Raw genomic sequence first — 230,686 nt, forward strand, 5'->3', positions numbered from 1 at the left:
TCAGCGGCGGCGACTACGAACTGGATATCTGCAACTGCGACCGTTCGATCGGCGCGCGCATCTCTGGCGAAATCGCCAGACTGCACGGCAACCAGGGCATGAACAAGGCACCTGTTACCTTCCGCTTCAAGGGCACTGCCGGTCAGAGCTTCGGCGTGTGGAACGCCGGTGGCCTGAACATGTACCTGGAAGGCGATGCCAACGACTACGTCGGCAAGGGCATGACCGCTGGCAAGCTGGTGATCGTGCCGCCCAAGGGCAGCCCGTTCAAGACCAACGAAAGCGCGATTATCGGTAACACCTGCCTGTACGGCGCAACTGGCGGCAAGCTGTTTGCGGCAGGTACGGCAGGCGAGCGTTTCGCCGTGCGTAACTCCGGTGCTCATACTGTGGTTGAAGGCACTGGCGATCATTGCTGCGAATACATGACGGGTGGTTTCGTCTGCGTACTGGGCAAGACCGGCTACAACTTCGGTTCCGGCATGACCGGCGGTTTCGCCTACGTGCTCGACCTGGACAACACCTTCGTTGACCTCGTCAACCATGAACTGGTCGAGATCCAGCGTATCAGCGGCGAATCGATGGAGGCATACCGCACTCACCTGCAAAGCGTCCTGAACGAGTACGTCGCGGAAACCGACAGCGAATGGGGCCGCAATATCGCGGAAAACCTGGACGACTACCTGCGTCGTTTCTGGCTGGTCAAGCCCAAGGCTGCCAACCTGAAATCGCTGCTGTCCAGCACTCGGGCGAATCCGCAGTAAAAGCAGCTGCTAGCGGTTAGCTTCAAGCCGCAAGTTTGCCACCCTGTGAATTGAACTGAATTGATTTCTTGCAGCTTGAAGCTTGTCGCTTGAAGCTGCCGCAAAGAGGCTCCAGAGAATGGCTGAACGTCTCAGTAACGACTTCCAGTTCATCGACGTCGGACGTAAAGACCCGAAGAAGAAACTGCTGCGTCAACGCAAGAAAGAGTTCGTGGAAATCTACGAGCCTTTCAAGCCCCAGCAGTCCGCCGATCAGGCGCACCGCTGCCTGGGTTGCGGCAACCCGTACTGCGAATGGAAGTGCCCGGTGCACAACTTCATTCCCAACTGGCTCAAGCTGGTCGCCGAGGGCAATATCCTCGCGGCAGCGGAATTGTCGCACCAGACCAACACCCTGCCGGAAGTCTGCGGCCGCGTGTGCCCGCAGGATCGCCTGTGTGAAGGTGCCTGCACACTGAACGACGGTTTCGGTGCGGTGACCATCGGGTCGGTCGAGAAGTACATCACCGATACCGCCTTTGCCATGGGCTGGCGTCCGGACATGTCCAAGGTCGTGCCGACCGGCAAGCGCGTCGCGATCATCGGCGCAGGGCCTGCGGGCCTGGGCTGTGCCGACGTGCTGGTGCGTGGCGGCGTAACCCCGGTGGTGTTCGACAAGAATCCGGAAATCGGCGGTCTGCTGACCTTCGGCATTCCGGAATTCAAGCTGGAGAAATCCGTGCTGAGCCATCGCCGTGAAGTGTTCACCGGCATGGGCATCGAATTCCGTCTCAACACCGAAGTCGGCAAGGATGTCACCATCGATCAACTGCTCGCAGAATACGATGCGGTGTTCATGGGCATGGGCACCTACACCTACATGAAAGGCGGCTTCCCCGGTGAGGATCTGCCAGGCGTGCACGATGCGCTCGACTTCCTGATCGCCAACGTCAACCGCAACCTGGGCTTTGAAAAGGCCCCGGAAGACTTCGTCGACATGAAGGGCAAGCGGGTCGTGGTTCTGGGCGGTGGCGACACGGCGATGGACTGCAACCGCACCTCGATCCGCCAGGGCGCCAAGTCAGTGACCTGCGCCTACCGTCGCGACGAAGAAAACATGCCTGGCTCGCGCAAGGAAGTGAAAAACGCCAAGGAAGAAGGCGTGAAGTTCCTCTACAACCGTCAGCCGATCGCCATCATCGGCGAGGGCAAGGTTGAAGGCGTGAAAGTGGTCGAGACGCGCCTGGGCGAACCGGATGCCCGTGGTCGTCGCAGTCCCGAGCCGATTCCGGGCTCCGAAGAGATCATCCCGGCAGAAGCCGTGGTCATCGCCTTCGGCTTCCGCCCAAGCCCGGCACCCTGGTTCGAGCAGTTCACCATCAGCACCGACAGCCAGGGCCGTGTCGTGGCCCCGGAACAGGCGCAGTACAAGCACCAGACCAGCAACCCGAAGATCTTCGCCGGTGGCGACATGGTGCGCGGCTCCGACCTGGTGGTGACCGCTATCTTCGAAGGCCGTAATGCGGCTGAAGGGATTCTGGATTACCTGGGCGTCTGAGCCTTGTGTTGCCGGGGTGTGTCGTTGCTGACGCGCACCCCGATAACAAGCGTCTACCCTTCATAGGCACTGTGCCAATGTCTCTGACATCCCGCCTGGCACTTCTTCCCTGAACTCGGTGCAACTCGCTCGGCAGGGCGGGTTTGAGATCTTTTGAAATAACTCCGATTCTCCGATCACGACCTGTCCGTAAGGGGCGTGATATTCGATTGTTAACGCTTGTTTCCGCCCCCGGTCACTGCCCCTGGAAAGCATTAGGCTCTTGCGCTTTCATCGGGAGGTCAATTGCCACACAGGCACTCCCGCCCTCCATGTCGCTATAAGGAAATAGCCGTGTTGAAAGCAGCACCCAGGGGCAAGCTTGCGCGCTCCACTGAACAGCAATCTCTCGGGCCGGACAGGTTCACGCCCAGTAGCATTGCTGTTCGCGAACACCGGAACCGGGAACGGGCAGACCGCATCATCGACCAGTTCGTCGAGCGCTTCACAGAAAAAGATTTTTTTCCGGATGACGGCGATGACGCCTTGTTTGCCTTGCTGGTTCAGTTGCCTGAATGGCCAGCAGACCTGTCGATCAGGATTCACAACGAAAGCGACGAAGTGCTCGCGGTTTTCCTGAAGGGCAGCGATGACAGCGTCGTTCAGAGCAGTATTCTCCTGACGCTAAACGCTGACGCTTATATTGCGCCGGATGATGTTCCGATCTCCGATGATGAGCCGCTGCTGCACTTGATCTTCAGCCAGTTGCCTGTGGGTTCTGACCTCGGGATGGGAGGTAACTTTCCGGGCAGCAACAGTGTCGCCGGACGAATAGTAACCCTGCGTGAGCAAATCGCCGGGTTGGCAAAAGACCACAGGCCGCTGTTGTTCGATGCCCTTGTGGCGGCGAATGAGGACGTTTCAAAAAGCCAGCTGGATACCCGCACGCGTAACCCTCTTCTGCCCCTATGGGTTCGTCAGCAGGCTTTTCTGACTCCCGCGCTGGGCGTGCTGTGTGCCTTATGCCCAGAGGTTCCGGTCGCACGCCTCGAGGAATTGCTGGATCAGATGCCGTTGACGGCGCAGGAAGAAACCGGCTTTCTGGAGAGAACACTATTGCCGGACGCTTTTGGCGAAGCGCTGAACATTTCTCTGGATGAGTGGAGCAGCAGTCTGGCCATTGATGGTCTGGCGCGAACGCGCAGCTTCAATACCTATACGGATGAGCTGGCCCGCCGCCTTGCCAGTCAGCTGCTGACGGACACCCTGGGACGAGCACTGGTGATCATCGAGTACGGCATGAGCCTGTATGTCACGCCAGGCCCTGACGATACCAGCATCGTTTTGCTGCATGACGACTACGGCAATTACCGTGCACAGGATACCGGCAACGGTGAAATCACTTCATTCAAGGAGGGCACCGACAGCTTTTATCTGGCGATCAGTGCGCAATTGAAGGCCGAAGAACGAGCATTGCTGGGCATGCAGTTCGAACAGGACGTCAAGGGGTTTCGCGAGCTGCTGACCCGTCTTGCCATCAAGGAAAATCGCGGCTGGTTTGACCCCGGAAAGCCCACCGAAATCGAAAGCGGGTTTCTACCCGAGTGGTTCGCGGCCGCGGCCGATGTCGAAAAGCATCGCTGGAAAGCGGCGGTGCAGGATTACACTCAGGCATTGCTCGAAGCTCAGGCACCGGACCTGCTCGATCCTTCCGGATACGGAGAGCCCGAGCAGTTGCGCAACTACGCGCGTGAGAAACTTCGGGCGCGAATCCTGCTCGACCACGGGGTTGCAGTCGACCCTGACGCTGTCATTGTGCACACCGCGAGCATCGAGATTGACCCAGGCATTATCATCGATACGGATTACACCTACGTCGGTCCTTCAGAGATCGAGCCGAATGTTGAAACGCAGCAGCGCAGCCTGACGGAGCTGTCTCTGGAAAACATTGCCGTTACCGATATCAACTTTCTGCTCACCGGTCGCGCGTTTGACGATCATGGACAACTGATCAGCTTTTTGAGCGCCGGCTATCTGTTCAGCCTGATTCGTGATCTGAACGTCGGCGAAAACTATGTCCGCTTCCTCAATACCGAGTTATTGACCTCGACAGCCGGGCAATGGCACCGCGAACGTTTCGCGAGCGTCATGCGCGCACAGATGCGTCTGGACGCCCTCGAAGCAAAAATGGCCGGAGACTTTCTTGGCGATGGAGGGCTCCCTCCCGAGTTGGCGAACAGAGGTTACAAATGGCTCGCCGCCGTACTGGATCACCCGTCTGAAGGTGGCGATCGTGCGGCGGTGGAGGGGCACCGCATTCAGGTCAGTCAGTTGTCGATCAATGGTGTGACATTGAGCGGCATACTGCTGGTCGGCGCGGAGTCTCTTTCCAGCGTGGCCAGCCTGGTGCTGTTCACCCCGCAGGTACCCGACGGCAAATGCTTCCGGGAAATGAGCGATGCGCAGGCACTTCAGCAACAAGTACTGCTTGAGCCTGAACTGCTGGACTATCTGGTGAGCAGGGCTCCTCTGGCGTCCCGGGGCCATGTCAGGCACGTCCTGACCTCTGGCCGTGACACGCTGTTCATGGCACTGCAGCCCTGCACCGGTAGTTTTCTCGATGCAGTTTACGAGTCTGAAGTCGCACGGGTGATTTCTGCTGTCGATGAACAGACCAATACCACGTGGGAAACCAATTGGGAGAGCGCCTGGGAAATCACCAAGGCTATTGGCGATATCGTGCTCACCTTCGCACCTTTCAAGGTGAGGCTGCCGATGGCCGCGCTGCGCAGTTTTTATGCCATATGGCAGGGCGTTGCCACGACGGCTGATGACAAGGCAAGCGCCCCGCTGTATTTCGTTCAGGCGGCGCTGCTACTGGCCGATGGATTGGCGCTGCCCAAGGGGCGACGGGTCAGGACGCCCGCAGCGACCTCCATTGGTCGTTCTGTCCTCGATCCGAGAACAGCCGTGGCAAGAATCCCCGGCGGGTTGAAATTACGCGATGACGGTTTTTACAAAGGCGTTTACGAAAAAAGCCGGGAAGACGCGCCGAGCCGTTTTTATGCCGTGCAACACGATAAGGCCTATGCTGTCAGGTACGACGCCGATTCCGCAGTCTGGCGGGTGATCGATCCGCGCCGGCCGGATGCCTATTACCAATTGCCGATTCAGCTCGACAGGCAAAATGTGTGGGTACACGCCTCGGCAGGTTTGCGCGGTGGCAAGAAGCATTCGAAACCCAAGTCCTCCAGTGGCTCGGGCAGTGATAGCGGATCGCCGGAAAACGGTAGCCGCGTCAGGAGGTATAAAGTTGATCTGGAGGGATTTTTTGAAAGTCGCAACTTCAAGAACGCTCAGAAAAACATCGAAGATGACCTCGTCGTTGCAGTCAGGAAGGCAACAGAGCGATTCGAACTGGACGGTAACGGCAGTCTGCATAAACACGGCAAAACAGGTTTTTCGCTCGATCTTCCCGGTGTTGGCAGGAGTACCGGCAGGGGAGCCTGGCGCTTGATACTCGAACCCGGTGAAAAGGGCATCATCAGGGCTGTCGACGTCAAGGATCCGCACAAATAGCTCAGACCTGCGCAGCGCAAGCCGCTGAATTGGCTTGGCAAATCGCCTCGATAGACAAAAGGCACGGCTCTCGCCGTGCCTTTTGCGTCGAGCTCTGAGAAAATGCCGGCACTTTTATTGCGGATGCCGACATGACTGCCCTGAAGAACGACCGTTTCCTTCGCGCTTTGCTCAAGCAACCCGTAGACGTCACGCCGGTATGGATGATGCGTCAGGCAGGTCGTTACCTGCCGGAATACCGCGCCAGCCGCGCCAGTGCCGGGGATTTCATGAGCCTGTGCAAGAACCCGCAGTTCGCCTGTGAAGTCACCCTGCAGCCGCTGGATCGCTACCCGCTGGACGCGGCGATTCTGTTCTCCGACATACTGACCATTCCTGATGCGATGGGCCAGGGGCTGTACTTCGAAACCGGCGAAGGCCCGCGTTTCAGGAAAACCGTGAGTACACTCGCTGACATCGAAGCACTGCCGATCCCCGATGCGCAGCAGGATCTGGGCTACGTGATGGATGCGGTCAGCACCATTCGCCGCGAACTCAACGGTCGTGTACCGCTGATCGGTTTCGCCGGCAGCCCGTGGACGCTGGCGACCTACATGGTCGAGGGCGGTTCGTCGAAGGACTTCCGCAAGTCCAAGGCCATGCTCTACGACAACCCGCAAGCCATGCACCTGCTGCTCGACAAGCTGGCGCAGTCAGTCACCTCCTACCTCAATGGCCAGATTCTGGCCGGTGCGCAGGCCGTGCAGATCTTCGACAGCTGGGGCGGCAGCCTGTCTTCGGCGGCGTATCAGGAGTTCTCGCTGGCCTACATGCGCAAGATCGTCAGCGGCCTGATCCGCGAAAACGACGGGCGCAAGGTGCCGGTCATCGTCTTCACCAAAGGCGGCGGTCTATGGCTGGAAAGCATCGCCGACATCGGTGCAGACACCCTGGGGCTGGACTGGACCTGCGACATCGGCGAAGCGCGTCAGCGTGTCGGCAGCAAGGTTTCGCTGCAAGGCAACATGGACCCGACCGTACTCTACGCCCGCCCGGAAGCCATCCGCCAGGAAGTCGCACGCATCCTTGCCAGCTACGGCAGCGGCACCGGCCACGTCTTCAACCTCGGCCACGGCATCACCCCTGAGGTCGACCCGGCCAATGCCGGCGCGTTCATTGAAGCCGTACACGAGTTGTCGGCGCAGTATCACGTGTAGTTGCCGGGCTGACGATGTTGGTTTTTGAGAGCTGAACTTGTGGGAGAGGAATAGAAAAGACTATTCCTCTTACTTATTTTCAGGGCTGATAGCTGGTGATCGGACGACGGTAGTGCTCTTAGGGGCGATGAGTGATAAATTGCCGGCAAGCAATCCGGCAAGAATAGCCGGTTAAAAATTACCAAAGCCCTATAAATAGGGGCATCAGGCGGGGTTTGAAACCGGCAAATGGCATTCACACCGTACATCCCCCAAGACAAAGCCCCCGATGAGCTGCAGGATCAGGTCGTCCAGATCATGCGGCTCGATGCGGCCCTACACGCGAAGATCCCTGGCCCGCTGCGTTTGCCGATGATGAACCTGCTGCGGGTGGTGAATTCTTACTACAGCAACAAGATCGAGGGTAACTCCACGATTCCCGCCGACATTCTGCGTGCCGAGGAGGCTCCTCAGGAGTTCAAGGGTGCCAAGGACCTGCAGGAGATCAAGCGTCACATTGAAGCCCAGCGTCGACTTACCGATGAGCCTATCAATCAGGTCGACGTATGCACGAAGAGCGCTATCTCACGCATGCACCGCGAGTTCTATGTTGGCGTGCCCGAAGATATGCTGGATATTCAACTGAATGAGAAGGGCGATACCGTACGTATGGTCCCCGGCGAATTCCGGCAATTGGGAGTTCGCGTCGGCAAGCACATCCCTCCAACCGTCGAGCAGATGCCCGCATACCTCAACGATTTTGAGCGAATGTACCGCCTTGACTGGATCCACGGCCTTTCGGGCTTCTTTGCGGCTGCAGCGTCGCACCACAGGCTGATGTGGATTCACCCATTTATGGATGGCAACGGTCGCACCGGCCGCCTGTTCACGGATCAGTACCTCAAGGCCGCTGGCTTTGGTGGGTATGGTCTGTGGTCCATGAGCCGTGGATTTGCCCGCAACGTCACCGCCTACTACGAGATGCTTGGCGCCGCCGACCACCCGCGCAAAGGTGAGCTGGATGGGCGGGGCGAGCTCTCGGATAGTGGCCTGTTGCGCTGGACCCGTTTCTTCACGGAGACTGCCCTGGATCAGGTGCAATACTTCAGCGCGCAGCTTGAACCGGAAAGGCTTGGCGAGCGGATCGACGTTTATTTCGAGATGCGCAGCCGTCGCGCGCTTTCGGACAGCAAGGGCGAGACTCTACCTGAGCTCCGTATAGAGGCCCGAGATGTCTATAAGGCGTTGCTCTATCAGGGCGATCAGCAGCGCGCTGATATTCAGGCCCGCTTGGGCGTCGGCGAGCGCACCACCCGCAGTCTGTTGAGCCAGATGGCCAAAGAGGGATTGATAACGTTGGACGGCCGCAAGCCGGTAGCCCTGAACCTATCCCGGCACTCGATCGAGTTCCTGTTTCCCTACCTCTGGTAACCCTGTACGCACCAGGGTCATCCTTCCCTTTTCAGCGCCGACGACTACGTCGGCGCTTTCGCATCCGCAAAGCCCTCCCGCAGCGAACCGCTGCGTGGCAGGAATCTGCCCTGTCGCTCGCCTTGCGGCTGGCCTTCGGCATAGCTCAACCGGCCGTTGACCCAAACACCGTCGATGCCCTGCGCCGCTCGCTGAGGATCTTTGAAGTCCGCCACGTCTCGCACGGTTTGCGGATTGAACAGCACCAGATCCGCCCAGTAGCCTTCGCGAATAAGGCCGCGCTCGTGCAGGGCGAAGCGCGCGGCCGACAGCCCGGTCATTTTGTGTACGGCGGTGTGCAACGCAAACAGCCCCTTGTCGCGGCTGAAATGCCCGAGCACCCTCGGGAACGCGCCCCACAGGCGCGGATGGGGAAACGGGTCTTCCGGAAGGCCATCGGAGCCGATCATCGCCAGCGGGTGAGACATGATGCGCTCGACATCGCTTTCATCCATGCCGTAGTACACCGCACCCGCAGGCTGCAACGTGCGTGCGGCGTCCAGCAATGACAGCCCCCAGTCGGCGGCAATGTCCTGCAGATCCCTGCCACCCTGATCCGGGTGCGGCGTAGACCAGGTGATGGTGATGCGAAATGCGTCAGTGACCTGTTTGAGGTCCAGCGTCGAAGAGCTGGCCGCATAGGGATAGCAGTCGCAACCTACCGGATGGTCCTGCGCGGCTTTTTCCAGGGCTGCCAGCAGTTGCGGGCTGCGTCCCCAGTTGCCGGCACCAGCGCATTTCATGTGCGAGATGATGACCGGTGAGCGCGCATGGCGGCCTATATCGAATGCTTCCGCCATGGCCTCCAGCACCGGCTCGAACTCGCTGCGCAGGTGGGTGGTGTAAATCGCGCCGAACGCGCTGAGCTCTTCCGCCAGTTGTTTGACCTCGCTGGTTTCGGCCGAGAACGCAGAGGCGTAGGCAAGGCCGGTCGATAACCCCAGCGCGCCGGCTTCCAGGCTGTCACGCAACTGTTCGCGCATCGCGGCAATTTCTTCCGGACTGGCGCTGCGCAACAAGTCATCCATGTGGTTGCTGCGCAAGGCGGTATGGCCGATCAGGGCCGCCACGTTCACCGCTGGCCTGGCGTTTTCAACCGCTGAGCGGTAGTCGGTGAAACGTGGATAGATGAACGCAGCGGCGTCGCCCAGCAGGTTCATCGGGTCGGGCGGATTGCCGCTCAGCGAGACCGGCGACGCGCTGATCCCGCAGTTGCCGACGATGACGGTCGTTACGCCCTGGCTGATTTTCGGCAGCATGTCGGGTTTGCGGATCACCACCGTATCGTCGTGGGTGTGGACATCGATAAACCCTGGGGCCAGCACGCGACCGGCCGCATCGACTTCTTCCCGGGCTTTGCCGTCGGTCAGACTGCCGATGCGCTGAATGCGCCCGTCGCTGATCGCCACATCGGCGCGTACCCCCGGTGTGTCACTGCCATCAATGACCAGTGCGTCGCGGATGATCAGGTCATAAAACATGGTTCAGTCTCCCAGCGGCAGGCCATCTTCGCCGCCACGGTATTCATCCAGCGCAAGCTTGATCCGGCGCAGCCGCTCCTGGTTGTCTTCAGGGCTCGACAGCGCCAGTTCAGTGGCCAGCACATCGATGGTCAGCAGCATGCCGTAACGCGCTGCGGTGGGTTTATAGATGAAATTGGTTTCAGCAATCTGTAACGGCAGCACGACCTCGGCCAGTTGTGCCAGCGGTGAGTCAGGCAGGGTGATGGCCAGCACGCGGGCACCGTAGCTGCGCGCCAGGGTCACGGCGTCGAGCAGCTCCGGTGGGCGCCCGCTGAGCGAGCAGACAATCAGACTGTGTTGCGGGCCAAGCGTAGCGGCGACCATGCGCATCATCACCGGGTCGCGGCAGGCGGCCACCGGGTAACCCAGGCGCACCAGCCGGGTTTGCAGCTCCTCGCTGCACAGGCTGGAGCAACCGCCCATGCCGAATGTGTGAATCATGCGTGCATCGGTGACGCAGGCGATGGCGGCGGCAAAGCGTGTCGCGTCAAAGCCTGCCAGGTGCTGGCGCAGGGTGGCTTCGATGTCGTCGACAATCCGGGCGAAAAAGGCCGACTGCTCCGGCGCCGGTTGCGGATGCAAAAAGCGGCTGCCGACGCCGCTGGCCTGAGCCAGTTGCAGGCGCAAATCGCGCAGATCCCGGCAACCGATGCTGCGCGCGAAACGTGACAGCGTCGCACTGCTGACCTCGGCACGGCTGGCCAGCTCATCCAGACTGGCACTGGCCGCGAAGGCGATATCGCTGAGCAACAGCCTGGCGATTCGGCCTTCTCCCGCACTGAAGGAATCCTGACGGGCACGTATCTGGTACAGAATGTCCACTCAAAGCACCTGCGCCAGGCCCAGCGTCAGGGCGAAAGCGACGACGGAAATCAGCGTCTCCAAGACCGTCCAGGTCTTGAACGTTTGCGCGACAGTCATGTTGAAATACTCCTTGATAAGCCAGAACCCACCGTCGTTGACGTGGGAAAAGATCACCGAGCCTGCACCCGTCGCCAGCACCAGCAGTTCGGGGTGTGGATAACCCAGCCCCATCGCCACAGGTGCAACGATGCCCGATGCCGTGGTCATCGCCACCGTCGCCGAGCCGGTGGCAACGCGCATCAGTGCCGCGAACAACCAGCCCATCAGCAGGGGCGACAGATGAAAGTCCTGCGCCAGGCCGACGATCTCATTGGTCACGCCGCTGTCGATCAGAATGCGGTTCAAGCCGCCACCGGCACCTACCAGCAACGTGATGCTGGCGGTCGGTGCCAGGCACTCGTTGGTGAATTTCAGGATAGAGTCGCGGTTGAAGCCCTGCGCGATGCCCAGCGTCCAGAAGCTCAGCAGGGTGGCCAGCAGCAGGGCAATCACCGAGTTACCGATGAACAGCAGAAAGCTGTTGAACGCGCTACCCGGTGTACTGATCAGGTTGGCCCAGCCACCCAGCAGCATCAGCACCACCGGCAGCAGAATCGTCGCCATGGTCAGGCCGAAGCTGGGCAGCTTCTGGCGTGGCTCGCGGTCGAGAAACTGTTTGGCCAGCGGGTTTTCAGCCGGCAGGTGGATGCGCGGGACAATGAATTTGGCATACACCGGACCGGCGATGATCGCCGTGGGGATGCCGATCAGGATGGCGTAGAACAGCGTTTGTCCTACCGACGCCTGATACGCCTGCACCGCGAGCATCGCAGCAGGGTGCGGCGGCACCAGCGCATGCACCACCGAAAGACCGGCGACCATCGGCAGGCCGACCATCAGAATCGACACCCCGACACGCCGGGCTACGGTAAAGGCGATCGGCACCAGCAGAACGAAGCCGACTTCGAAGAACAGTGGCAAGCCCACCAGAAACGCAATGCAGACCATGGCCCAGTGCGCGTTACGTTCGCCAAAGCGATCGATCAGGGTGCGCGCCACCTGCTCGGCGCCGCCAGACTCGGCCATCATCTTGCCGAGCATGGTGCCCAGCGCCACGACCAGCGCGATATGCCCCAGCGTTTTGCCAACCCCCGCTTCATAAGAGGCGACCACGCCACTGGCCGGCATTCCCGCAACCAGTGCCAGACCGACCGAAACAAGCGTGATGACGATAAACGGATTGAGGCGGTAACGCGCGATCAGCACGATCAAGGCGATGATGGCGACAGCGGCGTAGACCAATAGCGAAATACCGGGTGACGGCGACATAGCGACGATTCCTTGCAAAGTGGGTAGGCGAGGGCGCAACACCAACAGCTGAAGCTGTCAGCCTGAAGGCGACTCGGGAGTACTCGGCAGGGATGACGCAATAAGGTGGAGCAGGGGCATTTCAGGGCGATCACAGGTATTCATTATTTTTATCTCTGTTTTCGTTATGAAAATAAATTACACGAAAATGAAATACAAACAAATATATGAAAATAATTTTCTTTTTTGGGTCGTGCCTCGCTAATGGGAGAGAGGCGCTGAGGCGCGGCCTACCGCTGCGTCAGCAATTGCTCCGCATAGCGCGCAACGACATGGCCGAAAGCAATAGAGGTATTAGCGGTGCCCGAGCGCAGGCTGTCTACAAGGTTAGCGAGTTCCGCATCGCTGGCGCTGGATATGAACTGTTCATCGAACACACCCGTGATGGCCTCCTGACGTCTTTTGGTCAGATACGCGATATCGAGTGCGAGCTTTTCGATCATCGTCGTGGCGGGAAGGTCGGTGTGGGATGTGCTCTGGATTTTCCCTGTCAGCAAGTAACGGAAGCGCTGTTCGCAATCGTCCTCTGTCGGAGAGATGTGCAGGTCTTCATCGAACCAGTTGCCCTTGTAGTGGCCGCAGTGCAACGGGCTTCCTGGTGTGGTCTCGCGCAGGCAGGACGCATGAAGATTGCTGAACTCCAGTGCCAATGGCAGATAATGATCCTGCGGTCTGAAATGTTCGATGTGACTGCTATCAAGTTCTATTTCCCTGCCGCAATAGCAGCATGAGAAGTTCTGCTCTTGCAGCAGGCGATCATGCAGGTCGCGTTTTTGCGGGTTCTGCAAGGTTGGATAAGTGGGCGTCCAGTCTTCGTTTGCACTGGCTTTCCATTCGGTGAATGACGCAGGCTCAGTTCCTTTGATGATGCGTCTCATCGTCCAATGATCTCCTTGCGTTTGAGTAGCGCCTCGGCACCCGCGAACTCTGGTAGATCGGGCGCCTTCTTCTTCAGTGCATCAAGCTGCGACCTGGCTTTTTCAAGCTCGTTGTTTTCCAGAGTGCTGAATAGCTGATCGAGCAACTCTTCAATTTCAGGCTCACGCTGAGGCACGCCCATGACTTCTTCCAGAATGCTGCTGGAGTCCAGGCCGTAGGTTGCTCTTGGGTGAGAGCCGTCATGGTTATTCAGCAGGATGACCTCGCCCGGTTGCAGGCTGCCGATGACCTGTGGCGAGTGGCTGGCAGCGATGAACTGAATGCTGGGAAATGCTTTTTTCAGCGCGGGTGCAATGGTGCGTTGCCAGCCGGGGTGAAGGTGGATGTCCAGTTCATCGATCACGATGATGCCGTTTGTCTTGCTTAGAACATCCTTCCCCATGTGCGGATTTAGCAGGCAGATACGGCGGGCAATATCGGCGAAGAGGGCGACCATTCCGCGTTGCCCGTCGCTCAGGTCGTTGAACGGGGTTTTTCGGTCATCAATGTCCACCATCAGCCCCCGCATTTCCATGTCGTACTCTATGCCCTTGGACTCCGGCAGTGCGCACTGGATAGCTGAATTGATCCAGGTGAGTTCGTCGGTGAGAATGCCAGGGAAACCCGTTCTGGCCAGTCTTTGAAAGCGCTCCAGTGTCTTGCCGATGAACCAGGTCTCGAAGTTTTTCAAGTTGGAAGCGGCATCGAACCAAGAGGTGTAGGCATCCAGTCTTGATGGTTTGCTCTGTGCAGCATGCTCAGCGGTTACACTCATCGTCAGCCAGCGTCGATTGGCTTGATAGACGGCGAATACAGGCAAATCCCCGTGAGTAGCGCCGTCGATGCTGATCAGATTTTCCGAAAATACGAGACTGTTCAGCGCGCTAAAATTTGTCTGAAGACTGCTGCGTTCTAGCGATACGTGCCATTCCTGATGCTCAAACGCGCCACCTTGGGCAGTCAACACAAGAGGATAGCTGCGCTCAAAACGAATCCTGTCTTCGAACTTTACTAACTCGAACCGAACATCGGACTCGGCTATCGATGGTCGATGGACGCCAATGCTTCCAAGTAGATTCCCGAAGCATCCCGCCACTCCCAGCAATAACGACGTCTTCCCACTGCCATTAACCCCCACCACCAGATTGAACCCAGGCTGGAAGTCGAAATGAGCATCTTCGTAGCAACGAAAATTCTGCAGGTGGAGGCGGTCGAGGCGCATGTCGGTTTCCTTTACCAGAACTGGCGGATGCGCCAGTGTACCTTGGCTAACCCTATGCGCCATCGCCCTATGTGTGACTAAACCTGCGACCCCAGCGGCTGCAACCTTGCCAACCTCAACGCCACACCAAGGGCGATCAGCAGCAACACGCCTATAAACACCCCGATACCGTTCCAGCCTGCGTAGTGCCAGAACACGCCGCCGCCGGTGCCGGCCACGCTCGAACCTGCGTAGTAACAGAACAGGTACAGGGACGCGGCCTGGCCTCTGGCGGTGGTGGCCCTGCGTCCGACCCAACTGCTGGCCACTGAATGTGCGCCGAAGAAGCCGAAGGTGAAGATCAGCACACCGACGATCACCAGTGGCAGTGGGGTGAACAGGGTCAGCAGCAGGCCGGCCAGCATCATCACGATCACGGCCCAGAGCACCTGTCGGCGGCCTAGGCGGTCAGCCAGCGAGCCGATCTTTGCTGAACTGTAGATGCCCGACAGGTACACCACGGAAAACACACCGACCACGGCCTGGCTCAGGTTGTAGGGGGCGCTCAGAAAGCGGTAGGCGATGTAGTTGAACAGCGTAACGAATGCGCCCATCAGCAGAAAACCGGTCAGAAACAGCAGCGGCAGGCCTGCATCGCGAAACTGCACGACAAAGCCGTCGAGCAGACTGCGAGGGTGCAGCGAGCGCGGGCGGAAGTTGCGTGACGCCGGCAGGATCTTCCAGAACACCGCTGCGGCGATCAGCGCCAGCCCGCCGACCACCAGCATCGCCGCGTGCCAGCTGACATAATCGATCATCACCCCGACGATCAGCCTTCCGCTCATGCCACCGACGGCGCTGCCGCCGATATACAGCCCCATCGCCAGGCCCAGATGGGTGGGGTGGATCTCCTCGCTCAGGTAGGTCATCGCCACTGCCGCCAGGCCGCTCAACGAAAGACCTACAAGAGCTCGGGTAATCAGCACGCCCTCCCAGCTGGGCATCAAGGCGCTGGCGATGGTGAACAGCGAGGCACAGAACAGCGCCATGACCATCACCGGCTTGCGCCCCAGCCGATCGGATATCGGCCCGGTGATCAGCAGGCCGATGGCGAGCATTGCTGTGGCGACGGACAGGATCAGGCTGCTTTGTGCCGCAGTCAGGGAGAACTCGCTGGACAGCGTGGGCATCATCGGCTGAACGCAGTACAGCAGGGTAAAAGTCGAAAACCCGCCAGCGAACAGCGCCAGTGCAGTGCGTTTGAACAGTGGCGTGTTCTTCTCGATGTAGGTATCGCCCGGCAGTGTCGACGACTGTACGGACGAGGTGTTCAAGTCGGGGGTGGGCGGGGCAACGGCAGGGTTCACAAAGACCTCGGGGCACGGTTGAGCAGGCAATGAAAAAATCATATAGCTCGCTAATCATTCCATCCAATATATTGTTCGACCTGTTTGATAGGTAAAACGACTTAATGGAGGCCGCATGGAATTGCGTCATCTGCGTTACTTCATCGCGGTTGCCGAGGAGCTGCATTTTGGCCGCGCAGCCCAGGCGCTGGGGATTTCGCAACCGCCGCTCAGCCAGCAGATTCAGACGCTGGAGCAGGAACTGGGCACGCGTCTTTTCGAACGCACCAACCGGCGTGTCGAGCTGAGCGAATCCGGGCGGCTGTTTCTCGACGAAGCACGGCTGGTGCTGGCACAGGTCGACAAGGCCACTGATGTTGCCCGGCGTGCGCAACTGGGTGAAATCGGCGAGCTGAAGATTGGCTTCACTTCGTCTGCGCCGTTTACGTCGAGCATCCCGCAGGCGATTTTTGCTTTCCGTCAGGCCTGCCCGGATGTGCACCTGACCCTGACCGAGATCACCAGTCAGGAAGTGGCGGCAGGTCTTGAGGACAAGACCATTCAGGTCGGCATCATGCGCCCGCTGGCATTGCCCGATTCACTGGTGGTGTTCGAATTGCTCAGTGAGCCGCTGGTGGCGATCATGCGTGCCGACCATCCGCTGGCGGCAGAAAGCGAGGAAGGGATCTACATGGCGGCACTGGCCGCCGAGCCGTTCGTGTTCTTCCCGCGCACTTATGGCAGCGGTATCTACGCGCAAGTCCTGAGCCTGGCGCGCGCCGCAGGGTTCAGCCCGCTGATCACCCAGGAAGCGGGCGAAGTGATGACCATCATCGGCCTGGTCGCAGCAGGCTTGGGCGTCACCGTACTGCCCGCGTCCTACCGGCGAATGCGCATCGACGGCGTGGTCTACCGCAATGTCCTCGACCCCGGCGCAACCAGCGCGGTGTGGCTGGTGCAACGCAAGGACGAACAATCGCCCATGGCCAGGGCGTTCACCGAGCTGTTAACGCGCAACGTAGGGTGATTCAAAGGCACGGATGATAGGACGCGGAGCGTCCAGAACGGCATGCGACGCGGAGCGTCGCACGATAGTTGAGATTCTGGCCGCAGGAGCGAGCTTGCTCGCGATCTGCCGGGAACCGACAGCAAGACCGGTGCATGCGGTGCAGAACTGTATTCCCACGCTGGAGCGTAGGGAACGATAGGTGTGTGGGCTGGCGCGTGAGGAACGACAGGCGGCTCAGAGAATACCCTTAGCCCCAACGCCTGAAGATCAGCGAGGTGTTCACGCCGCCAAACGCGAAGTTGTTGTTCATCACGTATTCGTTGCTCATGTGCCTGGGTTCGCCGACGATGTAGTCCAGTTCGCCGCACTGTGGGTCAATGTCGACCAGGTTGAGCGTATGGATATAGCGATCGCTGTTGAGCATTTCGATGCTGAACCATGATTCCAGCGCGCCGCACGCTCCCAGCGTGTGACCGAGAAAGCTTTTTTGCGAGCTAAGTGGCATGCGCGGGCCGAACAGGCTGCTGGTGGCCAGGGTCTCGGCGATGTCGCCTTGTTCGGTGGCGGTGCCGTGACCGTTGACGTAACCGATGGCGTCGGGCGACAGGTTGGCGTCTTCGAGGGCCAGCTCCATCGCGCGGCGCATGGTGGTCTGCTCGGGGCGAGTGCTGTGCGCGCCGTCGGCGTTGCTGCCGAAGCCGACTATTTCGGCGTAGATGTGCGCCCCCCGTGCCTGGGCATGCTCAAGCTCTTCAAGCACCAGCATGCCGCCGCCTTCACCGATCACCAGGCCGTCGCGTCCGCTGTCGTAGGGGCGTGGTGTGGTGTGGGGCGCGTCATTCTTCAGGCTGGTGGCGTACAGCGCGTCGAAGACCATGGCCTCGGTCGGGCACAACTCTTCGGCCCCGCCCGCCAGCATCAGCGGCAGACGGCCGAACTTGATCGCCTCATAGGCATAGCCGATGCCCTGACTGCCACTGGTGCAGGCGCTGGAGGTCGGAATCAGGCGTCCGGTCAGGCCGAAGAAGATACTGATGTTGGCGGCGGTGGTGTGCGGCATCATCCGCACATAGGAATTGGCGTTCAGGCCCACGGCCACCGAGTTGATCAGCATGTTGCCGAAGGCCTTGATCTCGTCGGTGCTGCCGGTGGACGAACCGCAGGCCGTGCCCATGCGCCCATCGCGAATGATCGGGTCATTCAGCAGCCCGGCGTCGATCAGGGCCTGCTCGGCAGCCGCCACGGCCAGACGTGACACGCGGCCCATGCTGCGCAGTTGCTTGCGCGTCCAGTGCCCCGGCACGGCGAAATCGTCGATGGGACCGGCCAGGCGGGTATTGAGCTCGGCAAACCGGTTCCACTCGTCCATCCGGCGAATGCCGCTGCGATTGGCCGTGAAGCGTGCATCGATAGTCGGCCAGTCGCTGCCCACCGAAGTGATGCCGGACATGCCGGTCACTACCACACGCTTCATCAGCACAGTCCCCCGTTGACGGCCAGAACCTGACGAGTGATGTAGCTCGCTTCGGCCGACATCAGAAAATTCACCGCACCCGCCACTTCCTCGGGCGTGCCCATGCGTTGTGCCGGAATCATTTTCAGCAGTTCGTCCACCGGCACGTTCTCGTCGAGCATGGCGGTATCGATCAGCCCCGGCGCGACGCAGTTGACGGTGATCTTGCGCTTGCCCAGCTCGATAGCCAGGGCCTTGGCGGCACCGATCAGCCCTGCCTTGGAAGCGCTGTAATTGACCTGGCCGCGGTTGCCGATCAGCCCGGAAACCGAAGTGATGCAGACGATGCGCCCTGCTGCACGACGGCGAATCATCGGCATCGTCAACGGGTGCAGGACGTTATAGAAACCGTCCAGGTTGGTGCGCAGCACCTGATCCCAGTCATCGTCGCTGAGCGCCGGAAACGCGCCGTCGCGGGTCAGCCCGGCGTTGAGCACCACGCCGTAATAGGCGCCGTGCGTCTCCACGTCCTGTTCCAGAACGGCCTTGCAGGCGGCCCGGTCCGAGACATCGAATTGCAGCACGCGTGCCTGACGGCCCAGCGCAACGACTTCGGCCTGCACCGCTTCGGCTTCGCTGCGGCCGGTGCGGCAATGCAGGATCAGGTCGTATCCGGCCTGCGCCAGACGCAGGGCGATGGCGCGGCCAATGCCACGGCTGGAGCCGGTGACCAGTATCGATTCAGTCATGCCGGGGCTCCTTCAGCCAGGTAGTCAGCAGTATTGGGCGGGCAATATACATTGAGTCGGGCAAAAGCCTCGATACCCGGACCGGTGAGGGTGCATTCGAACATGCCCATGCCGTTGTCGTCCTGCAGGGAACGCACGGCGTGGATGTGCAGTTCGCTGCCCAGCGGGAAGCGCGTCACGTTGCAGTCGAACTTGCGGCTGCCAAGCAGAAACCCCAGCTTGACCGCTTCGCCCTTGTTGCGCGCCTTGCAACCGGCATAGGCCGCGACGCTCTGCGCCATCAGCTCGATGCCCAGCCATGCCGGCAGACTGCCGTCGGCTTGATTGAACAGGCCGTCGGCGCGCACGGTCAGGCGGGTTCGAATCTGTTCTTCGTCAAAGCTCAGCACCTGATCGATGAGAATCATGTCGCCGGCATGGGGGATGAGTTCGGCGAGCGGCCACTCGGTCATGGGGCATCTCCGATAATCAGGCTGATGTTGTTGCCACCGAAGGCAAACGAATTACTCATCATGTAACGAGCGTTTTCAGGTGTCAGGCGCGAGCCTGCATGTGTCCAGTGCAGAGCAGGCAAGAGCGGATCGGCCTCGCCGTCCCACAAGTGCGGGGGCAGGGCCTGTTCGGTATTCTGCGGTGCCAGGCTCAGCCAGCAAAACGCCGCTTCCAGCGCGCCTGCCGCGCCCAAGGTGTGGCCGCTGAGCGGTTTGGTCGACGAGCAGGGCACGCCGTTCGGAAATACCCCCTGCACGGCCAGGCTCTCCATGGCGTCGTTGTGCGGCGTGGCGGTGCCATGCAGGTTCAGATAACCGATCTGTTCCGCCTCGAGTCGGGCATTGCGCAACGCTTGCAGCATGGCATCGCGCGCGCCACGCCCGGTGGGTTCGGGGGCCGAGATGTGGTGAGCGTCGCAGCTGGCACCTGCACCCAGCAGGGCAATCGAGTGCCTGCTGTCGGTTTCGCGAGTCATCAGGAACAGCGCGGCGGCCTCGCCGATATTGATCCCGTTGCGGTTGCTGGAGAACGGGTTGCAGAGCTGCGGCGACATGGCCTCGAGTGCCGAGAATCCCTGCAGGGTCAGCCTGCACAGGCTGTCGACGCCGCCGCAGAGCACGGCATCGCACAGGCCCATGTCCAGCGCCCGCCGTGCACTGAGCAACGCCCGCGAGCTGGAGGTGCAGGCTGTCGAGATGACGTAGGCCGGGCCGCTCAATTGCAGCCAGGCGGCGAGAAAATTCGCCGGTGCGCCCAGTTCCTGTTGCCGATAATCGTAATTGTCGGGGAAGGTCCGCTCACGCAGCCAGACGGCCATGCTCTCGCTCGCTTCATCGATGCCCGAAGTGCTGGTGCCGATGATCACGCCAATCCGTCCGGCGCCGAAGCGGGTGATAGCCTGGCTGATGTCCTCCTCGATCTGCAGGGCGGCAGCCAGCAGCAACTGGTTATTGCGGCTGTGATGCAAATGCACGGCAGGCGGAATGGGCGGCAGTGCGGATTTGACCGCGCCGACCGGCAATGCACGTTCCGGCACCCAGCCGCTTTCGAACACCATGCCCGAGCTGTCGCCGGCGAACAGCCTGCGCGACACCTCTTCACGGCTGTCGCCCAGCGAGCAGATCACGCCCAGTGCGTTGAGATAGGCGGTCATGGCAGGCTCTCGTTGTTCAGCGGTGTGACTTTGTAGCTCAGTCTGTCCTTGAGGCGAATAGTGAACGCGTTGGCCGATTGATATTCGACCAGCCAGCGGTCATCCAGACGACGCTGCATGCCCTGGCGGTAAGCGGTCGGGTAGCGGCCATGCATTTCCAGGTCCGGGGTCATGGCGAACATCAGCGCAGCGAACAGCTCGCGGGCTTCGGGATTGGGCGGCAGCAAACCATCGGCCTGCCATTTTCCGTCGATCAGCAACTGGCGCGCCTGGGGAATGCCCAGCGGGTCCATCATCGACCAGCGCAATCCGCCGTTTTCACGCTGGATGATCAGCAACCAGTCCTGATGCTGATCTGCCTGGCGACGCTCGATGTGCAGCTGCATCGGCAATTGCAGGGTCGGTGCGCTGGTCGGCAGCGGGGCTTGTGCCGCACAGCCGCCGAGCAGCAGGAAGGCTAAAAACAGTACGCGAATCATGATGCTCCCACTTCCAGGGGTTTGCGGGCCACGACATTGACCAGCGTTTCCTCACGTTGCCCGAATGGCCTGGGCTTTTGCAGTTTCAAGACTTCGAGCAGGCCGAAGTCCCTGGCGCGGCTCCACCACAGGTAAGGGTACGAAACATTCTGTGCATCGAACTCGAAACCCTGGTCGCGGATCATCTGCAGATACTGCGCCGCGCTTTTCTGAACGTGCATCGGGTGGCGGAACAGCCAGCGAATCACCCAGGTGTCGATGTACGCTTCGGTCGACTCGGCGAACAGCAGATAGCCGCCCGGTTTGAGTACGCGGTAAAACTCGGCCAGCGCCTGTTGCTGATCGACCAGATGATGGAAAGTCTGGTGGCAGAACAGCAGATCGACGCTGGCGTCAGGCACTTGCAGGGCTGCGCAGTCGCTGCCGATCAGTTCGACCTCTACGCCTCTGGCCCGCGCCTCTTCACGACTCATGTCGAGGCTGTGCGGGTCGGCGTCGACACCGATGAGCCTGGAGGGCTGAAAAACCTTGTTCAGGTGCTGGAACGAGCGGCCTTGCCCGCACCCGGCGTCGAGCAACACCGGCGCAACCGGCGGCGCGCTGGCGAACAGGCTGCGCAAGTCGTCTATCGCCACGCGCAGCACGCGGTACTGCCAGATGTTGCTGCGCAGAAACCACAGGCCGAAGCGGGTTTCCTCGACATAACTGTCACTCAGGAACGGTCGATTCATGAGCCACTGCCCGCGCAGATTTCCGAGAGCGTGCGCAGGCGGCGCTTGGGCTCGCTGACAAACGGATTGCGTTCGTCCCAGGCATAACCGGCCAGAATCGAGCTGATCATGCGGCGGATGTCCGGAGCGCTGCCGGGGTAGAAGATCACGTTCTGGAACGTACCGTCGTACCAGCCTTCGACATAGGCGCGAAAGGTGTCGACGCCACGTTTCAATGGCACCGCGAACTCGCTTTCCCAATTCACGTTTTCGCCCTGCAACTGCCGGCTCAGCACGCCAGCCGCCATGCTCGCCGAACGCATGGCGATGGTCACGCCCGAAGAAAACACCGGGTCGAGGAATTCCGCCGCGTTGCCCAGCAGCGCAAAGCCCTTGCCGTGCAGGGTCTTGACGTTGGCCGAGTAGCCGCCGATGGTTCTCGCCGGCGTGTCCCAGACCGCGTTTTTCAGCACGCTGGCCAGTTGCGGTGTTTCAGCGATAAAGGCGCGCAGGCAGGCATCCAGATCCGCGGGCTTGTCCTTGAAGCGTTCAGCCGAGGCGACCACGCCTATCGAACAGCGGCCTTCACTGAACGGAATCGACCAGAACCACACATCGCTGTGCTGCGGATGGATGCTGACGAGAATCTTGCGGCGGTCGAAGGGCGGGCTTTCGATGCGGTCTTCGATATGCGTGAACACCGCCTGGCGCACGGGGAAACCCGACGGCGCTTCCAGATCCAGCAAGCGCGGCAGCACGCGGCCATAACCGCTGGCGTCGAGCACGAAGCTGGCCTGCACGCTGTATTCGCTGCCGTCCTCGCGCCTCACACGCAAAACCGGCTGCGGGCCTGCGAAGTCGGCACTGACGATCTCTTCCTGATAGCGGATTTCCACGCCTTGCAGCGCGGCCTGGTCCGCGAGCAGTTTGTCGAACTCGCTGCGCTGCACCTGAAAGGTCGTCGGCCTGCCGTTGCTGAACGTATCGCCGAAGTCGAAATCGCTGTATTGCTCGCCACGCGCGAAGGCTGCGCCATTCTTGGGCTGGAAACCGGCGGCCTGCACTGCCTCCAGCATTCCGGCCTCTTCGACGAAGTCCAGGCAATGGCACAGCAGGCTTTCACCGATGGAGAAGCGCGGAAACAGCTGGCGCTCGATGATCAGCACGTCATGGCCCTGGCGTTTGAGCAGGGCAGCCGCTATTGAACCGGCCGGGCCGGCACCGATGACGACGACCTGACGAATTTCCCTATCAGTGATGGGCACAGGTATTCCTTTTCGGTTGGGCGGTGGCAGGGAGTGACGACAGCGCTGCAAGATTCATGCGTGTGGCCCTTCAGCATTGGCTGGCGAATGAAGCGCTTTACGCGGGCTGGCCCAGGGCGCCAGCAGGAAGCTGAACGCCAGCCCCAGACTGACCGACAGGCCGAAGTTGCTGATCGCCGGGGTGCTGGAAACGGCCAGCAGCCCGAACGACAGCCAGGTGGTGAGCGCCGCCAGCAGCGTGCCCAGCAGGCTGACCGCCGCGCCGCCTATCTGCTCGCGCATCAGGATGGCGTAATCGACGCTGATCGCCGTGACCAGCAGCAGGCCGAACAGGCTGAACAGGGTCAGCGGCTGACCGAGCCAGCCCAGGCTGGCGAGGCTGCACAGGGCCGCCAGCAGTGGCAGGGCGACGATGCGCAACGCACCACCGAAGCCAAACGGAGTGATCAGCAGCAGGACGATCAGTACGCACGACGCCAGCTTCAATTCCGCTGCACTGATCTGTGTGTGGGCAAACACCTCGTTGAGCTCACCCAGGCGGTCGACCAGTTGCACGCCCTCCAGCCCGATGGCCTGCACGCGCAGCAACGCCATGCTGTTCATGCCGCGCAGGCTGACGATACTGGCGACACCTTGATCGCCATTGTCATCGCGGGTCGGTCCCAGCCAGAGCGTGCGCCACGGCTCGCTCAGCGGGCCTTGAAGCGCCTGATCGACGTCTTGCGCAGGCAGTGCCTGTAATTGCGCCAGTTCAGCCTTCAAGGCGCTGGCCGGAACGCCAAGTTGCACCAGCGGTGCCCAGTATTGCGGCAATTTGCCCAGTGCATCGCGGGTGGCCTGTTGTTCGGCAGGCGAATCGAGCAACTGGTTGAGCGCCATGTAGCCTTGCAGCTTGTCCATGCTGACCAGTTGGTCGAGCCGTTGGGTCAGTTCGGACTGCCGATCCAGCAATTGCTGCTGGTCCTTGCCGCGCACCAGAAAGAACTGGCTGGTGGGTTGATAACCGGTGATCCGTGCGATGGCCTGGGCTTCATCGGTCAACGCCTGAGGCGCTGCCACCCACTGGCGGATATCGTTCTTGGTGGTCAGGTGCCAGAGCCCGCCGCCACAGAAGGCCAACAGCAGCACCAGCAGAATCGGTGTGCTGATGCGCAGCAACAAGGCGGCGCGGCAATCGAGCATCAATTGCGCCAGTTTCAATGGCCACTGGGCAGGGCTGATCTCGACATTGGCGAGCAGCGCCGGCAGCAGGCACACCGCCGTCAGGTAGGCGCCGATCAGGCCGGCCGCCGAGAACACCGCAATTTGCGTGAGTGCCGGGAACGGCGTCCAGGCCAGCGCCAGGTAGCCGATGCAACTGGTGATCAGGCTCAGGCTCAGGCCCGGCAGGGTCAGGCGCAAGGCGGGCCAGCTGCGCCAGGGCTTGAGGCTCCAGCTCTTGGACAGGTAATGCAGCGGGTAATCCACCGCGACGCCGATCAGGCTGGAGCCCAGCACCAGTGTCATGACGTGCATGCTGCCGAATAGCGCGACGCAGGCCACCGCGCCGAACAGCATGCCGACCACCACCGGCACGAATGCCAGCAGCACGCTCCAGCGGCGGAAGGCGAGCAACAGCAACAACAGGATACCGACCGTTGCGCCACCGCCGACCCAGGTGATTTCCCGGCTGGCCTGCTTCTGCCCGTCGGCAGCGTAAAGCAGCCCGCTGGCCGCGAGCAATTGCCCCCCCGCCTGACTGGCCTGCACCCGCGCTTGCGCCAGCAGGTCGGCAACCTGGCCGGGCAGGTGCATATCGAAGGCATCGGTCCGGGTTCGTGAACGCAGCAGTACCCAGCTTTTACCCTCGGCGCTGGCCACCAGCGCGCCACTGGCCAGGTCCGCCTCGACCGAGCCCTGCTTCGGCAGGCCGTTCTGGATACGTCCGGTCAGCCCCAGCCAGTCATCCTGACCAGGCACCAGGCTGAACCCGGCAAACGGGTCGAACAGCGTCTGTACGCGCTGTTCGATGAAGGTTTTCGGGTCGTCGATCAGCAGTGTGCGGTCCGCTGTCGGCAACATGGCGATGCGCCCTTGCAGCAACTGGGTGCGCAGCGCGGGCAGGTCGGCCTGCAGCGACCACTGGACCTTCTCGAACAGGCCGGTCGACTGCCATTGTTCAGCCAGGTTACGCGCCAGTTCGACGGCCTTTTGCCGATCGCTGTGGCCCACCAGCACCAGCATTTCGCGGTTGAGCGGTTCCTGCATGCGCTTTTCGGCGCTCACCACCAGTTCGTCGTTATCGGTGCCCGGCACCAGCTCCATCAGGTTGGCCGACAGCGGCGAGCGGTCGTGCCACTGCCAGCCAGCCAGCGCCAATACGCCCGCCAGAATCAGTAGGAACAGTCGCGGCAACAGCCGCTCAGTCTTTGAAGTCATTACGCTGCGCATCAGTCAGGGTCGGGGCACTGTTGCTGTCGATCATTTTCAGGACCGTGCTGTCGCCCTGGGTTTCCAGCAGCTCGATACGCTGCACCAGTTCGCCGCCGTCGATGTTGATCTGCTTGAACACTTGTTGCAGCAGCATCGAGCGTGGCGTCAGGGTGAGGTGCCAGGCATTCGCCTCGCCCTTGAGCTGCAAGTCGAAATCCCGTTGCAGGCCGCTGCTGTCGCCTTGCAGGACCGCCAGGAACAGACGGTTCTGCTCGGCGCCGGCGTTCTTGTTCGGCACCGGCTTCCAGGTGCTGACATTGCCAGCGGTTTCACGACGGGCAATACCGTCGGCATTGATGCGGTAATCCTGCTTGAGCGGTGTTTCCAGCAGCCAGAGCAGCCCGAAATCCCTGGCGAGCACGAAGCGGCCCTTGCTGAGCAGCGGTTGCGGCAGGGCGCGCAGGTGTTTTTCCTGAACGAAACGACCCTGCACCACGGCAGGTTTGGCGAGCTGGTCGCTCAGCTGTTGCAGGTCGAAAGCCTGCGCCAGGGACGAAAGGCACAGCAGACCCAGCAGAATCAAGGTGCGAAGCGGGCGGTTCATGGCGAGGCGCTCTCTATTGTGCTCTCAAGGGCATTTTTCACGGCATCGATGAACACTTGCGGCGAAGCCAGTTGCATTTCCCGGCTCTGGCTGTCGACGGCGACCTGCACAGTGCTGGCGCGGGTCAGGCGCTCACCGGTGTGTGCATCGGTGATCAGGTAATTGATTTTCAAGCGGTTCTCCCACTCCACCAGACTGGCGCGCACGTTCAGTGTCTGACCGAACACGGCGCTGCGCACATAGCGCAATTGCAGATCGATCACCGGCCAACCATAACCGGATTCGAGCATCTGCATGTAGTTATGGCCGATATGATCGAGCAACGCGCAACGCGCCACTTCGAGGTACTTCACGTAGTGCCCGTGCCAGACGATGTTCATCATGTCGACGTCGAAAAACGGCACGACGATTTCAGTGTCGATGTGCAGAAAACCCTTACTGCGCATGTAACCTCCTGTGGCGACCCGCGCTGATTTTACAACGCAGCACATGATCGCCGAGCGCGATCAGCTCATGAGCCTGATTCATCGGCAGACTTCCAGAATGGGTAGAAATTGAACCATTGCTGCGGCGCTTCCAGGCAATAGTGCCCAAGACGCTCGGCATAACGCGTGGCCCACTGCTCGATGACCTGAGCGCGGTCGCTGCGCCGCCACTCGATGGCGTCGGCGAACGGTTCGAGAATCATCCGATAGCCTTTCGCACCCTTGAGGCAGAAGAACAGGTTGACCGAGCACTTGAGCAGACCGGCCAGCAGCCAGGGGCCTTGCGGGAAGTTGGCCGGCTGACCGAGAAAGTCGACCCGCACATTGCGCCCGCCGTGCAGCGCGACGCGGTCACCGGCGATGGCCAGCCACTCGCCTTCGTCCAGGCGCTGGCTGAGCTGCAGCATGATGGCCGGATCCAGCTCGCTGACCTGAATCAGGCGCAGATTAGTCGCGCCGGCTTCGCCGAGCAGGCGATTGAAACGTTCGGCGTGCTTGGTGTGCACCAGCACGTTCATGGTGACCTTTTCGCCGAGTTCGGCCAGCGCACGGCACACTTCGAGGTTGCCCAGGTGCGCACCGACCAGCATCTGTCCGCGTTGGCCACGCAGGTTCTGGCGCAGCAGGGCCTGGTCGACGATCTCGATCTGATCGATACCCAGCCTGCCGTTCCACACGTCGAGCTTGTCGAGCAAGGCATCGGCAAATGCCATGAACTGCCCGAACACCCGGCGCTGGCCGGGCCGCAGTTCGGGCTTGCCGCTCCAGTCGGCCAGGTGCTGCTGGTATTGCCAGATGCTGTGCCGGGCACGTCGGCCGAAGACAAAGAAATACAGAACGATGCCATACAGCACCGGGCTGAGCAGGCGCCGGCCGAGTACCCGCATGCCCCAGGCGGTGAGCTTCATGAGCATGAAACTGCCGCGCTCCTGATGACTGGCCCAATGCTCCCTGGGCGACTTATCGATGCTCATGGCCGCCACCGTCGCCACAGGATCATGGGCAGGCGTACCAGCATGCTGAAGAACAGTTTGGCGTGCATTTTCGAAATCAGAGCGTTGTCGTGAAACAGGCGGAAATGCGACAGGCCGTCCTGCGGGTAGTGAACCCGTGTCGGCAGCCAGCGCATCGGCTGGCCGCGCCAGGACAGGCGCACGAGAATTTCCGAGTCGAAATCCATGCGCCTGCCGATCTGCACGCGGTCGATCAGCGCCACCACCGGCGCCAGCGGATACAGGCGAAAGCCGCACATGGAGTCGCGAATGTGCAACGACAGGGTGTTGATCCACACCCAGACGTGGGTCAGGTAGCGTGCATACAGACGGCCTTTGGGCACGCTCTCGTCGAACTGCGGATAGCCGCAGATCAGCGCATCCGGGTGCTGGCGCGACTGCTCCAGAAACACCGGGATATCGCTCAGATCATGCTGGCCATCGGCATCGACCTGCAACGCATGGCTGAAACCGAGCCGGAACGCCTCGCGGAACCCCGCCATCACCGCGCCGCCCTTGCCCTGATTGACCGGCAGGCGCAGCAGGTAGATAGCCTCGCCCTGTGCCAACTGCTGTAACACGGCTTCGCAGGCCGGGCTGCTGGCATCGTCGACCAGGATGCACGGCAACCCGGCGTTGCGCACGGCCTTGACCACGTTGGGCACGGCCAGCTCGTGGTCAAACACCGGAATGATCACGCAAGGCTTATGCATGGTCGTCCTCCAGGAGGATCCGGCCACTGGAGCAGGGCGCGTTGTCGGCGTTGCGAAAGGCGAAGTGCAGCTTGGAGCGTGCCGCATCGAAGCGCAGCGTCAGCGTGAGACGGTCGCCGGGGCGCACCAGCTGCTGGAATTTGAGCACCTCCATGCCGGCGAATCCGCATGGCAGGTCGAGCAGGCGCCGGCCCAGACTGATCGCCCAGTCGACCTGCACCACGCCCGGCAAAATCGGCGCCTTGGGAAAGTGGCCGTTGAAAAACGCCAGATCGGGCGGGACACTCAAGTGCAGGTGCAGCTCGCCTTCGACGTTCTGTTGCTCAAGCACTTCCGGTTGTTTCGAGCGCGGCGCCAGCAGCAGCGCCTCGACGTCTGCTTGAGGCAGCTTGCCCTGGGCGTTGAGCGGCATCTGCCGCAGCAGCCGCCAGCGACGCGGCAGGGCGATGGTTTCGCAATGCGGCTGCAGGTGCTGTCGCAAGGCTTCGGTGAGCGCCCGGCGGCCTTGATTGCGCAGGGCCAGCAAGCCCGCGGCGCTCAGCACCAGCAGCGCGCCCAGCGAGGCACGGTTTGCCTGCACCAAGCCAAGGCGTGCTTCACTCACCCACGGGTGAGCCGCGAGGGCCTGCTCGATCAGCGGCAAGGACACGCGCTTCTCTTCGAGTTTGACGATGCGGTCCAGCCTGCCCAGCAGTTCAAAGCGCCCGTCTGCGCCGATCAGCGCCGCATCGGCGGTCTGCTCGACATGGCCGGGCGGCAGATAGGGCGAGCTGATGCGCAGCGCACCTTGCGCATCCTGACTCAGCTCTACGCCGTCGAAGGCCTGCCAGCGCTGCCCGCCCTGACGCCAGGCGATGCCGCCGGTTTCCGAGCTGCCGAGAATTTCCGTCGGCCACTGGCCGAGGCGTTGCTGCAGGCTCTGTGCGGCGTCGGCCGGCAATGCACCACCGGAAGAGAACACCCGGCGCACGGCCGCAAGACTGTGCCAGTCGAGATTGTCGCCCATGCGTTTGAGCAGCGCGGGGCTGGCGACCCAGGCGAATGACGGGTATTCACGGCTGGCGCGTTGCAGGTCTTCGGCGAACGGCAACTGACGGCGCACGAACGGGCGTGCCGCGCACAGCGGCCACAGCAAACGAAACAGCAGCCCGTAAATATGTTGCGTCGCCACGCTGCCGATCATGCATGCCGAGCCGAGCTCCGCGCCCCACAGCTGTTCCAGCCCGCAGACTTCGTTGGCCAGTTGCCGCAGGCGCTTCTCGATCAGTTTGGGCTCGCCGCTGGAGCCTGAGGTGCACAGGCTCAGCCGGCATTGGTCGAGGTCCAGCGCTGCCGCCGGGAGGGGCGCGGCACGCAGATCGCTCAGCTGGGTGTCACCTGGCAGGTCGGTCAGCCAAAGGTCGACCTGATTCGCCCAGCGCTCGCGGGTCTGGCCCTGCAAGTCGGCGGGCAGCAACACATGCACGTCCGCGCGCCAGGCCGCGAACAACGCAATGGCCAGGTCGGCGGCATCTTCGAGGTGCACTGCAAGGTGGGTGATGCCACGCGCTTGCAGCCCAGCGGCCACGCTGAGCGCCTGATCACGAAACTGCGCGTGGTCCAGGGTCGGGGCCAGCGTCAGCAGCCGGTCGGGCAGCGCATCGAGCAGCAGGTGTTCCAGGTTCAACCAGTTCATGCGATCCATTTCATTTGCCGCCCGCAGAGGGTGGGCGGACGATCCATTCGACAGCGAACAACACGCCCATCAGGCCGTAGGAAATCAGGCCGGTGTACAGCGTCCACCATGACAACGGTGCCCACAGCGTCAGGATGGCTGACGTGAGGCCGTTGACGAGAAAGAACAGGCACCAAATCTGCGTGACTTTACGGGTGTAGCGAATACCGGCCTCAGGCAGATCGGGGCGGTTCAGGCGCGCCATCTTTTCCACGATCGGCGGGCCGTAGACAAGGCTTGAACCGAACAGACCGAGCATGAAGGTGCTGACCAGTACCGGATACCAGCGCAGCATCATGTGACTGTCGAGGGCGCCGAGCACCACGCAAAAGATCAGCGCGACAATCGCCATCGCCAGGCTGCCTTGCCTGCGCTCTCCGGTCAGGGCGCGCGCCAGCCACAGGCTGCCGAGCAGCAGCGCGAACTGCCAGGGGGCGAAATGCTCGGTCCCCCAATAGACGGCGAATGGATACAGCACGCCGGCCAGCACCAGAATCAGGCCAATCAGCCGCTTCATTCGGCGGTATTGACCAGTTTGTACACGGCTTCTACCACGTCCTTCACGGTTCTCACCGACTTGAACTCTTCAGCCGCAATCTTCTTGCCGGTCTTGCGTTTGATGTGATCGATCAGGTCCACGGCATCGATACTGTCGATCTCCAGGTCCTGATACAGGTTGGCTTCAAGCGTGACTCTCTCAGGCTCCAGTTCGAACAGTTCCACCATTGCGGCGCGCAGGATTTCGAAGATGTCTTCACGGGTTTGCATGTTCAATTCTCAGGCCGGTTGTCTGGCGCTGACGAAGGCCGCAAGGCTGTCGACGCTGGCGAAATGGTTACGGGTGTCCTTTGCATCGGCATCGATCCTGATGCCATAACGCTTCTGGATGGCCAGGCCCAATTCGAGTGCATCCACCGAGTCCAGTCCCAGTCCTTCGCCAAACAGCGTCATATCGTTGCCGATATCTTCCGGGGTGATGTCTTCGAGGCCCAGGGCATCGATGATCAACAATTTAATGTCCTGGTGCAGATCGCTCATCTGAGGCGAGCTCCTTGGTGAAATAGTCATGCAGGTAATCGTTGAGCTTGCGGGACGCCAGGGGCGGTGGGCCTAGCGCACTGAAGGCGGTTGGGTCTATATCGGCACCGACGCGCAAAGTGAAGTGCACGCGGCGTTGCGGAATGCGATACCAGGGCTCGGCCTTGGTCAGGGTGGTCGGCTGGACCTTGATCGTCACCGGGGTGATGACGCTCGCGCCACGCAGCGCAATGGCGGCCGCGCCGCGGTGAAAGACCGGCGGCTGACCTGGCTGGGTGCGCGTGCCTTCCGGGAAGATGATCAGTGTCTGGCCGCTTTGCAGGCGCTCTACGGCGGCGTCGAGCATGTCCATGCTGCCATCGTTGCTGATGTAACCGGTGGCGCGCACAGGGCCGCGGGTGAACGGGTTCTCCCACAGGCTGCGTTTGACGACGCAGTTGGCGTCCCGCACCAGCCCGATCAGGAACACCACATCGATCAGTGACGGGTGGTTGGCGATGATCATCTGTCCGGGGCGGCCAAGCTTTTCGGCGCCTTGCACGTCATAGGTCAGCACCCGCATGCGCGCCATGATGCGGATGAACAGCCAGAACAGGCGGCTGATGGTCCGCCGCGCGCGGCGTTGATGGCTGGCCACATTGCCAGGCAGGCAACCCAATACTGGAAAAACGAACAACCGCAGACACAAACCGCTCAACCCGAACAGGGCAAAGCTGATGCCTGTTGCCAACAGACGCCAGTAATAGGCGTCCCGACCTTTTTTCAGTGACTGCGTTGCCAGTTCCATAACCGGTTATTCCAAGGGTGCAGGCAGACGGATTGATCAGTGTGCAAGGCCCGCAGCAGGTTCAGGGCGTGAGGCCACTGAGTGCGCGTTGTGCCTTGCGTATCGGTGTTCAGAGACAGCTGCCACTCATTCCCCGGCGTCAGCAGCAAGCCGACCGCGTAGGGAAAGGGCACGTCATCAATCCATTGGGCATAGGCTTGCGGTGGCTGTTCTTCAGTCACCACAAGCAATACTGCTTCTGCTCCCTCGGCCAGCAACGCTGCGGCCTCGAATGCTCCATACTCCAGCCCGTCGCCTGTGGCGGCCAGGGCTGTCATCTCACTTGTTTCACCGCGCATGATCGACCACAGACCAATGACGGCGTTATGCACTGAAAGGCTGAACTGGGTCGGTGAAAGCGGCTCGCTGGCGGCCAGATCACGCAGGATTTCAAAGGTCCTCGGGGTTTCTCCGTGGCGCGAGACAAACACCAGCGGGACGCGCCCCAGCCCTTCAGTCAACGGCCAGCCGACAGCAAACGCCATTCTTGCCATACGGCCCAGGCGGCGGCGTTGCATCGCAGGAAGAAAAGACACGTCTGGCGCTGCGTCACTGGTTTCCAGCAACGTCGGATCGAGGCTCCATCTCTGCCAGTCTTCCGCGCTCGCCAGGCCCGGCGCCCAGGCTTGCCATCGTGCAATGTTGAAGGTGATCAAGGCTTCTCTTCCCGCCCCTGCGGGCTTGTTTCTCGCTACATCGATATCAGGTCGATATCAGCCTGGGTGCGGTAATTGACCGAGTGCGCGCATTATCCCGATGGTGCTCATTACTAGCAAATTTGTTACATAAAAACCGTTTACAGGCGTGTATTTTAAGGTTGAAGTCGTTTTTCTGTATGACAACCGGCTGACAACTGTTTTTGCGTTAAGCTCACCGTTGTCATATGCGCTGTCTAGACTCGACCTCCTCTTACGGTCGTTATCGGCCACTGCTGCTGTTTCTTCATCTTTCAAGGAATCCAAAGCATGCGTCGCGTGGTATTCAATCAGAAGGGCGGTGTCGGCAAATCGAGCATCGCCTGCAATCTGGCTGCAGTCAGCGCTCACGAAGGCTATCGGACGTTATTGATCGATCTCGATGCCCAGGCCAATTCGACTCAGTACCTCACCGGCCTCACCGGCCAGGACATCCCGATGGGGATCGCCGAGTTCTTCAAGAACACGCTGTCCGGCTCACCGGTCGCCAAGAAGAACCATGTCGATATCTACGAAACACCGTTCGACAACCTGCATGTGGTCACGGCGACCGCAGAGCTTGCTGATCTGCAGCCCAAGCTCGAGGCCAAGCACAAGATCAACAAGCTGCGCAAACTGCTCGACGAGTTGAGCGAAGATTACGAGCGTATCTATCTGGATACGCCTCCCGCGCTGAATTTTTATGCGGTTTCGGCGTTGATCGCGTCCGATCGGGTGCTGATCCCTTTCGACTGCGACAGTTTCTCGCGACAGGCGCTGTACGGGCTGATGCGCGAGATCGAGGAGTTGAAAGAGGACCACAACGAAGGTCTTCAGGTGGAAGGCATCATCGTCAACCAGTTCCAGCCCAGGGCCAGCCTGCCGCAGCAGATGCTCGACGAACTGATTGCCGAAGGCTTGCCGGTGCTGCCGGTCTACCTCAACGCCTCGGTAAAAATGCGCGAGTCGCATCAGGCCAACCTGCCGCTGATCCACCTCGACCCACGGCACAAACTGACCCAGCAGTTCATGGAACTGCATCACCTGCTCGAGACCAACGCCCATCCGTGATGGGCCACCGCGAGAGCAATCGTCATACGCAAGTCCGCTCTTGATTCTGGCCGAAGGCCGCAGGAGCGACCGGGGCGGCGACCCGCTTTGTTCGCGAAGGCTCGTCATGCAGAAGTCCGCTCTGGATTCTGGCCGAAGGCCGTAGGAGCGACCGGGGCGGCGATCCGCCTTGTTCGCGAAGGCTATATTCCTGACGCAGAAAATCCATCGACTATGACGCCCTCTTCGCGGACAAGTCCGCTCCTACAGGGCACCGCAAACACCCGCAGGAGCGACCGGGGCGGCGATCCGCCTTGTTCGCGAAGGCTCGTCATGCAGAAGTCCGCTCTTGATTCTGGCCGAAGGCCGTAGGAGCGACCGGGGCGGCGATCCGCCTTGTTCGCGAAGGCTATATTCCTGACGCAGAAAATCCATCGACTATGACGCCCTCTTCGCGGACAAGTCCGCTCCTACAGGACACCGCAAACTCCCGGTTCGCTCCTAAGCCCTTTGACGGGCGTTCTACCGCGCAACTCTCGCTACGTCAGCGGCCTCAATACATCAGGCGTGAAGCTGCCATCCTTCATCGAACGGGCCAGGTGTCCCGCATGCTGGCGGGCAGTGTTGGCCAGTTCTTCGGGGATGGCGATGGTTGCGTCCATGTCGGCCCGGACATGCTCCTGCGAGGTGGTCAGCGTATTGCTGCCGGGTTCGCAGCCACACTGCACCTCATGACCCTGCGTGGCGACCGCCACGAGTTCGTCGATGTAGGTGGGGTTGCCCTGGGCGATGAAGCCAATCTCCCGGCAGGCCGGGCACCAGACCGGGTCTCCCATGCGGGCTACACGACGCCGCTCGATGACTTCGCTTGCCGATGCGGCCAGTACGAAGCCGCCGGTGGTGGTGAGATCGCCTTCCCTGACTATAAATGACATGGCGCTACTGCCTCTGGGTTACGGAAAACCTCAAGGCTAGGCGCAAATACGGATTCCGATAGCTCCCCTGGCCCTTTAAAGACCGGTCCTACGCAATTACCAGCCGGGCATTTCGAGCCTGTTGCACGCGCAATGACGCGCCTGGCGCAACGCCCGTTCCTCTATCGTTACTCCAGCCGTAATGATTCGACGCGTTGCTTGATTGATGCCCGACCGCTATCGCTCCAGGATGTGTAAAAACTACTGCGCTTGGCAATACTGCGTTAAAAACAGGCGAAAAATGCTCATTTAGAACACCTAGACTCCGCTTTTTCGCCTGTTTTTGCCTTATCTTGCCTTCGCTCGTGACGTTTTTACACACCCTGGCTCCTAAGGTGGCCGACGACAGCAAAATCGTGGAGCGATCATGACAACAACTTCCCCCGACGCACGCTGGACACGTCGTCGCAGCGAGAAGCAGCGGCGTCTGCAGCAAGTGCGGGCGTTGGCCGATGGTGTGGTGTTGCCGACCGACAACATCGTCGCGGCGCTGGAGGCCTTGCTGGTTTCCGGTGATCGTGTGGTGCTTGAAGGCAACAACCAGAAGCAGGCGGACTTCCTCTCCCGCGCGCTGGCCAAAGTCGATCCGGGCAAGGTGCATGACCTGCACATGATCATGCCGAGCGTCGGCCGCGCCGAGCACCTGGACCTGTTCGAGCAGGGCATTGCGCGCAAGCTGGACTTCTCGTTCGCCGGTACGCAAAGCTTGCGCATCAGTCAGTTGCTGGAAGACGGCCTGCTGGAAATCGGTGCGATCCACACCTACATCGAACTCTATTCACGGCTGGTGGTGGACCTGATCCCCAACGTGGTGCTGGCGGCAGGCTTCATGGCCGACCGCGCCGGCAACATCTACACCGGACCCAGCACCGAAGACACCCCCGCACTCATCGAACCGGCGGCATTCAGCGACGGCATCGTCATTGTCCAGGTCAATCAACTGGTCGATGACGTCAGCGAGCTGCCGCGGGTAGACATCCCGGCCTCGTGGGTCGACTTCGTGGTGGTCGCCGACAAGCCGTTCTATATCGAACCGCTGTTCACCCGCGACCCGCGCCACATCAAGCCGGTGCATGTGTTGATGGCGATGATGGCGATTCGCGGCATCTACGAGAAACACAACGTCCAGTCGTTGAACCACGGCATCGGTTTCAATACCGCCGCCATTGAGCTGATTCTGCCGACCTACGGCGAGTCGCTGGGCCTGAAGGGCAAGATCTGCCGCAACTGGACACTCAATCCGCACCCGACGCTGATCCCGGCCATCGAAAGCGGCTGGGTCGAGAGCGTGCATTGTTTCGGCACCGAGCTGGGCATGGAAAATTACATCGCCGCCCGCCCGGATGTGTTCTTCACCGGACGCGACGGCTCGCTGCGTTCCAACCGCCAGCTCTGCCAACTGGCCGGGCAGTACGCGGTGGACCTGTTCATCGGTGCAACCTTGCAGGTCGATGGCGACGGACATTCCTCGACGGTCACCCGTGGTCGTCTGGCCGGCTTTGGTGGCGCGCCGAACATGGGCCACGACCCACGCGGCCGGCGTCATGCCACGCCCGCCTGGCTCGACATGCGTCAGCAGCACGATGACGGCCCGGCTGCCTACCTGGAGCGCGGCAAGAAACTGGTGGTGCAGATGGTCGAGACGTTCCAGGAGGGTGGCAAACCGACCTTCGTCGAAACCCTGGACGCCGTCGAGGTGGCGAAGAAAAGCGGCATGCCGCTGGCGCCGATCATGATCTACGGCGACGACGTGACCCACCTGCTGACCGAAGAAGGCATCGCCTACCTCTACAAGGCACGCAGCCTTGAGGAACGCCAGGCGATGATCGCGGCGGTGGCGGGCGTGACCGTGATCGGTTTGCGCCACAACCCCAAGGACACCGCGCGCATGCGCCGTGAAGGGCTGATCGCGTTGCCCGAAGACCTCGGGATCCGCCGCACCGATGCCAGCCGTGAACTGCTGGCCGCCAAGAGCATTGCCGACCTGGTTCAGTGGTCCGGTGGTCTCTACAACCCGCCTGCCAAATTCAGGAGCTGGTAATGAGCGCACTTCAATGGTCACCGCACCCTGCTTCGCTGGCCGAGCGACTGGCCGATCTGGCGGTCGACGCCTTGATCGACGAAGCCGACCTGTCACCCAAACCGGCTCTGGTAGACCGGCGTGGCAGCGGTGCGCACACCGATCTGCATCTGGGGCTGATGCATTCCTCGGCGCTGTCGTTGTGGCCGACCTTCAAGTGGATGGCTGACGCCGCCACGCAGTTCGGTGTCGTGGGTCAGCCATTGCGTGAGGCACTGGGCAGGCTTGGCCGTGAAGGCGAGGCCACGATGCTGCGCACCACCAGCGGAGTGAATACGCATCGCGGCGCGATCTGGGCGCTGGGCCTGCTGGTGACCGCTGCCGCGCTGGATGCTCAGGAGTGTGCGCCCGAAGCCGTCTGCGCGCGCGCTGCCGCTCTGGCCCGGATCAAGGACCGCCAGGTGCTCACGCAGAACAGCCACGGTGATCAGGTGGTTCGTCGTTACGGTGTCATGGGTGCCAGGGAGCAGGCGCAGCAAGGTTTTCCGGCGGTCAGGCTGTTTGCCTTGCCGCAACTGCAACGCAGCCGCGCGGCAGGCAGCGGTGAGCAGAACGCCCGGCTGGACGCGCTGCTGGCAATCATGACTACGCTGGACGACACCTGCGTGCTGCATCGCGCCGGCATCGAAGGGCTGAATGCCATGCAGCAAGGGGCACAGCGCGTGCTGGACGCTGGAGGCAGCGCCAGTCTGGCCGGCCGCCGCGCACTGAACGCGCTGGATCAGCACCTGCTGGCCCTCAATGCTTCGCCCGGTGGCGCGGCGGATCTGCTGGCTGCCTGCCTGTTCATCGATGGCCTTGAGCCTGCGCTCGGCCCTGTTTCGAGGAGTGCCTGAAATGGAAACCCTGTCTTTTGAATTTCCTGCCGGACAGCCGCCCAAGGGCCGTGCGCTGGTGGGTGTGGTGGGCTCCGGTGATCTGGAAGTGCTGCTGGAGCCCGGTAAGCCGGGCACCTTGTCGATTCAGGTGGTGACGTCGGTCAACGGTGCCTCGCTGCGCTGGCAGCATCTGTTCGAACGCATGTTCGACGGCCAGACCCCGCCTGCGCTGAGCATCGATATTCATGATTTCGGCGCGACGCCCGGCGTTGTGCGTCTGCGCCTGGAGCAAGGCTTCGAGGAGATCGGTCATGACTGATAACGCACGGTTGCTGAATCAGCACAGTTTCATCGAACTGGGTGCCCGACAGCGCGCCCGTGCCTTGCTGGATGCCGGCAGTTTCCGCGAACTGCTCGGTCCGTTCGATCGGGTCATGTCGCCGTGGCTGGCCATGCAGGGCGTGGTGCCTCAGGCGGATGATGGCGTGGTGGTCGCTAAAGGCACTGTCGATGGTCGGCCAGTGGTCATCGCCGCCATCGAAGGTTCTTTTCAGGGTGGCAGCATGGGCGAAGTCGGCGGTGCGAAGATGGCCGGTGCGCTGGAACTGGCCGCCGAAGACAACCGCAACGGCATTCCTACCGCCGCGATCGTGCTGCTGGAAACCGGTGGCGTGCGTTTGCAGGAAGCCAATCTGGGCCTGGCCGCGATTGCCGAAATTCATGCCGCGATAGTCGACCTGCGTCAGTACCAGCCGGTGATCGGTGTGGTGGCAGGCAGCGTCGGCTGCTTTGGCGGGATGTCCATCGCCGCAGGGCTGTGCAGTTACCTGCTGGTGACTCAGGAAGCACGTCTGGGCCTGAACGGTCCGCAGGTGATCGAGCAGGAAGCCGGCATCGAAGAATACGACTCCCGCGACCGTCCGTTCATCTGGAGCCTGACCGGTGGCGAGCAACGCTTTGCCAGCGCTCTGGTGGATGGTTTTGCTGCCGATCATGTCGCCGATGTGCGCCAGCAGGTCAGCGGCTGGCTCAAGCAGGGCGTGCCCGACACGCATCGCAGCAGTCAGTACCCACTGTTCCTGCAACGCTTGGCCAGCCTCGACACTGAACCGCAAATCGATCCGCAAAGCGTGCGCACCCTCTATCAAGGAGCCCGGTCATGAGTCATTCACAACGGGGTTTGAACTGGTTCAACGCCTTGAGCGCAGGTGCCCGTGAAGTCACTGGCCTGCCTGCCTCACTCAAGGTGGCGGATGGCGTACTGGGCGAACAGCCGGTGCGCTTTCTGGCCGTGATTGCCGATATCGACAACCGCTTTCCCCGGGCGCGTCAGGGCGAAGTCGGCCTGCTGGAAGGCTGGGGCCTTGCCAAAGCGGTGGACGAGGCCATCGAGCAGGATCGCGACCGTGCCGAAAAGCGCGCACTGATTGCCATCGTCGACGTTCCGAGCCAGGCCTACGGGCGTCGCGAGGAAGCGCTCGGTATCCATCAGGCACTGGCCGGGGCTGTGGACAGTTATGCGCGAGCACGTCTGGCCGGGCATCCGGTGATCGGCCTGTTGGTCGGCAAAGCGATGTCCGGCGCATTTCTGGCCCACGGCTATCAGGCCAATCGATTGATCGCGCTGCGTGATCCCGGCGTGATGGTGCATGCGATGGGCAAGGCTTCGGCAGCCCGCGTAACCCTGCGCAGCGTCGAGGATCTGGAAAAGCTCGCCGCCAGCATTCCGCCGATGGCTTACGACATTGACAGCTACGCCAGCCTCGGTCTGTTGTGGGAAACCCTGACGGTCAAGCAGATCGAACAGCCCGCTGCGGATGACCTGGTTCAGGTGCGCAACGTGCTGAGCAGTGCGATCAAGGACGTACAGGCCCGCGGCGTCGATCTGAGCAGCCGCCTGGGCGCGAGCAACCGTGCGGCGTCGGTCAATGTGCGCCAGTTGCTGCGGGCGCAATGGTGATCAGCAACACGGGTGCAGTGCTGCCCCATGATTTGTTGTGGGGCATGCCGCTGACTGCGTTGCCGGACGATGCGCCCAAATGGGCGGTCGAGGCCGTGCTGGCCGGGCAACCGGTGGTGGTGCGGCGTCAGGCAATGCCCGCCGGGCAGGTGGCGGTGGGCTTGCGCGGTCGCGGTCGGGAGCAGCGCTATGCCGCGAGCATGCCGCTGGCTGAGGTCTGCCGAAGGGTCATGCCCGAGCAGTTGATCGACGCCCCGACCGAGATTCATCAGCAATGGCCGGCGTTGCAGGCGTTGCGCCAGATCCGTCCGGTCATGGAGGCGCTGGAGCTGGACTGGGGCGTCGGCGGCAGTGCCGGATTCGAGCTGGCCAGCGGTATTGCGGCGTTGCATCAGGACAGCGATCTGGATCTGATTCTGCGCACCCCCGGACGCTTGAATCGCCGCTGTGCCGCCGAGCTGGTCGAAGCGCTGGAAACCTCGGTCTGTCGGGTCGACGTCCAGCTGCAACTTGAGTCTGGTGCCGTGGCGCTGCGTGAGTGGGCGCGGCCAACGGGGCGGGTGCTGCTCAAGACCGCCACCGGCGCGCGGCTGGTTGCAGACCCGTGGCACCTGGGTCAGGTGTGCGCATGAGCAGCCTGTGGGTGTTTCCCGGCCAGGGTTCGCAGCAAACCGGCATGCTGCATCAGTTGCCGGACGAGGCCGTGGTGCGCGACTGCCTGCAGGAAGCCGCCGATGCGCTGGGCGAAGACGTGCTGGCGCTGGACACCGCCGGGGCGCTGCAAGCCACGCGTGCCGTTCAGCTTTGCCTGTTGATCGCGGGCGTCGCATGCGCACGCGTGCTGCAGGCGCGTGATTGTGTGCCGGACTACCTGGCCGGGCTGTCCATCGGTGCTTATCCGGCAGCGGTGGTTTCGGGGGCGCTGGCCTTTGACGACGCCGTGCGCCTGGTCGCGTTGCGTGGCGAGCTGATGCAAAGCGCCTGGCCGCAGGGTTACGGCATGACCGCGCTCATCGGCCTGGACCAGACACAGGTAGAAGCGCTGATCGGGCAGGTACACAGCGCGAAGACACCGGTATTTCTCGCCAATATCAACGCCGACAACCAGATGGTGATCTCCGGCAGTGCCGAGGCGATGCATCAGGTCGGTCAGTTGGCCAAGGCTGCCGGAGCGGCAGCGGTCAAGCGTCTTGCGGTCAGCGTACCGTCACATTGCGCCTTGCTGGACGCTCCCGCGCAACAACTGGCCGAGGCCTTTTCAAGGGTCGCGCTGCAGGCACCCACGCTACGTTACCTCAGCGGCAGCACGGCGCGGCCGGTGCTGAGTGCCGAGAAGCTGCGTGACGACCTGGCCTTCAACATGTGCCGGGTCATCGACTGGCGCAGCACCGTGGAAACCGCCTGGGAGCGGGGCGTGCGCCTGCACATCGAATTGCCGCCCGGCAGTGTGCTGACCGGGCTGGCACGCAAGGTATTCCAGCAGGGCAGCGCGCTGGCTTTTCAGGCTGCGCGCCTGGACAGCCTGGTCGCGCTGTCGCGCGAGGAGGGTCGCCGCACCCCATAGAGCCGCCGTGCAGCTGCTACGAAGGACAAAAACAACAACTTCAGCAATGCAAACAGAGGAATAACAACAATGATTATCTACGGTGTTGCACTACTGGCCATCTGCACGCTTGCGGGCGTGATTCTCGGCGACATGCTCGGCGTTCTGCTGGGTGTGAAATCCAATGTGGGCGGGGTCGGGATCGCCATGATCCTGTTGATCTGCGCGCGCCTGTGGATGGAAAAACACGGCGGCATGAGCAAGGACTGCGAAATGGGCGTGGGTTTCTGGGGCGCGCTGTACATCCCGGTGGTGGTGGCGATGGCTGCGCAACAGAATGTCGTCACCGCGCTCAAAGGAGGGCCTGTTGCCGTTCTGGCCGCCGTCGGTTCGGTGGTGTTGTGTGCCTGCACCATTGCTTTGATCAGCCGTACCAACCGGGGCGAGCCATTGCCCAAGGAAGAGCCGCTGCTGACGCCTGAAATCGCCCCGGCCGGAGGTCGCTGATATGTGGGACCTCATCGAAAAGGGACTTGAACACAACGGCCTGATCACCGCCTTCGCCTTCGTCGGCATCATCATGTGGGTCTCGGTAGTGCTTTCCAGGCGCCTGACGTTCGGCCGGGTGCATGGTTCGGCCATTGCGATTGTCATCGGGCTGATTCTGGCCTGGGTCGGCGGCACCTTGACCGGCGGCCAGAAAGGGCTGGCCGATATCACGCTGTTCTCCGGCATCGGCCTGATGGGCGGGGCGATGCTGCGTGACTTTGCCATCGTGGCCACCGCCTTCGAAGTGCAGGCCACCGAAGCGCGCAAGGCCGGGCTGATCGGGGTAATCGCCTTGCTACTGGGCACGATTCTGCCGTTTATCGTCGGCGCGAGCATCGCCTGGATGTTTGGCTATCGCGATGCGATCAGCATGACCACCATCGGTGCAGGGGCGGTGACCTACATTGTCGGCCCGGTGACCGGTGCTGCGCTGGGCGCCACCTCCGATGTAATGGCGCTGTCGATTGCCACCGGCCTGATCAAGGCGATTCTGGTGATGGTCGGCACGCCCATGGCAGCGCGCTGGATGGGGCTGGACAATCCGCGCTCGGCGATGGTTTTCGGTGGTCTGGCGGGGACTGTCAGCGGCGTTACCGCAGGGCTGGCGGCAACCGACCGGCGTCTGGTGCCTTATGGCGCGCTGACCGCCACGTTCCACACCGGTCTGGGCTGTCTGCTCGGGCCATCGGTGCTGTACTTCATCGTGCGCGCCATCGTCGGCTAGGTCAGGTCGTCTGTTCCAGCAGCCGGTTGGTGTACATCCGGCACTCGGCCAACAGCGCCAGCAGGTTGGGATCGCGCTGTTTGGACTTGAGAAAAACAATGCCGATGTGTTGTTGCATCCGGTAGCGGCTCTGCAACGGGATCAGGCGCACGCGGTTTTCATAGACCGCGGCGATTCTTCCCGGCAGCAGTGCATAGCCGACGCCGGAGCTGACCATGCTCAGCAGGGTGAAGATGTCATTGACCTGCATCGCCACCTTGGGCTCGAAACCGGCCTGCTGGAATACGCGGATCCCGTCGCGGTGCGTGGCGAAGCCTTGGGTCAGGGTGATGAACGTCGCTTCGCGCAGGTCGCTCAGGTCCACTTCAGGGTGTTCGGCGAACGGTGAGTCGGTGGGGACGGCGAGAAAGATGTCGTCGGAAAACAGCGCCAGATGCTCGCAGTCCGGGTCATGGGTGCTTTCATCCAGCGACACCAGCATCGCATCGACTTCCATGTTCTTGAGCTTGTAGAGCAGGTCCATGTTCGAGCCCAGAATCAGGTCGATATTCAGCTCGCTGCGGCGGATCTTCAGGCCCATGATCAGCTGCGGCACCGTCTTGACGGTCAGCGAGTACAACGCCCCCAGCCTGAACCGCGCCGCCGAGAAGCCTGCTGCCTGACGGGTCAGTTCCACCGTGGCGAGCACATCCTGGACCAGTTTCTGTGCACGTTCTTCCAGCACATACGCGCTTTCCAGTGGCGTCAGGTTGCGTCCCTCGTGCTTGAACAGCGGGCAACGCAGCGCGCTTTCCAGCGAATGAATGGCGCGGTGCACGCTGACGTTACTGGTCTGCAACTCCTCCGCCGCCCGCGCCAGATTGCCGGTGCGCATGAAGGCCAGGAATATTTCCAGTTTCTTGAGCGTCAGTTCGTCATCGATCTGCATGTCGTGGCGCTTATGGTTAAGGTGCGCTGATTGTGCCCTGTAATGACAGATACGTTGCTCTTTGTTTCAATAACCGGGAGCGTCTGTCATCAGTATTTTCTCTAGGCGAGGGCAATAAGCGGATGTACTACGGAGAAAAATTCAACGCCTGGTCGCATCTGGTTGGCGCCGTACTGGCGGCCGTCGGTGCGATCTGGCTATTGGTCATGGCCAGCCTGCATGGCGATGTCTGGAAAGTGGTCAGCATGGCCATCTATGGTGTGTGTCTGGTGACGCTGTACAGCGTCTCGACGGTCTACCACAGCGTCAAGGGACGCTCGAAATCGATCATGCAGAAGGTCGACCACTTTTCGATCTACCTGATGATTGCCGGCAGCTACACCCCGTTCTGTCTCGTGACATTGCGCGGCGCGTGGGGCTGGACCCTGTTCGGCATTGTCTGGGGGCTGGCGCTGATCGGCATCCTGCAAGAGATAAAACCGCGCTCCGAAGCGCGAATCATGTCCATCGTGATTTACGCGGTGATGGGCTGGATCGTGCTGGTGGCCGTCAAGCCACTGCTGGCTGCGCTCGGTGTATCGGGTTTCATCTGGCTGGCCGGAGGCGGCGTGCTGTACACCGTCGGCATCCTGTTCTTCGCCTACGACCAGATCCGCCACTTTCACGGCATCTGGCACCTGTTCGTCATTGCCGGCAGTTTGATGCACTTTGTGGCGATTTGTTTTTATGTGCTGTGAGGAGGGGCGGTCGGGACCTGACACCCGTTACCACGCTCCAGCGTTCTGCGTTATACGTAAGTCTGCTTCTGATTCTGGCCGAAGGCCGTAGGAGCGACCGGGGCGGCGATCTGCATTGTTCGCGAAAGGGCCAGTATATTCGTCGAAAATGCATCGCCTGAACTACTGTCTTCGCGAACAAGTTCGCTCCTACGCCCTCCGGGCAGAAGCCCATCAGGACTTGCGTATAACGCAGAGCGCATGAGCGTGGGGACCATCATCAGCGATCAGAAATCGCCCCACAGCTGTTGTGCCACGCTGAGCGCGACCACGGGAGCGGTTTCAGTGCGCAGCACGCGTGGGCCGAGGCGCGCGGCGTGGAAGCCTGCGTCTTGCGCCTGAGTGACTTCCGCATCGTTCAGACCGCCTTCCGGACCAATCAGAAAGGCCAGACTGGCGGGCTTGTCATGGCTGGTCAGGGGTTCGGCTACCGGGTGCAGGACCAGTTTCAGGTCGGCTTCGGTGTGCTTGATCCACTCGGCCAGCGGCATCGGTGCATGAATCACCGGCACCACGGAGCGACCACATTGCTCACAGGCGCTGATCGCGATCTGCTGCCAGTGTGCCTGGCGCTTCTCGGCACGTTCGTCCTTGAGGCGCACCTCGCAGCGTTCGCTGACAATCGGCGTAATTTCGCTGACGCCCAGCTCGGTGGCTTTTTGAATGGCCCAGTCCATCCGCTCGCCGCGCGACAGGCCTTGACCGAGATGAATGCGCAGGCCTGACTCCACCTGCCCCGCGAAGCTTTCGGTGAGCTGCACATGCACGCGCTTCTTGCCGACTTCCAGCAAGGTGCCGCGAAACTCCTGGCCCGACCCGTCGAACAGTTGCAGCGCGTCACCTTCGGTCATGCGCAGCACGCGGCTGATGTAATGCGCCTGGGCCTCAGGCAGTTCATGCTCGCCCAGACTCAGCGGCGTTTCAGTAAAAAAGCGCGACAGTCTCATGGTGTGTCTCGGTTCCGGTGTTCATTCTGTGAGGGTGTCGTCACCCGGCTCGCTCCCGCATGTGCAGCCAGGCCCCTGTAGGAGCGGACTTGTCCGCGAAGGCGTCAGTCATGACGCCGCAATTTCAGCCCTTAACCCGGATCGCGAAAGTCCGGATGAAAGTTCTCGCGCACGGCAACACTGACACTGCTGCGCGTCGCGATATCAATGCCTTCGCTGGCTACCTCGGCGAGGAAGTCGATCTGCTCCGGCGTAATCACGTACGGCGGCAGGAAATACACCACACTGCCCAGCGGCCGCAGCAGTGCGCCACGCTCCAGCGCATGCTGGAAGACCTTCATGCCGCGGCGTTCCTGCCACGGGTAGGCGGTCTTGGTCGCCTTGTCCTGAACCATTTCGATGGCGATGGCCATGCCGGTCTGACGCACTTCCGCGACGTGCGGGTGATCGACCAGATGCGCAGTGGCCGTCGCCATGCGTTGCGCCAGGGCCTTGTTGTTCTCGATGACGTTGTCCTGCTCGAAGATATCCAGGGTCGCCAGCGCCGCCGCACAGGCCAGCGGGTTGCCGGTGTAGCTGTGCGAGTGCAGAAACGCACGCAGGGTCGGGTAGTCGTCGTAGAACGCGTCGTACACATCGTCGGTGGTCAGGCAGGCGGCCAGCGGCAGGTAGCCACCGGTCAGCGCCTTGGACAGGCACAGGAAATCCGGACGAATGCCGGCCTGTTCGCAGGCGAACATGGTCCCGGTACGGCCGAAACCGACAGCGATTTCGTCGTGGATCAGGTGCACGCCATAGCGATCACAGGCGTCGCGCAGCAGCTTGAGGTAGATCGGGTGATACATGCGCATGCCGCCCGCGCCCTGGATCAGCGGTTCGACGATCACCGCCGCGACGCTGGCGTGGTGCTCGGCGAGGGTCTGCTCCATGGCGGCGAACATGTTGCGCGAATGCTCTTCCCAGCTCATGCCGTCCGGGCGGTGGTAGCAATCGGGACTCGGCACCTTGATGGTATCGAGCAGCAGCGCCTTGTAGGTTTCGGTGAACAGCGGCACATCACCGACCGACATCGCCGCCATGGTCTCGCCGTGGTAGCTGTTGGTCAGGGTGACGAAGCGTTTCTTGTCCGGCTGGCCGCGATTGAGCCAGTAGTGGAAGCTCATTTTCAGCGCGACTTCGATGCACGACGAGCCGTTATCGGCGTAGAAGCAGCGGGTCAGGCCGTCAGGCGTGAGTTTGACCAGCCGTTCGGACAGCTCGATCACTGGCTGATGGCTGAAACCGGCGAGGATCACGTGCTCCAGCTGGTCAACCTGATCCTTGATGCGCTGATTGATGCGCGGGTTGGCGTGTCCGAAAACGTTGACCCACCAGGAGCTGACAGCGTCCAGATAGCGCTTGCCCTCGAAGTCTTCAAGCCATACGCCTTCACCACGCTTGATCGGTATCAACGGCAGATTTTCGTGGTCTTTCATCTGGGTGCAGGGGTGCCACAGGACCTTCAGGTCACGTTGCATCCACTGGTCATTGAGGCCCATTTTCAATCTCCGGGTAGCGACTCGCCTGATGCGAGGACGAACAATCGCGCAAGCCTATGCAATGCCCGGCTGCGGAACAACCTTTGATGCAGTTTTAACGGCCGATGGACATTGCTGGCGGCTATTTGATGGCTCGCGTATCCTGCGCAGCGAGTCGATGTGTCGGGCTGACTTGCCCTATCTTCCCTATGTTTTCTGGAGTTCGCCGAATGCTTTCTGGTTGGCTGCGCGCCTGTGCGCTGATAGTGGCAGGGTTGGTCAGCGTTTCGACGCTCGCCGATGAAAAACAACGAACCGCCATTGTCGTCGGTGGTGGTCTGGCAGGTTTGACTGCCGCCTATGAACTGCAGGCCAAAGGCTGGCAGGTGACGCTGCTGGAAGCCAAGCCGAGCCTGGGCGGACGCTCCGGTCTGGCGACCAGCGAGTGGATCGGCAACACCAAGGCTCAGCCTGTGCTGAACCGCTACCTGGACAGCTTCAAGCTGCCTACTGTGCCTGCGCCTGAATTCGTGCGCACGCCCAGCTACCTGATCGACGGTGTGTACTTCACCCAGGCTGACCTGGCTGTCAAACAGCCGGCGACCGCCGAAGCCATCAAGCGCTACAACGACACGCTGGATAACCTCGCGCGTTCGGTGGACGACCCGGAAAACCCGGCGTCCAACAGCACGCTGTTTGCGCTGGACCAGATCAACGTCGCCAACTGGCTGGACCGCCTGAACCTGCCTGTCACGGCGCGTCAGTTGATCAATCAGCAGATCCGTACCCGCTACGACGAGCCTTCGCGCCTGTCGCTGCTGTACCTCGCCCAGCAATCGCGGGTGTATCGCTCGGTCGACGAGCGTGACTTGCGTGCTGCACGTCTGCCCGGTGGCAGCGCGGTGCTGACCCAGGCGTTCGTCAAGCAACTCAAGACCGTCAAGACCAACTCGCCGGTGACGGCAGTCATTCAGGAAAAGGACAAGGTCACCGTCAAGGCTGGCGCGACCAGCTACACAGCCGACTACGCAGTCATGGCCGTGCCGTTGCGTTCGCTGGGCAAGATCCAGATGACGCCTGCACTGGACGCGCAGCACATGGGCGCGATCAAGAGCACCAACTACGGCTGGCGCGACCAGATCATGCTCAAGTTCAAGACCCCAGTCTGGGACAGCAAGGCGCGCATGTCCGGTGAAGTGTTCAGTAACACCGGTCTGGGCATGTTGTGGGTAGAGCCGGCGCTTAAAGGTGGCGCCAACGTGGTGATCAACCTGTCGGGCGACAACGCGCGCATCATGCAGGCCTTCGGTGACAAGCAGATGGTCGATCAGGTGTTGATCCGTCTGCATGCGTTCTACCCTGAAGCTCGCGGTGCGTACACCGGCTATGAAATCCGCCGCTACAGCGTCGATCCCTCCACTGGCGGTTCTTACCTGGCGTTCGGCCCCGGTCAGATCAGCAAGTACTGGCGTCTGTGGGAGCGGCCGATTCTGCGCGTAGCCTTTTCTGGCGAGCACACCGACACCTTGTACCCCGGCACCCTGGAAGGCGCCCTGCGCAGTGGTCAGCGTGCAGCCGGTCAGGTGCAGGATCTGGCCGCTGGCAAGTCGTTCGAACCGGTCAAGGTTGCGCCGCCGAAAGCTCCGGCCCCGGCTGCGCAGAAATCCGAAGGTAATTTCTTCAGCAATCTGTTCGGCGGTTCCTCCGACAAGCCGGCCGAACCTGCCAAGCCGCAGGCTGACAAGCCAGGCTTCTTCTCGCGCATATTCGGCGGTGGTGAGCAACCGGCGCCGGCACCTGCTCCGGTTGAGAAAGCGGTAGAGCCGGCTCCAGCGCCTGCACCGGCTGCCGCTCCGGCACCCGTGGTTGCGCCGGTTGTTCAGCCTGCCAAACCGCCGGTAAAAGCCGAGCCAGCGAAGAAGCCAGCGACCAAGGCTGAGCCTGCGAAGAAAGTGCAGAGCAAGGAAGCGGCCAGGAAAGAAGCGGCTAAAAAAGAGGCTGCGAAGAAGGAAGCGGCCAAAAAAGAGGCCGCGAAAAAGGCTCAGAGCAAACCGGCTCCAGCCAAGACCCCTGCTGACGCAGCGCCTGCAGACGCCAACAACTGACCAGCCGATGGCTGACTGAAAGGGATGCGGTTCATACCGCATCCCTTTTTTTATGCACGCTCGATTCGTTCTATCCCTGTGGGTTGACCTTGTCGGGCCTCGGCGTGCCGTTCATCGGCATCGAAACGCCGATGGTCATTGCAAAGTGTTACTGGCGGCCAATTATCGGGATGCTGCTGCAGCGAGGACAGCCTGACACCGCTGAACAGGGGTTCAGATGTTGGGGAAAGCAACAGAATCGAAGTACGAGCTGCCCACCAGACCTATCGTATTGTTCGATATGTCCGAGCGAAATTTTGCGCTTTCATTCGATAGATAAAAAGCTAGTCTGGTAACACTTCTGACAAGGTACTGGTAATGCAGCTACGTAATTCATCCTCTCGCTACGGTCTGGTCAGCATGGTGCTGCACTGGGGTGTGGCTGCTGTCGTGTTTGGAATGTTTGCGCTGGGGCTGTGGATGGTCGGGCTGGATTACTACGATACGTGGCGCAAGGCGGGCCCTGATCTGCACAAGAGCATCGGCATCACGTTGTTTGCAGTCATGTTGATCCGTGTGGTCTGGCGCCTGCTCAGTCCGCCACCACCGCCGTTGACCAGCTACAGTAAGTTGACGCGCATCGGTGCCGCATTCGGCCATCTGTTTTTGTACGTCGCACTGTTTGCCGTGATGTTCGCCGGGTATCTCATCTCCACCGCCGACGGCGTGGGGATTCCGATATTCGGCCTGTTCGATGTGCCCGCGCTGGTTTCGGGCCTTCCTGATCAGGCAGAAACGGCTGGCTGGATTCACCTGTATCTGGCCTGGGTCATCGTGATATTCGCGGGGCTCCATGGTCTTGCTGCATTGAAACACCACTTCATCGATCGCGATGTGACCCTCAAGCGTATGCTGGGTCGTAATTGATTGTTCAATCAAAACGGGAATAAACGCATGTTGAAGAAGTCTCTCGCCGCTCTGGCTCTGGGTACCGCATTGTTGTCTGCTGGCCAGGCCATGGCTGCCGACTACGTTATCGACAAGGAAGGTCAACACGCATTCGTTGACTTCAAGATCAGCCACCTGGGCTACAGCTTCATCCACGGTACCTTCAAGGACTGGGACGGCACATTCAGCTTCGATGCTGCCAAGCCTGAAGCCAGCAAGATCAATGTCGAGCTGAAAACCGCCAGCCTGTTCACCAACCACGCCGAGCGCGACAAGCACATCTCCAGCAAGGATTTCCTGGACGTTGCCAAATACCCGGAAGCCAAATTCGTTTCCACCGCAGTCAAATCGACTGGCGAGAAAACGGCTGACGTCACTGGCGACCTGACCCTGCACGGCGTAACCAAGCCAATCGTCATCAAGGCAACCTTCAACGGCGAAGGCAAGGATCCATGGGGCGGCTACCGTGCCGGCTTCAACGGTACTTCGACGCTGAACCTGAACGACTTCGGCATCAAGGGCCCAGGCCCGACGTCGCAGACGCTGGATCTGGACATCAGCTTCGAAGGCGTACAGAAGAAGTAATTGCGCGCTTGATCGACAGAACGCCGACCCTTGGGTCGGCGTTTTTGTTGGTGCTGCCCAGGATCGAACGCGGAGCGTCCAAGGCTGCGCTACTACGCGGAGCGCTTATCTTCATATACAAGCCCTGAAAAGCTCGGAGGACGGCGCTTTCAGGTTTCTGCCCGCAGGGCGTGGGAGCGAACTTGTTCGCGAAAGGGCCTGTATATTCACCGAAAATGCATCGTCTGAGCTGAAGCCTTCGCGAACAAGTTCGCTCCTACGGCCTTCGGCCAGAATCAAAAACAGATTTACGTATACGCAGAGTGCGGGAGCGATCATCTCGCACGACGATCATCGATACAACAAACAAAAACGCCCCGAGCAAGTCGGGGCGTTTTCAGTGTTGCGTGGCTGTCAGCTGTCGCGGTTGCGGGTCAGCAGGGCCGGTTTTTCACCGCGTGGGCGGCTTGGCAACTGGTCCAGTTGCTCGGCAGACGGGAAGCGGTCGATCTTGGATTCCTTGTGCACGATCTTCGGCTGAGGCTGGCCGTCGCGGGGTGCGCGTGCGACCGGCTCCTGACCTTCACGTGGCAAGGGTTGCTCTTCACGTGCCGGACGACGGCCACGTGGCTGACCATCACGCGAGCGTGGTGCCGATGAGCCCGAGCCGTTGCGCTTTGGTGCGCCACTGCCGGAGCCGTTGCGAGCGCCACCGGCAGGTCGACCCTGGTTGGCCGGGCGAGCTGCGCCGCCAGCGGCCGGTGCGGCTGCGCCGGGCGCGGCGGCAGGGCGGCGACCACGGTTCTGGCCTTTGCCCTGATAAGGACTGACGTAGTCAGCGCGGTTGCCGAAGTTGTCTACTTCGTCGTCACGGAACTCGTCCGGTGCACGATCGGCTGCCGGGCGCGGTGTGGCGGGTTGCGATGCACGCTGTTCGCTGCGAGGCGTGCCCTCACGAGGTTTTTTTTCGCGTGGCTGCCTTGCAGGGCGTTCGCCAGTGGCGGAGGCAGCGGCAGGTTTTTCCTTGCCTTTATCCTTGCCCTTGTCGCGACGACCACCGTTGTTCTTGTCGCCATCGCCACGTGCAGGACGTGCGCCACGCGAGTTGCGAACATCCGGACGCTCACGCACTTCAGGCTTCTCAGCCTCGACTGCGGTGATGTCGAAGCCCATCAGGTCGCCGTCGGCGATCTTCTGCTTGGTCATGCGCTCGATGCTTTTGAGCAGCTTCTCTTCGTCCGGCGCAACCAGCGAAATGGCTTCACCGGAGCGACCGGCACGGCCGGTACGACCGATACGGTGCACGTAGTCTTCGTCGACGTTGGGCAGCTCGAAGTTGACGACATGCGGCAACTGATCGATATCCAGGCCGCGTGCGGCGATATCGGTCGCGACCATGATGCGTACATCACCTGCCTTGAAGTCAGCCAGGGCCTTGGTACGGGCGTTCTGGCTCTTGTTGCCGTGGATCGCGACAGCCGCAAGGCCGTGCTTGTCCAGGTACTCGGCCAGACGGTTGGCGCCGTGCTTGGTGCGGGTGAAGACCAGCACCTGTTCCCAGGCACCGACGGTAATCAGGTGCGCCAGCAGCGAACGCTTGTGGTTGGCTGCCAGGCGGAAAACCCGTTGCTCGATACGCTCGACCGTGGTGTTCGGCGGCGTGACTTCGATGCGCTCGGGGTTGTGCAGCAGCTTGCCAGCCAACGACGTGATGTCATTGGAGAAGGTGGCCGAGAACAGCAGGTTCTGACGCTTGGCCGGCAGCCGCGCGAGGACCTTCTTGACGTCATGCACGAAGCCCATGTCGAGCATCCGGTCTGCTTCATCGAGCACCAGGATTTCGACGTGGGAGAGGTCGACACTGCCTTGGCCGGCCAGGTCGAGCAGGCGGCCGGGGCAGGCCACCAGGACGTCCACACCACGGGACATGGCCTGAACCTGCGGGTTCATGCCGACGCCGCCGAAGATGCAGGCGCTGACGAACTTCAGGTCGCGGGCATAGAGCTTGAAGCTCTCGTGCACCTGTGCGGCCAGTTCGCGGGTCGGGGTCAGGACCAGAACGCGCGGTTGACGCGGGCCGTGACGCTGGGATTTGTCCGGAACACCATTGGGAAACAGCCGCTCCAGAATAGGGAGGGCGAAACCGCCGGTTTTACCAGTACCGGTCTGTGCCGCAACCATCAGGTCGCGACCTTGCAACACGGCGGGAATGGCCCGCTGTTGCACGGGGGTAGGCTGGGTATAGCCGGCTGCCTCGATGGCGCGGACTAAAGCCTCGGAGAGACCGAGGGAAGCAAAGGACATGAGTAATCCTGTTCTGTTGGAGCTTAAGCTCAAGGGATGTCTTGCCTGGCGCGAATGGCGTGTAAAGACAACGCGATCCCGTCCGGTCCTGCCGGGTCTTCAGTGCATTCCGTGACGTCTGCGCTTGATGAAAATTGCGCTGTTGGCGTGAACGGATGACGATTGCAAGACCGGGCGTCCGGGCGTAAGCCTGGCGGGAAGGCTGGAGTATAACAGAGCGAGCGCAATACGCCGCTTTCCTGCTGCCCAACGGTGTATGAGGCCGCGATCCCCCGGAAACTGCCGGTCGGATCGCGGTGCCGCAGCCGTTTTCAGCGTGGCAGTTGCAGGTTGTTCCACACCGCCAGGCTCGGTTCCGCCTGGTTCAGGGTGTAGAAGTGCAGGCCGGGAGCGCCACCTTGCAGCAGTCGTTCGCACATCTGCGTGATGACTTCTTCGCCAAACGCCTGGATGCTTTGCACGTCATCGCCGTAGGCTTCCAGCTGTTTGCGAATCCAGCGCGGGATTTCCGCACCGCAGGCATCCGAGAAACGCGCCAGCTTGCTGTAGTTGGTGATCGGCATGATGCCCGGCACGATCGGAATGCTGACGCCCATCTTCTCGACACGCTCGACAAAGTTGAAATAGCTGTCGGCGTTGAAGAAGTACTGAGTGATCGCACTGTCGGCGCCGGCATTGGCCTTGTTGACGAAGTGCTTGAGGTCGTCTTCGAAATTGCGCGCCTGCGGATGCATTTCCGGGTAGGCGGCGACTTCGATGTGGAAGTGGCTGCCGCTTTCCTGGCGAATGAAGCTCACCAGGTCATTGGCGTGACGCAGTTCACCGCTGGCCATGCCCATGCCGGATGGCAGGTCGCCGCGCAGTGCCACGATGCGTTTGATGCCCGCATCCTTGTACTGCGCCAACAGGTTGCGCAGGTCATCCTTGCTGTCGCCTACGCAGGACAAATGCGGCGCAGCAGGGACTTTGATCTCGTTTTCCAGCTGCAGCACGGTATTGAGCGTGCGGTCGCGGGTCGAGCCACCGGCACCATAGGTGCAGGAGAAAAAATCGGGGTTGTACGTAGCGAGCTGACGAGCAACGGTCAGCAGCTTTTCATGTCCAGCGTCGGTCTTGGTAGGAAAGAACTCGAAGCTGAAGCGGCGTTCTTGAGACATGGGGGAGGAGGCCTCCAGCTTTTAGCTGCAAGCTACAAGCTGCAAGAGGGCTGTATGCCTGGCTCCGCAGCCTCATGCTTACCGCTCACGGCTGTGTAATAACGATAAAGAAACGAGCGTCAAGCTCAAGCTGCAAACAAGAGAAATGCACTTGCTTGCAGCTTGAAGCTTATCGCTTGCAGCTATCTATCAATAGCGATAAGCGTCTGGCTTGAACGGACCTTCGACGGTCACGCCGATGTAATCGGCCTGGGTCTTGGTCAGCTTGGTCACAACGCCACCGAAGCCGCGGACCATTTCCAGGGCCACTTCTTCGTCGAGTTTCTTCGGCAGTACTTCAACGGTCAGACGCTCGGCTTTCCTGGCCGGGGCCAGGTCGGCGTACTTTTGCTCGAAGAGGAAGATCTGCGCCAGAACCTGGTTGGCGAACGAGCCATCCATGATGCGGCTTGGGTGACCAGTGGCGTTACCCAGGTTGACCAGACGGCCTTCGGCCAGCAGGATCAGGTAGTCGTCGTTCTGTGCGTCGAACGAGCCCGGGCCGGTACGGTGGATCTTGTGAACCTGTGGCTTCACTTCTTCCCATGCCCAGTTCTTGCGCATGAAAGCGGTGTCGATTTCGTTGTCGAAGTGACCGATGTTGCACACCACAGCACGCTTTTTCAGCGCCTTGAGCATGTTGGAGTCGCAAACGTTGACGTTACCGGTGGTGGTCACGATCAGGTCGATCTTGCCCAGCAGCGCCTTGTCGATGCTCGCTTCGGTGCCGTCGTTTTCACCGTCGATGAACGGCGAGACCAGCTCGAAACCGTCCATGCAGGCCTGCATGGCGCAGATCGGGTCGACTTCGGTCACTTTGACGATCATGCCTTCCTGACGCAGGGACTGGGCCGAGCCCTTGCCCACGTCGCCGTAGCCGATCACCAGCGCCTGCTTGCCGGACAGCAAGTGGTCGGTGCCGCGCTTGATGGCGTCGTTCAGGCTGTGACGGCAGCCGTACTTGTTGTCGTTCTTGCTCTTGGTCACCGAGTCGTTGACGTTGATGGCCGGGATTTTCAGCTCGCCCTTGGCCAGCATGTCCAGCAGGCGGTGCACGCCCGTGGTGGTTTCTTCAGTGACGCCGTGGATCTTGTCCAGCATCGCCGGGTATTTCTTGTGGATGATCTCGGTCAGGTCGCCGCCGTCGTCGAGGATCATGTTGGCGTCCCATGGCTGGCCATCCTTGAGGATGGTCTGCTCGATGCACCACTCGTATTCTTCTTCGGTTTCGCCTTTCCAGGCGAACACAGGAATGCCGGCAGCAGCGATGGCCGCAGCAGCCTGGTCCTGAGTCGAGAAAATGTTGCACGACGACCAGCGAACTTCGGCACCCAGGGCAACCAGGGTTTCGATCAGTACGGCGGTCTGAATGGTCATGTGGATGCAGCCGAGAATCTTCGCGCCTTTCAGCGGCTGATCACCGGCGTATTTGCGACGCAGACCCATCAGGGCAGGCATTTCGGATTCGGCGATGATGGTTTCGCGGCGGCCCCAGGCGGCCAGGGAAATATCGGCAACCTTGTAGTCATTGAATTCTGCGGGCGTCATTACAGCACTCATTGAGAGTCTCCATTCCATAAAAATGCGAATGGGCGCCGTTGTGCGTTTAAGGTTTGCCGGTCGAGGATTGTCCTGGCAAACAACGCCCCATCCGAGCCTGACAGGGAAAACCTGCTGCAGCGCCCCTCGGACAGGTGGCGGGAACGGTATCAAGCGTAGATGACCGTTTTGAAACGTTTGGCAGTATAGCGGTGCTCGCGATTCTACCCAAGGCTTTCTGTCGGTTTAAAGGCCGTCCAATTGCCATCTGTCTGTAATAGGGTCGATGCACAGTCGCTATGACCCAGGCATGGGCGCGGGCCGCCGGCTCTGCCATCATGCAGCTATCCATCGGCCAGACGCTCAGGAGTGACCATGAATTTCCACACCCGCAAATGGGTAAAGCCCGAAGACCTCAACCCCAACGGCACGTTATTCGGCGGCAGCCTGCTGCGCTGGATCGATGAAGAGGCGGCGATCTACGCGATTGTTCAGCTGGGTAATCAGCGGGTGGTGACCAAGTACATCTCGGAAATCAACTTCGTCAGTGCCTCGCGTCAGGGCGACATCATCGAACTGGGCATCACCGCTACAGAGTTCGGCCGCACCTCGATCACCCTCAAATGCCAGGTGCGCAACAAGATCACCCGCAAAAGCATTTTGACCGTCGAGAAGATCGTGTTCGTCAACCTCGACGAAGACGGCCAGCCTGTGCCGCATGGCCGGACTGAAATTCGCTACATCAAGGACCAGTTCGACGTAGAGGACTGATGCTCAGGTCGCTGAACACGCGGAGCATGGGCACGATAGTGTTCTTGCGCAAACCTGCCGTGCCTGGGCACGACAGTTACAGAATGATCGTTCCTCACGCTCCGCGTGGGAATGCCTTTCATGACGCTCCGCGTCATCCATAAAAGCAGGGTTCAGCCCTTGGCCTGCAACGCGCGCAACCATGCCAGACCTTCGCTGGTATCGCCTTTCGGGCGATATTCGCAACCGATCCAGCCGCTGTAGCCCAGTTCGTCGATGACGTTGAACAGGTGCTCGTAGTTCAGTTCGCCCAGGTCCGGTTCGTTGCGATCCGGCACCCCGGCGATCTGGATGTGGCCGATGCCTGCAAAGTCACGACGCAGCTTGGTCGTCAGGTCGCCTTCGACGATCTGGCAGTGGTAGCAGTCGAACTGCACTTTCAGGTTGTCGGCGCCCACCAGCTTGCAGATGTCCTGCGCCTGATCCTGGCGGTTGAGGAAGAAGCCCGGCATGTCGCGGGTGTTGATCGGCTCGATCAGGATCGTGACGCCTGCGCTCTTGGCTTGCTCAGCCGCGAACGCCAGGTTCTCCAGATAGACCGCCTGATGACGCTCACGCAACCCTTCGTTGGGCAGCAGACCGGCCATGACATGCACGCGGTCATTGCCCAGCACCTGCGCATATTCCAGTGCCCGCTCGATACCGCTGCGAAATTCCGCTTCACGGCCCGGCAGGGTGGCAATGCCTCGCTCGCACGCGTCCCAGTCGCCCGGTGGAGCGTTGAACAGCGCCTGCACCAGACCGTTGTCGCTCAGGCGCTGCTTGAGCTCCTGCGGCGTGTAAGCATAAGGAAACAGGTACTCGACCGCGCCGAAACCGTCGGCAGCGGCTGCGGCAAAGCGCTCAAGAAAATCATGCTGCGGGTACAGCATGCTGAGGTTGGCGGCAAAACGAGGCATGTTAACTCCAGTCTTCAAAGGGTCAGACGAATGGCCAAAGCAGCAAGGTGATCACAAAGCCCAGTGTGCCGAGCAGCGTGACCAGTACGGTCCAGGTGCGCAAGCCGTCGGCGACGTTGAGGCCCGCCAGCTTGGTGAACATCCAGTAACCGGCATCGTTGATGTGCGACATGGCCAGGCCGCCACCGCCCATGGCCAGACACAGCAGCGCCAGGTGGTTGGCGCTCAGGTCCAGTGTGGCGATCAGCGGGCTGAGAATGCCTGCGGTGGTGACCAGCGCAACGGTGGTCGAGCCCTGAACGGCACGCAGCAGCAGGGTCAGCAGGAAGCCCAGCGCGAGTACCGGCAGACCGGTGTTGCGCAGCGCTTCGGAAACCACGGCACCTATGCCGGTGTCGACCAGCACCTTGCCGAATACGCCACCGGCGCCGGCAATCAGGATCACCATCGCGACACCCGGCAAGGCCGAGCCGATCACGTCGGACACCTGAGTACGGCTCCAGCCGCGACGCGAGCCCAGCAGCCAGGCGCACAGCAGGGTATCGATCAGCAGCGCAACCAGAGGCGCACCCAGTACGGTCAGCACCGCGCGCAGTGTGGACGTGGCTGGCAGCATGGTGGTGGCCAGCGTGCCCATCAGAATCAGCACGATCGGTAGCAGGATCAGCGCGATGATCAGTCCGAAACCCGGTGCGGGCGCGGGCGGCAGCTTGCTTGCCAAGCTGCTGGCGCGCTCTTCGACGCCCATTGTTCGGGTTTCGCTCGCTTCGCGCACCGCGGAGTAATCGTTGCGCGCCCAAGCTTCCAGGTCTTCGTTGGTGACGTGCGGACCATAGACTTCGGCGCGGATGTCATCGGTCATCGGGTAAGTCTTGCGGGTCATGCGCCCCGCGACGAAGTAGCCGATCATGCACAGCACGGCAACGATCGGGATGCCCAGCATCAGCACCCGGCCCAGGTCCGCGCCCAACTGGCTGGCGGCGGCAACAGCGCCAGGATGCGGCGGCAGAAACGCGTGCACGGCGAGCAGTGCAGCGCACATCGGCAGCGCGAAAATCAGCAGCGGCTTGCGTGCCGCACGCGCCACACCATAGGCCAGCGGCATGAGAATGATCACGCCGACCTCGAAGAACACCGGAATGCCGACCATGAAACCGGCAACGGTCAGCGCCAGAGGCGTGCGCTTGTTGCCGAAGCGGTTGATCAGGGTCTTGGCCAGTGCTTCGGCCCCGCCGGACAGCTCGATAATGCGCCCGATCATTGCGCCCAAGGCGATGATGATCGCGATATGGCCGAGCGTCTTGCCCATGCCGCCTTCAATGGTGGCGACCAGATCGGCCGGTTTAACACCGGCGACCAGCGCCACGATGATGCTGACCAGCATCAGGGCGACAAACGGCTGAAATTTGTACTTGAGCACCAAAAACAACAGCAGTGCGATGCCCGCACCGGCCACGACCATCAACATGAGCGGCGTCATGCCCGTGCACTCCGGTCAATGGCGGTAAAGACTGACAACGAAACAGCGGGGTAGGGATGAGTCATGCTCTCGATTCCTGTTGTTATTGTTTTCGACCGGGAGGCGCAGTGCGCCTCGCGATCACCGTGTGTTCGTTACCACCTGGCGCCGAACACCTGACGCAACTCTTCAAGTGCCGCCGGGTCCAGCGGGGCAGGTTTGGGGGTGCTCATCAGCCACAGACGGGCAGTCTCTTCCAGTTCCTCAAGGGCATAGCAGGCCTTGGCCACCGAGCTTTCCCAGACCACCGGGCCGAGGCGCTCCAGCATCACGCCGCGCACGCTGTTGGCCAGTTCCGCCACGCGCTCGGCGACTTTCGGCGAGCCCGGACGTTCGTAAGGGATCAATGGGATATGCCCGACCTTCATGACCTGATACGGCGTCAGCGGCGGCAGAATGTCGTCTTCCTGCCACACCCCGGCCAGGGTCAGGGCGACCAGATGCGTCGAGTGCGTGTGCACCACGCCACCGACCTGCGGATTGCGGTCGTAGACCTCGCGGTGCAAGGCCAGGGTTTTGGACGGCTTGCTGCCGGACACCCATTCACCGGCCAGATTGACCTTGGCGATATCGGCCGGGTCCATGCGCCCCAGGCAGGCGTCGGTCGGGGTAATCAGCCAGCCGTCGTCGAGTCGTGCGCTGATGTTGCCGGCGCTGCCCACCGTATAGCCGCGGCCATACAGCAAACGGCCGACGTCGCAGATTTCCTGACGCAGTGCGTTTTCATCGATCATCAGGCAGCCCCCGCCAGTTGCTTGAGCGCCTTGGCGAAGAAGTCGCGCGCACCAAAGTTGCCGGATTTGAGGGCCAGGGCCAGCGGTTGTGCGCCGCTGCTCACTGTGGCGGGAACGCCCGGGTCGATCTGCGCGCCGATTTGCAGCAACTGCACGCCCAGTGCCTGAACCACGGCACCGGAGGTTTCGCCACCGGCCACCACGAAACGGCGCACGCCTGCGTCCAGCAGCCCTTTGGCGATTTCACCAAGTGCAGCTTCGACCATGGCGCCGGAGCGTTCGACGCCCAGTTCTTGCTGCACGGCTTTGACTTCGTCCGGAGTGCTGGTGGCGTAGATCAATACGGTCTGCCCGGCGTCTCTGGCAAAGGCCAGCGCCTGCTCGACCACCGGCTTGCCAGCGGCCAGGTCCAGCGGATTGATGCGCAGCGCAGGGCGATCGGCTTCCAGCCAGGCCGCGACCTGACCATTGGTGGCGACCGATGCGCTACCCGCCAGTACCACTTCGCCGCCACTGATGGCGACCTGTTTGGCCGCATCAATATCGCGCAGCTTGCCCGCCTTGCGGAAGTTGCCCGGCAGGCCCAGCGCCAGCCCCGAGCCACCGGTCAGCAGCGGCAAGTCGGCGCAGGCTTCGCCGAGTGTGTACAGATCCGCATCCGACAAGGCATCGGCAATCGCCATGCTCACACCTTCGGCGCGCAGCTCGGCAATTCTGTTGCGCACGCCTTCGACGCCCTCGGCAATGCTGTCATAGCGCAACAGGCCGACCTTGTGGCGAGTCTGCGCTTGCAGCACACGCACCAGATTGGCGTCGGTCATGGGCGTAAGCGGGTGGTTCTGCATGCCCGATTCGCTGAGCAACTGGTCCTGCACGAACAGGTGACCACGGAAAATCGTGCGGCCGTTTTCCGGGAAGGCCGGGCAGGCGAGGGTGAAATCGCTGCCCAGTTGCTCCAGCAGTGCTTCGCTGACCTGACCGATGTTGCCTGCGGCAGTGGAATCGAAGGTCGAGCAGTACTTGAAGAAGATCTGCTCGCAGCCGCGCTCGCGCAGCCATTCCAGAGCCGCCAGGGATTCAGCCACCGCCTCGGCGCTGGGCGTGGTACGCGATTTCAGGGCGATGACAATCGCGTCGGCGTCCAGACCGGCCGCCATCTCGGCGCTGGGGATGCCAATGCTCTGCACGGTGCGCATGCCGCCCCGCACCAGCATGTTGGCCAGGTCGGTGGCGCCGGTGAAGTCATCGGCAATGCAGCCCAGCAGCGGGCGAGCGTTATTCAGGCTCATCAGGCGCTCCTCAGGCTTTTTCTGGCTTGGCTTTCGGCAACTCGATGCCCGGGAAAATCTTGATCACGGCCGAGTCATCCTCGCGACCGAAGCCGGCGCTGGATGCCTGCATGAACATCTGGTGCGCGGTGGCCGAGAGTGGCAGCGGGAATTTGCTGCTGCGTGCGGTATCCAGCACCAGGCCGAGGTCCTTGACGAAGATGTCCACGGCCGACAGCGGCGTGTAATCGGCATTGAGGATGTGCGGCACGCGGTTTTCGAACATCCACGAGTTACCCGCACTGTTGGTGATCACTTCATACAGCGCGTCAGCGTCGACACCTTCGCGCAGGCCCAGAGCCATGGCTTCGGCGCTGGCGGCGATGTGTACGCCAGCGAGCAGTTGATTGATGATTTTGACTTTCGAGCCCAGACCGTGGACGTCGCCCAGGCGATAGACCTTACCGGCCATGCCGTTGAGGATAGCTTCTGCCTTGGCATAGGACTCGGCCGGGCCGGAGGTCATCATGGTCATCTGGCCAGCGGCCGCCTTGGCGGCACCGCCGGAGATCGGCGCATCGAGGTACAGCAGGTTCTGTGCGGCCAGACGCTCGCCCAGTTCGACGGCGAAGGTGGGCGCGACGGTGGCGCAACCGATGACCAGGCAGCCCGGACGCAGCGCGGCAATGGCACCGTTTTCGCCAAACAGCACGGTTTCGGTCTGCTCGGCGTTGACCACGACGGTGATGATCACATCGCAGGCAGCAGCCATGCTGGCCGGGGAATCACAGGCCACCCCGCCTTCCTGGGCGAATGCTTCGGTCACGCTGGTGCGCACATCACAGGCATGCACAATGAAGCCGCTACGCAGCAACGAGCGGGCAATGCCCAGACCCATCGCACCCAGGCCGATAACGCCAACGTTTTTGCCAGTCATGCAGTAATCCTCGAAGTCAGTGCCGATGCCTGTGAAGCCGACATTCGGACGTTATTGTTCTGATCTGTGAATCGGATAGTGAATCAATGAGTAAATAATGTGAAGTATTTTTATTTTTCACAAAATTTAACATCGATAGGCTTTTTCCATCGCGCACAAAAAAGCCCCTGTGCGGGGCTTGATTGAAAACCATGATGTTCGGCGTGCTGCGCCGTCTTTCACGAATCAGAATTTCGGCACTGGCGCGCTGGTGGCGTTTCTCAGTGAGCCGCTTTCCTGGCGCACGACTTCTTTGGGCTTGTACGCGCAATAACCGGGGCGCGGCCCGACTTTCGGGTGGTTGCGGCAGGTGTCCGGGCGCTTGTCATAGATGGTGCACAGGCGGCTTTTGCGGTCCAGGTACAGGCAGTCGTTGTTGCTCATGCGCTGCAAGGTGAAGATCTCGGACTTCTGGTTGTAGCGCTCGACGATGCCTTCTTTCTGCAGACGCTTGGCGATGTTCTTCGCCGGGTCGCCGCGTTCGAACTCATCGACGATGCCGATGCGGATCAGGTCCTTGATCTTCACTTCTACCGGCAACGTGCAGCAACTGGACACGCAGCCCCCGCACATGTGGCTGGAGTATTTGGCCCAGGTGTCGATGCGATCGAGTTCTGCGGCGGCGATCAAGGTGGGTTTCATTTCAGGTCAGGCTTCCGGGTGTATCGGGGCGCGCGATCATACCGGTCTGCAGCGATTTGCAGAAATCAAAAATTGCCGAAGCGACTGTCGGTCAGGTGTGGGCAGGCAGTCGGCCGCAGAGTCCGCGCCTGCCGAGCGCAGTCGGTCAGCAGGCGCGGTGTCTCAGTGGGGGCTCAGGACTTGAGCTTGTCGTCGGCCCTGAACATGCTGCGGATGCCGCGAACAGCCTGGCGGATGCGGTCCTGGTTCTCGATCAGGGCGAAGCGCACGTGGTCGTCGCCGTACTCGCCGAAACCGATGCCCGGCGAGACACACACCTTGGCTTCGGCCAGCAGCTTCTTGGCGAACTCCAGCGAACCCAGGTGCGCATAGGCCTGTGGAATCTTCGCCCAGACGTACATCGAGGCCTTGGGGTTCTCGACCATCCAGCCCAGTTCGTGCAAGCCCTTGACCAGTACGTTGCGGCGTTGGCGATACTGCTCGGCAATGTCGAGCACGCATTGCTGATCGCCTTCCAGCGCGGCAATCGCCGCCACCTGCAGTGGCGTGAAGGTACCGTAGTCGTGGTAACTCTTGATCCGCGCCAGTGCATTCACCAGTTCGGGGTTGCCGACCATGAAACCAATCCGCCAGCCGGCCATGTTGTAGCTCTTGGACAGGGTGAAGAACTCCACGGCAATGTCCTTGGCACCCGGCACCTGCATGATCGACGGGGCTTTCCAGCCATCGTAGACGATGTCGGCGTACGCCAGGTCATGCACCACCAGCACGTCGTACTGTTTGGCCAGGGCCACCACGCGCTCGAAGAAATCCAGCTCCACACATTGCGCAGTCGGGTTGGACGGAAAGCCCAGAATCATCATCTTCGGCTTGGGAATCGAGCCGCGAATGGCTTTTTCCAGCTCGTCGAAGAAGTCCACGCCTGGCACCAGCGGCACCGATCGCACCTGGGCGCCGGCAATCACGGCACCGTAGATGTGGATCGGGTAACTGGGGTTGGGCACCAGCACCGTGTCACCCTGGTCCAGCGTGGCGAGCATCAGGTGGGCCAGGCCTTCCTTGGAACCAATGGTCACGATCGCTTCGCTTTCAGGGTCGATGTCGACCTCGTAGCGCTTCTTGTACCAGTTGGAAATCGCCCGGCGCAGGCGTGGAATGCCGCGCGAGGTGGAGTAGCCGTGGGTGTCTTCGCGCTGGGCGACGGTGATCAGCTTGTCGACGATGTGCGGCGGTGTGGCCCCGTCGGGGTTGCCCATGCTCAGGTCGATAATGTCCTCACCGCGACGACGGGCAGCCATTTTCAGCTCGGCGGTGATGTTGAACACGTAAGGGGGGAGTCGATCGATGCGCGCAAAGCGGCGCGGCGAACCTTGGTCTGCCATGAGTATCTCGCGTACGTAAGCGCCCGGAACCGTCCGAGCGACGTGGCCACATGAGGCGGCCTGCCGAGGAAGATAGATGGGCTGATAGCCTTTTGTCCATCGGGATCTGCAACGCCGTGCCAAGACCGATATTCGGACCCCACCAAACCACCCGGCGGTGTAGAATCGGCGCTATTCATCGCCAGTCATCCCCGGCGGGTTTATGAGCTCAGGCCGAGTACACGGTGATCCCGTGGTGTTCGGTTTCTTCGCTGCCTGCGGTCACTGCCGCTGGTCCGCGACGTCAATAGAAGCTCACTCCCTTCCTGATTCAGCCTTATTTTTGCCGGAGTGCTCCAATGCCTGATTACCGCTCGAAAACCTCCACCCACGGCCGCAACATGGCCGGCGCCCGTGCCCTGTGGCGCGCCACGGGCATGAAGGACGAAGACTTCAAGAAACCGATCATTGCCATTGCCAACTCCTTCACCCAGTTCGTACCGGGCCACGTCCACCTCAAGGACATGGGCCAGCTGGTCGCGCGTGAAGTCGAACGCGCCGGTGGCGTGGCCAAGGAATTCAACACCATTGCGGTCGACGACGGCATCGCCATGGGCCACGACGGCATGCTCTATTCGCTGCCGAGCCGCGAGATCATTGCCGACTCGGTCGAGTACATGGTCAACGCGCATTGCGCCGACGCCATCGTGTGCATTTCCAACTGCGACAAGATCACCCCCGGCATGCTGATGGCGTCGTTGCGCCTGAACATTCCGGTGATCTTCGTCTCCGGCGGGCCGATGGAAGCGGGCAAGACCAAACTGGCCAGCCACGGCCTGGATCTGGTCGATGCGATGGTCATCGCCGCCGACTCGACGGCCAGTGACGAAAAAGTCGCCGAGTATGAGCGCAGCGCCTGTCCGACCTGCGGGTCGTGTTCCGGCATGTTCACCGCCAACTCGATGAACTGCCTGACCGAAGCGCTGGGCCTGGCCCTGCCGGGCAACGGTTCCGCACTCGCCACCCACAGCGACCGCGAGCAACTGTTCCTGCAGGCCGGCCGCACCATCGTTGACCTGTGCCGTCAGTACTACAAGGAAAACGATGATTCGGTGTTGCCGCGCAACATCGCCAACTTCAAGGCGTTCGAGAACGCCATGACGCTGGACATCGCCATGGGCGGTTCGACCAACACCATCCTGCACTTGCTGGCGGCGGCTCAGGAAGCCGAGATCGACTTCGACCTGCGTCACATCGATCGTCTGTCGCGCAAGGTGCCGCAGCTGTGCAAGGTCGCGCCGAACATCCAGAAGTACCACATGGAAGACGTGCACCGCGCGGGCGGGATCTTCAGCATCCTCGGCGAGCTGGCGCGTGGCGGCCTGCTGCACACCGACCTGCCGACCGTACACAGCAAGACCCTGGCCGAAGGCATCGCCAAATGGGACATCACCCAGACTGACGACGAAGCCGTGCACACCTTCTTCAAGGCAGGCCCGGCGGGCATCCCGACGCAGACCGCGTTCAGCCAGTCGACCCGTTGGGACAGCCTGGATGACGACCGTGAAAACGGCTGCATCCGTAGCGTCCAGCACGCCTATTCGCAGGAAGGTGGCCTGGCCGTGCTGTACGGCAACATCGCCCTGGACGGCTGCGTGGTGAAAACCGCCGGTGTCGACGAGTCGATCCACGTCTTCGAAGGCAATGCGAAGATCTTCGAAAGCCAGGACAGCGCGGTGCGCGGGATTCTTGCCGATGAAGTCAAAGCGGGCGACATTGTCATTATCCGCTACGAAGGCCCGAAAGGCGGTCCGGGCATGCAGGAAATGCTCTACCCGACGTCCTACCTGAAGTCCAAGGGGCTGGGCAAGGATTGCGCGCTGCTGACTGACGGCCGTTTCTCGGGCGGTACGTCCGGCCTGTCCATCGGCCACGCCTCGCCGGAAGCGGCGGCAGGTGGCGCGATTGGTCTGGTGCGTGACGGTGACAAGGTGCTGATCGACATCCCCAATCGCTCGATCAACCTGCTGATCGACGATGCCGAGATGGCCGAGCGTCGCGCCGAACAGGACAAGAAAGGCTGGAAGCCTGTCGAGTCGCGTCCGCGCAAAGTGACCACCGCCCTCAAGGCCTACGCCCTGCTGGCGACCAGCGCCGACAAGGGCGCGGTGCGTGACAAGGCGTTGCTGGACAAGCTGGTACCTTGATCCGCATCGGTAGAAGGTAAAAGCAAAAGCCCGGCAGAGATGCCGGGCTTTTTGCTGCGTTTGAAAAAGCAGCGCTTACTTGCGGTCCGCAATCACCCCGATCAGCACCAGCACCACCAGCAGCACCGGTGCCAGGCTGTAGTTGTTGAACTGGCTGAGGCCGCGCACTACCCACGGTGTGGCGTAGATCAGCGCCGCGCCGCTGCCCACGGCGCACAGCAGGGCGATGAGCGGGATGCGCAGGGCGCCGGTAATGCCGCTGATTCGCTGTTCCAGCCAGCCTTTGATGTCCGAGCCGAACAGCACCAGCAGGCAGCCCACCAGCGCGAGCGCGATTTCCGAGAGATTGCTGCGACTCCAGCGCGAAACGGTGGCGAGCAAGTCGAGTACGAAATCCATGCAGGGTCCTTAGATCAGAAAGTATTGCAGCAGGTCATTGAGGAACAGCTGGCCTTGTGGCGTGGCGATCAGGCGTGTCGGGTCCTGGTGCAGCAAGCCCTTTTGTTCAGCCTGTCGACGCGCCTCGGCCAGCGAATCGAGGCTTAGACCGGTTCTTTCGCGAAATAACGCAGCGTCCACACCATTTGTCAGTCGCAGTGCGTTCATCAGGAATTCGAACGGCAATTCATCGAGCGGCAACAGCTTGGAACCGGCCTGAAACGGCTTGTCCGGGTTCAGGTAATCCTTGGGCAGCCGTGTTTTCCAAGTACGGACAATGCGCCCGTCCGGGTGGCTCAGCTTGCCGTGTGCGCCTGCGCCGATGCCGATGAAATCACCGAACGCCCAATAGTTGAGGTTATGCCGCGCCGGTTTCCCGGGCTGTGCATAAGCCGACACTTCGTACTGCGCGTAGCCATGAGTGGCCAGCAACTGCTGTCCGGTTTCCTGAATGTCCCAGAGAATGTCGTCTTCGGGCAGCACCGGTGGCTGATTCCAGAACACCGTGTTGGGCTCCAGGGTCAGTTGATACCAGGACAGGTGGGTCGGCGCGAGGGCAATGGCCTGGCGCAGATCGGCCAGTGCTTCGTCCTGGGATTGATCCGGCAGGCCGTGCATCAGGTCCAGGTTGAAGTTGTCGAAACCGGCCCGGCGCGCCATGTCGGCGGCGCGAATCGCTTCGTCGCCGTTGTGAATGCGGCCCAGCGCCTTGAGTTTGGATTCCTGAAAGCTCTGAATGCCGATCGACAACCGATTGATGCCCAGGCCGCGATAGGCGCTGAACTTGGCCTGTTCGAAGGTGCCGGGGTTGGCTTCCAGGGTGATCTCGATGTCGCTGGCAAAGCGGATGCGCTGTTCGACGCCTTGCAGCAGGCGCCCCAGCGCATCGGCGCTGAACAGGCTCGGCGTACCGCCACCAAAGAAGATCGATTGCAGCTCGCGGCCGTAGACGTGCGGCAGGTCAAGGTCGAGGTCGGCGAGCAGGGCGTCGACATATTCCTGTTCCGGCAGCACCGGGCTGGCGGTGTGCGAGTTGAAGTCGCAGTACGGGCATTTGCGCACGCACCACGGAATATGGATGTATAGCGACAACGGCGGCAGGTGCGGCAGCGCAGGGCGCGGGCTCTCTGACGAGAAGCCGCTCTCGCCGAGAAACAGCGGCTGCGCAGGCGAATCGTGGGTCATTGCAGACCCAGGCGTTGCCGCAACAGGACCATCGCGCGGGCGCGGTGGCTGAGCTGGTTCTTCTCGGTCGGGCCCAGTTCGGCGCTCGAGCAGTTGCGCTCCGGCACCCAGAACAGCGGGTCATAGCCGAAGCCGTGTTCGCCGCTGGCGGCGTGCAGGATGCGCCCGTGCCACAGTCCTTCACAGAGGATCGGCAATGGGTCGTCGGCGTGGCGTACCAGTGCCAATACGCACACGAACTGCGCACCACGCTGTTCGTCCGGCACGTCTTTAAGCGCCTCCAGCAGCTTGGCGTTGTTGGCGGCATCGCCCTGGCCATCGGCGTAGCGTGCTGAATAGATACCCGGCGCACCGCCGAGAAAGTCCACTGCCAGCCCCGAGTCGTCGGCCAGCGCAGGCAGGCCGGACAGGCGCGCGGCGTTGCGTGCCTTGAGGATCGCATTCTCGACGAAGGACAGGCCGGTTTCTTCCGGCTCCACCAGACTGAACTCGCTGACCGAGCGCAGCGTTACGCTGTCGCCGAGCATGGCCTGGAGTTCCTTGAGTTTGCCGCCATTGTGGCTGGCCAGTACGAGTTGTGTGAGGTTCATGGTTGGCCTGTCGTGGTGCTTGGAAACGGTCGATTAAACGGCAATCCTGTGGTCCGTCAGCCCGGGGCTTGTGACGCGATAGATGCCGATCTCGCCGAGCAGATTAGGCCAGAGTTTGCTGGCCCAGCCGTGACGGTGCTGCTGATCGACCGCCAGCCTGTCGAGCACCTGCGCATCGCGCTCGCGGCACAGCTCTTCGAAGTCGCCGAAGGTGCAGAAGTGAATGTTCGGCGTGTTGTACCAGGTATACGGCAGGAATTCGGACACCGGCATGCGGCCCTTGCTCGCCAGATACCAGCGGCAGCGCCAGTGACCGAAATTCGGAAAGGTGATGATGCACTGGCGACCGACGCGCAGCATCTCGTCGAGGATGCGGTCCGGGTAATGCACCGCCTGCAGGGCCTGAGTCATGACCACGACATCGAAGCTGTTGCTGGCAAAGTTGCCCAGCCCCTTGTCGAGGTCCTGCTCGATAACGTTGATGCCCTTGGCAACACACTCGGCAATGTTGGCCGCGTCGTTTTCCAGCCCGTAGCCGGTGACCTGCTTGTGGTCACGCAGCCAGGTCAGCAATTCGCCGTCACCGCAGCCCAGGTCGAGCACGCGGCTGCCCGCGGGAATCCATTCCTGAATGATTTCCAGATCGGCTCTCATGGCGTCCTCACAACGAAATTCGGTTCATGTAATTACCGAAAGCCTGCAAGTAGCGCGGAATCGGGATCAGAAAGGCGTCGTGGCCCTGCGGTGCATCGATTTCCAGGTAGCAGACGTCCTTGCGCGCGGCCATCAGCGCGTCCACCAGTTCCCGCGAGCGGGCCGGCGAGAAGCGCCAGTCGGTGGTGAACGACATCACGCAGAACCTGGCGGTGGCGTTGGCGAAGGTTTTGGCCAGGTCGTCGTTGAAGTTCGCCGCAGGGTCGAAGTAATCCAGTGCCTTGGTCATCAACAGGTAGGTATTGGCGTCGAAACGCCCGGAAAACTCTTCGCCCTGATAGCGCAGGTAGCTTTCGACCTGGAACTCGACGCTGTGAAAGTCGTAGTTGAGTTTTTCGCTCTTCAGGCCACGGCCGAATTTCTCGCCCATCGAGTCATCCGACAGGTAGGTGATGTGCCCGACCATTCGCGCCAGCATCAGGCCGCGCTTGGGAATCACGCCGCGTTCCTGGAACGAGCCTCCGTGAAATTCCGGGTCGGTGAGAATGGCCTGGCGGGCCACCTCGTTGAACGCGATGTTCTGTGCCGACAGCTTGGGCGCCGAGGCGATTGCCAGGCAATGGCGTACGCGGTTCGGATAACTGATGGTCCATTGCAGCGCCTGCATGCCGCCCAGGCTGCCGCCAATCACCGCAGCCCAGGTGTCGATGCCGAGCAGATCGGCCAGCCGGGACTGGCTGTTGACCCAGTCTTCCACGGTCACCACCGGGAAATTGGCGCCGAACGGCTTGCCGGTGTCCGGGTCAATGCTGCTCGGCCCGGTCGAGCCGTTGCAACCGCCCAGATTGTTGAGGCTGACGACGAAGAACTTAGTGGTGTCGATCGGCTTGCCGGGACCGATACAGCTGTCCCACCAACCGGGTTTGCGGTCGTCAGCGCTGTGGAAGCCTGCGGCATGGTGATGCCCGGACAGCGCATGACAGATCAGCACGGCATTGCTGCGTGCGGCGTTGAGTTGACCGTAGGTTTCGTAAATCAGGTCATAGGCTGGCAACGAACGCCCGCAGGCCAGCGCCAGAGGCTCGCTGAAATGCGCCGTTTGCGGCGTGACCAGTCCGACAGAATCGTGAGGGAATACCGTGGGCATCGACCCTGCTCTCGCATAAATGAGGCGTAAGTCTAAAGACCGCGGGGTGCAGCGGCAATAAGGGATATTGTGAGACGCAAATCAACGGCACGATAGTTAAGGCTGTTGTAGGAGCGAACTTGTTCGCGAAGGCGTTGCTTGGGTCGATATATCCTCTTTGGATGTACCTACCCCTTCGCGAACAAGTTCGCTCCTACGGCCTACGGCCAGAATCAAAAGCGGACTTGTGTGTAACGTCGAGCATTGGAACGTTGGAACAAGAGTGCTTACATCAACAACCGCAGCACATCCGGCATGTTGCTCATAGCGGCGAGGTTGTTGATGACCAGCATGTCCAGCAGTTTGAGCACCAGGAATGCGAGGATCGGCGAGATGTCCAGGCCGCCCAGATTCGGGACGATCTTGCGGAACGGTGCCAGTGCCGGTTCGCAGATCTGGTTGACCAGTTCCGCGCCGGGGTTGTGGCTGCCCGGTGCGACCCACGACAGAATCACGCTGATGATCAGGGCAAAGAAGAAGATCTTCAGGAACAGCGCGGTCACGCCGATGATCGACCACAGCAGCAGGTGCAGCGGGTCGCCCGTGGTGCCGAACATCAGCAGCAGGGTCAGGGCCATCAGGATCATCTGCACGATGATCGCCAGCACCAGCGACGACATGTCCAGCCCGAACAGGCTGGGGATGATGCGCCGCAGCGGCTTGAGCAGCGGCTGGGTGGCGCGCACGATGAACTGGCATAGCGGGTTGTAGAAGTTGGCCCGTACCAGTTGCAGGACAAAGCGCAACAGTACGATCAGCAGGTAAAGACTGCCAAGCGTCTGCAGGACGTAAATTGCAGCGGTGTTCAATCCGATCATCGATCTGCTCCAGAAAACCCGAAAATTATTTGCCCAGTTGTTCAGCCAGCTCGGCTGCACGATGGTCTGCGGCGGTCAGTGCCGTTTCCACGAGTGCCTCGAAGCCGCCCGCCTGAAATGCCTTGATAGCCGCCTCGGTGGTCCCGCCCGGCGAAGTGACGCGACGACGCAGTTCGCCCGCGCCTGCATCACTGCCAGTCGCGATCAGGGCCGAGCCCAGCGCTGTCTGCAGGGTCAGCTTTTTAGCGATGTCCTCCGGCAGACCCAGTTTTACGCCTGCCGCTGTCATCGCTTCCATCATCAGAAAGAAATACGCCGGGCCACTGCCGGAAACGGCCGTGACAGCGTCCATGTGTTTTTCCTGCTCGACCCAGACCGCGATGCCTACCGCGGCCAGCAACGCCTCGGCCTGCTCACGCTGCTCGGGCGTGACGTTGTCGGTCGCGTACAGCCCGCTGGCACCCTGACGCAGCAGCGAGGGCGTATTGGGCATGCAGCGCACCACCGGCTGCTCGCCCAGCCATTGAGTCAGGCTGGCGCAGGTGATGCCGGCCGCGACCGAAACAATCAGCTGGTGAGGTTCGAGACTGGACTTCAAGGCCTGACAGACGGTTTTCATCATCTGCGGCTTGACTGCCAGTACCACCACGTCGACGCCCTTAATGGCTTCAGCGTTGTCAGCGAATACCTGGATGCCGTGATCGTTGGCAATGCGTTCGCGGGTTTCGGCACCCGGCGCACTGGCACTGATCAGTGCCGCCTCCACGCCCTGGGCGCGCAGGCCGCCGATCAGGCTGGCGGCCATGTTACCGGCACCGACGAAGGCAATACGGGTCTTGCTCATGAAGGGGTCCTTGTGAAGAGTTTATGCCTGGCCATAGTCGCGGGCGCCAAAAAGAGCGGTGCCGATGCGCACCCAGGTTGCGCCTTGTGCAATGGCGGCTTCCAGGTCGTGGCTCATGCCCATGGAAAGTGTGTCGAGCGCCAGGTTCAACTGCTCCTGCAGCGCGCGTACGGCGGCGAAGGATGCGTCCTGCGCCGCAGGATCGTCTGTGGGCTCGGGGATGGCCATCAGGCCGCGCAACCTGAGTCGCGGCAGGGCGATGATGGCAGCGGCCAGCGCAGGCAGGTCCTGAGGCGTACAGCCCGACTTGCTGGCCTCGCCACTGACGTTCACCTGAATGCAGATGTTCAGCGGTTCAAGCGCTTCGGGGCGTTGCTCGGACAGGCGTTGCGCGATTTTCAGGCGGTCCACGGAATGTACCCAGTCGAAGTTCTCGGCGATAGCTCGCGTCTTGTTCGATTGAATGGGGCCAATGAAGTGCCAGCACAAGGGCAGGTCGCTCAGTTCGAGCTGTTTGCCCAGCGCTTCCTGTAAATAATTTTCGCCAAAATCGCGCAAGCCTGCGTTGTAAGCTTCACGCAGGTCACTGGCAGGCTTGGTTTTACTCACCGCCAGCAGGCCGACGGACGCCGGATCGCGCTCGGCGGCAAGCGCTGCGTCGCGAATTCGCTGTTCGAGCGTTGAAATGTTAGCTGCTATCGTGGACATTGATTTGCGCCAGTCAGGCTAAGGTCTGCGGCATTCTATGTGATTGAGGAGCTGTATGGATATTACCGAGCTGTTGGCCTTCAGTGCCAAACAGGGCGCGTCGGACTTGCACCTCTCTGCAGGTCTGCCGCCGATGATCCGCGTCGACGGCGATGTGCGGCGTATCAACCTGCCCCCGCTGGACGCGAAGGAGGTCAAGGCGCTGATCTACGACATCATGAACGACAAGCAACGGCAGGATTTCGAAGAGCGGCTGGAAACCGACTTTTCCTTTGAAGTGCCGGGCGTGGCGCGGTTTCGGGTCAACGCCTTCAACCAGAACCGCGGTGCTGGCGCGGTATTCCGGACCATTCCCTCGAAAATCCTGAGCATGGAAGACTTGGGCATGGGCAATGTGTTTCGCAAGATTACCGACGTGGCGCGCGGCCTGATTCTGGTTACCGGGCCGACCGGCTCAGGCAAGTCGACCACCCTGGCGGCAATGATCGACTACCTCAATAACAATAAGCATCACCATATTCTGACCATCGAGGACCCGATCGAATTCGTCCACGAGTCGAAGAAGTGCCTGGTCAACCAGCGTGAGGTTCACCGCGACACGCTGGGCTTCTCGGAGGCGCTGCGCTCGGCGTTGCGTGAAGACCCGGACGTGATTCTGGTCGGTGAAATGCGTGACCTGGAGACCATCCGCCTAGCGCTGACCGCTGCTGAAACCGGCCACCTGGTATTCGGTACGCTGCACACCACGTCAGCCGCCAAGACCATCGACCGGATCGTCGACGTGTTTCCGGCTCAGGAAAAATCGATGATTCGCTCGATGCTCTCCGAATCGCTGCACGCCGTGGTCTCGCAGGCGTTGCTCAAGAAGGTCGGCGGCGGACGCGTGGCGGCGCACGAAATCATGATGGGCACCCCGGCGATCCGTAACCTGATCCGCGAGGACAAAGTGGCGCAGATGTATTCGTCGATCCAGACGGGCGGCTCGATGGGCATGCAGACGCTGGACATGTGCCTGGCCGATCTGGTCAAGAAGGGGCTGATCACCCGCGAAAGCGCACGCGAACGCGCCAAGGTGCCGGATAACTTCTGATCACAGGGATGCTGCAGGAACGAAAAAGGGGTCTTGAACGCGTTCAAGACCCCTTTTTCAGATGCAGCCTGCAGAGCGCAGATTCAGGCCAGGATCAGCGCTGAACCACACGCATCTGCCCTGCCTGCTTGGGCAGCACACGCTTGGCAATCTTGTAGTGGCTGTTCCAATACGGTTTGTTCAGCGTATCGACAGTTACGGCCTTGCCACGGCGCGGCGCATGAACGAACTTGTTGTCGCCCAGGTAAATGGCCACATGGTTGATGTTGCGGCTCTTGATGTTGAAGAACAGCAGATCGCCGGGTTTCAGGTCCTTGCGATCCACCGTCTGACCATGACCCTGGGCCATGGCGTTGGAGGTGCGCGGCAGGTCGACCTCACGGACATCCGTGTAGGCGTATTTGACCAGGCCGCTGCAGTCCAGGCCTTTGCCGGGCGTGGTGCCGCCCCAGCGATAAGGCGTGCCCACAGCCTGCAAGGCGCGTTTTACAACGGCGCTGCCTTGCTTGGCGGGGGCGGAAGCCTGCAAGGCCGCGACTTTCTTGGCGTTCTTGCGTGAAAGCGGCTTCTGGACGGCAGCGGTGGCGCCGTACTGAATTCGGGTGGTGGTGGCTTCCTGGGGGGCATTGCGAGTCGCGAGTGCCGGTGAAGAGTGGCTTTTGGCGGTGTAGCCCGAGAAGCTCGCAGGAAGTTGTTGCTCACGATTGGTGGCGTGGGCGGCCAGAGGCATAAATAGGCAAATGGTTAGCCATGTCTTGAAAAAAGGACGCATTCGGCAGGGCTCATGGTGGTCAGCGCGCAACTTTATAACAGCTTTTTCAAAAAAACTGACCCCATTTGTCGAGCGCATCACAGTGGCATCATTGCGTTTTATGCGACAGACTCTTTCTTTTTTCGGGCTAATCCCTTTAGCGACAAGGGCTTGGCGGCATTAAACCGCCTCATGTGCCATACGTCGGAATAGGGAAACCAAGTCACAATTTTGTTATGTATTTTTTTCTATCAGCGCAAAGAGGGCAAAAATGAACGCCTATCGTTCAGACACACACAGCAAGGTCATGGGCTACCTGATGTGGATTTTCGGCTTCCTGGGAGCGCATCGCTTCTACTACGGCAAACCGGTCACCGGGACCCTCTGGTTCTTCACGTTCGGTCTGTTTGGCATTGGCTGGCTGATCGACCTGTTCCTGATCCCGTCGATGGACCGTGACGCCGACCTGCGCTTTACCCCCGGCTCGACCGACTACAGTGTGGCGTGGGTGCTGCTGACCTTCCTCGGCCTGTTCGGCGTGCACCGCATGTACCAGGGCAAGTGGATCACCGGGATCATCTACCTGTTTACCGGCGGGTTGTTTCTGGTCGGCATCCTTTATGACTTCTGGACGTTGAATGACCAGATCTCGATGAAGAACGCCCGACGCGGGTGAGGCTGGGACGAAGGGCTGACGCAGAGCGCGGCCCGGACACCTATCGTTCCTCACGCTCTGCTTAGGAATGCCTGTCGTGACGCTCCGCGTCACAAATCTGCGCCGCGCCGCATGCTCAAGACCGGACGCAGAGCGTCCAGAACGGCATGCCGACGCGGAGCGTCGCACGGTAGTCGAAACCCTTCGCGAACAAGTTCGCTCCCACGGCCTTCGGCCAGAATCAAAAGCGGACTTGTGTATAACGATGAGCGCTCTGTGCGGGAGCGAGAGCCCGAAGCGGGCTCAGCGGCTGTAGCTGATCCGTCCATCCACCAGTGTGTAGCGTACCGAGCCGGGCAGGCAGTGGCCGATGAAGGGGCAGTTTTCGCCTTTTGACAGCCAGGTCTCGCCGGCAACCGTCGAGGCGGCCGGGTCGAACAGGACGATGTCGGCAGGCGCTCCAGCGCTCAGCTTGCCGGCTGGCAGGCGCAGCGCGGCGGCCGGGCCGCTGCTCAGGCGGGCGATCAGGGTCGGCAGGTCCAGCAGGCCGTCATCCACCAGCGTCATGGCCAGCGGCAGCAGCAGTTCCACGCTGCTGATGCCCGGCTCCGTAGCGCCAAACGGTGCCAGCTTGGCATCGCGTTCGTGCGGCTGGTGATGGCTGGAAATCGCCTGGATGACACCGCTCTTCACCGCTTCACGCAGGCCATCGCGGTCAGCGCGGGTGCGCAGCGGCGGCTGGACGTGATAGAGGCTGGAGAAGTCGATCAGCGCCTCGTCAGTCAGAATCAACTGATACAGCGCGACATCCGCCGTTACCGGCAGACCGCGTGCCTGCGCCTGGGCGATCAGCGCCGCGCCACGGGCACTGGTCAGCTGGCTGAAGTGCGCGCGTACACCGCTCTGTTCGACCAGCAACAGGTCGCGAGCCAGCGCCACGGTTTCGGCCGTCTCGGGAATGCCCGCCAGGCCCAGGAAGCTGGCCGTCGGACCATCGTGCGCCAGACCGCCTTCGGCCAGATCACGATCCTGCGAGTTGAAAATCACCGTCAGGTCAAAGGTCGCCGCATATTCCAGCGCCCGGCACAGCGTGCGGGTGTTGCTGAAGCTGCTCAGACCGTTGCCGAAGGCTACGCAACCTGCGTCGCGCAGGGCGATCAGCTCTGCCAGCTGTTCGCCGTCCAGGCCCTTGCTCAGCGCTCCGATGGGGAACACCTTGCTGAATCCGGCCTCACGGGCGCGGTCGAGGATCAGCTCGGCCACCGCCGAGGTGTCGAGCACCGGTTTGGTACGTGGCGGGCAGCACAGGCTGGTCACGCCGCCTGCCACCGCCGCGCGGGTTTCGCTGGCGATGCTGCCCTTGCGACTGTAGCCAGGCTCGCGCAGGGATACGTTGAGGTCGACCAGGCCCGGTGCTGCGACCAGCCCGGTAGCGTCGATGGTCTGCGTGGGCTCGAAACCCGCCGGGGCCGAACCGATGGCGCTGAGTTTGCCTGCTTCGAGGTGCAGGTCAGTGATTTGATCCAGCCCGCTGACCGGGTCGATGACGCGAGCGCCGAGGATGCTGAGCTTCACTGGGCGTTCTCCTGTTCGAATTGGCGTTGTGCGTTTTGTCCGCTCATGGCCATGGACAGCACCGCCATGCGGATCGCGATACCGTAAGTCACTTGATTGAGAATCACCGAATGCGCGCCGTCGGCCACTGCCGATTCGATTTCCACGCCGCGGTTGATCGGGCCGGGGTGCATGACTATCGCATCCGGCTTCGCGGCTTCCAGACGCGCAGTGGTCAGGCCGAACAGGCGGTAGAACTCGCCTTCGCTGGGCAGCAGGCCACCGGTCATGCGCTCACGCTGCAGACGCAGCATGATGACCACGTCCACGTCCTTCAAACCTTCGTTGAGGTCGGTGTAGACCTTGACCCCGTATTGTTCGACGCCCACCGGCAGCAGGGTTTTCGGCCCGATCACGCGGATATCCGGGCAGCCCAGCGCCTTCAGCGCCAGCATATTCGAGCGTGCCACCCGTGAATGCAGGATGTCACCGACGATGGCCACCGACAGGTTCTCGAAACCGCCCTTGTGACGGCGGATGGTCAGCATGTCGAGCATGCCCTGGGTCGGGTGAGCATGGCGGCCGTCGCCGCCGTTGATGATCGCGACGTCCGGGCACACGTGCTCGGCAATGAAATGCGCCGCACCCGAGTCCGCGTGGCGCACGACGAACATGTCGGCGGCCATCGCTTCGAGGTTGCGCAGGGTGTCGAACAGCGTTTCACCCTTGCTGGTGGACGAGGTCGAGACGTTCAGCGTGATCACGTCGGCTGACAGGCGCTGGGCCGCCAGTTCAAAGGTGGTCCGGGTGCGCGTGGAGTTCTCGAAGAACACGTTGCACACCGTCTTGCCGCGCAACAACGGGACTTTCTTGACCGCCCGGGCGCCGACTTCGAGGAATGAGTCGGCGGTGTCGAGAATTTCGGTGAGCAGCTCGCGGGGCAAGCCGTCCAGAGACAGGAAATGGCGCAGCTGGCCCAGGTGGTTGAGCTGCAGCGGGCGCTTGGCGTCGAGAGGCGTCATCGCAATGGACTCTTAAAGGGCGGTGGAGAGGTCTTGAAGTTCGAGCGCCAGCGGCTCGGGGCCGGACAGCTTGATGCGTTCATTCGGTGCCAGCGACAGGGTGGCGCCGACCACGTTCGGACGTACCGGCAGTTCACCGGCGTCCAGGTCCAGCAGGCAGACCAGCGTGACACTGGCCGGGCGGCCGTAATCGAACAGTTCGTTGAGTGCAGCGCGGACGGTACGGCCGCTCATCAGCACGTCATCGATCAGCACCAGGTGCTGGCCTTCGATCTCGAACGGCAGTTCAGAAGGGCGCACTTGCGGATGCAGGCCGTTCTGGCTGAAATCATCGCGATAGAACGAAACGTCCAGGGTGCCCAGCGGAGCGGGGTTGTTCAGTGCCTTGAGCAGCGCCTGGGCAACCCAGACACCGCCAGTGCGGATGCCGATGAAACGAGGGTCGCTGATGCCGCGCTTGCTCAGGTGAGCGTTCAGGTCAGTGGCCATCTGACGAATCAGTTCGGCGGGATCGGGCAGGCTCATGGTTGCTCCTTAGAGGCTCGGGCAGCGTCGGTCCGTGGCGCGATGCTCAAGCGATAACGTGGAATCCGGGTATCTCGAAGCGATAAAGGCAGAAAAAGTCACACATTCAACAGTTCGGGGTGCTCGTCCAGCCAGCCTTGCAGCAAGAGTGCAGCGGCAATGGCATCCACCGGGTTGTCGCGATAGCTGCCTTTCTGGCCGCCGCGCGCCATGCGCTCGCCCTTGGCTTCGAAGGTGGTCAGGCGTTCATCATGGGTGTAGACCGTTACACCAAAGCGTCCGTTGAGCTTGCGCGAAAACTTTTCCGCGCGCGCGCTCATGTCGCTGGGCGTGCCGTCCATGTTCAAAGGCAGGCCGACCACGATCGCATCAGGTTTCCACTCGTTGATCAGCGCCTGGACCTTGTCCCAATCCGGCACGCCATTCTGCGCCTTGAGCGTACAGAGTTCACGCGCCTGACCGGTAATCGCCTGGCCGACCGCAACGCCGATCTGTTTGGTGCCGTAATCAATGCCCAGCAGCAGCCGTAAGGCGGCCATCAAGCGTGCCCTGCCTGGGTCGAGATCAGGTTGAGATTGATACCCAGGCGTCTGGCGGCAGCCTCCAGACGCTGGTCGCTGTCGACATCGAACAGGATGGCCGGGTCGAACGAGCAGGTCAGCCAGGCGTTGTCGGCCATTTCAGCATCCAGTTGACCGGCATCCCAGCCCGCGTAGCCCAGAGTGATCACATTTTGATCAGGCCCGTAGCCATCGGCGATGGAGAACAGCACATCCTGCGAGGTCGACAAGGAAATCCCGCCCGGAAGATTGACCGTTGCCTGAAAGGTCTGGCCGCTGGGATGCAGGACAAAGCCCCGATCGGTCTGCACCGGCCCGCCGGTATGAATGACGATGTCCTGGCAGTGTCTCGGCGCCGGCAGTTCCGGTCGCAGTTGTTCGAGCACATCGGCCAGGGTCAGGCTTTGCGGGCGGTTGATCACCAGCCCCATGGCGCCATTGGCGTTGTGCTCGACAATGTAGGTCAAGGTCTGAGCAAAGTTCTCATCGTGCATGTGAGGCATGGCGATGAGGAAATGATGCTTGAGATAACTCGGAGAGACTTTTTTCATGAGCCCTAGTTTGGCGTTGCCTTGCCCGGCTGACAACTGACACGTGTGGGTGTCGGGCGTCAGCTGGCAAAAAGTTCAGTTGCTTGACAGCTTGTCTCCGCGTGCAAATTTCCAGGTGCGAATGATCTCCAGTCGATCGATATCCGCCAGATCGCCGGTGAACGGCGCAAAAGGCGCCGCCAGACGCACGATTCGTTGTGCGGCCTGATCCAGCAAAGGCTGTCCTGAAGATTCGAGCACCAGCACTTCATACAACGAGCCGTCCCGATTGATTGACACAAGAAGTCGCAAATTACCGTAGATCTGCTTGCGTCGTGCTTCCTCAGGATAGTTCAGGTTTCCGACCCGCTCGACCTTCTTGCGCCAGTCATCCTTGTACCAGGCACCTTTGTCGCGCATGGTCGAGGCCGCATTGAGGCGATGGATCTTCGGGCGCTTGGCGTAAAGCTGCTGTTCGGTCGACAGTTCGGCTTCGAGGCTGGCGATTTCGTTGCTCAGTTCCGAGCTGTCGAAGGTCGGTGCGGCCTTGGTGGTGGGCTCGGGCTTGACCTCATCGCGCTTGGCAACGGTTTTCTGCTGGCTGGGCGCGGTGGTCGCAACGGCCGTCTTTGGCGCTTCCTGTTTGACCACCGGCTTGCTGGCTGGCGGCGGGGTGACCTTGTTGACCTTGGTGTCCTGATAGGGCGCCAGCTCAGTGGTCTTGAGCGTTTCGGCCTTGTCCAGGGTGCCGCTGCCCTGCTGATCGTCTTGCGCCAGAAAGTCAGCCTGTTTGGGCTTTTCTTCGCTTTTGAAGGTGGCCAGGGTGATTTCCAGCGTCTGCGAGATCTGCTCCGGCTTTACATAGGTGAACCCCACGCCAAGGATCACCGCGAGGTGGATCAGCGCCGCGATCATCATGGTAAAACCCAGGCGATCGGCAGGGCGCACACCGGCGTTGGCGAGTTCCAGGGGGAGGTCGTTGTTGGCCATGGATGTCATTGGCGGTTCAGCATCTCGTCAGCCTGCATGTCAAAATCCGTGTCGTGTTACAGGTGGCGCATGATAACGCAATGTACCGCGCCGCTCTGCTGCGGATCGGACGAAGGGAATCGATCCGACGCCGTGGCGCACGGTGTTGCCCGTGGCCAGCGGCGTCAGCGGCAGATCAGCCCTTGCGCGCTTGCAGCTTCTTCTCGATCGCGTCCATCAGCAGGCCACCAATGTTGGTGCCGAAGGCGTTGTCGATCTCGCGGATGCAGGTCGGGCTGGTGACGTTGATTTCGGTCAGGTGCTCACCGATCACGTCGAGTCCGACGAACAGCAGGCCTTTTTCACGCAGGGTCGGGCCGATCTGTTCGGCGATCCAGCGGTCCTTGTCGCTCAATGGACGGGCCTCGCCACGTCCGCCTGCCGCCAGGTTGCCACGCGTTTCGCCGGCTGCCGGGATGCGCGCCAGGCAATACGGAACCGGTTCGCCATCGACCATCAGAATGCGCTTGTCGCCGTCCTTGATGGCGGGTAGGTAACCCTGTGCCATGATTTGCTGCGTGCCGTGGGCGGTCAGGGTTTCGAGGATCACTGACAGGTTCGGATCGCCCGCACGATGGCGGAAGATCGATGCGCCGCCCATGCCGTCCAGCGGCTTGAGGATCACGTCGCCGTGCTGTTCGGCGAATTCGCGAATGATGTCCGCGCGGCGGCTGACCAGCGTCGGCGGCGTGCACTGCGGAAACAGCGTGGCGAACAGCTTCTCGTTGCAGTCGCGCAGGCTCTGCGGCTTGTTGACCACCAGGACGCCGGCACGCTCGGCCTGCTCCAGCAGGTAGGTGGCGTAGACGAACTCCATGTCGAACGGCGGATCCTTGCGCATCAGGATCACGTCCAGATCGTCGAGACCTGCGTCGACTTCGGCTTCGAACTCGAACCACTTGGCCGGATCGGCAAACACCTTGAGCGGCTTCATGCGTGCGCGGGCCTGGCCGGCGTTCTGATACAGGTCTTTCTGTTCCATATAGAACAGTGACCAGCCGCGTTCCTGGGCGGCAAGCAGCATGGCCAGCGAGCTGTCCTTTTTATAGGAAATGCGCTCAATGGGGTCCATGACAATCCCTAGGCGAACGCTCATGGGCAATATCCTCTGATCGGTAAGGGCCGCAACGGCCGTAAAATTGGCATCAGGGTGGCGCTCCGATTGCTCCCGGTCAAGGGGCAGGCCTGCCGCGATGCACCAGGGTGTACTTTATGGATTGCGTCTGGAGAGTGTGCTAAAAAGGCTCGGCATCCGGTCTTCGGTCCCAGTCGATCAACGAAGCGATACGGTCAGGCTCCCAGTGCCTCGCAGAATGCGCAAAAATTCGCTGCGGCGATGGAAGAGCAGCTATGGAACAACACGCCTCCGCCCTGAAAGTCATGGTCATCGATGATTCGAAGACCATCCGCCGCACCGCCGAAACACTGCTCAAGAACGCAGGCTGTGAAGTCATCACTGCGATAGACGGTTTCGACGCGCTGGCCAAGATTGCCGATAACCACCCGCGAATCATATTCGTCGATATCATGATGCCGCGTCTGGACGGTTATCAGACCTGCGCGCTGATCAAGAACAACCGGGCATTCAAGTCGACGCCGGTCATCATGCTGTCCTCCAAGGACGGCCTGTTCGACAAGGCCAAGGGGCGGATTGTCGGGTCCGATCAGTTTTTGACCAAGCCTTTCAGCAAGGAAGAACTGCTCAGCGCGATCAAGGCTCATGTGCCGGGCTTCGTTGCAGCAGAACAACACATATCATGACGCCCGCGCCTGATGTAGCGCGCTCGTAATCTGACGGGGAACACCCATGGCTCGAATATTGATCGTCGATGACTCGCCGACTGAAATGTACAAACTCACCGGCATGCTGGAAAAGCACGGTCATGAAGTGCTCAAGGCCGAAAACGGCGCTGATGGCGTGGCCCTGGCCCGTCAGGAAAAGCCTGATGCCGTGCTGATGGACATCGTCATGCCGGGGCTCAACGGGTTTCAGGCCACACGCCAGCTGACCAAGGATCCTGACACCACCAATATTCCGGTGATCATGATCACCACCAAGGATCAGGAAACCGACAAGGTCTGGGGCAAACGCCAGGGCGCGCGGGATTACCTGACCAAGCCGGTGGACGAAGAAACCCTGATGAAAACCCTGAATGCGGTGCTGGCCGGCTGATCGCCGGAATCGCCATGGCCGAGCCGCGCACCGCTTTTGAACTGCTTCTGGATATGGATCGACGCTGTCGTTCGCTGGCGGCGGGCCTGCCGCTGCAGGAAGCCCATCAGCAGGACTGGGTCGGCATCGGCTTTCGTATGGGCGAGCAACGGTTTGTCGCGCCGATTGGCGAGATCGCCGAGATCCTTCACGAACCCCATCATGCGGTAATGCCCGGTGTGAAGTTCTGGGTGGCCGGTATTGCCAACTTGCGCGGTCGGTTGTTGCCACTCATGGATCTGTGCGGGTTTTTCGGCCACGAACTGGTGCCGGTGCGCAAACAGCGACGGGTGCTGGTGGTCGAGCACCATGATGTATTTGCCGGTCTGCTGGTCGATGAAGTGTTCGGCATGCAACGTTTCAGTCAGTTGAGCCTCATACCCCAGACCCCGCAGGACATGGATCAGCGTATGGTGCCGTTCCTGCGCGGGCAGTTTATCCGCGAGCAGGCGTGGCTGATCTTCAGCCCGTGGGCGCTGGTGCAGTCTGCGGATTTCATGGACCTGGCTTCCTAGCATGTCGGGCCTGGTGTGTTTCACAATTGATCCAGGCGGGGGCCTGATTAATGAGTAGTACAGACCGGTCAAGGGAAGGCGCAAGAAGCCGGACGCAGATTATTCTGCTGTTCGTGGCGCTTATCGTTTTCATCATGTTGCTGTTCGCCAACTTCGCCTACCTCAACACTCAGTCCAACTACGACAAACAGTACATCGGGCATGCCGGTGAGCTGCGCGTGCTGTCGCAACGCATCGCGAAAAACGCCACCGAAGCGGCTGCCGGCAAAACCCAGGCGTTCAAATTGCTGGCCGATGCGCGCAACGATTTCGACGTGCGCTGGGGCTACCTGAGAAAAGGCGACCCGGCCACCGGCCTGCCTGCGGCACCCGAGCTGATACGCGACGAATTGCGCACCGTGCAACGTGACTGGGAAGGGCTGCGCAAGAGCACCGACGTGATTCTGGCCAGTGAACAGACCGTCCTGTCGTTGCATCAGGTGGCGGCAACGCTGGCCGAAACCATTCCGCAATTGCAGGCCGAATACGAAAAAGTCGTCGAGAGCCTGCTGCAAAGCCGTGCTCCTGCCGCACAGGTGGTGGTTGCGCAGCGCCAAGCGCTGCTCGCAGAACGGATTCTCGGCTCGGTCAATACCGTGCTGGCCGGTGATGAAACGGCTGTGCAGGCCGCCGATGCCTTTGGCCGCGACGCCAGCCAGTTCGGTCGTGTGCTCAACGGCATGCTGGAGGGCAACGCCACGCTGCGCATATCCCAGGTCGAAGACCGCGATGCGCGCGCGCGGCTGGCGGAGATCGCCGAACTGTTCGAATTCGTCTCAGGCTCGGTGGACGAGATTCTCGAGACTTCGCCCGAGCTGTATCAGGTGCGCGAGGCGTCGGGCAACATCTTCAACACCTCACAGACCCTGCTGGATGAAACCTCGGTACTCGCCAACAGCCTGGAAAACCTCGCCAAGCGCCGCACCGTGAACACCGTCGGCGGCTATGTGCTGGGCTTGCTGGCACTGGCGTCGATCATCCTCATCGGTCTGGTCATGGTGCGCGAGACCAATCGCCAGCTGCGCGAAACCGCGCAGAAAAGCGAGCGCAACCAGACAGCGATCATGCGCCTGCTGGACGAGATCGAGAACCTCGCCGACGGCGACCTGACGGTCACCGCCTCGGTGACCGAGGACTTCACCGGGGCGATTGCCGACTCCATCAATTATTCCATTGACCAGTTGCGCGAGCTGGTGGTGACCATCAACCTGACCGCCGAGCAAGTGGCGGCTGCGGTGACCGAAACCCAGGCGACGGCCATGCAATTGTCGGCTGCCTCTGAGCACCAGGCGTTGCAGATCAGTGCCGCTTCGACGGCGATCAACGACATGGCCGCGTCCATCGATCAGGTTTCGACCAACGCCTCGGAGTCCTCGGCCGTTGCGGAGCGCTCCGTGACAATTGCCAATAAAGGCAACGAGGTCGTGCAAAACACCATTCACGGCATGGACAACATTCGCGAGCAGATTCAAGACACCTCCAAGCGCATCAAGCGTCTGGGCGAGTCCTCCCAGGAGATTGGCGACATCGTCAGCCTGATCGACGACATTGCCGACCAGACCAATATCCTGGCCTTGAACGCCGCCATTCAGGCGTCGATGGCCGGTGATGCCGGACGAGGGTTTGCCGTGGTGGCTGACGAAGTGCAGCGCCTGGCCGAGCGTTCGTCGTCTGCGACCAAGCAGATCGAAACGCTGGTCCGGGCCATCCAGAACGACACCAACGAGGCGGTTATCTCCATGGAGCAGACCACCAGCGAAGTGGTGCGCGGCGCCCGGCTGGCGCAGGACGCCGGTGTGGCGCTGGGGGAAATCGAAGGGGTGTCCAGGGTGCTGGCCGAACTTATCGAAAGTATCACCGACGCTGCCCACCAGCAGGCCGAGTCTGCCGGGCAGATTTCGCAGATCATGACCGTCATTCAGCAGACCACTTCGCAGACCACCTCGGGCACATCGGCCACCGCCGAAAGCATCGGCAACCTGGCGAAAATGGCCAGCGAAATGCGCCGCTCGGTATCGGGTTTTGCCCTGCCGTCATCGAAGAAAGCCGGATGATGTACCGCACATGAACAACCTTGATTGGGTAACGGACGGTACTCGTCATGGCTGATCGTCACGATTACGTAGCTCTTGAATGGCTGAAGGGCGAAATCGCCGAAACGCTGCGCCAGGCCCGTCAGGCGCTGGACGGGTTCATCGAAGACCCGGCCAACGCTGCGGCGATGGCCGAGTGCCTGAACCTGGTGCATCAGGTTCACGGCAGTCTGCAGATGATCGAGTTCTATGGCGCCGCGTTGCTGGCCGAGGAAATCGAGCAACTGGCGTTGGCGGTCCAGCAGAACCGCGTCAGCCATCCGATCGAGTCCGAGCAACTGCTGATTCAGGCCATGAGTCAGTTGCCGGTTTACCTGGAACGCATTCATTCCGCGCGCCGCGACCTGCCGCTGGTGGTCTTGCCACTGCTCAATGACCTGCGCAGTGCGCGGGGCGAAAGTCTGCTCTCGGAAACCAGCCTGTTCGCCCCGCAACTGGTCGTCGTGCCGGCGCTTGATGAACAAGAGCTGGCGCGGCGCAATACCCCGGAATTGCCCAACCTGCTGCGCAAACTGCGCCAGACCCTGCAGGCGGCGCTGGCCGGCCTGATGCGCGAGCAGGGCGTGCAGACCCAGCTCGGCTACATGGCCAAGGTGTTTGCCCGGCTTGAGCAGTTGTGCGAAGACGCGCCGCTCGGTGCGCTCTGGCGGATCGCCTCGGCACTGGTCGAAACCATGCTCAACGGCAACTTCACCAACAGCCCGGCGCTGCGCAGCCTGTTGAAGGACGCCGACAAGGAACTCAAGCGTCTGGCCGAGCAGGGCGTCACCGGCATCAATCAGCCCGCCCCCGAAGAGCTGTTGAAAAGCCTGCTGTTCTATATCGCCAAGTCCGACAGCCTGGCGCCGAAGATGCTCGACCTCAAGGATCAGTACGCGCTGGCCGACGCCTTGCCCGGCAACGACGTGGTCAACGAAGAGCGCGCCCGCATGGCCGGTCCGGACCGTGACGCCATGCGTTCTGTGATCGTGGCCTTGTGCGAAGGGCTGGTCAGGGTCAAGGAGCGGCTCGACGTGTTCGTGCGCGGCGACCGTCAGCATGTCAGCGAGCTGAACGCGTTGCTGCCGCCGTTGCGGCAGATTGCCGATACCCTGGCGGTGCTGGGTTTCGGCCAGCCGCGCAAGGTGATCATCGACCAGCTTTCCGTCGTCCTCGGTCTGGCGCAGGGGCAGCGCGAGCCCAGCGACGCGGCGCTGATGGATGTCGCGGGTGCCTTGCTCTACGTCGAATCGACCCTTGCCGGCATGGCGGGCAGTCACGAGCAGGTCAGCCGCGAGGAAAGCCGCCTGCCGACCACCGACCTGACGCAGATTCATCAACTGGTGATTCGCGAAGCCCGCACGGTGTTGCAGCAGGCCAAGGACGTGATCCTCGATTACATCGACGGCGCGTGGGACCGACAGCGCCTCGATCCGCTGTGCGCGCTGATCGTGCAGGTTCGTGGTGCGCTGGCGATGATCCCGCTGGCCCGTGCTGCCAGCCTGCTGGCCGCCTGCAACGAATACATTCAGGAACACCTGCTGGTCGATGAAACCCGTCCCACCTGGGTTCAGCTCGATTGCCTGGCCGACACCATCACCGGCATCGAGTATTACCTGGAGCGCATGCTCGAAGACCATCAGGCGCCGGGCGACCAGGTGCTCGACATGGCCCAGCAGAGTCTGGCACGACTGGGCTATACGCCCGCTGCGGACACCCTCGACGTGCCATTGCTCGAAGAGGTCATCACTCAGGACGAGTTGCTGGAACTGGATGACCGCAAGGCGCTGGTCAGCCCCACGCAAACTATTGCTCAGGTCCTCGCCAGCCCGGTCTCGGCCGTCAACCCGCCCGCCCGCAACGTCCCCGCCAGCCTGTTGCCGCCCTCGGCCGGGGAAGAGGCGGTAGACGACGAGTTGCGCGATGTGTTTCTCGAAGAGGCCGACGAGGTGCTCGACGCGCTGCGCGAGTACCTGCCGCGCTGGTTCACCTCGCTCGGCAGCGACGGCCATTGGGACAGCACGGCGCTGACCGAAGTGCGTCGTGCGTTTCATACCCTCAAGGGCAGCGGCCGGATGGTGCGTGCGCTGATTCTCAGCGAACTGGCCTGGGCGGTGGAAAACCTGCTCAACCGGGTGCTGGAAGGCGACGTGTTGCCGGGCCTCGAAGTGCAGCAACTGATGAGCGAAGTGCAGGCGCTGCTGCCGTCGGTCATCCGCGACTTTGCCGAAGGTGCACAGTGTCAGCGCGATGATGTCGACCTGCTGGCGGCTCGCGCCCATGCGTTGGCCAACGGGCTGGAGCCACCGATGCTGCCAGCCGCGGATGATCATGTGCCAGGCCAGCCTGTTGCCGACGAACCGCTCGATCCACAGTTGCTGGAGATTTTTCGTCAGGAAGCGCTCGGCCATCTGAATACCCTCGGTCGCTTCCTCGACAACGCCGAACAATCAGCGTCGCCGGCGATCAGCGACGCCGTGCTGCGTGCGCTGCATACGCTCAAGGGCAGCGCGCACATGGCCGGAGTGCTGCCGATTGCCGAACTGGCCAGCCCGCTCGATCAGCTGGTGCGTGAATACAAGGCCAACCTCATCGATATCGGCTCACCGGAACTTGCCCTGCTGCGCAGCGCCGAACCCTTGCTGCACAAGGGCCTCGAACAACTGGACAGCACGCCGCTGGCCGATATCCCGGGGGCCGCGCCGCTGATCGAGGCCGCCCTGGCGATGCTCAACGACCGCCTCACCGTGGTGCTGCGCGAGTCGGACAGCGGCCTGCGGATCAAGCGCAACCCCACGCTGCTCGCCGGTTTTCTGGCCGAGGGCATGGACATCGTGCTGGATGCGGAGAACCTGCTGCAGCGCTGGCGGCAGCACCCCGGCGAACGCCAGGAACTGAGCGCGCTGCTCGACGAACTGACCACCCTCGGTCATGGCGCGCACCTGGCCGACCTGCCGCAGGTCGATGAGCTGTGCGAAGCCTTGCTCGACCTCTACGGTGCGGTCGAGGAAAGCAGTCTGGCGGTCAGCGAGCGGTTTTTCGATGTGGCAGAAAATGCTCACGAAGCGCTGATCAACATGCTCGATCAGGTGGCGGCCGGCCAGGATGTCGAGCCGCGTCCCGAATGCGTGCGCGCCTTGAACCAGTTGCTGGATCAGGCGCTTGACCCGTCGGCGACCGGGCTGGTCAAGAGCGACGGCCATCGTACCTTGAGCGTTACCGAGCTCAACGCCGCCACCGAGCAACTGGCCAGCGAGGCCGGACACACTGAAGTTGCCGGGCCGGACGACGAAATCGTCGAGATATTTCTGGAAGAGGCCGTCGATATCCTCGACAGCGCCGGTCAGGCGTTGCAGCGCTGGCTGGCCGATCCGGAAAACCCTGCGCCGCTGGCCTCCCTGCAACGCGACCTGCACACCCTCAAGGGCGGTGCGCGGATGGCTGAGGTGGCCGAAGTGGGCGATCTGGCCCACGAACTGGAAAACCTCTACGAAGGCTTGATCGACCGGCGCTTCAACCATTCGCCGACGCTGGCTGCGCTGCTGAACGAGAGCCACGACCATCTGGCGATTCTGCTCGAGCAATTGTATCGGCAGGAAGCGCTCAGCGACCCTTCGGCTTTGATCGAAGCGCTGCGCAGTTGCCGCACGCTCGAGAGCGCCGGACCCGAGGTGCAAGCCTCGCCTGCCGCCCATGAAGATCTTCCCGAGCATGACGCCGAGCTGCGTGAAGTCTTCCTCGAGGAAGGTTTCGACATCATGGAAAGCTCCGGTGCGGCGTTGGCCCGCTGGCAGGCTGATCCGCACAACATGCTGGAAGTCGAAAACCTGCTGCGCGACCTGCACACCCTCAAGGGCGGCGCGCGGATGGTGGAAATTGCTCCGATAGGCGACCTCGCCCACGAGCTGGAGACGCTTTACGAGGGGCTTTCCGCCGGGAGCCTGCAGCCTGCGCCGTTGATGATCGGCCTGTTGCAGAGCGGCCAGGATGTGCTGGCCGACATGCTCGATGCCGTGCGCAATGAAAAACCGCTGCCTGACGCCTCCTTGCTGATCGAGAGCATTCGCAGGCTGGCCACCGATGAGCCGTCGGGCGCACAGCTGGCTGCGCAGGACCCGGAAGTCCATCCGGAGTCTGTCGTAGCCGTGGCCCCGGTCGCCGAGGGCGAGGTCGAGCGCAGTGGCCCGGAAATGGTCAAGGTGCCTGCCGAGCAACTGGAAGACCTGGTCAACCTGGCCGGCGAAACCTCCATTTTCCGCGGACGTATCGAACAGCAGATCATTGATTCACAGATCGCCCTGGTAGAGATGGAAACCACCATCGAGCGGATGCGCGATCAGTTGCGTCGTCTGGACATGGAAACCCAGGGGCGCATTCTCAGCCGTGAGCAGGTCCAGGCCGAGCGGTTGGGCTATGAAGAGTTCGACCCGCTGGAAATGGACCGTCATTCGCAGTTGCAGCAGTTGTCACGCGCCCTGTTCGAATCGGCGTCCGACCTGATGGACCTCAAGGAAACCCTCGGCGCGCGCGCCCGCGACGCGGAAACGCTGCTGTCGCAACAGGCCAGGGTCAACACTCAGCTTCAGGAAGGCCTGATGCGTACGCGCATGGTGCCGTTCGAGCGACTGGTGCCGCGCCTGCGTCGCGTGGTGCGCCAGGTGGCCTCGGAACTGCACAAGAAGGTCCATTTCGAGGTGGGCAACGCCGACGGTGAAATGGACCGCAACGTGCTGGAACGAATGGTCGCGCCACTCGAGCACATGCTGCGCAACGCCGTTGATCACGGGCTTGAAAGCACTGAAAAACGCATCGCCGCCGGTAAGCCGGAACAAGGCCATATCAGTCTGGAACTGATGTACGAAGGCGGCGATATGGTCATCGAATTGAGCGATGACGGTTCCGGTGTCGACCTCGCTGCCGTACGCCGCAAGGCCATCAAGCGCGGCATGATCCATCCGGATGCCGATCTGTCCGACCATGAAGTGTTGCCGTTCATTCTGCAGGCGGGGTTTTCCACCAGCGAGATCATCACCCAGATTTCCGGCCGTGGCGTGGGCATGGATGTGGTGCACGCCGAGGTCAAGCAACTGGGCGGTTCGATGGTCATCGACTCGGTGCCGGGCAAGGGCACGCGCTTCCGTATTCGCCTGCCGATTTCGGTGTCCGTCAACCGGGCGTTGATGGTGACGTGCGGCGAAGAACAGTATGCGGTGCCGCTCAATACCGTCGATGGCATCGTGCGCGTCATGGCCAATGAGCTGGACGGCTATTACCAGACCAGCCCGCCGCGCTATCAATATGGCGGGCGCAGTTACGAGTTGCGCTATCTGGGCGAGTTGCTGGGCAGCAGTCCGCCCAGGCTGGCCGGGCAATTGCAGCCGCTGCCGGTGTTGCTGGTGCATCTGCAGGATCAGTGGGTGGCGGTGCAGGTCGATGCGCTGGCAGGCTCGCGCGAGATCGTGGTCAAGAGTCTTGGCCCGCAGTTCTCCAGGGTGCAGGGCATTTCCGGTGCGACCATTCTGGGTGACGGCCAAGTGGTGCTGATTCTTGATCTGATGGCGCAGATTCGTAACTTGCAGGGCTTGCCTTTCCGAGGGCTTATGGCGCCTGCCTATCACGAAGTCGAGCACGCCAGACCGTTGCTGGTGATGGTGGTGGACGATTCGGTGACGGTGCGCAAAGTTACCAGCCGTCTGCTGGAACGCCACGGTATGCACGTGCTGACCGCCAAGGACGGTGTTGATGCCATGACCCTGTTGCAGGAGCACACCCCCGACATCATGCTGCTCGATATCGAAATGCCGCGCATGGACGGCTTTGAAGTGGCCAGTCAGATCCGCCAGGACGAACAGCTCAAGGACCTGCCCATCATCATGATCACCTCCCGATCGGGCCAGAAGCATCGCGATCGGGCGATGGCGGTAGGCGTCAACGAGTACCTGAGCAAGCCGTATCAGGAAACCGTGTTGCTGGAGAGCATCGCTTACTGGAGTCAGGCGCATGTCTGAAGGCACGTTCCAGACCAGTCGTCTGACCAGCCTGACCGGCTTGCTGGTGCCGTTGAGTGACCGGCATCTGCTGCTGCCCAACGTCGCGGTCGCAGAGTTGATCGATTACCAGGATTGCAGCGCAGAGCCGGGCGCCCCCGAGTGGTATCTGGGGCCGATCATCTGGCGCGAACTGACCTTGCCGCTGCTCAGCTTCGAAGCCGCCTGCGGAGGCCGCACACGTGTCGGCGGCCGAGCCCGGATCGTGGTGCTCAACGCACTGGGCGGACGCAACGACGTCAGGTTCATCGCCCTGCTGACCCAGGGCATCCCGCGCTCGTGCAAGGTCGACAGCCAGTTGAGCTACGTCGACGTCCCGCTGGCCGAACTGGAACTGGCCGCCGTACAGATCGGCGAAACCATAGCCCGTATTCCCGACCTCGAAGGGCTGGAGCAATGGCTGGTGGATGCAGGGCTGTCGTAGTTAAAGAGGACGCGGAGCGTCCAGAACTGCATGCGACGCGGAGCGCCGCACGATAGTTACAGGATTATCGTTCCTCACGCTCCAGCGTGGGAATGCCGTGCGTGACGCTCCGCGTCACAAATCTGCGCCGCACCGCACACTCAAGACAGGACGCGGAGCGTCCAGAACGGCATGCGACGCGGAGCGCCGCACGATAGTTACAGGAGAGCGTCCAGAACGGCATGCCTACGCTGGAGCATGGCCACGATAGGGGTCAAACGCCTCACGACGAACAGCTGATTTCCAGGTGCTTGCCCCAGTCCGGCGGGCGTTGGGCGTAGCCTTGCATGCCGGATTGTTCGGTGAAGGGGTTGCAGAGCACCTGATGCAGGCGGCGGACTTCTGCGTAGTCGCCTTTTTCCGCCGCAGCGATGGCGTTCTGTGCCAGGTAGTTGCGCAGGATGTACAGCGGATTGACCGCATGCATGCGGTTCTGACGCTCCTGCTCGGTGCCGTTGTCCTCAAGGGCAATACGCGCCTGATACGCTTGCGCCCAGCCATCGAAGCCCTTGATATCGACAAAGTCGTCACGCAGCGTGCGCAACGCCTCGGCGGCTGGCTGATCACCCAGGCGACGGAAGAACAGGGTGTAATCCACGCCACTGTTCTGCATCAATTTCAGCAATTGGCTGACCAGTTGTTCGTCCTGCTCATTCGCGACGGTCAGGCCCAGTCGACGGCGCATCAGGTCCAGGTAGTGCGCCTGATACAGCGGCAGGAACAAACCGATCGCCTCGCGCAACGCGTCCACGCTGATGAAAGGGGTCAGCGCCTGTGCCAGTGCGCTGAGGTTCCATTGCGCGATAGGCACCTGATTGCTGAAGGAATAACGGCCTTCATGGTCGGAGTGGTTGCAGATGAAGTGCTCATCGAAATCATCCAGAAACGCGAATGGTCCGAAGTCGAAGGTAATGCCCAGAATCGACATGTTGTCGGTGTTCATCACACCATGGCAGAAGCCGTAGGCCTGCCACTTGGCAATCAGCTCTGCGTTGCGCTCGACGATTTCCCGGAACATCGCCAGATACGGCTCCGGCTGCTCCTGGCAGTGCGGGTAATGCATCGTCAGCACGTGTTCGGCGAGGGTCTTCAACTGCTCTGGCTGCTTGGTGTAGAAGAAGTATTCCAGGCTGCCGAAGCGCACATGACTCTGCGCCAGACGCAGCACCATGGCTGCATGCTCCTGGGTTTCGCGCCATACCGGCGTGCTGGAGCTGACCACACACCCCGCGCGGCTGCTGGGGATGCCCAGTGCGTGCAGGGCTTCGGAGGCCAGAAACTCGCGGATCGACGAGCGCAGTACGGCGCGCCCGTCCCCCATGCGTGAATACGGCGTGCGGCCGGCGCCCTTGAGGTGCAGGTCCCAGTGCTCACCTGCATCGTTGTAGACCTCGCCGAGCAGCAGCCCGCGACCGTCGCCCAGGCGCGGGTTGTAGGAGCCAAACTGATGCCCGGAATACACCATCGCCCGAGGTTCTGCCTCCGACCACAGTTTGTGGCCGCTGAAGATTTCCGCGAACAGCGGCAGATCGGCCTGCTCAGGCGCCAGGTCCAGCAGCGCCAGCGCTGACTGGCTGGCTACCACCAGCTGCGGCGCATCGATGGGCTCAGGCAGCACGGAAGTGGAGAACGCATCGCCCAGACGGGCAAAGCGGTTGTCGAAAATGAGTTCGTCGAGTGCTTTCAAAGCGTATCGCCTCCAGAGGGGAATTTCAGGCTTTCAACGAAGCGGCGGCCTGCCTGGCTCGTCGGGCGTGTTGCAACGGTCAGAACCCGTAGACCGGGTCCCAGGGTGGTAGTTCTGGTGATCAGGCCTGCGCCCGGACTACCGGTTCCGGCTTCGCTCGAAGGCGGCCAGAATCGTTCGTTCCGATTGCACCAGATAATCCTCGAGCATGCGCGTTGCCTCATCGGTCTTGCCCGCGTCCAGGCGCCCGAGTACCGCAGCATTCATGTCCAGATAAGGCGAATGCAGCAGTTCCGGATTGTTGAGCAAGCCGAAGGCCAGTCGCAACTCTGCCGATATCTGCGCATAAAACGCCACCAGTCGCGGGCTGTCGGACAGCTCGACGATGGCCTTGTGAAACATCATGTTGGCGGTGCCCACGGCGATCCAGTCCTTCGCTTCACGCGCCTGCACGCCTGCCTCGACCGCATTGCGCATGTGCAGCACACCGGGATGCTGTGGATAAGCCTGGGCAATCGCCCCGCACTCGATGAAGCGCCGAATTCGGTAGATATCGATGATCGACGCCATATCAGGCTTGGCCACGGTGACGCCGCGATTGGGCTCGTGGGTCAGCAGTCCTTCGCGGGTCAGTACTCTGAAGGCTTCTCTCAGGGTATTACGGGAAATATCCAGACTCTCGGCCAGAGCGGCTTCCGAGAGGCGCTGACCAGGCACCAGCTCGCCCTCGACCAGCATTCTGCGAAGCTCAGTGGTGATTGATTCTCCGAGGGTGCGAGGGAGGGTAGAAGCAGCGTCGTTCATAAAAGGTCCAGAGAAAGAAAAGCCAGGTCGATATTCCACGACAGCTGATTGGCTGGCAAGGACGAAGGTCAACAGATGCTTCATCAGGTAGCACACCTGAGTCCCTGCGTAACAACATGGTGCACATGGTTGATCCACACCATCTACATTGTTCAACAATATTATCTTTGTGTATCTACAACTTGGCGCGCTTGAATGACCTTTGGCATGGTCGTTGCTCAAGCAGATTACCTCTCATCTCAGGAATGCCGCCGTGACACAGACTGCCAATGAGTTCACCAAGGCGCGCCGCGCCTCATTGATCGCCGCGATCTTCATGATGGCGACCTCTGCCATCGGCCCTGGCTTTCTGACCCAGACAGCCACGTTCACCGCGACGCTGGGGGCGGCGTTTGCCTTCGGCATCCTGGCTTCGATCCTGATCGACTTCGTGGTGCAGCTGAATGTCTGGCGCATCGTCACGCTGACCAGAATGCGCGCGGCCGACCTCGCCAACGCAGCGATCCCCGGCAGCGGTTATCTGCTCGCGGTATTGGTCATCTTCGGCGGCCTGGTATTCAGTCTGGGCAACATCGCCGGTGCGGGCCTGGGCTTGAACGCGTTGACCGGGCTTGATCCCAAATGGGGTGGCGCCTTGAGCGCGTTGATCGCCATCGCGATCTTTTCGTCGCACCGCGCCGGCATCGCCATGGACCGCATCATGATGGTGCTGGGCACCCTGAAGGTCTGCCTGATTCTGTTCGCCGCCTTTGCCTCGCATCCGCCGCTGGGTGAAGCGCTGCGCCAGACCGTCCTGCCGGACATGGTCGATTTCGCGGCCATCACCACCATTGTCGGCGGCACGGTCGGCGGCTATATCACTTACGCCGGTGCTCACCGCTTGCTGGATCGCGGCACCGTCGGGGTCGAGAACATCGATGTAGTGTCCAAGGCGGCGCTCACCGGTATTCTGGTCACCGGGGTTGTTCGTTACATACTCTTTCTGGCGATCCTCGGCGTGGTCGCCAGCGGCGTCGTCATCGACGTGTCCGGTAAGGGCGCAAACCCTGCGGCCCAGGCGTTCACTGCTGCCGCTGGCAACTTCGGCCTGATCATGTTCGGCCTGGTGCTCTGGGCGGCCGGTATCAGCAGCGTGATCGGCGCGTCTTACACGTCGATGTCGTTCATCACGGTGTTTTCCAAGCGCATCACCGAGCGAGCTCGTAACCTCGCCACGGTCGGCTTTATCCTGATCACCGTGGTCGTATACGTCATGTGGGGCAAACCACCGGCTGCGCTGCTGGTCTTTGCCGGGGGCTTCAACGGCTTGATCCTGCCACTGGGCCTGAGCATTTTCATGTACGTCGGCTGGCGCCGGTCCGACATGATGGACGGCTACCACTACCCGCGCTGGCTGCTGGTACTGGGCGTGCTGACCTGTCTGCTGTCGTGGTACATGGCGTTCAAATCAGTCGGTCCTATCTTTGCCTTCATCAATGCAGCCTGATTTCGGAGAATAAAAATGCCTGCAATAGACCTCAACAGTGATCTCGGTGAAAGCTTCGGCGCCTGGAGCATGGGCGATGACGAGGCGATTCTCGATGTGGTCAGCAGCGCCAACGTGGCCTGCGGCTTCCATGCCGGTGACCCGGCCGGGATCCTGCGCACCCTCGAGGCCGCTGCGGCCCGGGGCGTTGCCATCGGCGCGCATGTGGCCTACCCGGACCTGGTAGGGTTTGGCCGCCGCAACATGGACGTCCCGTCCGACCAGCTGACCGCCGATGTCATTTATCAGATCGGTGCGCTTCAGGGCCTGGCCCGCAGCGCCGGGACGAGCGTGAGCTACGTCAAACCCCACGGCGCGCTGTACAACACCATTGCTGGTGATCAGCGTCAGGCCGCGGCGGTCATTCAGGCGCTGCTGCGCATTGATCCCGAGTTGAAGCTGGTGTGCCTGGCTAATTCCCCGCTGCTCGACTGGGCACGCGAAGCCGGGCTTTCCTGCGTCGCCGAAGCGTTCGCCGACCGCGCCTATACCGCTCAAGGCACGCTGGTCTCGCGCTCGCGGCCCGGTGCGGTGCTGCACGACGCCGAACTGATCGCCGAGCGCATGCTGCGCCTGGTGCGCGAAGGCGTCATCGAGGCTGAAGATGGCCGCGAAATCAGCCTGCAGGCCGATTCGATCTGCGTGCATGGCGACAGCCCGGGCGCGGTGAACATCGCCCGCATCCTGAAAAACCGTCTGCACGACGCAGGCGTCACTGTCCGCGCATTCAATCGAGGCTGATCATGAACTCACTGCAACTCGCCCGCGAGGCTGCCAGCGCCGCCCGTGCCCGTTATCGCCAGGGATTCGTCGCGCCGACCGCTGGCGAGGCGCCTGGTCTGACCCAGTGCAACATGATCACCCTGCCACGTGAATGGGCGTATGACTTTCTGCTGTTCGCACAGCGCAACCCGCAAGCCTGCCCGGTGCTGGATGTGACCGAGGCCGGCAGCCACACCACCCTGTTGGCCGAGCAGGCTGATCTGCGCACCGACCTGCCGCTGTACCGGGTCTGGCGCGATGGGCAACTGGCCGAAGAACTGAGTGATGTGAGCCACATCTGGGCGCAGCACACCGATCTGGTCAGCTTTCTGATCGGTTGCAGCTTCACCTTCGAAACCGACCTGATGCACGCCGGCATCGATGTGCGCCACATCAGCGAAGGCTGCAATGTGCCGATGTACCGCAGCAACCGGGTCTGCCGCCCGGCCGGGCGCCTGCAGGGCAACATGGTGGTGTCGATGCGCCCGATCGCGGCGGACCGGGTTGCCGAAGCGGCGCGCATCACCGGGCGCTATCCCGGTGTGCACGGCGCGCCAGTACACGTCGGTGAGCCTGAACTGCTCGGCATCAACGACCTAGCGAACCCTGATTTTGGTGATGCGGTGACGATCAGGCCCGGCGAGATTCCGGTGTTCTGGGCCTGCGGCGTGACCCCGCAGGCAGTGGTGATGGCGTCCCGTGTGCCATTTGCGATTTCCCACGCGCCCGGCCACATGTTCATTACCGATATTCCGGACAGCTACTACCACGTATAGGAGAGGCTCATGCGTTTCTACCCGGCCAACCTGGATGCACTCCTGGTTGAACTGTCGAATCTGGACGAGACCCTGGCCCTGTTCGAATCGTTACAGCAGATGCCCATCGCTGGCGTGGAGGAAATCGTCCCGGCCGCCCGAACGTTGCTGGTGCATTTTCGTCCGTCAGCCATCGGTTTCGAAGCACTGGCCACACAGATCGCCTCGCGCGACATTCGTGGCAAGGCGCGCGAGGCGGGCAAGCTGATCGAAATACCGGTGCATTACAACGGCGAAGACCTGGCCGATGTCGCCCGCGAGCTGGATATCAGCGTCGAGGAAGTGATCAGGCGCCACACCGGCAGCGACTACAACGTTGCGTTCTGCGGTTTTGCCCCCGGTTTTGCCTACCTCAGCGGCGGCGCCGGGTTCGTGGTGCCACGGCGCAGCACGCCGCGCACGCGTATTCCGGCTGGCGCAGTGGCACTGGCCGGTGGTTTCAGTGGTATTTACCCACAGGCCAGCCCCGGCGGCTGGCAGATCATCGGGGTGACCACCTCAACCATGTGGGACCTGGGCCGCGACGAGCCCGCCTTGCTCCAGCCCGGCTACCGCGTGCGTTTCCAGGATGCCGGTCCGCTCCCGGAGACTCGTGTGCAGGTTGCCGCACCTGTCCGGCCGCAGGCGACGACGGTCAGCGAAGACTATCTGCAGATCGAGACGCCAGGTCTGCAGACCCTGTTTCAGGACCTGGGGCGTCCCGGTCGCGCGGGGCAGGGTGTTTCCGCATCGGGCGCGCTGGATCGCGGCGCCTTGCGCGCTGCCAACCGCGCGGTGGGTAACGATCCGGCGACGGCGTGCCTGGAAATTCTCATGGGCGGCCTGACCTTTACCTGTCAGGGGCAGACCGTTGTGGCGATTACCGGGGCTCAGGTCAGCGTCGAGGTGCTGACCGCCGAAGGGCAAAAATTGCGGCCGCTGCTTTATGCGCCTTTTTCTCTACAGAACGGCGATCAGGTCAGCATCGGTTCCCCGACTGCCGGCCTGCGCAATTATCTGGCGGTTCGTGGCGGTTTCATTCATGAGCCGGTGCTCGGCAGCCTGTCCACCGACACGCTGGCCCAGGTCGGGCCCGCCGCGTTGGCAGCGGGTGACCGGCTGGGCTTCACGCGCAGAACCGGCGGCCTTTCAGTATCGACTGCCGAACAACCGGCCTTCGAGATGCCGCGTAGCGATGAGGTCATCACCCTGGATGTGGTCATGGGGCCGCGCAGTGACTGGTTCAGCGCCGAAGCACAGCAGCTGCTGGCGCAACAGACCTGGCGGGTCACGCCGCAATCCAACCGTATCGGCATTCGCCTGGCGGGCGAGCAATCGCTGCAACGTGCCGTCGATGGCGAGTTGCCCAGCGAGGGCACCACAGTCGGCGCCATTCAAGTGCCGCCCAGTGGCCAGCCGGTGCTGTTTCTGGCCGATCACCCGTTGACCGGTGGTTATCCGGTCATCGGCGCAGTCGCCACCTACCACCTGGACAAGGCCGGGCAGATTCCGGTCAATGCCCGCATTCGTTTCAACCCGCTGAGCGCCTTCGAGCCAGTGCGCCCCGCCACTTCAGACGAGACCAAGAACAGATGAAAAAGGTTCTGATAGCCAATCGTGGCGAAATTGCCGTTCGTATTGCCCGTGCCTGCCGTGACTACGGAGTCGCCTCGGTGGCGGTGTACGCTGATGCCGATATCGACGCGCTGCACGTGCGTCAGGCCGATGAAGCCTACGGGCTGCAAGGCGAGCGCCCGACCGACACCTACCTGAACATCGAAAAGCTGCTGGCGGTTGCCGCTCGTGCGGGTGCCGACGCGGTTCACCCAGGCTACGGCTTTCTCTCGGAGCGCGCCGAATTCGCCCGCGCGGTGATCGACGCCGGTCTGATCTGGATCGGCCCCGATCCTGCGACCATCGACGCACTGGGCGACAAGGTCCAGGCCCGACGTATCGCCCTGAAAGTCGGCGCACCCCTGGTGGCCGGTACGGAAGACCCGGTAAACGATGCCTCTGAGGTGGTCACATTTGCCGAGCAGCACGGCCTGCCGATTGCCATCAAGGCTGCCTTTGGCGGCGGTGGGCGCGGCCTGAAAGTCGCCTGGAAGCTCGATGAAGTCAGCGAGCTGTACGAATCTGCAGTGCGTGAGGCGGTGACCGCGTTCGGTCGTGGCGAGTGCTTCGTCGAGCGCTTCCTGGATCGCCCACGGCACATCGAAGCGCAGATCATCGCCGACCGTCATGGCCGGGTGGTTGTGGTCGGCACCCGTGACTGCTCGTTGCAGCGTCGCAACCAGAAGCTGATCGAAGAAGCGCCAGCGCCTTATCTGAATGACGAACTGCGCCAGCGCATTCACGAGTCGGCCCGCGCGGTCTGCGCCGAAGCGGGCTATGTCGGTGCCGGTACGGTGGAGTTCCTGCTCAGCGGCGATGGCACCCTGTCGTTCCTGGAGGTCAACACGCGCTTGCAGGTCGAACACCCGGTGACGGAAGAAACCAGCGGTGTGGACCTGGTCATCGAACAACTTCGCGTCGCCGACGGCCTGCCGCTGTCGTTCGATGGCACGCCTGTGCCGCGCGGTCACAGCTTTGAATTCCGCATCAATGCCGAAGACGCGGGCAACGGCTTTCTGCCGACGCCGGGGTCTATCACTTTATTTCAGCCGCCGTCCGGTCCGGGCGTGCGTCTGGACACCGGCGTGGCAGAAGGCTCACGGGTCTCACCGAACTTCGACTCGATGATCGCCAAGCTGATCGTCACCGGCGCCACCCGCGAACAGGCCATCAGCCGCGCCCGCCGTGCGCTGGCCGAGTTCAAGGTGGAAGGCGTGGCCACCGTGCTGCCGTTCCATCGGGCGGTCATGGACCATGCCGACTTCACCGCGGCCGATACCTTCGCTGTCCACACCCGCTGGATCGAAACCGACTTCGCCGAGCACGTCACCATCGCCCCGCGCAACGCAGAGCCGGTCGATCCCGGCGTGTTGCGCACCTTCGTTGAAATCGACGGCAAACGCCATGAGCTGGGCCTGCCTGCTGCGCTGCTGGCTGGCGTGAGCCTGAACGCTGCCGCCCCGGCTTACGCCAGCCAGCCAGTCGCCGACACCCCGGACCCGCACGCAGTGCTGACGCCGGTCGCGGGCAACCTGCATGCCTGGGCGGTTGAAGACGGTGCGACGGTAGAGAAGGGACAGGTGATCGCGATCATGGAGGCGATGAAGATGGAAACATCGATACTGGCGCCGTGTGCCGGAACCGTGCAGATCAGCAAGGAGCCTGGGGGGTATCTGGAGGCGAAGGTGGTGATTGGGCGGGTTGAGGCCTGATTTGATCGTTAATGTGCGTCAGCCGCGTGGGGGCGGCTGACGCACACTGTCAGTCTTCTCAATCCAACCGCAACTCAGGCGGCTCGGGCGCATCCTTGGTCGCCGGGGTTACGGTAGTGTTCACCGGCTGCAGGGTGGTTTTTCCGGTCGGCGCATTGCCCTTGTCGCTTGGTTCGGCGGGCACCAGTTTGTATTCCAGGCCCTGGGTATTCTTGAGGTAGATCTCCATCTGGCGGAACGAGATGTTGATGTGCTGCTTCTTGAACTCGCGATTGATGAAGCGGTTGATCTCGTCGAGTACCGGGTTGCGGTCGCCCAGGTCGCGTACGTGCATGCGCAGTTCGTGGTCGAGGGTGCTTTCGCCGAAGTTCAGGAAGTAGACGATCGGTTCTGGCTCCTTGAGCACCCGGGGATTTTCCCGGGCGGCTTGCAGCAGCAGGGAGCGCACCAGGTCCAGGTCCGAGCCGTAATCCACGCCCAGCTTGAGGGTTACGCGGGTGACGGTGTCGGTCAGCGACCAGTTGATGAGCTGGCCGGTGATGAAGGTCTTGTTCGGGACGATGATGTCCTTGCGGTCGAAGTCGGTGATGGTCGTGGCGCGGATGCGGATCTTGCTGACCGTCCCCGACAGGGCACCGATGGTGATGGTGTCGCCGATCCGTACCGGACGTTCGAAGAGGATCATGATGCCGGAAATGAAGTTGGCGAAGATTTCCTGCATGCCGAAGCCCAGTCCCACCGACAGCGCCGCGACCAGCCACTGCAATTTGTCCCAGCTCACGCCCAGTGTCGACAACGTGGTGACGAAGCCGACACCGGCGATGGTGTACGACAGCAGTGTGGTCGTCGCGTAGGCACTGCCCTGCGCGAGGTTCATGCGTGACAGCACGAGTACTTCCAGCAGGCCGGGCAGGTTGCCGGCGAGCACGAAGGTGATGACGATGATCACCCCCGCACCGAGGAAATCGCTCAGGCTGATCGGCACCATGCTCATGTTGGCACCGGTGCCGCTGGTGTATTCGTAGAGAATGATGTTGTCCAGGTAGGCGAACACCGTGATCAGCTCGGCCCACACCAGATACAGCGCACCGACGAAACCGGCCAGCAGGGCCAGACGGATCAGACGCAGCGACTGCTGGTTGACCTGTTCGATGTCCAGCTTGGGTTCTTCGACCGGAATGTCGCTGTCGCCGTTTTCTCTGGCTGCCTGACGCTTGGCCAGCGCACGCTGATAGGCCAGGCGCCGGGCGGCCACGCTCAGGCCGCGGACGAACGTCGCCTCGACCATCAGCCAGATCATCATCAGGTACAGGGTGTCGATCAGACGGTCGCTGAGCTTGAGCGCGGTGTAGTAGTAGCCAAAGCAGACTGCGAGGAAGAGCGCGACGGGCAACGCCGTGAACAAGACGCCGACGGTTTTGCGGAACAGTGAGGCATTGTGATGCGTGGGGCTGGAGATCAGCAGGCGGCCAAGCAGCCAGGTCATCAGGGCGTAACAGGTCAGCACCACGCCGATTCCCAGCACGTCGTCGGCCAGTGCGGCAGGCTGGTGTTCGGCGACGGCCACTACCGCCACCAGGGCCAGGACCACCAGCCCCAGGCGCCGCACCCAGCCACGCAGGAACTCGACTTGCGCCGTCTCCCAGCGGAAGTGCAACTGCGCAACGCCAGACGGCGCAAGCACGCGATAGGCGGTGTAGAACACCAGCCAGGCCAGGGCGATCTGCAGCAAGGCCTCGCCCAGGTTGGCGTTTTGACCGCGGGCGTCGATCTGCAGCGCGTAACCGCACAGCGCCAGCCCCAGTGCGACGGGCATGGCCAGCAGCACGTTGATCAGCAGCGCCAGTGGCGTCTTCCATTGGCTGTCACGCTTGAAGTGACCGATGTCGGCGTGCAGGCGATTGAGCTTCTGGTACAGCGCCTTGCGCCGCCAGGTCAGTATGCCGATCAACAGCAGCAAGGGCAGGAACAGCAGCGGCCGCTGGGTCAGGCCGTCTGACAGTTCGCTGAGGCTGGATGTCCACGGCAGGGTGGCGACCTGCTTTTGCAGGCGCGGCCAGATATTCTGAAACCATTCCACGTCCAGCGGCTTGTTGCTGGGGATCCAGAACATCTGCTCGTCGAGTGTGGCGCGCAGCCCCTGAGCGGTGCTGGTCAGTTGCTTCTGGTTCAGTTGCAGGGTGATGGATTCGTTGAGCAACGCGCTCAGTTCGCGATTGAGGCGCTCCAGCAAGTCACTGCGGGTGATGGCCAGGTCCAGCAGCGTCCGGCGTAGTTGCGGGGTGACGTTTTCAGGCGGCTGGGTAGCGAGCAGCTTTTCGACGTAAGCGGTCGGCGTGCTCATCTGTTCGCGTTGCTGGTTGATGTCGAACTGATACAGGCGAATGTTGGCGATTTCATCGGCCAGACCCTTGTCCAGCTCAAGGTGCGGCAACGCCTGTTTCTGTTTGTAGAGAATCTTGGACAGCAGCAGGCTGCCGCTCAGCACGTTGATCTGCTCGCTGAGGGCTTGATCGGTCTGGGTCAGGTTGTCGAGTTGCTGCTTGGTCTTGAGGTTCTGCTGGGTCAGCTCGTTGAGGCGGTCGGTGCCGCGCAACAGGTAGTCCGAGAGCTTGAGGTTGGCAGCGCTTTCGGTCGCCAGCAGGCTGCTGCCGCCGGACTTCTGCGCTTCCAGGGACAGGTCGGCGACCGTTTTCTGCGACTGGGCGCGACGCTTGTCGTTGATCAGGGTCTGCAGGTCCTGAATTTCCTGCTCCTGGCGCGCGACCTTCTCGGTCAGCAAGTCATGCTGGCTGTTGCCCAGGTCCTGCAACTGGCTGTTGCCGGCCAGTTCCTGGCGGCGCAGCAGGTTGAGGGCGTTGATCGAGGCCAGCTCTGCATTGAGCAGGTTGCGCTGGTCGGCGCTCAGGGTCTTGCCGTTGTCCTTGCCATTCTTGAGGATGGCGTTGATCTGCTGGATGCGCGTCTGGTTGGCGCTGATTTCAGTCTGTGCACGCTCCGGCCGCGTTTGCGCGGTAATGGCCAGGCTGTTGGCGTCGTTGAGTTCGCTCTGCAGATCACTTTGCTGGGTGCTGCGCTGACTGAGCAGTTGCTCCAGCTGCGGCACGTCGAGGCCGCCATAGCGCTGGGCCACAGGCACCACTTTGCTTTCTTTCAGGCGGGCCAGTTCACGCTGGTTTTCCGAAGTCTGTTTTGGCGCTTGGGCGAGCTGCTGTTTGAGCGCTTCGAGTTTCTGTTCGCTGTCCTGCTTGCTGTTCAGAAACGCCAGTGTCTGTTCGAGGACCTGTTGCAGTGCCTTTTGCTCGGCATCAGGCAGCTTGCGGTCGGCAATCTTGTCGAGGCTTTGCTGAACAGCGGCGCTGCTGGGCGGGTCGGCGGCGAGCGCCGGGAAAGAAGACAGGCAGAGCGCAAACAGTGCGGCAGCACAAAAGGAACGCAGGGAAAACATAGACACCGGTCGCATGATGATACGTGTGGGTTGGCAGTTTAAAGGAACAGTCCGGGGCCCGGGCGGGTTCCTTCGGGGAATTTGACGCCCACTTTCTGGATCTTGTTCCCGTCCATGACGGCAACCGTCCAAATAGTTCCATTCCATTCAACCTGGTCGCCGACCACCGGTTCGCCACGGTTCTTCTGCACGATGAACTGGCTGAGCGGCATTCCAGGGTCGATGCCGTCGAGTTTCAGGCCATACAGGGCCGCCACTTCACCCAGCCTTGCGTCGCCTTCGAGCACGAAGTCGCCGAAGAAACGCAGGTCCAGCCCACGCTGCGGCGCCTGGCTGAACAATTTGCCCAGCGCTGAAAGGTCGTGTTCGTGGCCGATCACGCACAGCAGATCACCGACTTCCAGGGTTGTACTGCCGGACGGGTGGAGCAGTTGCTGGCCGCGGAACAGTGCCGCGATACGCGTGCCTTCCGGCATCTTCAGCTCACGCAGCGCCGCGCCGATGCACCACTTTTCAGCGCCCAGGCGGTAGACGAACAACTCCCATTCGCTGGTGACGTGTACCTCCAGCGCGGCCCGGGAAATCGGCGCGGGGTCAGGCGGAACCGTCACTTTCAGCAGTTTGGCCATCCACGGCAGGCTGGTGCCTTGCAGCAACAGCGAAACCAGCACGATAAAGAACGCCAGGTTGAAGTACAGCTGCGCATTGGGCAGCCCGGCCATCAGCGGGAACACCGCCAGAATGATCGGCACCGCGCCACGCAGGCCGACCCAGGCGATAAAAGCTTTTTCGCGATCATGGAAGGCCTTGAACGGCAGCAGGCCGACCATCACCGACAGTGGACGTGCCACCAGAATCATCCACAGCGCCAGACCCAGCGCCGGTATCGCAATCGGCAGCAGATCGTGCGGCGTGACCAGCAGGCCCAGTACCAGAAACATGCCGATCTGCGCCAGCCAGGCCATGCCGTCGAGCATATGCAGGATGCCGTGGCGGCTGCGAATCGGTCGGTTGCCGAGCACCAGACCGCACAGGTAGACCGCGAGAAAACCGCTGCCGTGGATGGCGTTGGTCAGGGCGAAGATCGCCAGGCCACCGGCAATCACCAGAATCGGGTAGAGGCCAGCTGCCAGATTGATGCGGTTGACCAGCTGCAGCAGGATCCAGCCGCCGCCCAGACCGATGAAGCTGCCGATCCCGAATTCCTGGATCAGGTGCCCCAGCAGTCCCCAGTGCAAGCCGGTCTGACCGCTGGCGAGCATGCCGATCAGGGTGACAGTCAGGAATACCGCCATGGGGTCGTTGCTCCCCGACTCGATCTCGAGGCTGGCGGTAACGCGCTCGTTCAAACCTTTGCCGCCCAGCAGGGAGAACACCGCCGCGGCGTCTGTGGAGCCGACGATCGCGCCGATCAACAGGCCCTGGATAACGCTGAGATTGAACAGCCACGCAGCCATCATGCCGGTCAGTACCGTGGTGATCAGCACGCCTACCGTCGCCAGCGACAAGGCCGGCCACAGTGCGACCCGGAAACTGGCCACCCGCGTTCGCAGCCCGCCGTCGAGCAGGATCACCGCCAGCGCAAGGTTGCCGACCAGGTAGGCGGTCGCGTAGTTGTCGAAGATGATCCCGCCGCCATCGACGCCTGCAACCATGCCTACGGCCAGAATAATGACCAGAATCGGAATGCCCAGGCGCGACGAAAGAGAACTGACCAGGATGCTTGCGGCTACCAGCAACGCGCCGATCAGGAACAGGCTGTTGATGGTGGTGGCGTCCAAGGGCGGTACTCCGTAGAAAACTGAATTGCAACGAGAGGGGCGAAAACTGACCATGCAGTCCGCATGCCAAGCGATTTAACCTGTTGAATTGCTTGGCTGTCAAAGATCAATTCAGGGCGATTGACCCAGAGCGGCGCTCCCGGGCTCACGATTGGTTGCAATCCAGCGGCTGACGCATAGCTATATACCGCAGACCAGACCTTCTTGCTCACTACTGTCGGGGCTCCTACCACCAAGAAGGTTTTCATCATGGATGATGAGTTTGCAGCACATTACGACTTCGACGATGCCGACAGGGCTGGCGATGATGACTCTGACGCAGCGTTCCGGAAACGGGTAGACGAAGACTTTTCGGTCAGCGATTACTTCCGGCTCAACCCGATCAACCTGCAGTCACCTGCCGCCCTGGCTGCGCGGGATGTGGCACAGGAATGCCAGTCGCGGTGGGGCGTCGAGATTGATCCGGACGACACCCTGATCGCCACGCTGTATATCGAAGATCCGAGGCTCTACCCCGCACCTCACCGCGCCAATGTCGTTCACTCGATGACACTGACCCAGGCGCTGCTGCGTAACTGGCAGCAAAAGGGCAATGGCAACTGGTTTGATCATCTCGGGCATTTGCAACCCCACAGTGACGGCGGTTTCGACTGCCAGGTCGTGGACGAGAAGCTGCTCGCTTCCGACTGCGTTGCTTACGAGGCCATCTACCGAAAAACCAGCCCGCAGCGCTATGACGCAACGACACAACTTGGCATCAATGCCGAGGCATTCAAGCAATACATCTGGGATCACAATCTGCAATCAGGGTATATCGCTTATCTGAAGCAGTTCTGGCACGCGCATGGCGAAGACTACAACCTGATGCTAAAGGCCGGGTTGTTCAAGGCAGCCTGGCTGCAAGCCGACGAAAATACCCTCAAGGCCGAGCACAAGGCCATGGTACTTGAGGCGCTTGGCCTGCCCGGCGATCAGGGCTGGAAAACGCTGAGTTTCGACGATTTTGTCGCTGCCCCGATTGCCACCCGTGTGACGATTTCCGAGCTGCTGGTCCACGGTTACAGTGCCGTCGACATCATGGTCATACGCAGCGCCGATTCGCCGACCGTGCTGCTCTATATACCCGGTAATTCGTCACCCATTCATGCCTTCAAGAACGCAGACGAACTCAAGGACTGGGTCGCGCTGATGTGCAGGGACCCCGGCAAGCGCCGTTCTTTGGAGGCGCACTTCAGTGCTGCCGATGACCTGGATGGCTTTTTCTACAGCGGTGTGGCCACTGCCCTGAAAGGCTTTGCCGTCTACCCGAAGCTGCTGGACTCCGCGACGGGTGCATGGAACCCCCGAAAGCTGGTGCAGTTTGGCGAACCTCTGCAGCCTTGGCCGTTCTCGCACTTCAAGACTCGGGTCAGGGCAAAGTCCGAAATCGATGCGCTGCAAAAAATCCGCAGCCATGGCGACTACTGGAAAGAGGAAGCCAGCAGCGGTTTGAGCGAATGCGTGTCCGTTCTGGGTGGCGTTGCCATCGTCTTTCCCGAGCTGATGCCGGTGGTCGCAGGGCTGTCTCTCGCGCTGGTCGGGTTGGGTGTTGACGCCGCCGTGAATGGTCACACGCTGGAGGAGCGTCAGGCTGGGCTTGGGCGGATTGCCTTCGGCGTCTTGAACGCGCTGCCGATTCTTGGCGAGGAGGGTGAGGCGGTCGAGGCCGGAGTTGAAACAGGGCTGGTTGACGAGACGCGTGGCGGCTATGAGGTGCCAGGGTCATCGACTGAGATCGACCCTGTCATCGATATTGAGCCAGCCCCGGTTTTCAGGCCGGAACCGCCGGCACTGCGCTCGCTTGACAAGAAAATGCGCCGTCTGTTGCGCGCGCTTGAAGCGCCTCAGGAACTGCCGGGACTTGCGTCGGGCGAAGTGGCGGGTATCTATCCGCTCGAAGGCAAACGCTACATCGAACTGCATGATCGTGCGTTCCGGGTGGAGTGGGTGCCGCAGGAGAAACAGTACCGAATTCGCTCCGCCGCGGACCCTCGTGTGTGGGGGCCCTATGTGAAGATTGTCGACACCGGCTACTGGGACCTGGACCTCAAGCTGGGGCTGCGCGGCGGGGAAAGTTTCGACGGTACGCAGTTGCCGCCTGCCAGTGAAGCAGAAAGCGTCGTAGTACCGGTGGTGCCCGGCGAGCCGAAAATCGAAGTCCAGCGCTGGGCCCCCAAGCTGCAGGTCGAATTGCCTATGGACGGTATCAGCATCGAGGAGGTACTGAGTCAATCAAGAGGGACCGTCATAGAGAAGTATTTCGTTCAGGTGAGGGGGGAAAAGACGAATGTCTATTACGACCCCGATATTCGTTGCTGGCGAACTGACCCATCTGACAGGGACGGCTTGGTGTGGCTGGATCGCGACGGGGTGTGGAACCGCGGTTCCAAAGACACATTCCAGAAACTTGAGGCAAATCTGCCACAGAGCCAGCGTTTCGAGTTCTATACTTTTCCTCGTGTACCGAGCCTGCCGGCAGACGCCAAACCCATAAGCCGCATCGTTCACCACATCTGGATGGGGGAACGAACGCCGGGTGCAGACCTCCTGGAAAAGATGCTGAGCAACATGCGCACCAGTCCGGATTTGCGCTTTCAACTGCACATAGATATCGATGACCCGGCAGCTGACCAGCAGTTGTTCGATTACTTTTTTGAACAGCCGCAAATGCATATTTCGCGCCTCAAGGAAGAAGCGTTCTATCCAGACTTCCTGAGCGGCGAAAACGGCGAGGCATTCAATTACTTCAGGCACTCGGATAACCGTAATTACGCCGCTGCCTCGGATATTTTGCGCTATCGGCTGATTGACGAGTATGGCGGTATCTATGTCGATTGCGACGACACGATCAACGTCCCTTTCGCAAAATTTCCATTGAAAGCCGGTCCGAATGACGTACTGCTGGGAAGGGAGCTGCAGGCGGAGCATCTGGGTTATAAAGGGCCGGGAAACAGTCACTTCGGCAGTCACCCGAACAATCCTGTTTTAAAACAGATGCTCAAGGAGATAAAGGTACGCTTCGACAGCGAGAAGCAGATCAACGAAGCGTTCTTCAGCACCCGCAGGCCCTACATCGACCGTACCGACGACGCCACGAAAGCCGCATCAAAAGCCAGGATGACGCCTTATATGACACGTATTTCGGACCTGACCGGCCCCAAGCTGATGTCAGATGTTTTGCGAAGGCTGCGACCTGACTGCTTCGATTTGCTGGCGCGCTCCTATCTTCCGCCTGATCAAGTCCTGTCCGTCATATACGAGGCCTATCTGAAGGATACCGTGGACTTCTATTTCCCCTTCAAGGCCACGGCGAAGATTACTCCAGGCTCTGCGAACGAGTGGTAGCGTTCAGTGGACAGTCCAGTGGCTGAGCCCGAACCATCGACAGGCGCGTGACGGCATAGATAGTTAGTGCCATGAACACTGCGATGGGTGATTACGTGCATGACTTCTCTCACACAGGAAGACGTTATGTCACCCCCACCCTCGCAAGCCTCCAAAACCGATCAGCAACTGCTGCGCGAACGTGCGCAGCAGTTTGTTCTCGACTATCCCGATCTGCACGATCTGGCCTATATCGCAGCCAGCAAGATCATTCTTCAACACACCCACAGGATGTTCAATCCTGAACAGGTGTACTGGCATCGTTTCGGTTCCGCCAGCAGCAGCCCGCGTACCTTCACCGGCTGGCAGCATTCCGGAAAGCCTGTGCAGTCGATGACCTTGATCGAGCTGCTCATGAAGCACTTCAGCGCCCACGACCAGGAAGCCAGCGATGAGCTCTCCCTGTACGGTGGTTTTTATACCGATGGCCCGGACCACGGGTTTTTCGACGAGCGCAATGAGGTGCCCATGCTGCCTCAGGATGTGCTCAACGACATGTGGACGCTTGATTTCAGTTCGTTGTACAGCCGCCGAATGGAGCGTTTCTGGAACATTCACAGTGACAACTTTTGCATTCTGGCCAAGGCGCAATATCTGGTTGCCGCCGGCCATTGCCTGCGCAAGGGCCAACTGTCACCCGACGACTTCAAACAGGTCACCCGCGTCGTTATTGCCGATCCATTGCAAACGCCTACGCTGAAAGCGTTGCAGGAGCCGCTGCCGTTGCCGCCCGGTGTGTCGGTACATACGCTGGATATCGACGGCATCAAGGCCCATGACCTGCTGCGTATCGTCATTGCCGGTGGGCGGGAGGTGATTTACTGGCCTGATGCCGAACAGCCTTTTATGGCGTTCGACAGCGAGCGCGCCTTGTACCACTGGCTCAAGGAACAGTTCATGGGCGAGCAGGCAGCCAAGGCGATGACAGGCCATTTCCTGCGTGGTGAGGCGTCCCGGACACAAGATGGCGCCAGGTTTGCGCGCGCGGTGAGCGATTTGCTCGCGCACGATTGGCGTGCTGACGTTCGACTCATCAACCAGTCGCAAGCGCCTATTGCAGGTGATCCCTTTGTTTACCTGCGTGACGTTGCCCGGCAGGCAATGAGCGCCGATGCACGCGAGATCCTGACGTCCAATACCGACCTGCTCAAGCAGATATGGATCGGCTATCTGAGCGCATTCCTGCGGGCGTTTGGCGGGCTTGCGCCGCTGAGCTGGCCGGTTGCTTTGACGCTTGTCGGGGCAAGTCTTGCCAATACCGGGTTGAATATTGATCAGGCGGTCAATGGCAAAACCCCTGCGCAACGCAAGGCTGGTGTGCTGGGCGCGATTCTCAACACGCTTTATCTACTCTTCAATCTTCCTCTGCTGATGTCCATACGTGTCGCTCCCCAGCCTTTACAGGTAACGACAACGGACGTCGCATCGATCTCCAGTGAGGCCCTGGAGGGCGGCAGCGTGCTTGCCGACCCGCTGGATAACATGGAAGGCAACCTGCTGCTCGACACCCTCACGCCCTCAGCCGAAGAGGGCAGGTTGCGCGGCGTCTACACGCTGGGTAACGGCGAAACCTGGATCAAGCTGGCGCACTTGCCTTATCGCGTAATGTTCAATGAGCAACAGCAGTGCTGGATGGTCGTCAATCCTGATAACCCGTTTGCGTTCATCGGCAGCAAGCCGGTTCGTCTGAACGCCGAAGGGAAATGGACGCTGATGGCGTCGCCCGGCTTGCAGGGCGGCTCTCCTATGGATGTGCAGATTCCGTCAGGCAGCGCATCTGCCCCGGTTGGCAAACCTTATGCGACAGTAGGTTCCTCGTTCTGGGACCGGTATTTGCAAACTGACATTTTCAATGAGCAGCACTTTGCAGAAACAGCTCTGGCCCGGCAGAAACAGGTCATGTCAATCTGGGACGCGACCCCGGAGGATGTCCTGGAGTCCGATTCTTCGCCCGATGGCAACGAGGTATACAGGGACCCCTGGCAGGGCAAACATCGGGTTTTCAAGCTTGGTGATGACGACTATTACGCCGCCAACATCACGCTGTATACCCAGGATGATGCGCAATTCAACAGGTTCCTGCGTACCGGTGAGAGCTTGGGCCGAAACCAGGTCAGAGCCATCGAACGCCTGGCCGATGACATCCATGTGGTGGGGTACAACAATGATGTCGAGTTGTACCGTGGCGGCAGTGGTGATCGGGGCACCTCGGGTGCCGTGTTCCGCAGCGGGCAGATCAAGGTCGGCGACGTGCTGGTCAATACCGATGTCACCTCGTTCAGCGAAAACCCCTACGTGGTCAGCGCCTTCGCCAGCAGTCGGGCCGGTGCGCCCGCTAGCGCCATGCTTGGGCCGGTCACGTTCGATGACACCTCGGTGGTCTTCGTTTTGCCCAAAGGGCGTTATCTGCGGGCCACGCCCGTTGCGCCATTCTCGGCCTCGCCCGATGAGGCCGAATCGATCTTCTTGCCCGGATGCTACTTTCAGATCGACAGCATCGAAGAAGTGAGCGGTGAGTTTTATCGCATCATGAAAGTCCAGATGCAGGAGGTCGATCGTCCAATCCAGGGGCGGGCGCTTTACGATATGCGCACGGGCGAGCCATTCAGTCGAGAGCAATACGCGCTTAAGCTGGGGACAGATGCCAAGGTACTGGTCGACCGGTTTTTTCCGCAGAATCCAATGACAGACCTGTTCAGCCCGCACTGATCAACAGCCAGCCTGGTTTTGATCAGAACCAGTCATCGCGCATTGCCAGACAGGTGTCATCGCGGTTTTCCAGAATCGTCAGTTCATGATGGCAGCCCGGTACTTCCCACGTCAGGAAATACCGGGCAGCTTGCAGTTTGCCGTGGTAGAAGTCGCTGTCGGCCGAATTACCCTTACCCAGGCCTTCCTCGGCGCGGATTGCCTGTTCCAGCCAGCGCCAGCCGATTACCGTGTGACCGAATGCCTTGAGGTACAGCGCCGAGTTGGCCAGTGTGCTGGTGATCCTGCCTTGCGCCAGATCGCCCAGCAGCCCCAGAGTGACAGCCTGCAAGCGAGCAATCAATTGCTCCAGAGGCTGGCGCAGTTCAACGAGTGACTCGTGAGCCTGTGCGCGCTCGCAGGTGTTGGCGATCAGGCGCAGCAGTTGCTTGAGGCCGGTGCCACCGTTCTGCGCCAGCTTGCGCCCGAGCAGGTCCAGTGACTGGATGCCGTGAGTGCCTTCATGAATCGGATTGAGCCGGTTGTCACGGTAGTACTGCTCAACGGGGTACTCGCGGGTGTAACCATGACCGCCGAGCACCTGAATCGCCAGTTCATTGGCCTTCAGGCAGAACTCCGAAGGCCAGGATTTGACGACGGGGGTCAGCAGGTCCAGCAGCTCATGGGCGTGCTTGCGGACGTCTTCGGTTTCTCCGGTCTGGGTGTCGTCGAACAGCCGTGAGGCATACAGACACAGGTCGAACGCGCCCTCTACGTAAGCCTTCTGGGTCAGCAGCATGCGCCGCACGTCAGCGTGCTGAATGATCGGCACGGGCGTGCTCTCGGGGCTTTTGCTGTCGGGCAGGCGACCCTGAGGTCGATCCCGGGCGTAATCCAGCGAATACAGATAACCGGCGTAGCCCAACATGACAGCGCCCAGGCCAACGCCGATACGCGCTTCGTTCATCATCTGGAACATGTAACTCAAACCGTGATGAGGCTTGCCGACCAGATAGCCAACGCACTCGCCGTTATCGCCGAAATTCAGCGCTGTAGAGGTCGTACCTTTCCAGCCCATCTTGTGAAACAGACCTGCCAGCAGCACATCATTGCGTTTGCCGAGGCTGCCGTCGTCGTGGACCAGAAACTTGGGCACGATGAACAGCGAGATACCTTTGACCCCGGCTGGCGCATCTGGCAGTTTCGCCAGCACCAGGTGCACGATATTTTCCGACAGCGAATGATCGCCCCCGGAAATGAATATCTTGTTGCCGCGCAGCCGATACGTACCGTTATCTGCCGGTCCGGCGCGTGTGCGGATGTCTGACAATGATGAACCCGCATGGGGCTCGGTCAGCGCCATGGTGCCGAAAAAGCGCCCCTCGATCATCGGTTGCAGAAAGCGTTGCTTCTGCTCGTCACTGCCAAAACTTTCGATCAGGTTTGCGGCGCCCATGGTCAGAAACGGATAGGACGTCGTCCCGACGTTGGCGGCCTGGAAGTGGGCAAAGCAGGCCTGCGACAGCAGGGTAGGCAACTGCATGCCACCCACGTCGAAATCACGCGATGCGTTGAGAAAGCCCGCCGCAATAAATGCGTCCACCGCGGGCTTGACCTCCGGGATCAGAATCGCCTCGCCCTTTTCATAGCGAGGCTCGCTTTCGTCAGCCTTGCGGTTGTGCGGTGCAAAGTACTTTTCTGCAATGACGCGCGCCGTCCCCAGCGCCGCATCAAAGGTTTCCCGCGAGTGCTCGGCAAAGCGCTCGCGACGCGTCAGACCTTCGGCGTCCAGCACTTCATACAGCTCGAAAGCCAGATTTCGGGAACTGAGCAGCGACTCGGACATGATGGCGTACCTGTTCTTGGAATGGCTCAAGTCTAGGTCGGGTTGAGGGGCGAGGGTAGCAAGATTGATTCGGGTGATGGTCGAGCGTGGGTGAGGGGGCATCGAGAGCGGACGCAGAGCGTCCAGAACTGCGTGCCAACGCAGAGCATTGGCACGGTAGTCATTGCAGAGCAGGGGAACGGTCGGTGTCTTTCAGACACCTCTCGTTGCGCACGCTCCAGCGTGGGAATGCCGTTCTTGACGCTCTGCGTCATCTGTTACCGCGCGGCATCAGCCGATCGTCATCAGGCTCGCATTGCCACCCGCCGCCGCAGTGTTGACGCTCAATGCCCGCTCGATCACCAGACGTTCCAGCGGTACGTTGGTTTCGCCGTGGGACAGGCCGTTGACGCCGACGATGGCACCGCTGCGTTGTGCGATCTGCTGGCAGATGGCACGTAGCTGATCGGAGTCGCCATGGTGCAGGACGGCGTCGAAGATGACTTCGTCCTTGGCCCAGTCAGGTATCAGTTTGATGCGCGCCTGAACGTCCTTTGGCAGGCGAGCACGCAGCGGTTTGCTGATGTCGGTTTCCGGCCATACGGCAGAGCTGCCGACCGCCAGTACGGCTGCCAGTTGAATCAGCAGGTCGTTCTCGTCGTCAGCCAGGCAAAGTACGTGTTCACGCGGCAGGATCGCGTAGCTGTTGCGTTCGCCGGTCGGGCCTGCCAACTGGCGGGTGATGCCGCTTTGCGATTGCTCGGCGTATTGACTGCACAACGCGTCCAGGTCGCTTTGCTGGTTGTTGGCAGCCCAGGCCTTCAGTGCCTGCAACGGCTTGCCGAGGACTTCACGCAGGCGGGTATCCGGCGCAGACAGCGCGTCGCTGCGGACGAACGATTTCTCGATAGCATCCTGCGGGCGCGTCGACAGCAGGCGATACAGGTACAACGGGCCGCCCGCCTTGGGGCCGGTGCCGGACAGGCCTTCGCCGCCGAATGGCTGAACACCCACCACGGCGCCGACGATGTTACGGTTGACGTAGACATTGCCGGCATTGACGTTGTCGATGACCTTGGCGATGGTCTCGTCGATGCGCGTGTGCACACCGAGCGTCAGGCCGTAGCCGGATGCATTGATCTGGTCGATCAGCAGGCCGAGCTCCTTGCGCTTGTAACGCACCACGTGCAGTACCGGCCCGAAGATTTCGCGTTGCAGCTCATCGAAGCTTTCCAGTTCGATCAAGGTAGGCATCACATAAGTGCCACGCTTGAGTTCGGTGCTGTCGGCGATGGCCACCTGATAGACCGTGCGGCCCTTGTCGCGCATGGCCTGGATGTGTTTTTCGATACCGGCCTTGGCCTCTGCGTCGATTACCGGGCCGATGTCTACCGACAGGCGCTCCGGATTGCCGAGGCGGTTCTCGGCCATCGCGCCCTTGAGCATTTCGATGACGCGGTCGGCAGAGTCTTCCTGCAGGCACAGCACGCGCAATGCCGAGCAACGTTGACCGGCGCTGTCGAATGCTGAAGACACCACGTCGATCACCACCTGTTCGGTCAGCGCTGACGAGTCGACAATCATCGCGTTCTGGCCACCGGTTTCGGCGATCAGCGGAATGGGGCGACCCTGTGAGTCGAGGCGACCTGCGACGTTGCGCTGCAGCAGGCGGGCGACCTCGGTGGAGCCGGTGAACATGACGCCTTTGACACGCTCGTCGCCGACCAACCCTGCACCTACGGTTTCGCCGCGACCCGGCAGCAATTGCACTACGCCTTCCGGAATGCCCGCTTCAAGCAACAGGCGCACGGCCTGTGCGGCGATCAGCGGCGTCTGCTCGGCAGGTTTGGCCAGCACCGGGTTACCCGCAGCCAGTGCAGCAGCTACCTGACCACTGAAAATTGCCAGCGGGAAATTCCACGGGCTGATGCAGACCACCGGCCCCAACGGACGGTGGCCGTCGTTGGTGAAGTCGTTGCGCGCCTGCACGGCGTAGTAACGCAGGAAGTCCACGGCTTCGCGCACTTCGGCGATAGCGTTGGCGAAGGTCTTGCCCGCTTCACGGACCAGCAGGCCCATCAACGGCTGGATTTCAGCCTCCATCAAGTCAGCGGCACGCTCCAGAATCGCAGCGCGCTCGACAGGCGGAGTGGCCTGCCAGATCGGACCGGCGCTCAAGGCGCACTGGATGGCGTTATCGACATCCTGCAGGGACGCTTCCTGTACATGACCGACCACGTCACGCAGGTCCGATGGGTTCAAGGCCGCACTCAACGTGCCTGCGCTGGCCGGGCAGCCCAGCATCGGGGCGGCTTTCCAGTCGTTGTGCGCGGTAGCCAGCAGGGCCGAAGACAGCGAAGCCAGACGATGTTCGTTGGCCATGTCGATGCCGCTGGAGTTGGCGCGTTCGGTTCCGTACAGGTCACGTGGCAGCGGAATGCGCGGATGCGGCAGGCCGAAACCGCCTTCCTGGGTCGCCATGCGTTCGATCTGGCTGACCGGATCGGCGACCAGTTCCTGAATCGAGATCGAGTGGTCGGCAATCCGGTTGACGAACGAGGTGTTGGCGCCGTTTTCGAGCAGGCGACGCACCAGATAGGCCAGCAGCGTTTCATGGGTGCCAACCGGGGCGTACACGCGGCAAGGACGATTCAGTTTGCCGTCGGCGACTTTGCCTACAACCTGCTCATACAACGGCTCGCCCATGCCGTGCAGGCACTGGAATTCATACTGGCCGGGATAATAATTCTGACCGGCGATCTGGTAGATGGCCGCCAGGGTGTGGGCGTTGTGTGTGGCAAATTGTGGATAGATGACTTCCGGTGCCGCGAGCAACTTGCGGGCGCAGGCGATGTAGGACACGTCGGTGTACACCTTGCGCGTGTACACCGGATAGCCTTCCAGGCCTTCGACCTGGGCGCGCTTGATCTCGCTGTCCCAGTACGCGCCCTTGACCAGACGGATCATCAGACGATGGCGGCTGCGGCGCGCCAGGTCGATCACGTAATCGATCACATAAGGGCAGCGCTTCTGATACGCCTGAATCACGAAGCCGATGCCATTCCAGCCGGTGAGCTGTGGTTCGAAACACAGGCGCTCGAGCAGATCCAGCGACAGTTCCAGGCGATCGGCTTCTTCGGCGTCGATGTTCAGGCCGATGTCGTACTGCTTGGCGAGCAGGGTCAGCGACAGCAGGCGCGGGTACAGTTCATCCATCACCCGCTCGTACTGGGCGCGGCTGTAGCGCGGGTGCAGCGCCGACAGCTTGATGGAAATCCCCGGACCTTCGTAGATGCCGCGACCGTGCGAGGCTTTGCCGATGGAGTGGATGGCCTGCTCGTAGGACGCCAGGTACTTCTGCGCGTCATGTTCGGTCAGCGCCGCTTCACCCAGCATGTCGTAGGAGTAGCGAAAGCCCTTGGCTTCGAAGCGACTGGCATTGGCCAGGGCTTCACCGATGGTTTCGCCGGTGACGAACTGCTCGCCCATCAGGCGCATGGCCATGTCGACGCCCTTGCGGATCATCGGTTCGCCGCTTTTGCCGATGATGCGGCTCAGCGAGGATGTAAGGCCCGCTTCATTGTGAGTGGCGACCAGCCTGCCTGTCAGCAGCAGGCCCCAGGTGGCGGCGTTGACGAACAGCGACGGGCTGTTGCCCAGGTGCGGCTGCCAGTTGCCGTTGCTGATCTTGTCGCGAATCAACGCATCGCGGGTGCCCTTGTCCGGAATACGCAGCAGCGCTTCGGCCAGGCACATCAGCGCGACGCCCTCCTGGGACGACAGTGAAAACTCCTGCAACAGGCCTTGAACGATGCCCGCGCGACCGCCGGCGCTTTTCTGGTTACGCAGTTTCTCCGCAATCGACGCGGCCATCTTGTTGGTGGCTTCGGCAACCGGCGCGCTCAGGCGTGCCTGCTCGAGCAGCATAGGCACCACTTCCGGCTCGGGGCGGCGGTAGGCGGAGGTGATGGCTGCACGTAACACGGACTGCGGTTGAATGCTCTCGGCAAAATCCAGAAAGCATTGCAGCCCCGCCTCTTCTGCCAGCTCGCCGCGGTCTTCGTTGTCCTTGCCGGCAGCACCGTCGAGCTCCAGCAGGGTTGCACCACTCTCGAGCTTTTCCAGGTAATTGAAAATCGCCTGCTTGATCAACCAGTGCGGCGTACGGTCGATGGAGTGAGCTGCGGCTTTCAAACGCTCGCGGGTCGGGTCGTCAAGTTTGACGCCCAGAGTGGTGGTGGCCATGTGTTGTCCTCTTTATAGCCACGTGGAAGTGGCATCGGCTTTGGCGCAGATTAGCCTCGGGACAGGGTGGGGTGCAACCGGGTGCAACCCGATTTGCAGAATATTTTGTGACGTTCCCGGTGAGCGGCTGATAAAAATGGCGCTACGCTCAGTACTGGTGCGTGATTTTTTGTAGATTGCGTTGAAAACGCCCTAAAATGGCGCGTAAATGCATATGTCACGAGTTTTTTGTAACAGGTGCAACTTGCAGGATGAAATGGGTTGCACCTTGTTTGGATTGTTTAATAGGATTCGTTCCCGCGGTGCAACCGCCAGTCATTGATTGCCAATCCTTGCGGAGCGATCAGTCAACGCGGTGTCGGGTGCAAAAGCAGGGATGTGCCGAATATCGGTCGCTATTCCCTTTGGCATCGGGTGCCAACATAAAAACAATGCCAAGGCAGAACTCATGAGTGTCAGCAACCCTACCTTGATCACGTTCGTGATCTATATAGCGGCAATGGTATTGATCGGCCTGATGGCCTATCGCTCTACCAACAACCTTTCGGATTACATTCTCGGCGGACGCAGCCTCGGCAGCGTGGTCACCGCTCTTTCAGCAGGAGCCTCGGACATGAGCGGCTGGCTGTTGATGGGGTTGCCCGGTGCCATCTATATGTCCGGCCTGTCGGAAAGCTGGATCGCCATCGGCCTGATCATCGGCGCCTACCTGAACTGGCTGTTCGTGGCCGGCCGTCTGCGTGTGCAGACAGAGCACAACGGTGACGCACTGACGCTGCCGGATTACTTCAGCAGCCGTTTCGAAGACAACAGTGGCCTGCTGCGCATCATTTCGGCCATCGTGATTCTGGTGTTCTTCACCATTTATTGCGCCTCTGGCATCGTTGCGGGCGCGCGTCTGTTTGAAAGCACCTTCGGCATGTCCTACGAAACCGCCCTGTGGGCCGGCGCTGCGGCGACCATCGCCTACACCTTCGTCGGTGGTTTTCTGGCGGTGAGCTGGACAGACACCGTGCAGGCCACGCTGATGATCTTCGCCCTTATCCTGACGCCGGTCATCGTTCTGCTGGCAACGGGCGGCGTCGACACCACCTTTCTGGCGATCGAAGCGAAAGACCCGACCAGCTTCGACATGTTCAAGAACACCACATTCATCGGCATCATTTCCCTGCTCGGCTGGGGCCTGGGTTATTTCGGTCAGCCACATATCCTGGCGCGCTTCATGGCGGCCGATTCGGTCAAGTCGATTGCCAGCGCCCGACGCATCTCCATGGCCTGGATGATCCTGTGCCTGGGCGGCACCGTGGCGGTGGGTTTCTTCGGCATCGCTTATTTTTCCGCGCACCCTGAGGTCGCCGGGCCGGTTACCGAGAACCCGGAGCGGGTGTTCATCGAGCTGGCCAAGCTGCTGTTCAATCCGTGGATTGCCGGCGTGCTGTTGTCGGCCATTCTGGCTGCGGTGATGAGTACGCTGAGCTGCCAGTTGCTGGTGTGCTCCAGCGCGTTGACCGAGGACTTCTACAAGGCTTATCTGCGCAAGGGCGCTTCGCAGGTCGAGCTGGTCTGGGTAGGTCGGGCAATGGTGCTGCTGATCGCGATCATTGCCATTCTGCTGGCGGCCAATCCTGAAAACCGCGTGCTGGGCCTGGTGAGTTACGCCTGGGCCGGTTTCGGCGCAGCCTTCGGCCCTGTGGTACTGATTTCGGTACTGTGGAAGGGCATGACTCGCAACGGCGCTCTGGCCGGGGTCATTATGGGTGCGGCCACCGTGGTGCTCTGGAAACAATTCAGTACCATGGGGCTGTATGAAATCATCCCCGGGTTCATCCTGGCCAGCATCGCCATCGTGGTATTCAGCCTGATCGGCAAGCCTGCTTCTGCGTCCATGCAGACCCGTTTCCTGGCCGCCGAACAGGATTTCAAAGCCAACCGCTGACAGGTCTGACTGAAACACAAACGGCCCGTTCTTCTTCGTGAAGCGCGGGCCGTTGTGTCTTCAGGCTGAGAGCTGCGTGCCGCTCAGCTCTGGTTGTGATCGATGTCTAGGTTGTAGAACGTCGCCTTGCCACCCTCCGAGGTGTACCCGGTATTGTCCTGGGTATACACCCCCGCCTTGAAGTACAGAGGCTTGTCGCGCCAGGTCTCACTGATGCGCGTGCTCCAGTCCTGATCCTTGGCGCTGACGGACAGTTTTCCGCCCTTGCTCAGGTGAATGACGTAATTGAATGTCTCATTGAGCTTCACACCCTCTACGATGGTGTAAACCTTGCTTTCATCGTCGTCATAGCGGTTGCGGACTTTTGCAACGATATCGCCGGTCTTGGTGTCTTCCTTGTATTGAAACTCGACTTTCAGGAGCGGCTCTGTGCTCTCGTATGCGTGTATTTGTCCGATGACAATCTTGCCTGAGGAAGGTACTTGGTCGACTTCCAGTTTGGCATTCAGAAAGTTGTCGGCATCCGGGTACACCCAATTATGCAGCGAACCATCGGACCACGTTTCCCGAAGTTCGCTTCGGGAATATTTGGCGTTCTCGGTTTTAGTGCCGGTGACGGGCGACCAGAACACAATGGCGTCGGTTTTGGATTTGAAATATTTACCGTCGTAGCCTTTTACTAACTGAGCGGTTTCGATGGTCTTGGGGGGCGACCCCACCGGGATGCTGAGATTCCACGATCCAAGATCTACCATTTTGTCTCCGTCCGTAAATGTCTTTGTATCGCTCATAGAGAAAGCCTCTGGCACGAGGCTTCAGCCAGCTTTTATACGGCTTGTAGGACAATTTGTTAATAAAAAAATGTCGAACGGATGGCGTCAAAGTGCTGTCACTTCTTCTGCAGGGCAGAGCCTGTAAGGGGTGCAGAGAATGACCGTTAGTCGGCTAGATCGAACTTTGACAGTAGGGAAGAGGCGCCTTGCTTCTGCTTTTGGCGAGACGAGGCTAGAGTTATTCCAAAGTATGACGGTCGTCCTGAGTCTCAGGCGTCATGCCCACACAGAGAAGCAGCATGGAACGCGTGCCAAACCAGCCAGATGATGGCTCTTCAGTTTTACTTGTTGTAGACGATTACCCGGAAAATCTGGTGACGATGTGCGCTGTTCTGCAAAGAACGGACTGGCACATTGTGACTGCAAGTTCCGGAATAGAAGCATTGACCGTACTTCTCGAGCAGGAAGTCGACCTGGTTTTGCTGGATGTGCAGATGCCGGGTATGGACGGCTTCGAGGTCGCGCGACTGATGCGTGGCAGTCAGCGCACCCGCCTTACGCCGATTATTTTTCTCACCGCCAATGAGCAGACCCAGGATGCGGTGCAAAAGGGCTATGCGAATGGTGCGACGGACTATCTGTTCAAACCCTTCGACCCGAATGTGCTCAAGCCCAAGGTGCAGACCCTGCTTGAGCAACAGCGCAATCGTCGTGCGCTGCAACAGCTGTCACTGGAGCTGGAGTCGGCCCGTGCGTTCAACGCATCGGTGCTGGCCAACGTCGCCGAAGGCATTCTGGTCGTTGACGAAGCAGGCACCATCAGCTTTGCCAACCCGGCTATCTGTCAGTTATTGAACACCTCCGTCGATCACCTGCGCGGCACCCAGGTGCTGGACTACATCATCGAACCGAAGGTAGGCCACTGGCTGGATTCGGGCTTTTACCAGCACTATCGCAAGTCCGACACCTATCGGGTGCACGACGCCATTCTGCGTACGGCGCAAGGCACGCAACTGCCAGTGGCGTTGTCCTGTGCGGCGCTGCCTGCCGAACAGAAGGCAATGGTGCTGACGGTTCTCGATATGTCGGTGGTTCGTGATCTTTATCAGCAGCTGGAAAAACAGGCCGTCACCGATGCATTGACAGGCCTGCTCAATCGCCGGGGACTTTATCAGGCCGTTGAAAGCATGCTGTTGCGCAACGAGCGGGCGGATAAATACCTGGTCGTGCTGTTCATGGATCTGGATGGTTTCAAGCAGATAAACGACACGCTGGGCCACGAGGCCGGTGATCAGGTATTGCTCTGGGTCGCCGAGCAGTTCAAGGACAGCATGCGCCCCTATGATGTGCTGGCACGCATCGGCGGCGACGAGTTCACCGTCGTAATCGACGGGCTTGATTACCCCGAACAGGCGGCCAAGATCGCCGAAAAGCTCATCGAGCGGGTATCCGGAAGACGCCAGGTCGACGGTGTCGAGATCACCCTGGGTGCCAGCGTCGGCATTGCGACCTTTCCGGATTGCGGCTCGAATCTGGACGGTCTGCTGCGCGCGGCAGATATCGCCATGTACGAGGCCAAGCGTGCAGGGCGGCAACAATACCGGTTCTATGATCAGAACATGAACGGGCGCGCCCGCTCGCGACTGATGCTTGAGGAAAGCGTGCGTACGGCCATCGACGGTCGGGATTTTTCAGTGGTGTACCAGCCCCAGATTCACGTGGCGGATGGTCGCTTGCGTGGTTTCGAGGCCTTGCTGCGTTGGCAGCATCCAGCGGTCGGAGAGGTCCCGCCTGCGCTGTTCATTCCGCTGCTGGAAGAGACCAGACTGATCAATCGGCTCGGCAGCTGGATCTTTGATCAGGGCGCCGAGCAGCGTCAGGCATGGAGCCACATCTTCGCGCCCGACATGGTGCTGAGTGTCTGTGTCAGCCCCACACAATTCTGCCTGCCCAATCTGGCCTCGGAATTGAAACGCGCCATGGATCGCTTCGAGCTGAAACCGGGGCAGATAGAGGTGGAAATCACTGAAACCGCCCTGGTCAACAACCTGACGCACAGCCACAAACAGCTGAAGTTGTTGCATGAGGTCGGTGTGCGCATTGCGCTCGACGACTTTGGTACCGGCGAATGCTCGCTGTCGCACCTGCGCAATCTGCAACTCGACACCTTGAAGCTGGACAGGCGTTTTGTGGCCAATATTGCAGGGTCAAAGCGCGAGGCGGCGATGGCCAGCAGTATCATCGACCTGAGCCGCAACCTCGATATGCTGGTTATTGCCGAAGGGGTCGAGACTGCCGAGCAATACCAGTGGCTGGCAGACAACGGCTGTCAGGTCATGCAGGGCTTTTTGATCGCTCATCCGATGTTGCCAGAAGATGCGTTGCGCTTTCCCGGGCACTTTGATGTGGCGGGCTTCAGGCAAACCAGATTGTTGTAGAATGGCGTTTTTCGATCTCATGCAAAGGCCCCATGACTGCATCCAGCCCTGCTCCGCTCAAATACCTGCAGGCCTATCCGCAGGCCCTGCAGGATCAGGTGCAGCAGCTGATTGCCGAGGATCGTCTGGCGGATTACCTTGAGCAGCGCTACCCCGCGCGGCATCAGGTCCAGAGCGACAAGGCCCTTTACGCCTATGCGCTGGCGCTCAAGCAGGATCACCTGCGCAACGCGCCAGCCATCAAGAAGGTTCTTTTCGACAATCGTCTCGACCTGACCCACCGCGCGCTGGGCCTGCACACCAAGATATCCAGAGTGCAGGGCGGCAAGCTCAAGGCCAGTAACGAGATCCGTGTGGCCGCGCTGTTCAAGGAAGCGCCGCCAGAGTTTCTGAAAATGATCGTCGTGCACGAGCTGGCTCACTTTCGTGAGTCGGATCACAACAAGGCCTTCTACCAGTTGTGCGAGCACATGTTGCCCGGTTATCACCAATTGGAGTTCGATTTGCGCGTGTACCTGACGTACCGCGATCTGCAGGCCGCGCGAGCGCCATGCTGAGCCAGGCACTGAAAAAGGATTCGACGATGCAGGTCAGCAAGACCAAAAGCAGTTTCTATCGCCGCCTGTACGTGGCGTATCTGATCGATTCACAGATCGCCAGCAGTGTTCCGGAGCTGATAGCGGCAACCGGCATGCCGCGTCGGACCGCGCAGGACACTATCAGTGCGCTTGCCGATCTGGACATTGTGTGTGATTTCGAGCAGCTCGAAGGCGGCCGCAATCACGCCGGCAGCTACCGGATCCGTGACTGGGGCGCCGTTGACAAGGGCTGGATTGCCGACAATCTGCCGCGTATCAAGGCCGTGCTGGAGTATCCCTGAGCGGCTTTCAGTCCAGATCGCGACGCATGCCGATATGCGGAATGTCGTCTTCCAGGTAGACCTCGCCCACCGGATTGAAGCCGTAGCGGCTGTAATAGCCTTGCAGATGGGCCTGGGCCGATAGGTAGATGGGCTGGTCGGGCCATTTGCGTTCGGCGTTTTCCAGGGCCTGCTCCATCAGTTCATGGCCGATGCCCCTGCTGCGGATCGAAGGCGCAGTCACCACCCGGCCGATGGTCACGTCGCCGCCTTGCTGGATCGGGTCGAGCAAACGCAGGTAGGCGACCAGCTTGTCTTCCTGCCAGGCCATCAGGTGGCAGGTGTCGCCCATCAGGTCCTGTCCGTCGACGTCCAGGTACACGCATTGCTGCTCGACCACAAACACCTCGGCACGCAGTTGCAGCACGGCATAGAGTTGCTCGATGCTCAGCTCGGTGTGATGTTTGCAGATCCATTTGATAGACATGTCGCAGACTCGCAGGGAAACCAGAAGCGAAGTCTAAACGTATCCGCCGACATTCCCAATAAACGCCGTCAACGATATGAATGCTGCGCCGGTTGAGCATGTTGCCTGCCCGGCTTGTCTACTGCCTGCTTGAGGTCTTCAATTAGAACTGCAGGCGCCCTCACGGGCGAGCGTTTTCCTGCCGATAGGATTAAATCGGGCATGCTGCCCCTTTCAGGAACCTGAGCATGTCGCAGTTGCTTCGAGCGGTGGGGGTGCTGGTCTTTCTGCTGATGGCGCACGTCAACGCAGCTGAAAAGTTGCGTCTTGTCGCCGATCCCTGGCCACCTTTTACCGACGCGCTGCTGCTCAACGGCGGGCTGGCAACCGATATCGTCAATACGGCGCTGCGCCGTGCCGGGTACACCACGCTGTATGAGCAAGTGCCCTGGGCACGGGCGATGCTGGGTTTGAGCCAAGGGCGTCATGATGTGCTGATCAATGCGTGGTTCAGCGATGAACGTACGAAAATTGGCCAGTTTTCTGCGCAATACCTGCTCAACCGGATACGTTTCATCAAGCGCAAGGAGTCGCCCATTGGCACCCTGACCCATGAGCAGCTCCACCAATACGTGATCGCGGTGGTCAGGGGTTATGCTTATGCCCCTGCGTTTGACAGCGACAGCCAGTTGCAGAAGGTCCCTGTGCAGAACTTCTCCACCGCCATACGCATGCTCGCCGCCGAGCGTGTCGACCTGACCCTGGAAGATGAGTACGTAGCCCGTTACAACCTGGCGATGGAACCGGATGAGGTGCGTGACCGGGTCGAGTTTCTACCGGGCTCGTTGAGCGAGAACAGCCTGCATATTCTGGTCAGCCTGAAAAATCCCCACCACGACAAGATCGTCGCCGACTTTGATCGCGAAATTGCCGCCATGAAAGCCGACGGCACCTACGATGAGCTGCTCAGACTGCATGGGTTGCAGCAACCTCCGGAGCTTTGATCAAGTGCGCGGCGAGGGTGCGCAGCGGAGCCAGCTGGCGGCAGATCAGCGCCAGCTGGGCTTGCACCAGTCGCTGACTTTCGTCCATGTCTTCGGGCAGTTGCTCCAGTTGCGCGGCCAGCCCTTCCTCGGCATCGCTCTGCACCGCAACCGGCTTCTTCTCGGCCAGCCCTGCAGCGATTTCGTCGATGCTGGCGGCCAGTGTGGCACCGACGTTATCGATCAGGTGTTCGCGGACATCACTCGGCAACTGCGTATCACGGTGCGCGCCGAGGCCGGAAAGGTAGCTCAGCAGCGTGTGTGACAGCACCAGAAAGCGGAAGCCGACGTCGGCCTCCTTGCGAAAGTGGCCGGGCTCCATGAGCATGTTCGCCAGCGTGGTCGACAGCGCGGCGTCGGCGTTGTGGGCGTTGCGCCGCGCCAGTCGATAGGCCAGGTCGTCACTCTTGCCCTTGGCGTACTGTTGCATGATCTGCCGCAGGTAGATGCTGTTGCAGGTCAGGGTATTGGCCAGCACCTTGTTCAGGCGTCGTCCCTGCCAGTCCGGCAGAAACAGGAACACGGCGAGACCGGCGATAAGGCTGCCCAGCAATGTATCGAACAGCCGCGGCAGGAACAGGCCATAACCATCACCGACCTGATTGAAGCAGAACAGCACCATCACCGTGATGGCGGCGGTCGACAGGGTGTAGCGCGTGGTCCGATTGACGAAGAACACCACCCCGGCCAGCACGGCGCACATCGATTGCAGGATCGGGCTGGTAACCAGATCGAACAGCACCCAGCCGACCGTCAGGCCGATCGCGGTGCCGATGATCCGCTGGCCGAGCTTGAGCCGGGTGGCGCCGTAGCTGGGCTGGCAGACGAACACCGTGGTCAGGATGATCCAGTAGCCCTGTGACGGGTGGATCAGGTGCACCATCGCGTAACCGATGGTCAATGCCAGCGGCAGGCGCAGGGCGTGACGAAACAGCAGCGAGGTCGGGGTCATCTGCAGGCGCAGGCGCGTCCAGACATCCTTGAGGTTGCGCGGCGAGCGGTCCAGCAGGCTGCTGTCGGTGGCATCGGCCACGGCGTCCGGGTTGCTGGCGTCGCTGATCAGGCGATCCAGGGTGCCAAGGTTGGCGGCCAGCGCGCGCAGCGAACGCAGCAGGCCGCGCCACGCAGGGTTGCTCTGGATGCGCAGATGTTCAAGGGACGCGTGCAGGTCTTCCATGGCTTCGGCGAAGCTTGGGTCATACACGAATGGCTGACGTAACTGGATGGATTCCGACAGCGCCTGGCAGGCAACGCCCTGTTGACGCAGCAGGCGCTGGCAGCGGAACAGCACGTCGCTGTGGAAAAACGCATCGGCCAGTGAGTTGTAGGGGTAATGCGACGAGCTGGCGCGCTCGTGGATGTCCTGGGCGATGAAGTACAGCTTCAGGTAGCGGCTGACTTTGGAGCCGGGGCGGCCGCTGCCGACGCGGTGCAGGATGATTTCCTTGGTGGAGTTCAGCGCGGCGACGACTTTGCCGTTCTGCTGCGCCAGCTCCAGGCGACGGGCCTCCACGTTGAGCGTGCGAATCGGTTCGAACAGGGTCGACTTGAGCTTCAGGTACTGGCCCAGCTCACGAAACAGTCGCGCCAGCGCCTGTTGCACCGGCTGGTTGGAAAACAGCATCTGCCAGAGCACCGACAGCAGGCCGTACCAGGCTGCGCCCGCCACCAGCAGCATCGGTTCATGCCAGAAGTCCAGTACTTCACCGCCACGCTGATCGACGCCGATCATGGTGTAGACCGAAAGAATCAACGTGCCGTAGGCAATCGCGCCATAGCGTTCACCCAGTGCGCCGAGCATGGTCAGGCAGAAGCTGGCCAGCGCCAGTGAACAGACAAACAGAATGGGGTAGGGGAAGAGCAATTCGACGGCAAGGGCGGCGATGCTGAAACACACCAGCGTCACCGCCAGTGCGTTGAGTCGGCCTTGCCAGCTGTCGTCGGTCTCGGCCAGGGCGCAGGCGATAATCCCCAGAAACAGCGGGATCAGTAACGCCATTTCATTTTGATACCAGCACAGCGCCATGCTGCCGGTCAGTGCGATAAAGACTCGAACGCTATAGCTGAATTTATCCAGCGCCCACAATCGACGGAATGTATGACGGAGAGATTTCGATGCCATGGGTTAGCTTGACGGCCCTGTTCGCAATTGATCGATCGTGCAGGAGGATATGTACAGACCAAATGACTGGCTGTACATCCGCCTCGCAAAATTTATACCGGTTTGCCGTGTCGTGATGTTGCATATCAGCGACCAGGTCACACGTACTGTGCGGCAGCATAGGCCGACGCCCACGCCCACTGAAAGTTGAAGCCGCCCAGATGACCGCTCACGTCCAGCACTTCGCCCACGAAATAAAGACCGGGGGATTTCAGCGATTCCATGGTCTTGGACGACACTTCACGGGTGTCGATACCGCCCAGCGTCACCTCGGCCGTGCGATAACCCTCGGTGCCCGCCGGGACCACCTGCCAGCTCGCCAGCTTTTCGGCGATCTCGGCCAGTTCGGCGTGGGTGTACTGCTTCATCGGTCTGGAAACGAACCAGTGTTCGGCGATCAGGTTGGCCATCTTCTTGGTGAAAATCTCGCCCAGCAGGGTTTTCAGTTCACTGTTGGGGCGCTCGGCCTGCTGCTGGTTGAGCCAGGCGGGCACGTCATGATCGGGCAGCAGGTTGATTTCCACGGTGTCGCCGGGCTGCCAGAACGAGGAAATCTGCAGGATCGCCGGGCCACTGAGGCCGCGGTGGGTGAACAGGATGTTTTCGCGGAAGCTGGTGTCGTTGCAGCTCACCAGGCAATCCACCGAGGTGCCTGACAGCTCGGTGCACAGCTCCTTGAGCTGATCGGTGATGGTGAACGGTACCAGCCCGGCGCGGGTCGGCAGCAGCGTGTGGCCGAACTGCTTGCCGACCTGATAGCCAAAGCCGGTCGCGCCCAGCGTCGGAATCGACAGCCCGCCCGTGGCAATCACCAGCGACTGGCAGTTCAGGGTGCTCAGCGTGGTCTGCAGGCTGTAGCCGGCGTCAGTCTTTTCGATCTGCTGCACGGCGGTGTCCATGTGCAGGCTGACACCGGCTTGTCGGCATTCTTCCAGAAGCATTTCCAGAATGTCGCTGGACTTGTTGTCGCAAAACAGCTGGCCGAGCTTTTTCTCGTGATAAGGCACGCCATGCCTGGCGACCATCGCGATGAAATCCCATTGGGTATAGCGGGCCAGGGCCGATTTGCAGAAATGCGGGTTCTGCGACAGGAAGTTTGCCGGCTCGGTGTACATGTTGGTGAAGTTGCACCGCCCGCCACCGGACATCAGGATCTTCTTGCCGGGTTTGTTGGCGTGGTCGATCAACATCACCTTGCGCCCGCGAGCGGCAGCGGTGAACGCACACATCAGACCGGCAGCACCGGCGCCAATGATTACAACGTCAGTAACGGGCACAGCGTGGTTCCTCGATCTTCAGGTCACGATCGTTCCCATGCTCCGCGCCAAGCTATGCACAAGCCTGTTTTTGATTCTGGCCGCAGAAGCCTGAAAACCGCGTTTTCAGGACCTTCGGGGCCTGTATATGACGCTCGGCGCGGCGTGTAGGGACTATCAGGGTCAACGATAAACTTTACAAAATCCGCACGCGCAGCGACTTGCCCTTGATCTTGCCGTTGTTCAAACGCTCCAGAGCCTGTTTGGCCATGCTGCGCTCGACGGCAACGTAGGCCTGGAAGTCGAAAATCGCGATCTTGCCGACCTGAGTGCCCGCAATGCCTGCCTCGCCGGTCAATGCGCCGAGGATGTCGCCCGGACGCAGCTTGTCCTTACGGCCCGAACCGATGCACAGGGTGGTCATGGCGGGCAGCAGCTTGCCGCCTTCCTTGATGCTCAGTCTGTCGTATTGCTGCCAGTTCAACGGCGCTTTCTGCAACTCTTCGATGGCACGGGCGCGCTGGCTTTCCGACGGGGCCACGAGGCTGACCGCGATGCCTTTCTCGCCGGCACGACCGGTACGGCCGACACGGTGAATGTGGATTTCCGAATCACGCGCCAGCTCGACGTTGATCACCATGTCCAGCGCGTCGATATCCAGACCGCGCGCGGCCACATCAGTGGCGACCAATACCGAAGTGCTGCGGTTGGCGAACATCGCCAGCACTTGATCACGGTCACGCTGTTCCAGATCACCATGCAGGCCGACGGCAGACATGTCCTTGGCGGTCAGGTGATCGACCACTTCCTGGACCTGCTGCTTGGTGAAGCAGAACGCCACGCAGGACGTCGGACGGAAGTGGCCGAGTACCTTGACCACCGCTTCCAGGCGCTGCTCCGGGGAGATCTCGTAGAAAATCTGCTCGATCTGGCTGTCGGCGTGCAGCGCTTCGACCTTGACGGTCTGCGGATCACGCATGAACTTCGAGGACAACTGCTTGATGCCGACCGGGTAGGTGGCGGAGAACAGCAGGGTCTGACGGCGCTGCGGAGTCTGCTCGATGATGTCGGCGATGGCGTCGTAGAAACCCATGTCCAGCATGCGGTCGGCTTCATCGAGAATCAGCGTGTTCAGGCCGTCCAGGACCAGCGAGCCCTTGCGCAAGTGCTGCTGTATGCGACCCGGAGTGCCGACGATGATGTGCGCGCCATGCTCCAGCGAGCCGATCTGCGGGCCAAAGGACACGCCGCCACACAGGGTCAGGACCTTGATGTTGTCCTCGGAACGCGCCAGACGGCGGATTTCCTTGGCCACCTGATCCGCCAGTTCGCGGGTCGGGCACATGACCAGTGCCTGACAACCGAAGAAACGCGGGTTGATCGGGTTGAGCAGGCCGATGCCGAACGCAGCGGTCTTGCCGCTGCCGGTCTTGGCTTGCGCGATCAGGTCCATGCCCTTGAGGATCACCGGCAGGCTCTGCGCCTGAATCGGTGTCATTTCGGCATAACCAAGCGACTCCAGGTTAGCCAGCATGGCAGCGGACAGAGGCAGGGAATTGAAAGCGGTGTTAGTCACGACGGTGGACCTGCAAAACAAAAATGTCGCGTAGTGTATCACCCGCCAGTCAGACCTGGCACCGCGATAAAGGTCGTGGGAGCGAGCTTGCTCGCGAAGGGGCCCTTACAGTCCCAGAAGATGGGGCGTCTGGACCATGGTCTTCGTGAGCAATGCGGATCGCCGCCCCGGTCACTCCCACAGGATCCAGCAATGAGCGCGGAGCATGGGCGCGATATCCAGGGCAAAAAAATCCCCGCTGGAGGGCGGGGTTGAGGTTCGAGCGTGGCAGCTCGCAAGGGTGTACAGCAAGGCCCGTCCGGGGACGGGCCTGCAGGGCTTACAGCAGGATTGTGCGGATGTCCGCCAGCAATTCGCTCAAGCGCTTGGTGAAGCGGGCAGCAGCTGCGCCGTTGATCACGCGGTGATCGTAGGACAGCGACAGCGGCAGCATCAGTTTCGGCTGGAAGGCTTTGCCGTCCCAGACGGGCTGGATGGTTGCCTTGGAAACACCGAGGATCGCCACTTCCGGCGCGTTGACGATCGGCGTGAAGCCGGTGCCGCCAATGTGGCCGAGGCTGGAGATGGTGAAGCACGCGCCCTGCATGTCGTTCGCCGTCAGTTTCTTGTTGCGCGCCTTTTCCGCCAGTGCGGCGGCTTCGGCGGCCAGTTGCAACAGGCTCTTCTGGTCGACGTCGCGGATGACCGGGACCAGCAGGCCGTCCGGGGTGTCCACAGCAAAGCCGATGTGCACGTACTTCTTGCGAATCACGGCCTTACCGCTAGGCGCCAGCGAAGCGTTGAAGTCCGGCAGTTCCTTGAGCAGGTGGGCGCAGGATTTGAGCAGCAGCGGCAGGACGGTCAGCTTGACGCCAGCCTTCTCGGCAGCGCCTTTCTGCGCGACACGGAAAGCTTCCAGGTCGGTAATGTCGGCCTGGTCGAACTGCGTGACGTGCGGAATGTTCAGCCAGCTGCGGTGCAGACCGGAAGCGCCGAGTTGCATCAGGCGCGTCATCGGTACTTCTTCGATCTCGCCGAAACGGCTGAAATCGACTTCCGGAATCGGCGGGATGCCCGAGCCGCCGCTTGCGCCGCCTGCTGGAGCTTCCTTGGCCTTCTGCATCATGGTTTTGACGTAAGCCTGAACGTCTTCTTTCAGCACGCGGCCGTGCGGGCCGGTGGCGCTGACTGCGCTCAGCTCGACGCCGAATTCGCGAGCCAACTGACGAACGGCCGGGCCTGCATGAACCTTGGCACCGTCTTTGGCCGGAGCCGCCGGAGCCGCTGGAGCCGCTGGCGCAGGTGCTGCTTCTGCTTTGGGAGCAGGGGCGGCGGGAGCTGCGGCCTCAGCCTTGGCCGGGGCAGCAGCGGGTGCGCTGGCGGCAGGGGCCGGAGCGGCGGCAGGCGCGGCGCCTTCGACTTTCAGTTTCAGGATCAGGTCGCCGGTACCGACTTCCTGGTCCAGCTTGACTTCAATGCTCTCGACAACGCCTGCTGCCGGAGAAGGGATCTCCATGCTGGCCTTGTCGGATTCCAGGGTGATCAGCGACTGATCGGCCTGGATGCTGTCACCGACCTTGACCATCAGTTCGATGATCTTGGCCTTGCCCGACGAACCGATGTCCGGTACGTGGATGTCCTGAACGCTGGCGCTGGCTGCCGGAGCAGGCTCGGCGGCGGCCGCGGGTGCAGGTGCCGCTTCAGCCGGCTTTTCGGCAGCAGCAGGGGCAGCGGCAGGTTCGGCAGCAGGTGCCGGGGCCGCAGCCGCTTCGCCTTCCACTTCCAGTTCGAACAGCTCGTCGCCTTCTTTCAGGCGGTCGCCCAGCTTGACCTTCATGGTCTTGATGACGCCAGCCTTGGGAGCAGGGATTTCCATGCTCGCCTTGTCCGACTCAAGCGTCAGAACGCTCTGGTCGGCTTCGATGCGATCACCGACCTTGACCATCAATTCAATGACTTCGCCTTCACCGTTGCCGATGTCGGGTACACGAATTAACTCACTCACTATGTCTCTCCTTAGGAGAACCTGTTCACTCACGAATACGCTGGTTCAGTTACAACGAAACAGCGTTGGATGCTCATTTACGTCGAGTAAATTCCGCATCCTCGGCTGTTTACGCTCTGATCAGCGCTCTTGAAGCAGACTCTTAGCAGTCCAGTGGATTGCGTTTTTCAGGATCGATACCGAACTTGGCGATGGCTTCCGCCACGACTTTAGGTTCGATATCGCCACGATCAGCCAAGGCTTCCAGGGCTGCCAGGACCACGAAGTGACGATCGACTTCAAAGAAGTGACGCAGCTTCTTGCGGCTGTCGCTACGGCCGAAACCGTCGGTGCCCAGGACTTTGTATTCCTTGGTTGGAACCCACTGACGAATCTGATCAGCGAACAGCTTCATGTAATCCGTCGATGCGATGACCGGACCTTTGCGACCGTTCAGGCATTCCTCGACATAGCTCAGCTGCGGCTTCTGGCCAGGGTGCAGGCGGTTGTTGCGCTCTGCAGCCAGACCGTCGCGACGCAGCTCGTTGAAGCTGGTGACGCTCCACACGTCGGCGCCGATGTTGAACTCGTCACGGAGAATCTTCGCCGCTTCGCGGACTTCACGCAGGATGGTGCCCGAGCCCAGCAACTGGACGTGGTGCGCCGCTTCCTTGGTGTCTTCTTCGAGCAGGTACATGCCCTTGACGATGCCTTCTTCCACACCGGCCGGCATGGCTGGCTGGGCGTAGGACTCGTTCATCACGGTCAGGTAGTAGAAAACGTCCTGCTGCTCTTCGAACATCCGGCGCATGCCGTCCTGGATGATCACTGCCAGTTCATAACCGTAAGTCGGGTCGAAGGTGCGGCAGTTCGGGATGGTCGATGCCAGGATGTGGCTGTGACCGTCTTCGTGCTGCAGGCCTTCACCGTTCAGCGTGGTACGGCCGGCGGTGCCGCCAATCAGGAAGCCACGGGTACGGCTGTCGCCAGCGGCCCAGGCCAGGTCGCCGATACGCTGGAAACCGAACATCGAGTAGAAGATGTAGAACGGAATCATCGGCTGGTTGTGGCTGGAATACGAAGTACCGGCAGCGATGAAGGAGGACATGGCGCCCGCTTCGTTGATGCCTTCTTCGAGGATCTGGCCTTTCTTGTCTTCGCGATAGAACATCACCTGTTCTTTATCGACTGGCTCGTAGAGCTGGCCGACCGACGAGTAGATGCCCAGTTGGCGGAACATGCCTTCCATACCGAAGGTACGCGCTTCGTCCGGGATGATCGGCACGATGCGCTGACCGATTTCCTTGTCCTTGACCAGTTGCGTCAGGATGCGCACGAAGGCCATGGTGGTGGAGATTTCGCGATCGCCCGAGCCATCCAGGATGGCCTTGAGGGTCTCGAGTGGCGGGGTCGGCAGGCTGAAGCTCTGCGCACGACGCTGCGGCACGAAACCACCCAGCGCAGCACGACGCTCGCTCAGGTAACGGGCTTCGGCGCTGCCTTCTTCCGGCTTGTAGAACGGCAGGGCTTCGAGTTCGGAGTCCTTGACCGGGATGTCGAAGCGGTCACGGAAGTGACGCAGGCTGTCGACATCGACCTTTTTGGTGTTGTGCGCAGTGTTTTTCGCTTCACCGGCGCCGGTGCCATAACCCTTGATGGTCTTGGCCAGAACCACGGTCGGTTGACCCTTGTGGTTGACGGCTTCGTGGTAGGCCGCATAGACCTTGTACGGGTCGTGGCCGCCACGGTTGAGTTTCCAGATCTCGTCGTCGGACAGATCGGCAACCATGGCCTTGAGTTCAGGCGAGTTGAAGAAGTGCTCGCGGACGAACGCGCCGTCCTTGGCCTTGTAGTTCTGGTATTCGCCGTCGATGACTTCGTCCATGCGACGTTGCAGGATACCGTCGACGTCCTTGGCCAGCAGTGGGTCCCAGAAACGGCCCCAGATGACTTTGGTGACGTTCCATTGAGCGCCACGGAACACGCCTTCGAGTTCCTGGATGATCTTGGCGTTGCCGCGAACCGGGCCGTCGAGGCGCTGCAGGTTGCAGTTGACGACGAAGATCAGGTTGTCGAGCTTCTCGCGACCGGCCAGGGCGATGGCGCCCAGGGATTCCGGCTCGTCGGTCTCGCCGTCACCCAGGAAGCACCAGACTTTCTGCTTGCCTTCCGGGATGTAACCGCGGTGTTCCAGGTACTTCATGAAGCGCGCCTGGTAGATCGCCTGGATCGGGCCAAGGCCCATCGATACAGTCGGGAACTGCCAGAAATCCTTCATCAGCCACGGGTGTGGGTAAGAAGACAGGCCATTGCCGTCGACTTCCTGACGGAAGTTGGTCATTTGCTCTTCGGTGATGCGGCCTTCCATGAACGCACGGGCGTAAACGCCTGGCGATGCGTGACCCTGGAAGTAGATCAGGTCGCCGCCGTGTTCGTCGGTCGGGGCCTGGAAGAAGTAGTTGAAGCCGATGTCGTACAGCGTGGCGCTGGAGGCGAAGCTGGAGATGTGGCCGCCCAGATCCGGGTCGCCGATGTTGGTTTTGACAACCATGGCCAATGCGTTCCAGCGCACCAGCGAGCGAATGCGGCGTTCCATGAACAGGTCGCCAGGCATGCGTGCTTCGTGGGTGACAGGAATGGTGTTGCGATATGGCGTGGTGATGGCGTACGGCAGCTGCGAACCACTACGGGTGGCCAGCTCGCCCAAACGGGTCATCAGGTAGTGAGCGCGGTCTTCGCCTTCTTTGTCGAGAACCGATTCCAGGGCGTCCAGCCATTCCTGGGTTTCGACGGGATCGAGGTCTTGCATGGCTTGCTCCAGGGCGGAAAGGCTTCCAGAATCGGTTGCCTGAGTTTGCGACTGGCCTTGTGGGCAGACGACATAAATTCTTGGATTTCCGGAGGGTGGGATCCGGCGGCGTGTAGTTTTACTACAAATCGACGACGATTTCAGCCCTCCGAGTATCGGACCCAGTAGTAAAACTACAGAGAAGCGACTCAATCGCTCCTGTTGGCGTGTAGCTTAAAACGTTACTGTTGATCGCTATTGAATATCTTGCAGGGAAAAAGCGGATTTTTATGCTTCTAATTTGATTTTTCCAGCAATTTATAACCTTTGTTCGACAAGCGGTGCTGGCAGACGCGTCTCGCCGTAACGACGGACGGGCGTCTGCACGCCGATCAAGGATAGACCATGAGCCTACCTTTACTGGCCGAATTTCCGGCCATTCTGCTGCCATCGATCAGCCGCGCCCGCCAGATGTTTCAGGCTGCGCTGACTGCCCTCTCCGAGGACGCGCTGGCTTCTTTCCAGGCCTGGCCCGAGGCGCGACAGGCAGCCTTCGACCGGGTCTGCGCCGCCAGTGATTTTGTAACCGAACAAGTCTGCCGTGATCCGCAGATGCTGCTGCAGCTGGCCGATTCGGGCGAGCTGGAGCGTAGCTTCTCTGCCGGCCAATTGCGCGGTCAGCTTGCCGACGCGCTGTCGAGCGTCGCCAGCGAGGATGAACTGGGGCGTAATCTACGTCGACAGCGCGCACGCCAGCAAGTACGGATTATCTGGCGCGACCTGAGCCGTCAGGCAAACCTGATCGAAACCTGCCGTGACCTGTCGGACATGGCCGATGCGTCGATCGATCTGGCTTACCAATGGTTGTACGCCCGGCATTGCCAGCAATTCGGCACCCCGACCGGTCGTCATTCCGGGCAGCCGCAGCACATGGTCATCCTGGGCATGGGCAAGCTTGGCGCGGTGGAACTGAACCTGTCCTCCGACATAGACCTGATCTTCGGCTACCCGGAGGGCGGCGAAACCGTCGGTACCAAGCGTGCGCTGGACAATCAGGAGTTTTTCATTCGTCTGGGCCAGCGGCTGATCAAGGCGCTCGACCCGGTGACCGTCGACGGGTTCGTGTTCCGGGTCGACATGCGTCTGCGCCCCTACGGTTCGTCCGGGGCACTGGTGCTCAGCTTCAATGCGCTGGAGCAGTATTACCAGGACCAGGGTCGCGACTGGGAACGTTACGCGATGATCAAGGCGCGCGTGGTCGGGGGCGATCAGGCGGCCGGTGCCGAATTGCTGGCGATGCTGCGTCCGTTCGTGTATCGCCGCTATCTGGACTTCTCGGCCATCGAAGCGCTGCGCACCATGAAGCAGCTCATTCAGCAGGAAGTGAAGCGCAAGGGCATGGCGGAAAACATCAAGCTGGGTGCCGGCGGCATTCGCGAGGTGGAGTTCATCGCCCAGGCCTTTCAACTGATTCACGGCGGCCGCGACCTGAGTCTGCAGCAGCGACCGCTGTTCAAAGTGCTGAAAACCCTTGAGGGGCAGGGCTATCTGCCCTCGGCGGTGACCGAAGAGTTGCGCGAGGGCTACGAGTTTCTGCGCTACACCGAGCATGCCATTCAGGCGATTGCCGACCGTCAGACGCAGATGCTCCCGGACAACGAACAGGATCAGGCGCGTGTTGCCTTGATCATGGGCTTCGCTGACTGGGCTGCCTTTCATGAACGGCTGATGTACTGGCGTGGCCGTGTGGCCTGGCATTTCCGCCAGGTCATTGCTGACCCCGACGCCGATCCGGATGACGAGCAAGATGAAGATGGCGAAGTGGTGGTTGGAGGCGAATGGCTGCCGTTGTGGGAAGAGTCCCAGGACGAAGAAGCCGCAGGTCGCCAACTGTTGCAGGCCGGCTTCGTCGATGCCGAGAGGGCGCTGAAAAATCTGGCCAACCTGCGCAGCAGCCCCAACCTGCGTTCGATGCAGCGTCTGAGCCGTGAGCGGCTGGACGCGTTCATCCCCCGTCTGCTGGCTCAGGCGGTGGAGCATGAGAAGCCCGACCTGGTCCTGGAACGCGTGCTGCCGCTGGTAGAAGCCGTCGCCCGGCGCTCGGCGTACCTGGTGCTGCTCACGGAAAACCCCGACGCACTGCGGCAACTATTGACCCTGTGCGCCGCCAGCCCGTGGATTGCCGAACAGATCGCGCGTTTCCCGTTGCTGCTCGATGAATTGCTTAACGAGGGACGCCTGTTCAATCCGCCGCTGGCCCCGGAACTCGCCGCCGAGCTGCGCGAACGGCTGATTCGTATCCCCGAGGACGATCTCGAGCAACAGATGGAAGCCCTGCGGCATTTCAAGCTGGCGCACAGCCTGCGGGTCGCGGCATCCGAGATATCCGGCAGCCTGCCATTGATGAAAGTCAGTGATTACCTGACCTGGCTGGCCGAGGCGATTCTCGATCAGGTGCTCGCGCTGGCCTGGCGCTACAGCGTGGCCCGCCACGGTACGCCGTTACGCCCGGATGGCTCGTTGTGCGATCCGGGCTTCGTGATCGTCGGCTACGGCAAGGTCGGCGGCATCGAACTGGGGCACGGCTCCGATCTGGATCTGGTGTTCATTCATGATGGCGATCTGGAAGCCGAGACCGACGGTGCCAAACCGATCGACACCGCGCAGTTCTTCACCCGGCTGGGGCAGCGGGTGATCCATTTGCTGACCACGCAAACCAACTCCGGTCAGCTGTATGAGGTCGACATGCGCCTGCGGCCTTCGGGGGCGTCCGGCCTGCTGGTCAGCTCTCTGGGCGCTTTCGCCCGTTATCAGGCCAATGAAGCCTGGACCTGGGAGCATCAGGCACTGGTCCGGGCGCGGGTGATGACCGGCAGCCGGGATGTTGGCGAGCAATTCGAGAAAGTCCGTGCCGATGTGCTGGGGCGCGAACGCGATCTGGACAAGCTGCGCGCCGAAGTCAGCGAAATGCGCGCCAAGATGCGTGACAACCTCGGGACCCGCGTGACAGCGGCCGGCAGGGCGGCCAATGCCTTCGAGGCGGCGGTGCCATTCGACCTCAAGCAGGACGCCGGAGGTATCGTCGATATCGAATTTATGGTGCAATACGCCGCCTTGGCGTGGTCCAGAGAGCATCCCGCGCTGCTGCAATACACCGACAACATCCGGATTCTCGAAGGGCTGGAAGAGGCCGGGCTGCTGCCGGATACGGATGCCGGCCTGTTGCGCGAAGCCTATAAGGCGTATCGCTCGGCGGCACATCGCCAGGCCTTGCAGAAGCAGGCGGGCGTGGTCAGCGGCGATCAGTTTCATGCCCAGCGGCGTGAGGTGATGCGGATCTGGACGCAGATGGGGTTGAGCTGAGCCTCACGGCAACGCCACATTCCGCTGCAACACTCTATAAAGCTATGACAGGGAGGCGACAGGTTGTGTGGGAACGTCACGCAGTCTGATCGGCCTCCCTGATCGTTTCTGGTCGTTTTTGGATAGAACATGAAAATTCTGATCGTTGGGCCTAGCTGGGTCGGTGACATGGTGATGGCACAAACGCTGTTCCAGTGTCTGAAACAGCGTCATCCCGAGTGCGAAATCGACGTGCTGGCCCCTGAATGGAGCCGTCCGATACTGGAGCGCATGCCGCAGGTTCGCGCTGCGCTGAGTTTTCCGCTGGGGCACGGTGCCTTGGAACTGGCGACCCGTCGCCGGATCGGCAAGTCCCTGGCTGGCCAATACGATCAGGCTATCCTGCTGCCCAATTCGCTGAAATCCGCGCTGGTGCCGTTTTTCGCCGGTATCCCGAAACGTACCGGCTGGCGCGGCGAGTTTCGCTACGGCCTGCTCAACGACGTGCGCATCCTCGACAAGCAGCGCTACCCGCTGATGATCGAACGTTTCATGGCCCTGGCCTTCGACAAGGGCGCCGAGTTGCCGCGTCCTTACCCGCGGCCGAGCCTGCGCATCGACCCGGCCACGCGCGATGCCGCACTGAGCAAATTCGGCCTCACGCTGGATCGCCCAGTACTGGCGCTGTGCCCCGGCGCGGAGTTCGGCGAGTCCAAGCGCTGGCCTGCCGAACATTACGCACAGGTTGCCGACGCGAGCATCCGCGAAGGCTGGCAGGTCTGGCTGTTTGGCTCGAAAAAGGATCATCCGGTCGGTGAGAGCATTCGCCAGGAGCTGATTCCCGGCCTGCGCGAGGAGTCCGTCAACCTAAGTGGCGAGACCTCGCTGGCCGAAGCCATTGACTTGCTGTCGTGCGCCGACGCGGTGGTCTCCAACGATTCCGGCCTGATGCATGTGGCCGCAGCGCTGAACCGGCCGCTGGTGGCTGTCTACGGCTCGACCTCGCCGGGCTTCACGCCGCCGCTGGCCGACGCAGTGGAGGTGGTGCGACTGGGCATCGAGTGCAGCCCGTGCTTTGAGCGCACCTGCCGTTTCGGCCATTACAACTGCATGCGTCTGCTTGAGCCGGACGCGGTGACTCAGGCGCTGAGCCGTCTGAGTAGCACGCCGGTGGAGGTTGCCTGATTTTGCGGGTACTGCTGATCAAGACGTCTTCACTGGGTGATGTGATCCATGCCTTGCCCGCGCTGACCGACGCGGCGCGCGCGCTGCCCGGTATTCGCTTCGACTGGGTGGTCGAGGAAGGCTTCGCGGAAATTCCCGCCTGGCATCCGGCGGTCGACAGGGTCATCCCGGTGGCGATCCGCCGCTGGCGCAAGCACCTCTGGCAGACCTTCAGGTCCGGCGAATGGCGGCGCTTCAAGCAGCAGGTGCGCGAACAGCGTTATGATCTGGTGATTGATGCGCAGGGCCTGTTCAAAAGTGCCTGGCTGACACGCTATGTCGAGGCACCGGTGGCCGGCCTGGACCGCGATTCGGCACGCGAGCCGGTCGCCAGTCGCTTTTACGATCGCGCTTTTCCAGTGGCACGCGGGCAGCATGCGGTCGAGCGGCTGCGTCAGTTGTTCGCTCAGGCACTGGGCTATCCACAGCCGTCCGGCATGGGCGATTACGGTCTCAAGCCGCTGGCGACGCTGGATGACAGTTTGCAGGCCCCGTTCGTGCTGTTCCTGCATGGTACGACCTGGGACACCAAGCACTGGCCCGAGCTGTACTGGCGGCAACTGGCCGAATTGATGGCAGCGCGTGGTCTGCAGGTGCAGTTGCCGTGGGGCAATCCGGCAGAGAAGGCCCGCGCCGAGCGCATTGCCGAGGGGCTGAGCGGCGCGCACGTGCTGCCCAAGCTCAATCTGGCAGGGGTTGCGCGGGTGCTGGCCAGCGCGCAGGCGTGCGTCGCGGTAGACACCGGCATCGGGCACCTGGCCGCGGCACTGGATGTGCCGACCATTTCCCTGTTCGGCCCGACCAATCCGGGCCTGACCGGAGCCTACGGCAAGTCGCAGGTGCATCTGGCCAGCGACTACCCGGGCTGCACGCCATGCCTGCAAAAGAAATGCACGTACCAACCGAGCGCCGACGATCAGCGCCGGTTCGACCTTAAGCGCGAGTGGCCGATGTGCTTCACTCGCTTGAATCCCGAGCGAGTAGCGAGCCAATTGGGCACGCTGTTGCTGGCAAAGGAACCTGGCTGATGCAACTGGCTTTTGTACTCTACAAATACTTCCCGTTCGGTGGCCTGCAACGCGACTTCATGCGCATCGCGCTGGAGTGTCAGCAGCGCGGTCATCAGATCCGCGTTTACACCCTGATCTGGGAAGGCGATGTGCCGCCCGGTTTCGAGGTGCTGGTGGCGCCGGTCAAGGCGTTCTTCAATCATCGGCGCAACGAAAAGCTCAGCGCCTGGATGGAGGCGGACCTGGCCAAGCGCCCGGTAGACCGCCTGATCGGTTTCAACAAGATGCCCGGTCTGGATGTGTATTACGCCGCCGACGGCTGCTTCGAGGACAAGGCGCAGAACCTGCGCAGCCCGCTCTATCGCAAGTGGGGCCGTTACCGCCACTTTGCCGACTACGAGCGCGCAGTGTTTGCCAGGGACTCGAAAACCCAGGTGTTGATGATCTCCGAAGTGCAGCAGCCGCTGTTCATCAAGCATTACGACACCCCGCCGTCGCGCTTCCATTTGCTGCCGCCGGGGATTTCCCAGGATCGCCGCGCGCCGCCGGATGCCCCTGAGATCCGCGCGGGCTTTCGCAAGGAATTCGGCCTTGCCGACGATGACCTGTTATTGGTGCAGATCGGCTCCGGTTTCAAGACCAAGGGCGTGGATCGCAGCCTCAAGGCGCTCGCGGCTCTGCCCGCCGAACTGAAGAAGCGCACGCGGCTTTTTGTAATCGGTCAGGACGACCCCAAAGTATTCCAACTGCAGAGCGCGGCGCTCGGCCTGGGTGATCAGGTGACCTTTATGAAAGGGCGCAGCGATATTCCGCGTTTTCTGCTGGGCTCCGACCTGCTGATTCATCCGGCCTACAACGAAAACACCGGGACCGTGCTGCTCGAAGCGCTGGTTGCCGGTTTGCCGGTCCTGGTCAGCGCGGTCTGTGGTTACGCTCACTATATTGCCGAGGCCGATTGCGGGCGGGTGCTGGATGAGCCGTTCGATCAGGCGCAGCTCAATCGCTACCTGTCGGAGATGCTTCTGGACAACGCCGCACGCAGCGCGTGGTCGCGCAACGGCCTGACCTTTGCCGACACGGCAGACCTTTACAGCATGCCGCAACACGCTGCGGATGTGATTCTGGCGGAGCACTATTGATGAAGCTGTTCCTTGCTGAGCCGTTCAAGAGCCTGTGGGCGGAGCGCGATGCGTTCGTCGAGGTCGAAGGCCTGAGCGGTGAGGTCTACCGCGAACTGGAAGGGCGCCGCACGCTGCGCACCGAGGTCGACGGGCGCGGTTACTTCGTCAAGATTCACCGCGGCATTGGCTGGGGCGAGATCGCCAAGAACCTGGCAACCGCCAAGCTGCCGGTTCTGGGCGCGGGCAAGGAATGGGACGCCATCGAGCGTCTGCATGAAGTCGGCGTCTCGACCATGACCGCCGTGGCCTATGGTGAGCGTGGCAGCAACCCTGCCGCGCAGCACTCGTTCATCGTCACTGAAGAACTGGCACCGACCATCAGCCTTGAAGACATCAGCCTCAACTGGCGCAGCGAGCCGCCCGAGCCGCGTCTGAAAAGAGCCTTCATTGCCGAAGTCGCCCGCATGGTCGGCATGATGCACCGCGCAGGCGTCAATCATCGCGACTGCTACATCTGCCATTTTCTGCTGCACACCGACAAGCCAGTGACCGCTGACGATTTCAAACTGTCGGTCATCGACCTGCACCGTGCCCAGACCCGCCGTGCGATCACGCCGCGCTGGCGCAACAAGGACCTGGCCGCGCTGTATTTCTCCGCGCTGGACATCGGCCTGACCCGCCGCGACAAACTGCGTTTTCTCAAGGGTTATTTCCAGAAGCCGTTGCGCGAAATCCTGCTCAAGGAAGCGACGTTGCTGACCTGGCTGGATAAAAAAGCCGACAAGTTGTATCAGCGCAAAGTGCGCTACGGAGACGCTCTCTGATGGCGGGCTGGAAGCTCGAGCCCGAGTACGCGTTCCTGGAACAGGAATTCGGTAGCCTGGATGCCGTATTTGCCCTGCAGGGACAGCAGTTGACCCGCGACCCGCTGTCCGACGTCATTCGCGTCGAGCGCGCCGGGGTTTACTACTACGTCAAACGCTACGTGGGCGCGGGCAAGGGCCTGCGTCGCTATATGGGCAAGCCGAGGGTCAAGTCCGAATGGCAGAACCTCAAGCGCTTTGCCAAATGGGGCATTCCCACCGCAGAAGTCGTGGCCTGGGGGCTGGAGCGCAACGGCGCGGCGTATGATCGCGGCGCACTGATCACGCGAGGCTTGCCGAACACTGAAGACTTGTCGGCACTGGCGCAACGCAAGGATCCGCGACTGGCCGACCGCCACTGGGTCGATGCAGTCAGTCGCCAATTGGCTGCCTTTACCCGGATCATGCACGACAACCATTTCACGCATAACGATTTGAAATGGCGCAACCTGTTGGTCGATAACGAGGGCAAGCTGTTTTTCATCGATTGCCCCAATGGTGCATTCTGGTGGAGCTTCATGCTGCGCTATCGGATCACCAAGGATCTGGCCTGCCTGGACAAGGTCGCCAAGTATCATTTGTCAGCCACCCAGCGCCTGCGCTTCTACCTGCAATACCGCCAGCGAACGCGTTTGAACGCCTCCGACAAGAAACGTATTCGACATATCGTCAGCTTTTTCGAGGGCCGTGAATGAGCGTTTTTATTGCCAGTGCCGACCAGCCTTTACTGGCGCGTCACAACCTGGCTGATTTTGAATCGCTTTGGAACATCAGGCTTGATGCGGTCGACGAACCCAATACCGGGCGCGGCGGCTGGAGCAGTGTGTTCCGCCTCGACCTGGACGGGCAGGGTTTTTACCTCAAGCGTCAGAGCAATTACCTGACGCACACGTTGCATCACCCGTTTGGCGAACCGTCGTTTTCGCGCGAGTTTCGTAACATCAGTCGCTATCGCAAGCTGGGGATTCCGGCGTTGCAGGCGGTGTTCTATGGCGAGCGCAAGGTCGACGGCGAACGCCGGGCGATCCTGATGACGCGTGCGCTGGACGGCTGGACCGATCTTGACGAGCTGTTGCAGCAGTGGAACCAGATGGAGGCCCCTCAGCGTCAGGCAATACTGCACGCCTGCGGCCAGCTGGCGCGCACGCTGCACCGCGCCGGACAGGTACATGGCTGCTTCTACCCCAAACATATTTTTCTTCAGGCAGCCGGTACCGGGTATCAGGCGCAACTGATCGACCTGGAAAAGACCCGCCCGGTGATTTTTGGCAAGCGTGACCTTGCCCGCGACCTCGAACCGCTGCTGCGCCGCGCGCCGATGTGGAATGAGGCCGATCGGCGCGAGCTGCTGGCGGCTTATCTGCACGCCACGCCAAACAGCCTGCTGGTCGACGCCTGGAGTGCGCGCCTTGGCAAACGCGGCGCTCACAAACGAGACCTTCAACACAGCGATGATAAAGAGACCCGTTGATGCGCCTGTCTGAACTCAAGACCGCCGGCCGTACCCTCGAGTTGCCGATGAGCCTGACGCTGGCCGATGCTGCCGGATCGGCTGAACTGCAATTGCTGACCCTGCTGCGTGTATTGCCGGGGCAGCGCTATGTCGGGGCCGGTGTCTGGCGAGGCCGAACGGTGCTGGCAAAACTGCTGGTGGGCGACAAGGCGGCCCGACACTTTCAGCGTGAGCTGGTTGGGGTCAGGCTGCTTGCCGAACAGGGCCTGACCACACCGCTGCTGCTGGCCGACGGTTTACAGGACGGCGAGGGTGGCTGGCTGTTGTTCGAGTTTCTCGAACAGGCGCCAAGCCTGGGCGATGCCTGGAACGCCGTTCAGCACCTGCCACCGCTGGCAGACGAGCAGCAAGCGGTGCTTGGCGAGGCGCTATCGGCCATTGCCCGGCAGCACGCAAAAGGCCTGTGGCAGGAAGACCTGCACCTGGACAACCTGCTGCGCCACAACGGGCAGCTGTACCTGATCGATGGCGCCGGGATTCGTGCTGAACAGGCCGGTACGCCGTTGTCCCGGCAAAAGGTGCTGGAAAACCTCGGCGTGTTCTTTGCCCAGTTGCCCAGGTCTTTCGAACCGTTTACTGAAGAGCTGCTGGTGCATTACCTGTTGAGCAATGCCGAACATGGTTTGCCGATGGAAGCGCTGCAAAAGCAGATTGACAAGGTTCGCAGCTGGCGGCTCAAGGACTTCATGAGCAAGACCGTGCGCGACTGCAGTCTGTTCAGCGTCGAGGACAGCGCTTCGGTGTTCCGCGCCATTCGTCGCGAGGAAGAATCCGCAATGCTGCCGGTGCTGAGTCAGGCGGATGCCTTGCTCGACCAGGGGCATCTGTACAAGACCGGGGGCGCTGCGAGTGTCGGGCGGGTTGAGGTCAGTGGTCGTCCGCTGGTCATCAAGCGCTACAACATCAAGAATTTCAGCCACTGGCTCAAGCGCTTCTGGCGCCCCAGCCGAGCCTGGCATTCGTGGCGCGAAGGCAATCGGCTGAAGTTCCTCGGTATCGCCACACCCAAACCGCTGGCCGTGCAGGAAAAGCGCTTTCTCGGCTTGCGCAGCAAGGCCTGGCTGGTGACCGAATTCATCGATGGGCCGGACATCATCGAACGCTTCGCCCCCTATGTTGAAAGCGGTGATGCGCCAGAGGTCGAACTGCAGGCGCTGGATCGGCTTTTTGTGCAGCTTATCCAGGCGCGCATCAGCCATGGCGATTTCAAGGGGCATAACCTGTTCTGGCACGTCGATCGCTGGGCGATGATCGACCTGGACGCCATGCAGCAGCACAGTTCGCAATCGTCATTCGCGGCGGCCTACGCCCGTGACCGGGCCCGCTTCATGCGTAACTGGCCCGCGCACAGCGCGCTGCACCAGTTGCTGGAACAGCGCTTGCCGAAGCTTGTGACAGACTGAGCCCGGCTGACCCTCGTGCCAGCGCGGAGCGCTCATCCGTAGTGGCTGATTCTCGTGGATTATCGTGCCAATGCTCCGCGTTGGCATGCCGTTCCGGACGCTCCGCGTCCTCTGGGTGACGCAGAGCGTCACGAAAGGCATTCCCACGCGGAGCATGGGAACGATCATCGGTAGTGGCTGACTCTCGCGCCAATGCTCAGGTGATGCGTTTGAGGTTCATCGCTTCGAGTGCTGCCACCAGTGCATCGATGTCGTCGAAGGGTTTGAGGTGGATGCGCGGCCAGCGCAGACGCTCGATGTACAGCTTGCCCTCTTCATTGCGCAGCACCGGTGTGTGGTGAACCCAGGTGTCGCGTGCGCGATGAATGATGGTTGGCAGGTTGCCTTCACCCTCCTGCACCAGAAACATTCCCGGCCTGGAAAGGCGGTTTTCGATGCTCGGCAGCCTGACCGGCTGTGGACGCAGCACCTCCATCTCCACCCGATAATCAGCTTTGATGTAGACCTTGTCATCCGCTATGCCGCCCGAGACGAGCTCCCCCGGATCCAGCGTTATTCCCCTCGAATGCCCCGGTGCCACATCGACGACCCGCAGGCCGATCCCGCCTTCCAGTTCGGCCATGCCCGGCACGACGCCCTGGTAGGTGTTGGAATGGCTGTTGCCGACCAGCGCGATCCACTTGTGCGAGCCCATCACCTCCTGATGCCTGCGGATCGTGCGTGAGGCAAAGTAATTCATCATTTGCTGGCGGATCAGGGACTCATCCTCGGCGATGCCTTTGAGGTGGTAACTGCCTGCGCAATCGATGGCACGAATCTCCAGGCCCTGCTGCCGCGCCTTGATGATCAGCCGCTCGAAGGTGTAGACCCCGTCCGGGTCGGTGTGATGCCCGCGGTCCAGGGTTTTCAGGTCATGCAGCAGGGTTTTGCTCATCTGCCCGGTTTCGAGGAAACGATCCAGGTCCGCCTGATGCAGATCGCTCAGCAGGTGCTCCATGTACAGCGTTTTGACGTTCTGCTGCGACAGCAACGGCAGGTTGTCGATGATCAGCTTTTTGCTGGCGACCGAAGAGTGTGACTCGCCAATGACGAGGCCTTCGGTATGGCGATACAGGGTTTCAAGCAGCCCGGCAGTGCTTGTCTGGGGTTCAATGGCTGGCAATGTCGGGCGAGGCGGCAGTTGCGCGGCACTGATGCTGGCGGCGTCCTTTTGCAGATTCTTGCGCCGCAGGTCGAACGTATTGCGCACAGTGTCGAGTTCGATGTCTTCAAAAAAATACTCCATATCGAGCCCCTTCTTTTCGAAGTTCGCCAGGCGATGCAGCGTGGTTCTGGTATCCGGCGGCATTTCGTAGGTAGCATCGGTCAGCGATTGCTGGATGGCCGTCATCGACCTGTCAACGCTCCAGTCATCGGCTTCCACGCGCAGCCAGGTATGGTTTTCGTCAAGGACGAACCCGTACTCGCCCGCCCAGCGCTCACCCTCGGCAATCGCGGTCGGGTCGCCCAGCTCGCGGATCAACGTGTTATCCAGAGCAGTGGCAGGGGGCAGCGGCCTGGCGGGCAGCGTCGGGTCGGCAAACGCTATGCTGAAGTCGCAGTGAGACGGCGTGTTTTCATGTGCCTCACCAGCGCCTTGCCTGATGCGGGTCGGACGTCCGGCGGGGATGTCCTGGACCTGCACACTGACGGCGCCCTGCATTTCAGCGATGCCGGGCACTTGATCGTGCGTCGTGGCCAGCTTCTGGTCGAGCAGCGCTACCCAACGCCTGGCAGAGGCCGGCTCGATGTCGTGGTTGATGAGCCTGTGCCCGAAGAAGTTGCTCATTTTCATGGCGGCTGCCGGGTCATCGGCAGCGCTCAGCACTGTATGGCCGAGAAACGGATAGCTGATCGACGAACTGAACGGGCGCACCTCGATCCCGTAACGGTGGGCTGCCTTGATCAGGTGGTAGTAATCGAATTCGCTGCTGGCGTTGTTCAGGGCGCCGCGATTGGTCTCTTGCAGGTAATACTTGAGTTCATGAGAGCCGGAGCGACTCTTTTTGCCCAGTTGGCGATACCTGGCCAGCTTGCGCAGGTGTTTGTCGGTCAGCAGGTGCTCGATGTACAGCACCTCGACACGCTGCTCTGCGAGCAAGGGCATGTTGAGCAGCAGCAGACGCTTGCTGGCCACCGATTTCGGGGCTTCGCTGAACACCAGTCCGTTACTGTGACTGAAGATGTGCTTGATGAGCGTGTCGACGCTGCCGGGCAGGCCATAGGCGGGCAGGGTCGGCCTGGGTGGAGGCGTGAATCGGGCAAAAAAGGCCTGGGCGTCCTGATAGAGTTGTTCCCGACGCGCCGTGAAGGTCTGGCGCACCTCGGTGAAATACGTTTCGAAATAGACGTCCAGGCCTGCGCCGGTCGGGTCGAAGACTTCCTTGTTGATGACGATGTCCAGGTGCGCGCGCATGCCGCTCGGCATCTCATAGTCGCTCAAGGTATTCAGCGAGCTTGAGCTTGCGCTGGCTTGCTCAGGTAGCGGTCGATAAGTGCCCGGAGTGTCCAGCCCGCCGCCGCGCAGGCGCTGCCGTTCGACAAGCAGCCACTGGCCCTGATCATTCAGGCGAACCGGCTGTTTGCCGAAGAAGGCGAACGGATTGGCCGGGTCGATGATCTGCCAGTACTGCCAGTAGGCGTCGTACTGAACCTCAAAGGCCTGGTCTGAGAGCTGGATATAGTATTTTCCATTGATCGCATGCACGCCTTTTGCGTGACCCTCGGCGATACGTGGCACGTTCTCCAGAGAGATGTCGACGGCCAGATCGATGCGCAAACCTGATGGCGCGCGCTGTGCAGTCGGGGGCAACGGGAGCAGCGGCTGCCAGGCGCCTCCGATCTCGCGCGCAGCGAACTGGCCGGTTGCCAGCGGCGGTGCCGAGGCGACATGGGACGCCTGGAAAATCGCAGCATGCCCATGAACGTTGGGCTTGCCGAGCAGAAATACTTGCTCTTGCAGCTCTACCGGGTACAGATCCTCGTAACGCGGCAGGGAAGGCTGGCGCTGGAACGAGCGCAGTACCGGGGTCGAATGCTGACTGTTCTCAAGCTGGTGCAACGCGCCGCCAAGTCCTTTCAGACCCACCAGCAAATCGCTGCCTGCACCGAGGCCGTTGAGCAGGGCCGACAGCATGTAGTTCGTGGCGCGCTCCCGGTCGCCTGCGCTCAGCGCTGCCAGTGCCTGCCCGCTGTCATGCAATGAAATCAGGCTGCCCACCGCAAAGCTTGCCGGCGGGAAGGGCAGGGTCAGGGCCGTGGCAACGATTTCGACACTGACCCGGATCAGCTTCGTCAGCATGTCGTTACGGCCGGTGGTGGTTTCTTCCACGTCACGCAGCCTGCGCTCCAGCGGCCGGTTGAAACAGGTATCGGCAACGTCTGCAATGAATGCCCTGGGGATGACCGGAGGCTTGTTGGCGTTGCCCTTCTGCATGTCCCGCAGGAAGAACGACAGGGTCCGGCGTGCCTTGATGCGGCAGCGATCCTTGTAGTAATCGATCATCCCGTCACTATCCAGCGAGCTCACGAAGTCGCTGAACAGACGGAATTCGATACCGTCAGGTGCCTGCGGCGTATAGAGCAGCGCGGCGTGACGGATCTGTGTCGGCAGGATGACCAGGCAGCCCTGAACGGTTTCGATGTGGGTCAGCAGCGGGCTGGGGATAACCAGTTGATCGACATCGGTCAGTCCCGAGGCGATCAGGGGTTTATCCACATGTATTTGCAGGGGGTAAAGGGGATATCGCTCGCGTGACGCTGGGTCGCTCAGGTGCGCGTTATCCAGCGATTGCGTGAGCCAGGCATACTGCGCGGCCTCGACATGACCTTTCAGCAGGCTGCGCAGTGCAGCCGCCTTCATCTGCAGTTGGGTGATCATCACGCTGTATTGGCGACGGTAGGCGTAGCCATCGTTTTCGCTGTTCAGCAGGGTGTTTCTGATCAGCGCAATGTACTCGTCCGCCAGCCACTGGCCGCGTACCGAACCTGCGACAGCAGCGGGTGACAGCGCGCTCAGGTCGATCCCCGGCGGGCCGCTGAACGTGGCGTCGGTGGCTGCCGAAGTGCTCAAGGGGTCGATGCTGTCGTTGTAGCCTTTGAGCAGCATGTCGGTGTAGGTCTGCGTTTCGCGCTCGCTGGTGATCACGATCTGATCGGGGTCTACCGTGCCTGCGGGGACGCCCAGCAGTTTGCCGAGCTGCTGGCTGGCACGCTGGTGTACGTAGTCCTTGAACGACTGAACCCCGGTGTGCGCCTGGGCCTGATAGTTGTCGAGGGCGCCATTGATGGCGCGTTCAAGGGCCAGTAATTCCCGACGCTGGGCGCGGCTGGCGCGCAGGTACCAGTCCGGGGTATGGCGGGCCTGTTCGGAGAGCAATACGCGGGTCTGCTCGTCGGTAAAACGGCGCAGTGCCGTCTCGCAGTCGGGGTGATCGATGAATTGCAGGAAGTCCTTTGCGGGCTGGGGTTTCTCGCGCAGCGCCGTCAGTTGCGCGTCCAGTTCCGGGCGGGCAGCGACCTCTACCTGATCAAGCAGCCAGGCCGTCATTGCGGGCGATGCGGTCCAGCCGACCACCTCATGCAGCAGTTGGGTGTCGGTGTCGAAGGCCTTGAAATACTGCTGCCCGGGCGCCTCGCTGGCGAACATGATCAGCCGTTGCGTCCGGCCTTGAGCATCCTGCTTGCGACACACCAGCAGTCTGGCCATCACGTTGCGGTCGTTCAGCCTGATCTGCTGCACGCGCAGCGCGGGATCAGGCGTACCCGTCGCCGCGCTGGTCAGCGCTGCGACAATGGCAAAGTCATCGGGCCGGATATGCCCCTGCATCTTCGCCGCCCAGCCGAGCGTGGTCAGTCGGACACGCGCCAGTGCCCGCAGCATCTGTTGGTTGTGTTCCTGTTGATAGGCCTGGCGTTGAAAATCGCCAAACACCGCGCGCAGGTCGAGTTCGTCAATCACTCTGGCAAGGTAGGCCGGGTTCAAGTCCGAATAGGCGGCGTCCAGCGGCTGGCCATCGAGGGTGATGAGCGTCTGGTCGAGGAAGTCCGAGCCCGCTGTCTCGTCATCCGGATGCAGGCCATAGAGCGCCAGTTCGGTCAGCGGCAGCTTCACGCGGTAGGTCTCACTCGTCGCTGGCAGCGTGCGGCGGGTGTCGATGGTCAAGTCCCGCGGGTCCAGATCATGGCCCAGGTCATTGGCCAGGCGGGTGCGCAACTGCATTTCGGCAAACCGCTCCGGCGACGCCGCGCTGCCCAATACACTCAGCATCGCAGTATGCGCCGCGTCGTAGCGTTGCAGGTGCAGGGCATAGGTCTGCAGGTCAGCCGCGCTGGCGATCTTCATCCACTCCGGCAGGTTACGCTGGTACTGACGTCGTCTGTTGGTCAGTTCACGCAGCTCGAGCATGGCAGCCGGGCCGAACAGGCCAGGCATGTCGATGGCCTGCTGGATCAGCGATTGACGCTTGAGCCGATCCGCCGTGCCGGGCTGTTCGCAGGCGTAACGGATGTCGTTGCGCTGCTTGTTCAGCAACCGGTCGAAGGCGTGAATGAACGGTGCCGTGGTAACAACGGGCTGCAATTGCACGTCGGCAGCCGTGAAGGGTTCCAGGTACAGGTCGGCGTCCTGGAGTATCTCGGTCAAACGCTCCTGATGCTGTCGTTGCGCGTTGCTGAGCAGCGCATCGCGCAGCGTTGGCGTGTTGAGCCACTGCACAAGGGTTGCGACCAGCATGGCCTGCGTGGCAAAACCGCTGATCCCGAGCCCTGGCAGCATCAATAACGTGCGCCCCTGATCCTGGGAAATCACCAGCACGCCGGCCATTTCAATCTGTTCGTCATCATGCAACTGCACCCGCACCGTCGAATAGGCGAGCGCCGGGCCTTCCTGATCGGGCGAGTCGGGCAGGCAGGCCAGGTAGCCACTGTCGAAATCGCGCTCGTGAATCCTGACGCGAGCTTCGTCATGCAGGGACCTTTGCAAGGCGGGCAAGAGGCGATCACGGCGGCTTTCACCGGTTTCGCCCGGGTCCGTCCAGTAGTCGTCGATCTGTTGCAACAGGCCGAAGATCTGCAACTCGCGTTCGGACACGTCAGCGCCGTCGAGGGCGCTCAGCAGGGCTTCGCCAGCCCGGGGCAGCGCGTCCAGCTCCCTGGCCAGCAGGGTGCGCAGTTCGTCGAGCCTTTTCAGCGCTGCGGACGCGCCAGCCCAGGTATCGCTGGGCGTCATCGGTACAGGACTCGGCGTTGAAAGGTTGAAATCCAAAGAGGGTGGTGTTTGCGTCATGACAGGCTTTCCATTGCGCTAGGCGCTGAGGTGTGATCGGCGGCCTCGGGGGCTGCGACTGAAGGCCTCAATTAATCAGGTGCAACGGGCAGCAACGCTGTAGATAAATATGCGAGGCGGCGAAAGAGACGTTTCGTACACCGTCTGGCGGGCCGCCTTGAGTGACATTTCAGCGCGTCGAGCCAATCCTTGGTCATTACGTTATAATCCCGCCCTTTAGCTGCCCTCAGCCCGCTGTGCGGGGGCACACCTTTTCCCGGGCGCCCTGCGCCTGCATGCAGACTAAAGAGGCTAGACATAGTGGCATTGACGATCCTTGGCCTGTCCGGCGCCCTTAGCCATGATCCTTCCGCAGCGCTTTACATCGACGGCAAGCTGATAGCAGCGGCCGAAGAAGAGCGCTTCGTTCGTGACAAGCACGCAAAGAACCGCATGCCCTACGAGTCGGCGAAGTTCTGTCTGGAGCAGGCAGGCATCAAGCCTTCGGACGTCGACGTGGTCGCGATTCCGTTCGCCCCGATCAGCCTGTTCGGCAAGGCCCGCTGGCATTACGCCAAGCGTTACTGGTACGCACCGGATCGCGCCCTCGATGCGCTGCTGATGGGCAATCGCCGTTACAAGCGCTACCGCAACAAGATTGTCTGGTGCCTCGAGCAACTGGGCTTCGATCCGAAAAAGATCAAGATCGAGCCGGTCGAGCATCACCTGGCCCACGCTTCCAGCGCCTACCACTGCTCCGGTTTCACCGAAAAAACCGCGATCATGGGCATCGACGGCAAGGGTGAGTACGCCACGACCTTCTTCGGCTATGGCGAGAACGGCAAGATCCACAAGATCAAGGAATTCTTCGATCCGGACTCGCTGGGCGGCCTGTACGGCGCGATCACCGAGTTCCTCGGTTTCGAGATGCTCGACGGCGAATTCAAGGTCATGGGTATGGCGCCGTATGGCGATGCCAGCAAGTATGACTTTTCGCGTCTGGCGACCTTTGAGAATGGCGAGCTGGTCATCAATACCGAACTGGCCAACGTTATTGGGCTGCGTCGCTACAAAGAGAACGGCAAGGGCTTCTATTTCTCGCCAAAGCTGATCGAGTGGCTCGGCCCGAAACGCGTTGGCGATGTGGCCGACGAACCCTACATTCACTACGCCGCGAGCATGCAGGCGCTGTTCGAAAAGCTCGCGCTGCAGATGATGGATCACTACCTGGGTGACATCCTCAAGGAAACCGGCAAGATCGCTTTCGCCGGTGGTTGTGCGCTGAACGTCAAGCTGAACCAGCGCATCATCGCCCGTCCTGAAGTCAAGGAACTGTTCGTGCAGCCTGCGTCCGGCGATGCCGGTACGGCGGTGGGCGCTGCGGCTTATGTCTCGCACGCCCGCGGTGTGCCGGTCGAGAAGATGGAACACGTCTACCTCGGCCCTGCGTACAGCAACGAAGATGTAATTGCGGCCTGTGCCCGTCACCCGAGCAAGCCGGTCTGGCGCCAGATCGACAACACGCCGGAGCGGATTGCCGAAATCATGGTCAAGGGCAACCCGGTTGCCTGGTTCCAGGGGCGTATGGAGTTCGGTCCGCGCGCGCTGGGCGGCCGCTCCATCATCGGTTGCCCGAGCGTCACCGGCGTGGCCGACCGCATCAACCATCAGATCAAGTTCCGCGAGCGCTGGAGGCCTTTCTGCCCGTCGATGCTCGACACCGTCGCCCCGCAGATGATCAAGATCGATCACCCGGCGCCGTTCATGACCTTCACCTTCGAAGTGGCCGAAGAGTGGAAAACCCGCGTTCCGGAAGTCGTCCATGAAGACGGCACCTCCCGTGCCCAGGTGCTCAAGCGCGAATACAACCCGCGCTATTACGACATGATGAAAGCGCTGGAAAACCTGACCGGCAATGGCGTGTCCCTGAACACCTCGCTGAACCGCCGTGGTGAGCCGATGATCTGCTCGCCGACCGATGCGCTGAACATGTTCTTCGGCTCGGACCTCGAGTACCTGATCATGGAAGACATCCTGGTGGTTAAAGAGGGCGTCGAGGCTTATGACACGCTCGGTTGAACGACACGTACTGCAGTTCTGTCACGGTTATGACGGGCCGTTTCTGGACTGCGCGCGGCAATACGCCAGCCTGTTCGCCGGCAAGGGCTATCGGGTGACGACGGTGTTTCTGACCGGTGCCGCCGATCCGGATGTCGTTGCTGACTGCGGTTCGGACGAAGTGCTGTTCATGGAGTACAGCTCCAGTGCCATTCGTGGCCTGAAGCTGGGCGCCATTCGGGATCTGCGCAAAATTGCTGCCACGCGCAGTTTCAGCTTCTGCATCGCGCACCGCTTCAAGCCGGTGTACATCGCCCTGCTGGCGACGAAGCTGCCGGTGATCGGTGTGCATCATGCGTTCGGCGATTACCACCGGCGCAGTCGCAAGCTGTTCGCCAACCTGTTTCGCAAGCGCCTGAGCCTGCTTGGTGTTTCCGACGCGGTTCGCGACGACATGCGCGGCAGCCTGCCCAAGTGGTCGGCCGAGCGCATTCAGACCCTGTACAACCGGATCGATGTCGAACAACTGCAGGGCAGTCAGTTTTCCGCTGAAGATGCCCGCGCAGAGCTGGGCCTGTCGGCGTCGGCCTGGATCGTCGCCAATGTCGGTCGTCTGCATCCCGACAAGGATCAGGCCACGCTGTTGCGCGGTTTTGCCGAAGCGCTGCCCGATCTTCCCGAGAACAGCCAGCTGGTGATTCTCGGCAAGGGGCGTCTGGAAGAAGATCTCAAGGCGCTGGCGCTGGAACTGGGCATCGGTCCGCAGGTGCTGTTCCTTGGGCAAGTGCCTGACGCGCGCCGCTACTTCAAGGCCTTCGACGTGTTCGCCTTGAGCTCGGACCACGAACCGTTCGGCATGGTCCTGCTGGAAGCGATGGTCGCCGGTGTGCCACTGGTTGCAACCTCATGCGGCGGCGCCAAGGAAGTGGTCGAAGACGTTGGCCTGCTGTTCCCGCTCGGTGATGTGCACAGCCTGGCACACGGCCTGGTGCACATGGCCGGCCTGGATGCCGAACAACGTCAGGATTGTGCCGAGCGCATGCTGTTGCGCTTGCGCGAACGTTTTTCCGATCACGCTGTGCGTAATGTCTTCTGGCGTCTGCCACAAGTCTCCAGCCTGACAGCGGGGGCCTGATGCTCAATCGATTCAAGGGCTGGCGCGAGCGTGGCTGGGTGCAGATCGATGCGGCTGCCTACGAGCAAGCCTGGCAGCGGTTTGGCGGCAGCGTCGCCACTCATCCGCTGGTGGTCGCGCGCCTGTCGGCCTTTTCCGGCATCGCTGTGCGTTATCTGGCCTGGGAGCAGGGCGGTGAAGTAAAGGCCGCGATTGCCACCTGGGGGCGCTCGCTGGCGCTGTCCAAGGACGAACTCAAACGCCACGGCAAGAAAGGGCTGTTCGATCTGGGGAATGCCGAGCTGATTCTGCCGGTGGCCGATGACATCGAGGTGCCGGTCCGGCATCGGGCCCGCTATGTGTCTGCGCTCAACGAAGGCCGCATCAGTACCTTCAAGCCACAGACCGAATCCCTGGCGATGGCGCGTACGCCTGAAGAACTGTCCAAGAAATTTCGTTACAACCAGCGTCGTGAGCTTCGCTTGCTGGAAGAGGCTGGCGGGACGGTAAGGCCTGTCAGCGAGTTCAGCAGCGCCGAACTGGCGAGCATGTACTGCGACCTGTTTCAGCGGCGCTGGGGCTTCGAAGCAACCGGCGCCCGGCACAAAGCCGAGGTCATCGAACTGTTGCGCGAGCTGCTGATCGGTTCGGTGGTGTTTCTCAACGATGCGCCGATTGCCATTCAACTGGTGTATCGCGTCGAAGCGCCGCAGTGGGTCAGCATCGAGTACGTCAACGGCGGTGTCGATCCCCAAACCCGTGATTTCAGTCCGGGCAGCGTGCTCAGCTTCGTCAATACCCAGTCCGCCTGGGAGAACGCCCGCGCACTGGGCAAATCGCTGCGTTTTTCCTTCGGTCGTGCCGACCGCGAGTACAAGGACCGATGGTGCAACCCCGTTCCGGTGTTCCAGATTTGAGTCGCAAGCAGCAGTTGCTCAAGCGCCATCGCCGTAACAAGCGACTGGCGTTGCTGGGTGGACTGCTCCTGCTGATCGCGGTGGGCGTGCTGGTGGCCTGGTGGCTGGCGCCGGTGCTGGCCGTGTGTGCCTGGGTCGCCCATGAGGCCTGGTTCGCCGATCATCTGTTCTATTCGCCGTCTGACGATTATCAGTACACCTTTGCTGCCGACAGCGAAGTGCCGGGCGTGCGCCTTGACGGCGGTACTTTGCTGATCGACCCCGCAGTACAACTGAACGGCGACGAAACGCTGATATTGGCACTGACGGTCAAAAGCACCTGGCTCGGGCGCTTTCTCGATCCGGTGGTCGAGCTGCAAGGTCAGGGCCTCAACGACCAGCAGGCATTCGAGCGCGGCGTCTGCGGCGTGCGTTATCTGAACCTGACCGGCCTGGGCGAGCCGTTGGCCGCAGGTGTGCTGAAACTGCGCGGGCGTTGCTGCCGCCTTGCCGGCACACCTCGTCTCTGGCTGTTTCGCCAACCGGATGCGCGAAAACAGCGTGTCATGGTCATCGCACCGCACGCCGATGATGCCGAGCTGGCCGCCTTCGGGCTGTACAGCCAGGCCGAGGAGGCGTGGATCATCACGCTGACCGCCGGTGAGATCGAGGCCGAGCATTATCGGCAGATGGGCATGGAGCGTGCCGAAGCTGCGCGTATGAAGGGCCGCTTGCGTGCCTGGGACAGTATCGCCGTGGCGCGCTGGGGCGGAGTGCCCGAGTCGCAGTGTGTGCAATTGGGCTATTTCTGCCTGCAACTGCCCGCCATGCAGGCTGCGCCGGATACGCCTGTTGGTTCGCGGGAAGCCGATCTGACCGATACCCGCCTGTTTCGTCAGTTCAATACCCTGCCATTGCCCGGCGACAACGGCCAGCCGACCTGGAATAACCTGCTCGCCGACCTGCGCGCGCTGATTCTCAAGGCCCGGCCGCAGGTTGTGGTGATGCCGCATCCTGCCATCGACCCTCATCCCGATCACATCTGCGCCCAGGCTGCGGTGCGTGAAGCGCTGCTCGGGCTCGAATGGCAGCCGGACGTAGTGCTCGGTTATGCCAATCACCTGCACGACAACGACCGCTGGCCGATGGGCGATGCCTACAGCGGCATCAGCCTGCCGCCGGTCTTCGATGCCACGCTGCCGCTGGTGCCGTACAGCCTTCAATTGTCGGTCGCCGCGCAACGCGACAAGGCCATGGCACTGGGCATGATGCATGACCTGCTGCCACGCATGCCGTTCAAGCGTCGTGTGCGCCGTGCGCTGCAGCGCGTTCTGGCCGGTCGTCACTGGCCAGCCGAGGGCGAAAACGAATTCTTCCGCAAGGCGGTGCGACGACACGAGTTGTTCTGGTGCAGCCGTGATCTCTGATTCAGCAGGCGCAGTACTGCAAGGAAAACCATGAAAGTTCTACTGCTGGTCCAGAAAGAGCAGCGTGCGATTCTGGACCGTCTCTATGACGGCATCGCCGCACATTGTGAATGCGAAGTGCGCTGGCTGAGCTCTGCGGAGCAACGCAACCTGCGTGGTTATTTCCGCCGCGAGGTGGACGTCAGCCGCTATGACCGGATCGTGTTTTTCCTGCGTTTCAAGCAGGAAGTGCGTCAGGTCGGGTTTATCCGCACGATTCCCAATCTGGTCATCCTCGAACACGATGCCTACCAGAACTACATTCCGTGCAAATACACCGGCAAGTTCAGTGCGCACTACCGCAAGCTGCCCTGGGCGCGGGTGATCTGTTCAGGGTTCATGGTCAGCGAGCGCCTGCGCCAGGAAGGCTTCGACGCGGTGTTCGTGCCCAAGGGCTATGACCAGAGCCTGCTGCAGTTGCAGGCACGCGAGCGTGACATCGAACTGGCCTTCGTGGGCAGCACCAACAGCGTCGCCTACAGCGGCCGCAAGGCGTTGCTGGACGAGTTGGGCCAGGTCGAGAACCTGCTCGTCACACGGACCAAGTCCGGCGAAGAGTATTGCGACACCCTGAACCGCATCCGTTTTTTCGTCAGTGCCGACGTGGGCATGGGCGAATACATGATCAAGAATTTCGAGGCCATGGCATGCGGCTGCGTGCTGCTTGCCTTCGATCAGGGCGCTGAAGAAAACCGCGCGCTGGGCTTTGTCGACATGCACAACATCGTGCTCTATCGCGACATTCCCGAGCTTCGCGAAAAGCTGGCGAAATTGCGCGATAACGTCACACTGGCCAGTGAAATATCCTGTAATGGGCAGACTTTGGTCGAGGAACGCTTTACATTCCATGCCCTTGGAAAAGCCATCGTGGACGCCATGCATGCGCCACTGCGCAGCATGCCGGCGGCGAGCTGGATCGATCGCCTGCGGTCACGATTGGGATGGTAGGGAATTATGAATATTCAATGATTGGGAACGAATGATGGTATTCAGCGAAAACAGCGACATTACGCTGGTCGTCACCAGTTGTGGTCGATTCGACCTGTTGAAGCGCACCCTGGAAACGTTCGACCATTTCAACACTGCGCCCATACGCCATGTGCTGATTACCGAAGACTCCGGCGATGACCGGGTTCAGGCATGCATTCCCGAACACTGGCACCCGCATACGCGCTTCATCATCAACAACCCCAAGCTGGGGCAGATGCGCTCTGTCGACGCGGCCTATTCGCTGATCGAAACGTCCTGGGTGTTCCATTGCGAAGATGACTGGGATTTCTACCGTCCGCACTTCATCGAAGAGTCGATGACGCTGCTGGAAAACGACCCTCAGGCCTTGCAGGTCTGGTTGCGCAGCTACAATCATGATCTGCGTATCCACAGCCCTTACGTTTACCTGAACGAGCGTGAAGTGGTCGAGGGTATCGCGTTTTACAAGTTGGGCTCGCACAAGCCGGAATGGCAGGGGTTTTCCTTCAATCCTGGGCTGCGCCGCCTGGCTGATTACCAGCAGCATGCGCCTTATGCCGAACACGGTGGCGAGAAGAAACTTTCACAATTATTCGCTGCACAAAACCGTTACGCTTTGATTCTGGAAAATGATGCCGTGTTGCACACCGGGTTTGGTGAGCACGTGGAGGTGCCGCAGGAGCGGCTTGACAAACAGCGTCGCAAACGTCGGGATCGCATCAAGCTGATCGTCGCTGTGCTCGCTGGCCTAGTAGCAGGTTGGTTGCTTAATAATGTCAGTTGACCCGATAAGAGTACCCGGCAGCAAAGTACAGCAGTACTTCACCGCTGCCATCGTCATCTTCCTGCTGAGTTTCATCCTCAACCCATCAGCCAAGATCACCAACAATCTGTTTTATGCATTCACGGCGCTGCCGGGCTTGTTCTTTCTGATCAAGTACCGAGCCGCTGGCGTGTTTGCCAAGCCACTGGGCATTGCCTGGGCGGTGTTCATGGCCTGCTTTCTGGTCCCCGCGCTGCAGGCGCAGGAGTTCCAGTATTACAAGCACATCATCTACGTCAGCCTGTTTGTCTTTGTCGTGGCCGGGATTACCGACAACGGCTTCTTCAGGCGCGGGGTCTTCGTGCGCAGCATGTTCTGGGCCATATGCCTGTACATCCTGCTCAGCAGCATTCACAGCTGGGTGACCGGGCAGTTCGAATTCGGCCAGCGTGTGGCGATTCTGCCGGGGCGAATGGAGAACGTGATCTACGCCAGTGCCTGGCTGGTCTGCAGCCTTGCGTTGGCCATGCCGCTGTGGGCAAGAGAGCGTCGCTGGGTCGAGGCTGTCTGCGCCGTTCTTGTCACCCTGGTGATATGTGCCTTCGTAGTGCAGACGCGTACTGCACTGGTGGGTTGCGCCGTTCTGTTTGCCGTCTGCACCGCCTATTCGCTGTACCGTTTCCCTCTGCGTACGATAGTGGCTTTGTTGGCGCTTGGCGTTGTGGCGGCAGCAGCCTTCTGGTTCGTCAAGGATGAACAGTGGGTCGCGCTGCTGACGGCCAGAGGTGATTCCTACCGCATCGAGCTGTTTGAAATCATGACCGGTGAATGGCGTCGCTGTGGCTGGATGCTCGGCTGCGGTGTCGATTTCTATACGACCCAGACCCTGACGGGCGGCATACCGATCCAGCACCCGCACAATATTTTCGTGTCGCTGGGGCTGTATACCGGCGCGGCGTCGCTGGTGATGTTTCTGGTCGTGATGGCGATGACGCTGTGGGACGCCTTGCGCAACGGCGATGCCTGGGGTCTTTACCTGGTATGCGCGCTGGTCATGCTTAACTTCGACGGTGGCCAGCTGGTCGGTAATCCCGACGAGCTCTGGGTGCTGGTGCTGTTACCGGCGACCATGGTGCTCGGGAGAGTGGTGCAGACGCATCGGCTCAGGCAGCAGCAATAGCATCAAAAAAATGGCCGCTTCGAAAGCGGCCATTTTTCATGGGGCAGGTTATTGAACAGCCTGGGCCAGTTCAGAGGTATCGCAGAGGGTCTGAGCGCTCATGTAGCCATCGAGGAAGGCCGGGTTGCCGTTGTCCAGCAGCCATTGGCGGTCTTCCTGATAGCGCAGCATGTGCTTGAAATTGCGCAAGCGGAGGCTTTTGCGCAAGGCGCGGCGATAGGTTTTCATGTCGGCGATGTCAATCAGGCCGAGGCTGCCTTCCGGCGTGAGGATCACGTTGCCAAGATGGGCCGAGCGAAAGTAGATGCCCTTTTCGTGCAACCCGGCAATGAAGCTTCCCAGTTGCATGCGCAGCTTGTCGTCGGCAACCGCGCTGCCCAGCAGCTGGCGCAGGGTGAAGCCTGCCAGCGGATCATAATGCACGGCATCGCGCTCGATCTCGGCGATGCGGCAGACTGTGCGTACCCGCGGGCAGGGAATACCGCGTCTGGCCAGCGTTTCACAGTTGTCTGCGAAGCGCTGCGCGTAGGGGTACCAGGCTGCGGAGCTGACAAGGCGTTTGCGCCGAAACAATTTCAGCATGGAGCCGTCACGCAGACGGAGTACCTTGTCGCCCGTGCCGTCGGCTTCAAGTACTTCGGCACCTTGAACCCGTTCAAGGTAATGGGCGTGGTCAAGCGCTTGCATCGATACTCCGGTTTTTACGCCCCAGGGAATGGACGAGCCGCCTATGTTACCGCAGCAGGCAGCCGCGAAAACCGCTGTGATACAATTCGGCCTCTTTTTAACACGACGGATTCTCATGACAACCTCCGAATCGTCCGCAACCTCCAGCGTGAAAATCTATTTCCGCCTGTTGTCTTATGTGCGTCCGTATGTGGGCATTTTCCTGCTCAGCATCATTGGTTTCGTGATCTTCGCCTCGACCCAGCCGATGCTCGCCGGCATCCTGAAATATTTCGTCGACGGCCTGACCAATCCCGAAGCGGTGCTGTTTCCCAATGTCCCTTATCTGCGCGAGTTGCAGCTATTGCAGGCCGTGCCGCTGCTGATCGTGCTGATTGCCGCATGGCAGGGGCTGGGCTCCTTTCTGGGCAACTATTTCCTGGCCAAGGTTTCCCTGGGGCTGGTGCATGACCTGCGGGTAGAGCTGTTCAACAAGCTGCTGGTGTTGCCCAATCGCTACTTCGATACAACCAATTCCGGTCATCTGATCTCGCGCATCACCTTCAACGTCACGATGGTGACCGGCGCTGCCACCGATGCTATCAAGGTGGTGATTCGCGAAGGCCTGACCGTGGTGTTCCTGTTCATCTATCTGCTGATGATGAACTGGAAGCTGACACTGGTCATGCTCGCGATCCTGCCGTTGATTGCCGTGATGGTCGGCACCGCGAGCAAGAAATTCCGCAAGCAGAGCAAGAAGATCCAGGTGGCGATGGGCGATGTCACGCATGTTGCCTCGGAAACCATTCAGGGCTATCGCGTAGTCCGCAGCTTCGGTGGCGAGGCCTACGAGCAGGCGCGCTTTGCCCAGGCCAGCAACAGCAACACCCAAAAGCAGCTGCGCATGACCAAGACCGGCGCCATCTACACGCCGATGCTGCAACTGGTGATCTACAGCGCCATGGCGGTGCTGATGTTCCTGGTGCTGTTCCTGCGTGGTGAAGCGACTGCGGGTGATCTGGTTGCCTATATCACCGCTGCGGGCCTGCTGCCCAAGCCGATCCGGCAGCTGTCGGAAGTCAGTTCGACGATCCAGAAAGGCGTCGCCGGTGCCGAGAGCATCTTCGAACAGCTGGATGTGGAAGAGGAAGTCGACACCGGCACCATCGAGCGTGAGCGCGTGACCGGCCACCTCGAGGTGAAGAACCTCAGCTTCTTCTACCCGCAGACTGCGCGTCAGGTGTTGAACGACATCAGTTTCTCCGCCGCGCCGGGGCAGATGATTGCCCTGGTAGGACGCTCCGGCAGCGGCAAGTCGACCCTGGCCAACCTGATCCCGCGTTTCTACGGGCACGACATCGGCAACATCCTGCTCGATGGCGTCGAGATCAACGATTATCGCTTGCGTAACCTGCGCAGGCACATCGCTCAGGTCAATCAGAACGTCACGCTGTTCAATGACACGATTGCCAACAACATTGCCTACGGCGATCTGGCCGGTGCGCCGCGTGCCGACATCGAAGCGGCTGCCGCTGATGCGTACGCCAAGGAATTCATCGACCAGTTGCCGCAGGGTTTCGATACCCAGGTGGGCGAAAACGGTGTGCTGCTGTCCGGCGGTCAACGCCAGCGTCTGGCCATTGCCCGCGCGCTGCTCAAGAACGCCCCGTTGCTGATTCTCGACGAAGCCACCTCGGCGCTGGACACCGAGTCCGAGCGGCACATTCAGGCGGCGCTGGATCACGTCATGAAGGGCCGTACCACGCTGGTCATCGCCCACCGCCTTTCGACCATCGAAAAGGCTGACCTGATTCTGGTCATGGATGCCGGGCAGATCGTCGAACGCGGTACGCACACCGAGCTGCTGGCGCAGAACGGCTATTACGCCCGCCTGCATGCCATGGGGCTGGACGAGCCAGCGCCTGCCGGCGCGGTTTGACCTCATTATCAGGCGGGCTGACACAGCCCGCCTGCCTTTCAGCGGTGTGATTCAACAGCCTGTCGGTTGCAAACCCCTGTGCTAAGATTCCGCCCCTGTCCATTTTTCAAGTACGGGTTGTTCCATGAAGCTATCCATGCCGCGCTTTGATCAGGCCCCTGTCCTGGTGGTGGGCGATGTCATGCTCGACAGATACTGGCATGGTGGTACCTCGCGTATTTCCCCTGAAGCGCCAGTGCCTGTGGTCAAGGTCGATCAGATCGAGGACCGTCCGGGTGGCGCTGCCAACGTGGCCTTGAACATCGCTGCGCTGGGCGCACCGGCTTCGCTGGTCGGTGTGACGGGGGATGACGAAGCTGCCGAGAGTCTGACCAACAGCCTCAAGGCTGCTGGCGTGCTGGCGCGCTTTCAGCGCATCGCCGATCAGCCGACCATCGTCAAACTGCGTGTCATGAGTCGCCACCAGCAGCTGTTGCGCATCGATTTCGAAGAACCGTTCAGGACCGACCCGCTGGCCCTGAGCGCAGAGGTCTATAGCTTGCTGGATGGCATCAAGGTGCTGGTCCTGTCGGATTACGGCAAGGGCGCACTGAAAAACCATCAGGCGCTGATCCAGGCCGCCCGCAAGCGCGGCATTCCGGTGCTGGCCGACCCCAAGGGCAAGGATTTCGCGATCTATCGCGGTGCCAGCCTGATCACACCGAACCTCAGCGAATTCGAAGCCATCGTCGGCCATTGTGTCGATGAGGCACAACTGGTCACCAAGGGTGCGCAGTTGATGCAGGAGCTCGATCTCGGCGCGCTGCTGGTGACCCGTGGCGAGCATGGCATGACCTTGCTGCGTCCTGATCAGCAGGCGCTGCACCTGCCGGCGCGTGCCCGCGAAGTGTTCGATGTGACCGGCGCTGGCGATACAGTGATTTCTACCCTGGCTGCGGCGATCGCTGCCGGCGAAGAGTTGCCGCATGCGGTAGCGCTGGCCAATCTGGCCGCGGGCATCGTGGTCGGCAAGCTGGGCACTGCGGCCATCAGCGCACCCGAGCTGCGCCGTGCCATTCAGCGCGAAGAGGGCTCCGAGCGCGGCGTGCTGGGGCTGGAGCAACTGCTGCTGGCGGTCGACGATGCGCGCGCGCACAAGGAAAGGATCGTCTTCACCAACGGCTGTTTCGACATTCTCCACGCCGGTCATGTGACCTATCTGGAGCAGGCGCGCGCCCTGGGTGATCGCCTGATCGTTGCCGTCAACGACGATGCGTCCGTCAGCCGCCTGAAAGGGCCGGGCCGACCGATCAACAGCGTTGAGCGGCGCATGGCGGTGCTGGCAGGTCTGGGGGCCGTGGACTGGGTCATCAGCTTCCCGGAAGGAACCCCTGAAAACCTGCTGACTCACGTCAAGCCCGATGTGCTGGTCAAGGGCGGTGACTACGGTGTTGACCAAGTGGTCGGTGCCGATATCGTTCAGGCGTACGGCGGCGAAGTGCGTGTGCTGGGGCTGGTGGAAAACAGCTCCACCACCGCGATCGTCGAAAAGATTCGAGGGCAGGGGTAGGGGTTAGTTGCAAGCTACAAGCTGCAAGCTACAAGCTACAAGCCACAGCAGATCAAATCAAAAGGCTTGAGGCTTGAGGCTTGAGGCTTGAGGCTTGAGGCTTGAGGCTTGAGGCTTGAGGCTTGAGGCTTACAGCTTGCCACTAATGGAGTGCAACAACTCCCGGGCCTTGCCGGTCAGGCGTTTGAGTCCTGACTTCTTCGCCGGTGGGGCCATGCCCTGCTGACGCAGCCAGTCCTTCCAACGAATCCGCTCTTCACGCACCACCCAGCCATCCTGCGCGGCGAAACTCTCGGCCAGGTACAGCCCTCTCGTGCCGGCCGGGATCAGCTTGTCGCGCTTGAGCGTGTACAGCTCAGGCAGGGGCGCGCCATTCTCCAGCGGCATCAGGTACAGGTCAGGCTTGCTGCGGTTGAGGCGGGCGACCAGTTGATCGTTTTCCAGGGCTTCGTCGACATGGAAAAGGCTGACCGGCCGCGCTTCCTTGGGGATTTCCAGGCGCATGTCGTAAATCAGCTGCAACGACGCCGTGGGCAAATGCACATAGGCCCGTGGGCGTTCCAGCAGGGTCAGGCTGCCGGTTCGAACAGGTCTCGCGGCGCCGGAGAGGGGGCTGAGGCGAAACGGCATGGCCTCGCGATAATGCAGCGCGGCAGCATAGGGCGCAGGTAGCCAGGTCTCCTTGAACAGCCCGCTGAGCCAGCCCTGCGGTGTTTCGATCAGGCACTCTTCGGCCACTTCCTGAATCGCGGTGTGCAGCGGCAGTGTCAGCTCATGGGCCGGGACATAACCCGAGATCAGCTTGAGTACGACGTCGCCGCGGTCCTGACGACGCTGGCGGACCAGCACCCAGTAATCGCGATTCTGCCAACTGACGGTCAGGCGAACGGACACCCCCAGATTGGCCAGCTCGGTGGCGAAACGTTCGGTGTCCGGCACGTCGATCTTGCGCCGCCGCTGCAAGGTTTGCGCGAAGTTCATCGGCATGCCGACGCTCTGGTAGCTCAGGCTTTCCGGAGTGGCCTCGACAAACAGCGGCAGTGTCTTGAAGTTGCTGGGATTCTTCCGGATCAGTGTTCGCGGCATAACGGCTCCTTCTTGCGTTGGGGTCGGCCGCCTTAATCAGGCTTGACGGCAAATCACGGCAGCGGCAGTTGCAACGTTGTGTGCCAGGTGCAACGGGTTGATGGTGCCGACAATAGCACTGGCAACCGCCGGATGTTCAAACAGTAGCTGGAAACTGGCGTGGACCGGGTCCGTGCCGGGTGTCAGGCAGACATGACCACTGGCCAGCGCTTTCTTCACCAGAATGCCCTTGCCATGAGCCTGCGCGTAATCCAGTACCGGCTTTTCGTCCTGCTCGTTGAGGTTGTAGGTGACCATTGCGCAGTCACCCTCACGCAGCGCCAGCAGGCCGCCTTCGACGGTCTTGCCGGAAAAGCCGAAGCCACGAATCTTGCCTTCGCGCTTGAGGTCGGCGAGCGTCTGATACACCTCGGCATCGTTGAGGATCGCCAGATCATTGCCGTCCGAATGCACCAGAACCAGATCGAGAAAGTCAGTTTCAAGACGTTTCAGGCTGCGCTCGACCGATGTGCGTGTATGGGCGGCACTGAAGTCATGGCTCGACTGGCCGTTGACGAATTCCTCGCCAACCTTGCTGACGATCACCCAGTCCTGGCGCTGACCACGCAGCAGCGGCCCCAGGCGTTCTTCGCTGGTGCCGTAGGCGGGCGCCGTGTCGATCAGGTTGATGCCCATGTCGCGGGCCATGCGCAGCAGCATCTGCGCCTGCTGGTCATCGGGAATCTTGAAGCCGCTGGGGTATTTGACGCCCTGGTCGCGCCCCAGTTTGACGGTGCCCAGCCCCAGCGGCGATACGTTCAGGCCGGTACTGCCCAGCGGGCGATGCAGATCGTGCAGGGTTTTCAGGCTCATGGCAGCAGTTCATCCCAGACAGGTATGGCCATCGGAGGCCGTGGCACATCGCTCAGCGCAGCTTGTGGGGTCGGGTGGATGCCGTCTCTGGACAGCTGCGACAGGACTCGGTCGGCGAAGTCCGGAGCCAGTGCCAGCTTGGTCGGCCAGCCGATCATCAGGCGTTGCTGGCTGTCGAGGAAGGCGTTGTCCGGGCGCACCAGTCCTGATTGAGCCGGCTCGGCACGATCAACACGCAGGGTCGCCCACTGCGCCTGACTCAGGTCGACCCACGGCAGCAGCGCTTCAAGCTCTTTGCGCGCGACGGCGATCTGCGCGTCCGGTTGGCGCGCCACGCCATCGGCTTCGGCCAGATCGCCACCCAGATACCACACCCACTGGCCGTCTGCGGCCGGGTGCGTGGTCACGGTGATGCGTGGCTTGGGGCCGCCACCCAGGCAATGAGCGTACAGCGGCTTCAGGGTCGGCCCCTTGACCAGCACCATGTGCAACGGGCGGCGTTGCATCTGCGGTTGCGACACGCCCAGTGCGTTCAGCAGGTCGGCATTGCCACCTCCGGCACTGAGCACAATGCGCTGCGCATGGATATCGCGACCATCGACGCGCAGACCGATCAGTTCATCGCCCTCGAAGAGCGGCTCGATGTGCTGACCGGCCAGCAGGCTGTCACCGGCCAGCTCGGCAAGCCGCCCGATCAGGCTGGGTACATCGACCACCAGCTCGGCAAGCCGATAGACCTTGCCTTTGAATTTTGGGTTTTGCAGGGCCGGCGGCAGTTGCTCGCCCTTGACCTGATCCACACGACCGCGCACGGCCTTGCTGGCGAAAAAACTGGTGAGGTTGCCGGCGATGGTGCCTGGTGACCACAGGTAATGGGCCTCGGACAACAGGCGTACACCGGACAGGTCCAGCTCGCCCTTGCCATCGAGGGCCTCACGCCAGCGGCGCGGCATGTCGGCAATGGCTTCGGAGGCACCGGACAGCGCGCCGTGCAGCGCGTACTTGGCGCCGCCGTGGATGATCCCCTGAGACTTGAGGCTTTGCCCGCCACCCAGGCTGGCGCTTTCTACCAGCACTGTCGAGAACCCTTGACGACGCAACCGGGCATTGAGCCAGAGACCGGCGACGCCAGCCCCGACAATCAGCACGTCAGTGGAAATAACCGATGGCATGAGCACCTCAGTGAGCGAAAAGTACCAGCATTATAAAGGATCGGGTTTTCAATGCCCGGCGGTTTTCGAGAACAGCTGAATGACCGCCACGCCCGCCACGATCATGCCCATGCCCAACAACGCGGGCAGGTCGAGTTTCTGGCCGTAGATGAAGAACGCCGCGATGCTGACCATGACAATGCCCATGCCCGACCAGATGGCGTAAGTGATGCCCACCGGGATCGTGCGCATCACCAGAATCAGCATCCAGAACGCGATCGCATAGCCGGTAATCAACAGCACCAGGGGCAGCGGGGTGCTGAACCCCTTCACGGCTTTCATGGACGTGGTGGCGATGACTTCCGCGCAAACGGCGATAGCCAACAGGTAATAAGCGTTCATGGTGCATTCCTTTTCGTCAGGCTGCGCATTCTAGCGACTTGTGATGGCGGGCTGATAAACTCCGCGCCCATGAATAGAACTCTTTATACCGTACTGTTTCATCTCGGCCTGCCACTGGTTGCCCTGCGCCTGTGGCTGCGGGCGCGCAAGGCCCCGGCGTATCGCCAGCGCATCGGCGAGCGCTTCGCCCGCGGCTTGCCGGTCATGCAGCGGGGCGGTATCTGGGTGCATGCGGTGTCGGTGGGTGAAAGCATCGCCGCCGCGCCGATGATTCGCTCGCTGCTGGTGCAATATCCGCAGTTGCCGATCACTGTGACTTGCATGACGCCCACAGGTTCGGAGCGAATCAAGGCGCTGTTCGCCAGCGAGCCGCGGATTCAGCATTGCTACCTGCCCTACGACCTGCCGTGGGCGGCCGCTCGCTTTCTCGATCAGGTGCAGCCACGGCTGGGCATCATCATGGAAACCGAACTGTGGCCCAACCACATCCATCAGTGTTCCCTGCGCGGGATTCCCGTGGTGCTCGCCAATGCCCGGCTGTCGGAGCGTTCGGCGCGGGGTTACGCACGCTTTGCCTGCCTGACACGACCTATGCTCGCGGAAATGGCCTGGTTCGCGGTGCAGACTGAAGCTGAGGCGCAGCGCTTTCGTGATCTGGGCGCACGTCCCGAGTGCGTGGCGGTGACCGGCTCGATCAAGTTCGACCTGAGCATCGACCCGCAACTTCTGCAGCGTGCCGCCCAGCAGCGTGAACAATGGCAGACCACGCAGCGGCCGGTCTGGATCGCGGCCAGCACGCATGCGGGCGAGGATGAAAGCGTGCTGGCGGCTCATCGCACGTTACTGACCAGTCACCCCGACGCGCTGCTGATTCTGGTGCCGCGTCATCCCGAGCGTTTCGACAGCGTGCATACGTTGTGTCAGCAGCAGGGTTTTGCGACGGTAAGACGCTCAACCGCGCAGGCTGTCACAGCGGATGTTTCGGTGCTGGTGGGCGATACCATGGGGGAATTGCTGTTTCTCTATGCGCTGGCTGACATCGCTTTCGTTGGCGGCAGCCTGGTGCCCAACGGCGGGCACAACCTGCTGGAGCCTGCGGCGCTGGCCATGCCGGTGCTCAGCGGCCCGCACCTGTTCAACTTCCTCGAGATCGCCGCCCTGCTGCGCAAGGCCGGTGCGTTGCAAGAGGTCAATGATGCAGCAGCGCTGGCCACCGCCGTGCAGGGCCTTTTCGACCAGCCGCAGCAGGCGCGCAACATGGCTGATGCCGGGCTTGCGGTGATGAAGGCCAATCAGGGCGCGCTGCAACGCCTGCTCGACGGGATCGGGCGGTTGATGGGCAAACGCTGAATCGGGAGGACGCAGAGCGTCCGGAACGGCATACCGACGCAGAGCGTCGGCACGATAGTTGAGATTCTCGTTCCTCACGCTCCAGCGTGGGAATGCCTTGGGTGACGCTCCGCGTCACAAATCTGCGTCGCGCTGCATGACTTGAAGTCGGGCGCAGAGCATCCAGAGCGGTCAGCAATCTCAGCGCTTTGCAGGCCGTTCGAAGTTCTTCTGCGCAGCAGTCGCCAGGTCCGGCGGCAGGAAGTCCTTGTCCGGGTTGTAGTCGGCCTTCAGGTAGCGCGACAGGTCCTGCAGGTCGCCCGGGTTCAGGGTGCCTGCTGCCTGCTTGAGGCGCAGGTTGTCGAGGATGTAGTCGTAACGCGTGTTGTTGTAGTCACGCACCGAGGCATACAGCTGGCGTTGCGCATCCAGCACGTCGACGATGTTGCGGGTGCCGACCTGATAACCGATTTCTGTGGCTTCCAGCGCGCTCTGGTTGGAAATGACCGACTGCTTGCGGGCCTGGACCTGCTCCACGTCGGTATTCACCGCGCGATGCAGGTTGCGGGTGTTTTCCACCACCTGACGACGCAGGCTTTCACGGCGCTGCTCGCTCTGGCTCAGGCGCGCATAGGCTTCACGTACCTGCGAGCTGGTCAGGCCACCGCTGTAGATCGGGATATTCAACTGCACGCCAATGCTGCGCTGCTCGACGTCGCCGCCGTAATTGCGCCCGGTGTAGTTGGGGTTGCTGAAACCCAGTGCATCGTTATCGCCACGCTGATAGGTCGCCACGGCATCGAGCGTCGGCGCGTGTCCGGCCTTGCGCTGGCGCAGGGTTTCTTCGGCGGCATTGACCGCGTAGTTGCTGGCCAGCAGATTGAGGTTCTGCTGCGCGGCAGTATCGACCCAGGCCTTGGCATCATTGGGCGTCGGCGCCAGCACCGGCAGGGTATGCACGATGCCTTCGATCGAGTTGTATTCGCGGTTGGTCAGCGTCACCAGCGCCTGAAAGGCATCCTCGACCTGACGTTGGGCAAGGAGTCGGCTGGCGCGTGACGTGTCGTAGCTGGCTTGCGCCTGCAGCACATCGGTCTTGTCCGACAGGCCGACATCGAAGCGCTCGTTGGCCTGATCCAGCTGGCGCTTGAAGGCCGCTTCCTCGGCCTTGGTCGAAGCCAGGTTGTCCTGTGCACGCAATACGCTGAAATAGCTTTGTGCCGATTGCAGGATCAGATTCTGCTCGGTAGCCGACAGCTCCAGTGCCGCCTGTTCGTTGCTCGCTTCGGCAGCCTGCAACTGGAACCAGCGGTCGGCGCGGAAGATCGGCTGGCTCAGCGTGGCCTGGTAGAGGTTGCCGCTGCGGCTGGCCACGGCTCTGGGCTGATCGATGCTGGTGCGGGTGCTGCTGTTCTGGGCGCTGCCGGAAATGTTCGGCAGCAAACCGGCGCGGGCCTGCGGCACGGCTTCCTTGCGCGCATCGTAATCGGCGCGCGAGGCCGCGAGGTCGGCGTTGTTGTCCACGGCCTGCTGATAAACGCTCAACAGCCCTGTCTGCGTTGGCATCGGCAATTCTGCTGCCCAGGTCAACCCGCTGGACGCAAACGAAACAGCCACGACCAACGAAAGTTTGCGCAACATGAGGCATTCCCTGTTCATGAAGAAAATAATTACAGTTCGGGTTGAAGAGAAACCGGGCTAGGGAGTGTAGAGCCAGACGCTTTTGGCAACAATCGTCGATTTGCGCCATTTATCGAGCCCCGTGCAAATAGGCTGGCGTTGCGACGGCACCCCGTCATAGACTGGCGGCGTTCTTGTCGGGGTGCCTTGCTATGAGGCTGAGATCGGTTAAACCGGATCCCGTTGAACCTGATCAGGTTAGCGCCTGCGTAGGGAACAAGATTTCTCGTCTCCCGGCGAGTCCTCTTGAGTGCCGTCCGGGGTCGATTGTTCAAATAATGAACAGTTTCGCCTCCTTTCGCTACTCAGCACCAGCACTGGTGCACCCGTCCGTCATGTCAGGTCACTCCGACAATAAATCCGCAACTGGATGTCTGGAGAGCCGTGATGAGTATAAAAGCAAAAAACGCAGCCCATTTGAGCGAGTCGGCGCAGGTCGATTCCGGATCGGTACAGCCGTTTACCCGTTCGCAGAAAATCTACGTTCAGGGCTCGCGCCCGGACATCCGCGTGCCGATGCGCGAAATCACCCTGGATGTCACCCCGACTGACTTTGGCGGCGAGATCAACGCCCCGGTCACGGTCTATGACACCTCGGGGCCCTACACCGACCCCAATGTGATCATCGACGTGCGCAAAGGCCTGGCTGACGTGCGCTCGCCATGGATCGACTCGCGCAATGACACCGAGCGTCTGCCGGGCCTGAGTTCCAACTTCGGCCAGCAACGCCTGAGCGATGCCGAGCTCACCGCGCTGCGCTTTGCCCATGTGCGCAACCCGCGCCGGGCCAAGGCCGGTGCCAACGTCAGCCAGATGCACTATGCGCGTCAGGGCATCATTACCGCCGAGATGGAATACGTCGCCATCCGCGAGAACATGAAGCTTCAGGAAGCCCGCGCCGCAGGTCTGCTGACCCAGCAACATGCCGGGCACAGCTTTGGCGCGAGCATTCCGAAGGAAATCACTGCCGAGTTCGTGCGTGAAGAGATTGCCCGGGGCCGCGCGATCATCCCGGCCAACATCAACCACGTCGAGCTTGAGCCGATGATCATCGGCCGCAACTTCCTGGTGAAGATCAACGGCAACATCGGCAACAGCGCACTGGGCTCTTCCATTGAAGAAGAGGTCGCCAAGCTGACCTGGGGTATCCGCTGGGGCTCGGACACGGTCATGGACCTGTCCACCGGCAAGCACATTCACGAAACCCGTGAGTGGATCATCCGCAATTCGCCGGTGCCGATCGGTACGGTGCCGATCTATCAGGCGCTGGAAAAAGTGGGTGGTGCAGCCGAGGACCTGACTTGGGAGCTGTTTCGCGACACGCTGATCGAGCAGGCCGAGCAGGGCGTCGATTACTTCACCATCCACGCCGGAGTGCTGCTGCGTTACGTGCCGCTGACCGCCAAGCGTGTCACCGGTATCGTCAGCCGTGGCGGTTCGATCATGGCCAAATGGTGCCTGGCGCACCACAAGGAAAACTTCCTTTACACCCATTTCGAAGACATCTGCGAAATCATGAAGGCCTACGACGTCAGCTTCTCGCTGGGCGACGGCCTGCGTCCGGGCTCGATTGCCGACGCCAACGATGCGGCGCAGTTCGGCGAACTGGAAACGCTTGGCGAACTGACCAAGATTGCCTGGAAACATGACGTGCAGACCATGATCGAAGGCCCCGGCCATGTGCCGATGCAGTTGATCAAGGAAAACATGGACAAGCAGCTGGAATGCTGCGACGAAGCGCCGTTCTACACCCTGGGCCCGCTGACCACCGACATCGCGCCGGGTTACGACCACATCACCTCGGGCATCGGCGCGGCCATGATCGGCTGGTTCGGCTGCGCCATGCTGTGTTACGTCACGCCCAAGGAGCATCTGGGGCTGCCGAACAAGGATGACGTCAAAACCGGGATCATCACCTACAAGATCGCGGCCCATGCGGCGGACCTTGCCAAAGGCCACCCGGGTGCGCAGATCCGTGACAACGCGTTGAGCAAGGCGCGTTTCGAGTTCCGCTGGGAAGACCAGTTCAACCTCGGCCTGGACCCGGACACCGCGCGTTCGTACCACGACGAAACCCTGCCCAAGGATTCGGCCAAGGTCGCGCATTTCTGCTCCATGTGCGGGCCTAAATTCTGCTCGATGAAGATCACTCAGGAAGTCCGCGAGTACGCCGCCAATCAGCGCATCGATGCGGTAGACGTCGACGTCGCCAAGGGCCTGGCCGAACAGGCCGAGCGCTTCAAACAGGAGGGTAGTCAGCTGTACAAGAAGGTGTAAAGGGCGATAGCCCGTCGTTATGCACAGTTCCGCTTTGATTCTGCCCGAAGGGCGTAGGAGCGACCGGGGCGGCGATCCGCATTGTTCGCGAAAGGGCTTGGCTTCTGCCCGAAGGGCGTAGGAGCGAACTTGTTCGCGAAAGCTTTATTCCGGGCGATACATCTTCAGCGGATGTAACGACCCTTTCGCGAACAAGTTCGCTCCTACGGCCTACAACCAGAAGCCCGCTCTGCGTCCGATTCTGAGGGTGCAGTGCGGCTTCACCCGGTTCCTTGACTTCCCACACGAGACACCCCTGTGAATACACCCGGCACCTATTCTCCCGATACCCCTGTCCCCGCCAGCCAGCGTGTGTTCGGCGGGCGGGATCTGTTTTCCCTGTGGTTTTCCCTCGGCATCGGCTTGATGGTGTTGCAGACCGGTGCCTTGCTGGCACCGGGGCTGGGCATGTCCGGCTCGATGCTGGCAATTTTCCTCGGCACGCTGGCGGGCGTCTTGCTGCTCGCCAGCGTTGGCGTGATCGGCAGCGATACCGGCCTGTCGTCCATGGCCGCGCTCAAGCTCAGCCTGGGCAGCAAGGGCGCGTCGCTGCCAGCGGTCTTGAACCTGCTGCAACTGATCGGTTGGGGGGCGTTCGAGATCATCGTCATGCGCGACGCAGCCAGTCTGCTCGGCGCGCGGGCCTTTGCAGAGGGCAGCCTGTGGAGCAGTCCGCTGCTCTGGACGCTGCTTTTCGGCGCACTGGCCACGTTGCTGGCGGTCAGCGGACCCTTGACCTTCGTGCGCCGGTTTCTGCGCAAGTGGGGCCTGTGGATACTCTTGACGGCGTGTGCATGGCTGACCTGGAACCTGCTGGCCAAGGCTGATCTGCCCGCGCTGTGGGCAACGTCCGGCGATGGTTCGCTACCGTTTGCCTCCGGGTTCGACATTGCCATCGCCATGCCGCTGTCGTGGCTGCCGCTGATTGCCGACTACTCACGCTTCGGGCAGCGCGCGAAAAGTGTCTTCGCTGGCACCGCTACTGGCTTTTTCATCGGCAACTTCTGGCTGATGAGCCTGGGCGTCGCCTACACCCTGGCGTTCGCCCCGAGCGGCGAGGTCAATGCCTTGCTGCTGGCACTGGCCGGCGCAGGTCTGGGTATCCCGCTGCTCCTGATTCTGCTGGACGAGACGGAAAATGCGTTCGCCGATATTCACTCGGCTGCGGTCTCCAGCGCGCTGCTGTCACGCATCAAGGTCGAGTATCTGGCGTTGGTGATTGGCGTGATCTGTACGCTGATCGCCTGTCTGGCACCGCTGGCGCAGTATCAGAACTTTCTGTTATTGATCGGCTCGGTATTCGCGCCACTGTTCGGCGTCGTGCTGGTTGACCATTTCATCCTGCGTGGTCGCAGTGGTCAGGCAGCGGAGGGCGGTTTGCGCTGGATGAGCCTGCTGGCGTGGCTCGGCGGGCTCAGCACCTACCACCTGCTGGCCAATCTTTATCCGGAAGTGGGCGCAACACTGCCAGCGCTCATTGTCGCTGGCGTGTTGCAACTGCTGATCGGCGGTGCGATCAACCGCGGCCGGGGAACAGTTCCGGCTTGAGGATGCCATTGAGCTGAGGATAAGGAATCTTCAGCTCGATGTGACCCATCGAATACGGCGCGATGGTATCGACCGAGTACTTGAGGATCACTGCACCGTAGGTCAGCGCAATGTGGGGCGTGCGCTTGAACGGCCAGGTCTTCATGAACTCGCTGTCTTCATTCATCTTGGTCGATACCAGCCAGCCCTGGTGGGCCAGTTGGGCTTTCTGCCAGAACTCGCTTTCCTTGCCCGGGATGATCATGTCAGCCAGGGTCAGGACTTTCTGCTGCTGACGCGAATAGTTGATGAACGCCCGACCCGGGTTGCCGTGGGCACCGCCGGTCTCCAGATAGCTGGACAGTTCGACCACTACGATACCGTCATGCTGCTCGCGTACCTTGGCCTGCAGATAGCTGGCGTTGCGACCCTGGGCCTGACTCAGGAACTGTTCCTGATAGGCTTTGATCGACGCAGGTGGCGATGCGCTGCTGTCGGCAACGGTCAATTGCAGCAACGTCTTCTGAACGATGGCGTCCAGTCGCGGCTCATCGGGGAAGTGCACGGTATCGATGTTCACCAACGGGCAGTCGGCCGTGGTGCAGCCCGGCTTGATCAGCTCGGAAGCATCGCGCTGGACTTGCAGCGGTGTGCGCATGTTGGGCGTGAAGAGGCTTTGGCAGGCGCCGAGCAACAGGGCCAGGCAAGCCAGTGAAGTGATCCTCAATAACGACATGTTGATCCTTGGCAGTGTCAGTAAAGGCGGTTGCGTTGTACGTATGCAGGCTGGTTGGACTGTAGACAACGTCTTCGGTTCGATCATGGCAGATTAGAATTGTTTTAAGTCCCGGCCGTCTACCCTGCATCTTCAAGGGGGCTGCATCTGACTGCCGATGCGCGTTAGGATGGCCCGATGTCAAACACGGCGGCCAGCGAGAAACCCATGACCCAGACCACACGATCTGCACCAAGCGCTTTTGAAACCATAAAGCGTGAAAACTGCTTCAAGGGCTTCTATAAGCTGGACAAGCTGCATGTGCGCCACGAATTGTTCGCCGGCGGGATGAGCAAGGAAATCAGCCGCGAACTGTTCGTTCGCCACGACGCCGTCTGCGTGCTGCCTTATGACGCCAAGCGTGACGAAGTGGTGCTCATCGAGCAGTTTCGTGTAGGCGCCATGAAAAAGACCAACAACCCCTGGCTGGTCGAACTGGTCGCAGGTCTGATCGACAAGGACGAGCAGCCGGAAGAAGTTGCTCATCGCGAGGCGGAGGAGGAAGCTGGGCTGAAGTTCGAAGCGCTGTGGCCGATCACCAAATACTTCCCCTCGCCGGGTGGCAGCGACGAGTTCGTTCACCTGTTTCTGGGGCGTTGCAGCAGTGAAGGGGCGGGCGGCTTGCACGGGCTGGAGGCCGAAGGTGAAGACATCCGGGTAACAGTCTGGTCATTCGATGACGCATTGCAGGCGATGAAAGACGGAACAATCAAGAACGCATCGACGATCATCGCCTTGCAATGGCTGGCGCTGAATCGTGCCGAGATAAGGGGTTTATGGTCGTGAATCTATTGCGCGAGCGCTACCGTGTCGATCTTGCCGGACTGCAGGCTGCGTGCGAGGCCAACTACGCGCGCCTGATGCGCCTGTTGCCCGACATGCGCAACGAACAGCGCTCACGCCGCGTCGCCGTTACCCAGGGTGATCAGATGCTGGGCGTACTGGCCGTCGAAGTGTTGCTCGACTGCCCGTACACCACCACCTTGCAAGTCCGCCAGGAACACAGCCTGCCGTGGCTGCCGGTGCCAGTGCTCGAAGTACAGGTCTATCACGACGCCCGCATGGCCGAAGTCATCGGCGCCGAACACGCGAGGCGCTTTCGCGGCATCTATCCCTACCCCAATGCCGACATGCACCAGCCAGACGAAAAGGCCCAGCTCAACCTGTTTCTGGGCGAATGGCTGAGTCACTGCCTGGCGTGTGGGCATGAGTTTGAGGCGGTGCGCTGATCGCTTCTCGACACACTGATGGTTCTTGCCACCCAAGACCGTGAATCAGCAAATGTGACCAAATGCTCGTCCGCACGCACATTCCCGGTTTACCCGCTCGCTGCCGCATCACATAATCGCGCTGAATCCTCTCTGGGAGACGGTCTTGCCGAGCGCAGCCCTTTCGTCGTCAGTTTTGCTGGTCCAGCTATCCGACAGCCACTTGTTCGCCGAGGCGGACGGTGCGTTGTTGGGTATGAGCACCCGCGACAGTCTGGAAAAAGTCGTTGATCAGGTGCTGGCCGAGCAGCCACACATCGATCTTGTGGTCGCCAGCGGCGATATCTCCCAAGACGGCAGCGTTGAGTCTTACCAAGCGTTTCGTCGGATAAGCGGGCGGATCGATGCGCCAGCGCGCTGGTTCGCCGGTAATCACGACGAACTGCCGCAGATGGAGCAGGTTGCGCAGCATAACGGGCTGCTCGACCCTGTGGTGGACATCGGTCAGTGGCGGGTGACGCTGCTGGATTCGGCGGTGCCTGGTTCGGTGCCGGGTTTTCTCGCGGACACGCAATTGCAGTTGCTGGAGCAGTCGCTGAGCGAAGCGCCTGATCGGCATCATCTGATCTGTTTGCACCATCACCCGGTGGCGATTGGTTGTGAGTGGATGGCGCCGATCGGCTTGCGCAATGCCGATGCATTGTTTGCCGTGCTCGATCGTTTTGCGCAGGTTCGCGCCATACTGTGGGGCCATGTGCATCAGGAGTTCGATCAGATGCGTAACGGTGTGCGCCTGCTGGCGTCGCCTTCGACCTGCATTCAATTCGCCCCGGGCAGTGTGGATTTCAAGGTGGACACCACGGCGCCGGGCTATCGCTGGCTGCGACTGCACGACGATGGACGGCTGGAAACGGCTGTTTCCCGAGTGGTCGGCCTGGAATTCGAGGTCGATTACGGCGGCACCGGCTATTGATCGGGCAGGCGGATACGTTTCCGGTGAGGTGCTGTAGCGTAAGTCCCTGTAAACTACACGGCTTTGCCTTGCACCCGGGAGCGACAGCGTGACGAGCGATACACCTTCACTGCTATACATCCATGGCTTGAACAGCTCGGCCCTGTCGAGAAAGGCCTGTCAGTTGAGCGCGCTGATGAAGTCCCTGGGTCTGGCTGATCGTCTGCAAGTCCCTGAACTGCATCACCATCCGCGTCAGGCCATGCTCCAGCTTGAAGCGGCCATCACGGCGCTGGGACGGCCATTACTGGTCGGCAGCTCCCTCGGCGGCTACTATGCGACTCATTTGGCGCAGCGGCACGGCCTCAAGGCGGTGCTGATCAACCCGGCAGTCAATCCGCATCAGCTGTTCGACGGGTTTCTCGGCGTGCAACAGAACCTGTACACCGGCGAGCAGTGGCAGTTGACCGAAGACCATATTCGGGCGCTGGCCGAGCTGGAGGTACCCGCGCCGCAGGATCCGCAGCAGTTTCAGGTGTGGTTGCAGACCGGTGACGAGACGCTCGATTATCGTCGTGCCGAGAAGTTTTACCGCAACTGCGCCTTGCGTATTCAGGCGGGCGGCGACCACAGCTTTCAGGGCTTTGCCGAGCACATGCCAGCACTGCTGACCGTTGCCGGATTTGCCCCCGATCTGTTGCAGAAGATCGATCTGTCGGCGCTGTAGGTGATCGATGCCCGGTCACATGAATGCAAGAACATTGAACCCCCGAAATTCCATGAAAGATTGATATCGAGAACCCATGGCCAATCCCAGCGCTAGCTCTTATAACGCAGACGCCATCGAAGTCCTCTCGGGCCTCGATCCGGTTCGTAAACGTCCGGGCATGTACACCGACACCTCGCGGCCCAACCACCTGGCTCAGGAAGTCATCGACAACAGCGTCGACGAAGCCTTGGCCGGCCACGCGCGTTCGGTACAGGTCATCCTTCATGCCGACAATTCGCTCGAGGTGTCCGACGACGGCCGCGGCATGCCGGTGGACATCCACCCGGAAGAAGGCGTGTCCGGCGTCGAGCTGATCCTCACCAAGCTTCACGCAGGCGGCAAGTTCTCCAACAAGAACTATCAGTTCTCCGGCGGCCTGCACGGCGTGGGCATTTCCGTGGTCAACGCGCTGTCCACTCAGGTTCGGGTGCGGGTCAAGCGTGATGGCAACGAATATGAGATGACCTTCGCTGACGGCTACAAGGCCACCGAACTGGCGGTCGTCGGCACCGTTGGCAAGCGCAACACCGGGACCAGCGTCTATTTCGCTCCCGATCCGAAGTATTTCGATACACCGAAGTTTTCTGTCAGCCGTCTCAAGCATGTGCTCAAGGCCAAGGCGGTTCTGTGCCCGGGTCTGCTGGTCAGCTTCGAAGACAAATCCAGCGGCGAGAAAGTCGAGTGGCATTACGAAGACGGCCTGCGTTCCTACCTGCAGGACTCGGTCACCGAATTCCTGCGCCTGCCGGACGAGCCGTTCTGCGGCAGCTTCACCGGTAACAAGGAAGCGGTCGACTGGGCGTTGCTCTGGCTGCCCGAAGGGGGCGACAGCGTTCAGGAAAGCTACGTCAACCTGATCCCGACCGCGCAGGGCGGCACCCACGTGAACGGCTTGCGCCAGGGTTTGCTGGATGCCATGCGCGAGTTCTGCGAGTTCCGCAACCTGTTGCCGCGTGGTGTGAAGCTGGCCCCGGAAGACGTCTGGGAACGCATTGCCTTCGTCCTGTCGATGAAAATGCAGGAGCCGCAGTTCTCCGGGCAGACCAAGGAACGTCTGTCGTCCCGTGAAGCGGCGGCGTTCGTCTCCGGCGTGGTCAAGGATGCGTTCAGCCTGTGGCTCAACACGCACTCCGAGCTGGGCCTGCAACTGGCCGATCTGGCGATCAACAACGCCGGTCGGCGCCTCAAGGCGAGCAAGAAGGTCGAGCGCAAGCGCATCACCCAAGGGCCGGCATTGCCGGGCAAGCTGGCCGACTGTGCCGGACAGGACCCGGCACGCTCCGAACTGTTTCTGGTCGAGGGTGATTCTGCCGGCGGTTCCGCCAAGCAGGCTCGCGACAAGGAGTTCCAGGCGATCCTGCCGCTGCGCGGCAAAATCCTCAACACCTGGGAAGTCGATGGCGGCGAAGTGCTTGCCAGTCAGGAAGTCCACAACATTGCCGTGGCCATCGGGGTTGACCCCGGCGCAGCCGACATCAGCCAGTTGCGTTACGGCAAGATCTGCATCCTGGCTGACGCCGACTCGGACGGTCTGCACATTGCGACGCTGCTGTGTGCCTTGTTCGTGCAGCACTTCCGCCCGTTGGTTGACGCCGGGCATGTGTACGTCGCCATGCCGCCGCTGTACCGGATCGACCTGGGCAAGGAAATCTACTACGCGCTGGACGAAGCCGAGCGTGACGGGATCCTTGACCGTCTGGTCGCTGAAAAGAAACGTGGCAAGCCGCAGGTCACCCGATTCAAGGGCCTGGGTGAAATGAACCCGCCGCAGTTGCGCGAAACCACCATGGACCCGAACACCCGGCGCCTGGTGCAGCTCACGCTGGATGATTTCGCAGCCACGTCGGAAATGATGGACATGTTGCTGGCTAAGAAGCGTGCAGGTGATCGCAAGTCCTGGCTCGAATCCAAGGGCAACCTTGCCGAGGTCCTGACTTGATACGAGCCTGGCTCGCCGCCCTGATCCTGATTGCCGCGCCGGTTGTCGCTGCGCCACTCGAGGCCCTGAAGCTGCAATCCGAGCATCCGGTGGACGACATGGCGGGTGGCAATCTGTCAGGTCTGGCGATGTGCAATGGCCAGCTGTGGACCGTGTCCGACCGTGACGACGATGTGCTGTACAGCCTGGATGTGTCGCAAGACACCTGGAAGGCTCAGTCACATCATATTGACGCACCTGCGCCACAAAGCTATCTGCCGTTGAAGTTGCGTTTCATGGCCGGGCTTTCCGCGCTGATACGCGGCGGTAGTCTGGATTTCGAGGGTGTCAGCTGTGATGCAGCCGGCAATCGCTATCTGGTCAGCGAGGCTTATGGCACGGTGCTCAAGGTTCCGGTGAGTGGCAAACCGTTCTGGCTGGATTTGCCGAAGGAACTGGTGGATCAGGCGCGGGCTCAGGGCATGTTGCAGCGTTTCAACGCGATTTTCGAAGGGATTGCCGTCAGTCCGGCAGGCGACCGTCTCTGGCTGGCGGCCGAACGCGAGAAGCGCGGCTTGCTGGTGGTGCAACGCGACAAGGAGCAGTGGACCTGCGGGCAAAGCTGCGTGCTGCTGTCCGAGTCCGGTCTGGACGCGTTGCCGCCGGAGCAGGGCAGCAAAAAGGTGTCGACGGATTTTTCTGATGTGTCGTTGTACAACGGCAAGCTGTTCACGCTGGAACGTGCGGTGTATCGCATCTGTCGGCGTGATCTCGAAACCGGGCAGATCGAGCGTTGCTGGTCGTTCGCCAAGGAAGCCATGGTGCCGTCGCGTCGTTACGATCAACCCTACGGGCTGACCGAGGCACTGGTGGTGGACGAGAAGGGCGCGTGGATCGGCATCGACAATAATTTCGGTGTGCGTGCCGACGGTGAGAAACGCCCGATCGTCTGGCGTTTCGCTGCGCCTGAGGCGGGCTGGAGTGCCGGGCAGTGAGCGACGTGCAGCCCGGCAAGCGCGCTGGCAAGGTGCTGATGATCATGGCTTGGGCGGCCGGTCTGTTTCTCGCGACGCGCTTTTTCGGCGATTGGGAAGACCGGCAGCAGAATCCCAACGCCGTGGTCACCTCGCAACACGGTGACGGCTATATAGAAGTGCAGCTGGCAGGCAACCGACAGGGGCACTTCGTCACGACCGGCCAGATCAACGGCCGGACAGTGGAGTTCATGATCGACACCGGGGCGACCGATGTGGCCGTACCCGGTGATATGGCTGACCGCCTGGGGCTCAAGCGTGGCTTTCCGGTCACGGTCAGTACGGCCAATGGTAACAGTCAGGGTTTTCGGACCACGCTTGACCGCTTGCAACTGGGCGATATCGTCCTGACCAATGTGCGCGCCCTGGTGGCGCCCGGTCTGGACGGTGAACAGGTGCTGCTGGGTATGAGCGCAATGAAACAACTCGAATTCACACAGCGTGGCGGCAATTTGCTGCTGCGCCAGTCAACGAAATAATGAGGCCCGCATGAGCGACTCCCTTGACCTCAGCCTGGATGGTGTAGAACGCCGATCACTGGCGGACTTCACCGAACAGGCCTACCTCAACTACTCCATGTACGTGATCATGGACCGTGCCTTGCCGCATATCGGTGACGGCCTGAAGCCTGTTCAGCGACGCATCATCTACGCGATGAGCGAACTGGGCCTGGGTGCCGACGCCAAGCACAAGAAGTCGGCGCGTACCGTCGGCGACGTGCTCGGCAAGTTCCACCCGCACGGCGACTCGGCCTGTTACGAGGCGATGGTGCTGATGGCTCAGCCGTTCAGCTATCGCTACACGCTGGTGGACGGGCAGGGCAACTGGGGTGCGCCGGATGATCCCAAATCCTTTGCCGCCATGCGCTACACCGAGGCGCGTCTGTCGCGCTACTCGGAAGTCCTGCTCAGTGAACTGGGTCAGGGCACCGCTGACTGGGTGCCGAACTTTGACGGCACGCTGGACGAACCCGCGGTGTTGCCGGCACGTCTGCCGAACATCCTGCTCAATGGCACCACCGGCATTGCCGTCGGTATGGCGACCGATGTGCCGCCGCATAACCTGCGCGAAGTCGCCAGTGCCTGCGTTCGCCTGCTGGACGATCCCAAGGCCACGGTTGCCGAGCTGTGCGAGCACATTCTGGGGCCGGACTATCCGACCGAAGCGGAAATCATCACGCCGCGTGCCGACCTGCTGAAAATCTACGAGACCGGACGTGGCTCTGTGCGCATGCGTGCGGTTTATCGCATCGAAGATGGCGACATTATCGTCACCGCACTGCCGCATCAGGTATCCGGTGCCAAGGTGCTGGAACAGATCGCCGCGCAGATGCAGGCCAAGAAGCTGCCGATGGTTGCCGACCTGCGCGACGAGTCGGACCACGAGAACCCTTGCCGTATCGTGATCATCCCGCGCTCCAATCGGGTTGAGCTGGACGAGCTGATGCAGCACCTGTTCGCCACTACCGAGCTGGAATCCAGTTACCGGGTGAACATCAACATCATCGGTCTGGATGGCAAGCCGCAGCTCAAGAACCTCAAGACACTGCTCGGCGAATGGCTGACGTTCCGCATCGGTACGGTGCGTCGCCGTCTGCAATTCCGTCTGGACAAGGTCGAGCATCGTCTGCACCTGTTGGACGGTTTGCTCACGGCTTACCTGAACCTCGATGAAGTGATTCACATCATCCGTACCGCCGAGCATCCGAAGGCGGAGCTGATTGCGCGTTTCGATCTGTCGGAAATTCAGGCCGATTACATCCTCGACACCCGTCTGCGTCAGTTGGCGCGCCTGGAAGAGATGAAGCTGCGCAGCGAACAGGATGCCCTGCGCAAAGAGCAGGCCAAGCTTCTGGCGCTGTTGAGCAGTGAGTCCAAGCTGCGCAAGCTGGTGCGTGCCGAACTGATTGCCGACGCTGAAACCTATGGCGACGAGCGTCGTTCGCCCATCGTTGCCCGTGCCGAAGCCAAGGCGCTGTCTGAAAACGAATTGATGCCCACCGAGCCGGTGACTGTCGTGCTGTCGGAAAAAGGCTGGGTACGCTGTGCCAAGGGCCACGACATCGATGCGACCGGGCTTTCCTATAAAGCCGGGGATGGTTTCAAGACCTCGTCCATCGGCCGCTCCAATCAGTTCGCCGTGTTCATCGACTCGACCGGGCGCAGCTATTCGGTTGCCGCCCACACCCTGCCCTCTGCGCGAGGCCAGGGCGAGCCGCTGACGGGCAAGCTGCAACCGCCACCGGGTGCGACCTTCGAATGCGTATTGCTGCCGGAAGATGATGCGTTGTACGTGATCGCGTCGGATGCCGGTTATGGTTTTGTCGTCAAAGGCGAAGACCTGCAAGCCAAGAACAAGGCGGGCAAGGCGTTGCTGAGCCTGCCGGCCGGGGCGAAAGTCATCCTGCCTCGCCCTGTGCCTGATCGTGAGCAGAACTGGCTGGCGGCGGTGACCACCGAAGGCCGCCTGCTGGTGTTCAAGATCAGCGATTTGCCGCAGCTGGGCAAAGGCAAGGGCAACAAAATCATTGGCATTCCGGGCGAGCGGGTGGCCAGTCGTGAAGAGTATGTGACCGATCTTGCGGTGATCGGACAAGGCGCTACGCTGGTACTTCAGGCGGGCAAACGAACGCTGTCGCTGAAACCTGAAGACCTCGAACATTACAAGGGGGAGCGCGGCAGACGTGGCAATAAACTGCCAAGGGGCTTCCAGAGGGTCGATGCATTATTGGTGGAAAATAGCTGAAAACATTGATCTGGCACCAAGGTTCTTCGTTTTGCCATGAAGTACGATGCATAATCGCTGGAGTCATGGTGCATATTCACGGATGATATGGGGTCTTGGGGTGCATGCGTGGCTCAGTGCCTGCATGGGTCTTGAAAGTACTTATACTGTGGCCTGTCTCTGGACGGCCACCTGGATGGGATGATGAATTTTCTACGCCTTCCCTTGATCCTGCTGATGACGGGCGTTCTGGGTCTGGCTGGTTGCAGTGTGCGCCAGCCGACCGCGCTTTATCAGCTCGATAGTGGTGAGCCTGGTCAGCCGAAACAGAGTAGTGGTCTGGCAGTTTTGCTGGGTCCTGTTTCGGTGGCCGACTATCTGCAACGCGAAACCCTGCTGCAACGCCAGCCTGACGGGACCTTGACCGCTTCGTCCGATGGGCGCTGGGCGGGCAACCTGTCTTCGGATATAGATCAGTTGCTCTTGCGTCAGCTGGCCTGGAAGCTCGACAGCCAGCGCGTCGTCATGGCGCCTGCGACGGCCAGTTTCACGCCCGATGTTCAGGTCGTGCTGTCCATCACCCGTCTGGACTCAGGGGCCAAGCAGCCTGCGGTACTGGATGCGCAATGGCGTCTTCTGGACCGTAAGGGCCATGTCCGTGACAGCCGACTGGTTCACCTGGAACAAGTCCACGCCGGCAGCTCTGCCGATCAGGTCAAGGCCCAGGGTATGCTGTTGCAGCGCCTGGCTGATCAGGTCAGCACGGCGATCAAGCCGATTTCCTGGCAGGCGCTCGATGAGCCGAAAAAAACGCCTGTCGCCAAGGCCAAAGAGCCTGACAAGCCAAGAATTCCGCTGGCTTCCCCCATACGCACCGATCTTGAAGTGTTCCGCTTCTAGGATTGGCCCAACAAAAAGCCCGCAGCGATGCGGGCTTTTTGTTGGGCGCTCATCTCTGGTTCCCACGCCCCAGCGTTCCTGACGCTTCGCACAGTCAGGATAGGACGCAGAGCGTCCAGAACGGCATGCCCACGCTGGAGCATGGGTGCGATGGTGATCTTGCGGACACCTATCGTTCCTCACGCTCCGCGTGGGAATGCCGGTCATGACGCTCCGCGTCATCTGTTTGCGCCGGGACAGGTTGGTCAGTATCGGATGCGGAGCATTCAGAGCGATATGCCCACGCAGAGCATGGGCACAAGCGTCTCACTTCAAGCGTGAGCGGAGGAGAGGATCAGGCCTTGTTGGATTCGTGCATGCGCGCCAGCTGGCGCTCGAGCATCGACGGGTAGGGCTCCATCAGGCGTTCTACGCAGCAGGCACCTTCCGGGCTGGCGATCGGGCGGATGCGGGCGCGCTGGCGGATCAACGGATCGTCGTTGATGCGGCGTTCGACCAGCAGCAGGTTGCGGCTGTGCTGAGACAGCGCCAGTGCGTCCTGCGCCGTTTCGGTCAGCAACAGATCGATCTGGCTCAGACCGCTCAAGCCTTCACCCAGCGTCAGGCCCAGTTGCAGTTGCAAGGTGATGCCACTATCGGCCACCTCGATCTGCAAGGCATGACTGAGTGCGCGCAACAGCTCGCCGCAGCAGATCGCGTTGGTCAGGTAGTCATCACCGCTTTCGTGACTGTGGAACAGCATCAGCGTGCTGCCGTCATTCAGCGTATGCAGCTCGCTTTCATACAGCGAGGCGGCCTGATCGAGGCAGTCGCGGTAGCGTTGCAGCAATTCGGTAAGGCGTGCACGCGGCAGGCGACGCAATTGATCCTGTGCACCCAGCTGCACGGCCAGCACTGCACTGTTGTGCGGCTCGACCGGCGCTACCGAGGCAGCCGCCGGGCGAACGGCTGGTGAGTTGTCCGAGTGGTCGCGCAGATCGGCGAACGGATCCTCATCGTCGTCTTCATCTTCCTCGGCAACGATGCGGCGCTGCACCGGTGGTGCCGGCAAGCGCGGTTTTGCTTCGCTGCTACGAGCTGAAACCACTGGCGCAGGCTTCTCTTCCGGCTCCAGATACGGATCTTCGCTGTCGTCTTCCTCGCCGTCATACTCGGGCTCGGGCAGCGGTTCTGGCTCCGGCACCGGCGGCGCGAACGAGGTGCGCAGCTGCCGCGCCAGATCACCGATTTCATCCTGGCGATCAGTGGCGGGTGTGTACGGGTCGATATCGCGTAGCCAGATACGCATCTGCATCAGTGGCGTGGAGATGTGGCGGCCAAGGCGCAGACTCAGGGCCAGCGCCAGGGCCAGCAGGATACCGGCCAGAATGCCCATGCTCTGCAGGCTGATGGTCAGCGGCTGCTGGAACTGCGACATGTCGAGGCTGATACGCAGATGGCCCGCCATCACGTCCTGGAACGTGATCTTGATTTCATACAGGCCCTGAGCTTCCCCCAGAAGCCCGTTTTTCGGGCGCTGGCCGGCCTCCGCGAGGATGCGGTTATCCACACTGTAGATAGCCGCATGCGCGACCAGCGGATTCTTGACCAGATTGCCCAGCAGCACGTTGAGACTGAGGATGTCGTTGGACACCAACAGCTCGGTAGCCGAGGTGGCGGTCTGGGTGGTCAGGGCCTGCCCCAGCGCATCAGCCTGTTCATGCATGGCCTGCTTGAACTGCAGGCCCATGACTCCGGCGTAGATCACCAGCGCCAAAGCGACCAGGATCACGTTATGGCTGGCAATGCGCAAAGCGATCGGTACACGGCGATGACGCAGGGCACGAAAGATGAGCAGGAAGAAATTATCGGTTTTAACGGGCGTGGGCCGGTTCACAGAGCACGGCTCTTTCGGTGAAGTTGTCGCGCAGTATAACGAGCGACCCAGTGGCGGCAAAGCGCTGCCTGTGCCCGGTGGTCACTGAATGTGGTTAGAATGCGTTTTTTTTCCACTGCGGGGGTGCGCCTTGCGCGAAATCGTCCTGATTAACATCACCGGTGTCGACCGTCCCGGTCTCACTGCAGCCATCACCGGCGTCCTCGCCCAAGGTGGCGTGAACATTCTCGATATTGGTCAGGCGGTGATCCATGACACCCTGTCGTTCGGCATCCTGGTTGAAATTCCGGATACCGTGCAGGGATCCTCGGTGCTCAAGGACATCCTGTTCACCGCCTACGAACTGGATCAGCAAGTCCGTTTCACTGCGGTGTCCGAAACCGACTATCAACACTGGGTCGAAGGTCAGGGCAAGGCGCGCCACATCGTTACGCTGCTGACCCGCAAAGTCACGGCCGAGCAATTGCAGCGCGTCAGCGCCATCACTGCCAGGTACGGGCTGAATATCGATCAGATCGACCGGTTGTCCGGTCGCATGCCGCTCGACACCCCGGCTGACAAGGGCAAGGGCTGCATCGAGTTCACCGTGCGCGGCGAGCCCGCCGACCCGAAAGCCATGCAGGCCGAATTTCTCGCGGTCGCCCAGGATCTCGACGTCGATATCGCGTTCCAGCAGGACTCGCTGTTCCGCCGCAACCGGCGCCTGGCGGTGTTCGACATGGACTCGACCCTCATCGAGGCCGAAGTCATCGACGAACTGGCCAAGGCCGCAGGCGTCGGCGAGCAGGTTTCCGAGATTACCGAACGTGCCATGCGCGGCGAACTGGATTTCAGCGAAAGCTTCAAGGAACGTCTGGCTTTGCTCAAGGGCCTAGACGTGAGTGTGCTGGATGAAATCGGCGCGTCCCTGCGTTTGACCGAAGGTGCTGAAACACTGTTCTCCGAGCTCAAGCGGCTGGGTTACAAGACGGCGATTCTGTCGGGAGGCTTCACCTATTTTGCCAAGCAGCTGCAAGCAAAGCTGGGCATTGATTATGTCTTCGCCAATGAGCTGGAAGTGGTTGACGGCAAGGTGACCGGCGTAGCGGTCGAGCCGATCGTCAATGCGCAGCGCAAGGCCGATCTGTTGCGCGAACTGGCCCACAAGGAAGGGTTGAGCCTGGAGCAGACCATCGCGGTCGGCGACGGTGCCAATGACCTGCCGATGCTGGCGATTGCCGGGCTGGGTGTAGCGTTTCGCGCCAAGCCACTGGTCAAGCAATCGGCCAAGCAGGCCATCTCGACGCTGGGGCTCGATGGCGTGCTGTATCTGCTGGGCTTGCGCGACCGCGAGGGAAAGCGCTGACGCTCAGGCCGTCGTGGTCTGCTCCTGATGGCGAGGGGCAATCGCGACGGCTGTCGCAATGATCGCTACAGCGTGCCCCACAAGGAATCGAATTCCTGATCCGGCATGGCCTTTTCGGTTTCGGCGGCTTTCGGGGCGTCGTACATCTGATACTCAAACTGATTGTAACTGGCGCTGCTGACCTGCCGGTTGCTCAGTGAGGCGCGGCGTTCTTCGCCGTTGACGTTGATCATCACCATGCTGCCTTCCTGAAAAGGCAGGCGCGGTGCGAGCACGGTGGGCGGTTTTTCCATGGCGCGTACTTCGGGCAGCATCAGAGTTCGCAGGTACTGGCTGTTCTGTTGTTCGCGAATCAGTTGCATGCCGCACGGCTGGGCAAACGGGGCGATCAGTTCGATGCCCATCTGTGTGCCCCCGCTGCGTACCTGACGGATCCAGCGCACGATGGCAACGCTCCAGCCCTGGCCTGCGTCGTCCTGAATACCCACCAGTTCGCCAGCCTGCAACTGTTGAGGCACGTCCTTCTGCCACGCCAGGCAGTAACCGCCCGGGCTGTGGTTGACGATATTCAGGTCGAAGGTCGGAAACGTGTGCTGGTTGTTGGACAGCGAGTCGCTGTCGCCGTCGTTTTTCGGGTATTCAATCTCTTCGTAGGGCAGCAGAACGGATGAGGTCTTGCCACGCTGAGTATCGAAGGCAGAGGCCCACGGGTCGTCCGCGTCATCATTGGCCATCTTCAACGAAAAGCTCGCTGCACTGGTGGCGCTGTTCAATTGCAACAGCTCGCTGAACGACTTCTGGCCAGCGACATAGAAATGCAGCGCGCTCATGCCGATGCACAATCTCAGCGTGCCCTGACCGGGCGTACGTTGAAAGGTGCGTTCGGCCACATCACCCCAGGCGACCGCCAGATGTTGCAGCAGGTCGGTGTTGATACCGGTTGGGATCAGCAGCGGTGAGGGCGTGCGCTGGTCGTCCGGCAGGGCCAGGTACTGATTGATCGCTTCCGCCAGCGCCAAGGTATTGATGCCCAGCAGCCGGGGTGATTGTTCGTCACTGAACAGGGTGCGATACAGCGGCGGTTTGTCTGCCGTCGGGTCCAGGGCGAAGAGGCTGCTTTGCGTGGCAGGCGACTGCAGTTTTACCAGCGCGCTCCAGGCCTCCAGCGCATCGGCCAGTTTGCCGATGTTCAGTTGGCGCATCTGATTGCAGCGCGAGCAGCCCATCAGCAGTGCGATCACATAGGTCTGTTCAACGCTCAGCACTTTGCTGTGATGGGCCAGGGGTTCTTCGACCGGCGTGTTGTGTAGCTGGTACTGACGGGCAATCTGATAAATCTGGTGCAGCTCGAGCCACAGGCCGTCCTGAACGGGACAGTAAAGCTGGTTGGCGCGAATCAGCGGCCCGTTGAGCCCGTGCACTGCTCGTTGCAGTGCGGTGCTGAACAGCCCGGCCTGGTCTCGGGTGTAGCGCGGGGCGACCTGCTGAATGATTTGCTTGTAACCGGTCGCCAGATGGTTTTGCAGCGCCTGGCAGAGGTTGGCAACCTTGCGTGGTCGCTCGTCCAGCACAATGGCCTGATTGAGAAAGTGACGTTCGAGGTGCTTGCAGACGAAGTACACCTCGGGCCGCAGCAATTCAAGCAATTGCAGGCGGTTTTCACTCGGGGTGATCAACTGGTTCAGCTCGGTCAGCCCCTGATAGAGCTGACGCGCCATTTCTCCGAGGTTTGCCTTGGGCAGTCTGGAGATCCAGCGTTTGAGGTCGCGGGGATTGGCTTCACTGAATGTCAGGCTCGACTGCGTCGGCGTGGGCGCACGCAATAGCAGAGGGAGGCTAAAATTACTCATGTGACAGACAAACTCCAACAACTCACTGGCCTGGATGATGGCTTCATAGGGGGGTCGAGGTTATCGCGCACCCGCGATATGCCGAGCATACGCCCATGAAAGTGCGAAGTATCCTACAGCATCGATCGGGCGACTTTACCAGTATCGACATAGGTTCGCAGCAATTATGGCCGGAGGCCATTATCGTCCGGTGGCATGCTGCATGAGTGCCAATATCCATCATCGGGCACTCATGCATCGAGGCTCAGGTCGCGATCATGCCTGTGCCGGAACGGCCAGTGCCTGGCCCATTTGAACCTTGGAGCCGGCCGTCAGTTGTTCGGCCCATTTCACCTGACCTGGACCGAACAGCACGATGGCGGTAGAGCCCAGCTTGAACCGACCCATCTCGGCACCTTTTTCCAGGTGGATCGGCGCACGCGCCGCTTCGTCGTAGCTGAACGTCTTCAATTCACGCTTGGGCGGTGTGACCAGTCCGGCCCATACCGTTTCGACAGACGCCACGATCATCGCGCCCACCAGTACCACTGCCATTGGTCCGCGCTCGGTATCGAACAGGCAGACCACTCGCTCGTTACGGGCGAACAGCTCGGGTACGTTTTCAGCGGTGGTCTGGTTGACCGAGAAGATGCGGCCCGGTACGTAGACCATTTCACGCAGCGTGCCGGCCAGTGGCATGTGAACGCGGTGATAGTCCTTCGGCGACAGGTAGACGGTCGCGAACTCGCCGCCCATGAACGGCGCCGACAGCTTGGGGTCGCCGCCAAGCAGTTCCAGTACGCTGAAACTGTGGCCCTTGGCCTGGAAGATCCGGCCGTGGTCGATAGGGCCCAACTGGCTGATGGCACCGTCGGCCGGCGAGAGAATCGCGCCCGGCGTGGCATCGAGCGGGCGCGCGTCAGCTTTCAATGCGCGGGTGAAGAACGCGTTGAAGTGCTCGTAGGACGTCAGGTCTTCGACCAGTGCCTGCGACATGTCCACCTGATAACGGCGGGCAAACCACGCAGTGAAAGCGTTTTTGAACCAGCGTACGCGGCATTCGGCAACGCAGCCTGCCAGTCGGGACAGCAGGTGGTGTGGCAGCAGGTACTGGCTGATGATGAACAAGCGGTCTTTCATTGAAGGTCCTGAGGATGAGTGTCCTGAATATTTCTGTGAGGTCCGTCCCGGTTCGGTGGCGCGGACCGGTTCGACGGTTTCGGCCGGGGCTGGCTGGGCAGGCTCTACGGGTTGCGCAACCTCGACGGGCGCGGCGGCCACATCCGGCAGTTCTACCGGTGTATCCGGGTGATTGCCCCATTCGCCCCACGAGCCGGCATATGCCTTGACCCTTGGATAGCCAAGCGCCTTGGCCACCAGATAGGTGAAGCCCGAGCGGTGATGGGTCTGACAGTGCGTGATGATTTCCTTGTCGGGCGTGATGCCCAGGTCGCGAAGGATCTCCGGCATGTCCTGGCGAATACGCAGGTTGCGCGCCTTGTCCATGCCCGCCGTCCACTCGAAATTGACGGCGCCGGGTATGTGGCCGCCTTTGGCCGCGACCACTTTTTCGCCCGAATACTCGGTCGGCGCGCGGGCATCCCAGATCGCCAGATCGGCGGCGCCCAGACGGCTTTGCAGGTACTCGCGCGTGGCGGTAGGTTCATCGTGCAGCGTCAGCGTTACCGGAGTATCGGCAGCAGGCGGCACGTCGGTGCTCAGCGGCAGCAATTGCGCTTCCCAGGCCAGCAGTCCACCGTCCAGATAGTGATAACGGCTGTGGCCGATGACATCCAGCAGCCAGATGAAACGCCCGGCCCAGCCGCCGCCTTCGTCATCGTAGACGACATAGACAGCGTCAGGGGTGTGGCCCAGCTCGCCGAACACTTGCTCAAGACCGGCCGTGTCGGGCAGCAGGCCGGGGGCAGGAGGCGTGCCCAGTTGTGTACGTTTCGGATCGACGAAGCGGGCACCGCGAATGTGCCCGGCTTCGTAGCGAGCGCTGCTGGTCAGATCCACGAGGATCAGTTCCGGGGCGTCTAGACGCTCAAGCAGATCGTTGGGTTCGATGACCAGCGACAAGCCAGTGAATGCGGACATTTGCAGCCTCCGATGAAAGGAAAGGGGCGAATTGTACGCCAGGCCTCAGGCTTTGCGATGACTAAAGATGCCCAGTGCCCGTTCAATACATTGCGCGGTTTTTCCGAATGCCTGGACGGAAATTTCCGACAAGGCCCCGCCGCCCTGGTCGGCGACCACCAGCAGCATGACTTTGCCGTTGTTGCTCAGCGAGCGAATCAGCCAGTGCTGGCCACTGAACAGGGTTTTCAGCGGCGGGGGCAGCAGGGCGGCAAATTGCGCACTGTTGGCGGGCGTCATGCGTAACTGCGTCGGCTGGGTCAGCAAGCGCTGCAGGACGGTGCTTTCCTTGATGAACAGCTGCAAGGCAGCGGCGTCCTTCGGCAGTCCGGCAGTCTGATTGACGCGCAGCACGGTTGAGGTCTTGTCCAGCATCAGCAGCATGACCCGTTCCATGCCGCACGAGATGAAGGCGTCGCGCGCCGAGGTGGTCAGGTGCATGGCGTTGATGAACGGGCTGGGATCCTGCAGCAGTTCGGCGCATTGCTTGCGCCACATTTGCAGGGCGTCAGCCGATGGCGGAGGTGCAGGCTCATTGTCGCGCCTTACACGCCGTGCATCCCACGGCCAGATCAGCGATTCGGCCGGGTGCCAGAGGTCTTTTTCCGCATAGACGCGTGCGCTGCTGGCCGCATTCTGGTGCGCCTGTTGCTGTACTTCGCTGATCGGCTGTTGCAGGTACAGGCTGGTCAGCCGTTCCCAGCGCAGGCAATGCGGGCTGTTCCAGGCCTGTTGTGCGGCCAGCGCCAGGCCGTTGCCCAGCAACACGGTATTGGCGGGCTGGTTCAGCCAGCGGCGCAGGTTGGGGTCGTCGTCCATGAGTTGTTGCTGCTGCAGCGGGCTGTTGTCTTCGCGGGCGATACGCAGCGCCTTGGCCAGATCGCGTCGCTCGTTGATCAACAGTTTATAGCCGCGCGTAACCCAGATCGGCAGGCGCCAGAACTCGGCGAGTGCCAGGCACAGTTCCAGCAGGTTGACGCCGAACAGCTCTTTTTCCACTGCAGCGCTGGAATGGCCCTTGTGGATAACCCGCAGTTCCAGCTCTTCGAGCAGCTTCGGATAAGCCAGCGCCATCGGCCAGAGCGGCGACAGAAACAGCAGGCTGCCCATGTGGATGTCCTGCCAGAGTCGCGCCAGTCGGCTGGCGAACAGGCCGTTGGCTTGTTGCGTGGCGTGCTGGCTGACCAGAATCAGTTGGCGATAGGCCGCAGGAATTTCTTCGGGCGGCTTGGCCGGCAAACGGCCCAGCAGGACTTCGGTACGCGCCAGACCCAGGCGGTTGATGGCAATTTCAAGGCTCTCGGCCTGCTCGGTCAAACCGTGGGTGTGATGGTTGGCCTCGCGCATCACGCTCAGCACCAGCGCAGGACTTTCCTGCATCATTTCGGCGATTTCACGCAGTGAACGACGACTGTCGTTCAGTGCGGCGCGGACGTGTCCATGATTGACGGCAGGGACCGGCAACGCGATGCCGTCAAGCAGTTTGACCCAGGCATCCAGCGTCTTCGGAACGAGGTGATGTGCTGCGTGTACTGTCGGCATTCGAGGGCCTGTGCGGCTGATTATCTGAGCTGGGAAACCGCCAGCGTACGGGGTGCTGAGGCCATTTTCCTCCTTTTATGGAGGCGCATAAATGGGTTTTTCAAAAGAACCGGCTATAGTCTGGCCCAGTTAGGCCGATAAGGAGAAGAAGAGATTCAACAACTTCCGGACTGTCCCTGAACCCGACTCAGTAAAGTATTTTTTCCTATGGCTAAAATCATCGGCATCATTGTCGTTCTCGCAAGTGTCATCGGCGGATATGTGCTGTCCCATGGCAAGGTCATGGCGCTGTTCCAACCGTACGAGGTCTTGATTATCGGCGGTGCTGCACTGGGCGCGTTCCTCCAGGCCAACCCTGGCTACATGTTCATGCACGTGTTCAAGAAGTCGCTGAAGATGTTCGGTACGCGCTTCACACATGCCTATTACCTTGAAGTGCTGGGGCTGGTCTACGAAATCCTCAACAAGAGCCGCCGTGAAGGCATGATGGCGATCGAAGGGGATATCGAAGACGCTGCCTCCAGCCCGATCTTCGCCAAATACCCGGGTGTCCTCAAGGATGAGCGCATGACTGCGTACATCTGCGATTACCTGCGCATCATGTCGTCCGGCAACATGGCTCCTCACGAGCTGGAAGGTCTGTTCGACATGGAGCTGCTGAGCATGAAAGAAGACCTCGAGCATCCATCCCACGCCATTACCGGTATCGCCGACGGTATGCCCGGCTTCGGTATCGTGGCTGCGGTACTGGGTATCGTGGTGACCATGGCGTCGCTGGGTTCGGGCGACAAGGCAGCGATCGGCATGCACGTAGGTGCGGCGCTGGTCGGTACGTTCTTCGGTATTCTCGCGGCTTACGGTTTCTTCGGTCCTCTGGCCACCAGCCTTGCGCATGATGCCAAGGAAGAAATGAACGTCTACGAGAGCATCAAGGCGTCGCTGGTGGCCTCGGCCTCCGGCATGCCGCCTTCGCTGGCTGTCGAATTCGGCCGCAAGGTTCTCTATCCGCTGCATCGCCCCAGCTTCAGCGAGCTGGAACAAGCGGTTCGCGGTCGCTAAGTTATGGAAAATAATCAGCCGATTATCATCAAGCGCGTAAAGCGCTTTGGTGGCGGACATCACGGCGGTGCCTGGAAGATCGCGTTTGCCGACTTCGCGACGGCGATGATGGCGTTCTTTCTGGTGCTGTGGCTGATGTCGTCTGCCACCCCGGAGCAGTTACTCGCGGTCGCCGGTTATTTCAAGGATCCGGTCGGCTTCTCGGACAGCGGTTCGCCCTATGTGATCGATCTGGGCGGTTCGCCAGAGATGTCGCCGAACCAGACGCTGAACCCCGAGGTGCAGACCACGCCGTCGCCGGACACCGTGCCGCTTGAGGCGGAAAATGCCGAGACCAAGGCTGAAGCGGTGGAGCAGGAACGTCTGGAGATGCTGCTCCAGGAATTGCAGACCAAGGTCGAGGAAAACCCGCAGCTGCAGAAATTCAAGGACCAGATTCTGTTCGAGATCACTCAGGACGGCTTGCGTATCCAGATCATGGATGCGGAAAACCGGCCGATGTTCGACTCGGGCAGCGCGCGTCTCAAACCATATTTCGAAGACATTCTGCTGGCCCTGGCTGACACCATCAAAAGTGTGCCGAACAAGGTCAGTATCAGCGGCCACACCGATGCAACGCCTTTCGTGGGCAGTGGCGGGTTCGGCAACTGGGAATTGTCGGCCAACCGTGCCAACGCTGCACGCCGTGCGCTGGTAGCCGGGACGTATCCGGATTCACAAGTGGCCAGGGTGGTGGGGTACGCGTCGTCTGCTCTGTATGATCGCCAGAACCCGACTAACCCGATCAATCGCCGCATCGATATCGTGGTGCTGACCAAAAAGGCCCAGCACCGCATCGAGGGCGATCAGAACTCCGGCGGTGCGCCAGCCACGCCTGCGGCGCCGACAGCACCCGCACCGGCGGTGCCTGCTGCTCCAGGTGCTCCCGCTGCGCCGGGGGCTTCGACAGCGGCGCCGCCCGACCCGCAGGCCTACGCACAGCCGCACGAGATCCGGCAGAAGCTGAATATCTTTGACGATGGCAAATTGCGGGTCGAGCCGGCCCAGAACTGAGCTGCAACCGATACAAAAACGCCGCGATGATCGCGGCGTTTTTGCGTGCGGCGTTCGGTGCTCAGTAACTGTCTTGCGGCAGGCTGGCAATGATCGAGCGGTAGCTGTTCATGCGCTGCTGCTGAACGCGGCCGTCCTCAAGCCCCTTGAGCAGGGCGCAGCCCGGTTCGCGGTCGTGCTTGCAGTCACGAAAGCGGCACGTGCCGATCAGGTCGTTGAACTCGATGAAGCCTGCCTCTACATCGGCACGGCTGACGTGGCCAAGGCCGAATTCACGAATGCCCGGCGAGTCGATCAGATCGCCGCCGCGCGGGAAGTGAAACAGGCGGGCGGTGGTCGTGGTGTGTGTGCCCTGACCGGAAACCTCGGACAGCGGACCGACCCGAGTGTCCGTTTCCGGCAACAGGCTGTTGACCAGCGAGGACTTGCCGACGCCGGACTGGCCGACGAACACACTGATGTGCCCGTCAAGCTGGCTTTGCAGGCTCTGCATGCCGTCACCGTGGTGCGCGGACACTTCCAGTACCGGGTAACCCAGCGTGCGATAGACCGCCAGCAGCGCATTGAGCGCGGGCGCATTCTGCTCGTCGATCAGGTCGGCCTTGTTGAGCAGCAGCAACGGACGAATCCCGGCATGCTCGGCGGCCACCAGGTAGCGGTCGATCAGGTTGGCATGCGGCTCGGGCATCGGCGCGAAGACGATCACGATCAGGTCGACGTTGGCCGCCACAGGCTTGAGCTGGCCGCGTGAATCCGGGCGGCGCAGTTCGGTGGTTCGAGGCAGTTGCGCGACAATGACGCCAATGCCCTGATTGCCGGCGCGCCATACCACGCGATCACCGGTTACCAGTGCGGGCAGGTTGGCGCGCAGGTGGCAGCGAAAGACCTGGCCGGTCACTTCGCCTTCCTGAGCTTCCACTTCGACTTGCACGCCGAAGTGGGCGATCACCAGGCCCGTCTGCTCGGGGCCGAGGTCGCCACCCTCAAGTGTTTCAAGCGTAGCGGACTCGCGTTTTGCTGCGCGGGCAGCACGCTCGCCCTGAATTTTTTCGATGCGCCAGTTCTGACGACGATTGAGTTGGCGTTTGGCCATGGGTGTTCCGATGTGATGTAACCGATGAATTAGGCAGTACGATTGATCGGCAGGAGTCTAGCACGGCAGGGTGAGCTAAACTGCGCGCCTACGCTGAGGAGTCGACACATGCAGAACAAGCAGAACCTGATCTGGATCGATCTGGAAATGACCGGTCTGGACCCTGATACCGATGTCATTATCGAAATGGCCACGATCATCACCGATAGTGAGCTGAACACCCTGGCCGAAGGCCCGGTGATCGCTGTGCATCAGAGCGACGAGACACTGGCGAAAATGGATGAGTGGAACACGCGCCAGCACGGCGGCTCGGGCCTGACCCAGCGCGTGCGCGAAAGTACCGTCAGCATGGCTGAAGCCGAGGCGCAGACCCTTGAGTTCATCAAGCTGTGGGTGCCGGAGCGCAGTTCGCCGATCTGCGGCAACAGCATCTGCCAGGATCGCCGCTTCCTGTATCGCCACATGCCGACGCTGGAAAACTGGTTCCACTACCGCAATCTGGATGTCTCGACCCTCAAGGAACTGGCTGCGCGCTGGTCCCCCGAGCTGAAATTCAAGAAAGGCAGCACCCACCTGGCGCTCGACGACATCCGTGAGTCGATTGCCGAGCTGCGCTTTTATCGCGAGCACTTCATCAAGGCCTGATCGGGACTCGCGGGTGCAGTGAATAATCTTCGCTGCACTCTTTCAGTGCGTTGGTCGGCTGGTTAGACTGCGCGCCTTTGTCGCAGAGTCGCCGCCATGTTGCTGATGCTTTATCTGATTGCCATCACTGCTGAAGCCATGACGGGAGCCCTGTCTGCGGGGCGGCGCGGGATGGACTGGTTCGGCGTGGTGCTGATCGCCTGCGTCACTGCGCTGGGTGGCGGGTCGGTGCGCGACGTGCTGATCGGTCATTACCCGCTGACCTGGGTCAAACATCCGGAGTATCTGGTCCTGACCAGTGTGGCGGCCCTGGTGACGATCTTCATCGCGCCACTGATGCGTCATCTGCGCTCACTGTTTCTGGTGCTCGACGCGCTGGGACTGGTGGCTTTTACCCTGATCGGCTGTATGACTGCGCTGGAGGCCGGGCACGGTCTGCTGATCGCGTCAGTCTGTGGCGTGATCACCGGGGTGTTCGGCGGCATCCTGCGCGACATCTTCTGCAACGACATCCCGCTGATCTTCCGCCGCGAGCTGTACGCCAGCGTGTCATTTCTGGCCGCGTGGTGTTTTCTGCTATGCCAGTACCTGCAGTTGCCGGACGAGCAAGCGGTGCTGATCACCCTGTTCGGTGGCCTGCTGCTGCGCCTGCTGGCGATTCGTTTCCGCTGGGAAATGCCCAAGTTTGTCTATAAAGACGAGCCTTGAAGAGGGGGAGAGGGCCACGAGCGGCATGCCCAAGCTAGTCTTGTGGGAGGCAATGTTGTTCAGTCATAACCATGTAGGAGCGAGCCGGGCCACGCTTCGCTTGCTCGCGAAGGCTGACTGACAGAGGCATAAATCTCCGGCGATTGTCCCTGCCTCTTCGCGAGCAAGCTCGCTCCCACAAGATCAGCGCTGCTGCAGAACATCTAGGCGGCTCGAAAACACCCCCGACCTGCGGGAGTGTTCCACAGGGCTTGAAAACACGGCGGACCTGTGGGAGTGAGCTTGCTCACGAAGAGGCCGGTGCAGTCGCTGAAAATCTATATATCGTGACTACGCCTTCGCGAGCAAGCTCGCTCCCACAAGGTCAGCGCTGCTGCAGAACATCTAGGTGTCCCGAAAACACCCCCGACCTGCGGGAGTGATCCATAGGGCTTGAAAACACGCCGGACCTGTGGGAGTGAGCTTGCTCACGAAGAGGCCGGGGCAGTCGCTGAAAATCTATATATCGTGACTACGCCTTCGCGAGCAAGCTCGCACAAGATCAGCGCTGCTGCAGAACATCTAGGTGGCTCGAAAACACCCCCGACCTGCGGGAGTGTTCCACAGGGCTTGAAAACACGGCGGACCTGTGGGAGTGAGCTTGCTCACGAAGAGGCCGGTGCAGTCGCTGAAAATCTATATATCGTGACTACGCCTTCGCGAGCAAGCTCCCACAGGAATATCCAGGGGGTACCTTTAAAGCGGCGCCACGCCATGTCTCTGCAGCGCCCATTCCACATGTTCTCTGACCAGTTCCGACGGGTAGTCGCGCCGTGCTTGCAGGGCCTCGATCACCGGGATGGTGGAGGGCGCGTTGCCCAGCCCCACGGCCAGGTTGCGTAGCCAGCGCTCATAACCCGCCCTGCGTAGTGGCGAGCCTTCGGTGCTGCCGAGGAATTTCTCTTCATCCCAGAGGAACAGCTCGGCCAGCCCGGCATTGTCCAGATTGTGACGCGGCTGAAAGTCGCTCTGCTCGGTTGGCCGGGCGAAGCGGTTCCACGGGCAGACGATCTGGCAATCGTCACAGCCGAACACCCGGTTACCAATCAACGGCCGCAGCTCTTCGGGAATCGCCGTCTTCAGCTCGATGGTCAGGTAGGAAATACAACGCCGCGCATCCAGCACATAAGGCCCGACAAACGCCGCAGTCGGGCAGATGTCCAGGCAGGCTGTACAACGACCGCAGTGTTCGGTCGCATGGGGCGCATCCACCGGCAGCGGAATATCGACAAACAGCTCGCCAAGAAAGAAGAAGCTGCCCGCCTTGCGGTTGAGCACCAGCGTGTTCTTGCCGATCCAGCCCAGCCCGGCCTGTTCGGCGATGGCCTTTTCCAGCACTGGCGCGCTGTCCACGAAGGCTCGAAAGCCAAACGGCCCGATGGCCTGCTGAATACGCTCGGCCAGTTGCTGCAGGCGCTTGCGGATGAGTTTGTGATAATCACGGCCCAGCGCGTAGCGTGAGACGTAGGCTTTTTCCGGCTCGGTCAGGCGCTGCGCCATCTCGGTGTCGCCCGGCAGATAATCCATGCGCAGCGACACCACGCGCAGCGTTCCCGGCACCAGCTCATCGGGGTGGGAACGTTTGCTGCCATGGGCTGCCATATAGTCCATTTCCCCGTGATAGCCTGCATCGAGCCAGCGTTGCAGATGCTGTTCGTGCTCTGCCAGGTCCAGGCCGCTGATCCCGACTTCCTGAAAGCCCAGCTCACGCCCCCACGCCTTGATTGAAACGGCAAGGGCGGCAAGATCATCGGAAGTGGGAGGTACAGCAGTAATAGCGGACATGCGCAGAGAGAAACCGGGGCCAAGGTGCGTATAATTCTGCCAGACATCGGAGCCCATAGACGCATGTTCGACACTAAACCTCATTTACCCGACGCGCTGTATAGCGCTGCGCAGGTCCGCGACCTCGACGCACGGCTGATTGCGGCCGGTACACCCGGCCTGGAATTGATGCTGCGTGCCGCGCAGGCGTTGTGGCACACGCTACTTCGGCGCTGGCCTCAGGCCAACGAGCTGACCGTATTGACCGGGCGTGGTAACAACGCCGGTGACGGGTATCTGGTGGCTGCAATGGCGCACAAGGCCGGCTGGCAGGTCAGGGTGCTGGCCGTCGGCGACCCGGCTGCACTGACCGGTGATGCTGCGGCGGCGCATGCTGCGGCTTTCGGTATTGATATTCAGGCATGGGCCGGGCAGTCGCTGGCCGGTGTCGTGCTGGATGCCTTGCTCGGTACCGGGCTCGACGGCGACGTGCGCGAGCCCTATGTCTCGGCCATCAAGGCTGTCAACGACAGTGGTCTGCCCGTCGTGGCGGCGGATATTCCGTCTGGCTTGAGCGCAGATACCGGCCAGACGCTGGGTGTCGCGGTGCGTGCCGATGTGACCGTTACGTTCATCGGCCTCAAACTGGGGTTGCTGACGGGGGATGCGGCGGATCTGGTGGGTGAGCTGATTTTCGACGACCTGCGAGCAGACCCGGCGCTGGTGGCGCAGATGCCGTTCAGCGCGAAGCGCCTCGATAAACACAACCTGCCACAACTGGCAGCGCGTCCGCGGACCGCTCATAAAGGCATGTTTGGCCGCGTGCTGGTCATCGGTGGCGATCACGGTTTTGGTGGCGCCGTGTTGCTCAGCGCCGAAAGCGCCCTGCGCAGCGGTGCAGGCATGCTGACGCTGGCCACACGGCCCGAGCACGTTGCGGCCGCCCTGACGCGCATGCCGGAGATCATGAGCGCGGCAATTCATTCGGCCAACCAGCTGATGGGCTTGATCGAGCCAGCCAGCGTGCTGGTGGTCGGCCCCGGACTGGGGCAGTCGGCCTGGGGGCGCAGCCTGCTGTCGGCAGCCGCCAATGCGGATCGTCCGCAGGTGTGGGACGCCGATGCGCTGAATATGCTGGCCGCCGGGCTGGTCAGCCTGCCCAAAGGCAGTGTCATCACCCCGCATCCGGGCGAGGCGGCACGCTTGCTGGGCGTGGGCATCAAGGAGGTTCAGGCGGACCGGGCCGCTGCAGTACGAGCGCTGGCGCGTAAATTCGATACGGTTTGTGTGCTCAAGGGCTCCGGCAGCCTGATTGCCGACGCGCACGGGCAACTGGCGCTGTGCGACCGCGGTCATCCGGCCATGGCCACTGCGGGACTGGGTGACGTGCTGGCCGGATTGATCGGTGCGCTGATGGCGCAGCATCTCAAGCCATTCGACGCGGCCTGTCTGGCGGTATGGCTGCACGCAAGCGCCGGTCAGACAGTCGGCGAGTACGGTCGCGGGTTGGCCGCCAGCGATATTATTCCTGCCATTCGTCAGTTACTGGAGGAGCTGCAACCGTGTCTGATTTAACGCTGCATGTGGTTGGCGAAGAGGCAATGATGGATTTTGGTGCACGCCTGGCCAAGGTTACAGAAGGCCTTGGCGTCATCTTTCTGGATGGCGATCTGGGCGCTGGAAAAACCACGCTTTCGCGGGGATTGATTCGCGGCTTCGGGCATGCCGGGGCTGTCAAGAGTCCTACTTTCACGCTGGTCGAGCCGTACGAAATCGGTGCGATAAAGGTCTTCCACTTTGATCTTTACCGGCTGGTCGATCCTGAAGAACTCGAGTTCATGGGCGTGCGTGATTATTTCGACGGCGATGCACTTTGTCTGATTGAATGGCCCCAACGCGGTGCAGGCTTTTTGCCAAAGCCCGACCTGACCATTACCATTGTGCCGCACAGTGAAGGTCGGTCCGTGATATTGAGCCCGCTGGGCTCGCGTGGCGAACAGTGGTGTGCCACTTTGGCTTTGGAATTCAAATAGATATGGGGTTAGGTATGCGCATGCGCGCGCTGGTTACTGTAGTGGGTCTGCTGTTGATGGCCATGGCTGTCGAGGCGGTTGCCGCTACGCAAGTACGAAGTGTCCGCTTATGGCGAGCGCCGGATAACACACGTCTGGTCTTCGACCTGACGGGGCCGGTTCAGCACAGCCTGTTTACCCTGACTTCGCCTGACCGTCTGGTGATCGATATCAATGGTGCGACGCTCGGCGGACCCTTGAACGTACCCACGGCCAATACGCCGATCAGCAGCATGCGTTCTGCGCAGCGCACACCTACCGACCTGCGCGTGGTCATCGACCTGAAAAAGGGTGTGACCCCGAAGAGCTTCACGCTGGCGCCCAACCAGCAATACGGCAACCGTCTGGTGGTCGACCTGTACGACAACGCCGCCGATGCCAACCCCACGCCGGTGATTCCCGACACCGCTGCCAACACCGCACCCGCAGTTCCGGTCAGCCCGGCCAAGCCTGAAATCAAGCTGACCCCGGTGCCGAATGGCAAGCGCGATATCGTTGTGGTGATCGATGCCGGGCACGGCGGGGAAGACCCTGGTGCCTCGGGCGGCGCCGGTCAGAAAGAGAAAAACGTGGTGCTGTCGATTGCCAAGGAGTTGCAGCGCCAGGTGAATGCCGAGAAAGGCTACCGTGCCGAACTGACGCGGACCGGCGACTACTTTATTCCGCTGCGCAAACGTACCGAGATCGCCCGCTCCAAGGGCGCTGACCTGTTTGTGTCGATCCACGCCGACGCCGCGCCGTCTTCCGCTGCGTTCGGCGCATCGGTGTTCGCCCTGTCTGATCGTGGCGCCACTTCCGAAACCGCCCGCTGGCTGGCGGACAGTGAAAACCGTTCTGACCTGATCGGTGGGGCCGGCGCAGTCAGCCTCGATGACAAGGACCGCATGCTCGCGGGGGTGTTGCTGGACTTGTCCATGACCGCCTCGCTGTCTTCGAGCCTGAACGTTGGCCAGAAGGTATTGAGCAATATTGGCCGCGTGACCTCGCTGCACAAGGCACGCGTCGAGCAGGCGGGCTTCATGGTGCTCAAGTCGCCGGATATCCCGTCGATTCTGGTGGAAACCGGCTTTATCTCCAACGCCAATGAGGCCAACAAGCTCGGTTCTGCGTCGCATCAGCAGGCGCTGGCGCGTTCGATCACGTCGGGTGTCAAGCAGTTCTTCCAGCAGAACCCGCCGCAGGGCACCTACATTGCCTGGCTGCGTGACAACGGCAAGCTGGCCCAGGGGCCGCGCACTCATGTCGTTCGTTCCGGCGAAACCCTGGCCATGCTTGCTGCACGCTATGACATGAACATCGCCACCTTGCGCAGCGCCAACAATCTGAAGTCCGATGAATTGAAGATCGGCCAGGATCTGCGTATTCCAAGTTCCGAGGTGGCGACTCAGTAATGACCGATCTCCTGCTCGACGGCGCCGAAGCCGATAACGCTCAGACTGCCCTGAACGCAGCACGCATCGAACTGCTCAGTCCGCGTCTGGCCAACCAGATTGCGGCGGGCGAAGTTGTCGAGCGTCCGGCTTCGGTGATCAAGGAGTTGCTGGAAAACAGCCTCGATTCCGGCGCGCGGCGCATCGATGTCGACGTCGAGCAGGCCGGCATCAAATTGTTGAAAGTGCGTGACGATGGCAGCGGCATCTCTTCGGACGATCTGCCGTTGGCGCTGGCACGCCACGCGACCAGCAAGATTCGCGACCTGGAAGACCTCGAGCGGGTCATGAGCCTGGGGTTTCGCGGCGAAGCGCTGGCTTCGATCAGCTCCGTGGCACGCCTGACCCTGACCTCGCGCACCCGCGACGCCGATCAGGCATGGCAGGTCGAAACCGAAGGTCGTGACATGGCGCCACGCGTGCAGCCGGCCGCGCATCCGGTAGGCACCTCCGTTGAAGTACGCGACCTGTTCTTCAACACGCCCGCCCGGCGCAAGTTTCTGAAAGCCGAGAAAACCGAATTCGATCATTTGCAGGAAGTCATCAAGCGCATGGCGCTGGCGCGTTTCGACGTGGCCTTCCATCTGCGGCACAACGGCAAGACCGTGCTGAGCCTGCATGAGGCGCATGACGACACCGCCAGAGCGCGACGTGTCTCGGCAATCTGCGGGCCGGGCTTTCTGGAGCAGGCGCTGCCGATCGAGATCGAGCGCAACGGCCTGCATTTGTGGGGCTGGGTCGGGCTGCCGACCTTCTCGCGCAGCCAGGCCGACCTGCAATATTTCTTCGTGAATGGCCGGGCAGTGCGCGACAAGCTGGTCGCCCACGCGGTGCGTCAGGCGTATCGCGACGTGCTGTTCAATGGCCGTCACCCGACTTTCGTGCTGTTCTTCGAGGTCGACCCGGCTGCTGTGGACGTAAACGTTCACCCGACCAAGCATGAAGTGCGCTTCCGCGACGGGCGCATGGTGCATGACTTTCTATATGGCACCCTCTACCGTGCGCTGGGCGATGTGCGCCCTGAAAATCAGTTGGGTGGCAGCGTGCCGGTTGTCGCCGAGACGCGCCCGAGCGGGCCTGAAGCGGGCGAGTTCGGGCCGCAGGGTGAAATGCGTCTGGCCAACAATGTGCTGGAGCAGCCCCAGGGCGAGCCTTTTGCCCGGCCTGCTGCCGCTGGCGGCGCTGGCAGCGGTTATCAGTATCAATACACGCCTCGGCCCACCGCTGGCGTGCCGGTCGCCGAAGCGCAAAGTGCCTACCGGGAATTCTTCGCACCGCTGCCCAGTGCCGCGCCCGCGTCGCTGCCTGAATCGCCCGGTGATATTCCGCCGCTGGGTTATGCGCTGGCGCAGCTCAAGGGTATCTACATCCTTGCTGAAAATGCTCACGGCCTGGTGCTGGTGGACATGCATGCCGCCCACGAGCGGATCATGTACGAGCGCCTGAAAATAGCCATGGCCAACGAAGGCTTGAGCGGCCAGCCATTGCTGGTGCCCGAGTCCATCGCGGTCAGCCAGCGTGAAGCGGACTGCGCCGAAGAACACCTTGCGACCTTCCAGCGCCTGGGCTTCGAACTGCAGCGGCTCGGCCCGGAAACCCTGGCGATCCGCCAGATCCCTGCGTTGCTCAAGCAGGCCGAGGCCAACCGGCTGGTCAGCGATGTGCTGGCTGACCTCATGGAATACGGCACCAGCGACCGGGTGCAGGCGCACATGAACGAGCTGCTCGGCACCATGGCCTGTCACGGCGCGATTCGTGCCAATCGGCGTCTGGCCATCCCGGAAATGAACGGTCTGCTGCGTGACATGGAAAACACCGAGCGCAGCGGGCAATGCAACCACGGTCGTCCTACCTGGACCCAGATGGGTCTCAATGACCTGGATAAATTATTCCTGCGCGGTCAATGAATGAACGCTTTACCTCCGGCCATCTTTCTCATGGGGCCTACCGCTGCAGGCAAGACCGACCTTGCGATAGAGCTGACCAAAGTGCTGCCCTGCGAGTTGATCAGCGTCGATTCTGCGCTGGTCTATCGCGGCATGGACATAGGCACCGCCAAGCCGTCGAAGACGCAGCTGGCTGAGCATCCTCACCGTCTGATCGACATTCTCGACCCGGCGCAAAGCTACTCCGCAGCCGATTTTCGCAGTGACGCTCTGGCGGCCATGGCGGAAATTACCGCACGCGGAAATATTCCTTTGCTGGTCGGCGGCACTATGTTGTATTTCAAGGCTCTATTGGACGGGCTGGCGGATATGCCGGCGGCCGATGCACAGGTCAGGGCGCAACTTGAGGCGGATGCACAGGCCTTCGGCTGGCAGGCATTGCACGATCAGTTGGCGGTGGTCGATCCCGTTTCGGCGGCACGTATTCACCCCAACGATCCGCAACGGCTGATCAGGGCGCTTGAGGTGTATCGCGTCAGCGGAATGAGCATGACGGCACATCGCGAGCAACAAACTGCGCAAAGTACCGAAGCAGCCGCATCAGGGCGCCAGCAATTGCCCTATACTGTCGCGAACCTTGCCATTGCTCCGGCTGATCGCAAGGTGCTGCACCAACGCATCGCGCTACGTTTCGAGCAAATGCTGGATCAGGGGTTTCTGGACGAAGTACTGGCATTGCGCTCAAGAGGTGACCTGCATTCGGGGTTGCCATCGATAAGAGCCGTCGGTTATCGCCAGGTCTGGGATCACCTGGATGGGAAACTGACACGGGATGAAATGCAGGAGCGCGGCATCATTGCGACGCGCCAGCTGGCCAAAAGGCAGTTCACCTGGCTACGTAGCTGGGACGACCTGCACTGGCTGGACAGCCTGGCCAGCGACAATCTGTCGCGCGCCTTGAAATACCTGGGATCGGTCTCCATATTGAGCTGAGTCCCTGCAATAGCCGTCTATCCTTGGGGGGTGGTCGGTCAAGCAAATCGAATTCGATTTATTATTTTATTGATCCTTAAAGGAGTGCGGCACATGTCAAAAGGGCATTCGCTACAAGACCCTTACCTGAATACCTTGCGTAAAGAGAAGGTCGGGGTATCGATCTATCTGGTCAACGGTATCAAGCTGCAGGGTACGATCGAGTCTTTCGACCAGTTCGTCATTTTGCTGAAGAACACGGTCAGCCAGATGGTCTACAAACACGCCATTTCCACCGTCGTACCGGTTCGTCCGATCCGCCTGCCAAGCGCTACAGACGCTGACGGCGCGGACGCCGAGCCAGGTAACGCCTGATAGGAGTCTGCCTTGTTCTTTGAGCGCCACAGTGGTGGTGAACGTGCAATTCTCGTTCATCTGGATGGTCAGGACCCTGAGGCGCGCGAAGATCCGCAGGAGTTTCAGGAATTGGCCATCTCGGCCGGTGCCGATACCGTTGCGTTTATCAACGTGCCGCGTCATCGGCCTTCGGCCAAGTATCTGATCGGCTCTGGCAAGGTCGAGGAGCTTCGCGATCAGGTCAAGGCTGAGCAGGCCGATCTGGTCATCTTCAATCACACCCTCACGCCCAGTCAGGAACGCAACCTCGAACGCGTTTTCGAGTGTCGTGTGCTTGATCGTACCGGTCTGATTCTCGATATCTTTGCGCAGCGGGCGCGTACTCACGAGGGCAAGCTTCAGGTCGAACTGGCCCAGCTTGAACACATGAGTACCCGTCTGGTCCGTGGCTGGACTCACCTTGAGCGACAGAAAGGTGGTATCGGCCTGCGCGGTCCGGGTGAAACCCAGCTCGAAACCGACCGACGTCTTCTGCGGGTTCGCCTGCGGCAGATCAAGGGACGGCTGGAGAAGGTTCGCAGCCAGCGTGATCAGGCCCGTCGCGGGCGTCGTCGCGCGGATATTCCATCGGTTTCACTGGTGGGGTATACCAACGCCGGCAAATCCACCCTGTTTAACTCGGTAACCGATTCGGATGTGTTCGCGGCGGACCAACTGTTCGCCACGCTCGATCCGACCTTGCGTCGTCTGCAGCTCGATGACCTGGGTCCTATCGTGCTGGCCGATACCGTGGGCTTTATTCGCCACCTGCCGCACAAGCTGGTCGAGGCCTTTCGCGCGACGCTTGAAGAATCGAGCAACTCCGATTTGCTGCTGCATGTGATCGACTCCCACGAGCCGGATCGCATGTCGCAGATCGAGCAGGTGATGGCGGTGCTCGGCGAGATCGGAGCCGAGGGCTTGCCGATCCTCGAGGTCTATAACAAACTCGATCTGCTTGAGGGCGTAGAGCCTCAGATACAGCGCGATGCCGACGGCAAACCGCAGCGTGTCTGGGTGTCTGCCCGTGATGGTCGAGGGCTTGATCTGCTCAAACAGGCTATCGCCGAATTGCTCGGCGACGATCTGTTTGTCGGCACGCTGCTTCTGCCTCAAAGTCTTGCCCGGCTGCGTGCCCAGTTCTTTGAACTGGGTGCGGTGCAGAGCGAAACGCATGACGAGGAAGGTGCCAGCGTGCTGGCCGTACGACTGCCGCGCGTTGAACTCAATCGACTGGTGAGTCGCGAAGGATTGCAGCCGCTGGAGTTCATCGAGCAACACACTTTGCAATAAAAGCACGAGAAAGCCGTTGTACGGCTTTCCCGAGCATTCTGTAGCATTGGTCGGCGCGCCGCGGGCGCGTCTTTGCTTTATCAGATGGAGAGCGCTATGGCTTGGAATGAGCCGGGTGGCAACTCGAATAATCAAGATCCCTGGGGTGGCAAACGCCGTGGCGGCGACCGCAAGGGACCACCTGATCTCGACGAGGCCTTCCGTAAGCTGCAGGAAAGCCTGAAGGGGTTGTTCGGCGGCGGTAACAAACGCGGCAGCGATGGCGGCAGCAGTGGCAGTGGTGGCGGTTCAGGCAAGGGCGGTGGCTTCGGTCTGCTCGGCATCGGGCTTGTCGTACTCGTCGCTTTCTGGCTGTACAGCGCTATCTATGTGGTCGACGAGCAAGAGCAGGCTGTCGTGCTGCGTTTTGGTCAGTACCACGAGACCGTGGGCCCGGGCCTTAACATCTACTTCCCGCCGTTCGATCGCAAGTACATGGAGAACGTGACTCGCGAGCGTGCCTACAGCAAGCAGGGCCAGATGCTCACCGAAGACGAGAACATCGTCGAAGTGCCGCTGACCGTGCAGTACAAGATCAGCGATCTTCAGGCGTTCGTGCTGAACGTCGATCAGCCTGAAATCAGCCTGCAGCACGCGACTGAAAGTGCGTTGCGTCATGTCGTGGGTTCCACGGCGATGGATCAGGTCCTGACTGAAGGCCGCGAACTGATGGCCAGCGAAATCAAGGAGCGTCTGCAACGCTTCCTCGATACCTACCGCACCGGTATCACCGTGACCCAGGTGAACGTGCAGAGCGCCGCCGCGCCGCGTGAAGTGCAGGAAGCCTTTGATGACGTGATTCGCGCCCGTGAAGACGAGCAGCGTGCACGTAACCAGGCTGAAAGCTACGCCAATGGTGTGATCCCGGAAGCCCGTGGTCAGGCTCAGCGTATTCTTGAAGATGCCAACGGTTATCGCGATGAAGTGGTTTCGCGCGCCAAGGGTGAGGCGGATCGCTTTACCAAACTGGTTGCCGAGTACCGCAAGGCACCTGAAGTCACCCGCCAGCGTCTGTATCTGGACACCATGCAGGAAGTCTTCAGCAACACCAGCAAGGTGCTCGTGACCGGCGACAAGGGGCAGAACAACCTGCTTTACCTGCCGCTCGACAAGATGATCGAAAGCAGCCGCAGCGGTACCGGCAATGGCTCCAATTCAGGTACGCCATCGCAGTCGGCCAATGATGCTGCCGCTGCTGCCGCCGCTGCCCGGGCGAATGAGGCTCAGCAGCGTGGTGAAGTACGTACCAGGGAGACTCGCTGATGAGTAACAAATCACTGATCACCCTTATTGTCGGCGTGGTACTGGCGGTCATTGCCTGGAACAGCTTCTACATAGTGTCCCAGACCGAACGCGCTGTTCTGCTGCAATTCGGTCGTGTGGTCCAGGCTGACGTTCAGCCGGGTCTGCATGTGAAGGTTCCTTACGTGAACCAGGTGCGCAAGTTCGACGGTCGTTTGCTGACCCTCGATGCACCGACCCAGCGCTTCCTGACACTGGAAAAGAAAGCGGTCATGGTCGATGCCTACGCCAAGTGGCGTGTGAAGGATGCGGAGCGTTTCTACACCGCGACTTCCGGCCTCAAGCAGATCGCCGACGAGCGTCTTTCGCGTCGTCTGGAATCCGGCCTGCGTGACCAGTTCGGCAAGCGCACCCTGCACGAAGTCGTGTCGGGTGAGCGAGACGCGCTGATGGCGGATATCACCGGTTCGCTGAACCGCATGGCCGAGAAAGAACTGGGGATCGAAGTCGTCGATGTCCGGGTCAAGGCCATCGATCTGCCGAAGGAAGTGAATCGCAGCGTTTTCGAACGTATGAGCACCGAGCGTGAGCGTGAAGCGCGCGAGCACCGTGCCAAGGGTAACGAGCTGGCTGAAGGCATCCGTGCCGACGCCGATCGTCAGCGTCGTGTGCTGCTGGCCGAAGCCTATCGCGAGTCGGAAGAAGCGCGTGGTGATGGTGATGCCCAGGCTGCCGCGATCTATTCCAAGGCGTATGGTCAGGACCAGGAGTTCTACGCGTTCTATCGCAGCCTGCGTGCCTACCGCGAAAGCTTTGCGAACAAGAGCGACGTGATGGTGCTTGATCCGAACAGCGAATTCTTTCGCTACATGGAAAAAGCCAAGCCGTAATTAATCATCCGCCGGGCGGCAAAACCGCCCGGTGGGGTGAACGTACGGTGAAACGTGTGTATCATGCGGCAGCCGGGAAATTCCCGGCTTTTTTGCGTCTGCACGATTGATTGGCCGTATCTGAATCGGAACGCGGCAAGATTTTTCGAGGAAAGTGGTCTGCAAGGCCTGTCTCGGGCATTTGTCGTGCCCGTCATACGGCGCATCACTTTCTGCTTCACTCAAGGTCGGCCTGTAGGCTGGCCGCCTGGATCACAGGGGAATGGCGTAATGGCAACGGTCGACCGCTGGCTGCTACCAGATGGCATCGAAGAAGTACTGCCACCGGAAGCGGCGCGCATTGAAGTAGCGCGCCGTCAGGTGTTGGATCTGTTTCAGAGCTGGGGCTATGAGTTTGTCGTCACCCCGCATATCGAGTATCTCGAGTCCCTGCTGACTGGCGCGGGTTCGGATCTGGATCTGCGCACCTTCAAGGTTATCGACCCGCAATCGGGCCGGCAGATGGGCTTTCGCGCCGACATCACGCCGCAGGTTGCACGCATCGATGCCCACACCCTCAAACGCGAAGGCCCGAGCCGTCTGTGCTACGCGGGCAGCGTTCTGCACGCCCAGCCGCGCGCGCTGTCGTCCTCGCGCAGCCCGATACAACTGGGTGCCGAGTTGTACGGCGATGCGAGCCCGAGCAGCGACGTCGAAGTCATCAGTCTGATGCTGGCCATGCTGCAACTGGCCGATGTGCCGGATGTGCACATGGACCTCGGGCATGTCGGTATCTATCGCGGTCTGGCGCGCGCCGCCGGCCTGTCGGGTGAAGTCGAGCAGCAACTGTTCGATGCGCTGCAGCGCAAGGCCATTGATGAGGTGATTGCCCTCACCGCTGATCTGCCGCCAGAGCTGGCAACAATGCTGCGCGCTCTGGTTGATCTGTGCGGTGGTCGTGAGGTGCTGGACGCCGCGCGTGATCGTCTGGCCGGCGCACCGGCGCCGGTGCTGGCCGCGCTGGATGACCTGCTGTCGATCGCCGAGCGTCTGGCTGCGCGTTTCCCGCAGTTGCCGCTGTACTTTGACCTCGGCGAGCTGCGCGGCTACCACTACCACACCGGTGTGGTGTTTGCGGTATTCGTACCGGGCGTGGGTCAGTCGATCGCTCAGGGCGGTCGTTACGATGACATCGGTGTCGACTTCGGTCGTGCCCGTCCGGCGACCGGCTTTTCCACCGACCTGAAAACCCTGGTAACCCTGGGGCAGGCAGAAATCGTCTTACCGTCTGGTGGCATCTGGGTGCCGGACAGTACGGATGCGGCACTCTGGCAGAGGGTTTGTCAGTTGCGCAGTGAAGGTCAGCGTGTGGTTCAGGCCTTGCCTGGGCAGCAGGCGAGCGCCGCGCGTGAAGCCGACTGTGACCGGCAATTGATTCAGCATGGCGAGCACTGGCAGGTAATGCCGCTGGCTTCTTGAGTATTCCTGCCGGCCGCCGCCGGCACCAAGTTTGCGTGAATGAGGACAAGTGTTATGGGTAAGAATGTCGTAGTCCTGGGCACTCAATGGGGTGATGAGGGCAAAGGCAAGATCGTTGATCTGCTGACCGAACATGCTACCGCCGTAGTTCGCTATCAGGGTGGCCACAACGCCGGCCACACGCTGGTGATCGACGGTGAGAAAACCGTTTTGCACCTGATTCCGTCCGGTGTGCTGCGCGAAGGCGTGCAGTGCCTGATCGGTAACGGTGTGGTGGTTGCTCCCGACGCGCTCCTGCGCGAAATCGTCAAGCTGGAAGAGAAAGGCATTCCGGTGCGCGAGCGTCTGCGCATCAGCCCGTCCTGCCCGCTGATCCTGTCGTACCACGTGGCACTCGATCAGGCGCGTGAAAAAGCCCGCGGCGAGTTCAAGATCGGCACCACCGGTCGTGGTATCGGCCCGGCCTACGAAGACAAGGTCGCACGTCGCGGTCTGCGCATCGGTGACCTGTTCCATCGCGAGCGTTTCGCCGCCAAGCTGGGCGAGCTGCTCGACTATCACAACTTCGTGCTGGTCAATTACTACAAAGAGCCTGCCATCGACTTCCAGAAGACGCTCGACGAGTGCATGGAATACGCTGACATGCTCAAGCCACTGATGCTCGACGTCACCGCTGCGCTGCATGAGATGCGTCGCGACGGCAAGGACATCATGTTCGAAGGCGCCCAGGGTTCGCTGCTGGACATCGATCACGGTACTTACCCGTACGTCACCAGCTCCAACACCACGGCGGGCGGCATTGCCACCGGCTCCGGTTTTGGCCCGATGTACCTGGATTACATCCTGGGCATCACCAAGGCCTACACCACACGCGTGGGTTCGGGTCCGTTCCCGACAGAACTGTTCGACGACGTCGGTGCGTTCCTGGCCAAGCGTGGTCATGAGTTCGGTGCCACCACCGGTCGTGCGCGCCGTTGTGGCTGGTTCGATGCCGTCATCCTGCGTCGCGCCATCGAAATCAACAGCATCTCGGGCCTGTGCCTGACCAAGCTGGACGTGCTCGACGGTCTGGAAACCATCAACATCTGCGTGGGCTACGAGAACGAAGAGGGTGCAGTCATTGACGCGCCTACCGACGCTGACAGCTATCTGGGTCTGCGTCCGGTCTACGAGCAGATGCCAGGCTGGAGCGAATCCACGCTGGGTGCCAAGACCCTCGAAGAGCTGCCTGCTGCCGCTCGCGCTTACATCAAGCGTGTCGAAGAGCTGGTGGGTGCGCCTATCGACATCATTTCGACCGGTCCTGACCGCAACGAAACCATCGTGCTGCGTCATCCGTTCGGCTGATACGTCACCGGGCTGTGCCAAAAAGGGTCGCCTGTGCGGCCCTTTTTTATTTTCGCGCCGAGGGCAGGGAAGCGCACAAAAGTGAGACTTGTGTCACGGCACGGCGCTTGCTACAAAGATGACAGAAAAGTGCCATCATTTTAATGGCGCTGAGGGTGGAGGGATTCTCCTGTGTCTGCTGTCTTATCTCTGTTGCAAAGTCGTTTGCTGCGCCCGGTCTTCATCGCGCTGGGCATCGCTCTTTTGGTGCAGGTCGTGGTGGCGGTTGCGCTTACCCGGAGCACGGTCACCGCGCTTGAGGCTGATCTCGCCAGTCGTCTCGGGGTAGATTCGCAACATCTTTCCTCAGAGCTGGAGTCGGCGAGTAGCGAAGTGACGTCGAGCCTCGATGCGTTGTCAGCCAGCACTCGTCAGCGCCTGAGTGTCGGGCTCTCTACCCGTCTGAAGGACGAGCAGGCTCAACTGCGTGCCACGCTGGAGAAAGACCTTCGCGAGTCCGCGACCGACATGGCTGAACTGCTCGCCGCCGTCGCTCCACGCGCCATGTGGGACAACGACACACCAACGCTTTCCGAATTCGCACGCCGTGCCCAGCGCAATCCCAATGTACTGTTCGTGGTTTATGACGACGCCGCAGGTGAGCACCTTACGCGTTACATGAACCGCGACAATCCGCTGGTCAAGGCCTTGCTGGCCAAGGGCGAAGGCGAGCGGGCGATGGACAAGGTCCTCAATGCGGCGAAAAACGATCCTTCTGTGTATTACGTTGAAGCGTCCATCAGCCCTAACGGTGTGGAGATCGGCAAGGTGCGCATGGGTGTATCCACGGCAACGGTCGAAGAGAATCTTGCCGCCCTGGACAAGCGTTTCGCGACCCTGATCACCAGTGGTGAACAGTTGGTGTCCGACAGCCTTGCCAGTGCCTCGAAAGACAGCTCGACCGCCTTGCGCACGCGTCTGCAGTCGGCTCAGGCGGCAGGGGTGGCGATGACCGCCAACACGCGTGTTGCGGTTCAGGAAGCTGCCGAAACACTGCGCTGGAGAATCGGCATGGGTCTGGCGCTGGTCGGCCTGTGTGTCTTGCTGTTACTGGCGGTGGTGCTCGGACGTCGGGTTGTCAGCAAGCTGCATCTGCTGATCGCGGCACTCAATGACCTGGCGGCGGGTGAGGGTGATCTGACCAAGCGCGTCAAGCTGGACAGTAATGACGAGATTGGTGATATGTCGGTCGCGGTCAACTGCTTCATCGACAAGCTGCAACCTATCGTCCGCGAGGCAGGCGAAGTGGCGCAGCGCACCGGGCAGGAAATCGGTGTCATGAGCGAGCGTAACGCCGGCGCCGATGCGGCGGCCGAATTGCAGCGGGACGAAGTAGCGGCCAGCCTCAAAGCGCTGGAGCAGATGGCCGACGAGGCGCAGTCGGAAAGCCACGCGATGCAGGCGGCTTTGCGTCAGGTTATCGACATCAAGCAGGCGACCGACGAAAACACCCGCACGTCCAGTCAGGTTGGCGGGCTGATCGAAGCGTTGGCCGGGCAGGTCGAGACCGGTGCGCAAGTCATCGAGCGTCTGGCGCAGCAAAGTCAGCAGATCGAGGTGGTGCTGGAAGTCATTCATGGTATTGCCGAACAAACCAACCTGCTGGCGCTGAACGCAGCTATCGAAGCGGCCCGTGCAGGGGAGACGGGCAGGGGCTTTGCCGTGGTGGCCGATGAGGTGCGGGCGCTGGCCAGCAAGACTCAAAGCTCGACGGGCGATATTCAGGAACACATCGTGGCCTTGCAGCGCGGCGCGAAAGAGGCGGTCGCTGCCATCGGCATCGCCGGGCGTCAGGCCAAGGAGGGGCTGGAGGTATTGCGCGACAGCGCCAAGCGCCAGCAGACGGTGCAGGCATCCGTGGAGCAGGTGCATGCGGCCATCGGTCTGGCGACCAAGGCGGCCGTTCATCAGGCTGAAGGTGCCCAGGCGGTGCGTGGTCGGGTAGAGGTGATCCATGCTCAGGCCGAGCGTGCTGCGAAGGCTGTGGTGGAGACGACCGCCAGCGGCAAAGTGCTCGATGGACTGGCTGCACAGTTGAAGGCGAGCCTGGGGCAGTTTCGGGCATGAGCGCCAGGTGCAGCGCTGCAAGTGTGGTGCTGCACTGTCTGCAGGAGGGAGGGCTTTTCGAGTGCCAAACGCAAAAAACCGAGCCATTGGCTCGGTTTTTTTGAATTGGTGCCCAGAAGAAGACTCGAACTTCCACGACCTTGCGGTCACCAGCACCTGAAGCTGGCGTGTCTACCAATTTCACCATCTGGGCAGCATCAGCAGCGCGTACGCCGTTGATGGGGCGCACTATACGGCGATCGTTTTACTCTGTAAACCCCTGTTTTGATTTAATAATCAAACCCTGAAAATGCAAAAACCCGCTTTCGCGGGTTTTTGTGAGGCTTGAGACTGTTGTAGTCTGTTGCCTGAATTGGTGCCCAGAAGAAGACTCGAACTTCCACGACCTTGCGGTCACCAGCACCTGAAGCTGGCGTGTCTACCAATTTCACCATCTGGGCAGTATCAACAGGCATCAACCTGTCGATGGCGCGCACTATACGGAGCGCCTTTTAGGCTGTAAAGCCCGGCAGTGAAAAAAACCCGAAAAAAATCGCGGACGGCGTGTTTCGGGTGTTTCAGCGGGGTCCAGGAGGCTTTTTGTCCAGTGGATTGAGCGTGAAATTTCCCGTTTCATGAGGTCTATGCCAAACTAACCCCTATATATACAAGGTGAAAACTATCTAATGGCCGATTGGCAGTCCCTCGATCCCGAGGCCGCTCGTGAAGCGGAAAAATACGAAAACCCTATTCCCAGCCGCGAGCTGATCTTGCAGCACCTTGCCGAGCGCGGTTCGCCGGCCAGTCGCGAGCAACTGGTCGAAGAGTTCGGCCTGACCACCGAAGATCAATTCGAGGCTCTGCGCCGCCGCCTTCGGGCGATGGAGCGTGACGCCCAGTTGATCTACACCCGTCGCGGCACTTACGCACCGGTAGACAAGCTTGACCTGATCCTCGGTCGCATCTCCGGGCATCGTGATGGCTTCGGCTTTCTGGTGCCGGACGACGGCTCCGACGACCTGTTCATGAGCCCGGCGCAAATGCGCCTGGTGTTCGACGGTGACCGGGCGCTGGCGCGTGTTTCCGGCCTTGACCGTCGCGGCCGCCGCGAAGGCGTGATCGTCGAAGTGATCTCGCGTGCTCACGAAAGCATAGTGGGTCGCTATTTCGAAGAAAGCGGCATTGGTTTTGTCGTACCCGACAACCCGAAAATCCAGCAGGAAGTGCTGGTAACGCCGGGTCGTAACAACGGCGCCAAGATCGGCCAGTTCGTCGAGGTGAAAATCACCCATTGGCCGACACCGCGATTCCAGCCGCAGGGCGATGTGATCGAAGTGGTGGGCAACTACATGGCGCCCGGCATGGAGATCGATGTCGCGCTACGTACCTACGACATTCCGCACGTGTGGCCCGAGGCCGTACTCAAAGAGGCTGCCAAGCTCAAGCCGGAAGTCGAAGAGAAGGACAAGGAACACCGCGTCGATCTGCGCCATCTGCCGTTCGTGACCATCGACGGCGAAGACGCTCGCGACTTCGACGATGCGGTCTATTGCGAAGCCAAACCGGGCAAACTGCGTTTGTTCTCCGGCGGCTGGAAGCTCTACGTGGCGATTGCCGACGTATCGAGCTACGTGAAGATCGGCTCGGCGCTGGATGCTGAATCCCAGGTGCGCGGCAACTCGGTGTATTTCCCCGAGCGCGTCGTGCCCATGCTGCCTGAGCAATTGTCCAACGGCCTGTGCTCGCTGAACCCGCACGTCGATCGTCTGGCCATGGTTTGCGAGATGACCATCTCCAAGACCGGCGAGATGACTGACTACGTGTTCTACGAAGGTATCATCCACTCCCACGCTCGCCTGACCTACAACAAGGTCAGCACGATTCTGGAACAGCCGAAAACCGCTGAAGCCAAGAGCCTGCGCGGCGAATACGGCGATGTGGTGCCGCACCTCAAACAGCTTTATGCGATGTACAAGGTATTGCTGGGCGCGCGCCATGTTCGTGGTGCGATCGATTTCGAAACTCAGGAAACCCGGATCATCTTCGGTTCCGAGCGCAAGATTGCCGAAATCCGTCCGACCACCCGTAACGATGCCCACAAGCTGATCGAGGAATGCATGCTGGCCGCCAACGTGGCCACCGCGCAGTTCCTGAAGAAGCATGAAATTCCTGCGTTGTACCGCGTCCACGACGGTCCGCCGCCAGAGCGCCTGGAAAAACTGCGCGCATTCCTCGGTGAGCTGGGTCTGACGCTGCACAAAGGCAAGGAAGGTCCGACACCTAAGGATTATCAGGCGCTGCTTGAAACCGTTCGCGACCGTCCTGACTACCACCTGATCCAGACCGTGATGTTGCGTTCGTTGAGTCAGGCGGTCTACAGCTCGGACAACAACGGTCACTTTGGTCTGAATTACGAAGCGTATACGCACTTCACGTCGCCGATCCGTCGTTATCCGGACCTGCTGACTCATCGCGCGATCCGCAGCGTCATTCGCTCCAAGCAGGATACGCCGCACGTTCGTCGTGCCGGTGCTGCGACGATTCCGAAGGCGCGCATTTACCCGTACGACGATGCGCTGCTCGACCAGTTGGGCGAACAATGCTCAATGAGCGAGCGCCGTGCCGACGAGGCTACGCGCGACGTAGTCAACTGGCTCAAGTGCGAATACATGAAGGATCGCGTCGGCGAGTCGTTCCCGGGCGTGATCACCGCTGTAACCGGCTTTGGTCTGTTCGTCGAGCTCACCGATATCTATGTCGAAGGCCTGGTCCACGTGACCGCCTTGCCGGGTGACTACTACCACTTCGATCCGCTGCACCACCGCCTTGCCGGCGAGCGTACCGGGCGTAACTTCCGCCTGGGCGACACCGTTGAGGTGCGGGTCATGCGCGTCGATCTGGACGAGCGCAAGATCGATTTCGAGATATCCGAAGCGGCAGCGGCTGCGAAGCCGACGGCGCGCAAGCGTCGTGGTAATGACACCGCGGCACCTGCTGCCACAACCACGGCTGAAAAGGACAAGGCGCCGGCCAAGTCCGGGCGTCGTAGCGCTTCGACCAAGGAAAGCAGCCCCGAAGCGTATCGCCCGAGCGATGCCGCGGCGAAAAACGCAGAAGTGCGTAAAAGCCGCGAGCTGAAAAAAGCGCTTCTGGCAGACGCGAAGGGTGGTAGCAAGGCATCGTCGGGAAAGTCTGACAGGTCGGGCTCTGCGCCTTCATCGGGCAAGCCGGCCAGCAAACACCGTAAAGGCTCGTCAAAAACGGGCTCCGCGCCAGCTGCGAAAAGCAGTGGCGCTCGTAAACCCAAGGCCAAGTCATGAGTCAGCTGGAAAAAATCTACGGCGTTCACGCCGTAGAAGCGTTACTTCGTCATCATCCGAAACGCGTCAAGCACATCTGGCTGGCCGAGGGTCGTAACGACCCTCGCGTCCAGACGCTGGTGGCGCTGGCAGCCGAGAATCGCGTGACCATCGGGCAGGCCGAGCGCCGCGAAATGGATGCCTGGGTCGAGGGCGTGCATCAGGGCGTTGTTGCCGACGTGAGCCCGAGTCAGGTCTGGGGCGAGGCCATGCTCGACGAACTGCTGGACCGCAGTGAAGGCTCGCCGCTGCTGTTGGTGCTGGACGGCGTGACCGATCCGCACAACCTCGGCGCTTGCCTGCGTACTGCTGATGCAGCAGGTGCGCTGGCGGTCATCGTACCCAAGGACAAATCCGCAACCCTGACGCCGGCTGTGCGCAAGGTCGCCTGCGGTGCCGCCGAGGTCATCCCGCTCGTGGCAGTGACCAACCTGGCGCGTACGCTGGAAAAACTGCAGCAGCGCGGATTGTGGGTGGTCGGTACTGCGGGCGAGGCCGAGGTCGAGCTGTATCAGCAGGACCTGACCGGGCCGACCATCATTATCATGGGCGCCGAAGGCAAGGGCATGCGCCGCCTGACCCGTGAGCATTGTGATTATCTGGTGCGCCTGCCGATGGCGGGCAGTGTCAGCAGTCTCAATGTGTCGGTCGCGACCGGCGTGTGTCTGTTTGAAGCGCTGCGCCAGCGATCCGCCAAGCGGAAGCCGGCTTAGTAGCAGCTGCAAGCTGCAAGCTGCAAGCCTCAAGCTACAAGCTACAAGCGGACTGCTTCTACTTGTAGCTTTCCACTTGCAGCTTGTAGCTCCTTCCCCATTTGTAGCTTTCCACTTGCAGCTTGCAGCTGCCTTCTCTACACTTGCGCCCCTTGCTGTCACGGCAGGCGCGCATGTGCCTGTCCCTGAGCAAGACCAACAGTGTCATTCACTCCTTGTCTGACCGCTATTTGAGCGGCAGGCTACAACCCGTAAGGAGCATTCATGCGTCATTACGAAATTATCTTTTTGGTCCACCCGGATCAAAGCGAGCAAGTCGGCGGCATGGTAGAGCGTTACACCAAGCTGATCGAAGAAGACGGCGGCAAAATCCACCGTCTGGAAGATTGGGGCCGTCGTCAACTGGCTTACGCAATCAACAATGTTCACAAGGCTCACTACGTGATGCTGAACGTTGAGTGCACTGGCAAGGCTCTGGCCGAGCTGGAAGACAACTTCCGTTACAACGATGCTGTGATCCGTAACCTGGTCATCCGTCGCGACGAAGCCGTAACCGGCCAGTCCGAGATGCTCAAGGCTGAAGAGAACCGCAGTGAGCGCCGTGAGCGTCGTGACCGTCCTGAGCACTCCGACAGCGCCGATGGCGATGACGGCGACAACAGCGACGTTAGCGATAACGCTGACGAGTAATCCACGGACCTTTTGAGGAGCCAATTACATGGCACGTTTCTTCCGTCGTCGTAAATTCTGCCGCTTCACCGCTGAAGACGTCAAAGAGATCGATTACAAAGATCTCAACACTCTGAAAGCCTACGTATCCGAGACCGGCAAAATCGTTCCAAGCCGTATCACTGGTACCAAAGCACGTTATCAGCGTCAGCTGGCCACCGCTATCAAGCGTGCCCGCTTCCTGGCCCTGCTGGCCTACACCGACAGCCACGGCCGCTGAGACCAGGTAGTCGACAAAACGTAACAAAGGATAGAAAGCATGCGTGCCCTGGCTGAATTCATCATGCGCGGCCGTATGCAGGCCACTCTCGTAGTGGCTGGATGTGCGGCATTGCCGCTGTTGTTCTGGTTGAGTGCTGCCGCAGGGTGCCTTGTGCTCCTGCGACGCGGGTTCAGTGATGCCGTTGGTGTCCTGTCCTGGGCTCTGCTGCCGGCTTTGGTCTGGTGGTATTTCGGTGAACCTCGTACAGCCATGGTGCTGGCCGGTTCACTGAGTTTGGCAATGGTTTTGCGTGCCAGCGAGTCCTGGGTCCGCGTGCTGCTGGTCAGCGTGGCGTTGGGTGTGGTGTATGCAGTAATTCTGGGCACGGTTTTTCGCGAACCTCTGGAAGCAATGTCGCAGGAGTTGCAGAAACATCTGCCGACAATGCTGGCCGGGCTCTACGAGCAGTTGAACGTAGAAGAGCGAGCGCGTCTGGGGGCACTGATTGCACCCGTCCTGAATGGCCTGATAGCGGCTGTGCTGCAAATCGTCAGTGTGCTGTGCCTGATTCTTGGGCGGTACTGGCAGGCGATGTTGTACAACCCTGGTGGTTTCGGGCGTGAATTTCGCGCCGTGAAACTCCCGCTGGTACCCGCGTTGGTGCTGGTGGTGTGCATGCTGGTGGGGCCGAATTTCGGTCCGCAGATAGCGATGCTTACACCGCTGTGCAGCGTACCGCTGGTCTTTGCGGGCCTGGCCCTGATTCACGGACTGGTCGCTGAAAAGCGTCTGTCCAGGTTCTGGCTGGTGGGGATGTACATCACGCTGCTGGTGTTCATGCAGCTGATTTATCCGTTGCTCGTGGTAATTGCCATTGTCGACAGCCTGATTGATTTTCGCGGTCGCCGGAGCTCGAAAGATTCCGGCAATGGTCCTGCGAACGGTGAAGGTTAAAAGTTAAGAGGATTTCCACATGCAACTGATCCTTCTGGAAAAAGTCGCCAACCTGGGCAACCTGGGCGACAAAGTAAACGTTAAGGCCGGCTACGGTCGTAACTACCTGCTGCCTTACGGCAAAGCAACCGCTGCAACCGCTGCCAACGTGGCTGCGTTTGAAGAGCGTCGTGCCGAGCTGGAAAAACTGGCTGCAGACAAGAAAGCATCTGCCGAAACTCGCGCTGCCCAACTGGCTGAGCTGGAAGTGACTATCACTGCCACCGCTGGTGACGAAGGCAAGCTGTTCGGTTCGATCGGCACCCACGACATCGCTGATGCACTGACCGCCTCTGGCGTTGAAGTTGCAAAAAGCGAAGTTCGTCTGCCGAACGGTACTATCCGCAACGTTGGTGAATTCGACGTAGCCGTGCACCTGCACAGCGACGTAGAAGCAACCGTACGCGTTGTCGTAGTGGCTGCTTAAGCAACACGTAATCGTCTGGCGGCATTGCTGCCAGAGGATTAACATCGGGCACGATCCTGTTTACAGGTCGTGCCCTTTGTCTTTGTGCCATCCCCATTCTGCAAACCCCGAATTAAAGTGGCCATGAACGATATTTCCGCCCCCGAGCAATACGATCTGCAAACCGCCGCCCTGAAGGTGCCGCCACATTCCATCGAGGCCGAACAGGCTGTACTCGGTGGTCTGATGCTGGACAACAACGCCTGGGAGCGGGTGCTCGATCAAGTTTCCGATGGCGATTTCTATCGACATGACCACCGCCTGATATTCCGCGCCATCGCCCGATTGGCCGACCAGAACAGCCCGATCGACGTGGTCACCCTGGCTGAACAGCTGGACAAGGAAGGGCAGACCTCGCAAGTGGGTGGCCTGGGCTACCTCAGCGAGCTGGCGAAAAACACGCCATCTGTCGCCAACATCAAGGCCTATGCGCAGATCGTCCGGGCCCGGGCCACGCTGCGGCAATTGATCGGCATCAGTACCGAAATCGCCGACAGTGCGTTCAACCCCGAAGGCCGGACCGCCGAAGAGATTCTTGACGAGGCTGAACGACAGATCTTCCAGATCGCCGAAGCGCGCCCCAAGACCGGCGGCCCGGTCAGCGTCAACGACCTGCTGACCAAGGCCATCGACCGTATCGATACCCTGTTCAACAGCGACAACGCCATTACCGGCCTGTCGACCGGGTATACCGATCTCGATGAAAAGACCAGCGGACTGCAACCCTCCGACCTGATCATCGTCGCCGGACGTCCGTCGATGGGTAAGACCACTTTCGCCATGAACCTGGTCGAGAACGCGGTGCTGCGCAGTGACAAGGTGGTGCTGGTCTACTCGCTGGAGATGCCAGGCGAATCGCTGATCATGCGTATGTTGTCCTCGCTGGGGCGCATCGACCAGACCAAGGTGCGGGCCGGCCAGCTTGATGACGATGACTGGCCGCGTCTGACATCGGCGGTCAATCTGCTCAATGACCGCAAGCTGTTCATCGACGACACGGCCGGTATCAGCCCGTCCGAAATGCGCGCGCGGACGCGGCGGATCGTGCGTGAGCATGGCGACATCGCCATGATCATGATCGACTACCTGCAGTTGATGCAGATTCCCGGCTCCAGTGGCGACAACCGTACCAACGAGATTTCCGAGATTTCCCGCTCGTTGAAAGCACTGGCCAAGGAATTCAACTGCCCGGTGATTGCACTGTCGCAGCTCAACCGCTCCCTTGAGCAGCGTCCCAACAAACGCCCGATCAACTCCGACCTCCGGGAATCCGGAGCGATCGAGCAGGATGCCGACGTCATCATGTTCGTTTACCGGGACGAGGTGTATCACCCGGAAACCGAGCACAAGGGCATTGCCGAGATCATCATCGGCAAGCAGCGTAACGGCCCCATCGGCACCACGCGCCTGGCGTTCATCGGCAAATACACGCGCTTCGAGAATCTGGCACCGGGCAGTTACAACTTTGACGACGATTGATTTTGCCGCCAGATGCTGTTGCCGTTTCATCATGGCTCGTGCTGAGACGGTGGCAGCATCTATCGGTGCGTATCCGTGATTCGGGTTGGATACAATCGCCCTGTTTTTTTGTTTTTTGCCAGTAGCAACCGCATTCTGCCTCTGCCTGTGGCGCCGCCTAACCCGAGAAGGTCCAGAGAGATTTCTCCTGTCCTTAACTTGTGTGCTGAGGCGCCGTTAAAACCTCGCTCATTGAAACTGTCGATCGCCTTGGTGACGGCTGATGTCACTTCATCCTCTCCAAATGTGTTTTTAGCATCCTCGAACACTGTGGAGTTAAAAAAGTCGCCGATAGCAACCTTGGCGAATGTTGTCGCTCGCTTCTTTTTTACTGGGGCATTAAGACTGGGGGCTTCAGGCGTGGATGTACTTGTTCCTGCAGAGTCGCGATAACGCTTTTTATCTTCAGGAGATACGGTGGGTTCTGATGTCTCAGTAATAGATGTCCGGTTGCTCACGTTGCTTAAGGTGCTCACATTGCTCACATTGCTCACATTGCTCGCGCGGCGGGACAGGTCAGGATACTCTGCGGCCCTAAGCTCCATGTGGATGAGTTTCGTTGACTGGCTTAAGAATTCAGGCGATTTGCTGTGTTTTTTGAAAAAGTCTTGCTGGACTGATTTGGGGAGGTAATACGCATGTACCGATCCAGTCGGGTCGTCGTGCCGAAAAAATATATCCCTGGGTCTCGCGTTGACGCTGCTCATGAAGCCGTGAAGTTCTTTAATCTCATTGCTGTCAAGCCCGAACTCACTGGCCGCACTATCAGAAAAAGCCCTATAGGCCTTTAGTTTGGCGTTTTTCCGTGTCCACGAGGTGTAGGCTAGAAGTGCCCAGGTGGTCAGTCCCATAGCGACTACCCCAATAGTAATGCCTATGGAAATGAGCGTCATGCCGTCAAAATCAATGCTCTGGCCACCCTCTGGGTCGACTCTGCTGACGGGGTTGTTTCTGGTCATTCGGTAAAGGTTCAGCCCCTCTACATCGCCTAGCGGGTCTGCACTCATCCAGCGCATCAGCCAAGGCGCGTAATACCTCACGCCGTAGTAATAAAGACCCGTGCTGTCCCGCTCCTTGCCAGAGTAGCGGATGGCTTTATAGGACGCTTCAACAGCCGAGCGCGCAGCCCACCATGCGGTCCCTCCGAACGGGTAATACCCTTCATGGCTGATCAGCTTTGCCTGGGCATCCAGCTCAAGTGTGCTTGAGCCCAGGTGGTCACCGATGCTGTAGCGGAGCTGATTGTTGTCTATCGCATCCGGTTTGCCCTCTCGCCAGTGCAGGCAGCGCACGTTAGTCCGTCCGGCGTACACTGTGATGACTTCCAGTCGCTCGCCGGTTGCACTGTTTGTACGGATTTCCAGGCCTGGCAAATAGCGCACGTCGCATTGGTGCTGGAATGTCCGGGTCATGGCCTTCGCTGTTTTACGCAGGCGCTGGCCGCTAGCGTCGTAAGCGTAGTGTTCGCCGTCGTCTGGTTGCTCGGAACGAGTAACGGCATCCACCTTGATCAGGCGGTTTCCCGAGTCCCAGTGCAGCGCTCGTCCCGCAACCAGCGCTTGCTGATTGCCATTGGCGTCGAATTGTTTATCGAAGTCTGGTGGCGCGTCACCCTCGCGCCAGGGCAAGGCCCGGTTGCTTTTGGTATCGACGATCATGTGGCGTGTGTACGCTTGCGCACCCTTGTGAATGAGCTTTAAGAGATTGCCCGCATCGTCGTAGGAATAACGTTGGGTGTAATTGAGTAGCTGACTTTCATCCACTGGTAGCCGGGCGAGCTCCGGTAATTCAGGGCGAATCCCCGCCAGGGCGGTTTCGCGACCGCTGGCCCTGATCAACTGGTAAAGGCTGTCATATTCGTATTCATTGACGGCATCAATGCGCTGGCCTGAACAGTGGCGTGCGGGCTGTGCCTCGTCCCGAATCCTGGTTACATTTCCCACTGGGTCGTAGTCGTACAGCAGGTGCTGCAGTTGCTTGACTCCCGGACGGTAGGTGATTAGCTCACCCATGCGACCATCGGCAGGATCAAAGCTTGCGCAGCTGATGACTCCGTTACCGGCTGTTTGCGACTCGATACGGCCATGCGCGTCGTACATCAATCCATGCAGCAGTACCTGATCGCTCCCGTTCATCACCCTCAGGCGGGTAGCCTTCAACTGGCCCGACACGTCATAGGTCGACGTATGACGATTGCCTGATGCATCGGTTTGGTCAAGTACCTCGCCCATAGCGTTGAAGCGTGCTTTGCTTGAGAAACCCGGGCCGGGCTCCAGCAACTCATCCTGATGCAGAGCGTCTGCAGGCCAGTTCGGTAGATCGTTCTTCTGCAGAAAGCGTCGGGTCTGCTGGAGAATCTGCCCTGATACGCCACAGGCATCGATAAGATCGCTACCCGATCCGTCGTAAGTCTGAATCAGGCGGCCGCAGACATTGTTGGCAGCGGCCAGCTCTGAACTATCGGCATATGAGAAACGTTCTGATGTTCGGCAGGGCTGGCCCCGGGGCTTTTCGTTGATCGCCAAGGGGCGAAGCAGTTCGTCGTAGCGGGTTGTCCAGTGGGTACCGCGTGCGTCATGGTGCTCCAGCAACTGACCCGCCTCGCCATAGAGGGAAACCCGGCAGCCTGCGTCGACACTGTTTACCGCCAAGGGCGCGCCGGTGAGGCTGAATACCGTGCTCAGGTTCGGGCGAGTGAATGGCTCGGTGGTCAATTGCCTGAATAGCCTGGCGTCCCATCTGGCGACGGGTCTTGCCGCTGCATCATACTGCTGGCGTTCCGGGCGCGCCTGCGAACTATCACCCGGTGTGCCGCGGTAATAACTCACACTGCGGATTGGCAGCCCCCGGCTATCAGTCACCATAAGCGTGGGTGTATGTCGGTGCAGGGCATCAGGCATGGTCGTAGATTTCCATCAGAGCGCGGAATCAGGGTATTCCGACTCGATAAGTCGCGGTACTGTCATAAATAGCAGTGAGGCGCGCCAGCCGAATGATCTTGCTATTCCGACCATTGCCGTCGGACTTGATCAAAAAATGTGCTATATTCCGCGCCCGCGATTTTTCCAACGTGCAAACGTAGGTCCTGAACATGCAATCAGCCAAGCCGTTATTTGACTATCCCAAGTACTGGGCCGAATGTTTCGGACCAGCACCTTTCCTGCCCATGAGCCGGGAAGAAATGGATCTGCTTGGCTGGGATTCCTGCGACATCATCATCGTTACCGGTGATGCGTACGTGGATCACCCGTCTTTCGGCATGGCGATCATCGGTCGTCTGCTCGAATCCCAGGGCTTCCGGGTCGGGATCATCGCGCAGCCCGACTGGCAGTCCAAAGACGACTTCATGAAGCTCGGCGAGCCGAATCTGTTTTTCGGTGTCGCTGCCGGCAACATGGACTCGATGATCAACCGCTATACCGCGGACAAGAAAATTCGCTCCGATGACGCCTATACCCCGGGCGGCATGGCCGGCAAGCGTCCGGACCGCGCAAGTCTGGTGTACAGCCAGCGCTGCAAGGAAGCCTACAAGCACGTACCGATCGTGCTGGGCGGCATCGAGGCTTCGCTGCGCCGCATCGCGCACTATGACTACTGGCAGGACAAGGTTCGCAACTCGATCCTGATCGACGCCTGCGCCGACATCCTGCTGTACGGCAATGCCGAACGTGCGATTGTCGAAGTCGCCCAGCGCCTGTCCTACGGCCACAAGATCGAAGACATCACCGACGTGCGCGGTACGGCGTTCATTCGTCGTGACACGCCGCAGGGCTGGTACGAGGTCGATTCCACGCGTATCGACCGTCCGGGCAAGGTCGACAAGATCATCAACCCGTACGTCAACACCCAGGACACGCAGGCCTGCGCCATCGAGCAGGAAAAGGGCAACGTCGAGGACCCCAACGAAGCCAAGGTGGTGCAGATTCTTGCCAGCCCGCGCATGACCCGCGACAAGACGGTCATCCGCCTGCCATCGGTGGAAAAGGTCCGTAACGACGCTGTGCTGTATGCCCACGCCAACCGCGTGCTGCACCTTGAAACCAACCCGGGTAACGCTCGCGCGCTGGTTCAGAAGCATGGCGACGTTGACGTCTGGTTCAACCCGCCGCCCATTCCGATGACCACTGAAGAAATGGACTACGTGTTTGGCATGCCTTACGCGCGCGTCCCGCACCCTGCGTACGGCAAGGAAAAGATCCCTGCCTACGACATGATTCGTTTCTCGGTGAACATCATGCGTGGCTGCTTCGGCGGCTGCACCTTCTGCTCGATCACCGAGCACGAAGGACGGATCATTCAGAACCGCTCCGAAGAGTCGATCATTCGCGAAATCGAAGAGATCCGCGACAAGGTGCCGGGCTTTACCGGGGTCATTTCCGACCTGGGCGGGCCGACCGCGAACATGTATCGCATCGCCTGCAAAAGCCCGGAGATCGAGTCGGCCTGCCGCAAGCCGTCCTGCGTATTCCCGGGCATCTGCCCGAACCTGAATACCGATCACTCGTCGCTGATCCAGCTGTATCGCAGTGCGCGCGCCTTGCCGGGGGTGAAAAAGATCCTGATCGCCTCCGGCCTGCGCTATGACCTCGCGGTCGAGTCGCCGGAGTACGTCAAGGAACTGGTCACGCACCACGTCGGTGGTTACCTGAAGATCGCCCCGGAACACACCGAGGAAGGTCCGCTCAACCAGATGATGAAGCCGGGCATTGGCAGCTATGACAAGTTCAAGCGCATGTTCGAGAAGTACACCAGGGAAGCCGGCAAGGAGCAGTACCTGATTCCTTACTTCATCGCCGCCCACCCGGGTACCACCGATGAAGACATGATGAACCTGGCGTTGTGGCTCAAGGGCAATGGTTTCCGTGCGGACCAGGTGCAGGCGTTCTACCCGTCGCCGATGGCCACGGCCACGGCCATGTACCACTCGGGCAAGAACCCGCTGCGCAAGGTCACCTACAAGAGCGATGCCGTCACCATCGTGAAGAGCGAAGCGCAACGTCGTCTGCACAAGGCTTTCCTGCGCTATCACGACCCGAAAGGCTGGCCGATGCTGCGGGAGGCACTGGAACGCATGGGCCGTGCCGATCTGATCGGGCCGGGCAAGGATCAACTGATTCCGTTGCATCAGCCGGCTACCGACAGCTATCAGAGTGCGCGCCGCAAGAACTCGACGCCGGCGGGCAGCCACAAGGTTGCCAAAAATGCCAAGACCACGCTGATCCAGACCCAGCACACCGGCCTGCCGCCGCGCGGAAGCGATGGCAGCAAGCCGTGGGACAAGCGCGAAGAGGCCAAGGCTGCCGCCATGGCGCGCAACAAGCAGGCCGCCAAGGAGCGCATGGATGCAGCCAAAGGCAAAGGCACCAAACCGCCCAAGCGCAAGCCGGTGGTGCCACGCTAACTTGGGGTATCAGGGCAGACGCAGAGCGTCCGGGTCCATACATAGGTTCTGAAGGCCGCTGAATAGCGGGCTTCTGCCCGGAGGGCGTGGGAGCGAACTTGTTCGCGATCTGCCGGGGACCGGCAGTAAGGCGGACGCAGAGCGTCCAGAACGGCATGTCGACGCGGAGCGTCGCACGATAGTCGAGATCATCGTTCCTCACGCTCCAGCGTGGGAATGCCGTTCGTGACGCTCCGCGTCACACCACTCCCGCCGTGCCGCTCTATCCATCAACGCCACATACCCACGCCGCTCACAATTCTTCACCCCCCACTCATTCCCTCTGCCACACTGTCTGCCTTATTAGCGTGCAACCCTTGCACCGCTGGCTTCGGCCGGCACGATTTTGGTGCTGCGCCCGTTCAGGCGGGGAGTTCCAATCTCGTTGGCGCACGACTTTGACCGGATGGCATAAGTCTTGCGCGGCTCAATTACCGTTCAGGCTCGCAGGAGGCACGCCGTGTCGATTCATATTGCCTTGCACCATGTCACGCATTATCGCTACGACCGCGCGGTCGAACTGGGTCCGCAGATCGTTCGCCTGCGCCCGGCCGCCCATAGCCGCACACGCGTGCTGTCGTATTCGCTGAAAGTCCTGCCTGAAAACCATTTCATCAACTGGCAGCAGGACCCTCAGGGTAATTACCTGGCGCGTCTGGTCTTCCCGGAAAAGACCGATGAATTTCGCGTCGAAGTCGATCTGGTCGCCGAGATGGCGGTGTTCAATCCGTTCGACTTCTTCCTCGAGCCCTACGCCGAGAACATCCCGTTCACTTACGCCAGCGAAGAGCAGCGCGAGCTGGCGCCGTACCTCGAAAAACTGCCGCTGACCCCGAGATTTCAGGCGTACCTGGACAGCATCAGTCGCGAGCCGATTCCGGCCATCGACTTTCTGGTCGGCCTCAACCAGCGCCTGAGTCAGGACGTGGCTTACCTGATCCGCATGGAGCCGGGCGTTCAGACTCCGGAATTCACCCTGGAAAACGCCTCGGGCTCGTGCCGTGACTCCGCGTGGCTGCTGGTGCAACTGCTGCGTCATCTGGGTATGGCGGCGCGGTTCGTGTCGGGCTACCTCATTCAGCTCAAGGCCGATGTCGAGGCGCTCGATGGGCCGTCGGGTACGGATGTCGATTTCACCGACCTGCACGCCTGGTGCGAGGTCTATCTGCCGGGTGCGGGCTGGGTCGGGCTGGATGCCACTTCCGGCCTGTTCGCTGGTGAAGGGCACATTCCCCTCGCATGCAGCCCTGAACCGTCCTCTGCAGCACCGATCAGCGGTCTGGTCGAGCCCTGCGAAACCGAATTCAGCCATGAAATGTCGGTCGAGCGTATCTGGGAGGCGCCGCGCGTCACCAAGCCTTACACCGAAGCGCAATGGCAGGACATCCAGGCCCTGGGCCGACAGATCGACGCCGATCTGCTGCGCGACGATGTGCGTCTGACCATGGGTGGCGAGCCGACCTTCGTGTCCATCGACGATCGCGATGGCGCCGAATGGAACACCGCCGCGCTGGGGCCGCGCAAGCGTGAGCTGTCCGCCGAGCTGTTCCAGCGCATGCGCGGGCATTACGCGCCGCTGGGCATCGTGCATTTCGGGCAGGGCAAATGGTACCCGGGTGAGCAGTTGCCGCGCTGGTCGCTGAACTGCTTCTGGCGCAAGGACGGCCAGCCGGTGTGGCGCAATAATGCACTGATCGCCGATGAAACCCGCGACTACGGCGCTACCGGCGAACTGGCGGGGCGTTTTCTGGCCAGCGTTGCCGAGCGTCTGAAGCTGCCGGCCCGCTTCGTTTTCCCGGCTTACGAAGACAATTTCTACTACTTGTGGCGCGAAGGCGCGTTGCCGGTCAACGTCACGGCCGAAGACTCGCGGCTGGGCGATGAGCTGGAGCGTGCGCGCCTGCGCAAGGTCTTTGCCCAGGGGCTGGACAAGATGATCGGTCAGGTCCTGCCGCTGGCCCGCAACGCGGACGGTGACAGCTGGCAGAGTGGCCGCTGGTACCTGCGTGACGAGCATTGCCGTCTGGTGCCGGGCGATTCTGCGCTGGGCTATCGATTGCCGCTGGCGTCGCAGCCTTGGGTCAAGGCGGCGGAATACCCGTTCATTCACCCGACCGACCATAACCAGGACTTCCCCGCGCTGGCCGACAGCGACTCGTTGACCTCGGCGCTCAAGTCCACAGACACGGACGCCGAGCGCGCGCCGAAGATCGACGAGTCGGCCGACTGGCTGACCCGCACGGCGTTGTGTGCCGAAGCGCGCGAAGGGCGGCTGTACCTGTTCATGCCGCCGCTGCAAAAGCTTGAGGAATACCTTGAACTGGTGGCCGTGATCGAAGCGACGGCAGAAGAACTGCAGTGCCCGATCCTGCTGGAAGGCTACGAGCCGCCAAGCGATCCGCGGCTGTGCAATTTCCGGATCACGCCGGACCCTGGCGTGATCGAGGTCAACGTGCAGCCTTCGGCGAGCTGGGACGAGCTGGTCGAGCGCACCGAGTTTCTCTATGAACAGGCGCGCCTCACGCGTCTGACCACCGAGAAGTTCATGATCGATGGCCGTCACACCGGCACCGGCGGGGGCAACCATTTCGTCCTGGGCGGCGCGACGCCGGCGGACTC

179 protein-coding genes, 2 tRNA genes, 1 pseudogene and 2 riboswitches (2 of these 184 running past the window's edge) are annotated in these 230,686 nt (G+C 61.0%); of the genes and pseudogenes, 97 read left to right on the top strand and 85 right to left on the bottom strand.

Going from position 1 to position 230,686, the window contains the following annotated elements; translation table 11 throughout:
- The 5 genes from gltB to KUIN1_RS02275 form a co-directional block, all read left to right on the top strand.
- On the top strand, window positions 1-764 hold the final stretch of the coding sequence (gltB, locus tag KUIN1_RS02255; protein WP_060409222.1) for a glutamate synthase large subunit. The gene continues 3,682 nt to the left of window position 1, outside the view; only the last 764 of its 4,446 coding nucleotides appear in the window; its start codon lies off the left edge, out of view; its stop codon occupies window positions 762-764.
- Between the two features lie 118 nt (window positions 765-882).
- Window positions 883-2,301 carry an FAD-dependent oxidoreductase gene (locus tag KUIN1_RS02260; RefSeq protein ID WP_003403026.1) on the top strand — a complete coding sequence of 473 codons (1,419 nt, stop codon included), beginning with the start codon at window positions 883-885 and terminating at the stop codon, window positions 2,299-2,301.
- A 333-nt stretch (window positions 2,302-2,634) separates the two neighbouring features.
- Window positions 2,635-5,859 (top strand): dermonecrotic toxin domain-containing protein, encoded by a 3,225-nt coding sequence (locus KUIN1_RS02265; protein ID WP_116886863.1) that lies wholly within the window; start codon window positions 2,635-2,637, stop codon window positions 5,857-5,859.
- A 131-nt stretch (window positions 5,860-5,990) separates the two neighbouring features.
- Window positions 5,991-7,055: a uroporphyrinogen decarboxylase gene (hemE, locus tag KUIN1_RS02270; RefSeq protein ID WP_057457434.1), complete on the top strand. Its 1,065-nt coding sequence runs from the start codon at window positions 5,991-5,993 to the stop codon at window positions 7,053-7,055.
- Window positions 7,056-7,283: 228 nt separating this feature from the next.
- Complete coding sequence (locus KUIN1_RS02275) at window positions 7,284-8,465, top strand: Fic family protein (RefSeq protein ID WP_103713760.1); 1,182 nt, start codon at window positions 7,284-7,286, stop codon at window positions 8,463-8,465.
- A 44-nt stretch (window positions 8,466-8,509) separates the two neighbouring features.
- Here the strand turns inward: KUIN1_RS02275 and KUIN1_RS02280 are convergent, their stop codons facing one another.
- The 6 genes from KUIN1_RS02280 to KUIN1_RS02305 form a co-directional block, all read right to left on the bottom strand.
- Window positions 8,510-9,985, bottom strand: coding sequence for an N-acyl-D-amino-acid deacylase family protein (locus KUIN1_RS02280; RefSeq protein WP_152091805.1), 1,476 nt, complete (start codon window positions 9,983-9,985; stop codon window positions 8,510-8,512).
- Window positions 9,986-9,988: 3 nt separating this feature from the next.
- Window positions 9,989-10,849: a MurR/RpiR family transcriptional regulator gene (locus KUIN1_RS02285; protein ID WP_024651853.1), complete on the bottom strand. Its 861-nt coding sequence runs from the start codon at window positions 10,847-10,849 to the stop codon at window positions 9,989-9,991.
- On the bottom strand, window positions 10,850-12,199 hold the full coding sequence (locus KUIN1_RS02290; RefSeq protein WP_011266384.1) for a GntP family permease: 1,350 nt from the start codon (window positions 12,197-12,199) through the stop codon (window positions 10,850-10,852).
- Window positions 12,200-12,468: 269 nt separating this feature from the next.
- The gene (locus KUIN1_RS02295) at window positions 12,469-13,116 is read right to left on the bottom strand and encodes a retron system putative HNH endonuclease (RefSeq protein WP_011266385.1); all 648 of its coding nucleotides are present in this window, start codon (window positions 13,114-13,116) and stop codon (window positions 12,469-12,471) included.
- Complete coding sequence (locus KUIN1_RS02300; RefSeq protein ID WP_011266386.1) at window positions 13,113-14,378, bottom strand: AAA family ATPase; 1,266 nt, start codon at window positions 14,376-14,378, stop codon at window positions 13,113-13,115. Before KUIN1_RS02300 ends, KUIN1_RS02295 begins: the two co-directional genes overlap by 4 nt.
- A 77-nt stretch (window positions 14,379-14,455) precedes the next feature.
- Complete coding sequence (locus KUIN1_RS02305) at window positions 14,456-15,724, bottom strand: MFS transporter (protein ID WP_011266387.1); 1,269 nt, start codon at window positions 15,722-15,724, stop codon at window positions 14,456-14,458.
- Window positions 15,725-15,839: 115 nt separating this feature from the next.
- Here KUIN1_RS02305 and KUIN1_RS02310 point away from each other — a divergent pair, with 115 nt between their 5' ends.
- Complete coding sequence (locus KUIN1_RS02310) at window positions 15,840-16,730, top strand: LysR family transcriptional regulator (RefSeq protein WP_011266388.1); 891 nt, start codon at window positions 15,840-15,842, stop codon at window positions 16,728-16,730.
- Window positions 16,731-16,959: 229 nt separating this feature from the next.
- On the opposite strand, the gene KUIN1_RS02320 is transcribed toward KUIN1_RS02310, so the two are convergent.
- From KUIN1_RS02320 to KUIN1_RS02405, 18 genes are all read right to left on the bottom strand, one after another.
- Window positions 16,960-18,186 (bottom strand): beta-ketoacyl-ACP synthase, encoded by a 1,227-nt coding sequence (locus KUIN1_RS02320; RefSeq protein ID WP_011266389.1) that lies wholly within the window; start codon window positions 18,184-18,186, stop codon window positions 16,960-16,962.
- Window positions 18,186-18,914: a 3-oxoacyl-ACP reductase FabG gene (gene fabG, locus KUIN1_RS02325; RefSeq protein ID WP_024642358.1), complete on the bottom strand. Its 729-nt coding sequence runs from the start codon at window positions 18,912-18,914 to the stop codon at window positions 18,186-18,188. The genes KUIN1_RS02320 and fabG overlap by 1 nt, the downstream gene beginning before the upstream one ends.
- Entirely contained in the window at window positions 18,911-19,366 is a 456-nt protein-coding gene (locus tag KUIN1_RS02330; protein ID WP_003346295.1) for an ApeP family dehydratase, read from the bottom strand. The genes fabG and KUIN1_RS02330 overlap by 4 nt, the downstream gene beginning before the upstream one ends.
- Window positions 19,363-20,559, bottom strand: a complete 1,197-nt coding sequence (locus KUIN1_RS02335; RefSeq protein WP_103378149.1) for a beta-ketoacyl-[acyl-carrier-protein] synthase family protein — start codon at window positions 20,557-20,559, stop codon at window positions 19,363-19,365. Before KUIN1_RS02335 ends, KUIN1_RS02330 begins: the two co-directional genes overlap by 4 nt.
- A complete protein-coding gene (locus KUIN1_RS02340) occupies window positions 20,556-21,038 on the bottom strand; it encodes a hypothetical protein (protein WP_003402986.1) in 483 nt (160 codons plus the stop codon). The genes KUIN1_RS02335 and KUIN1_RS02340 overlap by 4 nt, the downstream gene beginning before the upstream one ends.
- On the bottom strand, window positions 21,035-21,769 hold the full coding sequence (locus KUIN1_RS02345; protein WP_024660837.1) for a class I SAM-dependent methyltransferase: 735 nt from the start codon (window positions 21,767-21,769) through the stop codon (window positions 21,035-21,037). Before KUIN1_RS02345 ends, KUIN1_RS02340 begins: the two co-directional genes overlap by 4 nt.
- Entirely contained in the window at window positions 21,766-23,013 is a 1,248-nt protein-coding gene (locus KUIN1_RS02350; RefSeq protein WP_116886860.1) for an NAD(P)/FAD-dependent oxidoreductase, read from the bottom strand. The genes KUIN1_RS02345 and KUIN1_RS02350 overlap by 4 nt, the downstream gene beginning before the upstream one ends.
- Before the next feature lie 54 nt (window positions 23,014-23,067).
- Complete coding sequence (locus KUIN1_RS02355) at window positions 23,068-25,431, bottom strand: MMPL family transporter (RefSeq protein WP_162886015.1); 2,364 nt, start codon at window positions 25,429-25,431, stop codon at window positions 23,068-23,070.
- The gene (locus tag KUIN1_RS02360; RefSeq protein ID WP_116886858.1) at window positions 25,415-26,029 is read right to left on the bottom strand and encodes an outer membrane lipoprotein carrier protein LolA; all 615 of its coding nucleotides are present in this window, start codon (window positions 26,027-26,029) and stop codon (window positions 25,415-25,417) included. The genes KUIN1_RS02355 and KUIN1_RS02360 overlap by 17 nt, the downstream gene beginning before the upstream one ends.
- Entirely contained in the window at window positions 26,026-26,475 is a 450-nt protein-coding gene (locus KUIN1_RS02365; protein WP_003316680.1) for an acyl-CoA thioesterase, read from the bottom strand. Before KUIN1_RS02365 ends, KUIN1_RS02360 begins: the two co-directional genes overlap by 4 nt.
- A gap of 65 nt (window positions 26,476-26,540) precedes the next feature.
- A complete protein-coding gene (locus KUIN1_RS02370) occupies window positions 26,541-27,488 on the bottom strand; it encodes an LpxL/LpxP family acyltransferase (RefSeq protein ID WP_116886857.1) in 948 nt (315 codons plus the stop codon).
- A complete protein-coding gene (locus KUIN1_RS02375; protein ID WP_116886856.1) occupies window positions 27,485-28,219 on the bottom strand; it encodes a glycosyltransferase family 2 protein in 735 nt (244 codons plus the stop codon). The genes KUIN1_RS02370 and KUIN1_RS02375 overlap by 4 nt, the downstream gene beginning before the upstream one ends.
- The gene (locus tag KUIN1_RS02380) at window positions 28,212-29,894 is read right to left on the bottom strand and encodes an acyl-CoA synthetase family protein (RefSeq protein WP_162886177.1); all 1,683 of its coding nucleotides are present in this window, start codon (window positions 29,892-29,894) and stop codon (window positions 28,212-28,214) included. Before KUIN1_RS02380 ends, KUIN1_RS02375 begins: the two co-directional genes overlap by 8 nt.
- A 10-nt stretch (window positions 29,895-29,904) precedes the next feature.
- The gene (locus KUIN1_RS02385) at window positions 29,905-30,450 is read right to left on the bottom strand and encodes a membrane protein (RefSeq protein WP_011266400.1); all 546 of its coding nucleotides are present in this window, start codon (window positions 30,448-30,450) and stop codon (window positions 29,905-29,907) included.
- Window positions 30,447-30,701, bottom strand: coding sequence for an acyl carrier protein (locus tag KUIN1_RS02390; RefSeq protein ID WP_011266401.1), 255 nt, complete (start codon window positions 30,699-30,701; stop codon window positions 30,447-30,449). The genes KUIN1_RS02385 and KUIN1_RS02390 overlap by 4 nt, the downstream gene beginning before the upstream one ends.
- Before the next feature lie 9 nt (window positions 30,702-30,710).
- On the bottom strand, window positions 30,711-30,971 hold the full coding sequence (locus tag KUIN1_RS02395; RefSeq protein ID WP_003316688.1) for a phosphopantetheine-binding protein: 261 nt from the start codon (window positions 30,969-30,971) through the stop codon (window positions 30,711-30,713).
- The gene (locus KUIN1_RS02400) at window positions 30,946-31,758 is read right to left on the bottom strand and encodes a lysophospholipid acyltransferase family protein (RefSeq protein ID WP_003402969.1); all 813 of its coding nucleotides are present in this window, start codon (window positions 31,756-31,758) and stop codon (window positions 30,946-30,948) included. Before KUIN1_RS02400 ends, KUIN1_RS02395 begins: the two co-directional genes overlap by 26 nt.
- On the bottom strand, window positions 31,734-32,453 hold the full coding sequence (locus KUIN1_RS02405) for a beta-ketoacyl synthase chain length factor (protein ID WP_024641099.1): 720 nt from the start codon (window positions 32,451-32,453) through the stop codon (window positions 31,734-31,736). The genes KUIN1_RS02400 and KUIN1_RS02405 overlap by 25 nt, the downstream gene beginning before the upstream one ends.
- 309 nt (window positions 32,454-32,762) lie before the next feature.
- On the opposite strand from KUIN1_RS02405, the gene KUIN1_RS02410 reads away from it, so the two are divergent.
- Window positions 32,763-33,542 (top strand): ParA family protein, encoded by a 780-nt coding sequence (locus KUIN1_RS02410; protein WP_011266403.1) that lies wholly within the window; start codon window positions 32,763-32,765, stop codon window positions 33,540-33,542.
- A 518-nt stretch (window positions 33,543-34,060) separates the two neighbouring features.
- Here KUIN1_RS02410 and KUIN1_RS02415 read toward each other — a convergent pair.
- Entirely contained in the window at window positions 34,061-34,456 is a 396-nt protein-coding gene (locus KUIN1_RS02415) for a PAAR domain-containing protein (RefSeq protein WP_024640367.1), read from the bottom strand.
- A 406-nt stretch (window positions 34,457-34,862) separates the two neighbouring features.
- Here KUIN1_RS02415 and mdcA point away from each other — a divergent pair, with 406 nt between their 5' ends.
- From mdcA to madM, 9 genes are all read left to right on the top strand, one after another.
- Entirely contained in the window at window positions 34,863-36,536 is a 1,674-nt protein-coding gene (gene mdcA, locus KUIN1_RS02425) for a malonate decarboxylase subunit alpha (protein WP_430624541.1), read from the top strand.
- Window positions 36,536-37,411 carry a triphosphoribosyl-dephospho-CoA synthase gene (locus KUIN1_RS02430; RefSeq protein WP_103713767.1) on the top strand — a complete coding sequence of 292 codons (876 nt, stop codon included), beginning with the start codon at window positions 36,536-36,538 and terminating at the stop codon, window positions 37,409-37,411. The genes mdcA and KUIN1_RS02430 overlap by 1 nt, the downstream gene beginning before the upstream one ends.
- 1 nt (window position 37,412) lies before the next feature.
- Window positions 37,413-37,712 (top strand): malonate decarboxylase subunit delta, encoded by a 300-nt coding sequence (locus KUIN1_RS02435; RefSeq protein ID WP_003316694.1) that lies wholly within the window; start codon window positions 37,413-37,415, stop codon window positions 37,710-37,712.
- Complete coding sequence (locus KUIN1_RS02440; RefSeq protein ID WP_103713768.1) at window positions 37,705-38,556, top strand: biotin-independent malonate decarboxylase subunit beta; 852 nt, start codon at window positions 37,705-37,707, stop codon at window positions 38,554-38,556. The genes KUIN1_RS02435 and KUIN1_RS02440 overlap by 8 nt, the downstream gene beginning before the upstream one ends.
- Window positions 38,553-39,353, top strand: a complete 801-nt coding sequence (gene mdcE, locus KUIN1_RS02445; RefSeq protein ID WP_103713769.1) for a biotin-independent malonate decarboxylase subunit gamma — start codon at window positions 38,553-38,555, stop codon at window positions 39,351-39,353. The genes KUIN1_RS02440 and mdcE overlap by 4 nt, the downstream gene beginning before the upstream one ends.
- Window positions 39,347-39,985: a malonate decarboxylase holo-ACP synthase gene (locus tag KUIN1_RS02450; protein WP_024640819.1), complete on the top strand. Its 639-nt coding sequence runs from the start codon at window positions 39,347-39,349 to the stop codon at window positions 39,983-39,985. The genes mdcE and KUIN1_RS02450 overlap by 7 nt, the downstream gene beginning before the upstream one ends.
- Window positions 39,982-40,917, top strand: coding sequence for a malonate decarboxylase subunit epsilon (gene mdcH / locus KUIN1_RS02455; RefSeq protein ID WP_011266411.1), 936 nt, complete (start codon window positions 39,982-39,984; stop codon window positions 40,915-40,917). The genes KUIN1_RS02450 and mdcH overlap by 4 nt, the downstream gene beginning before the upstream one ends.
- 69 nt (window positions 40,918-40,986) lie before the next feature.
- Window positions 40,987-41,403: a malonate transporter subunit MadL gene (madL, locus tag KUIN1_RS02460; RefSeq protein WP_003402948.1), complete on the top strand. Its 417-nt coding sequence runs from the start codon at window positions 40,987-40,989 to the stop codon at window positions 41,401-41,403.
- 1 nt (window position 41,404) lies between these two features.
- Complete coding sequence (gene madM, locus KUIN1_RS02465) at window positions 41,405-42,169, top strand: malonate transporter subunit MadM (protein WP_003402947.1); 765 nt, start codon at window positions 41,405-41,407, stop codon at window positions 42,167-42,169.
- A 1-nt stretch (window position 42,170) separates the two neighbouring features.
- Here the strand turns inward: madM and KUIN1_RS02470 are convergent, their stop codons facing one another.
- On the bottom strand, window positions 42,171-43,097 hold the full coding sequence (locus tag KUIN1_RS02470; protein WP_003402946.1) for a LysR family transcriptional regulator: 927 nt from the start codon (window positions 43,095-43,097) through the stop codon (window positions 42,171-42,173).
- 122 nt (window positions 43,098-43,219) lie between these two features.
- On the opposite strand from KUIN1_RS02470, the gene trhA reads away from it, so the two are divergent.
- Window positions 43,220-43,834 (top strand): PAQR family membrane homeostasis protein TrhA, encoded by a 615-nt coding sequence (gene trhA, locus KUIN1_RS02475; RefSeq protein ID WP_011266412.1) that lies wholly within the window; start codon window positions 43,220-43,222, stop codon window positions 43,832-43,834.
- Window positions 43,835-44,100: 266 nt separating this feature from the next.
- Here the strand turns inward: trhA and KUIN1_RS02480 are convergent, their stop codons facing one another.
- Both KUIN1_RS02480 and KUIN1_RS02485 read right to left on the bottom strand, forming a co-directional pair.
- A complete protein-coding gene (locus tag KUIN1_RS02480; RefSeq protein WP_003402944.1) occupies window positions 44,101-44,820 on the bottom strand; it encodes a 16S rRNA (uracil(1498)-N(3))-methyltransferase in 720 nt (239 codons plus the stop codon).
- 131 nt (window positions 44,821-44,951) lie between these two features.
- Window positions 44,952-46,358 (bottom strand): adenosylmethionine--8-amino-7-oxononanoate transaminase, encoded by a 1,407-nt coding sequence (locus KUIN1_RS02485; RefSeq protein WP_003402943.1) that lies wholly within the window; start codon window positions 46,356-46,358, stop codon window positions 44,952-44,954.
- Window positions 46,359-46,567: 209 nt separating this feature from the next.
- Here KUIN1_RS02485 and KUIN1_RS02490 point away from each other — a divergent pair, with 209 nt between their 5' ends.
- The 3 genes from KUIN1_RS02490 (at window position 46,568) to KUIN1_RS02505 (ending at window position 49,954) form a co-directional block, all read left to right on the top strand.
- Window positions 46,568-48,442, top strand: coding sequence for a flavin monoamine oxidase family protein (locus KUIN1_RS02490; RefSeq protein WP_152091806.1), 1,875 nt, complete (start codon window positions 46,568-46,570; stop codon window positions 48,440-48,442).
- A gap of 357 nt (window positions 48,443-48,799) precedes the next feature.
- Window positions 48,800-49,348: a cytochrome b gene (locus KUIN1_RS02500; RefSeq protein ID WP_011266415.1), complete on the top strand. Its 549-nt coding sequence runs from the start codon at window positions 48,800-48,802 to the stop codon at window positions 49,346-49,348.
- A gap of 27 nt (window positions 49,349-49,375) precedes the next feature.
- Window positions 49,376-49,954, top strand: coding sequence for a YceI family protein (locus KUIN1_RS02505; protein WP_002551707.1), 579 nt, complete (start codon window positions 49,376-49,378; stop codon window positions 49,952-49,954).
- Window positions 49,955-50,347: 393 nt separating this feature from the next.
- Here KUIN1_RS02505 and KUIN1_RS02510 read toward each other — a convergent pair whose 3' ends face one another.
- The 3 genes from KUIN1_RS02510 to ahcY form a co-directional block, all read right to left on the bottom strand.
- Window positions 50,348-52,237, bottom strand: a complete 1,890-nt coding sequence (locus tag KUIN1_RS02510) for a DEAD/DEAH box helicase (protein WP_096139241.1) — start codon at window positions 52,235-52,237, stop codon at window positions 50,348-50,350.
- A 311-nt stretch (window positions 52,238-52,548) separates the two neighbouring features.
- A complete protein-coding gene (metF, locus tag KUIN1_RS02515) occupies window positions 52,549-53,394 on the bottom strand; it encodes a methylenetetrahydrofolate reductase [NAD(P)H] (protein ID WP_003346344.1) in 846 nt (281 codons plus the stop codon).
- Between the two features lie 189 nt (window positions 53,395-53,583).
- Complete coding sequence (gene ahcY, locus KUIN1_RS02520) at window positions 53,584-54,993, bottom strand: adenosylhomocysteinase (protein ID WP_003316712.1); 1,410 nt, start codon at window positions 54,991-54,993, stop codon at window positions 53,584-53,586.
- A gap of 23 nt (window positions 54,994-55,016) precedes the next feature.
- A riboswitch (S-adenosyl-L-homocysteine riboswitch) is annotated at window positions 55,017-55,127 on the bottom strand.
- Window positions 55,128-55,347: 220 nt separating this feature from the next.
- On the opposite strand from ahcY, the gene KUIN1_RS02525 reads away from it, so the two are divergent.
- A complete protein-coding gene (locus tag KUIN1_RS02525) occupies window positions 55,348-55,743 on the top strand; it encodes an acyl-CoA thioesterase (RefSeq protein WP_003404521.1) in 396 nt (131 codons plus the stop codon).
- A gap of 152 nt (window positions 55,744-55,895) precedes the next feature.
- Here KUIN1_RS02525 and otnI read toward each other — a convergent pair whose 3' ends face one another.
- From otnI to alaC, 7 genes are all read right to left on the bottom strand, one after another.
- Complete coding sequence (gene otnI, locus KUIN1_RS02530) at window positions 55,896-56,681, bottom strand: 2-oxo-tetronate isomerase (protein WP_011266418.1); 786 nt, start codon at window positions 56,679-56,681, stop codon at window positions 55,896-55,898.
- Between the two features lie 22 nt (window positions 56,682-56,703).
- Window positions 56,704-58,161, bottom strand: a complete 1,458-nt coding sequence (locus KUIN1_RS02535) for a GntT/GntP/DsdX family permease (protein ID WP_152091807.1) — start codon at window positions 58,159-58,161, stop codon at window positions 56,704-56,706.
- A 134-nt stretch (window positions 58,162-58,295) separates the two neighbouring features.
- Window positions 58,296-58,934, bottom strand: a complete 639-nt coding sequence (gene otnC, locus KUIN1_RS02540; protein ID WP_058398792.1) for a 3-oxo-tetronate 4-phosphate decarboxylase — start codon at window positions 58,932-58,934, stop codon at window positions 58,296-58,298.
- Window positions 58,934-60,223: a 3-oxo-tetronate kinase gene (gene otnK / locus KUIN1_RS02545; RefSeq protein ID WP_103713771.1), complete on the bottom strand. Its 1,290-nt coding sequence runs from the start codon at window positions 60,221-60,223 to the stop codon at window positions 58,934-58,936. The genes otnC and otnK overlap by 1 nt, the downstream gene beginning before the upstream one ends.
- Window positions 60,224-60,233: 10 nt before the next feature.
- Entirely contained in the window at window positions 60,234-61,139 is a 906-nt protein-coding gene (gene ltnD, locus KUIN1_RS02550; protein WP_103713772.1) for an L-threonate dehydrogenase, read from the bottom strand.
- A 225-nt stretch (window positions 61,140-61,364) separates the two neighbouring features.
- Window positions 61,365-61,820 carry a YkgJ family cysteine cluster protein gene (locus KUIN1_RS02555; RefSeq protein WP_002551717.1) on the bottom strand — a complete coding sequence of 152 codons (456 nt, stop codon included), beginning with the start codon at window positions 61,818-61,820 and terminating at the stop codon, window positions 61,365-61,367.
- A 173-nt stretch (window positions 61,821-61,993) separates the two neighbouring features.
- Window positions 61,994-63,202, bottom strand: a complete 1,209-nt coding sequence (alaC, locus tag KUIN1_RS02560; protein ID WP_003404530.1) for an alanine transaminase — start codon at window positions 63,200-63,202, stop codon at window positions 61,994-61,996.
- A gap of 338 nt (window positions 63,203-63,540) precedes the next feature.
- On the opposite strand from alaC, the gene ilvD reads away from it, so the two are divergent.
- Complete coding sequence (ilvD, locus tag KUIN1_RS02565; RefSeq protein WP_024640355.1) at window positions 63,541-65,388, top strand: dihydroxy-acid dehydratase; 1,848 nt, start codon at window positions 63,541-63,543, stop codon at window positions 65,386-65,388.
- Window positions 65,389-65,463: 75 nt separating this feature from the next.
- Here ilvD and KUIN1_RS02570 read toward each other — a convergent pair whose 3' ends face one another.
- The 8 genes from KUIN1_RS02570 to KUIN1_RS02605 all read right to left on the bottom strand — a co-directional run bounded on the left by KUIN1_RS02570 (window position 65,464) and on the right by KUIN1_RS02605 (window position 71,811).
- Window positions 65,464-65,787, bottom strand: coding sequence for a DUF3392 domain-containing protein (locus tag KUIN1_RS02570; RefSeq protein ID WP_002551720.1), 324 nt, complete (start codon window positions 65,785-65,787; stop codon window positions 65,464-65,466).
- A 9-nt stretch (window positions 65,788-65,796) separates the two neighbouring features.
- Window positions 65,797-67,011: a radical SAM family heme chaperone HemW gene (gene hemW / locus KUIN1_RS02575; RefSeq protein ID WP_024642018.1), complete on the bottom strand. Its 1,215-nt coding sequence runs from the start codon at window positions 67,009-67,011 to the stop codon at window positions 65,797-65,799.
- The gene (gene rdgB, locus KUIN1_RS02580; protein WP_011266424.1) at window positions 67,008-67,601 is read right to left on the bottom strand and encodes an RdgB/HAM1 family non-canonical purine NTP pyrophosphatase; all 594 of its coding nucleotides are present in this window, start codon (window positions 67,599-67,601) and stop codon (window positions 67,008-67,010) included. Before rdgB ends, hemW begins: the two co-directional genes overlap by 4 nt.
- Window positions 67,602-67,634: 33 nt before the next feature.
- Window positions 67,635-68,255: a methionine biosynthesis protein MetW gene (gene metW / locus KUIN1_RS02585; protein WP_003316724.1), complete on the bottom strand. Its 621-nt coding sequence runs from the start codon at window positions 68,253-68,255 to the stop codon at window positions 67,635-67,637.
- Window positions 68,256-68,262: 7 nt separating this feature from the next.
- Complete coding sequence (gene metX, locus KUIN1_RS02590) at window positions 68,263-69,402, bottom strand: homoserine O-succinyltransferase MetX (protein ID WP_103713773.1); 1,140 nt, start codon at window positions 69,400-69,402, stop codon at window positions 68,263-68,265.
- Between the two features lie 266 nt (window positions 69,403-69,668).
- Window positions 69,669-70,259, bottom strand: a complete 591-nt coding sequence (locus KUIN1_RS02595) for a YggT family protein (protein ID WP_003404543.1) — start codon at window positions 70,257-70,259, stop codon at window positions 69,669-69,671.
- 25 nt (window positions 70,260-70,284) lie between these two features.
- Window positions 70,285-71,103: a pyrroline-5-carboxylate reductase gene (proC, locus tag KUIN1_RS02600; protein ID WP_003404546.1), complete on the bottom strand. Its 819-nt coding sequence runs from the start codon at window positions 71,101-71,103 to the stop codon at window positions 70,285-70,287.
- 21 nt (window positions 71,104-71,124) lie between these two features.
- On the bottom strand, window positions 71,125-71,811 hold the full coding sequence (locus KUIN1_RS02605) for a YggS family pyridoxal phosphate-dependent enzyme (RefSeq protein ID WP_103713774.1): 687 nt from the start codon (window positions 71,809-71,811) through the stop codon (window positions 71,125-71,127).
- A 55-nt stretch (window positions 71,812-71,866) separates the two neighbouring features.
- Here KUIN1_RS02605 and KUIN1_RS02610 point away from each other — a divergent pair, with 55 nt between their 5' ends.
- On the top strand, window positions 71,867-72,901 hold the full coding sequence (locus KUIN1_RS02610; protein ID WP_003404551.1) for a type IV pilus twitching motility protein PilT: 1,035 nt from the start codon (window positions 71,867-71,869) through the stop codon (window positions 72,899-72,901).
- A gap of 94 nt (window positions 72,902-72,995) precedes the next feature.
- Here KUIN1_RS02610 and KUIN1_RS02615 read toward each other — a convergent pair whose 3' ends face one another.
- Complete coding sequence (locus tag KUIN1_RS02615; RefSeq protein WP_103713775.1) at window positions 72,996-73,673, bottom strand: C40 family peptidase; 678 nt, start codon at window positions 73,671-73,673, stop codon at window positions 72,996-72,998.
- A gap of 250 nt (window positions 73,674-73,923) precedes the next feature.
- On the opposite strand from KUIN1_RS02615, the gene KUIN1_RS02620 reads away from it, so the two are divergent.
- Window positions 73,924-74,328, top strand: coding sequence for an NINE protein (locus KUIN1_RS02620; protein ID WP_003404557.1), 405 nt, complete (start codon window positions 73,924-73,926; stop codon window positions 74,326-74,328).
- A gap of 282 nt (window positions 74,329-74,610) precedes the next feature.
- On the opposite strand, the gene KUIN1_RS02630 is transcribed toward KUIN1_RS02620, so the two are convergent.
- The 7 genes from KUIN1_RS02630 to gshB form a co-directional block, all read right to left on the bottom strand.
- Window positions 74,611-75,882 carry a dihydroorotase gene (locus KUIN1_RS02630; protein ID WP_011266429.1) on the bottom strand — a complete coding sequence of 424 codons (1,272 nt, stop codon included), beginning with the start codon at window positions 75,880-75,882 and terminating at the stop codon, window positions 74,611-74,613.
- Window positions 75,879-76,883: an aspartate carbamoyltransferase catalytic subunit gene (locus KUIN1_RS02635; protein WP_003316734.1), complete on the bottom strand. Its 1,005-nt coding sequence runs from the start codon at window positions 76,881-76,883 to the stop codon at window positions 75,879-75,881. The genes KUIN1_RS02630 and KUIN1_RS02635 overlap by 4 nt, the downstream gene beginning before the upstream one ends.
- Window positions 76,884-76,895: 12 nt before the next feature.
- A complete protein-coding gene (gene pyrR / locus KUIN1_RS02640; RefSeq protein WP_003366144.1) occupies window positions 76,896-77,408 on the bottom strand; it encodes a bifunctional pyr operon transcriptional regulator/uracil phosphoribosyltransferase PyrR in 513 nt (170 codons plus the stop codon).
- A gap of 98 nt (window positions 77,409-77,506) precedes the next feature.
- On the bottom strand, window positions 77,507-77,947 hold the full coding sequence (ruvX, locus tag KUIN1_RS02645; RefSeq protein ID WP_002551734.1) for a Holliday junction resolvase RuvX: 441 nt from the start codon (window positions 77,945-77,947) through the stop codon (window positions 77,507-77,509).
- Window positions 77,947-78,519 carry a YqgE/AlgH family protein gene (locus KUIN1_RS02650; RefSeq protein ID WP_011266431.1) on the bottom strand — a complete coding sequence of 191 codons (573 nt, stop codon included), beginning with the start codon at window positions 78,517-78,519 and terminating at the stop codon, window positions 77,947-77,949. The genes ruvX and KUIN1_RS02650 overlap by 1 nt, the downstream gene beginning before the upstream one ends.
- 75 nt (window positions 78,520-78,594) lie before the next feature.
- On the bottom strand, window positions 78,595-79,497 hold the full coding sequence (locus KUIN1_RS02655; protein WP_004414710.1) for an energy transducer TonB: 903 nt from the start codon (window positions 79,495-79,497) through the stop codon (window positions 78,595-78,597).
- Between the two features lie 166 nt (window positions 79,498-79,663).
- Window positions 79,664-80,623, bottom strand: a complete 960-nt coding sequence (gene gshB / locus KUIN1_RS02660; protein WP_003316740.1) for a glutathione synthase — start codon at window positions 80,621-80,623, stop codon at window positions 79,664-79,666.
- 254 nt (window positions 80,624-80,877) lie between these two features.
- On the opposite strand from gshB, the gene pilG reads away from it, so the two are divergent.
- Genes pilG through KUIN1_RS02690 form a run of 6 tightly spaced genes read left to right on the top strand, consistent with a single transcriptional unit; the run spans window position 80,878 to window position 90,836 of the window.
- Window positions 80,878-81,288: a twitching motility response regulator PilG gene (gene pilG, locus KUIN1_RS02665; protein WP_002551738.1), complete on the top strand. Its 411-nt coding sequence runs from the start codon at window positions 80,878-80,880 to the stop codon at window positions 81,286-81,288.
- A 46-nt stretch (window positions 81,289-81,334) separates the two neighbouring features.
- Window positions 81,335-81,700 carry a twitching motility response regulator PilH gene (gene pilH, locus KUIN1_RS02670; protein ID WP_003404569.1) on the top strand — a complete coding sequence of 122 codons (366 nt, stop codon included), beginning with the start codon at window positions 81,335-81,337 and terminating at the stop codon, window positions 81,698-81,700.
- A 14-nt stretch (window positions 81,701-81,714) separates the two neighbouring features.
- Window positions 81,715-82,254 carry a chemotaxis protein CheW gene (locus KUIN1_RS02675; protein ID WP_024641078.1) on the top strand — a complete coding sequence of 180 codons (540 nt, stop codon included), beginning with the start codon at window positions 81,715-81,717 and terminating at the stop codon, window positions 82,252-82,254.
- 50 nt (window positions 82,255-82,304) lie between these two features.
- Window positions 82,305-84,347 carry a methyl-accepting chemotaxis protein gene (locus KUIN1_RS02680; RefSeq protein WP_011266434.1) on the top strand — a complete coding sequence of 681 codons (2,043 nt, stop codon included), beginning with the start codon at window positions 82,305-82,307 and terminating at the stop codon, window positions 84,345-84,347.
- 47 nt (window positions 84,348-84,394) lie between these two features.
- Window positions 84,395-90,373 carry an Hpt domain-containing protein gene (locus KUIN1_RS02685; RefSeq protein WP_152091808.1) on the top strand — a complete coding sequence of 1,993 codons (5,979 nt, stop codon included), beginning with the start codon at window positions 84,395-84,397 and terminating at the stop codon, window positions 90,371-90,373.
- A complete protein-coding gene (locus KUIN1_RS02690) occupies window positions 90,366-90,836 on the top strand; it encodes a chemotaxis protein CheW (RefSeq protein WP_003404582.1) in 471 nt (156 codons plus the stop codon). The genes KUIN1_RS02685 and KUIN1_RS02690 overlap by 8 nt, the downstream gene beginning before the upstream one ends.
- Window positions 90,837-91,098: 262 nt before the next feature.
- On the opposite strand, the gene selO is transcribed toward KUIN1_RS02690, so the two are convergent.
- Entirely contained in the window at window positions 91,099-92,562 is a 1,464-nt protein-coding gene (gene selO / locus KUIN1_RS02700; RefSeq protein WP_116886851.1) for a protein adenylyltransferase SelO, read from the bottom strand.
- A 138-nt stretch (window positions 92,563-92,700) separates the two neighbouring features.
- Window positions 92,701-93,366 carry a GntR family transcriptional regulator gene (locus KUIN1_RS02705; protein WP_080266962.1) on the bottom strand — a complete coding sequence of 222 codons (666 nt, stop codon included), beginning with the start codon at window positions 93,364-93,366 and terminating at the stop codon, window positions 92,701-92,703.
- A 253-nt stretch (window positions 93,367-93,619) separates the two neighbouring features.
- Between KUIN1_RS02705 and KUIN1_RS02710 the strand changes: the two genes are divergently transcribed.
- The 5 genes from KUIN1_RS02710 to KUIN1_RS02730 are packed head-to-tail and all read left to right on the top strand — an operon-like array spanning window position 93,620 to window position 99,773.
- Window positions 93,620-94,852: an NRAMP family divalent metal transporter gene (locus KUIN1_RS02710; protein WP_011266439.1), complete on the top strand. Its 1,233-nt coding sequence runs from the start codon at window positions 93,620-93,622 to the stop codon at window positions 94,850-94,852.
- A gap of 15 nt (window positions 94,853-94,867) precedes the next feature.
- Entirely contained in the window at window positions 94,868-95,632 is a 765-nt protein-coding gene (locus tag KUIN1_RS02715; protein ID WP_024641081.1) for a LamB/YcsF family protein, read from the top strand.
- 2 nt (window positions 95,633-95,634) lie between these two features.
- On the top strand, window positions 95,635-96,429 hold the full coding sequence (locus KUIN1_RS02720; protein ID WP_057456927.1) for a putative hydro-lyase: 795 nt from the start codon (window positions 95,635-95,637) through the stop codon (window positions 96,427-96,429).
- Between the two features lie 9 nt (window positions 96,430-96,438).
- Entirely contained in the window at window positions 96,439-98,043 is a 1,605-nt protein-coding gene (locus tag KUIN1_RS02725; protein WP_152091809.1) for a 5-oxoprolinase/urea amidolyase family protein, read from the top strand.
- Entirely contained in the window at window positions 98,040-99,773 is a 1,734-nt protein-coding gene (locus KUIN1_RS02730; RefSeq protein WP_103378165.1) for an ATP-binding protein, read from the top strand. Before KUIN1_RS02725 ends, KUIN1_RS02730 begins: the two co-directional genes overlap by 4 nt.
- A 58-nt stretch (window positions 99,774-99,831) precedes the next feature.
- Here the strand turns inward: KUIN1_RS02730 and mscK are convergent, their stop codons facing one another.
- On the bottom strand, window positions 99,832-103,221 hold the full coding sequence (gene mscK / locus KUIN1_RS02735) for a mechanosensitive channel MscK (protein ID WP_003404597.1): 3,390 nt from the start codon (window positions 103,219-103,221) through the stop codon (window positions 99,832-99,834).
- A gap of 38 nt (window positions 103,222-103,259) precedes the next feature.
- Window positions 103,260-105,002, bottom strand: a complete 1,743-nt coding sequence (locus KUIN1_RS02740; protein ID WP_054091663.1) for a potassium/proton antiporter — start codon at window positions 105,000-105,002, stop codon at window positions 103,260-103,262.
- A 249-nt stretch (window positions 105,003-105,251) separates the two neighbouring features.
- Here KUIN1_RS02740 and KUIN1_RS02745 point away from each other — a divergent pair, with 249 nt between their 5' ends.
- Together KUIN1_RS02745 and KUIN1_RS02750 are read left to right on the top strand one after the other, a co-directional pair.
- Entirely contained in the window at window positions 105,252-108,386 is a 3,135-nt protein-coding gene (locus KUIN1_RS02745) for a dermonecrotic toxin domain-containing protein (RefSeq protein WP_152091810.1), read from the top strand.
- 99 nt (window positions 108,387-108,485) lie between these two features.
- A complete protein-coding gene (locus KUIN1_RS02750; protein ID WP_152091811.1) occupies window positions 108,486-111,134 on the top strand; it encodes a dermonecrotic toxin domain-containing protein in 2,649 nt (882 codons plus the stop codon).
- A 22-nt stretch (window positions 111,135-111,156) separates the two neighbouring features.
- Here the strand turns inward: KUIN1_RS02750 and KUIN1_RS02755 are convergent, their stop codons facing one another.
- Together KUIN1_RS02755 and putA are read right to left on the bottom strand one after the other, a co-directional pair.
- A complete protein-coding gene (locus tag KUIN1_RS02755; RefSeq protein WP_152091812.1) occupies window positions 111,157-112,959 on the bottom strand; it encodes an acyl-CoA dehydrogenase in 1,803 nt (600 codons plus the stop codon).
- Between the two features lie 270 nt (window positions 112,960-113,229).
- Window positions 113,230-117,183 (bottom strand): trifunctional transcriptional regulator/proline dehydrogenase/L-glutamate gamma-semialdehyde dehydrogenase, encoded by a 3,954-nt coding sequence (gene putA / locus KUIN1_RS02765; RefSeq protein WP_152091813.1) that lies wholly within the window; start codon window positions 117,181-117,183, stop codon window positions 113,230-113,232.
- A gap of 448 nt (window positions 117,184-117,631) precedes the next feature.
- Between putA and putP the strand changes: the two genes are divergently transcribed.
- Window positions 117,632-119,119, top strand: a complete 1,488-nt coding sequence (gene putP / locus KUIN1_RS02770; RefSeq protein ID WP_024641089.1) for a sodium/proline symporter PutP — start codon at window positions 117,632-117,634, stop codon at window positions 119,117-119,119.
- Between the two features lie 83 nt (window positions 119,120-119,202).
- Here putP and KUIN1_RS02775 read toward each other — a convergent pair whose 3' ends face one another.
- Window positions 119,203-119,874 carry a polysaccharide lyase family 7 protein gene (locus tag KUIN1_RS02775; RefSeq protein ID WP_003404605.1) on the bottom strand — a complete coding sequence of 224 codons (672 nt, stop codon included), beginning with the start codon at window positions 119,872-119,874 and terminating at the stop codon, window positions 119,203-119,205.
- 317 nt (window positions 119,875-120,191) lie between these two features.
- Between KUIN1_RS02775 and KUIN1_RS02780 the strand changes: the two genes are divergently transcribed.
- Genes KUIN1_RS02780 through KUIN1_RS02790 form a run of 3 tightly spaced genes read left to right on the top strand, consistent with a single transcriptional unit; the run spans window position 120,192 to window position 123,210 of the window.
- Entirely contained in the window at window positions 120,192-122,330 is a 2,139-nt protein-coding gene (locus tag KUIN1_RS02780) for a two-component system response regulator (protein ID WP_024640337.1), read from the top strand.
- A 32-nt stretch (window positions 122,331-122,362) separates the two neighbouring features.
- Entirely contained in the window at window positions 122,363-122,887 is a 525-nt protein-coding gene (locus KUIN1_RS02785) for a M48 metallopeptidase family protein (protein ID WP_003404609.1), read from the top strand.
- A gap of 26 nt (window positions 122,888-122,913) precedes the next feature.
- Complete coding sequence (locus KUIN1_RS02790) at window positions 122,914-123,210, top strand: winged helix-turn-helix domain-containing protein (protein WP_011266452.1); 297 nt, start codon at window positions 122,914-122,916, stop codon at window positions 123,208-123,210.
- 7 nt (window positions 123,211-123,217) lie between these two features.
- Here KUIN1_RS02790 and KUIN1_RS02795 read toward each other — a convergent pair whose 3' ends face one another.
- On the bottom strand, window positions 123,218-123,676 hold the full coding sequence (locus tag KUIN1_RS02795; protein ID WP_003404616.1) for a GNAT family N-acetyltransferase: 459 nt from the start codon (window positions 123,674-123,676) through the stop codon (window positions 123,218-123,220).
- Window positions 123,677-123,903: 227 nt separating this feature from the next.
- On the opposite strand from KUIN1_RS02795, the gene KUIN1_RS02800 reads away from it, so the two are divergent.
- Window positions 123,904-124,659: a substrate-binding periplasmic protein gene (locus KUIN1_RS02800; RefSeq protein WP_003404618.1), complete on the top strand. Its 756-nt coding sequence runs from the start codon at window positions 123,904-123,906 to the stop codon at window positions 124,657-124,659.
- Here KUIN1_RS02800 and yccS read toward each other — a convergent pair.
- From yccS to aceE, 5 genes are all read right to left on the bottom strand, one after another.
- Window positions 124,622-126,820, bottom strand: a complete 2,199-nt coding sequence (gene yccS, locus KUIN1_RS02805) for a YccS family putative transporter (protein WP_011266454.1) — start codon at window positions 126,818-126,820, stop codon at window positions 124,622-124,624. The two genes, KUIN1_RS02800 and yccS, sit on opposite strands and share 38 nt — an antisense overlap.
- Window positions 126,821-126,957: 137 nt before the next feature.
- On the bottom strand, window positions 126,958-128,136 hold the full coding sequence (locus KUIN1_RS02810) for an NAD(P)/FAD-dependent oxidoreductase (RefSeq protein ID WP_054091668.1): 1,179 nt from the start codon (window positions 128,134-128,136) through the stop codon (window positions 126,958-126,960).
- A gap of 175 nt (window positions 128,137-128,311) precedes the next feature.
- Window positions 128,312-129,691 carry an ATP-dependent RNA helicase DbpA gene (dbpA, locus tag KUIN1_RS02815; RefSeq protein WP_152091814.1) on the bottom strand — a complete coding sequence of 460 codons (1,380 nt, stop codon included), beginning with the start codon at window positions 129,689-129,691 and terminating at the stop codon, window positions 128,312-128,314.
- Window positions 129,692-130,010: 319 nt separating this feature from the next.
- Window positions 130,011-131,675, bottom strand: a complete 1,665-nt coding sequence (aceF, locus tag KUIN1_RS02820; RefSeq protein WP_152091815.1) for a dihydrolipoyllysine-residue acetyltransferase — start codon at window positions 131,673-131,675, stop codon at window positions 130,011-130,013.
- A 142-nt stretch (window positions 131,676-131,817) separates the two neighbouring features.
- Window positions 131,818-134,463: a pyruvate dehydrogenase (acetyl-transferring), homodimeric type gene (gene aceE / locus KUIN1_RS02825; protein ID WP_003422379.1), complete on the bottom strand. Its 2,646-nt coding sequence runs from the start codon at window positions 134,461-134,463 to the stop codon at window positions 131,818-131,820.
- 384 nt (window positions 134,464-134,847) lie between these two features.
- Here aceE and glnE point away from each other — a divergent pair, with 384 nt between their 5' ends.
- From glnE to KUIN1_RS02865, 8 genes are all read left to right on the top strand, one after another.
- Entirely contained in the window at window positions 134,848-137,805 is a 2,958-nt protein-coding gene (glnE, locus tag KUIN1_RS02830; RefSeq protein WP_116886845.1) for a bifunctional [glutamate--ammonia ligase]-adenylyl-L-tyrosine phosphorylase/[glutamate--ammonia-ligase] adenylyltransferase, read from the top strand.
- A gap of 129 nt (window positions 137,806-137,934) precedes the next feature.
- Window positions 137,935-138,969, top strand: a complete 1,035-nt coding sequence (gene waaF, locus KUIN1_RS02835) for a lipopolysaccharide heptosyltransferase II (protein WP_058398808.1) — start codon at window positions 137,935-137,937, stop codon at window positions 138,967-138,969.
- A gap of 2 nt (window positions 138,970-138,971) precedes the next feature.
- On the top strand, window positions 138,972-140,036 hold the full coding sequence (gene waaC / locus KUIN1_RS02840; RefSeq protein WP_116886844.1) for a lipopolysaccharide heptosyltransferase I: 1,065 nt from the start codon (window positions 138,972-138,974) through the stop codon (window positions 140,034-140,036).
- Window positions 140,036-141,157, top strand: a complete 1,122-nt coding sequence (locus KUIN1_RS02845) for a glycosyltransferase family 4 protein (RefSeq protein WP_104652617.1) — start codon at window positions 140,036-140,038, stop codon at window positions 141,155-141,157. Before waaC ends, KUIN1_RS02845 begins: the two co-directional genes overlap by 1 nt.
- On the top strand, window positions 141,157-141,963 hold the full coding sequence (gene rfaP / locus KUIN1_RS02850; protein ID WP_152091816.1) for a lipopolysaccharide core heptose(I) kinase RfaP: 807 nt from the start codon (window positions 141,157-141,159) through the stop codon (window positions 141,961-141,963). Before KUIN1_RS02845 ends, rfaP begins: the two co-directional genes overlap by 1 nt.
- On the top strand, window positions 141,963-142,697 hold the full coding sequence (locus KUIN1_RS02855) for a lipopolysaccharide kinase InaA family protein (RefSeq protein WP_011266463.1): 735 nt from the start codon (window positions 141,963-141,965) through the stop codon (window positions 142,695-142,697). The genes rfaP and KUIN1_RS02855 overlap by 1 nt, the downstream gene beginning before the upstream one ends.
- Complete coding sequence (locus KUIN1_RS02860) at window positions 142,694-143,473, top strand: lipopolysaccharide kinase InaA family protein (RefSeq protein WP_011266464.1); 780 nt, start codon at window positions 142,694-142,696, stop codon at window positions 143,471-143,473. Before KUIN1_RS02855 ends, KUIN1_RS02860 begins: the two co-directional genes overlap by 4 nt.
- Window positions 143,473-144,918 carry a lipopolysaccharide kinase InaA family protein gene (locus KUIN1_RS02865; RefSeq protein WP_152091817.1) on the top strand — a complete coding sequence of 482 codons (1,446 nt, stop codon included), beginning with the start codon at window positions 143,473-143,475 and terminating at the stop codon, window positions 144,916-144,918. The genes KUIN1_RS02860 and KUIN1_RS02865 overlap by 1 nt, the downstream gene beginning before the upstream one ends.
- A gap of 196 nt (window positions 144,919-145,114) precedes the next feature.
- On the opposite strand, the gene KUIN1_RS02875 is transcribed toward KUIN1_RS02865, so the two are convergent.
- Complete coding sequence (locus tag KUIN1_RS02875) at window positions 145,115-151,243, bottom strand: membrane-targeted effector domain-containing toxin (protein WP_152091819.1); 6,129 nt, start codon at window positions 151,241-151,243, stop codon at window positions 145,115-145,117.
- A 300-nt stretch (window positions 151,244-151,543) separates the two neighbouring features.
- Here KUIN1_RS02875 and KUIN1_RS02880 point away from each other — a divergent pair, with 300 nt between their 5' ends.
- The 7 genes from KUIN1_RS02880 to KUIN1_RS02910 are packed head-to-tail and all read left to right on the top strand — an operon-like array spanning window position 151,544 to window position 159,668.
- Entirely contained in the window at window positions 151,544-153,301 is a 1,758-nt protein-coding gene (locus tag KUIN1_RS02880; RefSeq protein WP_003431977.1) for a carbamoyltransferase family protein, read from the top strand.
- Entirely contained in the window at window positions 153,285-154,415 is a 1,131-nt protein-coding gene (locus KUIN1_RS02885; RefSeq protein ID WP_054091676.1) for a glycosyltransferase, read from the top strand. The genes KUIN1_RS02880 and KUIN1_RS02885 overlap by 17 nt, the downstream gene beginning before the upstream one ends.
- Complete coding sequence (locus KUIN1_RS02890) at window positions 154,415-155,311, top strand: antimicrobial resistance protein Mig-14 (protein WP_024651305.1); 897 nt, start codon at window positions 154,415-154,417, stop codon at window positions 155,309-155,311. The genes KUIN1_RS02885 and KUIN1_RS02890 overlap by 1 nt, the downstream gene beginning before the upstream one ends.
- Window positions 155,308-156,717, top strand: a complete 1,410-nt coding sequence (locus tag KUIN1_RS02895) for a PIG-L family deacetylase (RefSeq protein ID WP_011266469.1) — start codon at window positions 155,308-155,310, stop codon at window positions 156,715-156,717. The genes KUIN1_RS02890 and KUIN1_RS02895 overlap by 4 nt, the downstream gene beginning before the upstream one ends.
- Before the next feature lie 30 nt (window positions 156,718-156,747).
- A complete protein-coding gene (locus tag KUIN1_RS02900) occupies window positions 156,748-157,704 on the top strand; it encodes a glycosyltransferase family protein (RefSeq protein WP_024643004.1) in 957 nt (318 codons plus the stop codon).
- Between the two features lie 31 nt (window positions 157,705-157,735).
- Window positions 157,736-158,509: a glycosyltransferase family 2 protein gene (locus KUIN1_RS02905; protein WP_003404680.1), complete on the top strand. Its 774-nt coding sequence runs from the start codon at window positions 157,736-157,738 to the stop codon at window positions 158,507-158,509.
- Window positions 158,499-159,668 carry a membrane protein gene (locus tag KUIN1_RS02910; RefSeq protein WP_024643005.1) on the top strand — a complete coding sequence of 390 codons (1,170 nt, stop codon included), beginning with the start codon at window positions 158,499-158,501 and terminating at the stop codon, window positions 159,666-159,668. The genes KUIN1_RS02905 and KUIN1_RS02910 overlap by 11 nt, the downstream gene beginning before the upstream one ends.
- A 48-nt stretch (window positions 159,669-159,716) precedes the next feature.
- On the opposite strand, the gene KUIN1_RS02915 is transcribed toward KUIN1_RS02910, so the two are convergent.
- On the bottom strand, window positions 159,717-160,355 hold the full coding sequence (locus KUIN1_RS02915; RefSeq protein WP_024651302.1) for a toluene tolerance protein: 639 nt from the start codon (window positions 160,353-160,355) through the stop codon (window positions 159,717-159,719).
- A 115-nt stretch (window positions 160,356-160,470) separates the two neighbouring features.
- On the opposite strand from KUIN1_RS02915, the gene msbA reads away from it, so the two are divergent.
- Window positions 160,471-162,273 carry a lipid A export permease/ATP-binding protein MsbA gene (gene msbA, locus KUIN1_RS02920; RefSeq protein ID WP_058822310.1) on the top strand — a complete coding sequence of 601 codons (1,803 nt, stop codon included), beginning with the start codon at window positions 160,471-160,473 and terminating at the stop codon, window positions 162,271-162,273.
- Window positions 162,274-162,397: 124 nt separating this feature from the next.
- Entirely contained in the window at window positions 162,398-163,822 is a 1,425-nt protein-coding gene (gene hldE, locus KUIN1_RS02925) for a bifunctional D-glycero-beta-D-manno-heptose-7-phosphate kinase/D-glycero-beta-D-manno-heptose 1-phosphate adenylyltransferase HldE (RefSeq protein ID WP_003404685.1), read from the top strand.
- 129 nt (window positions 163,823-163,951) lie between these two features.
- On the opposite strand, the gene KUIN1_RS02930 is transcribed toward hldE, so the two are convergent.
- The 4 genes from KUIN1_RS02930 to KUIN1_RS02945 are packed head-to-tail and all read right to left on the bottom strand — an operon-like array spanning window position 163,952 to window position 167,313.
- Complete coding sequence (locus KUIN1_RS02930; RefSeq protein WP_003404692.1) at window positions 163,952-164,908, bottom strand: hypothetical protein; 957 nt, start codon at window positions 164,906-164,908, stop codon at window positions 163,952-163,954.
- 36 nt (window positions 164,909-164,944) lie between these two features.
- A complete protein-coding gene (locus KUIN1_RS02935; protein ID WP_116886841.1) occupies window positions 164,945-165,760 on the bottom strand; it encodes an aldo/keto reductase in 816 nt (271 codons plus the stop codon).
- A complete protein-coding gene (locus tag KUIN1_RS02940) occupies window positions 165,757-166,932 on the bottom strand; it encodes an NAD(P)/FAD-dependent oxidoreductase (RefSeq protein WP_003414437.1) in 1,176 nt (391 codons plus the stop codon). Before KUIN1_RS02940 ends, KUIN1_RS02935 begins: the two co-directional genes overlap by 4 nt.
- A gap of 48 nt (window positions 166,933-166,980) precedes the next feature.
- Entirely contained in the window at window positions 166,981-167,313 is a 333-nt protein-coding gene (locus KUIN1_RS02945) for an SMR family transporter (RefSeq protein WP_003346798.1), read from the bottom strand.
- Window positions 167,314-167,382: 69 nt separating this feature from the next.
- On the opposite strand from KUIN1_RS02945, the gene waaA reads away from it, so the two are divergent.
- Window positions 167,383-168,663, top strand: coding sequence for a lipid IV(A) 3-deoxy-D-manno-octulosonic acid transferase (waaA, locus tag KUIN1_RS02950; RefSeq protein ID WP_116886839.1), 1,281 nt, complete (start codon window positions 167,383-167,385; stop codon window positions 168,661-168,663).
- 180 nt (window positions 168,664-168,843) lie between these two features.
- On the opposite strand, the gene KUIN1_RS02960 is transcribed toward waaA, so the two are convergent.
- Complete coding sequence (locus KUIN1_RS02960) at window positions 168,844-170,283, bottom strand: TolC family outer membrane protein (protein ID WP_116886838.1); 1,440 nt, start codon at window positions 170,281-170,283, stop codon at window positions 168,844-168,846.
- Window positions 170,284-170,450: 167 nt separating this feature from the next.
- Window positions 170,451-170,555: riboswitch (TPP riboswitch) on the top strand.
- 154 nt (window positions 170,556-170,709) lie between these two features.
- Between KUIN1_RS02960 and thiC the strand changes: the two genes are divergently transcribed.
- Both thiC and cytX read left to right on the top strand, forming a co-directional pair.
- A complete protein-coding gene (thiC, locus tag KUIN1_RS02965) occupies window positions 170,710-172,599 on the top strand; it encodes a phosphomethylpyrimidine synthase ThiC (protein WP_003402862.1) in 1,890 nt (629 codons plus the stop codon).
- A gap of 297 nt (window positions 172,600-172,896) precedes the next feature.
- The gene (gene cytX, locus KUIN1_RS02970) at window positions 172,897-174,186 is read left to right on the top strand and encodes a putative hydroxymethylpyrimidine transporter CytX (RefSeq protein ID WP_057458079.1); all 1,290 of its coding nucleotides are present in this window, start codon (window positions 172,897-172,899) and stop codon (window positions 174,184-174,186) included.
- Here the strand turns inward: cytX and KUIN1_RS02975 are convergent.
- The gene (locus KUIN1_RS02975) at window positions 174,155-174,901 is read right to left on the bottom strand and encodes an RsiV family protein (RefSeq protein ID WP_003402864.1); all 747 of its coding nucleotides are present in this window, start codon (window positions 174,899-174,901) and stop codon (window positions 174,155-174,157) included. The genes cytX and KUIN1_RS02975 overlap by 32 nt on opposite strands.
- Before the next feature lie 207 nt (window positions 174,902-175,108).
- Here KUIN1_RS02975 and KUIN1_RS02980 point away from each other — a divergent pair, with 207 nt between their 5' ends.
- The 9 genes from KUIN1_RS02980 (at window position 175,109) to KUIN1_RS03020 (ending at window position 184,445) form a co-directional block, all read left to right on the top strand.
- The gene (locus KUIN1_RS02980) at window positions 175,109-175,726 is read left to right on the top strand and encodes an NUDIX domain-containing protein (RefSeq protein WP_003402866.1); all 618 of its coding nucleotides are present in this window, start codon (window positions 175,109-175,111) and stop codon (window positions 175,724-175,726) included.
- Window positions 175,717-176,169, top strand: coding sequence for a DUF1249 domain-containing protein (locus tag KUIN1_RS02985; protein ID WP_002551796.1), 453 nt, complete (start codon window positions 175,717-175,719; stop codon window positions 176,167-176,169). The genes KUIN1_RS02980 and KUIN1_RS02985 overlap by 10 nt, the downstream gene beginning before the upstream one ends.
- 145 nt (window positions 176,170-176,314) lie before the next feature.
- Entirely contained in the window at window positions 176,315-177,121 is an 807-nt protein-coding gene (gene cpdA / locus KUIN1_RS02990; RefSeq protein WP_080434055.1) for a 3',5'-cyclic-AMP phosphodiesterase, read from the top strand.
- Window positions 177,122-177,209: 88 nt separating this feature from the next.
- A complete protein-coding gene (locus tag KUIN1_RS02995) occupies window positions 177,210-177,827 on the top strand; it encodes a YqiA/YcfP family alpha/beta fold hydrolase (protein ID WP_024641181.1) in 618 nt (205 codons plus the stop codon).
- Between the two features lie 76 nt (window positions 177,828-177,903).
- Window positions 177,904-179,808 (top strand): DNA topoisomerase IV subunit B, encoded by a 1,905-nt coding sequence (gene parE / locus KUIN1_RS03000; protein WP_003431952.1) that lies wholly within the window; start codon window positions 177,904-177,906, stop codon window positions 179,806-179,808.
- Window positions 179,805-180,782, top strand: a complete 978-nt coding sequence (locus KUIN1_RS03005) for an esterase-like activity of phytase family protein (RefSeq protein WP_032657139.1) — start codon at window positions 179,805-179,807, stop codon at window positions 180,780-180,782. The genes parE and KUIN1_RS03005 overlap by 4 nt, the downstream gene beginning before the upstream one ends.
- Before the next feature lie 38 nt (window positions 180,783-180,820).
- Window positions 180,821-181,300, top strand: coding sequence for a retropepsin-like aspartic protease family protein (locus tag KUIN1_RS03010; protein WP_161632433.1), 480 nt, complete (start codon window positions 180,821-180,823; stop codon window positions 181,298-181,300).
- Window positions 181,301-181,310: 10 nt separating this feature from the next.
- A complete protein-coding gene (gene parC / locus KUIN1_RS03015; protein ID WP_003402881.1) occupies window positions 181,311-183,566 on the top strand; it encodes a DNA topoisomerase IV subunit A in 2,256 nt (751 codons plus the stop codon).
- 183 nt (window positions 183,567-183,749) lie between these two features.
- Window positions 183,750-184,445 (top strand): PqiC family protein, encoded by a 696-nt coding sequence (locus KUIN1_RS03020; RefSeq protein ID WP_024641182.1) that lies wholly within the window; start codon window positions 183,750-183,752, stop codon window positions 184,443-184,445.
- A gap of 334 nt (window positions 184,446-184,779) precedes the next feature.
- On the opposite strand, the gene KUIN1_RS03025 is transcribed toward KUIN1_RS03020, so the two are convergent.
- Window positions 184,780-186,321 (bottom strand): HAMP domain-containing protein, encoded by a 1,542-nt coding sequence (locus KUIN1_RS03025; protein ID WP_003402883.1) that lies wholly within the window; start codon window positions 186,319-186,321, stop codon window positions 184,780-184,782.
- 130 nt (window positions 186,322-186,451) lie between these two features.
- Here KUIN1_RS03025 and serB point away from each other — a divergent pair, with 130 nt between their 5' ends.
- Window positions 186,452-187,666, top strand: a complete 1,215-nt coding sequence (serB, locus tag KUIN1_RS03030; protein ID WP_003402884.1) for a phosphoserine phosphatase SerB — start codon at window positions 186,452-186,454, stop codon at window positions 187,664-187,666.
- A 65-nt stretch (window positions 187,667-187,731) separates the two neighbouring features.
- On the opposite strand, the gene KUIN1_RS03035 is transcribed toward serB, so the two are convergent.
- The 4 genes and pseudogenes from KUIN1_RS03035 to KUIN1_RS03045 all read right to left on the bottom strand — a co-directional run bounded on the left by KUIN1_RS03035 (window position 187,732) and on the right by KUIN1_RS03045 (window position 193,176).
- On the bottom strand, window positions 187,732-189,516 hold the full coding sequence (locus KUIN1_RS03035) for a hypothetical protein (protein ID WP_057458099.1): 1,785 nt from the start codon (window positions 189,514-189,516) through the stop codon (window positions 187,732-187,734).
- A gap of 255 nt (window positions 189,517-189,771) precedes the next feature.
- Window positions 189,772-190,635, bottom strand: coding sequence for an archaetidylserine decarboxylase (asd, locus tag KUIN1_RS27880; protein WP_024640312.1), 864 nt, complete (start codon window positions 190,633-190,635; stop codon window positions 189,772-189,774).
- Between the two features lie 147 nt (window positions 190,636-190,782).
- A pseudogene (locus KUIN1_RS27885) lies at window positions 190,783-191,595 on the bottom strand (rhodanese-like domain-containing protein); the annotation flags it as partial.
- 45 nt (window positions 191,596-191,640) lie between these two features.
- Window positions 191,641-193,176, bottom strand: a complete 1,536-nt coding sequence (locus KUIN1_RS03045; RefSeq protein ID WP_057458100.1) for an HDOD domain-containing protein — start codon at window positions 193,174-193,176, stop codon at window positions 191,641-191,643.
- 207 nt (window positions 193,177-193,383) lie between these two features.
- Between KUIN1_RS03045 and motA the strand changes: the two genes are divergently transcribed.
- Entirely contained in the window at window positions 193,384-194,235 is an 852-nt protein-coding gene (gene motA / locus KUIN1_RS03050; RefSeq protein WP_003402900.1) for a flagellar motor stator protein MotA, read from the top strand.
- A gap of 3 nt (window positions 194,236-194,238) precedes the next feature.
- On the top strand, window positions 194,239-195,288 hold the full coding sequence (motB, locus tag KUIN1_RS03055) for a flagellar motor protein MotB (RefSeq protein ID WP_003402902.1): 1,050 nt from the start codon (window positions 194,239-194,241) through the stop codon (window positions 195,286-195,288).
- Window positions 195,289-195,349: 61 nt separating this feature from the next.
- On the opposite strand, the gene rsgA is transcribed toward motB, so the two are convergent.
- Window positions 195,350-196,381: a small ribosomal subunit biogenesis GTPase RsgA gene (gene rsgA / locus KUIN1_RS03060; RefSeq protein ID WP_003366295.1), complete on the bottom strand. Its 1,032-nt coding sequence runs from the start codon at window positions 196,379-196,381 to the stop codon at window positions 195,350-195,352.
- Window positions 196,382-196,489: 108 nt separating this feature from the next.
- On the opposite strand from rsgA, the gene orn reads away from it, so the two are divergent.
- Together orn and KUIN1_RS03070 are read left to right on the top strand one after the other, a co-directional pair.
- Complete coding sequence (gene orn / locus KUIN1_RS03065; RefSeq protein ID WP_003317189.1) at window positions 196,490-197,026, top strand: oligoribonuclease; 537 nt, start codon at window positions 196,490-196,492, stop codon at window positions 197,024-197,026.
- A 96-nt stretch (window positions 197,027-197,122) separates the two neighbouring features.
- Window positions 197,123-197,734: a trimeric intracellular cation channel family protein gene (locus tag KUIN1_RS03070; protein ID WP_003393544.1), complete on the top strand. Its 612-nt coding sequence runs from the start codon at window positions 197,123-197,125 to the stop codon at window positions 197,732-197,734.
- Window positions 197,735-198,469: 735 nt separating this feature from the next.
- Here KUIN1_RS03070 and queG read toward each other — a convergent pair.
- Window positions 198,470-199,558: a tRNA epoxyqueuosine(34) reductase QueG gene (gene queG / locus KUIN1_RS03085; protein ID WP_103713823.1), complete on the bottom strand. Its 1,089-nt coding sequence runs from the start codon at window positions 199,556-199,558 to the stop codon at window positions 198,470-198,472.
- A gap of 63 nt (window positions 199,559-199,621) precedes the next feature.
- On the opposite strand from queG, the gene KUIN1_RS03090 reads away from it, so the two are divergent.
- The 12 genes from KUIN1_RS03090 (at window position 199,622) to KUIN1_RS03145 (ending at window position 214,668) form a co-directional block, all read left to right on the top strand.
- Window positions 199,622-201,112, top strand: coding sequence for an NAD(P)H-hydrate dehydratase (locus KUIN1_RS03090; protein ID WP_152091820.1), 1,491 nt, complete (start codon window positions 199,622-199,624; stop codon window positions 201,110-201,112).
- Window positions 201,100-201,570, top strand: a complete 471-nt coding sequence (gene tsaE, locus KUIN1_RS03095; protein ID WP_172980033.1) for a tRNA (adenosine(37)-N6)-threonylcarbamoyltransferase complex ATPase subunit type 1 TsaE — start codon at window positions 201,100-201,102, stop codon at window positions 201,568-201,570. Before KUIN1_RS03090 ends, tsaE begins: the two co-directional genes overlap by 13 nt.
- A gap of 2 nt (window positions 201,571-201,572) precedes the next feature.
- Window positions 201,573-203,000, top strand: a complete 1,428-nt coding sequence (locus KUIN1_RS03100) for an N-acetylmuramoyl-L-alanine amidase (protein WP_197709718.1) — start codon at window positions 201,573-201,575, stop codon at window positions 202,998-203,000.
- Window positions 203,000-204,946, top strand: coding sequence for a DNA mismatch repair endonuclease MutL (gene mutL, locus KUIN1_RS03105; protein WP_058398819.1), 1,947 nt, complete (start codon window positions 203,000-203,002; stop codon window positions 204,944-204,946). Before KUIN1_RS03100 ends, mutL begins: the two co-directional genes overlap by 1 nt.
- Complete coding sequence (gene miaA / locus KUIN1_RS03110) at window positions 204,947-205,918, top strand: tRNA (adenosine(37)-N6)-dimethylallyltransferase MiaA (protein ID WP_011266496.1); 972 nt, start codon at window positions 204,947-204,949, stop codon at window positions 205,916-205,918.
- Window positions 205,919-206,011: 93 nt separating this feature from the next.
- Entirely contained in the window at window positions 206,012-206,272 is a 261-nt protein-coding gene (gene hfq, locus KUIN1_RS03115; protein ID WP_002551819.1) for an RNA chaperone Hfq, read from the top strand.
- Between the two features lie 12 nt (window positions 206,273-206,284).
- Window positions 206,285-207,586, top strand: a complete 1,302-nt coding sequence (hflX, locus tag KUIN1_RS03120) for a ribosome rescue GTPase HflX (protein WP_002551820.1) — start codon at window positions 206,285-206,287, stop codon at window positions 207,584-207,586.
- A gap of 96 nt (window positions 207,587-207,682) precedes the next feature.
- Complete coding sequence (gene hflK / locus KUIN1_RS03125; RefSeq protein WP_116893390.1) at window positions 207,683-208,888, top strand: FtsH protease activity modulator HflK; 1,206 nt, start codon at window positions 207,683-207,685, stop codon at window positions 208,886-208,888.
- A complete protein-coding gene (gene hflC / locus KUIN1_RS03130) occupies window positions 208,888-209,757 on the top strand; it encodes a protease modulator HflC (protein ID WP_003366315.1) in 870 nt (289 codons plus the stop codon). The genes hflK and hflC overlap by 1 nt, the downstream gene beginning before the upstream one ends.
- Before the next feature lie 270 nt (window positions 209,758-210,027).
- Complete coding sequence (locus KUIN1_RS03135; protein ID WP_152091821.1) at window positions 210,028-211,215, top strand: ATP phosphoribosyltransferase regulatory subunit; 1,188 nt, start codon at window positions 210,028-210,030, stop codon at window positions 211,213-211,215.
- 54 nt (window positions 211,216-211,269) lie between these two features.
- Window positions 211,270-212,562, top strand: coding sequence for an adenylosuccinate synthase (locus KUIN1_RS03140; protein WP_003366319.1), 1,293 nt, complete (start codon window positions 211,270-211,272; stop codon window positions 212,560-212,562).
- 171 nt (window positions 212,563-212,733) lie between these two features.
- Complete coding sequence (locus KUIN1_RS03145) at window positions 212,734-214,668, top strand: methyl-accepting chemotaxis protein (protein ID WP_152091822.1); 1,935 nt, start codon at window positions 212,734-212,736, stop codon at window positions 214,666-214,668.
- Window positions 214,669-214,774: 106 nt separating this feature from the next.
- On the opposite strand, the gene KUIN1_RS03150 is transcribed toward KUIN1_RS03145, so the two are convergent.
- Together KUIN1_RS03150 and KUIN1_RS03155 are read right to left on the bottom strand one after the other, a co-directional pair.
- Window positions 214,775-214,861 (bottom strand) — tRNA-Leu (locus KUIN1_RS03150).
- A gap of 160 nt (window positions 214,862-215,021) precedes the next feature.
- Window positions 215,022-215,108: transfer RNA gene (locus KUIN1_RS03155), tRNA-Leu, on the bottom strand.
- Window positions 215,109-215,333: 225 nt separating this feature from the next.
- Here KUIN1_RS03155 and rnr point away from each other — a divergent pair.
- The 7 genes from rnr to dnaB all read left to right on the top strand — a co-directional run bounded on the left by rnr (window position 215,334) and on the right by dnaB (window position 222,588).
- The gene (gene rnr / locus KUIN1_RS03160; RefSeq protein ID WP_004407829.1) at window positions 215,334-217,967 is read left to right on the top strand and encodes a ribonuclease R; all 2,634 of its coding nucleotides are present in this window, start codon (window positions 215,334-215,336) and stop codon (window positions 217,965-217,967) included.
- Window positions 217,964-218,719, top strand: coding sequence for a 23S rRNA (guanosine(2251)-2'-O)-methyltransferase RlmB (rlmB, locus tag KUIN1_RS03165; RefSeq protein WP_003414481.1), 756 nt, complete (start codon window positions 217,964-217,966; stop codon window positions 218,717-218,719). Before rnr ends, rlmB begins: the two co-directional genes overlap by 4 nt.
- A gap of 264 nt (window positions 218,720-218,983) precedes the next feature.
- Window positions 218,984-219,409 carry a 30S ribosomal protein S6 gene (rpsF, locus tag KUIN1_RS03170; RefSeq protein WP_002551828.1) on the top strand — a complete coding sequence of 142 codons (426 nt, stop codon included), beginning with the start codon at window positions 218,984-218,986 and terminating at the stop codon, window positions 219,407-219,409.
- Between the two features lie 28 nt (window positions 219,410-219,437).
- Window positions 219,438-219,668, top strand: a complete 231-nt coding sequence (rpsR, locus tag KUIN1_RS03175; RefSeq protein ID WP_002551829.1) for a 30S ribosomal protein S18 — start codon at window positions 219,438-219,440, stop codon at window positions 219,666-219,668.
- 39 nt (window positions 219,669-219,707) lie between these two features.
- The gene (locus KUIN1_RS03180) at window positions 219,708-220,604 is read left to right on the top strand and encodes a hypothetical protein (protein ID WP_010427802.1); all 897 of its coding nucleotides are present in this window, start codon (window positions 219,708-219,710) and stop codon (window positions 220,602-220,604) included.
- Window positions 220,605-220,623: 19 nt separating this feature from the next.
- Window positions 220,624-221,070, top strand: a complete 447-nt coding sequence (rplI, locus tag KUIN1_RS03185; RefSeq protein ID WP_003317208.1) for a 50S ribosomal protein L9 — start codon at window positions 220,624-220,626, stop codon at window positions 221,068-221,070.
- Window positions 221,071-221,193: 123 nt separating this feature from the next.
- A complete protein-coding gene (dnaB, locus tag KUIN1_RS03190) occupies window positions 221,194-222,588 on the top strand; it encodes a replicative DNA helicase (protein WP_003317209.1) in 1,395 nt (464 codons plus the stop codon).
- Between the two features lie 59 nt (window positions 222,589-222,647).
- Here the strand turns inward: dnaB and KUIN1_RS03195 are convergent, their stop codons facing one another.
- Window positions 222,648-225,527, bottom strand: coding sequence for an RHS repeat-associated core domain-containing protein (locus KUIN1_RS03195; protein WP_152091823.1), 2,880 nt, complete (start codon window positions 225,525-225,527; stop codon window positions 222,648-222,650).
- A gap of 191 nt (window positions 225,528-225,718) precedes the next feature.
- Here KUIN1_RS03195 and KUIN1_RS03200 point away from each other — a divergent pair, with 191 nt between their 5' ends.
- Both KUIN1_RS03200 and KUIN1_RS03210 read left to right on the top strand, forming a co-directional pair.
- Entirely contained in the window at window positions 225,719-228,028 is a 2,310-nt protein-coding gene (locus tag KUIN1_RS03200; protein WP_024638297.1) for a YgiQ family radical SAM protein, read from the top strand.
- A gap of 499 nt (window positions 228,029-228,527) precedes the next feature.
- Window positions 228,528-230,686, top strand: the 5' portion of a protein-coding gene (locus KUIN1_RS03210; RefSeq protein ID WP_104683636.1) for a transglutaminase family protein. It continues 1,120 nt past the right edge of the window; the window shows 2,159 of its 3,279 coding nt (coding positions 1-2,159); the start codon lies at window positions 228,528-228,530; the stop codon falls past the right edge of the window.

Source organism: Pseudomonas sp. KUIN-1 (genome assembly GCF_009176725.1).
GTDB classification, from domain to species: Bacteria; Pseudomonadota; Gammaproteobacteria; order Pseudomonadales; family Pseudomonadaceae; genus Aquipseudomonas; species Aquipseudomonas fragariae.

Excerpts from the sequence above, each read along its gene's own strand:
- rplI (WP_003317208.1), top strand. The coding sequence starts at position 220,624 with ATGCAACTGATCCTTCTGGAAAAAGTCGCCAACCTGGGCAACCTGGGC.
- ruvX (WP_002551734.1), bottom strand. The coding sequence starts at position 77,947 with ATGGCCGCCTTACGGCTGCTGCTGGGCATTGATTACGGCACCAAACAG.
- KUIN1_RS02485 (WP_003402943.1), bottom strand. The coding sequence starts at position 46,358 with ATGGGCCTCAATGACCAGTGGATGCAACGTGACCTGAAGGTCCTGTGG.
- pilG (WP_002551738.1), top strand. The coding sequence starts at position 80,878 with ATGGAACAACACGCCTCCGCCCTGAAAGTCATGGTCATCGATGATTCG.
- KUIN1_RS02375 (WP_116886856.1), bottom strand. The coding sequence starts at position 28,219 with ATGCATAAGCCTTGCGTGATCATTCCGGTGTTTGACCACGAGCTGGCC.
- KUIN1_RS02875 (WP_152091819.1), bottom strand. The coding sequence starts at position 151,243 with ATGACGCAAACACCACCCTCTTTGGATTTCAACCTTTCAACGCCGAGT.
- thiC (WP_003402862.1), top strand. The coding sequence starts at position 170,710 with ATGAGTATAAAAGCAAAAAACGCAGCCCATTTGAGCGAGTCGGCGCAG.
- KUIN1_RS02340 (WP_003402986.1), bottom strand. The coding sequence starts at position 21,038 with ATGATTCGCGTACTGTTTTTAGCCTTCCTGCTGCTCGGCGGCTGTGCG.
- KUIN1_RS02400 (WP_003402969.1), bottom strand. The coding sequence starts at position 31,758 with ATGGAACTGGCAACGCAGTCACTGAAAAAAGGTCGGGACGCCTATTAC.
- KUIN1_RS02555 (WP_002551717.1), bottom strand. The coding sequence starts at position 61,820 with ATGAAACCCACCTTGATCGCCGCCGCAGAACTCGATCGCATCGACACC.
- KUIN1_RS02785 (WP_003404609.1), top strand. The coding sequence starts at position 122,363 with ATGACTGCATCCAGCCCTGCTCCGCTCAAATACCTGCAGGCCTATCCG.
- KUIN1_RS02490 (WP_152091806.1), top strand. The coding sequence starts at position 46,568 with ATGCTTTCTGGTTGGCTGCGCGCCTGTGCGCTGATAGTGGCAGGGTTG.
- KUIN1_RS02330 (WP_003346295.1), bottom strand. The coding sequence starts at position 19,366 with ATGACCGAGTGGCCGCTCGCCGAACTCATCCCCCATGCCGGCGACATG.
- KUIN1_RS02615 (WP_103713775.1), bottom strand. The coding sequence starts at position 73,673 with ATGCGTCCTTTTTTCAAGACATGGCTAACCATTTGCCTATTTATGCCT.
- KUIN1_RS02900 (WP_024643004.1), top strand. The coding sequence starts at position 156,748 with ATGAAAGTTCTACTGCTGGTCCAGAAAGAGCAGCGTGCGATTCTGGAC.
- KUIN1_RS02860 (WP_011266464.1), top strand. The coding sequence starts at position 142,694 with ATGAGCGTTTTTATTGCCAGTGCCGACCAGCCTTTACTGGCGCGTCAC.
- miaA (WP_011266496.1), top strand. The coding sequence starts at position 204,947 with ATGAACGCTTTACCTCCGGCCATCTTTCTCATGGGGCCTACCGCTGCA.
- orn (WP_003317189.1), top strand. The coding sequence starts at position 196,490 with ATGCAGAACAAGCAGAACCTGATCTGGATCGATCTGGAAATGACCGGT.
- msbA (WP_058822310.1), top strand. The coding sequence starts at position 160,471 with ATGACAACCTCCGAATCGTCCGCAACCTCCAGCGTGAAAATCTATTTC.
- hflK (WP_116893390.1), top strand. The coding sequence starts at position 207,683 with ATGGCTTGGAATGAGCCGGGTGGCAACTCGAATAATCAAGATCCCTGG.
- asd (WP_024640312.1), bottom strand. The coding sequence starts at position 190,635 with ATGAAAGACCGCTTGTTCATCATCAGCCAGTACCTGCTGCCACACCAC.
- KUIN1_RS02390 (WP_011266401.1), bottom strand. The coding sequence starts at position 30,701 with ATGCAAACCCGTGAAGACATCTTCGAAATCCTGCGCGCCGCAATGGTG.
- KUIN1_RS02945 (WP_003346798.1), bottom strand. The coding sequence starts at position 167,313 with ATGAACGCTTATTACCTGTTGGCTATCGCCGTTTGCGCGGAAGTCATC.
- otnK (WP_103713771.1), bottom strand. The coding sequence starts at position 60,223 with ATGAGCCTGAATAACGCTCGCCCGCTGCTGGGCTGCATTGCCGATGAC.
- yccS (WP_011266454.1), bottom strand. The coding sequence starts at position 126,820 with ATGGCATCGAAATCTCTCCGTCATACATTCCGTCGATTGTGGGCGCTG.
- KUIN1_RS02655 (WP_004414710.1), bottom strand. The coding sequence starts at position 79,497 with ATGACATCCATGGCCAACAACGACCTCCCCCTGGAACTCGCCAACGCC.
- KUIN1_RS02705 (WP_080266962.1), bottom strand. The coding sequence starts at position 93,366 with ATGAACGACGCTGCTTCTACCCTCCCTCGCACCCTCGGAGAATCAATC.
- mdcH (WP_011266411.1), top strand. The coding sequence starts at position 39,982 with ATGAGCAGCCTGTGGGTGTTTCCCGGCCAGGGTTCGCAGCAAACCGGC.
- KUIN1_RS02635 (WP_003316734.1), bottom strand. The coding sequence starts at position 76,883 with ATGACGCCTCTCGACGCCAAGCGCCCGCTGCAGCTCAACCACCTGGGC.
- KUIN1_RS02675 (WP_024641078.1), top strand. The coding sequence starts at position 81,715 with ATGGCCGAGCCGCGCACCGCTTTTGAACTGCTTCTGGATATGGATCGA.
- parE (WP_003431952.1), top strand. The coding sequence starts at position 177,904 with ATGGCCAATCCCAGCGCTAGCTCTTATAACGCAGACGCCATCGAAGTC.
- mutL (WP_058398819.1), top strand. The coding sequence starts at position 203,000 with ATGACCGATCTCCTGCTCGACGGCGCCGAAGCCGATAACGCTCAGACT.
- putP (WP_024641089.1), top strand. The coding sequence starts at position 117,632 with ATGAGTGTCAGCAACCCTACCTTGATCACGTTCGTGATCTATATAGCG.
- KUIN1_RS02435 (WP_003316694.1), top strand. The coding sequence starts at position 37,413 with ATGGAAACCCTGTCTTTTGAATTTCCTGCCGGACAGCCGCCCAAGGGC.
- KUIN1_RS02295 (WP_011266385.1), bottom strand. The coding sequence starts at position 13,116 with ATGAGACGCATCATCAAAGGAACTGAGCCTGCGTCATTCACCGAATGG.
- KUIN1_RS03090 (WP_152091820.1), top strand. The coding sequence starts at position 199,622 with ATGTTCGACACTAAACCTCATTTACCCGACGCGCTGTATAGCGCTGCG.
- KUIN1_RS02355 (WP_162886015.1), bottom strand. The coding sequence starts at position 25,431 with ATGACTTCAAAGACTGAGCGGCTGTTGCCGCGACTGTTCCTACTGATT.
- KUIN1_RS02470 (WP_003402946.1), bottom strand. The coding sequence starts at position 43,097 with ATGCAGATCGATGACGAACTGACGCTCAAGAAACTGGAAATATTCCTG.
- KUIN1_RS02395 (WP_003316688.1), bottom strand. The coding sequence starts at position 30,971 with ATGAGCGATCTGCACCAGGACATTAAATTGTTGATCATCGATGCCCTG.
- KUIN1_RS02280 (WP_152091805.1), bottom strand. The coding sequence starts at position 9,985 with ATGTTTTATGACCTGATCATCCGCGACGCACTGGTCATTGATGGCAGT.
- KUIN1_RS02790 (WP_011266452.1), top strand. The coding sequence starts at position 122,914 with ATGCAGGTCAGCAAGACCAAAAGCAGTTTCTATCGCCGCCTGTACGTG.
- KUIN1_RS02260 (WP_003403026.1), top strand. The coding sequence starts at position 883 with ATGGCTGAACGTCTCAGTAACGACTTCCAGTTCATCGACGTCGGACGT.
- KUIN1_RS02750 (WP_152091811.1), top strand. The coding sequence starts at position 108,486 with ATGACTTCTCTCACACAGGAAGACGTTATGTCACCCCCACCCTCGCAA.
- waaF (WP_058398808.1), top strand. The coding sequence starts at position 137,935 with ATGAAAATTCTGATCGTTGGGCCTAGCTGGGTCGGTGACATGGTGATG.
- parC (WP_003402881.1), top strand. The coding sequence starts at position 181,311 with ATGAGCGACTCCCTTGACCTCAGCCTGGATGGTGTAGAACGCCGATCA.
- KUIN1_RS02865 (WP_152091817.1), top strand. The coding sequence starts at position 143,473 with ATGCGCCTGTCTGAACTCAAGACCGCCGGCCGTACCCTCGAGTTGCCG.
- KUIN1_RS03195 (WP_152091823.1), bottom strand. The coding sequence starts at position 225,527 with ATGCCTGATGCCCTGCACCGACATACACCCACGCTTATGGTGACTGAT.
- KUIN1_RS02780 (WP_024640337.1), top strand. The coding sequence starts at position 120,192 with ATGGAACGCGTGCCAAACCAGCCAGATGATGGCTCTTCAGTTTTACTT.
- KUIN1_RS02730 (WP_103378165.1), top strand. The coding sequence starts at position 98,040 with ATGAAAAAGGTTCTGATAGCCAATCGTGGCGAAATTGCCGTTCGTATT.
- otnC (WP_058398792.1), bottom strand. The coding sequence starts at position 58,934 with ATGATCGATGAAAACGCACTGCGTCAGGAAATCTGCGACGTCGGCCGT.
- KUIN1_RS02975 (WP_003402864.1), bottom strand. The coding sequence starts at position 174,901 with ATGTCGTTATTGAGGATCACTTCACTGGCTTGCCTGGCCCTGTTGCTC.
- rnr (WP_004407829.1), top strand. The coding sequence starts at position 215,334 with ATGGCCGATTGGCAGTCCCTCGATCCCGAGGCCGCTCGTGAAGCGGAA.
- KUIN1_RS02845 (WP_104652617.1), top strand. The coding sequence starts at position 140,036 with ATGCAACTGGCTTTTGTACTCTACAAATACTTCCCGTTCGGTGGCCTG.
- ahcY (WP_003316712.1), bottom strand. The coding sequence starts at position 54,993 with ATGAGTGCTGTAATGACGCCCGCAGAATTCAATGACTACAAGGTTGCC.
- KUIN1_RS02335 (WP_103378149.1), bottom strand. The coding sequence starts at position 20,559 with ATGACCGCCTATCTCAACGCACTGGGCGTGATCTGCTCGCTGGGCGAC.
- proC (WP_003404546.1), bottom strand. The coding sequence starts at position 71,103 with ATGAGCAAGACCCGTATTGCCTTCGTCGGTGCCGGTAACATGGCCGCC.
- KUIN1_RS02610 (WP_003404551.1), top strand. The coding sequence starts at position 71,867 with ATGGATATTACCGAGCTGTTGGCCTTCAGTGCCAAACAGGGCGCGTCG.
- KUIN1_RS02910 (WP_024643005.1), top strand. The coding sequence starts at position 158,499 with ATGTCAGTTGACCCGATAAGAGTACCCGGCAGCAAAGTACAGCAGTAC.
- KUIN1_RS02300 (WP_011266386.1), bottom strand. The coding sequence starts at position 14,378 with ATGCGCCTCGACCGCCTCCACCTGCAGAATTTTCGTTGCTACGAAGAT.
- KUIN1_RS02505 (WP_002551707.1), top strand. The coding sequence starts at position 49,376 with ATGTTGAAGAAGTCTCTCGCCGCTCTGGCTCTGGGTACCGCATTGTTG.
- KUIN1_RS02385 (WP_011266400.1), bottom strand. The coding sequence starts at position 30,450 with ATGAAGCGGCTGATTGGCCTGATTCTGGTGCTGGCCGGCGTGCTGTAT.
- mdcA (WP_430624541.1), top strand. The coding sequence starts at position 34,863 with ATGACAACAACTTCCCCCGACGCACGCTGGACACGTCGTCGCAGCGAG.
- KUIN1_RS02795 (WP_003404616.1), bottom strand. The coding sequence starts at position 123,676 with ATGTCTATCAAATGGATCTGCAAACATCACACCGAGCTGAGCATCGAG.
- hflC (WP_003366315.1), top strand. The coding sequence starts at position 208,888 with ATGAGTAACAAATCACTGATCACCCTTATTGTCGGCGTGGTACTGGCG.
- KUIN1_RS02605 (WP_103713774.1), bottom strand. The coding sequence starts at position 71,811 with ATGTCCACGATAGCAGCTAACATTTCAACGCTCGAACAGCGAATTCGC.
- hemW (WP_024642018.1), bottom strand. The coding sequence starts at position 67,011 with ATGACCCACGATTCGCCTGCGCAGCCGCTGTTTCTCGGCGAGAGCGGC.
- KUIN1_RS02320 (WP_011266389.1), bottom strand. The coding sequence starts at position 18,186 with ATGAAGCGTGTGGTAGTGACCGGCATGTCCGGCATCACTTCGGTGGGC.
- KUIN1_RS02430 (WP_103713767.1), top strand. The coding sequence starts at position 36,536 with ATGAGCGCACTTCAATGGTCACCGCACCCTGCTTCGCTGGCCGAGCGA.
- KUIN1_RS03020 (WP_024641182.1), top strand. The coding sequence starts at position 183,750 with ATGAATTTTCTACGCCTTCCCTTGATCCTGCTGATGACGGGCGTTCTG.
- KUIN1_RS02715 (WP_024641081.1), top strand. The coding sequence starts at position 94,868 with ATGCCTGCAATAGACCTCAACAGTGATCTCGGTGAAAGCTTCGGCGCC.
- hfq (WP_002551819.1), top strand. The coding sequence starts at position 206,012 with ATGTCAAAAGGGCATTCGCTACAAGACCCTTACCTGAATACCTTGCGT.
- KUIN1_RS02985 (WP_002551796.1), top strand. The coding sequence starts at position 175,717 with ATGGTCGTGAATCTATTGCGCGAGCGCTACCGTGTCGATCTTGCCGGA.
- rfaP (WP_152091816.1), top strand. The coding sequence starts at position 141,157 with ATGAAGCTGTTCCTTGCTGAGCCGTTCAAGAGCCTGTGGGCGGAGCGC.
- metF (WP_003346344.1), bottom strand. The coding sequence starts at position 53,394 with ATGTCTCAAGAACGCCGCTTCAGCTTCGAGTTCTTTCCTACCAAGACC.
- KUIN1_RS02510 (WP_096139241.1), bottom strand. The coding sequence starts at position 52,237 with ATGTCCTTTGCTTCCCTCGGTCTCTCCGAGGCTTTAGTCCGCGCCATC.
- trhA (WP_011266412.1), top strand. The coding sequence starts at position 43,220 with ATGTACTACGGAGAAAAATTCAACGCCTGGTCGCATCTGGTTGGCGCC.
- ltnD (WP_103713772.1), bottom strand. The coding sequence starts at position 61,139 with ATGACTGGCAAAAACGTTGGCGTTATCGGCCTGGGTGCGATGGGTCTG.
- madM (WP_003402947.1), top strand. The coding sequence starts at position 41,405 with ATGTGGGACCTCATCGAAAAGGGACTTGAACACAACGGCCTGATCACC.
- KUIN1_RS02480 (WP_003402944.1), bottom strand. The coding sequence starts at position 44,820 with ATGAGACTGTCGCGCTTTTTTACTGAAACGCCGCTGAGTCTGGGCGAG.
- KUIN1_RS02855 (WP_011266463.1), top strand. The coding sequence starts at position 141,963 with ATGGCGGGCTGGAAGCTCGAGCCCGAGTACGCGTTCCTGGAACAGGAA.
- KUIN1_RS02365 (WP_003316680.1), bottom strand. The coding sequence starts at position 26,475 with ATGCGCAGTAAGGGTTTTCTGCACATCGACACTGAAATCGTCGTGCCG.
- KUIN1_RS02450 (WP_024640819.1), top strand. The coding sequence starts at position 39,347 with ATGGTGATCAGCAACACGGGTGCAGTGCTGCCCCATGATTTGTTGTGG.
- aceE (WP_003422379.1), bottom strand. The coding sequence starts at position 134,463 with ATGCAAGACCTCGATCCCGTCGAAACCCAGGAATGGCTGGACGCCCTG.
- KUIN1_RS03135 (WP_152091821.1), top strand. The coding sequence starts at position 210,028 with ATGGCAACGGTCGACCGCTGGCTGCTACCAGATGGCATCGAAGAAGTA.
- KUIN1_RS02800 (WP_003404618.1), top strand. The coding sequence starts at position 123,904 with ATGTCGCAGTTGCTTCGAGCGGTGGGGGTGCTGGTCTTTCTGCTGATG.
- KUIN1_RS02595 (WP_003404543.1), bottom strand. The coding sequence starts at position 70,259 with ATGATCGGATTGAACACCGCTGCAATTTACGTCCTGCAGACGCTTGGC.
- KUIN1_RS02775 (WP_003404605.1), bottom strand. The coding sequence starts at position 119,874 with ATGGTAGATCTTGGATCGTGGAATCTCAGCATCCCGGTGGGGTCGCCC.
- KUIN1_RS02930 (WP_003404692.1), bottom strand. The coding sequence starts at position 164,908 with ATGCCGCGAACACTGATCCGGAAGAATCCCAGCAACTTCAAGACACTG.
- KUIN1_RS03035 (WP_057458099.1), bottom strand. The coding sequence starts at position 189,516 with ATGAGTAATTTTAGCCTCCCTCTGCTATTGCGTGCGCCCACGCCGACG.
- KUIN1_RS02935 (WP_116886841.1), bottom strand. The coding sequence starts at position 165,760 with ATGAGCCTGAAAACCCTGCACGATCTGCATCGCCCGCTGGGCAGTACC.
- waaA (WP_116886839.1), top strand. The coding sequence starts at position 167,383 with ATGAATAGAACTCTTTATACCGTACTGTTTCATCTCGGCCTGCCACTG.
- glnE (WP_116886845.1), top strand. The coding sequence starts at position 134,848 with ATGAGCCTACCTTTACTGGCCGAATTTCCGGCCATTCTGCTGCCATCG.
- mscK (WP_003404597.1), bottom strand. The coding sequence starts at position 103,221 with ATGTTTTCCCTGCGTTCCTTTTGTGCTGCCGCACTGTTTGCGCTCTGC.
- motA (WP_003402900.1), top strand. The coding sequence starts at position 193,384 with ATGGCTAAAATCATCGGCATCATTGTCGTTCTCGCAAGTGTCATCGGC.
- KUIN1_RS02745 (WP_152091810.1), top strand. The coding sequence starts at position 105,252 with ATGGATGATGAGTTTGCAGCACATTACGACTTCGACGATGCCGACAGG.
- KUIN1_RS02360 (WP_116886858.1), bottom strand. The coding sequence starts at position 26,029 with ATGAACCGCCCGCTTCGCACCTTGATTCTGCTGGGTCTGCTGTGCCTT.
- mdcE (WP_103713769.1), top strand. The coding sequence starts at position 38,553 with ATGAGTCATTCACAACGGGGTTTGAACTGGTTCAACGCCTTGAGCGCA.
- alaC (WP_003404530.1), bottom strand. The coding sequence starts at position 63,202 with ATGGCAGACCAAGGTTCGCCGCGCCGCTTTGCGCGCATCGATCGACTC.
- KUIN1_RS02410 (WP_011266403.1), top strand. The coding sequence starts at position 32,763 with ATGCGTCGCGTGGTATTCAATCAGAAGGGCGGTGTCGGCAAATCGAGC.
- KUIN1_RS02690 (WP_003404582.1), top strand. The coding sequence starts at position 90,366 with ATGTCTGAAGGCACGTTCCAGACCAGTCGTCTGACCAGCCTGACCGGC.
- KUIN1_RS02915 (WP_024651302.1), bottom strand. The coding sequence starts at position 160,355 with ATGCAAGCGCTTGACCACGCCCATTACCTTGAACGGGTTCAAGGTGCC.
- KUIN1_RS02725 (WP_152091809.1), top strand. The coding sequence starts at position 96,439 with ATGCGTTTCTACCCGGCCAACCTGGATGCACTCCTGGTTGAACTGTCG.
- metW (WP_003316724.1), bottom strand. The coding sequence starts at position 68,255 with ATGAGAGCCGATCTGGAAATCATTCAGGAATGGATTCCCGCGGGCAGC.
- putA (WP_152091813.1), bottom strand. The coding sequence starts at position 117,183 with ATGGCCACCACCACTCTGGGCGTCAAACTTGACGACCCGACCCGCGAG.
- KUIN1_RS02905 (WP_003404680.1), top strand. The coding sequence starts at position 157,736 with ATGATGGTATTCAGCGAAAACAGCGACATTACGCTGGTCGTCACCAGT.
- KUIN1_RS02525 (WP_003404521.1), top strand. The coding sequence starts at position 55,348 with ATGAATTTCCACACCCGCAAATGGGTAAAGCCCGAAGACCTCAACCCC.
- KUIN1_RS02940 (WP_003414437.1), bottom strand. The coding sequence starts at position 166,932 with ATGCCATCGGTTATTTCCACTGACGTGCTGATTGTCGGGGCTGGCGTC.
- metX (WP_103713773.1), bottom strand. The coding sequence starts at position 69,402 with ATGCCCACGGTATTCCCTCACGATTCTGTCGGACTGGTCACGCCGCAA.
- KUIN1_RS02885 (WP_054091676.1), top strand. The coding sequence starts at position 153,285 with ATGACACGCTCGGTTGAACGACACGTACTGCAGTTCTGTCACGGTTAT.
- KUIN1_RS02720 (WP_057456927.1), top strand. The coding sequence starts at position 95,635 with ATGAACTCACTGCAACTCGCCCGCGAGGCTGCCAGCGCCGCCCGTGCC.
- rlmB (WP_003414481.1), top strand. The coding sequence starts at position 217,964 with ATGAGTCAGCTGGAAAAAATCTACGGCGTTCACGCCGTAGAAGCGTTA.
- otnI (WP_011266418.1), bottom strand. The coding sequence starts at position 56,681 with ATGCCTCGTTTTGCCGCCAACCTCAGCATGCTGTACCCGCAGCATGAT.
- KUIN1_RS02535 (WP_152091807.1), bottom strand. The coding sequence starts at position 58,161 with ATGACGCCGCTCATGTTGATGGTCGTGGCCGGTGCGGGCATCGCACTG.
- pilH (WP_003404569.1), top strand. The coding sequence starts at position 81,335 with ATGGCTCGAATATTGATCGTCGATGACTCGCCGACTGAAATGTACAAA.
- KUIN1_RS02680 (WP_011266434.1), top strand. The coding sequence starts at position 82,305 with ATGAGTAGTACAGACCGGTCAAGGGAAGGCGCAAGAAGCCGGACGCAG.
- KUIN1_RS02275 (WP_103713760.1), top strand. The coding sequence starts at position 7,284 with ATGGCATTCACACCGTACATCCCCCAAGACAAAGCCCCCGATGAGCTG.
- KUIN1_RS03180 (WP_010427802.1), top strand. The coding sequence starts at position 219,708 with ATGCGTGCCCTGGCTGAATTCATCATGCGCGGCCGTATGCAGGCCACT.
- KUIN1_RS02500 (WP_011266415.1), top strand. The coding sequence starts at position 48,800 with ATGCAGCTACGTAATTCATCCTCTCGCTACGGTCTGGTCAGCATGGTG.
- KUIN1_RS02415 (WP_024640367.1), bottom strand. The coding sequence starts at position 34,456 with ATGTCATTTATAGTCAGGGAAGGCGATCTCACCACCACCGGCGGCTTC.
- KUIN1_RS03140 (WP_003366319.1), top strand. The coding sequence starts at position 211,270 with ATGGGTAAGAATGTCGTAGTCCTGGGCACTCAATGGGGTGATGAGGGC.
- queG (WP_103713823.1), bottom strand. The coding sequence starts at position 199,558 with ATGTCCGCTATTACTGCTGTACCTCCCACTTCCGATGATCTTGCCGCC.
- KUIN1_RS02890 (WP_024651305.1), top strand. The coding sequence starts at position 154,415 with ATGCTCAATCGATTCAAGGGCTGGCGCGAGCGTGGCTGGGTGCAGATC.
- gshB (WP_003316740.1), bottom strand. The coding sequence starts at position 80,623 with ATGAGCGTTCGCCTAGGGATTGTCATGGACCCCATTGAGCGCATTTCC.
- KUIN1_RS02380 (WP_162886177.1), bottom strand. The coding sequence starts at position 29,894 with ATGAACTGGTTGAACCTGGAACACCTGCTGCTCGATGCGCTGCCCGAC.
- ilvD (WP_024640355.1), top strand. The coding sequence starts at position 63,541 with ATGCCTGATTACCGCTCGAAAACCTCCACCCACGGCCGCAACATGGCC.
- hldE (WP_003404685.1), top strand. The coding sequence starts at position 162,398 with ATGAAGCTATCCATGCCGCGCTTTGATCAGGCCCCTGTCCTGGTGGTG.
- rpsR (WP_002551829.1), top strand. The coding sequence starts at position 219,438 with ATGGCACGTTTCTTCCGTCGTCGTAAATTCTGCCGCTTCACCGCTGAA.
- pyrR (WP_003366144.1), bottom strand. The coding sequence starts at position 77,408 with ATGAGCCTGCCCGATCCCGCCGAACTGATTCGTCAGATGGCCACTGAC.
- KUIN1_RS02685 (WP_152091808.1), top strand. The coding sequence starts at position 84,395 with ATGGCTGATCGTCACGATTACGTAGCTCTTGAATGGCTGAAGGGCGAA.
- KUIN1_RS02370 (WP_116886857.1), bottom strand. The coding sequence starts at position 27,488 with ATGAGCATCGATAAGTCGCCCAGGGAGCATTGGGCCAGTCATCAGGAG.
- motB (WP_003402902.1), top strand. The coding sequence starts at position 194,239 with ATGGAAAATAATCAGCCGATTATCATCAAGCGCGTAAAGCGCTTTGGT.
- KUIN1_RS02755 (WP_152091812.1), bottom strand. The coding sequence starts at position 112,959 with ATGTCCGAGTCGCTGCTCAGTTCCCGAAATCTGGCTTTCGAGCTGTAT.
- KUIN1_RS02650 (WP_011266431.1), bottom strand. The coding sequence starts at position 78,519 with ATGAAAAAAGTCTCTCCGAGTTATCTCAAGCATCATTTCCTCATCGCC.
- rsgA (WP_003366295.1), bottom strand. The coding sequence starts at position 196,381 with ATGGCCAAACGCCAACTCAATCGTCGTCAGAACTGGCGCATCGAAAAA.
- madL (WP_003402948.1), top strand. The coding sequence starts at position 40,987 with ATGATTATCTACGGTGTTGCACTACTGGCCATCTGCACGCTTGCGGGC.
- KUIN1_RS02570 (WP_002551720.1), bottom strand. The coding sequence starts at position 65,787 with ATGGATTTCGTACTCGACTTGCTCGCCACCGTTTCGCGCTGGAGTCGC.
- KUIN1_RS02345 (WP_024660837.1), bottom strand. The coding sequence starts at position 21,769 with ATGAATCGACCGTTCCTGAGTGACAGTTATGTCGAGGAAACCCGCTTC.
- KUIN1_RS02440 (WP_103713768.1), top strand. The coding sequence starts at position 37,705 with ATGACTGATAACGCACGGTTGCTGAATCAGCACAGTTTCATCGAACTG.
- KUIN1_RS03100 (WP_197709718.1), top strand. The coding sequence starts at position 201,573 with ATGGGGTTAGGTATGCGCATGCGCGCGCTGGTTACTGTAGTGGGTCTG.
- KUIN1_RS03200 (WP_024638297.1), top strand. The coding sequence starts at position 225,719 with ATGCAATCAGCCAAGCCGTTATTTGACTATCCCAAGTACTGGGCCGAA.
- KUIN1_RS02310 (WP_011266388.1), top strand. The coding sequence starts at position 15,840 with ATGGAATTGCGTCATCTGCGTTACTTCATCGCGGTTGCCGAGGAGCTG.
- KUIN1_RS03070 (WP_003393544.1), top strand. The coding sequence starts at position 197,123 with ATGTTGCTGATGCTTTATCTGATTGCCATCACTGCTGAAGCCATGACG.
- rpsF (WP_002551828.1), top strand. The coding sequence starts at position 218,984 with ATGCGTCATTACGAAATTATCTTTTTGGTCCACCCGGATCAAAGCGAG.
- hemE (WP_057457434.1), top strand. The coding sequence starts at position 5,991 with ATGACTGCCCTGAAGAACGACCGTTTCCTTCGCGCTTTGCTCAAGCAA.
- KUIN1_RS03045 (WP_057458100.1), bottom strand. The coding sequence starts at position 193,176 with ATGCCGACAGTACACGCAGCACATCACCTCGTTCCGAAGACGCTGGAT.
- rdgB (WP_011266424.1), bottom strand. The coding sequence starts at position 67,601 with ATGAACCTCACACAACTCGTACTGGCCAGCCACAATGGCGGCAAACTC.
- KUIN1_RS02620 (WP_003404557.1), top strand. The coding sequence starts at position 73,924 with ATGAACGCCTATCGTTCAGACACACACAGCAAGGTCATGGGCTACCTG.
- KUIN1_RS02980 (WP_003402866.1), top strand. The coding sequence starts at position 175,109 with ATGACCCAGACCACACGATCTGCACCAAGCGCTTTTGAAACCATAAAG.
- KUIN1_RS03010 (WP_161632433.1), top strand. The coding sequence starts at position 180,821 with ATGATCATGGCTTGGGCGGCCGGTCTGTTTCTCGCGACGCGCTTTTTC.
- KUIN1_RS02960 (WP_116886838.1), bottom strand. The coding sequence starts at position 170,283 with ATGTTGCGCAAACTTTCGTTGGTCGTGGCTGTTTCGTTTGCGTCCAGC.
- KUIN1_RS02290 (WP_011266384.1), bottom strand. The coding sequence starts at position 12,199 with ATGTCGCCGTCACCCGGTATTTCGCTATTGGTCTACGCCGCTGTCGCC.
- fabG (WP_024642358.1), bottom strand. The coding sequence starts at position 18,914 with ATGACTGAATCGATACTGGTCACCGGCTCCAGCCGTGGCATTGGCCGC.
- dnaB (WP_003317209.1), top strand. The coding sequence starts at position 221,194 with ATGAACGATATTTCCGCCCCCGAGCAATACGATCTGCAAACCGCCGCC.